Origin of the sequence: Acuticoccus mangrovi (assembly GCF_016411865.1) — a bacterium.
Taxonomy (GTDB): Bacteria; Pseudomonadota; Alphaproteobacteria; order Rhizobiales; family Amorphaceae; genus Acuticoccus; species Acuticoccus mangrovi.
The window spans coordinates 1-161,626 of the sequence record NZ_JAEKJA010000021.1 but is presented as its reverse complement, the minus strand read 5'-3'; the positions used below and the strand labels follow the sequence as shown (position 1 = coordinate 161,626).

General features: G+C 68.4%; 142 protein-coding genes, 4 tRNA genes, 3 pseudogenes, 1 CRISPR repeat array and 2 riboswitches. Of the genes and pseudogenes, 76 read left to right on the top strand and 73 right to left on the bottom strand.

The features are described from left to right. Positions 1-665 precede the first annotated feature (665 nt). The 7 genes from JCR33_RS19925 (at position 666) to JCR33_RS19895 (ending at position 7,620) form a co-directional block, all read left to right on the top strand. A complete protein-coding gene (locus tag JCR33_RS19925) occupies positions 666-1,766 on the top strand; it encodes an extracellular solute-binding protein (protein WP_198883873.1) in 1,101 nt (366 codons plus the stop codon). Between the two features lie 135 nt (positions 1,767-1,901). Continuing rightward, complete coding sequence (locus JCR33_RS19920; protein WP_198883872.1) at positions 1,902-2,840, top strand: dihydrodipicolinate synthase family protein; 939 nt, start codon at positions 1,902-1,904, stop codon at positions 2,838-2,840. Further along, positions 2,833-3,723, top strand: a complete 891-nt coding sequence (locus JCR33_RS19915) for an ABC transporter permease (protein WP_198883871.1) — start codon at positions 2,833-2,835, stop codon at positions 3,721-3,723. Before JCR33_RS19920 ends, JCR33_RS19915 begins: the two co-directional genes overlap by 8 nt. Next, on the top strand, positions 3,720-4,514 hold the full coding sequence (locus JCR33_RS19910; protein WP_198883870.1) for an ABC transporter permease: 795 nt from the start codon (positions 3,720-3,722) through the stop codon (positions 4,512-4,514). The genes JCR33_RS19915 and JCR33_RS19910 overlap by 4 nt, the downstream gene beginning before the upstream one ends. Positions 4,515-4,516: 2 nt before the next feature. Continuing rightward, a complete protein-coding gene (locus tag JCR33_RS19905; protein ID WP_232372701.1) occupies positions 4,517-5,617 on the top strand; it encodes an ABC transporter ATP-binding protein in 1,101 nt (366 codons plus the stop codon). A 38-nt stretch (positions 5,618-5,655) separates the two neighbouring features. Further along, the gene (locus tag JCR33_RS19900) at positions 5,656-6,576 is read left to right on the top strand and encodes a dihydrodipicolinate synthase family protein (protein WP_198883868.1); all 921 of its coding nucleotides are present in this window, start codon (positions 5,656-5,658) and stop codon (positions 6,574-6,576) included. Between the two features lie 18 nt (positions 6,577-6,594). After that, positions 6,595-7,620, top strand: a complete 1,026-nt coding sequence (locus tag JCR33_RS19895) for a serine hydrolase (RefSeq protein WP_198883867.1) — start codon at positions 6,595-6,597, stop codon at positions 7,618-7,620. Here the strand turns inward: JCR33_RS19895 and JCR33_RS19890 are convergent. The 10 genes from JCR33_RS19890 to JCR33_RS19840 form a co-directional block, all read right to left on the bottom strand. Continuing rightward, a complete protein-coding gene (locus JCR33_RS19890) occupies positions 7,571-8,314 on the bottom strand; it encodes an SDR family NAD(P)-dependent oxidoreductase (RefSeq protein ID WP_198883866.1) in 744 nt (247 codons plus the stop codon). The two genes, JCR33_RS19895 and JCR33_RS19890, sit on opposite strands and share 50 nt — an antisense overlap. Positions 8,315-8,434: 120 nt before the next feature. After that, positions 8,435-10,141 (bottom strand): thiamine pyrophosphate-binding protein, encoded by a 1,707-nt coding sequence (locus JCR33_RS19885; protein ID WP_232372699.1) that lies wholly within the window; start codon positions 10,139-10,141, stop codon positions 8,435-8,437. Positions 10,142-10,450: 309 nt separating this feature from the next. Then, entirely contained in the window at positions 10,451-11,233 is a 783-nt protein-coding gene (locus JCR33_RS19880; RefSeq protein ID WP_269751228.1) for an amino acid ABC transporter ATP-binding protein, read from the bottom strand. Next, entirely contained in the window at positions 11,233-11,895 is a 663-nt protein-coding gene (locus tag JCR33_RS19875) for an amino acid ABC transporter permease (protein WP_211110442.1), read from the bottom strand. The genes JCR33_RS19880 and JCR33_RS19875 overlap by 1 nt, the downstream gene beginning before the upstream one ends. 45 nt (positions 11,896-11,940) lie before the next feature. After that, on the bottom strand, positions 11,941-12,900 hold the full coding sequence (locus tag JCR33_RS19870; RefSeq protein ID WP_198883865.1) for a 2-hydroxyacid dehydrogenase: 960 nt from the start codon (positions 12,898-12,900) through the stop codon (positions 11,941-11,943). Next, positions 12,893-14,086 carry an aminotransferase-like domain-containing protein gene (locus JCR33_RS19865; protein ID WP_198883864.1) on the bottom strand — a complete coding sequence of 398 codons (1,194 nt, stop codon included), beginning with the start codon at positions 14,084-14,086 and terminating at the stop codon, positions 12,893-12,895. The genes JCR33_RS19870 and JCR33_RS19865 overlap by 8 nt, the downstream gene beginning before the upstream one ends. Positions 14,087-14,109: 23 nt before the next feature. Further along, positions 14,110-14,961, bottom strand: coding sequence for a transporter substrate-binding domain-containing protein (locus JCR33_RS19860; RefSeq protein WP_198883863.1), 852 nt, complete (start codon positions 14,959-14,961; stop codon positions 14,110-14,112). A gap of 667 nt (positions 14,962-15,628) precedes the next feature. Beyond that, a complete protein-coding gene (locus JCR33_RS19850; protein ID WP_198883861.1) occupies positions 15,629-16,909 on the bottom strand; it encodes a TRAP transporter large permease in 1,281 nt (426 codons plus the stop codon). Further along, positions 16,906-17,412, bottom strand: a complete 507-nt coding sequence (locus JCR33_RS19845; RefSeq protein ID WP_211110441.1) for a TRAP transporter small permease — start codon at positions 17,410-17,412, stop codon at positions 16,906-16,908. The genes JCR33_RS19850 and JCR33_RS19845 overlap by 4 nt, the downstream gene beginning before the upstream one ends. A 40-nt stretch (positions 17,413-17,452) precedes the next feature. Further along, on the bottom strand, positions 17,453-18,436 hold the full coding sequence (locus JCR33_RS19840) for a TRAP transporter substrate-binding protein (RefSeq protein WP_198883859.1): 984 nt from the start codon (positions 18,434-18,436) through the stop codon (positions 17,453-17,455). 159 nt (positions 18,437-18,595) lie between these two features. Between JCR33_RS19840 and JCR33_RS19835 the strand changes: the two genes are divergently transcribed. From JCR33_RS19835 to cobW, 6 genes are all read left to right on the top strand, one after another. Then, on the top strand, positions 18,596-19,537 hold the full coding sequence (locus JCR33_RS19835) for a LysR family transcriptional regulator (RefSeq protein ID WP_198883858.1): 942 nt from the start codon (positions 18,596-18,598) through the stop codon (positions 19,535-19,537). Between the two features lie 122 nt (positions 19,538-19,659). Continuing rightward, positions 19,660-20,232, top strand: a complete 573-nt coding sequence (locus tag JCR33_RS19830) for a 2-oxo-4-hydroxy-4-carboxy-5-ureidoimidazoline decarboxylase (RefSeq protein WP_198883857.1) — start codon at positions 19,660-19,662, stop codon at positions 20,230-20,232. A 180-nt stretch (positions 20,233-20,412) separates the two neighbouring features. After that, positions 20,413-20,616, top strand: a riboswitch (cobalamin riboswitch). Positions 20,617-20,768: 152 nt separating this feature from the next. Beyond that, a complete protein-coding gene (locus JCR33_RS19825) occupies positions 20,769-21,803 on the top strand; it encodes an ABC transporter substrate-binding protein (protein ID WP_198883856.1) in 1,035 nt (344 codons plus the stop codon). Positions 21,804-21,827: 24 nt separating this feature from the next. After that, complete coding sequence (locus JCR33_RS19820; RefSeq protein ID WP_198883855.1) at positions 21,828-22,853, top strand: FecCD family ABC transporter permease; 1,026 nt, start codon at positions 21,828-21,830, stop codon at positions 22,851-22,853. After that, a complete protein-coding gene (locus JCR33_RS19815) occupies positions 22,850-23,614 on the top strand; it encodes an ABC transporter ATP-binding protein (RefSeq protein WP_198883854.1) in 765 nt (254 codons plus the stop codon). The genes JCR33_RS19820 and JCR33_RS19815 overlap by 4 nt, the downstream gene beginning before the upstream one ends. A gap of 61 nt (positions 23,615-23,675) precedes the next feature. Next, positions 23,676-24,680: a cobalamin biosynthesis protein CobW gene (gene cobW, locus JCR33_RS19810; protein WP_198883853.1), complete on the top strand. Its 1,005-nt coding sequence runs from the start codon at positions 23,676-23,678 to the stop codon at positions 24,678-24,680. A gap of 28 nt (positions 24,681-24,708) precedes the next feature. Here cobW and JCR33_RS19805 read toward each other — a convergent pair whose 3' ends face one another. The 4 genes from JCR33_RS19805 to JCR33_RS19790 all read right to left on the bottom strand — a co-directional run bounded on the left by JCR33_RS19805 (position 24,709) and on the right by JCR33_RS19790 (position 28,353). After that, positions 24,709-25,569: a metal ABC transporter permease gene (locus JCR33_RS19805; protein WP_198883852.1), complete on the bottom strand. Its 861-nt coding sequence runs from the start codon at positions 25,567-25,569 to the stop codon at positions 24,709-24,711. Then, positions 25,566-26,474, bottom strand: a complete 909-nt coding sequence (locus tag JCR33_RS19800; protein WP_332461236.1) for a metal ABC transporter permease — start codon at positions 26,472-26,474, stop codon at positions 25,566-25,568. The genes JCR33_RS19805 and JCR33_RS19800 overlap by 4 nt, the downstream gene beginning before the upstream one ends. Next, positions 26,471-27,373 carry a manganese/iron ABC transporter ATP-binding protein gene (locus tag JCR33_RS19795; RefSeq protein ID WP_211110440.1) on the bottom strand — a complete coding sequence of 301 codons (903 nt, stop codon included), beginning with the start codon at positions 27,371-27,373 and terminating at the stop codon, positions 26,471-26,473. Before JCR33_RS19795 ends, JCR33_RS19800 begins: the two co-directional genes overlap by 4 nt. A gap of 80 nt (positions 27,374-27,453) precedes the next feature. Beyond that, a complete protein-coding gene (locus JCR33_RS19790) occupies positions 27,454-28,353 on the bottom strand; it encodes a metal ABC transporter substrate-binding protein (protein ID WP_198883851.1) in 900 nt (299 codons plus the stop codon). A gap of 185 nt (positions 28,354-28,538) precedes the next feature. Here JCR33_RS19790 and JCR33_RS19785 point away from each other — a divergent pair, with 185 nt between their 5' ends. The 6 genes from JCR33_RS19785 (at position 28,539) to JCR33_RS19760 (ending at position 33,914) form a co-directional block, all read left to right on the top strand. Beyond that, on the top strand, positions 28,539-29,345 hold the full coding sequence (locus JCR33_RS19785) for an SAM-dependent methyltransferase (RefSeq protein WP_198883850.1): 807 nt from the start codon (positions 28,539-28,541) through the stop codon (positions 29,343-29,345). Positions 29,346-29,489: 144 nt separating this feature from the next. Next, positions 29,490-30,851 carry an MFS transporter gene (locus tag JCR33_RS19780; RefSeq protein WP_198883849.1) on the top strand — a complete coding sequence of 454 codons (1,362 nt, stop codon included), beginning with the start codon at positions 29,490-29,492 and terminating at the stop codon, positions 30,849-30,851. A 141-nt stretch (positions 30,852-30,992) separates the two neighbouring features. Next, positions 30,993-31,439: a MarR family transcriptional regulator gene (locus JCR33_RS19775; RefSeq protein WP_198883848.1), complete on the top strand. Its 447-nt coding sequence runs from the start codon at positions 30,993-30,995 to the stop codon at positions 31,437-31,439. Positions 31,440-31,520: 81 nt separating this feature from the next. After that, positions 31,521-32,045 carry an isochorismatase family protein gene (locus tag JCR33_RS25370; protein WP_198883847.1) on the top strand — a complete coding sequence of 175 codons (525 nt, stop codon included), beginning with the start codon at positions 31,521-31,523 and terminating at the stop codon, positions 32,043-32,045. Between the two features lie 17 nt (positions 32,046-32,062). Continuing rightward, on the top strand, positions 32,063-32,404 hold the full coding sequence (locus JCR33_RS19765; protein ID WP_198883846.1) for a hypothetical protein: 342 nt from the start codon (positions 32,063-32,065) through the stop codon (positions 32,402-32,404). Next, on the top strand, positions 32,397-33,914 hold the full coding sequence (locus JCR33_RS19760) for a DHA2 family efflux MFS transporter permease subunit (protein ID WP_198883845.1): 1,518 nt from the start codon (positions 32,397-32,399) through the stop codon (positions 33,912-33,914). The genes JCR33_RS19765 and JCR33_RS19760 overlap by 8 nt, the downstream gene beginning before the upstream one ends. 242 nt (positions 33,915-34,156) lie before the next feature. Here the strand turns inward: JCR33_RS19760 and JCR33_RS19755 are convergent, their stop codons facing one another. The 22 genes from JCR33_RS19755 to JCR33_RS19650 all read right to left on the bottom strand — a co-directional run bounded on the left by JCR33_RS19755 (position 34,157) and on the right by JCR33_RS19650 (position 62,161). Then, a complete protein-coding gene (locus tag JCR33_RS19755; protein WP_198883844.1) occupies positions 34,157-40,006 on the bottom strand; it encodes an autotransporter outer membrane beta-barrel domain-containing protein in 5,850 nt (1,949 codons plus the stop codon). A gap of 367 nt (positions 40,007-40,373) precedes the next feature. Continuing rightward, on the bottom strand, positions 40,374-41,384 hold the full coding sequence (locus JCR33_RS19750; RefSeq protein ID WP_198883843.1) for an AraC family transcriptional regulator: 1,011 nt from the start codon (positions 41,382-41,384) through the stop codon (positions 40,374-40,376). A gap of 501 nt (positions 41,385-41,885) precedes the next feature. Next, positions 41,886-42,447: direct repeats of the CRISPR family, unit length 32 nt; unit sequence GTTTCGATCCACGCCTCTGCGCGAGAGGCGAC. Between the two features lie 193 nt (positions 42,448-42,640). Beyond that, positions 42,641-42,931: a CRISPR-associated endonuclease Cas2 gene (gene cas2, locus JCR33_RS19745; protein WP_198883842.1), complete on the bottom strand. Its 291-nt coding sequence runs from the start codon at positions 42,929-42,931 to the stop codon at positions 42,641-42,643. Next, entirely contained in the window at positions 42,931-43,962 is a 1,032-nt protein-coding gene (cas1c, locus tag JCR33_RS19740; RefSeq protein WP_198883881.1) for a type I-C CRISPR-associated endonuclease Cas1c, read from the bottom strand. Before cas1c ends, cas2 begins: the two co-directional genes overlap by 1 nt. Then, a complete protein-coding gene (gene cas4, locus JCR33_RS19735) occupies positions 43,959-44,672 on the bottom strand; it encodes a CRISPR-associated protein Cas4 (RefSeq protein WP_408628773.1) in 714 nt (237 codons plus the stop codon). The genes cas1c and cas4 overlap by 4 nt, the downstream gene beginning before the upstream one ends. Beyond that, the gene (locus JCR33_RS19730; RefSeq protein ID WP_198883841.1) at positions 44,612-44,899 is read right to left on the bottom strand and encodes a GIY-YIG nuclease family protein; all 288 of its coding nucleotides are present in this window, start codon (positions 44,897-44,899) and stop codon (positions 44,612-44,614) included. The genes cas4 and JCR33_RS19730 overlap by 61 nt, the downstream gene beginning before the upstream one ends. Positions 44,900-44,901: 2 nt before the next feature. After that, complete coding sequence (gene cas7c, locus JCR33_RS19725; protein ID WP_198883840.1) at positions 44,902-45,867, bottom strand: type I-C CRISPR-associated protein Cas7/Csd2; 966 nt, start codon at positions 45,865-45,867, stop codon at positions 44,902-44,904. Next, on the bottom strand, positions 45,864-47,594 hold the full coding sequence (cas8c, locus tag JCR33_RS19720; RefSeq protein WP_198883839.1) for a type I-C CRISPR-associated protein Cas8c/Csd1: 1,731 nt from the start codon (positions 47,592-47,594) through the stop codon (positions 45,864-45,866). The genes cas7c and cas8c overlap by 4 nt, the downstream gene beginning before the upstream one ends. Then, positions 47,591-48,280: a type I-C CRISPR-associated protein Cas5c gene (gene cas5c / locus JCR33_RS19715; protein ID WP_198883838.1), complete on the bottom strand. Its 690-nt coding sequence runs from the start codon at positions 48,278-48,280 to the stop codon at positions 47,591-47,593. The genes cas8c and cas5c overlap by 4 nt, the downstream gene beginning before the upstream one ends. A gap of 73 nt (positions 48,281-48,353) precedes the next feature. Then, positions 48,354-50,588 carry a CRISPR-associated endonuclease Cas3'' gene (locus JCR33_RS19710; protein WP_198883837.1) on the bottom strand — a complete coding sequence of 745 codons (2,235 nt, stop codon included), beginning with the start codon at positions 50,586-50,588 and terminating at the stop codon, positions 48,354-48,356. A 282-nt stretch (positions 50,589-50,870) separates the two neighbouring features. Then, positions 50,871-51,230, bottom strand: coding sequence for an integrase core domain-containing protein (locus tag JCR33_RS19705; RefSeq protein ID WP_198883836.1), 360 nt, complete (start codon positions 51,228-51,230; stop codon positions 50,871-50,873). A 142-nt stretch (positions 51,231-51,372) separates the two neighbouring features. Further along, positions 51,373-51,449, bottom strand: a tRNA-Arg gene (locus JCR33_RS19700). A gap of 111 nt (positions 51,450-51,560) precedes the next feature. Further along, positions 51,561-52,784, bottom strand: coding sequence for a kynureninase (kynU, locus tag JCR33_RS19695; protein ID WP_198883835.1), 1,224 nt, complete (start codon positions 52,782-52,784; stop codon positions 51,561-51,563). After that, positions 52,781-53,128, bottom strand: coding sequence for a TfoX/Sxy family protein (locus tag JCR33_RS19690; RefSeq protein ID WP_198883834.1), 348 nt, complete (start codon positions 53,126-53,128; stop codon positions 52,781-52,783). Before JCR33_RS19690 ends, kynU begins: the two co-directional genes overlap by 4 nt. Then, entirely contained in the window at positions 53,125-53,976 is an 852-nt protein-coding gene (locus JCR33_RS19685; RefSeq protein WP_198883833.1) for an isocitrate lyase/PEP mutase family protein, read from the bottom strand. Before JCR33_RS19685 ends, JCR33_RS19690 begins: the two co-directional genes overlap by 4 nt. Before the next feature lie 111 nt (positions 53,977-54,087). Beyond that, positions 54,088-54,885, bottom strand: a complete 798-nt coding sequence (locus tag JCR33_RS19680) for an alpha/beta hydrolase (protein WP_198883832.1) — start codon at positions 54,883-54,885, stop codon at positions 54,088-54,090. 15 nt (positions 54,886-54,900) lie between these two features. Beyond that, positions 54,901-56,463: an indolepyruvate oxidoreductase subunit beta family protein gene (locus tag JCR33_RS19675; protein ID WP_198883831.1), complete on the bottom strand. Its 1,563-nt coding sequence runs from the start codon at positions 56,461-56,463 to the stop codon at positions 54,901-54,903. Between the two features lie 9 nt (positions 56,464-56,472). Next, positions 56,473-58,620, bottom strand: a complete 2,148-nt coding sequence (locus JCR33_RS19670; protein WP_198883830.1) for an indolepyruvate ferredoxin oxidoreductase subunit alpha — start codon at positions 58,618-58,620, stop codon at positions 56,473-56,475. Positions 58,621-58,714: 94 nt separating this feature from the next. After that, the gene (locus JCR33_RS19665; protein ID WP_198883879.1) at positions 58,715-59,176 is read right to left on the bottom strand and encodes a MarR family winged helix-turn-helix transcriptional regulator; all 462 of its coding nucleotides are present in this window, start codon (positions 59,174-59,176) and stop codon (positions 58,715-58,717) included. Positions 59,177-59,181: 5 nt separating this feature from the next. Beyond that, positions 59,182-60,750, bottom strand: coding sequence for a phytoene desaturase family protein (locus JCR33_RS19660; protein WP_198883829.1), 1,569 nt, complete (start codon positions 60,748-60,750; stop codon positions 59,182-59,184). After that, the gene (locus JCR33_RS19655; RefSeq protein ID WP_198883828.1) at positions 60,747-61,379 is read right to left on the bottom strand and encodes an NAD(P)H-dependent oxidoreductase; all 633 of its coding nucleotides are present in this window, start codon (positions 61,377-61,379) and stop codon (positions 60,747-60,749) included. Before JCR33_RS19655 ends, JCR33_RS19660 begins: the two co-directional genes overlap by 4 nt. 2 nt (positions 61,380-61,381) lie before the next feature. After that, complete coding sequence (locus JCR33_RS19650) at positions 61,382-62,161, bottom strand: cyclase family protein (RefSeq protein WP_198883827.1); 780 nt, start codon at positions 62,159-62,161, stop codon at positions 61,382-61,384. Between the two features lie 123 nt (positions 62,162-62,284). Here JCR33_RS19650 and JCR33_RS19645 point away from each other — a divergent pair, with 123 nt between their 5' ends. Together JCR33_RS19645 and JCR33_RS19640 are read left to right on the top strand one after the other, a co-directional pair. Further along, on the top strand, positions 62,285-63,859 hold the full coding sequence (locus JCR33_RS19645; protein WP_198883826.1) for a phytoene desaturase family protein: 1,575 nt from the start codon (positions 62,285-62,287) through the stop codon (positions 63,857-63,859). Between the two features lie 210 nt (positions 63,860-64,069). Continuing rightward, a complete protein-coding gene (locus JCR33_RS19640; protein WP_198883825.1) occupies positions 64,070-67,267 on the top strand; it encodes a calcium-binding protein in 3,198 nt (1,065 codons plus the stop codon). 536 nt (positions 67,268-67,803) lie between these two features. Here JCR33_RS19640 and JCR33_RS19635 read toward each other — a convergent pair. The 5 genes from JCR33_RS19635 to JCR33_RS19615 form a co-directional block, all read right to left on the bottom strand. Then, positions 67,804-71,397 carry an error-prone DNA polymerase gene (locus JCR33_RS19635; RefSeq protein WP_198883824.1) on the bottom strand — a complete coding sequence of 1,198 codons (3,594 nt, stop codon included), beginning with the start codon at positions 71,395-71,397 and terminating at the stop codon, positions 67,804-67,806. Further along, a complete protein-coding gene (locus tag JCR33_RS19630; RefSeq protein ID WP_198883823.1) occupies positions 71,381-72,994 on the bottom strand; it encodes a Y-family DNA polymerase in 1,614 nt (537 codons plus the stop codon). The genes JCR33_RS19635 and JCR33_RS19630 overlap by 17 nt, the downstream gene beginning before the upstream one ends. After that, a complete protein-coding gene (locus JCR33_RS19625; RefSeq protein WP_198883822.1) occupies positions 72,991-73,785 on the bottom strand; it encodes an ImuA family protein in 795 nt (264 codons plus the stop codon). Before JCR33_RS19625 ends, JCR33_RS19630 begins: the two co-directional genes overlap by 4 nt. Positions 73,786-73,921: 136 nt before the next feature. After that, complete coding sequence (locus JCR33_RS19620; RefSeq protein ID WP_332461234.1) at positions 73,922-76,483, bottom strand: ABC transporter permease; 2,562 nt, start codon at positions 76,481-76,483, stop codon at positions 73,922-73,924. Beyond that, positions 76,480-77,166: an ABC transporter ATP-binding protein gene (locus JCR33_RS19615; RefSeq protein WP_198883821.1), complete on the bottom strand. Its 687-nt coding sequence runs from the start codon at positions 77,164-77,166 to the stop codon at positions 76,480-76,482. The genes JCR33_RS19620 and JCR33_RS19615 overlap by 4 nt, the downstream gene beginning before the upstream one ends. A 799-nt stretch (positions 77,167-77,965) precedes the next feature. Here JCR33_RS19615 and JCR33_RS19610 point away from each other — a divergent pair. After that, on the top strand, positions 77,966-79,429 hold the full coding sequence (locus tag JCR33_RS19610) for an MFS transporter (RefSeq protein WP_198883820.1): 1,464 nt from the start codon (positions 77,966-77,968) through the stop codon (positions 79,427-79,429). Positions 79,430-79,551: 122 nt separating this feature from the next. On the opposite strand, the gene dprA is transcribed toward JCR33_RS19610, so the two are convergent. Together dprA and plsY are read right to left on the bottom strand one after the other, a co-directional pair. Further along, positions 79,552-80,691, bottom strand: coding sequence for a DNA-processing protein DprA (gene dprA / locus JCR33_RS19605; RefSeq protein WP_198883819.1), 1,140 nt, complete (start codon positions 80,689-80,691; stop codon positions 79,552-79,554). Then, complete coding sequence (gene plsY / locus JCR33_RS19600) at positions 80,688-81,302, bottom strand: glycerol-3-phosphate 1-O-acyltransferase PlsY (RefSeq protein ID WP_198883818.1); 615 nt, start codon at positions 81,300-81,302, stop codon at positions 80,688-80,690. The genes dprA and plsY overlap by 4 nt, the downstream gene beginning before the upstream one ends. 145 nt (positions 81,303-81,447) lie before the next feature. Here plsY and JCR33_RS19595 point away from each other — a divergent pair, with 145 nt between their 5' ends. The 3 genes from JCR33_RS19595 to JCR33_RS19585 all read left to right on the top strand — a co-directional run bounded on the left by JCR33_RS19595 (position 81,448) and on the right by JCR33_RS19585 (position 83,856). Further along, positions 81,448-83,127, top strand: a complete 1,680-nt coding sequence (locus JCR33_RS19595) for an acyl-CoA dehydrogenase family protein (protein WP_198883817.1) — start codon at positions 81,448-81,450, stop codon at positions 83,125-83,127. A gap of 65 nt (positions 83,128-83,192) precedes the next feature. Beyond that, positions 83,193-83,267, top strand: a tRNA-Glu gene (locus JCR33_RS19590). Between the two features lie 166 nt (positions 83,268-83,433). Continuing rightward, entirely contained in the window at positions 83,434-83,856 is a 423-nt protein-coding gene (locus JCR33_RS19585; protein ID WP_198883816.1) for a lysozyme inhibitor LprI family protein, read from the top strand. Positions 83,857-84,018: 162 nt separating this feature from the next. Here JCR33_RS19585 and JCR33_RS19580 read toward each other — a convergent pair whose 3' ends face one another. Both JCR33_RS19580 and JCR33_RS19575 read right to left on the bottom strand, forming a co-directional pair. Further along, positions 84,019-84,483, bottom strand: coding sequence for a DUF2214 domain-containing protein (locus tag JCR33_RS19580; RefSeq protein WP_198883815.1), 465 nt, complete (start codon positions 84,481-84,483; stop codon positions 84,019-84,021). Continuing rightward, a complete protein-coding gene (locus JCR33_RS19575) occupies positions 84,483-84,857 on the bottom strand; it encodes a DUF6152 family protein (protein ID WP_211110439.1) in 375 nt (124 codons plus the stop codon). Before JCR33_RS19575 ends, JCR33_RS19580 begins: the two co-directional genes overlap by 1 nt. A 151-nt stretch (positions 84,858-85,008) precedes the next feature. Between JCR33_RS19575 and JCR33_RS19570 the strand changes: the two genes are divergently transcribed. From JCR33_RS19570 to JCR33_RS19540, 7 genes are all read left to right on the top strand, one after another. After that, a tRNA-Glu gene (locus tag JCR33_RS19570) sits at positions 85,009-85,083 on the top strand. 119 nt (positions 85,084-85,202) lie between these two features. Then, positions 85,203-86,036 carry an NAD-dependent epimerase/dehydratase family protein gene (locus JCR33_RS19565; RefSeq protein ID WP_198883813.1) on the top strand — a complete coding sequence of 278 codons (834 nt, stop codon included), beginning with the start codon at positions 85,203-85,205 and terminating at the stop codon, positions 86,034-86,036. Positions 86,037-86,073: 37 nt separating this feature from the next. Beyond that, entirely contained in the window at positions 86,074-86,694 is a 621-nt protein-coding gene (locus JCR33_RS19560) for a LysE family translocator (protein WP_198883812.1), read from the top strand. Next, positions 86,691-87,686 (top strand): aldose epimerase family protein, encoded by a 996-nt coding sequence (locus JCR33_RS19555; RefSeq protein ID WP_198883811.1) that lies wholly within the window; start codon positions 86,691-86,693, stop codon positions 87,684-87,686. The genes JCR33_RS19560 and JCR33_RS19555 overlap by 4 nt, the downstream gene beginning before the upstream one ends. Before the next feature lie 80 nt (positions 87,687-87,766). Further along, positions 87,767-88,708, top strand: a complete 942-nt coding sequence (locus tag JCR33_RS19550; protein ID WP_198883810.1) for a dihydrodipicolinate synthase family protein — start codon at positions 87,767-87,769, stop codon at positions 88,706-88,708. Positions 88,709-88,716: 8 nt separating this feature from the next. Next, complete coding sequence (locus JCR33_RS19545) at positions 88,717-90,156, top strand: aldehyde dehydrogenase family protein (RefSeq protein ID WP_198883809.1); 1,440 nt, start codon at positions 88,717-88,719, stop codon at positions 90,154-90,156. A gap of 20 nt (positions 90,157-90,176) precedes the next feature. After that, positions 90,177-90,935: a 2-keto-4-pentenoate hydratase gene (locus JCR33_RS19540; RefSeq protein WP_198883808.1), complete on the top strand. Its 759-nt coding sequence runs from the start codon at positions 90,177-90,179 to the stop codon at positions 90,933-90,935. Positions 90,936-91,053: 118 nt separating this feature from the next. Here the strand turns inward: JCR33_RS19540 and JCR33_RS19535 are convergent, their stop codons facing one another. The 6 genes from JCR33_RS19535 to JCR33_RS19510 form a co-directional block, all read right to left on the bottom strand. After that, complete coding sequence (locus JCR33_RS19535) at positions 91,054-91,350, bottom strand: hypothetical protein (protein ID WP_211110438.1); 297 nt, start codon at positions 91,348-91,350, stop codon at positions 91,054-91,056. Positions 91,351-91,419: 69 nt separating this feature from the next. Continuing rightward, positions 91,420-92,442, bottom strand: coding sequence for a Holliday junction branch migration DNA helicase RuvB (gene ruvB / locus JCR33_RS19530; RefSeq protein WP_198883806.1), 1,023 nt, complete (start codon positions 92,440-92,442; stop codon positions 91,420-91,422). 55 nt (positions 92,443-92,497) lie between these two features. Then, a complete protein-coding gene (ruvA, locus tag JCR33_RS19525; protein ID WP_198883805.1) occupies positions 92,498-93,100 on the bottom strand; it encodes a Holliday junction branch migration protein RuvA in 603 nt (200 codons plus the stop codon). Then, positions 93,097-93,594: a crossover junction endodeoxyribonuclease RuvC gene (ruvC, locus tag JCR33_RS19520; RefSeq protein WP_198883804.1), complete on the bottom strand. Its 498-nt coding sequence runs from the start codon at positions 93,592-93,594 to the stop codon at positions 93,097-93,099. The genes ruvA and ruvC overlap by 4 nt, the downstream gene beginning before the upstream one ends. Before the next feature lie 97 nt (positions 93,595-93,691). After that, on the bottom strand, positions 93,692-94,369 hold the full coding sequence (locus JCR33_RS19515; RefSeq protein WP_198883803.1) for a glutathione S-transferase family protein: 678 nt from the start codon (positions 94,367-94,369) through the stop codon (positions 93,692-93,694). 110 nt (positions 94,370-94,479) lie between these two features. Continuing rightward, the gene (locus tag JCR33_RS19510; protein ID WP_198883802.1) at positions 94,480-95,484 is read right to left on the bottom strand and encodes an aldo/keto reductase; all 1,005 of its coding nucleotides are present in this window, start codon (positions 95,482-95,484) and stop codon (positions 94,480-94,482) included. A gap of 46 nt (positions 95,485-95,530) precedes the next feature. On the opposite strand from JCR33_RS19510, the gene JCR33_RS19505 reads away from it, so the two are divergent. Next, positions 95,531-96,544 carry an SMP-30/gluconolactonase/LRE family protein gene (locus JCR33_RS19505; RefSeq protein ID WP_198883801.1) on the top strand — a complete coding sequence of 338 codons (1,014 nt, stop codon included), beginning with the start codon at positions 95,531-95,533 and terminating at the stop codon, positions 96,542-96,544. Between the two features lie 3 nt (positions 96,545-96,547). Here the strand turns inward: JCR33_RS19505 and JCR33_RS19500 are convergent, their stop codons facing one another. Next, the gene (locus JCR33_RS19500) at positions 96,548-97,219 is read right to left on the bottom strand and encodes a cysteine hydrolase family protein (RefSeq protein ID WP_198883800.1); all 672 of its coding nucleotides are present in this window, start codon (positions 97,217-97,219) and stop codon (positions 96,548-96,550) included. Here JCR33_RS19500 and JCR33_RS19495 point away from each other — a divergent pair. From JCR33_RS19495 to uca, 4 genes are all read left to right on the top strand, one after another. Continuing rightward, entirely contained in the window at positions 97,218-97,916 is a 699-nt protein-coding gene (locus tag JCR33_RS19495; RefSeq protein ID WP_198883799.1) for a hypothetical protein, read from the top strand. The two genes, JCR33_RS19500 and JCR33_RS19495, sit on opposite strands and share 2 nt — an antisense overlap. 9 nt (positions 97,917-97,925) lie before the next feature. Beyond that, a riboswitch (guanidine-I (ykkC/yxkD leader) is annotated at positions 97,926-98,027 on the top strand. Between the two features lie 102 nt (positions 98,028-98,129). Continuing rightward, entirely contained in the window at positions 98,130-98,909 is a 780-nt protein-coding gene (locus tag JCR33_RS19490) for a DUF1989 domain-containing protein (RefSeq protein WP_198883798.1), read from the top strand. Further along, entirely contained in the window at positions 98,906-99,538 is a 633-nt protein-coding gene (locus JCR33_RS19485; RefSeq protein WP_198883797.1) for an urea amidolyase associated protein UAAP2, read from the top strand. Before JCR33_RS19490 ends, JCR33_RS19485 begins: the two co-directional genes overlap by 4 nt. After that, positions 99,535-103,089 (top strand): urea carboxylase, encoded by a 3,555-nt coding sequence (gene uca, locus JCR33_RS19480; RefSeq protein WP_198883796.1) that lies wholly within the window; start codon positions 99,535-99,537, stop codon positions 103,087-103,089. Before JCR33_RS19485 ends, uca begins: the two co-directional genes overlap by 4 nt. A 123-nt stretch (positions 103,090-103,212) precedes the next feature. On the opposite strand, the gene JCR33_RS19475 is transcribed toward uca, so the two are convergent. After that, entirely contained in the window at positions 103,213-103,974 is a 762-nt protein-coding gene (locus JCR33_RS19475; RefSeq protein ID WP_198883795.1) for an SDR family NAD(P)-dependent oxidoreductase, read from the bottom strand. Continuing rightward, positions 103,971-104,788: pseudogene (locus JCR33_RS25090) on the bottom strand (TRAP transporter large permease subunit). The gene JCR33_RS19475 and the pseudogene JCR33_RS25090 overlap by 4 nt, the downstream one beginning before the upstream one ends. Positions 104,789-105,068: 280 nt before the next feature. Between JCR33_RS25090 and JCR33_RS25675 the strand changes: the two are divergent. Next, positions 105,069-105,539 (top strand): annotated as a pseudogene (locus tag JCR33_RS25675) (SDR family oxidoreductase); the annotation flags it as partial. Positions 105,540-105,555: 16 nt separating this feature from the next. Here JCR33_RS25675 and JCR33_RS19455 read toward each other — a convergent pair. After that, the gene (locus JCR33_RS19455) at positions 105,556-105,708 is read right to left on the bottom strand and encodes a hypothetical protein (protein WP_198883792.1); all 153 of its coding nucleotides are present in this window, start codon (positions 105,706-105,708) and stop codon (positions 105,556-105,558) included. A gap of 162 nt (positions 105,709-105,870) precedes the next feature. Between JCR33_RS19455 and JCR33_RS19450 the strand changes: the two genes are divergently transcribed. Both JCR33_RS19450 and JCR33_RS25085 read left to right on the top strand, forming a co-directional pair. Next, positions 105,871-106,776 carry an EamA family transporter gene (locus tag JCR33_RS19450; protein WP_198883791.1) on the top strand — a complete coding sequence of 302 codons (906 nt, stop codon included), beginning with the start codon at positions 105,871-105,873 and terminating at the stop codon, positions 106,774-106,776. Between the two features lie 121 nt (positions 106,777-106,897). Beyond that, positions 106,898-107,729, top strand: a pseudogene (locus JCR33_RS25085) (DDE-type integrase/transposase/recombinase); the annotation flags it as partial. 281 nt (positions 107,730-108,010) lie between these two features. Here JCR33_RS25085 and JCR33_RS19435 read toward each other — a convergent pair. The 3 genes from JCR33_RS19435 to JCR33_RS19425 all read right to left on the bottom strand — a co-directional run bounded on the left by JCR33_RS19435 (position 108,011) and on the right by JCR33_RS19425 (position 110,252). Then, positions 108,011-108,727 carry a hypothetical protein gene (locus tag JCR33_RS19435; protein WP_211110436.1) on the bottom strand — a complete coding sequence of 239 codons (717 nt, stop codon included), beginning with the start codon at positions 108,725-108,727 and terminating at the stop codon, positions 108,011-108,013. Positions 108,728-108,753: 26 nt separating this feature from the next. Continuing rightward, positions 108,754-109,440 (bottom strand): DUF6473 family protein, encoded by a 687-nt coding sequence (locus JCR33_RS19430; RefSeq protein ID WP_211110435.1) that lies wholly within the window; start codon positions 109,438-109,440, stop codon positions 108,754-108,756. Between the two features lie 74 nt (positions 109,441-109,514). Further along, positions 109,515-110,252: a hypothetical protein gene (locus tag JCR33_RS19425; RefSeq protein ID WP_198883786.1), complete on the bottom strand. Its 738-nt coding sequence runs from the start codon at positions 110,250-110,252 to the stop codon at positions 109,515-109,517. Positions 110,253-111,068: 816 nt separating this feature from the next. Here JCR33_RS19425 and JCR33_RS19420 point away from each other — a divergent pair. The 8 genes from JCR33_RS19420 (at position 111,069) to JCR33_RS19385 (ending at position 114,586) form a co-directional block, all read left to right on the top strand. After that, positions 111,069-111,161: transfer RNA gene (locus JCR33_RS19420), tRNA-Ser, on the top strand. Between the two features lie 147 nt (positions 111,162-111,308). Next, positions 111,309-112,496 carry a tyrosine-type recombinase/integrase gene (locus JCR33_RS19415; RefSeq protein ID WP_198883785.1) on the top strand — a complete coding sequence of 396 codons (1,188 nt, stop codon included), beginning with the start codon at positions 111,309-111,311 and terminating at the stop codon, positions 112,494-112,496. After that, positions 112,493-113,233 carry a transcriptional regulator domain-containing protein gene (locus JCR33_RS19410; RefSeq protein ID WP_198883784.1) on the top strand — a complete coding sequence of 247 codons (741 nt, stop codon included), beginning with the start codon at positions 112,493-112,495 and terminating at the stop codon, positions 113,231-113,233. The genes JCR33_RS19415 and JCR33_RS19410 overlap by 4 nt, the downstream gene beginning before the upstream one ends. A gap of 64 nt (positions 113,234-113,297) precedes the next feature. Next, positions 113,298-113,540, top strand: a complete 243-nt coding sequence (locus tag JCR33_RS19405) for a helix-turn-helix transcriptional regulator (RefSeq protein ID WP_198883783.1) — start codon at positions 113,298-113,300, stop codon at positions 113,538-113,540. After that, positions 113,540-113,782 carry a hypothetical protein gene (locus tag JCR33_RS19400; protein WP_198883782.1) on the top strand — a complete coding sequence of 81 codons (243 nt, stop codon included), beginning with the start codon at positions 113,540-113,542 and terminating at the stop codon, positions 113,780-113,782. The genes JCR33_RS19405 and JCR33_RS19400 overlap by 1 nt, the downstream gene beginning before the upstream one ends. Continuing rightward, entirely contained in the window at positions 113,779-114,111 is a 333-nt protein-coding gene (locus tag JCR33_RS25080) for a hypothetical protein (RefSeq protein ID WP_198883781.1), read from the top strand. Before JCR33_RS19400 ends, JCR33_RS25080 begins: the two co-directional genes overlap by 4 nt. Next, positions 114,108-114,365, top strand: coding sequence for a hypothetical protein (locus JCR33_RS19390; RefSeq protein WP_198883780.1), 258 nt, complete (start codon positions 114,108-114,110; stop codon positions 114,363-114,365). Before JCR33_RS25080 ends, JCR33_RS19390 begins: the two co-directional genes overlap by 4 nt. Then, the gene (locus JCR33_RS19385) at positions 114,365-114,586 is read left to right on the top strand and encodes a hypothetical protein (RefSeq protein WP_198883779.1); all 222 of its coding nucleotides are present in this window, start codon (positions 114,365-114,367) and stop codon (positions 114,584-114,586) included. Before JCR33_RS19390 ends, JCR33_RS19385 begins: the two co-directional genes overlap by 1 nt. 476 nt (positions 114,587-115,062) lie before the next feature. On the opposite strand, the gene JCR33_RS19380 is transcribed toward JCR33_RS19385, so the two are convergent. Beyond that, a complete protein-coding gene (locus JCR33_RS19380; RefSeq protein ID WP_198883778.1) occupies positions 115,063-115,578 on the bottom strand; it encodes a hypothetical protein in 516 nt (171 codons plus the stop codon). A 216-nt stretch (positions 115,579-115,794) separates the two neighbouring features. Between JCR33_RS19380 and JCR33_RS19375 the strand changes: the two genes are divergently transcribed. The 14 genes from JCR33_RS19375 (at position 115,795) to JCR33_RS19310 (ending at position 130,422) form a co-directional block, all read left to right on the top strand. Then, positions 115,795-116,157 carry a hypothetical protein gene (locus tag JCR33_RS19375; protein WP_198883777.1) on the top strand — a complete coding sequence of 121 codons (363 nt, stop codon included), beginning with the start codon at positions 115,795-115,797 and terminating at the stop codon, positions 116,155-116,157. A 97-nt stretch (positions 116,158-116,254) separates the two neighbouring features. Next, positions 116,255-117,760: a terminase large subunit domain-containing protein gene (locus JCR33_RS19370; RefSeq protein WP_198883877.1), complete on the top strand. Its 1,506-nt coding sequence runs from the start codon at positions 116,255-116,257 to the stop codon at positions 117,758-117,760. Continuing rightward, a complete protein-coding gene (locus JCR33_RS25670; protein ID WP_198883776.1) occupies positions 117,757-118,080 on the top strand; it encodes an HNH endonuclease in 324 nt (107 codons plus the stop codon). The genes JCR33_RS19370 and JCR33_RS25670 overlap by 4 nt, the downstream gene beginning before the upstream one ends. Then, on the top strand, positions 118,043-119,293 hold the full coding sequence (locus JCR33_RS19360; protein WP_198883775.1) for a phage major capsid protein: 1,251 nt from the start codon (positions 118,043-118,045) through the stop codon (positions 119,291-119,293). Before JCR33_RS25670 ends, JCR33_RS19360 begins: the two co-directional genes overlap by 38 nt. Continuing rightward, a complete protein-coding gene (locus JCR33_RS19355; protein ID WP_198883774.1) occupies positions 119,293-119,934 on the top strand; it encodes an HK97 family phage prohead protease in 642 nt (213 codons plus the stop codon). The genes JCR33_RS19360 and JCR33_RS19355 overlap by 1 nt, the downstream gene beginning before the upstream one ends. Then, positions 119,934-120,476, top strand: coding sequence for a hypothetical protein (locus JCR33_RS19350; RefSeq protein ID WP_198883773.1), 543 nt, complete (start codon positions 119,934-119,936; stop codon positions 120,474-120,476). The genes JCR33_RS19355 and JCR33_RS19350 overlap by 1 nt, the downstream gene beginning before the upstream one ends. Beyond that, positions 120,473-121,555: a phage portal protein gene (locus tag JCR33_RS19345; protein WP_232372697.1), complete on the top strand. Its 1,083-nt coding sequence runs from the start codon at positions 120,473-120,475 to the stop codon at positions 121,553-121,555. Before JCR33_RS19350 ends, JCR33_RS19345 begins: the two co-directional genes overlap by 4 nt. Before the next feature lies 1 nt (position 121,556). Then, positions 121,557-122,183: a hypothetical protein gene (locus tag JCR33_RS19340; RefSeq protein WP_211110434.1), complete on the top strand. Its 627-nt coding sequence runs from the start codon at positions 121,557-121,559 to the stop codon at positions 122,181-122,183. Between the two features lie 1,236 nt (positions 122,184-123,419). Continuing rightward, entirely contained in the window at positions 123,420-124,508 is a 1,089-nt protein-coding gene (locus tag JCR33_RS19335) for an ABC transporter ATP-binding protein (RefSeq protein WP_198883771.1), read from the top strand. Between the two features lie 49 nt (positions 124,509-124,557). Further along, positions 124,558-125,400 carry an ABC transporter permease gene (locus JCR33_RS19330; protein WP_198883770.1) on the top strand — a complete coding sequence of 281 codons (843 nt, stop codon included), beginning with the start codon at positions 124,558-124,560 and terminating at the stop codon, positions 125,398-125,400. Then, positions 125,397-126,191 (top strand): ABC transporter permease, encoded by a 795-nt coding sequence (locus tag JCR33_RS19325; RefSeq protein ID WP_198883769.1) that lies wholly within the window; start codon positions 125,397-125,399, stop codon positions 126,189-126,191. Before JCR33_RS19330 ends, JCR33_RS19325 begins: the two co-directional genes overlap by 4 nt. 34 nt (positions 126,192-126,225) lie before the next feature. Beyond that, entirely contained in the window at positions 126,226-127,377 is a 1,152-nt protein-coding gene (locus JCR33_RS19320; RefSeq protein ID WP_198883768.1) for an ABC transporter substrate-binding protein, read from the top strand. A gap of 67 nt (positions 127,378-127,444) precedes the next feature. Continuing rightward, positions 127,445-129,559, top strand: coding sequence for an acetate--CoA ligase family protein (locus tag JCR33_RS19315; RefSeq protein WP_198883767.1), 2,115 nt, complete (start codon positions 127,445-127,447; stop codon positions 129,557-129,559). 32 nt (positions 129,560-129,591) lie between these two features. Continuing rightward, positions 129,592-130,422 (top strand): enoyl-CoA hydratase/isomerase family protein, encoded by an 831-nt coding sequence (locus JCR33_RS19310; RefSeq protein ID WP_198883766.1) that lies wholly within the window; start codon positions 129,592-129,594, stop codon positions 130,420-130,422. A gap of 246 nt (positions 130,423-130,668) precedes the next feature. Here JCR33_RS19310 and JCR33_RS19305 read toward each other — a convergent pair whose 3' ends face one another. The 5 genes from JCR33_RS19305 to JCR33_RS19285 all read right to left on the bottom strand — a co-directional run bounded on the left by JCR33_RS19305 (position 130,669) and on the right by JCR33_RS19285 (position 137,555). Then, complete coding sequence (locus tag JCR33_RS19305; RefSeq protein ID WP_211110433.1) at positions 130,669-131,889, bottom strand: AIPR family protein; 1,221 nt, start codon at positions 131,887-131,889, stop codon at positions 130,669-130,671. Between the two features lie 350 nt (positions 131,890-132,239). Continuing rightward, positions 132,240-133,406: a CaiB/BaiF CoA transferase family protein gene (locus JCR33_RS19300; protein ID WP_198883764.1), complete on the bottom strand. Its 1,167-nt coding sequence runs from the start codon at positions 133,404-133,406 to the stop codon at positions 132,240-132,242. Next, complete coding sequence (locus JCR33_RS19295) at positions 133,403-134,812, bottom strand: MmgE/PrpD family protein (protein ID WP_198883763.1); 1,410 nt, start codon at positions 134,810-134,812, stop codon at positions 133,403-133,405. The genes JCR33_RS19300 and JCR33_RS19295 overlap by 4 nt, the downstream gene beginning before the upstream one ends. Position 134,813: 1 nt before the next feature. Continuing rightward, positions 134,814-136,490: a urocanate hydratase gene (hutU, locus tag JCR33_RS19290; protein WP_198883762.1), complete on the bottom strand. Its 1,677-nt coding sequence runs from the start codon at positions 136,488-136,490 to the stop codon at positions 134,814-134,816. Positions 136,491-136,607: 117 nt separating this feature from the next. Next, positions 136,608-137,555, bottom strand: a complete 948-nt coding sequence (locus JCR33_RS19285) for a LysR family transcriptional regulator (RefSeq protein ID WP_198883761.1) — start codon at positions 137,553-137,555, stop codon at positions 136,608-136,610. A gap of 92 nt (positions 137,556-137,647) precedes the next feature. Between JCR33_RS19285 and JCR33_RS19280 the strand changes: the two genes are divergently transcribed. Next, the gene (locus tag JCR33_RS19280; RefSeq protein WP_332461233.1) at positions 137,648-138,814 is read left to right on the top strand and encodes an acyl-CoA dehydrogenase family protein; all 1,167 of its coding nucleotides are present in this window, start codon (positions 137,648-137,650) and stop codon (positions 138,812-138,814) included. A 44-nt stretch (positions 138,815-138,858) separates the two neighbouring features. Here the strand turns inward: JCR33_RS19280 and JCR33_RS19275 are convergent, their stop codons facing one another. The 3 genes from JCR33_RS19275 to JCR33_RS19265 all read right to left on the bottom strand — a co-directional run bounded on the left by JCR33_RS19275 (position 138,859) and on the right by JCR33_RS19265 (position 141,612). Next, positions 138,859-140,214 (bottom strand): LLM class flavin-dependent oxidoreductase, encoded by a 1,356-nt coding sequence (locus tag JCR33_RS19275; RefSeq protein ID WP_198883760.1) that lies wholly within the window; start codon positions 140,212-140,214, stop codon positions 138,859-138,861. A 275-nt stretch (positions 140,215-140,489) separates the two neighbouring features. After that, positions 140,490-141,104 carry a LysE family translocator gene (locus JCR33_RS19270; protein ID WP_198883759.1) on the bottom strand — a complete coding sequence of 205 codons (615 nt, stop codon included), beginning with the start codon at positions 141,102-141,104 and terminating at the stop codon, positions 140,490-140,492. Between the two features lie 10 nt (positions 141,105-141,114). Continuing rightward, complete coding sequence (locus tag JCR33_RS19265) at positions 141,115-141,612, bottom strand: MarR family winged helix-turn-helix transcriptional regulator (protein ID WP_198883758.1); 498 nt, start codon at positions 141,610-141,612, stop codon at positions 141,115-141,117. Between the two features lie 44 nt (positions 141,613-141,656). Here JCR33_RS19265 and JCR33_RS19260 point away from each other — a divergent pair, with 44 nt between their 5' ends. Beyond that, a complete protein-coding gene (locus JCR33_RS19260) occupies positions 141,657-143,201 on the top strand; it encodes an FAD-dependent oxidoreductase (protein ID WP_198883757.1) in 1,545 nt (514 codons plus the stop codon). Continuing rightward, positions 143,194-143,709, top strand: coding sequence for a DUF4405 domain-containing protein (locus JCR33_RS19255; RefSeq protein ID WP_198883756.1), 516 nt, complete (start codon positions 143,194-143,196; stop codon positions 143,707-143,709). Before JCR33_RS19260 ends, JCR33_RS19255 begins: the two co-directional genes overlap by 8 nt. Before the next feature lie 21 nt (positions 143,710-143,730). Here the strand turns inward: JCR33_RS19255 and JCR33_RS19250 are convergent, their stop codons facing one another. Continuing rightward, positions 143,731-144,663 carry a glycosyltransferase family 4 protein gene (locus JCR33_RS19250; protein WP_198883755.1) on the bottom strand — a complete coding sequence of 311 codons (933 nt, stop codon included), beginning with the start codon at positions 144,661-144,663 and terminating at the stop codon, positions 143,731-143,733. Continuing rightward, positions 144,660-145,658, bottom strand: coding sequence for a LysR family transcriptional regulator (locus JCR33_RS19245; protein WP_198883754.1), 999 nt, complete (start codon positions 145,656-145,658; stop codon positions 144,660-144,662). Before JCR33_RS19245 ends, JCR33_RS19250 begins: the two co-directional genes overlap by 4 nt. 146 nt (positions 145,659-145,804) lie before the next feature. Between JCR33_RS19245 and JCR33_RS19240 the strand changes: the two genes are divergently transcribed. After that, entirely contained in the window at positions 145,805-146,377 is a 573-nt protein-coding gene (locus tag JCR33_RS19240) for a VOC family protein (RefSeq protein WP_198883753.1), read from the top strand. A gap of 41 nt (positions 146,378-146,418) precedes the next feature. On the opposite strand, the gene mgtE is transcribed toward JCR33_RS19240, so the two are convergent. Then, on the bottom strand, positions 146,419-147,789 hold the full coding sequence (gene mgtE / locus JCR33_RS19235; protein ID WP_198883752.1) for a magnesium transporter: 1,371 nt from the start codon (positions 147,787-147,789) through the stop codon (positions 146,419-146,421). Between the two features lie 273 nt (positions 147,790-148,062). Between mgtE and JCR33_RS19230 the strand changes: the two genes are divergently transcribed. Genes JCR33_RS19230 through JCR33_RS19215 form a run of 4 tightly spaced genes read left to right on the top strand, consistent with a single transcriptional unit; the run spans position 148,063 to position 152,026 of the window. Then, a complete protein-coding gene (locus JCR33_RS19230) occupies positions 148,063-149,148 on the top strand; it encodes a polyamine ABC transporter substrate-binding protein (protein WP_198883751.1) in 1,086 nt (361 codons plus the stop codon). Positions 149,149-149,178: 30 nt separating this feature from the next. Further along, positions 149,179-150,315 carry an ABC transporter ATP-binding protein gene (locus JCR33_RS19225; protein WP_198883750.1) on the top strand — a complete coding sequence of 379 codons (1,137 nt, stop codon included), beginning with the start codon at positions 149,179-149,181 and terminating at the stop codon, positions 150,313-150,315. Positions 150,316-150,332: 17 nt separating this feature from the next. Continuing rightward, positions 150,333-151,241 carry an ABC transporter permease gene (locus JCR33_RS19220; protein ID WP_198883874.1) on the top strand — a complete coding sequence of 303 codons (909 nt, stop codon included), beginning with the start codon at positions 150,333-150,335 and terminating at the stop codon, positions 151,239-151,241. Further along, a complete protein-coding gene (locus JCR33_RS19215; RefSeq protein WP_198883749.1) occupies positions 151,238-152,026 on the top strand; it encodes an ABC transporter permease in 789 nt (262 codons plus the stop codon). Before JCR33_RS19220 ends, JCR33_RS19215 begins: the two co-directional genes overlap by 4 nt. Positions 152,027-152,054: 28 nt before the next feature. On the opposite strand, the gene JCR33_RS19210 is transcribed toward JCR33_RS19215, so the two are convergent. Together JCR33_RS19210 and JCR33_RS19205 are read right to left on the bottom strand one after the other, a co-directional pair. Beyond that, the gene (locus JCR33_RS19210) at positions 152,055-154,289 is read right to left on the bottom strand and encodes a hypothetical protein (RefSeq protein WP_198883748.1); all 2,235 of its coding nucleotides are present in this window, start codon (positions 154,287-154,289) and stop codon (positions 152,055-152,057) included. Next, positions 154,231-154,569 carry a hypothetical protein gene (locus JCR33_RS19205; protein ID WP_198883747.1) on the bottom strand — a complete coding sequence of 113 codons (339 nt, stop codon included), beginning with the start codon at positions 154,567-154,569 and terminating at the stop codon, positions 154,231-154,233. Before JCR33_RS19205 ends, JCR33_RS19210 begins: the two co-directional genes overlap by 59 nt. A 542-nt stretch (positions 154,570-155,111) precedes the next feature. Here JCR33_RS19205 and JCR33_RS19200 point away from each other — a divergent pair. The 6 genes from JCR33_RS19200 (at position 155,112) to JCR33_RS19175 (ending at position 160,810) form a co-directional block, all read left to right on the top strand. Further along, positions 155,112-156,650: an ABC transporter substrate-binding protein gene (locus tag JCR33_RS19200; RefSeq protein WP_198883746.1), complete on the top strand. Its 1,539-nt coding sequence runs from the start codon at positions 155,112-155,114 to the stop codon at positions 156,648-156,650. A 77-nt stretch (positions 156,651-156,727) separates the two neighbouring features. Further along, positions 156,728-157,063 (top strand): TM2 domain-containing protein, encoded by a 336-nt coding sequence (locus tag JCR33_RS19195; RefSeq protein WP_198883745.1) that lies wholly within the window; start codon positions 156,728-156,730, stop codon positions 157,061-157,063. Between the two features lie 235 nt (positions 157,064-157,298). Further along, positions 157,299-158,300: an ABC transporter permease gene (locus tag JCR33_RS19190; protein WP_198883744.1), complete on the top strand. Its 1,002-nt coding sequence runs from the start codon at positions 157,299-157,301 to the stop codon at positions 158,298-158,300. Further along, entirely contained in the window at positions 158,293-159,147 is an 855-nt protein-coding gene (locus tag JCR33_RS19185) for an ABC transporter permease (protein WP_198883743.1), read from the top strand. Before JCR33_RS19190 ends, JCR33_RS19185 begins: the two co-directional genes overlap by 8 nt. Continuing rightward, on the top strand, positions 159,144-160,013 hold the full coding sequence (locus JCR33_RS19180) for an ABC transporter ATP-binding protein (protein WP_198883742.1): 870 nt from the start codon (positions 159,144-159,146) through the stop codon (positions 160,011-160,013). The genes JCR33_RS19185 and JCR33_RS19180 overlap by 4 nt, the downstream gene beginning before the upstream one ends. Next, positions 160,010-160,810 carry an ATP-binding cassette domain-containing protein gene (locus tag JCR33_RS19175; protein ID WP_198883741.1) on the top strand — a complete coding sequence of 267 codons (801 nt, stop codon included), beginning with the start codon at positions 160,010-160,012 and terminating at the stop codon, positions 160,808-160,810. Before JCR33_RS19180 ends, JCR33_RS19175 begins: the two co-directional genes overlap by 4 nt. A 49-nt stretch (positions 160,811-160,859) precedes the next feature. Here JCR33_RS19175 and JCR33_RS19170 read toward each other — a convergent pair whose 3' ends face one another. Next, on the bottom strand, positions 160,860-161,312 hold the full coding sequence (locus JCR33_RS19170) for a hypothetical protein (RefSeq protein WP_198883740.1): 453 nt from the start codon (positions 161,310-161,312) through the stop codon (positions 160,860-160,862). Positions 161,313-161,626: the final 314 nt, after the last annotated feature.

The following is a 161,626-nucleotide window of genomic DNA, read 5'->3' as shown; positions in this document are numbered from 1 at the left end:
ATCATCATCCGATGGTGGTGCTGATTGAGTCCGCAGCCTAGCACGACCGCCGACATCCGGTCGGCCGAGCGGCAACAGGAAGCCGCACCGGCGAACCCTCGCGACGCCGGAACGCTGGTTCGTCGGGACGCGACGCGAAAGGTCGCGCCCGGCGACGGCGCATCACGCCTTTCCGTTCTCCTCGCCTCGACCGTGGCAGACGCCTCGTCCACGACACGAGAAGCACGTCGACGCCCTGACCCGGCGGGGCGATCGGCTGCGCCACGGCGATCATCCCGGACGATCCGCCGATGTTCCATGCCTGAACGGACGGCGCGACGGAGCCGCACGCAGAGCGAGACGCACCGCTTCGCGATACCCGAGCACGGCCTCGTGCCTACTCACTTGCCAGTTTGTATTCAGCTATGTACGTTTTATCGAATGCAAATTGATATGCCGCATCGAATGATCGCTCAGACTGGCTGTCTCGACGCTCCGGAGCACGCTCCTCAGGCGAGTGCTCGAGGCGTGTCGGCACGTGGACTCGCCAGAATATCGGTTTGTGTGCACAAATACATGTTTAGTGTCATGCAAAATTGAGTGCAGTTCGAAGAATGAGCTCGCTTCTGCGCCGAAGCACCGCATAGGCGCCCCTCTGACCAACGCGTGAATGGAGAGCCGCGAAGATGACAGCCGATCGTACTGCCAAAGGGTCGAAGGCCTCAGCGAGCTTCGGCCGCACCTCGATCGACAGGCGCGTCGCCCTCAAGCTGATGGGTGGCGGCCTCGCGGCCCCCTTCGTGCTGAGGTCGGCGGAAAGCCGCGCCGCCGGGCCCTTGATCGTCGTGAACTACGGGGGTGCCGTCGCCGAGGCGAAGGACCGCGTCCTCTACAAGCCGTTCACGGAACTGACCGGCATCCCGATCGTGCAGGTCGCCGGCCCGGACCTCGCCAAGATCCGCGCGCAGGTCGAAAGCGGCGACGTCGAGTGGGACGTCGTCGACGTCGTCGACCCCTGGGTCTACGCCGGCGAGGAGTTCGGCTTCTACGAGAAGGTACCGGAGTCGCTCTACGATCGCTCCGCCGTCATCCCCGCCGCGCGGCGCGACTATAGCTGCGGCTCCTACGTCTATGCCGGCGGCATGGCCCACTCCAGCATCCGCTACGCCGAGGAGGGCCAATACCCCCTCTCCTGGGCCGAGTTCTGGGATGTGGAGAAGATCCCCGGCCGACGCGCGCTGCTCAACCGCGTCATCAACAACCTGGAGCTGGCGCTGATGGCGGATGGGGTGCCGCCGGAAGAGGTCTATCCCTGCGACGTCGAGCGCGCCTTCCGCTCGCTGGACCGCATCAAGCCGCACATCGCCGTGTGGCCGACGCCCGCGGGTCAGCCGGTCTCGCTGATCGAGGCCGACGAGATCGACTTCGCCTACAACTTCCAGCAGGTCGTCGTGCAGCGCCGCCGGGAAGCCGACGCCCCGGTCGCCTTCTCGTTCAACCAGTGCCTGCTCGGCATTCTGTGGACCGCCGTCATGAAGGGTGCGCCCAACAAGGACGCCGCCTTCCGCTTCCTCGAGTTCGCGATGAAGCCGGAGCAGCAGATCGCCTTCGCCAACATCACCAGCAACGCTCCGGTTTACCCCGCCGCGTTCAGCCAGATCGACAAGTCGCTGCAGCCCTGGGTGCCGGACCTCAACCGCGAGGGGTCCCTCGTGATCAACGGCGGTTGGTGGCTCGGCAAGGAGGAAGAGCTGACCATCCGCTTCAAGGAGTGGCTGATCAGCTAGCCCCCGATCGAGGCGGGCGCGGACGCGCCCGGCCTCGAGAGAGCGCGGCGGGCGGCTCGCTACCGCTCGCCGTGTCCACGACCCGCCGGCCGCTTCGATCATCCGTCTCGATCATCCGCCAGGACCCATCGATACATGACCGCACCCATCCCCTTCCCCGACCCGAAAGGCGTCATCGCGGCGTGCATTCTTCCCTTCGAAGATGACCATGCCATCGCCGAGCAGGACTATCGCAGCCACCTGCGGTACGTGGCCGCGCTGCCCGGGCTCGCGGGCGTCGCCCAGGTCGACCTGGAATTCTGCGAATATGGCGAATTGGAGCGCGTCGTCGACATCCTCGTGGAGGAGGTCGGCGGCCGCCTGCCGATCGCATTCGGCGTGCACCCCGCGCAGTATCGCGAGGCGGCCCGTCTCGCCCGCATGGCCGCCGACAAAGGGGCCTCCGCGCTGATCGTGCGCCCGCCCCGCAGCATGGGCCGCGAAGACCCCGCCCTCGCGCTGCGCCATTTCGAAAGCATCGCCGACGCCAGCGGTTTGCCGCTCGTCGTCTACCAGTTCCCGGTCGCAAGCGGCATCAGCTGGCCGATCGAGACGCTGCGGATGCTCGTCGACAAGGTACCCTCGATCCGCGCCATCAAGGACTTCTGCAACGACCCGGCGCTGCATCAGCGCAACATCCGAACCTTCCAGAGCCTTCCGCGGCCGGTGAACATCATCACCGCGCACAGCAACTGGCTGATGGCCTCGCTGGTGATGGGGGCGAGCGGCCTCTGCTCCAGCGTGGGCAGCGTCATCTCCGAGCTGCAGATCGCCCTGTTCGAGGCCGTGCAGCGCAACGACATGGCGGCCGCTCGCGCGATCAACGATCGCATCGTCCCGATCACGCAGACGCTCTACGAGCTGCCGACCGTCAACCTTCACACCGGCTGCAAGGAAGCGCTCCTGCAGCTCGGCCGCATCCGCTCCGCGGCCGTCCGACCGCCGGTGTCGCGGCTCGACGCCACGGCGGTGGCGCGCATCCATGCCGCCCTCGAGACCACCGGCCTCCTCCACAAAGAGCCCGTCCATGGGTGACGGGACCCCCGCCACACCAAAGCGCCGGCAGCTCACGCTGGAGCAGCGACACGCCCTCTACACCGCGCTCCTGATCGCGCCGGCGACGCTCTTCATGCTGTTCGTCTACGCCGTGCCGCTCGCCTACGTCGTGTCCGTCAGCCTGGCCGACAAGACCACCGGCGCCTTCAGCATCGGGTCCTATCAGCAGGTCGCGACCTCGAGCCTCTTCTACAAGGTGACGTGGACCACGCTGCAGATCAGCGCCCTCGCCACCATCACCTCGCTCCTGCTCGCCTACCCGATCGCGCTCTACATGAACTACCAGTCGGCGCGCGTGCGCGCCTTCCTCATGCTGCTGGTGCTCGTGCCGTTCTGGACCAGCATCCTCGTCAAGAGCTACGCGTTCACCGTCATCTTCGGGCAGGCCGGCGTGGTGAACCAGCTCCTCGGCCTGGTGGGGCTGCCGAGCGTGAAGCTGCTCTTCAACCGGGTCGGCGTGATCATCGGCATGACGCACTATCTGGTGCCGTTCCTGGTGCTCACCATCTTGACGAGCCTGCGAAGCATTCCGCCGGATCTGCCCCGCGCGGCGTCGATCATGGGCGCCTCCAAGCTCGTCGTCTTCCGCCGGGTCGTGCTGCCCCTCAGCATGCCCGGCGTCATCGCCGGCTCGGCGCTCGTCTTCATCCTCTCGCTGGGCTTCTACGTGGTGCCGGCCCTCCTCGGCGGCCGCCAGGACGTGATGCTCGCGAACCTCGTCGAATTCTATCTCCGCGAAGCGCTCAACTGGCAGATGGCCTCGACCATCGCCGTCATGCTGTTGCTGACGGCGGCCCTGTTCGTCGCGCTGCTCTTCAAGACGCGGGCCGGTGCCGCCCTCGCCGGAGAGCAGCGCGCATGATCTCGTCCCGCCACATCATGACATGGCGCGGCGTGGGCCTCGCCGCCGCCATCTTCGTCTTCGTCTTCCTCATCCTGCCGACGGCGATCGTGATCATCATGTCGTTCGGCGACAAGCGCGATCTGGTGTTTCCGCCGACCGGCTTCTCGCTGGACCTCTTCCGCCGCTTCTTCGCCGAGCCCGGTTGGACGCAATCGGCGCTCCTCAGCTTCCGCATCGCCATCCTCAGCGCCACCCTGTCGCTGGTGATGGGAACGGCGGCGGCGATCGGGCTGGCACGAAGCCGGTTCAGAGGAAAGGGGCTCGTGTCCCTCTTCCTGCACAGCCCGATCATGATCCCGGGCGTCGCGATCGCCCTCGCCCTCTACCTCTACCTCAACATGCTGGGCATCCGGAACAACGACGCCCGCCTCATCCTCGGCCACGTGGTGATGACGCTGCCCTTCGTGCTCGTCACGGTGTCGGCCGGGCTGCGCCACATCGACGAGACCCTCGAGACCGTCGCGACGGTCATGGGCGCGGGCCTCTTCACCGTCTTCCGCCGCGTCACCGTCCCGCTCCTGGCGCCGGCGCTCACCATCGGCTGGCTCTTCGCCTTCGTCACGTCGTTCGACGAGGTGATCGTGTCGTGGTTCCTCGTGCGCGCCGGCCACATGACGCTTCCGGTGAAGATGTACTCCAGCATCATGTTCGACATCTCGCCGGTGCTTGCGGCCGTGTCCACCATGCTGACCGGCCTCACCGTCTTTGCCTGCATCGTCATGGCCGCAATGCAGAAAAAGGAAGCATGAACTTGAGTGACAACGCCATCGACACTTCCACTCCGATGATCTCCCTCGACGGAGTGCGGAAGGAATACGCGGATGTCATTGCCCTCGACACGACCGATCTGCAGGTGGCGAAGGGCGAGTTCATGACCCTCCTCGGGCCGAGCGGATCGGGGAAGACGACCCTCCTCAACCTGATCGCCGGCATGACCTCGCCCACGGCCGGGCGTGTGGTGATCGCCGGCACCGACGTCACGGCGACGCCGCCGGCGAAGCGCGGGCTCGGGATGGTGTTTCAGAACTATGCGCTGATGCCGCATATGACGATCTTTCAGAACATCGCCTTCCCGCTGCATATCCGGCACCTGCCGAAGCGCGAGATCAACCGCCGCGTCCGCGACGTCCTGGAGCTGATCCAGCTGCCCCACGTCGCCGACCGCAAGCCGAAGGAGCTGTCCGGCGGTCAGCAGCAGCGCATCTCGCTGGCCCGGTGCATCGTCTACAACCCGAACATCATCCTGATGGACGAGCCGCTCGGCGCCCTCGACAAGAACCTGCGCGAGCAGATGCAGATCGAGATCAAGCGCCTGCACAAGGAGCTCGGCGTCACGATCCTCTACGTCACCCACGACCAGGAAGAAGCGCTCAACATGTCGGATCGGATCGTCCTCATGAAGGGCGGGAAGATCGAGCAGCTCGGCACGACCGACGAGCTCTATTTCGACCCCGCGTCCGTGTTCGCCGCGGACTTCCTCGGCCAGTCGACCCTGATCGAGGCCACCGTCCGGACCGAGGGCGATCCGGCGATCCTGGAGATCGCCGGCGGAACGCGCTGCCGCGTCTCCCGCGGGACCTGCACGGCCGGCACGCGGGGAACGCTGATGTTCCGCCCGGAGGCCGCGAGACTCGCGCAGCCGGGCGAGGCCACCGGCGACGCGAACGTCGTGAGCGGCGAGCTGAAGCACACCATCGCGACGGGCAGCGTCGTGAAACACTATGTGGGCCTGCCCAACGGCGACACGGTCATCGTCCAGGAGTTGGCGAACCAGCACCGCACGCGTCTGCCGATCGGCATCCAAGTCACCGTGTCCTGGCCGGTGGAGGCCGGGCTTTTTCTCAATGGCTAGATCGCGCGCATGCGGCTTGCCAAATCATGGAGCTCTGCGTGACAGCATCCGCTTTTCCTGAGACCTCGGGCGTCAGCGCGGCTTGCCTCGTTCCCTTCAACGACGACTACTCGGTCGACGAGGCCGGAGTGCGCCAGCACGTTCGCGACATCCTGCTGACCGAGGGCCTGTCCGGCCTCGCCCAGTCGAGCGAGGTCGAGGTCCTGAGCTTCGAGGAATGGCAGCGCTTCGTCGATATCATGCTGGAGGAGGTCAACGGCCGCATTCCGGTGATCGCCAGCGTCTACGGCGAAGGCCGCGAGGCGGTCGAGGCCGCACAGTCGGCGGAGAAGGCGGGGGCGTCGACCTTGATGGTCTATCCGCCGAAGGGCGGTCCGTTCCGGCCGGAGGTGGCCCACCGCCACATCGGGCTCATCGCCGATGCCTGTTCGCTGCCGATCATGCTCTACCAGTTCCCGGCCGCGACCGGACGCGGCTACACCTTCGACACCGTGATGAAGCTCGTCGACACCGTCCCGGCGATCACCTCGCTCAAGGACTGGGGCAACGATCCGGCGCTCCATCAGCGCTTCATCCGCACGCTGCAGACCCGCGACGTGCCGGTCAACGTCATCAGCGCCCACAGCGCGTGGCTGATGGGCTCGCTCGCGATGGGGTGCAACGGCCTCTGCTCCAGCATCGGCAGCATCATGTGCGACCTGCAGCTCGCGCTGTTCCGGGCGATCAAGGCCGACGACCTCGTGCAGGCGCGCGCCGTCAACGACAAGCTGGTGCCGATCACGGACGCGCTCTACGTGCCGCCCACCCACGACCTTCACAACCGCACCAAGGAAGTCCTCTTCGCGCTCGGGCGGATTCCGAGCCCGGTCGTGCGCCCTCCCCTCGTCAAGCTCCCGGAAAACGAGGTGAACGCGCTGCGCGAGGCGATCGTCCTGTCGGGCCTCGAGAAGCGGGGGTAGGCGCGGCGAGGCTCCGGGATGGACACCGAGCACGTCCGGCGCAACGCCGAGCGCGAGATCGCCCGCATCGCCGCCCATAGCGCAGGCTCGGTGGGGGTCGCCGCCGAGCATCTCGGCAACGGCGCGCAGCTCGCCTACCGCGCCGCCACGCGGTTTCCGCTTGCGAGCACCGTCAAGGTGCCGCTGGCGCTCCTCGTCCTGAAGATGGCGGAGGCCGGAGAGCTCCGCCTGTCAGACCCCGTGGACGTCGAGCCGGCGGACTTCGCGCCCCTCTCCGTCCTCGGCGCGGAGTTTCCGCATCCCGGCCTCAGCCTCTCGGTTCACAACCTCCTCGAGGTGATGATCACCCACAGCGACAATACCGCGACCGACGTGCTCTTTCGCCTGGTGGGCGGGCCGCCGGCGGTCGCGGACTTCGTCGAAGAGCTGGGCCTGCCGAATTTCGAGGTGAGACGGACGATGCGGGAGGCACTCGCCGTGCTGCACGAAATCGCCCTCCCCTCGCCGAGCGTGTCGATCCGCGAGGCTTTGGCGGAGATCTCGGCGGCCCAGCACGATGCCCGCAACCGGCAGCCGGGGCCCGACGGGGGCTATCGCCACGCCGAGCGCGACCACGGCACGCCCGCCGACATGCTCGCGATCCTGCGAGCCGCATGGCAGGGCCGCATCGTCGACGCCGCCTCACGCGACAGGCTCATCGACATCATGGGGCGCACGCGGGCGCGGGAGCGGATCGGCGGTCGGCTACCGCAGGGCGTCCCACTCGCCAACAAGACCGGGAGCGGCCGCGGCACGTCGAACGACGTCGGCTATCTCACCCTCGCGGGCGAGGCTGCCCCCGTCGCCCTCGCGATCTACTGCAAGGCCTCCCCCTTGCCGATGGAGGCGCGCGACCGGGTCGTCGCCGACATCGCGCGCCTCGTCTACGACTACTTCGTGATGACGGCCGCCGATCCTGATCAGCGGCCGTCCCGTCCGAGCCGGCGGGACGCGCTCAGATCGCGGCGCGGCCGCCCGAGAGGTCGAAGACAGCCCCGGTCGTGAACGAGCATCCCTCCGAGGCGAGGAAGGCGATCATCGCGACCACCTCCTCGACGCGACCGAGCCGGCCGAGCGGGATCAGCGCGATCGCCGCGTCGAACCGCGCCTTGGGCACCGAGCGCATGAACTCCGTCTCGATGGCCGACGGCGCGATGCAGTTGATGCGGATGTTCGTCTGCACGAGCTCGCGGCCCAGGGCGTTGGTGAGGCCGATGACACCGGCCTTCGCCGCCGAATAGGCCGGCGAGCGGGGCGTACCCTGCCGCCCGGACATCGAGGAGAGGTTCACGATGCGGCCGTAGTCGTTCCGCTCCATCACGGCGACGACGTGCTTGCAGCACAGGAAGGTGCCGGTGAGATTGACCGACAGGCAGCGCTCCCAGTCGGCGAGCGCGTAGTCCGTGATGGGGGCCTGGCTGCCGGCGATGCCCGCCGAGTTGACCAGAATGTCGATGCGCCCGAACCGCTCGGCGACCTCGTCGGTCGCGGCCTTCACGGAGGCCTCGTCGGTCACGTCCACCTGCCGCGTGAGGGCGAAGCCGGCCCCCGCCGACGCCTCCGCCAAGGTGGCGTCGTTCCAGTCCCACACGACGACCCGCATCCCCTCGCTGGCGAAATGCTGGGCGACGCCGAGGCCGATACCGCTGGCGCCTCCCGTCACGACGGCGACCGGCGCGCCTTCCTGTCCGTCCGTCATCGACTCTCTCCTCGGAACAACATCAGTGAAACTCCTTCGGTCGCCGCCGGGGCGGGGTGGGACGAATGGCGGGGGTTCGGCTGCGCGCCGCGCCGTGCGCGGACGAGGCGCGCTCGCCGATCAGCCCATCCAGGCCGAGACGGGCACGTTCGTCTCCTGGAGGGGCTGGGCCACGATGTCGATCAGCGCCGGGCCGTCGTGCGCGAGGGCGTCCTTCACGGCCGGCTCCACCGCGGCGGGGTCCTCAACGCGCCAGGACTTGATGCCGTAGCTCTCGGCCACGCGAGCATGGTCGGTGCGCGAGAAGTCGACCGAGAAGTAGCGCGACCCGTAGCCCGAATTCTGGCTCGCCTTGATCCAGCCGAACGAGGCGTTGGAGATCACCACCATCTTCAGCGGCACGTTCATGCGGGTGAGGGTTTCCATCTCGCCGACGGCGAAGCCGAAGCTGCCGTCGCCCATCACCGACACCACCGTCGCATCCTGCCGGCCGTACCAGGCGCCGATACCCGCCGACAGCGAGAAGCCGAGCGCGCCGTGGGCGCGGTTGGTGATGAAGTGGCGACCGGCGATCGGCAGGCGGTAGTAGCCGGAGAAATAGGGGCACGGCGTCCCCGGATCGGCGACGATGATGCCGTCCTGCGGCATGTGGGTCTGCAGCGCCGCCAGCAGCCGCTCCGGGCGGATCGGGCGCTCGTCGGACACCGCGAGACGGTTGAACATCTCCCACTTCTTGAGGCGCATCGCCTCGAGCTTGCCCGCGAGGACGCCGTCTGCCTTGACGTCGCTCGTCCTCAGCGCCTCGAGCAGCGCGGCGAGGGCGAGCTTGGCGTCGGCCACGATGCCCGCATCGCAGCGGTAGTTGGCGCCGACCACCATCGGGTCGGCGTCGATGTGGACGATCGACGTGCCGGGGCCGGGAACCTTGCCGTGCTCGGTCGTGGTCGAGCCGGCGCGGCAGCCGACGAAGATCACGCAGTCGGCGTCCTGGAGAAGCTCGCGCGTGGCGTCGGTGCCGCCGTTGGCGCCTACCACCCCCACCGCGAGCGGATGCATGTCGGAAATCGCGCCATGGCCGGAGATGGTGGAGGCGACCGGGGCCTGAAGCAGCGCCGCGAGCTCCTCCAGCTCCTCCATGGCGTGGCTGAGGATGACGCCGCCGCCCACCACGAAGACGGGCCGCTTCGCGGCGAGGATGACCTCGAGCGCCTCCTCGACGGTCTCCGGATCCGGCCCGGCGCGGAAGGCGGGGAAGCGGCCGTGCCGGGCCAGCGCCCACACCTTCGAGGGATCGAGCGTCTGCTTCTGGAGATCGTAGGGCAGCGCGATGTGCGCCGCGCCCGGCCGGCCGGTGGTGGCGGCCCGGAACGACTTGCGGAACACGTCCGGGATCTGGTCGACGTGGTCGATCGTCGTCGCCGCCTTGGTCAGCGGGCGGAACATCGCCGTCTGGTCGAGCTCGGTGAGAGGATAGCGCCCGCGCGCGGTGACCGGAACGTCGGAGGTGATGCAGACCATGGCGGTGGAGCTTTCGTTGGCCTCCACGACGCCGGGCAGGATGTAGGTCGCCCCTCCCCCCGACGGTCCCTCGCACACGCCGACCTTGCCGGTCACCCGCGCGTAGGCGTCGGCCATGTAGGCGGCCGACCGCTCGTCGCGCGCGAGCACGTGGGTGATCCCGTGGTTGAGCCGGGCAAGGGCGTCGTAGAAGGGAAGGCTGGTGTCGCCGCACAGTCCGAAAACGTACTCGACACCATGAGAGGCCAGCGACATCACTGCCGCTTCGGCGCCCGTCACGCGGTCATTGTGCAAAAGACCACGCATCATTTGAGAGCCATCCTCTGTCATCTAAGTTTCTGCGCTCCATTCTGCATACAATAATGAATACCTTGGATCGACCCGACCAAGCAAGGCGTTGCGCCAGCAAAAACCGATGTCCGATCCGCATTCTCGTGGGCCTGGCACCCACTGCCGCGCGCGCGAGCGGCCTCGCCGGCCCGCCGCATGGGACCCTGCCGCGAACGGCATCGACCACCGACGCGGCCGGGGTCGTCTCGTCCGTCCCGGGTTGCGTCCGGCGGCACGCTCGGCCGCGGACGTCGTCGCCGCCCCTCGAAGAGGCGCCGGCGCGAGCCGCTAGATCCGGTTGCCGCTCGTGAACCGCTCCAGGAAGCGGACGAGGCGTTCCGACTTCGGGTTGTAGATGACGTCTTGCGGCGTCCCGAGCTCGGCGAAGGTCCCGTCCACCATGAAGCCGACCCGGTCGGAGATGTCGGCGGCGAAGGCGATCTCGTGGGTCACGAGGATCATTGTCGTCCCCTCCGCCGCGAGGTCCTTCAGCACGGTGAGAACTTCGCCGACGAGCTCCGGGTCGAGCGCGGAGGTCACCTCGTCGAAGAGGATCAGCTCCGGCCGCATCGCCAAGGCGCGGGCGATCGCCACACGCTGCTTCTGGCCGCCGGAGAGCTGCTGGGGATACTGGTCCGCCTTGTCCTGCAGGCCGACCTTCACCAACAGCTCCATGCCGGTTTCGCGCGCCTGCTTCGGGCTCTCACCGAGAACCTGGATCGGCCCCTCGACGATGTTCTCCATCGCCGTCTTGTGCGGGAACAGATTGAAGTGCTGGAACACCATGCCGACGTTGCGCCGCAAGCGCGCGAGCTGCGCGTCCCGCGGCGGCCGGCGCAGACGGGAGAAGTCGTAGGTCTCCGCGCCGATCCGCAGCTGTCCGCCCTGCGGGATCTCCAGCATATTGAGGCAGCGCAGGAAGGTGGACTTGCCCGACCCGCTGGAGCCGATGATGCTGATCACCTCCTGCCGCTGCACGCTGAGGCTCGCGCCGCAGAGCACCTCGTGCGTGCCGAAGGCCTTGCGGATGTCGACGGCCTCCAGAACCACGTCGTCTGCCGAGCCCATCATCAGCGGATCTCCATCCGACGCTCGACGTAGCCCGACACGAGGGTCAGCGGGAACAGCATCATAAAGTAGAGCGCCGCGACCAGCGTGTAGACCTCCAGCGGCCGGTAGATCGTCGAGGTGATGATCGACCCTTGATAGAGGAGATCACCCACCGCCACCGTCGAGACGAGGGATGTGTTCTTCAATTGCATGACCGTCTGGTTGATGAAGGCGGGGATCATGACCTTGACGGCCTGCGGCAGGATGATCCGCCGGAAGATCTTGCCGCGGCGCATGCCGATGGCGTGGCCGGCCTCCCACTGCCCCTTGTCGATGGCCTTGATGCCGCCGCGGAAGATCTCCGAATAGAACGAGCCGCCATAAAGCGTCAGCGACAGGAAGGCGGCGGTGGCCGCGCTCATGCTGACGCCGAGGAGAACGGGCAGCGCGTAGTACATCCACACGAGCTGCACCAGCAGCGGAGTGCAGCGGAAGACCTCGACATAGGCCCGAAACGGGAGCGCGACCGGGGTCGAGGCGTTCGTGCGCACGAGCCCCACGATCAAGCCGATGGCGACGCCGGAGATGACCGTTCCGATCGTATAAAGAAAAGTGACGCCCAGCCCTTTCCAGAGCAGGTGCATGTAGGGCGCCATCGCCCCGAAATCCCAATCGTACCCCATCCCCTACCTCTGTTCGGTCACGCCCCGGCGCGTGGCCGGCGCGGATCAGACGATCCGGTCCCGGATTTCCTCGCCCGCATAGAGCCGCCGCACGTTCTCGAAGACGTCGGCCATCTTCATGTGCATGGCGTCCAGCGTGCCCGGCGCGACGTGGGGGGTCATCACCACGTTCTCGAGGGTGGCGAACGGGTCGGGCTGCTTCGGCGGCTCGCTGGCGCGCACGTCGAGCCCTGCGCCGGCGAGGTGCCCGCTCTGCAGCGCCGCGAGCAGCGCCGGCTCGTTCACCACGCCCCCGCGGGCACAGTTGACGAGGATCGCCCCGGGCTTCATGCGCGCGATGGTCTCCGCGTTCATGATGTCCGCCGTCAGCTCGGTCAGGGGGACGTGCAGGGTGAGCACGTCGGAGCGCTCGACGAGCTCGTCGAAGCTCACCGCCTCCGCCCCGCATTGGGCCTCCACCTCCGGCGGGATCGCCGCGATGTCGTTGTAGATGACCTTCACCCCGAAGGCCTGCAGCCGGGACGCGACGGCGCGCCCGATCCGGCCGAGCCCGAGGATACCGACCACCTTGCCGTAGAGCTGGCGGCACTTCGGGCGCATGTCGTGCGCATGCCACACGCCGGCGCGGATTTCCGAATCCATGAAGGCGAGGCGCTTGTAGGTGGCGAGGATCATCATGATCGTGTGCTCGCTGACGCCCTCGGCCGTGCCGCCGGGGGCGATGGCGAACGGGATGCCGTGCGCCTTGAGCGTCTCGATGTCGGCCGCGTCGTGGTACCCGACGCCCTGGAAGTTCACCAGCTTGAGATGCGGTGCCGCCTCGATGTAGCGGCGATCGAGATGCTTGCCGGCGAGGACGATCACCTCGGCCTCGGCGAGCCGGGCGAGCCGCTCCTCGTCCGAGTCCGAGGACAACGTCACGAGCTCGCAGCCCTCGGGGACGTGACTGCCGATCAGATCGTAGAGCGCCTGATCGGCGAGCGCGAAGTAGAGAATCTTATGCAACAACGTGTTTCCGGTTCGAGAAGGCCACGTCTCGGTAGGCCGCGGCCAACCGCCTGATACCTTCTTCAATCTGTTCGGGACTGGCCTGGCTGTAGGAGAGCCGCAGATGGCTGCGGTCGGGTTCGGAAGCGAAGCAGATACTTCCCGGATAGGTTACCACACCGTGGCGCAGGCCCGCCCCATAGACGTCGTCGGCATCGACCCCGTCGAAGCTCACCCACAGGAAGAAACCACCCTTCGGCACGGTCACGTGCGCCTCCGGCAGCTCCTTGGCGAGCGCTGCCAGCATCGCATCGCGGTGCCGACCGAGCTCGGGGATCACCAGCGACAGATGCTCCTCGACCCCGCCGTGGCGCAGCACCTCCACCGCGACGCGCTGCAGGAACGGCGAGGTGCCGCCCTCGGCCTTGAAGTTGGCGAGACGCGGCAGCAGAGCCGTCGGCGCCACCGTCCAGCCGAGGCGCATGCCGGGCGCGAGGAGCTTCGACAGCGTGTTGACGGGAAGCACGTGGGTGCCGTCGTCGAGGGACCGGATCGAGGGCAGCGCCTCCCCTTCGAAGCGGATGTGCCGGTAGGTCTGATCCTCGATGATGACGATGTTGTAGGTGCGCGCCAGCTCCAGCATCTGGTGCCGGCGTTCCAGGCTGAGGACGAGCCCGGCGGGATTGTGGTGGTCCGGGATGTCGTAGATGAGCTTGGGCATCCGCATCCCGTCACGATGCAGCGCCGCGAGCTTCTCGGCGAGCTCGGGAACGTTCATCCCGTCCGCGTCCTGGCCGATGTTCATGAAGCGCGCGCCGGCGCCGACGAAGATCGGAATGGCGGTGACGTAGGTCGGGGCCGAGACGACCATCAGGTCGCCCTCGTCGAGGAAGGTCCGGCAGATCAATTCGATCGCCTGCTTGGCTCCGCTCGTCACGAGGATGTTGTCGGCGGTGCAGTCGACGCCGTCCTTCCGCTCGAACGCCGCCAACGCTTCGCGCAGGTCCGGCAGCCCCATCAGCGGGCCGTACTGCATGACTTCGGTGCGATACTCGCCGGCCGCCGTCATGGCGGCCTGAACCACGTCCGGCATGGTCGGCCCGAAGGCCGACCCGCCGCTGAGCTTGATGGCATCCCTGACGGCCGGCGGATGCTCGTAGCCGGCCGTTTGATCGCTACGCAGGGAAAATCTGTAGCCTGTCATTCTGATTTTGCCTGAAGGCCTCGTCAGAACTGGACCGCGTCCGGCACGTCCTCGGGCTCGACGCCCGCGAGCTGGAAGGCCTCGACGACCCACTCGCGCGTCTGCCCGAGCGCCCGATTGTGCGCGGCCCACACGCTCATGATGTCGCGCAGACGCTTGTCGGTGTCGATCCGCATCGCCGCGCACGACGGCAGGGCGACGATCGGCGTCGGAACCGTGATGCTGCCGATGGAGGGGTTCGCCTTGATCTGCTTGATCGCGAGGATCGCGCCGTCGATCGCATAGTCGGAGTGGCCGGCGACGAGCGACAGAAGGGAGTCGTCGCGGCTCTTGTAGGCGGTGATCGAGGCTTGCGGCACGAGCCGGCGGGCGATGATCTCGTAGGTCGTGCCCTGCACCACGGAGAGGCGGGTGTCCGGCGTGTTGAGCTCGGCCCATTCGGTCGGCTCGGGCTGACCGCGACGGGTCACACAGACATAGGCGTTGTTGTAGAGCGGCGCGCTGAAGTCCACCGCCAGGGCACGGGTCGGGGTGGGCTGCAGACCGAAGGCGAGATCGATCTTGTTGGTGCGCAGATCCGTCACCGCGTTGGTCCAGGTGGTCTCGTGCGGGACGACCTCGACGCCGAGGATGCCGGCGAGGTTGTTCGCCATCGTCAGCGCCGCGCCGGACCACACGCCGGTGTTGATGTCGCGGTGGAAGTGCGGCTCCTGGTTCGGGATCACGCCGAGCCGCAGCTCGCCGCTTTCGCGAATCTGGTTCAGGTTGGAAGAGGTCGGCTCCGCGATTTCCTGCGCCTGGGCCCCCGACGTTGCCATCGTGAGCGTCGCCGCCGCCGTCAGGCCGGACAACATGAGAACCTCGCGTCTATCCATCGTATGCTCCTCGTTGCGGATTGCCGATCAAAATCGCCGAATTGTTGCCCCGGCGACGGGTGCACCGGTCTGCCGACCTCAGCACATGGCCGCAATGTATGCAGACTTGAGTGCCGTATGCAATACAGTCAGGCCACAATGCGGCGAGCCGAGACCTCGACCATCGGACGCAACGTCTTGCCGGCCACCGCGCACAGCCCCGCCAAGACGATCCGAAACGCAGACCCGAAGATCTCGAATTGAGCGCTCGCCAACAGAGCGCTCAAGCGCCTCTCGGGACGTTCCCCGCCCGCTCGACGGCATGAATTCCTAAAGGGTAAACATGTTCGTCTGCCTTTTTGCCGACTAAACTCTAGACCAAAGCACGAACACTATACCCAAGGCAGGGTTCAGAAGCCGAAACCATCCAATCGCGAAAGCTCTGACGCCGGGTCATGCCGTATCGCTGGCATTCCGGAGACGCGTCACAACCGTGGATGGCTCGCCATCCAACCTTTGGGGAGTTGGCGAGAACCTCAGATCGCCGGCCTGTTTTGTTTGCGCAGCCTTCTTCGGGAGCCATAGTCGAGATGCGCAGTGATCCGGACGTGGAACGCTGCGCTCCTGTCGGCGGCGAGACCACGTCGACGTCGCTACGAGATCCTGACCACGCCACACGCCGTTCTGGTCAGTACCCCATGGCCCGGGGGAGTGCCGTGACGAGGGTCGGACATACGATGCAGAGAGCCAAAAGCGCGTACATCGCCGCGATGAAGGGCCAGCTCTCGCGCACCAGCGTCCCCATGTCGACCTTGGTGATCCCGCAGACGACGAAGAGGATCACTCCGACCGGCGGCGTCAGCATCCCGATCACGAGGTTCAGGACGAACAGGAAGCCGAAGTGCAGCGGGTCGATGCCGTACGCCACCGCGATCGGGTGGAAGAGCGGCACGAGCATGATGTAGGCGGCGTTCGATTCCAGGAACATTCCCACCACCAGGAGCATCCCCGCGATCAGCCAGAGAAAGGCCGACGGGTCCCGCGTGATCCCCTCGACGAGGCCGGCGAGCTTGAGAGGGAGCATGTCGATGGTGAAGAGGAAGGTGACCGTGGAGGCGAAGGCGATCATCGCGCCGACCACCGCCGTGGTCTTCGCCGCGGTGACGATCACGTCCGGAAGATCGGCGAGCCGCAGCCGTCGGGTGACGCAGAAGCCGAGAAAGAGCGCGTAGCAGCAGCCGACAGCGGCGCCCTCGGTGGGTGTGAAGGCCCCGCCGACGATCCCGCCGATCACCATGATGGGCAGGAGGATGACGAGCCCGTTGCGCCGCAGTTGACGGAGGATGTTGGCGAGCGAGATCGGCGCGCCGGTCACCGGATAGCCGCGCCGCCACGAGATCAGCGAGCAGAGCGCCATCAAGACGACGAACAGGATCAGCCCCGGCACCACGCCGGCCATGAAGAGGCCGCCGACCGAGACGCTCGAGCCCGCCATGTAGGCGTAGACGATCATCGCGCCGGACGGCGGGATGATCGGGCCGAGATTGGCCGCGGCCGCGACGATGCCGGCCGAGAAGCCGAGCCCGTATTCGTTCTTCAGCGACGGCACCAGCGTGGAGGAAAGTGCCGAGGCGTCGGCAACGGCCGCGCCCGAGACCGAGGCGAGCCCCGCGCCAGAAACGATCGCGACCTGTGCGAGCCCGCCACGCATACGCCCGATGAAGGCGTTCGCGAGCTCCACCAGGCGGTCCATGATGCCGGCCTTCAGCATCACCTCCCCGGTCAGCATGAAGAGCGGGATCGACATCAGCGGGAACGAATCGACCGCATTCATCAGCCGCGTCGGCAGGATCGCGAGGTCGAAGTCCGCCATCAGAAGCCCCGCGAGCGCCGCGACGCCGAGCGCGAAGGCGAGCGGCATCCCGACGATCGCGAGGCCGAGGAAGACGGCGATCACGGCAAGGCTCATGACGGCTGCTCCAGGACGCCATCGCCTTCGGGCGGGACGAGCGCGGCGGTGTCTCTCGGCCACAGCGCCTCGGCGATGAGGTGAAGCGCGGTGTGAAGGGCGCTGACGATGACCGGCATGAAGAACACGCTCGAGGTGATGTCGAGCGAGCCGAGCCGCTCCGACCAGGTCGCGCCCGCGACGCGGATCGCCGTCGCGAAGACGACGAGGAGCATGGCGGCGGCGAGGAGCGCGAGGGCGCGGGCGAGCGCGTCGCGCAGCGCCGCCGGGAAGCGGCTCACCAGGATGTCGATCCCCACGTGGGCGCGGTCGCGCAGTCCGAGCGGGATCGCGAGGAAGACGGTGGCGACGAAGGCGAACCGCGACACCTCCTGCGCCCAGTCGATGGAGGAATTGAGGAGGTAGCGCATGCCGACCTGGGCCGAGACCACCGTCACCATCACGGCGACGCAGACGATGACGAGAAGGCGGGCACCGGTGTCGATGCCCGCCAAGACCCCCAAGGCGATCCGTCTGATGGACGCCACCGACCTGCCCCGCCGCTTACTGGCCGACCGTCGGGGTGCCGAGCAGGGCGGCGATCTCCGGCGAGAGCTTGGCCTTGGCCTCTTCGGCGACGGGCGCGGTCGTCTCGCGCAGGGCCGCGGCGAACTCCGGCGAGACCTCGGTGTAGGTCATCCCGTCGGCGATCAGCTTGTCGAGCGCGGCGGCGTCCTGCTCGGCGGCGAGCGCACGCTGGAAGGCGATCGCCTTCGCCATCGCCTCGCGGATCGCCGCCTGCGTCGCGGGATCCATCGCCTCGAGCTTCTTGCGATTGGCGACGATGGAGATGAAGTCGAAGAAGTGGCTGGTGTTCGACACGTACTTCTGCACTTCAGCGTAGCCGGCCACGTTGATGATGGCGAAGGGGTTCTCCTGGCCGTCGATCACGCCCTGCTCCAGCGCAGAGTAGAGCTCCTTGACGTCCATGGCGACCGGGTTGGCGCCGAGGGCGCGGAAGGTGGCGAGATGGGTCTCGTTGGGCTGCAGGCGGATCTTGAGGCCGTCGATGTCCTCGACCGAAGCCACCGGCCGCACGTTGTTGGTGAGCTGACGGAAGCCGAGCTCCATGTAGCCGAGCGACGTCATGCCCTCCTCGGCGAGCTTGGCATCGATGGCCTCGCCGACCGGGCCGTCGACGACGGCGAACGCGTCCGCACGATCGGCGAACTGGAAGGGCAGCGAGATGGCGGCGAGGTCGGGCACCGTGCGGCTGAGATAGGCCGAGCCCACCCAGATGATCTCGACCGCGCCGAGCTTGACGGCCTGAACGTTCTCGGCCGCGCCACCGAGCTGCTGTGCCGGGAAGACGTCGACAGTGACGCCGCCGCCGGTCGCCTCCTCGAGCTCCTTCTTGAAGACCTCCATGGCGAGGCTCGAGGAATGCTCGGTGGCGAAGTTGCCGGCGACGCGGATCGTCTCGGCTTCGGCAGCACACGTCAGCGCCGCGAGCGTGCCGGCGACGACGGGAAGTAGCATCTTGTTCATGGGCTCTACCTCGGCGGTTCCCTGTGAAGACGGTGGCGGTTCCGATCGCGGCCCGACGTCGGCCGCGGATGATGCGATGAGCAGAGGTTGCCGCGTCCGAGCATTGCCATCCATGACAAAATTGGTGACGCTTCATGCGCAAAATTAGAATGGTGCGCGATGGCTCTTCACCTCGTTCCCCGGGGCGTTCTCTATATCGAGGCGGTGGCCGCGGCCGGCTCCATTCAGGCGGCGTCGCGGGAGATCGGCATCTCCGCCTCGGCGATCGATCGCCAGATCGTCCTCCTCGAGGACAAGCTCGGCGTGCAGCTCTTCGAGCGGCAGAGCGGCGGGATGGCGCTCAGTCCGGCGGGCGAGAGCTTTCTGGTCCTCGCCCGCCGCTGGCGCGCGGACGAGCGGCGCATCTGGTCCGACATCAAACAGATGCAGGGCTCGGAGGTCGGCCACATCCGCCTCGCGGCGATGGACTCGATGGTCAACGGGGTCGTCCCGGCAATCCTGAACGCCGTGTTCGCCCGCTTCCCGAAGCTCCAGATCGACGTGGAGGTGATGCCGCCGGACGGCGTCCCGGGAGCGCTGACCGAGGGCGAGATCGATCTCGCCCTCGCCTTCAACGTGCGGCCGAACCGCGACCTCCACACGCTGTGGAGCGAGACGCTGCCGCTCGGCTGCGTGGTCGCGCCCGGGCATCCGCTCGCCGCCGAGCCGAGCACGACGCTGAAGGAGGCGACGCGCCACGCGATCGTGCTGCAGAGCCATGCCCTCGCGATCCGCCGCATCCTGGAGGCGCGGCACGGCTGGATGTTCTCCGAAGGCGGGCCGCCGATCGCCACCAACTCGCTGCAGCTCGTCAAGCATCTCGCGGCGGCGGGAAGCCACGTCGCAATCACCTCGGAGCTCGACGCCGCGCCCGAGATCCTCGACGGCCGCCTCGTGTTCGTGCCGGTGTCGGACCGCACGGCGTCGCCGCAGTCGATCGCCCTCGTTATCAGCACGCGCCGCAGCCTGCCCCGCGTCAGCCGCATCGCCGGCGAGATCGTCGAGAAGGTCCTCGCCGAGTTGCTGGGAAAGGTGCGGGCCCGCCGCGCGGCGCACGCATAGTCCGCGCTCGCCCGACGCCGCAGGCTATTCGAATTTCTCGAACGGCACGTCGCCAATTTTGTCATAGTTGACAACATGGGAGAGCCGTAGCGTCGCCGCTCCACGATGCGGAAAGGGCGCCGATGCCGACGGACGCGATCTCTCTCGGAGCCATCAACGGAGCGGACGACGCGGCGGCCGCGCGGATGATCCTGCCGTTCATCGAGCGCTCCCCGCTGCTCGCCGCCCGCGTGGCGCGACACCGCCCGTTCGCCGATCCGCACGCTCTCGCGGATGCGGTGCGGACGGAGATCGCCGCGCTCACACCCGACGAACTGATCGCCTTCCTCTCCGGCCACCCCGAGCTCGCCCCCGTGGCGCCCGAGCGCATGACGGCGCATTCGCAGCAGGAGCAGGCGCGGCTCGGCCTCGCCGTGCCGGACGCTGCCGCGTGCGCGCGCCTCGCCGAGCTCAACCGGCGCTACCGCGACAAGTTCGGCTTTCCCTTCATCGTCGCGCTGGTGCGCCATCCGGACCTCGAATCCGTCGTCGGCGCCTTCGTCCGCCGCCTGTCCTCGACCGCCGAGGAGGAGATGCGAGCGGCCCGCGACGAGATCGCCGCGGTCAGCGAGGCGCGGATCGTCTCGACGCTCGGAACCGGCGACGATGCGCCGGGCGAGCGTTCCGCATCCGCCCCGTGGTCGGCCCTCGGCTGACCATGCGCTGACCGGGCGCCGCTCCGGCCCCAATCCGCCGGCCCGAAGAGCCGAGTCGCTCCGCCGCCGCGCCGTCGGCACAAGGTGGATCCGTCCGGGCGTCCGAGCCGGCCGGCTCGCCGCGACCCTGCATCCGGGTGCGATGCGGGTGAGGCGCGCGGTTGACACCGGTGGTCGCCGGTGCATTGTCGGGGCGTCGGTTCTCCGAGAGGAGATCAAAAGGGAATCCGCCGCGAGGTCCGACCTCGCGAAACGGAACTGCCCCCGCAACTGTAGGCGGCGAGCGCAACCCCGAAACGCCACTGACCTCTCCGGAGGTTGGGAAGGTGGGGTGGGCGCATCGACCCGTCAGTCAGGAGACCTGCCGACGACGACGCGTCACACCGAGCGGGGTCGCTCCGGGGAGGATGGATGAAGCCGAACGGCAGATGCGGACGAGACGGTCCGTCGATGGCCGTGCACGCATCGTGCGCGGCCGCCGGAAATCCCGAGTGCCTCCCGCTCCGGGCTGCACCTTTCGGGAAAAGGCACCATTCATGGACCACCACTTTATCCGCCACGCGCTGGCGGCGACCGCGATCGTCGGCACCGCGATCGTCGGCACGGCGACGACGGCACAGGCGACCGACTATCCGCTGACCCTCACCAATTGCGGCGTCGAGCTCACGTTCGATGCGCCGCCCGAGCGCGTCGTGACCATCGGCCAGTCGGCGACCGAGTCGCTCTACACGCTCGGCGTCGGCGAGACGGTCGTCGGCACGTCGGTGTGGTTCAATCCCGTGCTGCCGCGGTTCGCCGCGCTCGACGCCGGCATCGAGCGGCTCGCCGACAACGACCCGAGCTTCGAGAGCGTCGTCGACAAGCGCCCCGACCTCGTCGCCATCCAGTACGAGTGGCATGTGGGCCCCGAGGGCATCGTCGCGACGCGCGAGCAGTTCCACGAGCTCGGCATCAACACCTACGTGATGCCCGCCGACTGCGACACCAAGGACAACACCACCGGCGGCGACGGCACCCGGACCGCCGCCTTCTCGACCACCTCCATCTACAAGGGCCTCACCGAGCTGTCCGAGATCTTCGACGTGGAGGACGCCGGCGAGGCGCTCGTCGCCGACCTCGAAGGGCGCGAGGCGGCCGCCATCGCCAAGGCGAAGGCGCTCGATCTCCCCGACGACACCTCCGCGGTCTTCTGGTTCTCGTCCGCCGAGATCGAGGTCGACCCCTACGTCGCGGGCCAGAAGGGCGCGCCGGGCTACATCATGGACAAGCTCGGCATCATAAACGTCATCCAGTCCGACGAGGAGTGGCCGACGGTGGGATGGGAGACGATCGCCCGCGCCGATCCGACGATCGTCGTCGTCGCGCAGATGGACCGCCGCCGCTTTCCCGCCGACGACATCGAGGTGAAGAAGGCATTCCTCGCGACCGATCCGGTGGTGAAGGAGATGACGGCCGTGCGGGAGGGCCGCATCGTGGTGATGGACGCACACGCCATGAGCGCCACCATGCGGACGATCTTCGGCCTCGAGACCGTCGCTGACGCGCTCGCCGCCCTCGACCTCGCGCAATGAGCGAGGCCGCCACGGAGGCGGCGCATGCGTAGGGGCTGGCGCTGGGGGTGGATCGCTCCCCCGGTGCTCCTGATCGCATTCGTCGCGGGCGCCTCGATCGGCGAGACGCCCATCCCGGCGCACACGGTGCTGACCGTCCTTGCCAACAAGCTGTTCGGCGCCGCCTTTGCGGTCGACCGCATCGACGCCGGGATCGTCTGGAACTATCGCCTCAGCCGGGCTGTCGTCGCGGCCTGCTGCGGGGCGGGGCTCGCCCTCGCCGGCGTCGTTCTCCAGGCGCTCCTCAGGAACGCGCTCGCCGACCCCTATCTCCTCGGCATCTCCGCGGGGGCGTCCACCGGCGCCGTCGCGGTGGCGGTCGCCGGGGTCGGCGGCGGCATGGTCTCGCTCTCCGCGGGCGCCTTCATCGGCGCGGCGGCGGCCTTCGTGCTCGTCGCCGCGCTCGCCCGGGCGGCGGGCGGCGGCGCCGGCGTGCAGGCGGCGGGGGTCATCGTCCTCGCCGGCATCGCCGGCTCGCAGCTCTTCAACGCACTGACGACGTTCGTGATCGCGAAATCCGCCAATGCCGAGCAGGCGCGAGGCATCATGTTCTGGCTGCTCGGCAACCTCTCGGGCGTCCGCTGGCCCGACGCGTGGCTCGCCGTGCCGGCCGCCCTCCTCGCCGTCGCGGTCTGCATCTATCACATCCGCACTCTCGACGCCTTCACCTTCGGCGCCGACAGCGCGGCCTCGCTGGGCATCGCGGTGCGGCGCTGCCAGGCCCTGCTGATCGGCGTCACCGCGCTGGTGACGGCCATCATGGTCTCGCTCGTCGGCTCGATCGGCTTCGTCGGCCTCGTCATCCCGCACGCGATGCGGTTCGTCGTCGGGGTTCGGCACGGGCTCCTGGTGCCGGCCTCCGCGCTCGCGGGCGCCGTCTTCCTGATCGCCTCCGACATCATCTCGCGCATCGTCATTCCGGGGCAGGTGCTGCCGATCGGCGTGATCACCGCGCTCGTCGGAGCGCCGGTCTTCGCGCTCATCCTCGTCAGAGGGCGGGCCGGCCGATGAAGCTCACGGCGGACGGCGTCTCCTGGCAGGCGGGAGCGACACTCATCGTGCAGAGCGTGTCGCTCGCCGTTGGGGCCGGCGAGACCTTCGGCCTCGTCGGTCCCAACGGCTCGGGCAAGTCGACGCTCCTCAAGATGCTCGCCGGGATCCGTGCCCCCTCCTCCGGCCGCATCCTCCTCGGCGACGAGCCGATCGGGGCGATCTCCCGTCGCCGCGTCGCGCAGACGATCGCCCTCGTGGAGCAGCTCGCCGACACCATCGACCGCATCACGGTGCGCGACGCCGTCGAGCTGGGGCGAACGCCGTGGCTCTCCGCCCTGTCGCCCTGGTCGGTGCGGGACGAGGAGGCCGTCGCGGACGCCCTCCGCGCGGTCGGGATGGAGAGGCTCGCGACGCGAAGCTGGCACACCCTCTCCGGCGGCGAGCGCCAGCGCGTCCACATTGCCCGGGCCCTCGCCCAGGAGCCCTCGATCCTCATCCTCGACGAGCCGACCAACCACCTCGACATCCATCATCAGCTGTCGATCCTCGCCCTCATCGCGCGCCTCCCGGTGACGACGATCGTGGCGCTGCACGACCTCAATCAGGCGATGGCGTGCGACCGGGTCGGCATCATGGACGGCGGCCGCCTCGTGGCCGTCGGGCCGCCGCGCGAGGTGCTGTCGACCGAGCGCATCGAGACGACCTTCGCCGTCCGCGCCACGATCTGCGTCGACCCGTCCGACGGCGCCCACCTTCTTCGATTTCACGGCACCCCATGAAGGATGCCGCGCATGCCGCCCATTCGCAGATACCCCACACGAGCCGTCAGGAGCTGAGGCCATGAGAGAGCGCATCCCCGTCACCGTCGTCACCGGGTTCCTCGGTGCCGGCAAGACCACCTTGATCCGCCGCCTGCTGGAGGAGGCGACGAACACCCGCTTCGGCCTGATCGTGAACGAGTTCGGCGACATGGGTTTCGACGGCGCGATGCTGTCCGACTGCCTCGACCCGAGCTGCGACGGTGGTGTCGTGGAGCTCACCAACGGCTGCCTCTGCTGCACGGTGGCGGACGATTTCGTGCCCGCGCTCGAAGCGCTTCTCGATCGCGAAGCGCCCCCCGAGCGGATCATCGTGGAAACCTCCGGGCTCGCCCTGCCGCAGCCGCTGATCGCGGCCTTCGCGTGGCCGACCGTGAAGCCGCGCGTGACGGTGGATGCGATCGTCACGGTGGTGGATGCGCCGGCGGTCCTCGCCGGTCGCTTCGCCGACGATCCCGACGCCGTCGAAGCCGAGCGCCGCGCCGACGACGCGCTCGACCACCACAGCCCCCTCGAAGAGCTCTTCGACGATCAGCTGCGGGCCGCCGACCTCGTCGTCCTGTCGAAGATCGACGGTCTCGACGAGAAGGCTCTCGCCGCCGTCCGCGCGCGGGTGGAGGAGGACACGCGCGGCGGCGTCGCGATCCTGATGCGCACGGGGGCGACGGTCTTCGGCGTGGCCGCCGCCGCGGAGGAGGATCCGGCGGCCCGCGACGGCCACCACTCCCACGACGACGACCACGAGCACGACGATTTCGAGAGCCGCGTGGTGCCCGCATCGTTCGCGAGCCGCGCGGCGGCGGTCGCCGCCTTGGAAGGGCTCGCGGCCCGGCCGGAGGTTCTGCGCATCAAGGGCAGCGTCGCGCTCTCCGACAGGGCGGCGCCGCTCTTCGTGCAGGCGGTCGGACCGCGCATCGAGACCTGGTTCGGCGCGCCGGGATCGACCGCGACCGGCCTCGTCGTGATCGGCCTCAAGGGCCTCAGCGAGGTGTCGCTTCAGGGCTCGGCCGTCGCCGCCCCGTCCTGACGCGCCGGCGACGGCCGCGTCCCGCGCATCAGTCCTTGCCACTCTCGGCGGCGGCGGTGCGCATCGAGCGCGCGCGGGTCAGCATCTCGCGGCGGACGAAGGCCACCACGAACGTGCCGGTCAGCATCAAGATGATCGTCGGCGCCGGTGCGCTGTCGATGAAGAAGCTGAGGTACGTCCCGGCGAGCATCGCCGCGATCGTGACGAGAACCGCGACGAGCATCATCCGTCCGAAGCTGCGCACTAGGAGAAAGGCGATGGCGCCGGGGGCGATCAACAGCCCGACGGCGAGGATGATGCCGACCGAGGAGAGCGTCGCCACGATAGTGAGGGAGAGCATGACGAGCAGGCCGTAGTGCAGCAGGCCCGTCGGCAGCCCGCTCGCCTGCGCCTGCGCGGGGTCGAAGGCGTGGAGCAGGAAGTCCTTCCACTTCGCGAGCAGCACCATCGACACGACGAGCGAGATCGACGACGCGGTGAGGAGGTCGGCACGGCCGACGCCGAGCATGTTGCCGAAGAGGACGTGGCCGAGGTGCTCGTTGGTGGTGATCGCCGTGTACATCACGATGCCGACGGCGAACATGCCGGAGAAGACGACGCCCATCACCGTGTCGCGCTTCACCCGGCTGTTGTGGGAGAGGTAGCCGGTCACGAGCGCGCAGGTCATCCCGGCCCCGAAGGCGCCGACGATCAGCGGGATTTTGAGAATCCAGGCGAGGACCACCCCGGGCAGCACCGCGTGGCTGACGGCGTCCCCCATCAGCGCCCAGCCCTTGAGGACGAGGAAGCACGACAAGAGCGCCGTCGGGACCGCGACGACCACGCTGATCGCGAAGGCGTTCTGCATGAACGGAAACTGGAAGGGCAGAAGGAGCGTGTCGACGCTCATGGCTGCGCCTCCGCCTCGCGGGCGCCGACGTCGGGCGCCTCCGCCTCGCCGCTCCCGCGCAGGGCCGCGGCCGCCTTGCGCCGCGCCGCCAGCAGCCCGTGCTTCGGCGCGAGGACGAAGACGATCAGAAAGATCGCCGTCTGCAGCGTGACGATGATGCCGCCGGTCGCGCCGTTCAGGAAATAGCTCGCATAGGCCCCGACGAAGCCGGTTGCGACGCCGATCAGCACCGACACGCCGATGAGCCGCGGGAAGCGGTCGCACAGAAGGTAGGCCGTCGCCCCGGGCGTCACGACCATCGCCACCACCAGGAAGGCGCCGACGGTCTGCATGGCGGCCACCGTCGCCGCGGAGAGGAGCACGAAGAAGATCGCCTTCAGGCGGCCGGGCCGGAGGCCGATCGAGCGGGCGTGGTTCTCGTCGAAGAAGGTTACCATCAGATCCTTCCACTTGAGGAGAAGGATCGTCAGCGAGACGATGCCGATGATGGCGAGCTGCAGCGTGTCTTCGGGCGTGATGGCGAGGATGTTGCCCATCACGATGCTCTGGATCGAGACCGTCATCGGGTTGATCGACACCAGAAAGAGGCCGAGCCCGAAGAAGGAGGTGAAGATGAGGCCGATGATGACGTCGATCTTGAGGCCCGAGCGCTCCGACAGGAACAGCATGGACCCCGCCGCGAGGCCGCCGGCGAGGAAGGCGCCGAGCGCGTAGGGAAGGCCGAGCATGTAGGCGCCGGCGACGCCGGGGACGACGGAGTGGGACAGCGCGTCGCCGATCAGCGACCAGCCCTTCAGCATGAGATAGGCCGACAGGAACGCGCACACCGCGCCCACCATCGCCGAGACCCACATGGCATTCGTCATGTAGCCGTAGGTGAATGGCTCGACGAGCGTCGCGATCACCGGGACGGCCCTCCGTCCGAGGCGCGCCTCGCCTCCTCGCCATAGTGGACGAAGGGACGCTCGTCGTCGGTGATGATCTCCACCTTGCGGGGGTCGTCGTCGGTGTGGAGCGTCTCGCTGCCGAGGGTGAAGTGGCGCAGGACGCCGCCGAAGGCACGCCGGAGATTCTCGCGCGTGAAGGTCGTCTCCGTCGGCCCGTAGGCGAGCACCGTTCCCTTGACGAAGATGGTCCGGTCGCAGAATTCCGGCACCGAGCCGAGATTGTGGGTGGAGACCAGCATCACGCGCCCCTCCTCCCGCAGCTCGCGCAGCAGCGCTACGATCTGATCCTCGGTCTTGACGTCGACGCCGGTGAACGGCTCGTCGAGGAGAATGAGCTTGCCGTCCTGGGCGAGGGCGCGGGCGAGGAAGACGCGCTTGCGCTGACCGCCCGAGAGTTCGCCGATCTGCCGTTGACGGAAATCGGCCATGTTGACCCGCTCCAGCGCCTCGGCGACCGCCTCGCGATCGCGCCGCTTGGGCCGGCGCAGAAAGCCCATGTGGCCGTAGCGGCCCATCATGACGACGTCTTCCACGAGCACCGGGAAGGCCCAGTCCACCTCCTCCGACTGGGGCACGTAGGCGACGAGATTCTCCTTGAGGGACTGGCGCACCGATCGGCCGAGGAGACTGATCTCGCCGGCGGCCACCGGGACGAAGCCCATGATCGCCTTGAACAGTGTCGACTTGCCGGCGCCGTTGACGCCGACGAGTGCGGTGATCGTCCCGGTCGGGATCTCGAAGGACGCGTCGTGCAGCGCGGTGTGACCGTTGCGGTAGGTCACCGTCAGATGGCGAACGACGATCCCGGGCTCGGCGCGGTGGAGATCGGATCGGTCGGCTGGCTGCGGGTCGAGCAAGACGCGCTCCTGTTTCTGTCGATCGGGAAGAGGCGTTCCACGGGTCGGCGGCGCCTCCGAGGTTGCCGGGCGCACGACCCCTAGTTCGCCGCGGCGGCGAGCCCGTCCGCAACGGTCTTCGAGGTGACGGCGAGAAGGTCGAGATACGTCGGAACCGGACCATCCTTGTCCGACAACGAGTCGACGTACAACTCGCCGCCGTAGACGCTGCCCGTTTCGCGGGCGACTTGCTTCGCCGGCGCCGTATTGACGGTGCTTTCGCAGAAGACGACCGGAATGTGATGCTCACGGACGCCGTCGATCACCGCGCGGACCTGCCGGGGCGTGCCCACCTGATCGGCGTTCATCGGCCACAGGTAGAGCTCCTTCAGACCGAAATCGCGCGCCAGATAGCTGAACGCCCCCTCGCACGTCACGAGCCAGCGCTGATCGTCCGGGATCTGCGCGATCTGCGCCCGCAACGGCGCGATGGTCTGACGGATCTTCTCCTTGTAGGCCGCGGCGTTCGCGCCGTAGACGTCCGCATGGTCGGGATCCTGCGCAGCGAACGCGTCCCGAATATTGTCGATGTAGACGAGCGCGTTGTCGAGGCCCATCCACGCATGGGGGTTGGGAAGCCCCTCGTAGGCGCCGGCGGCGATCGGGATCGGATCGATCCCGTCGGTCAGCGTCACCGACGGGACGTCGCCGAGGTTGTCGAGAAACTGCTCGAACCAACGCTCCAAGTTCAGCCCGTTCCACAGGACGAGGTCGGCGCCGGACGCGCGCACGATGTCCTGCGGCGTCGGTTCGTAGCCGTGGATCTCGGCGCCGGGCTTGGTGATCGACACCACGTCCGCGGCGTCGCCGGCGACGTTCTGGGCCATGTCGGCGAGGACGGTGAAGGTGGTGACGACCTTCATGCGCTCGCCCGCGAAGGCGCTTCCGCCGATCGTCAGCCCCAATGTCGCCGCGAGGACGAGCGTGGTGGACCGCAGCATCGCAAAATTCTCCAATTCTAGCTTTCAATTGCTACTGAGAACCAGTTGCAATTGTCAAGCGATATGTTCTTGAGAACCACTTGCAGAAAGATCCCAACACACCGCCCTTCCCACCCCCAAGCGGGACGGCACCCATCGAGGCGAGCAGGCGATCGTGCTATCGGAACCCTGCACAAAGTTCGAACATGATTCTTCGCTCGTCTTTGGCCCCTCGGGCGCATCCTGTTTCCCGCTCCACCGACACCCTCCCAAAGACCAAAAGGCACAGCCCCATGACGTCCCTCTCACACGCCAAGTTCGATCCGGCTCGGGCTCAGGAATATGCGGAACAGGCGCGGATCGGGCTTGCCGGATACGACGCCTGCCACGAGCTGTCGGCGTGCATCCTGTCGGCGGCCCGGAGCGGCCGTCAGGGCCAGCGCGTACTCGTCGTCGGAGCGGGCGGCACCGCCGGCGAGATCACCACCACCGCCCGGCTCGAGCCGAGCTGGAGCTTCGTCGCGGTCGACCCGTCAGAGCCGATGCTCGCACTCGCACAGTCCCAGGTCGACGACGCGGGCCTCGGCGAGCGTGTCGCCTTCGTATGTGATGAAGTCGCGGCCCTTCCGCCGGAGCCGACTTTCGATGCCGCGCTCATGATCGGCGTGTTGCACCATATCCCCGAAAGCCGCGACAAGGCCCGGCTCCTGGGCGACGTCGCCTGCCGGCTTGCCCCCGGCGGATCACTCGTCCTTGCCTCGAACTACCGGGCCTACGACAGCGAGCCGCTTCTTCAGGCCGCCTGGGCCAACCGCTGGCGGCTTCATGGCGCGTCCGAGGACGAGGTCCGGGCGAAGCTGGGGCGCATCAAGACCGGCGCCGTCCCCCCCGAATCCGAGGACGCCGTCGTGGCCATTCTTGTCGAGGCGGGCTTCACCGTGCCCGAGAGGTTCTTCTCGAGCCTCTTCTGGGGCGCGTGGCATGCGCGCCGCGCGACGTCGGCTGCGAGCTGACACGATCGGCGAGGCGAACTCGCCGGTTGAGGTCTCGCGCGGGTGAAGCCGCCGGGCCGATAGACGGCAGCGCGACCGACGGCTGTCCGGTTGCCTCCACGCCGCGGGCACGCCTATCGTCGAGGGCCCATCGGGAGGCCCGCCGTGCTCGTCACCGACGCAAACCGTAAGTGGTGGCTGGCGTCCGGGGTCGGCGCAGGGTCGGGCCTCGTCCTCCTCGACGAGTCGATCGTCGGCGTCTCGCTCCCCGCGATGGCCGACGAGCTGTCCATGTCGCTGGCGACCTCGCATTGGGCCGTCAGCATCTATCTTCTCACGTTCGCAAGCTTTGCCGCCGCGTCGGGTCGGCTGGCCGACCTTCATGGACGGCGCCGCATCTTCCTTCTCGGCCTCGCCTGCTTTGCGCTCGCCTCGCTCGTCGCCGGAGCGTCCGAGACCGCTGCGATGCTGTTGGCGGCGCGCGCCATGCAGGGGATTTCCGCAGCGATCCTGTTTCCGGTCGGCCTCGCGATCACCACCGCCGCCTTCCCCGCCGGCGAGAGAGGGGCGGCGCTCGGCTTCGTCGCCGCCATCGGAACCGTCATGTTCTCGTTGGGCCCCCTCCTCGGCGGCGTCATCACGAGTCTGGTGTCGTGGCGCCTGATCTTCTACGTCAACATCCCGCTGGCGGCGCTCACCGCCGCGGCGGTCCTGATCCTCGCGAAGCCGACGCCGCGGCGCGACGGACCCGCGGTCGACCTCGTCGGCCTGGTGCTCCTCGTGTCGGGGATCGTGCTCGTCTCGCTGGTTCTCATGGAAGGATCCGACTGGGGGTGGACGAGCCCCTTGGCGCTCGCCGTGCTCGCCGCGGGGGTCGCCCTCCTGGCGGCGCTCGTGGAAGTCGAGCGGCACAAGCGCGCGCCTCTCGTCGACGTGGAGCTGTTGAGCGGACCGACCGTCGCCGGTGCGACCCTGATGTTCTTCACCGCACAGCTGACGAAGATCGTCGTCGTCGTCTTCGTGCCGATCTACCTGCAGAGTGCCGTCGGCATGTCCTCCGTGGGCGCAGGGGTGTTCATGCTCGCGGCCGTCGTGGGCTCGCCGCTGATGGCGTCGCGCGCGGGCCGGAGCGCCGATCGGGGCGGCTCGCGCCGACCGGCACTCCTCGGCCTTCTGCTTACGACCGTCGGGACGCTCGGCATGGCGTGCGCCCTCACCTTCCACAATAGTGCGCTGCTCCTCGCGGCATTGCTGCTCTGGGGCTTCGCGCTGCAGCACAATTTTGTTCCCGCGGCCCATGCCGTGATGCACGCCGTGTCGACCGACCGGCAGGGCGAGGCGAGCGGCATCGTCGTGACGGCGCGCCTTCTGGGCGGCGTCTTCGGCATGACGGGCGCCAGCGCCCTCTACTCTGCCGTCGGCCGCTACGACGCTGTGTTCTACGCCACGGCGGTTTTCATGCTCGCCGTCCTCGTGATCGGCTACGCAACGATCGAGCGAAAAGGTGTGCCGACCGCAAGACCCTGAGAGCCGACCGCCCATCCGCACCGGCTCAAATCCCCGCAGCCGCGGGAAAACCCCGACTTCGCCACCGCCGTCGTCGTCGCGCCGGAGGCAGATAGACAGGAAGACTTGCAAGTTTTCCTGTCTATCTATATATGCTTGCCCATGGGCGATTCCTCCGGCCACTCCACATCCCTCGAAACGACCGTCACCGAGCTCTTGCTGGAGGTCGGTCAGCTCTTGCGGCGCCTCCGCGCCGACACGAACCCGGACGGACTGACCTGGTCACAGACCGTGGTGCTGACCCGCCTCGAGAGCACCGGTCCGACGACGACGGCCGACCTCGCGCGGGCGGAGGCTGTGAAGCCGCAGTCCATCGGGGCGACGCTCACCGAACTGGAGCGCGAGGGACTGGTGGAGCGCCGGCCGCACCCGACCGATGGGCGACAGGTCCTGTTCGCGCTGACCGCCGAAGGTATCGAGGCGTGGCAGAAGCGAAGCGCGGCGAAGCAAAAATGGCTGTTGGAGGCGATGGCCCGCCTCACGCCCGAGGAACGGGAGACGCTCAGGTCCGCCGTCGCCCTGATCAAGCGCCTCGGCGCCGCGGACTAGGTCGCCGTACCGGCGGGGGCCGCTCCGGAACCAACATCGGCATACCGCCGACGCGGGCCGATCCATCGAAAGCACCATGCCGTGGCTGCAACCGCCCTCGATCCGAACTCTGCACACATCGCCGTCGATCTCCGGAAGGGCATCGTCTCGCTCGCCCCCCTCCCGTCGATGGATGACACCATGACCAATGCCTCGGCGCTCGGCGAGACCCCTCGCGCCTGCGGCCTGCGCCGGGCCGGTCGACGGCGCCGAGCCGGGCCGGAGGCAATTGCCGGCGACCTCCGGCCCCTTCCGGCGGACCGGGTCGACCGCATCCCCGAAGCGACCCGGCAAAGCCATATCGTGATGAAGCGGATTCCCGGCCCTCCCACCAACACCCAGCTGGACGCCCATCCGAGATCGCTCGGGGCGACGCAGGTCGTGATCGCCGGCGTCGCGGCGGGCAATGGTGCCGAGATCATCACCCGCCAAGCCTGTGCGCGCGGCCTCGACGTCACGCCGGCGAGCGGCGCCATGGCCGACATGCGGGCCGACGCCGATGCCTCGAGCATTGCGCGCATCTTTCCCCGGATCGGCGCGACGCACGACGTCCTTGCGCTTTCATGAAGATGGAGTGTTCGACCATGAACTGGCTTCACGACCTATCCTACCTGTTCGGTGGCGCCTTTCTCGCCAATGCCGTGCCCCACTTCGTCTCCGGCATGATGGGGCGCCCCTTTCAGACCCCTTTCGCCAGCCCGCCCGGGAAAGGTCTTTCCTCCTCGACGGTGAACGCGCTGTGGGGATTTGCGAACTTCGTCCTCGCCTACCTCCTCCTCGCCTGCGTCGGCGACTTCGAGCTTCACGCCGCAGACGAGGTTCTCGCCGCGGGTGCGGGCGTCCTGCTGGTCGCGCTGATCGCCGCACGCTCGTTCGGACGCTTTCACGGCGGCAACTCGCCCGCGGACGTCGACCGACGTGGCTGACGATGCGCTCCCTCCGACAGGCGCGATCGCAGAAGCGGCCGACGACGGCCGCCTCGACCCGTCCGTCTGGAAGATTGCCGCCGTCGCCTTGTTCGGCGCCCTGCTCGCGCAGCTCGATGCGACGATCGTCAACGTCTCCCTGTCGAGCCTTGCGAGCGATCTGCACTCCAGCCTTTCGACGATCCAGTGGGTCACGAGCGGCTATCTTCTGGCGCTCACCCTCGTTCTGCCGCTGAGTGGATGGCTCGTCGGTCGTATCGGTGCGAAGACGCTCTACCTCTGGTGCTTCGCGGGCTTCACCCTGTCGTCGGCGCTGTGCGCCTTGGCCTGGTCGGCGAACGCCCTGATCGCGTTCCGCGTCCTGCAGGGCATCGGCGGCGGTCTACTCGCTCCGATGGCTCAGATGATGATTGCACGAGCGGCGGGCCGGCACATGGCGCGCGTCGCGGGCTACATGGCGCTGCCGGTCCTCTTGGCGCCCGTCCTCGGCCCGATCGCCGCGGGGGCCATACTGCAATATGCATCCTGGCGATGGCTGTTCCTCATCAACCTTCCGATCGGCGCCCTCGCCATGCTGCTTGCGACGCTGCTGTTGCCGTCGGAGCGCGAGGAGACGACGCCGCGGAAGCTCGACTGGCTCGGTCTGGCCCTGCTCTCGCCGGGGTTGGCCTTGTTTCTCTACGGCTCGGACAAGATCGGCGAGACGGCGGGCCGTGCGCTTCTCGCCGTCGGCGCCGTCATGATGGCCGCCTTTGTCTGGACGGCCCAACGCAAGGGCCGCGACGCGCTGGTCGACCTGCGCCTCTTCCGAGGCCCGATCTTCCTGACGAGCGCCATCACGCAGTTCCTGTCGAACGGCGTGCTGTTCGCCGGACAGATGCTCATCCCGGCCTTCCTCATCGACGCTTGCGGTCGGACGCCCACCGAGATGGGCTGGATGCTCGCGCCGCTGGGCCTCGGGATGATGGTCACCTACCTTCTGATGGGCACGCTGACGGATAGATTCGGCATTCGCGCCGTGTCGGCGGGCGGGGCCTTCCTGACGCTCGTCGCCACGACACCGCTTCTCTATCTCGCCCTTCACGGCTTCGACCTCGCCGTGCTCGTTCCGGCCCTCTTCCTTCGTGGATTGGGCATGAGCGCCGTCGGTCTGCCGTCGATGACCGCCGCCTATGTATCGGTGCCCAGGCAGGACCTGCCGATGGCGACGACGTCGCTCAACATCGTCCAGCGTCTCGGAGGCCCGACCCTGACGACCCTCTGCGCAAGCCTTCTGGCCTGGACGCTGGCGTCGCCCGGATCGAGCGCCACGGTCTCATCCGCCTACGCTTGGGCATTTCTGCTCCTTTGCGGCCTCCACGCGTGCACCTTCCTGACGGCGCTGAGATTGCCACGACGGCTGACGACGCAGCACGCCACGCAGGATCAGACGGCGCCGGCGCTCCAGGAAGGCCCGGCGGCCACGGCCACAGTGTCCGCTCACCCGACCACCGGCGCGGGTGGTTGTTGACGTTGCTCCGATCAGCGGCTTTCGCACGCCGGGCGATGGGGTCGTCGAGCGCCTGTGCCACCCCCGAGTGCCCGAACGACGTGTCGAGGACGGATGCCCGGCATTCGCGGGTGAAGCGCTCCCCGTTGCCGAGCTGATCGGAGACGAAGACGTCGAGTGGTTGGGGGCTGCGTCCAAGCCAACCTCGGGATGGGGACGTCCATCAGCCCATAGTCATTGCATGCTTCGTGAAAGGCCCCCGATCAGAAGCGGAAGTCCAGGCGGGCCGAGCCGGAGAAGACTTGCTCGTCGTTGCCGATGAGGCCACGCCCCTCCAGCTTCAGCGACCATGAGTCGGAAAGCGCCGCCTCCATGCCCACGCCGACCTTGGCGAACAAGGTTTCGGTGTCGTCGGTCACGACGAGGGTCGGGCCGTCATCGGCGACGCCGGTGAAGGTCGCCGTCAGATCCCGATCCTCGCCGATGATGCCCAACACCCCCGCCAGCGCGTAGAACCGGGCGGCGGTCTCGCCGATACCGACGGCGCCGCCCACCTCGAGCTGCGGATTGAGCGTGACGACCGTCTCGTCGTAGTCGGCGAGGCGCACCCCATAGTCGCCCGCGCCGTGCTCAGCATAGCCGGGGCGCCACTGATGGTGCAGGCCCGCATCGAAGCGCGGCTCGAGGTACCAGTTGTCGAACGCGAACTTGCGCCCGACACGGCCGTGAACCGACACGATGCCGATGGTGCTGTTGCTCCTTGCATTGACGAGACCGTCCGGCGTGCCCGTCAGCCGGTCGATGTCGTAGGCTCCGAAGCCTCCGGTCACCCCGCCGGCGACGGTCCAGCCGTTCCAGCGCTTCTCCAGGAGGAGACCCGCCTGCAATCGGTCGCCGTCACCGTCGTTGAGATTGTCGGCCGAGAGCCACGCATGCTCGTACGAGAGGCCGAAGCCGGCGTAGATCCCGTCCGCCACCTCTTTCTGCACACCGCCGGAGATGCCGAACGCGCCTTCCGAATAGCCTGTCGCTCGGCTCGTCTCGTTGCGTTTCAAGTAGCTTCCCTGAAGACGCACCCAGGAGCACGAGCTGTCGTCGGAGCGCACCGAAACGCCGGCACCGAGCGCGCTCGGACAGGAGAAGAGAGCGTCGGCGAAATTGATGCTCGACAGCATCATGGCGTCCAGCGGAGCGCTGTGCACGGTCGGCAGCATGACGTCGTAGTCGGCGAGCAGCGTGCTCACATCGTCGATCCCGACCACATAGGTGATCAGATCCTCGACCCAGGCGTAATTCGCATCCGATTCGGCAAGGGTGCCCGCCGCGATCGCCTGACGCTCGGCGACGCGCGCCGTGACGAGGTCGCTCAGATAGTTGCCGAACCGGTTGTCGTTGGCGGTCGCGTTCATCACCTGGCTGCCGGCAGCGCTCACCCCGCTCGTCGTGTCCCAGGGCGTGTAGTCGACGCTGTAGGCGAGCTCGTAGCTCGTGGTGTCGGTGTCCTGAACTTCGGCGATCTCGTAGTCGATCGTCGCGGTGTCGATCGCGGTCAGGTTCACCGTGGTCGTCTCGTCGTTGTCGACCGTCAGGAAGGTGACCGTGCCGGTCGAACCCGATTGCAGAAGGCTCGTGCCGACGATCGACGTCGCCACAAAGCCGGACAGATCCGTCGTGCCGTGGATCACGAGCTCGTCCGCGTCGGCGGCGACGTCGTACTCGTCACCGAGCTCGTGGTCGACGAGGATGGTTCCGCTCGTCGTCTGGGTCACGTCGCCGGTGATCGTCGAGGTGCGGATGGTGCCTTGCTCGCCGGCCGTGATGATGCCCACATTGGTGAGCGATCCACCGCTGCCGAGGTCGTTGTCTGAGCCGAGCTCCAGGATACCGTCCGAGAGATTGTCGACGATCACGCCATTGCCCGCGATCGCGCCGGAGATCAGGCCGGAATTCTCGATCGTCGCTCCGTCGTCGGCATAGATGGCGTAGTTCTCGTCGCTCTCGTCGTCCCAGCTCCCCTCTTTGGTGATCGTGCCGTCGTTGGTGATCAGATTGTCGATCCCGTCGAGGAGGAGGATCGCGGCGCGTGACGACGATCCGCTCGTCACGCTCGCCCCGTCGGCGACGGTCACGGCGATCGTATTGTCGGTCTTGCCGCCGGTGCTTTGGGCGAGGATGCCACGGCCGTTCGTGCCGCTCGCCGTCACCGATCCCGTGACGGTGACCGTCACCTTGCCGCTCTTGGAGTCGGTGCCGCCGACGGACTGGGCGATGACGCCGTGCGCTTCCTCGCCGCTCACCGAGATGTCCCCGTCGACCGTCACCTCCACATTGCCGCCGTTGCCGTTGGAGCCGTTGCTGCCGGACATCGCCGCGGTGACGGTGCCGTCGGCATCGACGACGGTGCCGATGCCGCCCGAGCCGCCGATCGCCTGCGCCACGACGCCGTGGGCGGCCTTGCCTTCGGTGGTGATCGAGCCGCTCGTCACCGTGACCTTGCGGGCCACCGCGCTGCTGCCGGACGTGCTGAAGCCGAAGCCGTTCTCGGTGCCGCCCACGTCGGTGCCGAGATTGAGTTCGTCGACGGTGAAGCCGAAGGCGAGCATCGCGTTGGAGCCGAGACCGCCGCCACCGCCGATCGACTGCGCCACGATGCCGGCGGACTGGTCCCCGGTCGTATGGATCGTGCCGGAGTTCGTGACCGTGACGGTGCTGGCGTCTCCGCCGTCGGAGCCGGTGCCGCCGATCTTGATGGTGCTCGTCTCCGCGACCTCGGTGGACAGCACAACACCGCCGCCACCGCCGATCGACTGGGCGAGAATGCCGTAGCTCGCATCGCCGGTGGTGGTGATGGTGCCGGCATTCGTGACCGTCACTGCGCCCCCGTCGCCGGACCCGCCCGTCGCGCCGAGCGAAATCTCGAGATCTTCGATGGTGGCGTCGTCGAGGGCGAGATCGGCGATGCCGCCGCCACCACCGATCGACTGCGCGATGATGGCCACCGAACCGTCGCCCGTCGTCGAGAGGCTCGCGTCGGCGCCGATACCGACGGTGACCGCGCCGCCGTCGCCGTCGGTCCCGGAGCTGCCCCCGATGGCGAGCGCGATACCGGGAACGATCGGGATGGCGAACGCCGTGCCGGCCGTCCCCCCGCCGCCGCCGACCGATTGGGCGATCACCGCCGAAGAGCCTTCGCCCTCCGTCTCGACGGTCCCGGTGACGGTCACATCGACGGTGTCGCCGTCACCCCCCGCACCGCCCGCGCCACCGATACTGAAGCCGACCTCCACGTTACGGGTGATCGCGACGCCGAAGGCGCTGCCGCCCGAACCGCCGCCGCCGCCGATCGACTGGGCCAGAATGCCGTAGGAAAGGTCGCCCTCGGTGGTGACGGTCCCGCTGACGTCGACGGTGACCGCCCCGCCGTCGCCGCCCGTCCCCCCGGTGCCGCCGAGCCCGACATCGATCGACACCTCGTTATAGATGCCGACGTTGGTGACGGTGCCGCCCGAACCACCGCCGCCACCGATCGATTGGGCGAGGATCGCCGTCGAGTCTTCGCCCGACGTGGCGAGGTCGCCTTCGGCATTGACGGCCACGGTGCCGCCATCGCCGCCCGCACCGCCATCGCCACCGAAGCTGGCGACGATGGAGACGGAGCTGGCGGCGCTCGCCGAGAACGCGGTGCTGCCATTGCCGCCGCCGCCGCCGATGGACTGGGCGAGGATCGCCCGCGAGGCGTCTCCCTCGGTCGTGATGGTGCTGGTCTGCGTCACCGAGACGTCGCCCCCGTCGCCGCCGTCACCGCCCGAGGTGCCCGAGGAGGAGGCAATGTTGAACTGCCCGCTGCTGCCCCCGGAGAGCGACCCGGAGGCGAGTGCGTTGCCACCGCCGCCGCCGACGGACTGGGCGATGATGCCGTCGGAGAGGTCGCCCTCGGTGCTGATGTCGCCGCCGGCCACGACGGTGACGGTGCCGCCATCGCCGCCTTCGCCCGCGTCGGCACCTTCCTCGAAGCTGAACGTGTACTGGGCGGGTGTGATCGTCAGGATTTTACCCGAATCGCCGCCTCCGCCGCCGACCGACAACGCCAGAATCGCCGTCGACTCGTCGCCCGACGTCGAGATGTCGGCATCGGTCGTGACGCTCACATCACCGCCGTCGCCCCCGGCGCCACCTTCGCCGTTGGCTCCGATGGTGACGGCCACACGTGCTCCTGCGGCGACCGCCCGCGCATCGCCACCCGACCCGCCACCGCCACCGACGCTCATCGCGACGATGCCACGGGAGAAATCGCCGGTCGTCACGATGGAATAGTCGTCGTCTCCAGTGCCTGTGTCTGCATCGGTGTAGGTCACATCCCCACCGTCCCCGCCGGCGCCGCCGCTGCCGCCCATCGCGATCGCGAGACCGACGCTAATCGACCCGACGCTCGAGCCCTTGCCGCCCCCGCCACCGATGCTGGCGAGGAACACGCCGTCCGAAAGATCCCCTTCGGTGGTGATGTCGCCGCCGTTGGCGACGGTGACGGTGCCGCCGTCACCGCCGCTGCCGCCATCGCCGCCGGAGCCAAAGGCGGTGATGCCGACCGTCGACGAAGCGACACCACCGCCGCCGCCGATGCTGGTGGCGTTGATGCCGTCGGACGCATCGCCCGAGGTCGAAAGGGTGCCGAGATTCGTGACCGTGACGGTGCCGCCATCGCCGCCTTCGCCCGCGTCGGCGCCGAGCATCACGAACGAGCGGCCGGCGCCGCCGAGACCACCGCCCCCACCGACGCTGGTCGCGACCAGCGCGGAGGAGCTTTCTCCGAGCGTCGTGATCGAAGCTTCGCCGATGGTGACGTCGACGGTGCCGCCGTCACCCCCGGCCGAGCCTTCGCCGCCGAGCCCGACGACCCCGTTGCCCGAGCCGCCGATGCCGCCACCCCCGCCGACGCTCTCCACGTAGGCGCCGCCGGCATCGTCCCCGGCGGTGACGATGGAAGCGCCGTCCTCGAGGACGAGGGTCGCCGTGCCCCCGTCGCCGGCGCTCTCGGTGGACGCGCCGAAGCCGACGAAACCGCCGCCGTCGCCGCCGTCCCCGGCAAAGCCGCCGACGCTCTGGATGAGAATGCCCGTCGCCTCGCCGTCGCTGGTCTCGACCGAACCACCGAGAGTGACGGTGACGGACCCGCCGTCTCCGGCCCCCGCGCCCGCCCCACCTTCGGCATCGATGCCGTTGGCCGAACCGCCATCGCCACCTGCACCGCCATAGGAGCGAGCGAGGATGCCGATGCCGGTGGACGTCACATCCCCGCGCACGGTGGCCCTTACCGTGCCGCCGTCGCCCCCCGCGCCACCGGCGCCACCCTCGCCACCGAACCCGCCGCGCGAAGCGTCACCCCCGTCACCACCGTCCCCGGCGATGCTCTGGGCGGCAATGCCGATCCCGCCGACACTCGTGACGCTCCCGCCGCTCGCGAGCGTCACGGCCACGGTGCTGCCGTCACCGCCCGCTCCGCCTGCCCCGCCGGTGGCCCGGTTTAACGGCAAATAGGAGCCCCTGCCGCCATCGCCGCCGTCGCCGGCCCAGCTTTCCGCCAAGATCGCCGCGCGCAGAGCGCCCGAACTCTCCGTCGAAGTGTCGAAGTGGGACACGTAGTCGCTCGCCACCAGGATGATGTGGGCGCCGCCGCTGTCCCCGCCGTCCTCACCCGCTTCGGCCGTGTTGCCGTTGGCGCCGTCGGCCCCGTCCGGACCCTGGTTCACGACGGCGATGCTGTGGCCCTCGGCATCCGTTCCGTATTCGGTCTCGCGGAAGTAGACGAGGAGATCGGTGTCGGCGGTGGCGTCCTCGTCGTAAAGCACGATGGCGGGCGCCTCGAAGAGGCCGTAGACGAGGCTCGTGCGCGTGGAATCGCCGGTGATGTCGGACGTCAGATCATTGATGTCGACCGTATTTTGCCGACCCGCGACGAAGCTGTTCTCGAGAACCTCCAGCACGTCGCCGGTGCATTCGACGTACCAGTCGCTGGTCGCCTCGCAGCTCGCGGCCGCGCTTTGGGTGAGTACGATCCACGTCGCGGCGACGCAGAACCCGGTTCGTATGGTCACGTGAGCGGTTTCGCCCGTCATCGTCGATCATCCCAACCCGTCGCGCGGCGCCCGACGGGCCCGCAGTCATTCCCTCGATGTCCTCTGCACCGTCGCGCCGGATGACAGCTGACGTTCCACAGAGCGCTCCGGAGCCTCCGACAGGTCGCATGATGGTCGGCTGGCGGCGACACAGCCCGGCGCGTCAGCACGTCTTAGGGCCGGGGCCGCGTCGAAACCTGCCATTGCGCGCCAATGGGATAGCCACCACCGAGTGAGCCCTGAGTGTCGCATTCGCGCCACGCATCGACCCGGGGCGCCCGAAGGGGCGACGCCGAGACGACCCTCGCCGATCCGGCTCGCGATGCGTCGGCCCGCCGCCGATCAGCCGACGAAGCGATCGCGACCGCTATTGCGGCCGTCGCCGCTTCGCCATGGCGGACTTGCGATAGGCTCTTGGCGTGAACCGCGTGAGGCGGCGGAACGCCCGGCTGAAATGCGCCGAGTCGCTATAGCCGAGGCGATAGGCGATTTCCGTGACGGCGAGCGTCGGCCGCTCCAGGAGATGGGCCGCGCGGTGGAGGCGAACATCGTCGACGACGGCCTTGAAGGACGCGCCCTCCTCCTGAAGCCGCCGCTGCAGCGTTCGCGGGGACAGACCAACGGCCTCGGCAATCACCGGCAGCTCCGTGCCGCCATCGGCGAGCTTGGCGTCAATGACGTGCCAGATCGCGCCGGCGATCGTGGCTGGAGGGCGCCCGCCGACGATCTCGCGCAAGTCCTCGAAAGAGATCGGGGCGGGCGGCGGCGCGCGGCGGGCCGCCGCGACCAGGGGCGCCGCGAAGCAGATGGCGGGCCGCGCCGCGCCGGGAACCACGGCAGTCCCGAGAAGCGTCTCGAGCGCGGCGAGCCGGGGGCTCGCCGGATAGTTGACCTCGATGCGGTCCGGGGACCAGTCCGGGCCGAGATAGAGGCGCATCGCCTCGATCACCGGTACGAAAGCGTGCTCCAGATGCTGGGCGCACTGCCGCCCCCCGACGCCACCGACCTTGTAGGTGAAACGCCCCTCGTCTCCATGCAGCGTCGTGACGATTTCGGTGCCGCTCTGGTGGAAGGCGAGGCCCCGCGCGATCCGAACGAGGCACGTGCCGAGCGTCGGAGCGGCGCGCGCGTAGGTCGCCCAACGGCCGAACTCGTCGGTCATCAACCGGCCCGTCTCGAGCCCGATCAGCTCGTCGCCGGTGACGACCGCCGCGTGCTCGAAGAGGGCGATGAACCCTTTGAGAGGCACCATGCGTTCGGATCCGGAGAGCACATCGTGCGGCATCCCGGCCCGGTCGAAGACGCGGCGTACCGCCCGTTCGCCTCCACGGGCTTCGATGACCGCCGGCAACGGTCCGAGCCCGCGGGTCGATGTCATCGCGACGGATGCCACTCTTCTGAAGCCCCTCGTTCGTTCGAGCCCTCGGGCGCGTGGCCGGCTCATCACCCCGGTCGGGACGAAGCGGAGCCGACGGCAAGCCCACGGGCTCCCATCAATCTGAGGCGCAGAGCGGATATGTCCAGTCATGTGGGCAACAGCGCGTCCGGGTACGGCTCCAGGAGACCCGACGCCACGTTTTGCGATTTGAGCGGGCAGTCATGGAGAGATTGCCGCGCAGTACCGACAACCGGCTCGTCCGAGCCTGCGGCCGCGTTCGCGCTGCGACATGGTGCGGCGAAAGACCTCCACGTCGTCGAAGCCGATTGAGAAACCGGGTCACGTCCAACGCCCGCACCACCCGCCTCCCGATCTCGGACCGGGAGGCGCCTATCAAATGGCGCCTCCGCCTAGTGCTCCGTGACAGGCATCGAAAGACCTTCGCCTTTGCACGGGTCGGCTAACACTGCGAGATGGGCTCTCCCTGACCGCAGAATTGGATTTCCGATCCACGCCCCTGCGCGAGAGGCGACTGGCGCATAGACCAACGATCACCCCGGACGGATCGGTGTTTCGATCCACGCCTCTGCGCGAGAGGCGACGAGAGCCCTGCACGTCCTCACCGCGAGCCTCGTCGTTTCGATCCACGCCTCTGCGCGAGAGGCGACACGTCCCTCCCGATGACCTCGAAGGCCAGGGGACGTTTCGATCCACGCCTCTGCGCGAGAGGCGACGTTGAGAGCGCGATCACGGAGATCGCGAGCAATGTTTCGATCCACGCCTCTGCGCGAGAGGCGACTTACGGAGCGGCCTCAACAAACGTTGAGGTTATCGTTTCGATCCACGCCTCTGCGCGAGAGGCGACCGGAGGTTAATCCTCGGCCTTATTGGCAGCGACGTTTCGATCCACGCCTCTGCGCGAGAGGCGACTGTCGGTATCGCCACTGAGGGCGATGCCGTCGATGTTTCGATCCACGCCTCTGCGCGAGAGGCGACCCGCCCTCAGCGACTGCGGCATCGCTGACTTGGTTGTTTCGATCCACGCCTCTGCGCGAGAGGCGGCCTATCATCAAGCACCTTGAGCACAACGGCAATTCTGTCCGGGATTGCGAACGCTTCGGAACACCGCGCGAGGCCAACAGTCGGCTTTCATCGAGCAGCGAAAACGTCTTTCTCCGCCAATGCGTTGATCCATCTGCGAACCTCCCGGGAATGTCGGCACGCTTGCGGTTCGCACCGCGTCGGGCACAGCCCCATCATACGATGAGCGGACCGTCGAGGTCGGTCGCGGGCTTTGCGCCGACGTGCTCGACACGGCGCTTCCATTCGGCACCGAGATAATAGTAGCGCAGGCTGTCGCAGGACGGATCGATGATCGCCTCCAGACAAGACTTGAGGAAGGCCCACTGCGCCGGGTCGACGTCGATCTCGAACACGGAAAGCTGTACGCGCTGGCCGAAGTCCCGGCACGCCTTCGCGATCCGGCGCAAGCGGCGGGCGCCGCCCGGCGTCGTCGTGGCGACGTCGTAGGTGACGAGGACGAGCATCAGGTCCAGAACCAGGGTGGGTAGGCCGAAAGGTCGCCTCTCAAGGTCCTGGCGAGCATCTGGGCCTGAACATAGGGGACGAGACCGAACGGGACGGCCTCCTCCAGGAACGGGTGCAACCGCTCCTCCTTCTTCCGCTCCTGCCACGCGGCGATCACGGTTCGCCGCGCATCGTCCGTCAGCGTGACCGCGCCGGTCTCGGCGGCGATGAAGTCGCGCGGGATCACCTGTCGGCGGTTGATGAGCGACAGGACGAGCCGATCGACGAGAACCGGACGCAACTCCTCCATGAGGTCGAGCGCGAGGCTCGGCCGGCCGGGTCGGTCGCGATGTAGAAAGCCGACGGCGGGATCGAGGCCGACGGTTTCGCAAGCCGCGCGGCAGTCGTGGACGAGGAGGGTATAGAGGAACGACAAAAGCGCGTTCGGCGGATCGAGCGGCGGCCGTCGCGAGCGGACCGTCCAGCGGAATTCGGCGGCTTCGGAACGGATCAGATGGCCGAAGACCATAAAGTAGAGCGCTGCCGCTTCCCCTTCCGCGCCGCGCAGGAGGTCGGTCGTGTCCGCGGATTTCTCGACGCGACGCAGGATCGTCGCGAGGCGCCGCGCCACGCTCTCCACCTCGGCCATTTTGCCCTCGCGCGGCGTGCCGTAGTCGCGCAAAGCGCGCATGAGCACGGCCCGCTGGTTCGCGATCTTGCCGAGCACCAGCGAGCGGACGATCTCGGATGGCGCGTCCGCCGCGCGGTACTGAGCGCGCCGCAGAAGAACATTGCCGGCGATCGGTCCCTCGACGCGCGCCTGGAAACGGCCGGAGCGCTCAAGCAGCGTGATGGTGATACCGGCAGCGGCCGCAGCCCCGATCAGCGCCGGCGTCAGAGCGATCGCCCCGAACGCGACAATGGCGGCGAGCATGTGGAAGGGGACACGCACACGCTCCTCACCGTCAAGCAGGACGACGACGTTCTCGCCATCCTTGCGCAGAGCGGCACCCTCCGTGGTGACGTAGAGCGTGTTAAGGAGCTTCTTCATGGCTCCTCCTTGAGGAGGGTGCCGAGCGTCCGTGCGCGCCACCCTACGGCGTCTTTGATGCTCGCCTTGGGACGGCACAACTCGGCGAGGGAGCAGGCGCGACAGCGGGTTCTCTCGGTCGTCGGCGGCGGCGTGACGCCCGAAGCGAGAATCTCGGAGAGGGTCGCGATGGCGGCCTCGGTCGTCCTGCGCAAGCTGTCGTCGATGGCGACGACGAGACGGCGGCGGGTCGTCGCATAGTAGATGGCGCCCTCCGAGACGGGATGGCCGGTCATCTCTTCGAGGCAGAGGGCCTGGGCACACAGCTGCACCTCGTCAGCCTTGTGCGACTTCGGCTTGCCGCGCTTGTACTCGACGGGATAGGCGATCTCGCCGTCTGGGCCTGCGATGAACTCCACGAGGTCGGCGATCCCGGCAATGCCGAGCCGGGCGGAGGCGAGTGGCAGCGCGTGGACGCGACGCACGCCCCGCGCCTGACGCCTGTCGCCCCGGTCGGAGGCGAGGTGGACGACTTGGCCCTCTGCGGTTTGGAGGTTTTCCGCCCACATCCGCTCCAGGTGGATCAGTGCGGCCTGGCGCGGGCAGTAGACGACGTGCTGCAGGGCCGAGATCGGGATCGGCTCGGTGTCGCGCTCGTCCGCGCTCGCCGTCAGGACCACGCGGCGAACCTCGGCCAGCGATTGTAGCCGATGGCCGGGTTGTTGGCGCAAAGCGTGCGTATGAAGCCGACTTCCTGCGCGGCGACCTCGCGCGGGCTCGCAATGTCCGAGCGCCAGAGGATGTCCTTTGTGAGCGTGAACGAGACGCGATCCGGCGGCGGGAAGTCGGCGCTGACAAGCGCCGCGTTCGGGCTGCCGAAATAGGTCAGCGTGTCGGTGAGGTCCTTGCCGACATAGATCTTTCCGTTCGGATAGGTGATGCGATAGATCGTCGGCACCTCTACCTCTCGATGATCTCTATGCCCTGTGGCAGACCCTCCCGGTCGATCGTGACGGCGTAGTCCGTGAAGGAGCGCGCCGGGGCGAGATTGTCGAGCCGCGCATCGATCTCGCGGAATTCGCCGTCGACGGCCCGGCCGATGCGAATGCGGTCGAAGAGCGCGTGCGCCGGGGCGCGACCGAGGGCGTTGTCGTGGCGGAAGATGATCAGCTTGCGCGTCGCCATCTCCCCGCGCGCGGCCGAATGGTCATGCTCGAACATCTCTTCCAATGCGGCGAGGAGAAGGTCGAGGTCCTCCTCGGAGAAACCAGTCTTCTCCGCGACCTTAGCGGACACAAAGCCGTGCGCCCGGTAGAGGCCGTAAGGAACGATGTGCTTACGGCCCATAGTGCGCTTGTCGCCCCGCTTTTCGGAATCGTCCTCGGTTTCACCCTCGACGCGCTGCTTCTTCTCCTGCTCGTTCGTCGCAGCCATGCGGGTAATCGAGACTTCGAGGGGCAGGATCGGCTCGGCCGAGCGGGCGAAGGCGAACTGGACGGGGCCGCGCACCTGACCGGCGTTGATGCCGGTGGAAAGAACCCCGCCGAAAGTACGGATGTCGTAGAAATTCTCGCACATGAAGTCGCGGATCGCCTTCGCCTCCTCGTCCGACTTCGGCGTGAGCTTGGAGGCCTTGGCGACGCCGGCGTCGTCCGGCCGTTTGGCGAGGTAGGCCTCGCGGTGCTTTTCGTTGAGAACGGCGCCCTCGGTCACGTAGATGCGGTCGCCCGGCACGCCTTCGCGGGTCATCTCCACGTAGTTGCGGATCTTGCGCTTCAGCGACACGTCGCTGACGAGGCCGTGGCCGGTCTCAGGGTCCATGCGCGGCATGTTGCCGGCGTCGGGATCGCCGTTGGGATTGCCGTTCACCACCTCAAACAAAACGACGATGTCGTGGCGATTGGCGATCGGGGTGCCCTTGGTCATTCGGCGTCTCCTTCAGCGGGCGTCTTGTCCTCAACCACCGTCTCGGGCGGCCGGTATGACTTCTCGTGGTAGTAGCCGAGAGCGAAGCGGCCCTGGTCCTCGAGGCACAGCGTCTTCGGCAGATCTGGTTCGAGCTTGCTGACGATTTCCTCAACTCGCGGCTCGATCCAGCCGCCGCGACCACGCTTGCGGGCATCCGAGACGTGGGTCTTGAGGCCCCGCATCAGGGCGGCAAAGACGCGGGCAGGGGTCGAGGAAGCGGCGGCGTAGTAGCGGTCGCCGATCGGGGCGTTGACCCGGCCGAGCGCGGCATATTGTGCGGCTTCCATCACGGCGAAGAGCCGGCCGAGTTGGTAGGCTGCGGAAGGGTTGTCGACGTCGCGCGCCACGGGTGGCCTCCCAGAATGGTTGCGGGCGAGAAGCGCCTTGACGAGCCCGGCGCGCAGCGGGCCGACGCGGCGGTCGGCACGGATGCGCATTAGCGTCGCGGCGAGGAGCGATTGTGGGTAGCGGGCGCCGGTGAGGATCGCGCGCATCACCTCGCCGGCGAGGTTCGGCGGCACATTCTCGCGCTTGCCCTGGGGCGCGAGTTCCAGGAGATAGCGCCACAGCGGGGGAACCCCGTCGCGCGGAGCGGGCTCGATGCGGATGTCTTCGGCGAAGCGGCCGTAGTGATGCATCAGCGTGGCGAAGTCGTCCTCCAGCCAGAAGCGGATCGAGATCCGCGCCGCGTTTGGCGCAAGGCCGAGGACGTAGAAGCGCACCCCTTCAGCGAGATCCGGCGCGGCCTCGACGAGTGGCCTGCCGCGATGGATCGCCTCGAGCACGGCGCCGACCCGGGCGGCCTCGATCTCGCTGTCGATCGTGTTGCCGAAGGCTTGGCTGAACACCCCTGCTGCAGTCTCGGCGACCGCCGCGTCTGCCGCCTCGGCCCAGAAGACCGTGGAGGCGTCGCCGATCTGCACGCGGTGCCCGCTGCCGGGGGCGAGGAACCGATTGAGCACCCCGGTGTAGGCGAGCGCCGCTGCCTGAGAGACGGGTGCGTTCGCTCCCTGCTCGTGGCCGTAGGAGGTGAACGCGTCCTGGTTGAACGAGACGATCGAGCCACCCGCCGTCTGCCCACCCCAAACGCCCTTGATGGACGGGTGGAGCTCCGCGAGCGGACCTCTCTCGCCGGTGACAAGGCAGACGATGTCGCTTGCCGGGTCCTTCGCGCCGAGGCGTGCCCAGAGTGCTCTCGCGGCGGGACGGTCGTGCAAGCGAACGCCGGCGCGGCGTTCGCTCTCGAGGCAGAAGACGACGTTGTCGTCGATCGCCTCCACTGGCCATTCGGGGGTGGAAAAGCGCTCGGGCGACCAGTCCCTCAGGAAGGCGAGGAACGCCACGAGACCTTCGTCGTTCGTGCCGGCGAGCCATTCCTCGTGGCGCGCGACGAAGGCGGCGTGCTCCTCGGCGGTTCGCTTGCCGGCTCCGGCCGTCACGCCGAGCGCATAGGCGGTCTTGTCCCACAGAAAGTTCGGCGCGATCCCGGAGGTGCGTTTCACCGGCGCCGGCACCATCATGGTCGTCGGAGTGAGCTTCTTGCCGCGCGGGATGCGCAGATCCGCAACGTTCGCCACACGGCCGTCCGGCTCGAGCGAGACGAGAATCGAGACCTTCCCTTCCGCATAGCCCTCCGGTGGCGCGTCCGGCAGCGTCGCTGCGGCGAGGGCCGACAGGATCGTCACTTGAGAATCTCCGGGGAACCCGGTTGCGGCACCATCAACACCCCATTGGTGAGTGTGGCGCGAAAGAACATGGAGGGTTTGCCGGGAGTGTCATGATCGACGTCCCAGAGCATGAAGCCGAGATCCCGCGGCGCGTCGAAGCCGAGGCCTTCGGTCTCCTCCGGCACCGGTGTCGGCGTTCCCTGCGGCACCAGGGTGAAGCGCGCGTCGAACTCGCGGGTGCCGAGCACCGGCTGCACGAACGCCTGGCCGCGCGCGGCACGGCGGTTGAACATGTCGAAGTGCTTGGCCGGGTTGTCGTCCGGCCCCGCCTTCGCCGTCATCTCGAAGTGCGCCTCGATGACGTAGGCGACGTCGACGAGCACGGTGGACGCGCGCTGCTGGCGGTTCTCGTCAATCCGCAGCGCGAGGCCGTTCACGTCGCCACGCCGCATGGCGCTCTTCGCCGCGGCATAGGAAGCTTTGGCGCCGACCTCGTTGCGCCGGATCGACTGAAAACGGATCGGTTTGAGGACGTGAATCGAGTCGATCACCCAACGGATCGCTGGCTTCCAGTGGACCGCCTCCAGAATGCCGCGGGCTGCCGACGGCGTCATCACGTCGTAGGACACCCGCTCGACCTTCATCTCGGGGCGGGTAAAGCAGGCAAAAGGCCCGCTGACGTGAAGGTGAATACCGTAGGTCATCTAATTTTCACTCGAATGAAACTTATACTGAGGGATGAATGACAATATGGCAATCGGTGAATCGACTCTCACCTTAGACCAAGAGGCTCTCCGCCTCGAGATAGTCTGCGTCCTCCCACACCAACCCGATATCCTCCTCGTAAAACGACAGCGTGCGTAGGACGGCGAACTGATCACCGCGCATCTCGGGGGCGATGAAGGCGACATGGCCGTTGGCGAGGAGCCGAATCCGTGCCTTCGGTGGCACCTGCACGAGATGCGCCTGCAGCCGCCGCGCAAGAAGGCCGGACGGCACGTCGGCAATCGCAAGGTCGGCGACGGCCGCCACGGCCTCGGTCTCGCGCGGCACGATCACCGGCACCATTCCGCTCTCGATCATGCGATAAGCCTCGGCCGCGCTGCGGTACGCGAAGTTCGTGCCACGGGCATCGGCCCGGAACATGTCGCAGATCCTCTCGCGGTCGATGCCGCTGTCGAGCCGCCAATAGACTTCGCCGAAATAGTCGGTGATCGCATCTGGCGAGAGGAGGTCGTCATGCTTGTGCGCCATGCGAGCGAGGTCGCCGACGAGGCCCTTGATCTCGGGCGGCGCCGGATTGTTCGGCGCCTCGAACACCGTGACGATGCTCTCCTCCACCGGCCGGCGCCCCTCGCGGTTGCAGCGGCCCGCCGCCTGGGCGATCTGGTCGAGCCCCGCCTCGGCGCGCCAGACCCGCGGAAAGTCGAGATCAACGCCGGCCTCCACCAGCGACGTCGCGACCACCCGACACGGCGCCCCCACATCAAGCCGGTCGCGAACGTCCTTGAGGATCCGTCGCCGGTGCGCTGCGTACTGCCTGGTCGTGAGGTGAACCATACCGTCGAGCCCGGCCGCGACTGCGGCCCGGTAGAGCGCCAGCGCATGCCCACGGCTGTTGACGATGACGAGGCCTTGCCCGGTCTCGCCGAGCGCTCCCACCAGGGCTGTGTCGTCCATCGCACCGCCAAAATGAAGGCGCACCCGCTTCATCTCCCGGGCGAGCCGCGCCGGGTCGGGTGCAAGTTCGCGCCCCGCGAGCGGCAGCGCCAAAGGGTGCCCCTTCGTCAGCCGCTCCGCGTCGAAGGCGGGCTGGGTGGCGGTGCATAGCACCACCGAGGTGCGCCAGTTGGCGGCGAGGGCGTCGATCATCCGCACCGTCGGTGCAAGGAGGTGGCGTGGCAGCGTTTGCGCCTCGTCGAGCACGATGACGCTGCCGGCAATGTTGTGCAGCTTGCGGCAGCGTGAGGGTCGTGCGGCAAAGAGGCTCTCGAAGAGCTGCACATGCGTCGTCACCACGACGGGTGCCGACCAGTCCTCCATGGCGAGGCGCAATTTGTCTGCCCCGCTATCGGCGTCGCTCGACCGCCCCTCCACTTCGATGGCGCCGTGGTGCTCCAAAACGGTCTCGGCGCCGAGAATACCGCGCAGAAGAGCGGCGGTCTGGTCAACGACCGACGTAAAGGGGATGGCGACGATGATGCGACGCAGGTCATGCCGGTTGGCATGGTCGAGCGCGAAGGCGAGCGAGGCGAGCGTCTTGCCGCCGCCTGTCGGCACGGTGAGCGTGAAGAGCCCCGGCGCCTCCACCGCCCGCTCGCGGACGTGCTGGAGGATCTCGCCGCGCAGGCAGTTGACGGCTCCCTCGCCGGAAAGGGCCGCCAGATGCTTCTTCAGCTGCTCGAGAAAGCCCGGAAGATGCTCGGCGAGCGGCGGCTGCTCGCGCCGCGCTGCCGGCACGGTGCCGTAGAAGGCCTCCGTGTCGCGATAGTCGGCATCCACAAGGCAAGAGAAGATCATTCGCCCGAGAAGAGCAAAGCGGAACAGGAAGCTCTCCTTGCCAACACCCCAGTCGAGGGTGGGCATCAGCCCCTTCGCCTCCGGCACGATCTCGTCACGCCACATCGGGGCGAGCGACGTCGGGTCGAACATCTTCAACCGATCATCGAGCGCGCCTTGGCCGATCCGATCGGGCAGTCCGGCGTGATGACCGGCGATGGCGTGGGCGACAAGCTCGGCAACATACCGGTCGTCCCCCGTTGCGGCGAGCCCAAGGGCCACGGCCGCCCCCGCCGTCGAGTGGTCGACTCGTTCCGAGGCACCGGCGAGCCGTGCCTGGAAGGCGGGCGTATACTTACCGAGATCATGCAGTAGGCCAGCGAGCCGGGCTGCTGGCGCGATCCCTAGCGGCTCGCCGCGCCGCGCGGCATCCTCGGAGACCGCTTCGAGGTGTTGCTGAAGTGTTTGCCAGTCCGTGCGATCCGATCGGTCAGTCGAGTGCGCATAAAACATCGGAATTCCCAAAAGCGAACGATGCCAGCGAAAAACGGTCTCGGCGAGCCGTTTGGGCGCCGACCCGCGATCGTCCTGATAGTCGGCTTGGGCGGATATCGCGTGCCGAGCCGCCCGTAGCAGTCGTTGCCGTGCGTTTTGGATAGACGCTAACGCCACCTCAAGTAGTTGAATTTCTTCGCGGTAATTCCTTGTCTAAAACCGCTTCGCGATCGCCACAATTCGCTCTGCGCTGCTAGCTTCAACTGTGGAGTGTGGGATCTGCTGACATCGTTTCACTCGTCAGCGTCGCGCCGGCCAGTGGTCGCGCGGCAGGATGGGCTCGGCGTTCGGGTCATACGACGCAGCGATGTCCTCGCCGGTGGAAGCGCTGCCACCGAGGCTGTCGTGCGGACGCGCCCAGTTGTCGACGTGCTGCCACTCCGCCAGTCGCGCTTCGAGCTCCGGGTCTTTGAGGTCGACCATCGGCCAGAACTCGTCGGGCGCGGTCCGTTGCACCCGTTCGACCTTACCGTTGAAATGCGGTGACCGCGGGCGGATCGGGCGGAACCTGATGCTCCACGAGCGAAGCCGCTCCTGAACCGCGTAGGCGAAGAACTCCTGGCCGCGACCGGTCTGGATGCGCTGGATCGAGACGGGCATCTCTTCGACCAGCTGGTCGAGAAACGTCAGCGTCGAGGCGCATGATCGAGGGTGGAGCGTGAACGCGATTGGGAACGCTCACCTGCCGATTGCTGGGAACGCCTAGAAAATTACCATGGAAAACAGTATGTTACTGGCAATATGGCGCGCCGGGGAGGATTCGAACCCCCGACCCCCAGATTCGTAGTCTGGTGCTCTATCCAGCTGAGCTACCGGCGCCTGCCTGGGTCCCGGGCGGGGCCCGGGGCGGGAGCGTGTCCCGCGGGAGCCCTCATCTAGCCGGGGCGACGACGCTTTGCAACACCACTTCGCCACCAAACCACTCAGAATTCACGTCACCGCCGCGCGGCGGTGGAATTGCGGCGCATCCCACCGGCGCGCGGCGAGAATGTCGGCCAAGATGTCCACCGCGTCGAACACGTCCACGAAGCGCGTGTAGAGCGGCGTGAAGCCGAAGCGCAGGATGTCGGGGGCCCGGAAGTCGCCGATCACGCCCGCCGCGATCAGCGCCTGCATCACCGGGTAGCCCGAGGGATGGCGGAACGACACCTGGCTGCCGCGCGTCGCCGCCGAGCGTGGGCTCGCGAGCGTCAGATGGTCGCCGCAGAGGGCGTCGACGCGGGCGATCATCAGATCGGCGAGCGCCGCCGACTTCGCCGCCACCGCCGTCAGATCGACGTCGGCGAAGACGTCGAGCGCCGCGTCGAGCGCGCTCATCGCGATGACCGAGGGGGTGCCGGTCAGGAAGCGCTCGATGCCCGCCGCCGGCTGATAGGCGGGCTCGAAGGCGAAGGGGGCGGCGTGGCCGAACCATCCCGACAGGGGCTGCGTCGCGTCCTGATGCTGCGGCGCGACGTAGAGGAAGGCCGGCGCCCCCGGCCCGCCGTTCAGATATTTGTAGCCGCAGCCGACGGCGAAGTCGGCGCCTGCGCCGGCAAGGTCCACCGGCAGTGCCCCGGCCGAATGGGCGAGGTCCCAGACGGTCAGGGCCCCGACGCGATGGGCGGCGGCCGTCACGCGGGCCATGTCGTGGCGGCGGCCGGTGCGGTAGTCCACCTCGGTCAGCATCAGCACCGCCACGCTCTCGTCGAGAGCGGCAAGCGGGTCGTCCGACAGCGCCAGCGCCGCCCCCTCCCCCGCCGCGACGCCCTCGGCGATATAGAGGTCGGTCGGAAAGTTGCCGGGCTCGGAGAGGATCGTGCGGCGCCCCGGCAAAGCCTCCGACAGCGCCGCCGACAGCACCTTGAAGAGGTTGACGGAGGTGGAGTCGGTCACGATCACGTCCCGCGGGGCCGCGCCGATCAGCGGGGCGATCTTGGCCGCCACGCGGGTCGGCAGATCCACCCAGCCGGCGGTGTTCCAGGAGCGGATGAGCCCCTCCCCCCACTCCTCGCCCACCACCGTGGCGACGCGCTCGCGCGCCGCCCGCGTCAGCGGCCCGAGCGAGTTGCCGTCGAGATAGATCACGTCGGGCAAGTCGAACGCGGCGCGGTGATGGGCGAGAGGGTCGGCGGCGTCGAGCGCCGCCGCCTCGGCGCGGGTCGCGGCGCTCATCGCGCGCCCCGTGCCGAGCGCCGCGGCCGGGCGGGCGCGCGGGCGGCGGCGGCAAGGGCGAGGCGGGTGAACGCGACGAGCCGCTCCTCGTCGTCGAACGCCTCGGCGGGCAGGCGCATATAGGGCATCGTCACCGTCTTTCCCGATCCGTCGTAGACGAAGGGGGTGGACCCGGCCGCCTCGAAGGCGTCGCGCGTTTCCCCGTCCACCTTCATGAAGAGCTCGCCGTGGGCGACGAGGGCGAAGATGCCGGCCTCGCCATAGACGCCGAGCCCGCCGAACATCCGCCGCACCGTGACAGGCGTCACCGGGGCGAAGAGCTCGCGCACGTCGGCCTCGGTCATCTCTTGCGCTCGAAGCGGTCGTCGAAGAAGGCGGAGGTGAGCTTGCCCGGCAGATCGGCCCGCTCGGCCTCGCGCAACCCCTCGGCGGCGGTGACAAACGCGCCGAGCGCCACCTTGTAGAGGTTGGAGCCGAGCGTCACCCGCGACACGCCCAGCGCCTTGAGCGCCGCGAGATCGTCGCTCACCCCGCCGACGCCCGCGATCACGCTGAGCGGCACGGACACCTCGACGAGCACCCGCTCGATGTCTTCGGCCCGCGTGAGGCCCGGCGCGTAGACGACGTGCGCCCCCGCCGCCTCGTAGGCCTTCAAGCGCCGGCAGGCGATGGCGAGGCGATCGGGCACGTCGAAGGCGAGAATCTCGCAGCGCCCGGTGAGCACGAAGTCGCTGCCGGCCCGCTCCACCGCGTCGCGGGCCGCCTCGAGGCGACGGCACGACATGATCTCGTCGAAGATCGGCTCCGGCCGGTCGTGGGCGGTGTCCTCGATCGAGCAGCCGGCGACGCCCGCCTCGAGAGCCGCCTCGATCGTGTCGGCCACCTCGGCGGGGGTGATGCCGAAGCCGGCTTCGAAGTCGCCGTTCACCGGCAGCCCGGACGCGGCGGACAGCATGGCGGCGTGGGCGATGGCGCTCTTGCGGCCGATCGCTCCATCAGGCTTGCCCTCTGCCCAGGCCTGCGCCGCCGAGGAAGAGGCGATGGCCGCAAAGCCGAGATCGGCGAGAAGGCGGGCGGTGCCGGCGTCCCAGGGGTTGGGCAGCACGAGGAACTCAGCGTGGAGGGCGCGGAACCGGCTCGCGGCTTCGTCCCGCAGAGGCGGCGCGAGGGGGGCGGGGTGAGGACCTGGCACGGGGGTCTCCGGAGCGTTGCGGCCGGCGCGGCGAGCTCACCCAGCCTAGAGCCACACGTCGCCGCGGGGAAGCGAGACGCGGCCGCATCGCACGATCCGCCAGAGATCCTGTCAGAGCAGCGCCCGCGTCAGCGCCGAGGCGGGGTCGGCAAGGTCCTCCACCACGTCGAAATGGTGCCGGTCGGGCGCCTCCACGTGGCGCACCGAGCGGGCGAGCCCCTCCCAGATCATCGACAAGAGCCGGCTTTGGCGGCGCAGCTGCGGCCGTTCCCCGTCGCCGACCCAGGTCACGAGGTCGACGTCGGCCGGGTCGGCGAGGACCGGGCTCTCGCGGCGCGCCTCGGCGAGGTCGAGGCCGAGCGTCTCGTTCATCCGCGTCGTAAGCAGCGGGCGCAGATCGTGGATGCCGGAAACCGACACGATCCGCGCCACCCGCGCCGCCACCCCCTCCGTGAGCGGCGCATCGCGGCACCCCATCCGCGCCGCGAGATGGCCGCCGGCGGAGTGGCCACACACCACGATGGGTCCGGCGACGGTCTCGGCGGCATGGTCGATCGCGGCGCCGACGGCGGTCACGATCGCCCCCACCCGCACCTGCGGGCACAAGGGGTAGCTCGGCACCATCACGGCGAGCCCGTGCGCGAGCGGCCCCGCCGCAAGGTGCGACCACGACGACTTGTCGAAGGCCATCCAGTAGCCGCCGTGGATGAAGGCGACGAGCCCGCGCGGCGCGCCCTCGGGCAGAAAGAGATCGTAGCGCTCGCGCGGCCCGAGGCCGTAGGCGACGTCGAGACGGCGGCGCGCGTCGGCCCGAAAGGCCCGTGCCGCCGCGGCCCAGCGGTGGGTGAAGGCGTCGGCATCGGGAATATAGGCGCTGTTTTCGTAGGCTCGATCGGTGGGTGTCTCCATCGGCGCTCCCCGTCGTCAGGTCGGTGCGTCGAGCGTCGCCACAGTCTTCAGGGCTCCGTCAAGCGCCTCGCCCGCCTCGTCGACGAGCGCGGCCGCGCGCAGCCGGGACAGCCAGGCCGCCGCGTCCGCGCGCCCCTCGAGGAGCGGCAGCGCCGACAGCACCCGGTCGAACTTCGAGAGGCCGCGGGCGTGGGTGTCGCTGTACCCCTTCACGAGCCGGCGGCACCTCAGGATCTCCACCGCGAGGTCGTGGTCGGAGGCGGCGACGCGCTGCGCCGTCGCGAGCCAGGCCTCCATGTGCGCCACCTCCGCGCGATGGCGCAGCAGCCGGCGCCGCATGGGCCGCAGCGCGGCGAGACCATAGAGCGGCAAGAAGCCGCGCAGCCGGTCGGTGCGCACCCGCCGCCCGTTGGAGAACAGGCGCTCCACGATGCCGTAGGCCCAGCGGTGGCCGAGCACGTAGGTGCCGATGCCCGCCGGCATCACCGCGCAGATCTCCTCGGCGCGCGGGTGCATATATTCGGTGACGTTGAGAAGCGCGCCGACCCCGACCCCGACCTCGCGCCGCACCCGCCGGTCGCGCGAGGCACGCACCTTGAGGTCGGCGACGCGGATCACGTCGTCGTAGGCCATGGCGTTGGCGATCGCCTTGGCAGCCGCCTCGGTCAGCGCCCCGTCGGTGCGGCCGGACGCGCGGTCGAGCGCGGCGAATATCTCGACCCGGTCGAGATATTCGGCGCCGTAGAGAAGGTCCTGATAGTCCACCACCTTCTCAAGGCCGCGCCGCGCCATGGTGCGTGCCGCGCTCGGCAGCTCGTCGGCGCGCGCGCAGAGCGCCGCCCATTCCGACCGCAGCGCCGCCGGGCCGGTGACCTCCGGCGCTTCCGCCGGCGTGGTCGCGCCGGCCTCGCCCATGGCCGGCGTGGGCGCTGAGGCGGTCACCGCCTCGAAGCCTGCCGCGAAGGCGGCAAGGCTCGGCCCGACGCCCTTGCCCGACGCCCGGATGGTCGCCTCGAACGCCTCCTTCGCAAAGGGCAGCGCGCCGGACCCCGCCAGCGCGCCGAAGAGGCTCGCCGAGATCACCGATCCGTTCGCCACCGCGACCCGCTCGAGGTCGGCCGACAGGAAGCGCAACGACGCCGCCTCCGCCGCCTCCAGGATGGGCGCGCCGTCGAGGATGCCGGTGCCGGGGGCCGCCTTCTCCGCCACCGCATAGGCGCGGTGGGAGGAGGCGATCAGCGTCGTCTGCGCGCTCACGAAGCCGCGCTGGATCGCGCGGCCCGCCTCCATCAGCTCGGCCGCGAGCACGATGTCGACGTCGCCCGCCGCCGGCATCAGCGACAGGATGGGCGTCGCCTCGCCCTCCGGCACCATCTCGACATAGTAGATCGTCGCCCCGGTGCGCTGCGCGACGCCCGGCACCGAGGTCGACTGCACGTAGTAGCCGTTGGCCTCCGCCAGCGCGACGATCCAGGAGGTGACGACTCCGCCCCCCTGCCCGCCCACCGCGAGGATCGCGAGCTTGATGACGCCCGCCGCGCCGCCACGCGCGCCGCCGGGTTCGACATGGACGTTCATCGCCGCCTCCTAGCGCGCGAACACGAGGCGCCGCCGGTCCCGACGCCGCTGCAGCCAGCCGATGACGGCGCGGCGCCAGCTCGCGACCTTCGTCTCGAAGGGCGTCGGGTTGTGGATCACGTCGGCCTGATAGAACGACGGGCACAGCACCGCCGCCTCCGCCACCTCGCCGCAATTGCCGCAGCCGACGCAGGACGAATCGATCGCCGCCACCGGGTCGTCCCGCAACGGATCGTCCAGCGTCTTCACCGACAGCGACGGGCAGCCTGACAGGCGGATGCAGGCGTGGTCGCCGGTGCACACGTCCTCGTCGACGCCGAAGCGCGGCTTCACCGTGCGCTTGCCCGCCTTGATCGCCTTCGCCACCAGCGGCTTCTCGCGCCGCTGCCGGTTCAGCATGCACTCGGAGGAGGCGACGATCACCTTCGGCCCGGTCTCCTCCGTCGTCAGCGCCTCGGTCAAGGTGTCGCGCACCTTGCCGACGTCGTAGGTCCGGTCGATGCGCCGCACCCAGGTGACGCCGAGCCCCTTCACCGCCTCCTCGATGGGATGGCGGGTGGAGCGCGAGCGGTTGTCGGCGCGCGAGGAGAGGATGTCCTGCCCGCCCGTCGCCGCCGAATAATAGTTGTCGACGACGAGGATCACCCCGTCCTGCTGGTTGAACACCGCGTTGCCGATGCCCGACGTCAGCCCGTTGTGCCAGAAGCCGCCGTCGCCCATCACCGCGATCGGCCGCTTCTTCGCCTTCACGTTGAAGGCGGAGGCCGATGCCGGCCCCAGCCCGTAGCCCATCGTGGTCGCGCCGATGTTGAACGGCGGCAGGATCGAGAAGAGATGGCAGCCGATGTCGGCCGCCACATGGTGCTCGCCGAGCTCCTTCTCCATCAGCTTCATGCCGGCGAAGATCGGCCGCTCCGGGCAGCCGGTGCAGAAGCCCGCCGGGCGCACCGGCACCTTGCCGGTGAGGTCGGGCAGCTCCACCCGCTCCTCCGGATCGTTCGGCGAGCGCTCCTGCGCCGGCAACAGCTCCGGCTGATAGGCGCGCAGGAAGTCCGTCAGCCCCGCGAGCATCACCGCCCCGGTGTACTCGCCCGCCATCGGCAGGATGCCCTTGCCCTCGAGCTTCGCCGTGCCGCCGGCCTTATAGAGGATGTCGCCGATCGCCTGCTCGATGTGCTCCGGCTGCCCCTCCTCCACCACGAGTACCGCATCCTTGCCGCGGCAGAAGTCGACGATCTCCTCGCGGATCAGCGGATAGGTCACGTTGAGGCAGTAGATCGGCACCGCCGACGCGCCGTAGAGGTCGGCGAGCCCCAGCCGCTGCAGCGCGCGCATCACCCCGTTGTACATGCCGCCCTGGCAGACGATGCCGACCTTGCCCTCATCGGGCCCGAAATGCTCGTTGAGCTTGCGCTCCTTGATGAACTCCAGCGCCTTCGGCCAGCGAACCTTGATCTTCTCCTGCTCGTGCCCGAACGAGGCCGGCGGCAGCACGATCCGGTTGGTGTCGCGCTGCGGGTTCTCCAGCGCCTCGGCCACCGTCATCGTCGGCCGCTTGTTGTCCTTCGCCTTGAAGCGGCCATGCACGTGGCACGAGCGGATGCGCACCTCGAGCATCACCGGCGTGTTGGTCGCCTCCGACAATTCGAACCCGTCCTCCACCGCCTTGACGATGCTTTCAAGGTTCGGCCGCGGATCGAGCAGCCAGATCTGGCTCTTCATCGCGAAGGCGTGGCTGCGCTCCTGCATGATCGAGGAGCCCTCGCCGTAGTCCTCGCCGACGATGATGAGCGCCCCGCCCAGCACCCCGCCCGAGGCGAGGTTCGCCAGCGCATCGGAGGCGACGTTGGTGCCCACCGTCGACTTCCAGGCGACGGCGCCGCGGATCGGATAGTGCACCGAGGCCGCGAGCGTCGCCCCCGCCGCCGCCTCCGAGGCCGACGCCTCGAGGTGCACGCCGAGGTCGGACATGATCTCTTCGGCGTCGGCGAGCACGTCCATCAGGTGGCTGATCGGCGCCCCCTGATAGCCGCCGACATAGCCGACGCCGCATTGCAGCAGCGCCTTGGTGATGGCGAGGATTCCTTCGCCGCGGAACTCCTCCCCGGCGCCGATCTTCAGCTGCTGGACCTCCTTCGCAAAGGATCGCTCGGCCATGGCTCGTCCTCCGTGCCGAATTCCACCAATTCTCGCTTCGATCTATTCAAATGCATAGGACGGGCCAGCTTGCAATCGACCCCCGAGCCCGGCCTCAGAAGGGATGCTGGCGGATGTTCCTCAGCATCTTGTGCAACGTCCTGAGGAAGGCGGCCCGGTCGCGCTTGCCGATCCCGGCGAACATCCGCTCCTCCTGCGCGCGCACGATGGGCAGCACCTCGGCGAAGGCCGCCTCGCCGTCCGGCGTCAGCGCCACCTCGCGCACCCGCCCGTCGCCTTCGCGGGCGCTGCGCACGACGAGCCCCGCCTCCTCCATCTGATCGAGCGTGCGGCTCATGGTCGACTGCTCCATCACCGCGTAGACGGCGAGCTCGTTGACGGTGATGCCCGGCTTCACCTTCAGGACGGCGAGCGCCCGCATCTTGGGCGTCGTCAGCCCGTGCTCGCGCAGCGCCTCGGCCATGTCGATGTTGTAGCGGGCCGAGATGCGGTTGATGAGGTAGGGCGCGAACGTCTCCAGATCGAGCGCGTCCTCCTCCGCCGTCGCGGCCACCATGTCACTCACGTCAGCGCCTCCGCCGCCAAATAGCCCGACATTCCCCCAAGCCCCGGGCCCGGATGGGTCGACGCTCCGATCATCGAGACCCCCTTTGCCGGCGTCCGGTGGTTCACCTGGTTCGCGAAGGGCCGGAACAGGAAGAACTGATCGAGCCCACACCACCCTCCATAGGGGTCGCCGCCTTCGAGGTTGACGTTCATCGCCTCGATATCCACCGGAGAGAGCGCCCGGCGCGCCACCACCTGGTCGCGAAAGCCGGGGTCGTGCGCGGCGATCATCGCCTCGACCCGGTCCGCATAGGCCTCCCGCACCGCCTCGGTCCACCGCCCGTCGGCGGGGGTTTCGATGGTGCCCGCCGCATCGCCCTTCAGCACCCGCGGGCAGTCGGGAAGCTGGATCCACACCACCGCCTGCCCGGCGGGCGCGCGCGAGGGATCGGCGGCCGTCGGCTGGCCGACGCATACGGTCGGCCGCTCGGGCAGCATCCCCCGCTCGGCCTCGTTGCTCGCCTTGGAGACGGCGTCCACCCCGTCGCAAAGGTGGACGAGCTGCACGTCGGCGAGCGAGGCGTCGGGCCAGGCGATCGGCCGCTTCAGCGCGTAGTGGAGCTGCATATCGGCCCGCCCGCGGTGATAGCGCCGCACGTCGCGCGTCACCCCCTCCGGCAGCGACCAGCCCGCGAGGAGGCGGCCATAGAGCTGACCCGGCGTCACCGAGCAGATCACCGAAGGCGCCGCGATCGTCTCGCCGGTCGCGAGCCGCACCCCGCTCGCCCGGCCGCCGGCCTCGGTCACCGCCGCCACCTCGGCGCCGGTGCGCACCGTGCCGCCGCGCGCCTCGATCACCCGCACCAGCGCCTCGGCGACGCGCGCCGCCCCGCCCACGGCGACGGGCGCTCCGATCGCCTCGAGCGCGAACATCATCACCTCGGCCATCTTGCCGGAAAAGGGCTGCTCCGGCGTCAGCCCCGCATGAAGAGGCCACGGCGCCGACAGCGCCGCCACGAGATCGCTGCCATAGTCGTGCTCGAGCCGCCGCCGGTTGGTGACGAGCGCCTCGCCGAAGAAGGCGGCGAACCCCCGCGGTCCACGCTTCATCGCCTCGCGCGCCAGCCGCTTCAGCGTGGCCGCGCTCCACAGCCGGTTGTTGAAGAGGCCGAAGATGAGGTCGGCATCGCGCTCGATCCCCGCCATCTCCGCGCCGTGGCGCACTCCGTCGCCGGCGGCGAGGGCGTCGAACGCGGCGATGTTCGCCGCCCGATCGCTCGAGAGCGCCAGCGCCCGCCCGTCCACCATCAGGACGCCCGTCGGATGGGCGGTCTTGGCGAACGTCAGCCCCTCGGCCGCCAGCGCCTCGCCGAGCGCGGCATAGGCGGGCGAGGCCATGAAGAGCACGAAGGTGGTCGCGAGCGGGTCGTAGGTGAAGCCCTCGGCGAGCGTCGCCGTGCGCATGGTGCCGCCGGCGACCGCCTCGCGCTCCAGCACCAGCACGCGGCGCTTGCGCGACAGCATGGCGGCGCACACCAGCGCGTTTATGCCCGCCCCCACGATGATGTGATGGTACGCGTTCATGCCGGCACCAGATGCTCCTCGATGTGACGCTCGAAGCGGGCGAGATCGCCGGCCGTGTCGGGGTTCTTGTGCACGTCGAACGCGGCGAAGGAGGGCAGCGGCCGCATGCCGACGAACTTCATGGCGAGGTGAACCGGGCGCATCAGATCGTCGACGCTCATCCCCTGGAAGAAGGGCTTGGCCGGATCGTCGAAGGCGGCCGCCGGCGCGTTGAAGGTCACGCACAGCATGTAGCGCGTCCCCGTCAGCACGCCCGCCATGCCGTATTCGGCGGTCGGATCGCGCCGCGAGCGGCCGTCCCCCTTCGACATCCGCCCATCCATCCCGGCCGTGAAGATCTCGTCGAGATATCGCTTCGTCCGCCAGGGCACGCTCATCGTGTAGACGGGATAGTGGTAGAGGACGGCGTCCGCCCAGACGTGCCGATCGACCTCCTCGTCGATCGCCCAATCGGTCGCGACGTGGGTCTCGCGCACCGCGTCGCCCCTTGCCCGGGCAAGAGCCCGAGCGCGCGCCAGGAAGGCGTCGGCGAGCGCTCCCTTCGCCCCCGAATAGGGGTGGTGGCCGTTGACGAGGAGAAGGTTCACGGCGGCGGCGGGCGCGGCGAACCGGAGCCCGCCGCACCCCATTCCTACTTCGCCACCAGCGCGATCGCGCGCACCGGGCTGCCGGTGCCGTGCACGATCTTCAGCGGCGTCGCGATGAGGATCGCCCCCTTCGCCGGCAGCTTGTCGAGGTTGACGAGGCTCGCGAGGCCGTAGCGGTTGTTCTTGTGAAGCAGATTGTGGGCCGGAAAGGGCGGATCCATCCCGCCCGCCTGGCCCGCGTCCGTGCCGATGCACTCGGTGCCCCAGCCGACGGCGCCGCGCTCCACCACGAGTTCGATGCAGTCCGGCGTCGGCCCCGGCGAGTGCGGCCCCGTGGCGTCGGCGTTCAGAAACTCGGCCTCCGAGTGGTTGCGCTTGTGCCAGTCGGTGCGCATCACCACCCAGGTACCGGGCTCGATCGCGCCGTGCTCGGCCTCCCATGCCCGCACCCCGTCGGCCGTCAGCAGGAAGTCCGGATCCGCCGCGACCTCCTTGGAGCAGTCGATCACGTTGACGGGTGCCACCACCTTCTGGATCGGCAGCGAGTCGGTGGTGTTGTGGGGCACGTCCTTGCCGGTGATCCAGTGGATCGGCGCGTCGAAGTGGGTGCCGGAATGCTCGCCCAGCTTCAGCCAGTTCCACGCCCAGAACGGCCCGTTATTGTCGTATTCGGAGATCTTGTGGATCTCGATCTTCGGGGTGTCGACGGCGAGCTCCGGCGGCAGCTTCAGGAGCGGCGTGTCGGGCCCCAAGGGTCCCGACAAGTCCACCACCTCGATCGCCCCGGACAACAGGCCCTCGGCCAACTCCTTGAGTGCTGACATCGCCAGATTTCCTCCAAATGGCGCCGGAAGCGTAGAAGCAAGATCCATGCAAATGCAAACGCCTCTTGCGTTCGGCCCGCCCGCGTCCTTCGATCGCGAGCGGGCGAGACGGGAGGACGCGGGATGGCGGACGCAACCTATGACGCGGTGGTGATCGGGGCCGGGCACAACGGCCTCGCCGCCGCGCTCCACATGGCCTCGCGCGGCATGTCGGTGGCGCTCTTCGAGGCCGCCGACACGGTGGGCGGCGCGATCCGCACCGAAGAGATCACCTTGCCGGGCTTCCGCCACGACCTCTTCGCCATGAACCTCTCGCTCTTCGCCGGCTCGCCGTTTGCCGCCGAGCACGGCGAGACGCTCGCCGCCCACGGCCTCGCCTACGCCCCGGCGAGCGACTGCTTCGCGAGCGCCTTTGCCGACGGGAGCTTCCTCGGCGTCTCCACCGACGTCGAGACGAACGTCGCCCGCATCGCGCAGAAGAGCCCGGCGGACGCCGATGCCTGGCAGCGCCTCTCGGAGGGCTTCGCCGCCGACGCGCCGCACCTCTTCGCCGTCCTCGGCACGCCGATGCGGCGGCGCGCCGTCGCCGGCCTCCTCTGGCGCACCGTGCGCGCGAAGGGCTGGGGCTGGACGCTGGAGACGATGCGCCTCCTCGCCTCGAGCCCCCGCGACTTCCTCGACGCCACCTTCGAGCATCCCGACGTGAAGGCCCTCCTCGCTCCCTGGGCGATGCATCTCGACTTCCCGCCCGACGCCGCCGGCGGCGCCCTCTTCCCCTACCTCGAAGCGATGGCCGACCAGGCGTTCGGCATGGTTGTCGGCAAGGGCGGTGCCGACGTCGTGCCCCGCGCTCTCGCCGGCGCCGTCCGCGCGGCGGGCGGGGCGATCCACACCGCGAGCCCGGTCGCCGAGATCGTGCGCGAGGGCGGCCGGGCGGCGGGGGTGCGCCTTGCCGGCGGCGAAGTGGTGGCGGCGCGCCGGGTGGTGGCGAGCGTCACCCCGAGCGGCCTCCTCCGCCTCCTCGGCGGCAGCACCGGCGACGCTGCGACCGACCGCCGCCTCACCGCCTTCCGCCACGGCCCCGGCACGATGATGATCCACATCGCCGCCACCTCGCTGCCCGACTGGCGGGCGGGCGACGACCTCAAGCGCTTCGCCTACGTCCACCTCGCCCCCTCGCTCGCGACGCTGTCGCGGGCCTACGCCGAGGCGATGGCGGGGTGCCTGCCCGCCGAACCCGCCATCGTGGTGGGGCAGCCCACCGCCATCGACCCCTCGCGCGCGCCGCACGGCCGGCACGTCCTGTGGCTCCAGGTGCGCGTCGTTCCAGGGACGGTGCGCGGCGACGCCCTCGATGCCGTCCGCCCCGGCGCCTGGGCCGACATCAAGGAGGCGATGGCCGACCGCGTCGTCGACATCGTGGAGCGCTACGCCCCGGGCTTCGCCACCACGATCCTCGCCCGCACCGTGATGGCGCCCGACGATCTGGAGCGCATGAACCGCAACCTCGTGGGCGGCGACTCGCTCGGCGGCAGCCATCACCTTTTCCAGAACTTCCTGTTCCGCCCCGCGATCGGCATGGCGGATCACGCGACCCCCGTCGCCGGCCTTTTCATGGTCGGGGCCTCGACCTGGCCGGGCGCCGGGGCGGGAGCGGGCTCCGGCTACATGGTCGGGCGCCGCCTCGCCGGCCGCTGAGCGCCAACCGCCCGGACTCGACCAGAACGTGTCTGGTCTTTCCATCGAAATTTTATGTCGCTACGATCCCCAGGACGCGTCGTTTTCCCTAAGAATACAAGTTTTTACATTTCTTCTCCGCCTCCGAGATCCGCACGCCAGATGCGTTCGTAAGAAAAGAAACGGGAACGTCCGGATCACCTTTCGGCGGAAAATCATTGGAGAGCAGCTATGACAGTCTTCATCGTCGATACGCTGACTGACGAAGACAACGGGGCCGGAGCCGGGGCGGGAACGTCCCTTCGCGAAGCCGTCGCCCTCGCCAATGCCAACGCAGGCGCCGACACGATCGTCTTCGAGGATTCGCTCGAGGGCGGCACGCTCACCTTCACCCTCGGCGAGATCGCCATCACCGACTCGGTGCTGATCAACGGCAACAACGAAGAAATCGAGCTCGAGGAAGACGACGACGGCGACGCGATCCTCAACGATCTCAACATCGTTCTCGACGGCGACGCGGCGAGCCGCCTCTTCACCATCTCCGGCGACGACGTGACGTTGCGGGGCCTCGACCTCACCAACGGCGCCACCACCGACGGCTCCGGCGGCGGCGCGATCCTCCACACCGACGGCCGCCTCGCCCTCGAAGGGGTCGAGGTGAGCGACAACACCGTCACCGGCGACGGCGCCTCCGGCGGCGGCATCCGCTCCACCGCCGGCTTCGACGGCAGCCTCGAGCTCACCTACGTGTCGTTCGAGAACAACACCGCCGAAGAGGCGGGCGGCGCCATCGAACTCGCCGACGAGAGCGAGCTCGACGGCAGTGACGTGAGCTTCACGGCCAATGCCGCCATCGATCCGGACGGCCTCGCCGGCAACGGCGGCGCCATCCACGTCACGGGCGCGGACAATATCGTCGCCCTGGTCAACGCCGTGTTCGCCGACAACGTCGCCTCGGGCGAAGGCGGTGCCATCTGGAACGCCGCCGACTCCGCCGTCAACGTCGCCCTGGGCATCTTCTTGAGCAACGATGCCCAAGGCGACGCGGCGGACCAAGGCGGCGGCGCCGTCTTCAGCGAAGGCGGCCTCACCGTGCTGCTCGAAAGCACGTTCATCAACAACACCGCGAGCGGAACCTCCGGCTCCGGCGGCGCGGTCCTGTCGGCCGACGGGCGACTGATCGTCCATGAGGACACCTTCGTCGGCAACGCCGCCTCGCGTGCGGGCGGCGCGGTCGAGGTCGTCGACGGCACCGTCGACGTGAGCTCGTCCGACTTCGCCGAGAACCTCGCAGGCGACGCCGACGCCATCGTCGGCGACCCCGACGCGGCCGACGGCGTGGAGGCCGGCGACGGCCCTTACGCCCTCCTCGACGCGTACATCGAGCTGTCCGCCTACCTCGACCGCGAGGCCACCGTCGCGAACCCCGGCAACGGCGGCGCCCTCCACGTCTCCGGCAGCAGCGAGATCGCGATCCGCAACTCGCTCTTCGCGCTGAACCAGGCGAGCTCGGAAGGCGGCGCGCTGTGGAACCAGGCCGGCAGCGAGATGGTCCTGATCGACAGCACGGTCGAGGACAACAGGGCCCGCGGCAACGAGGCAACCAACGGCGGCGGCGGCATCTTCAACAACGGCGGTGACCTGACCGTCGAAACCAGCACCGTCCTCGGCAATGCCGCCATGGGCATGTCCGGCTCCGGCGGCGGCATCTTCTCCACCGGCGGCAATGTCGAGATCGACGCGACCTACATCGCCGACAATGCCGCCTCACGCGCCGGCGGCGGCATCGAGGTGGTCGAGGGCAACGTCGACATCGTCGACTCCACGATCGTCGACAACGTCGCTGGCGAGAGCAACGACACCGGCAGCAACCCCGGCAACGGCGGCGGCATGCACGTGAGCGGCGCGGCCAACGTCTCGCTCTCCACGACCACCGTCTCGGACAACGAGGCCGCCTCCGAGGGCGGCGGCCTCTGGAACCAGGCCGGTGCGACGATGGTGATCGACGACAGCACCATCGCCCGAAACACGGCACTGGGGGACGATGCCGACAACGGCGGCGGCGGCATCTTCAACAACGGCGGCACGCTGGAGATCACGAACGCCACGATCGCCGCCAACGCGGCGATCGGTGCCTGGGGCTCCGGCGGCGGGCTCCTGTCCACCGGCGGCGATGTGACGATCAGCGGCACCACCTTGCGCGACAACCTGGCGAGGCGGGGCGGCGGCGGTGGTGCCCAGATCAGCGGCGGCACGCTCGTATCCACCGACAACGCCTACATCAGCAACACGGTCTTCTCCAGCCCGGGCGACGGCGGCGGGTTGCACGTTGCCGGCAGCGGCACGAGCCTCGTCTCCACCGACGACGTGTTCAGCGCCAATTCCGCCAACAACGATGGCGGCGGCCTCTGGGTCGGCGCGGGCACGAGCAGCACCATTGCGGGCGCCACGATCACCCAGAACAGCGCGACCAACGACGGCGGCGGCATCTATGCCGCGGATGGCGCCGAGCTTTCGGTGGGCACCTCCGTCGTCACCGCCAACGACGCCTTCTCCGGCGAAGCGATCGGCTCCGGCGGCTCGGGCAGCGGCGGCGAGATCCTCGTCTCCGGCACCGTGATCGGCCCCGACGAGGTCGACGGGGGCTCCGGAGGCGACGTGCTCGGCGGCGACACCGCCGGCAACCTCCTCGCCGGAATGGCTGGCAACGACACGCTGTTCGGCGGCGATGGCGACGACAGCCTCGTCGGCGGCGACGGTGCCGACAGCCTCAACGGCGGCGACAACGACGACCTCGCCGCCGCCGGCGACGGCAGCGACGTCGCCCGTGGCGGCGCCGGCAACGACACGCTCAACGGCGGCAGCGGCGACGACACGCTGACGGGCTCCACCGGCGAGGACCTCATTCGCGGCGGCTCCGGCGACGACGTCCTCGGCGGCGGCACCCAGGACGACACCCTCAACGGCGGCGGCGGCCACGACTACGCGGACGGCGGCTCCGCCTCCGACCACGTGTTCGGCGGCGGCGGCAACGACACCCTGCGCGGCGGCGGCAGCGACGACACCCTCTACGGCGGCAACGGGCGCGACAACGTCATCGGCGACGGCGGCGACGACCTCCTGTTCGGCGATGCCGGCAACGACACCCTCGTCGGCGGCGACGGCGACGACATCATCATCGGCGGCCCCGGCAAGGACGTCGCCTTCGGTGACGCCGGCTTCGACATCTTCGTGGTGGAGGACAATGGCGGTCTGCTGACGGTGCGCGACTTCGACGCGTCGTTCGATCTCATCGGCCTCGCCGACGGGCTGGAGTACAGCGACCTCAGCTTCTCCGGAGACAAGATCCTCTTCGACGGCAACGTGATCGCCGCCCTCCAGGGCATCAACACCGGTTCGCTGAGCGAGAGCGACTTCATCGTCCTCTGACCGCAAGCCGGTGCCTTCGACGACCGGAAAGGGAGGTGCGCCCCCCTTTCCTCCTCGGCGCGATCCGCCGACGCGCTTCCCCCGCGGCGCCTCCGGCGTGAACTTCCCCGCCCCCGCCATCCCGCCGAGACGCCCGAGCGGCATGCCGCGCTCGCCCGACGAGACGGGATCGGACGCGACCGGCCCGGCCACGCTCAGGGGAATGGCTGCAGCGCGGCTGCATCGCTTCCGAGCCCCTGGGAGCTGGGAGCTGGGAGCTGGGAGCTGGGAGCTGGGAGCTGGGAGCTGGGAGCTGGGAGCTGGGAGCTGGGTAACGGTGTCGCGGCCGGCATGTCCATGGCGGCGCTGCGATTTCCCCAGACATGAAGCCGGGCCTCTGGCGCGGCAGGGCCCGCGGAGCGGCCGGCCTCGCGCCACCGCGCCGACTGCTCCGCCGGAAGGGAATGGTGAGGCTCGACCGTCACGCCCGGCGCGGGGGTCGAGCCGATCGGGATCGCCGCGACTGCGCGCGGGTGCGCGGAGCCGCAGCGATCCTCTCAATGGAAGTTCCTCCCCTTGGGCAGTGCGCGATGGGTTCGTCCTGCGCCCCGCCGCGCCCCTGGGGGTGGACGGTCGGAGGTCGTCGGGCGTGACCTTTCCTGCAGCATAGGCGAAGACCCCGGCGGATCGTCATCCTCGCCGCGTCCGGTCGCGATCAGCGCCGCGGCATGCCGGTGCGCCTCGAGCGCCGCCTTCAACGTCGCATTCTGCGCCACCGCCGCGGCGAGATCGCCCGAGAGCTCCGGAGCCGCCTTCAAGAGGCGGGAAAGCCGGGCCCCTGCCCTCTCGCTCGTGCGCCCGTCATGGCCGGGCCGCTTCACCTCGTCGGCTCGGTCGAGCGCGTCCCACGTCACCACCTCCTCGCTCAGCCCATCGAGCAAATGGGTCCGGTCCTCCACCTTTTCGGCGACCACGTGGATCACCCCCTGCTCGCTCTGAAGGCGCCCCGTCACGCTGACGAAACGGGCCCCGAGGATCACGTGGCGGAACCGTTCGAAGGCGCGCGGCCAGACGATCACATTGGCGATGCCCGTCTCGTCCTCCACCGTCATGAAGATGACGCCCTTGGCCGAGCCCGGCCGCTGGCGCACGAGCACCAACCCGGCGACGGCGACCCGCACGCCGTTGCCCCGATGCCGCAGCTCCTCCGCCCGCACCACCCTCTCGCGCGCCAGGTGGTGGCGTACGAAGCCTACCGGATGCGCCTTCAACGAGAACGACAGGAAGCGATAGTCATGGATCACCTCCTCGCCCGGCGGCATCGGCGGCAGGTCGGCCGCGGTCTCCTCCTGCAGCGTCACATAGTTGGCGGCGGCGAAGAGCGGCAGATCCTCTGCCCGGCCGGCAGCATCGAGCGCCGCCGCCGCCCACAGACCATCGCGCCGCCTCAAGCCGATCGAGGCAAAGGTGTCGGCATCGGCGAGCCGCTCCACCGCCGATCGCGACAGGCCGGACCGCAGCCACAGATCGCGCACCGAATCGTAGCCCGCCCCCCGTTCCGCCACGAGCCGCCTGACCGCTCCCTCCCCGAGCCCCTTCACGAACCGCAGGCCGAGCCGCACGGCGTGGCGCGAGCGGATCGCCCCACGCATCTCGGCGTGATCGGGATGCAGCCGCTCGGCCGCGGGCGGCCCCTCCTCAAGCGTGCAGTCCCACTCGGAATGGTTGACGTCGACGGGGCGCACCTCCACGCCGTGACGCTGCGCGTCGCGGATGATCTGGGCCGGCGCGTAAAACCCCATGGGCTGACTGTTGAGGAGGGCGGCGCAGAAAACGTCCGGATAATGGCACTTCAACCAGGACGAGGCATAGACGAGGATCGCAAAGCTCGCCGCATGGCTCTCGGGAAAGCCGTACTCGCCGAACCCCTCGATCTGCTTGAAGCAACGCTCGGCGAAGTCGCGCGTATAGCCGCGCGCAGTCATCCCGTCGATCATCTTCTGCTGAAACGTGCCGATGGTGCCGACCTTCTTGAAGGTCGCCATGGCGCGGCGAAGCTGATCGGCCTCGGAGGGAGTAAAGCCCGCCGCGACGATCGCGATACGCATCGCCTGCTCCTGGAACAGCGGGATCCCGAGGGTCCTCTGAAGCACATCCTTCAGCTCCGGCGTCGGATAATTCACCTGCTCCTTCTTCTGCCGGCGCCGCAGATAGGGGTGCACCATGTCCCCCTGGATCGGGCCAGGGCGCACGATCGCCACCTCGATCACGAGATCGTAGAATGTGCTCGGCTTGAGGCGCGGCAGCATCGTCATCTGCGCGCGGCTTTCGATCTGGAAGACGCCCAGCGTGTCGGCGCGGCAGATCATTTTGTAGACCTCGGCCTCCTCCTTGGGAATGGTGGCGATGGTCACCGGCCAGTCCGCATGTTCGGGCACGCCGGCCGTCTCGCCCGGCGGGGCCGAGCACGCCGGCGGAGCGGGAAAATCGGCGGCGTAGTGCGCTGCGAGCAGGGCCAATCCCTTGCGCAGGCACGTCAGCATGCCGAGCGCCAGAACATCGATCTTCAAGATCCCGAGGGCGTCGAGATCGTCCTTGTCCCACTCGACGTTGGTGCGCCCGTCCATCGCCGCCTTTCGGATGGGAACGAGCTCGTCGAGCCGCCCTCGGGTGATGACGAACCCGCCCACATGCTGCGACAGATGCCGCGGGAAGCCGATGATCTCATCCGACAGTCGCATCAGATGGTCGACCCGGCGATCGGTCGGATCGAGCCCGCGACGGCGCACGTCCTCGTCGGCGATCCCTCCGTCCGACCGCCCCCAGATGGCACCGGCGAGGCCGGCGACGGCGTCCTCCGAGAACCCCAGCGCCTTACCGACCTCGCGCACCGCCGAGCGCGAGCGGTAGGTGATGACCGTGGCCGCGATCCCGGCACGCTCCCGGCCATATTTTTCATAGATATATTGGATCACCTCCTCGCGCCGCTCGTGCTCGAAATCGACGTCGATGTCGGGCGGCTCGGGCCGCTCCGGCGAAATGAAGCGCTCGAACAGGAGCTCGCTGCTGCTCGGATCCACTTCCGTTATCCCAAGGCAATAGCAGATCGCCGAGTTCGCGGCGGAGCCACGCCCTTGGACGAGGATCCCGCGACTATGGGCAAAACGCACGATGTCGTAGACGGTGAGGAAATAAGGCGCATAGCCGAGGCCTTCGACGATCGAAAGCTCGTGCTGCAGGCCCTTTGCGATATTCGGCGGAACCCCTGCCCGATATCGCGCCTTCGCCTCGTGTGCGACGAGACGCTCCAATGTCTGCTGCGGGGTCCGCCCCGGGTCCGTCGGCTCTTCGGGATATTCATAGCGCAGCTCCTCCAGCGAAAAGGCGAGGCTCTCCATCAGCCGCCGGGTCTCTCCCACCGCCTCGGGCAGCTCGGCGAACAGACGGGCCATTTCCATCGACGTCTTGATGTGCCGCTCGGCATTGGCGGCGAGGCGGCGCCCCGCCTGATCCACCGTCGTGTGCGCGCGGATCGCCGTAACGACGTCCTGCAGCGGCCGGCGGGCGGGGGTGTGGTAAAGGGGCAGATTGGTGGCGAGCGGGGCAACGCCATGGCGCCGCGCAAGGCCTGACCAGGTGGCGAGCAGGCGCGCGTCGGCCGGACCGTATGGCCGGTTGACCGCAAGACGCAGGCTGCCGGCGACAGGCGCCAGCGTGGCAAGCGCCGCGTCGAGAGCATCATGCGTCCCCGTCTCCGCCACGGGGGCGAGGGCGAGGCCCTCCCCCCAGGCAACGAGATCATCGAGGAAGAGGGAGCAATCTCCCTTCTCGCCCCGCATGTTGCCGATGGTGAGGAGACGGCAGAGACGCCCATAGGCGCGCCGGTCCATCGGCCAGGCAAGCACGTCGGGCGTCGCGTCCGCGAACACGAGGCGGCACCCGGGCGCAAAGTCGAGACCCATCTGGCGAGCCGCCATATGGCCCCGCACCACGCCCGCCAACGTGTTGCGGTCGCACAGTCCGAAGCCCGACGCTCCGCTCGCGGCGACGGCCGCCGCGATCTCTTCCGGGTGAGACGCGCCACGAAGAAACGAGAAATTGCTGCTCGCCGCGAGCTCCACGAACACGGCGCCCTCACGCGAAGAGCCCATGCATGAACCAACGGGGTTGCTGCGCCTCGCCATAGAGGCCCTGGCGGAATATCCAGAACCGGTGACCCTCGATATCCTCCACGCGATAATAGTCGCACGTCTCACCGCCCTCCCACCAAGGCGGGGCGATCCGCTCCGGCCCCTCCGCCGCGGCCACGTGATAGGAGACGCGCCGCCAGGTGAAGCGGATCGGCGGACCATCGGGAACGCTTGCGAGCGTCTCCATCGGCTCAGGCGGCGTGAAAACCTTGATCGGACGCAAGGGCGGCAATCTCTCGCTCGCCAGCGAAGCCGGCATGGGCTGCGAACCAGCCTCCCGCCTCCCCTTCTCGAGCCATTCGCGAGCGGGGCGGCGGAGATAGGCCTTGCCCGGCTGATGGGTATCGACGGGCACGAAACACTGGACGGCATCGGCTCCCAAACGCTCCGACAGAACGTCTACGAGCCGTGCGATATCGGCGAACGCCACCTTTTCCTGCTGAAAATCGCCCTGCTCGGGATCGAGGGGTCCCGTCTCCTCTGCATGAAGGCGGATGAGGTCGATCCCGCTGTCGGCTTCGATCCGGGCCGACAGCATGGCAAGACGTGGGGCGAGAAGCTCCCGGATGCGATCGGGGTCGGCGAGAGGGCGGCTCGCCCCCACCCGGACCTCCCGCACAGCTCCGTCGGCATGGAAGAGACGCAAGAGCAACCGACGTGCGCCCTCGCCCCGCTGCTCGAGCGCACGGGACAGCCGCTCCGCGAGATGGCGCAGCGCACCTTCGATCGCCTCCAGATGTGCGATGGGGTCGGCAAAATTATGCTCCGCCACGAAGGGTGCCGTTGGCGTGAGCGGCGTGATCGGCTCACTCTCCCGCTCCTCGATCTGATCGATCCGCCGGGTGAGCCATGGACCGAGGCGCTCCAAGAGCGGGCGTCGCGGCTGACACAGCACGGCATCGACGGTCTTGAGACCGAGGCGCCGCAGCATCGAGGCCATGTCCGGCGCGATGCGCAGCGCTTCGACTGGCAGCGATGCAACCGCCTCTCGGCTCTGCCGCGGCGGAATTATGCCCATCTCGCCATGACGGGCGACGGCCCAGGCCACCGCCGGACTGTCGGCAATCGCCGCCTTCACCTCATATCCCCAAGCCGACAGCCGCTTCAGGATATCGGCGCGCAGGGCTTCCTCACCGCCGAAAAGGTGAGCGCAGCCGCTAATGTCGAGGAACAGGCCGGACGGTGGCGCAAGGCCGACGAAAGGCGTGTAGCGATCGACCGCGCGGCCGATCGCTACAAGCGTTTCCTGATCCGCGACCGGGTCCGACGGATCGCTCTGCAGTTCCGGAAATTGCGCTCTTGCATCAGCGAGACTGAGACCCACGCTCAGCCCCGCCGCTCTGGCGCTTTCATTCAATGCATCGATCGACCGGCCTCCAGAGGCGGGCATCACCGTTGCCAGCGGTTCCGCCCTCACCTGTGCCAGAAGTTCGGAGAAAGCGGCCCCGCTGCGCTGTCGACGCAACTCCCGAACACGCTCGATGGAGAGGCGATCCGTCGCCAGCGAGGGAAGCCACACATGCATGACCCGACGCGCTCGCCCATCGGCGCCACTCATGGTGCCAGCCTTGGGAAATTCGCCGAGAGACGGCCGCTCCTCTCTTGCGTCGGCACCTCGTAAATACGCTGCTCTCGCGGCGAGAACCGGACGATGGCCTCACCACACGGGCCATCCCGATTCTTGAGCAGGCGAACCCTCCATGCCGGATCCCCGAGCCACCGATCCTGATCACCGCATCGCGAGGGGACCGCGGAGACCTCCCAACGTGTCCGGGCCGCCGTCGGAAGCGGCAGAGATGGCCCCGACAGGATGAGAAAAACCGGAACGCCCGCCCGAGTGCTCTTCAACGCCAACCGCTGGGTCGTCTTGAATTCCACGGCCGTAGTGACGGGCAGCTCGGCCACCACGGCATCGACGACTCCTGAATGAAGAGCTTCTTCGATCGCAAAAAGAACATAAGAGGAATTTTTAGCAAACACAACCAGCCACTCTGAAGGCTCGAACCCTAACCCTTCCAGCCCAGCCCCATCCAACCGTCCACTTTCGCCCTCTAGATATTCATGAGTTACATAAGTACATAATTTATATTTTAAATTTCTTGAGTGCACTAGATTCAAGATAAATCCACTTAAAATTCCTGAAATCAGGATATTATTCATGTGAAAAATATGAAGAGATGCTCGAATCTGATGAGAGAAAAATTGACGCAATGTCGATGAGCTAAAAAATAATTCCTGTTTTGATCGTTGGTTGGGAACGAAATGCACGTCGCATGCGCGATCGATAAGAGAACGCAAAGCCTCTGCAGAAGGCGACACAATAGGGGGATTGGTTAATGTTCCGTCCATAATCGGAACATACAGGATACAAGACTCTTGTCAACGCGAAAATATCAATTTATAGATGTATCTGTGACGCGATGCCCTCAACGGATGTGCTGGAGGCCGTATGACCAGATCGCCCGCCGACCGCTGCCGGTCGGGCCTACAGATCGCGAAGGACTGCGGCCGGCGCTTCATTCAAGGCGCGCCACGTTCCCACCAGCCCAAGTCCCACCGTCACCACGACGGCCACCACCACGGCGCCGATCGCCGAAACAGGAAGAAACACAAAGGACAAGTCCATCAAGCCCACGGTGATTGCGACGGCCCCCGCCGTCCCCGCCAGCACCCCGAACACCGCCGAAGCGAGGCCGAGCAGTGCATATTCCAAAGAATAAGCCTCGAGCAGCACCCGGCGCCGCGCCCCGAGCGTCTTCAAGATGACGGCGTCGTAGATCCGACTGCGATGGCTTGCTGCGAGCGTTCCCGCGAGCACCAACATCGCCGACAGCAACGTGACGCCCGCCGCAGCCCGGACCGCGAGGGCAAGATCGGAAATGACCCCGTTCACCGCCTCCAGCGCCTCTTTCACGCGAATGCTCGTGACCGTCGGATAGGCCTCGCTGACACGCTTCAGCACCGCGAGTTCGAGCGCATCTTCCCCACCCTCCGGAAACGTGAGCGTGGCAAGATGGGCATGAGGTGCGCCCGCGAACACATTCGGCGAAAACACCATCACGAAGTTGATCGACAGCGTCTCCCAATCGACGGTCCGCAGGTTCGTGATGGTGGCCTCCACCTCCCGCCCCAGCACGTTCACGCGCAACCGGTCACCCACCCCGACCCCAAGCTCTTCGGCAAGTCCCGCGGCGAACGACACCTCGTTGCCCTCCGCGCCTTCGGGCGGCCACCACCGCCCCGCAACAAGTCGGCTGTCGGCGGGAAGCTCGGCCGCGTAGGTGATGCCGCGGTCGCCCCGCAGCACCCAAGACGCCTCCGTTTCCGGCCAATCCTCCGCCGCAACGCCGTTGATCGCGACGATCCGCCCCCGCAGCATCGGCTGCGAGCGCACGTCGCCCCCTTGGGCGACGTCGTTCAGAAGCTGAAGAAAGCCATCCAGCTCTTCATTCTGAATATCGATGAAAAAGAAGCTCGGCGCCTCGGCAGGAAGGCTCGAGGTGAGCGTATGGCGCAGATTACCGTCGACGAGCGCCAGGGTCACGAGAAGGGTGAGGCTCAAGCCGAGCGACAGAGTGACCGTCGGCGTCAGGGCGCCACGGCGGTGAATGTTTGCCACCGCAAGGCGCACGACCACCGAACGCGACCGCGGCAGCTGCCGGGCAGCAGCCATGATCGCTCCGGCAATCACCCTGAGGACGACGAAGACGGCCCCCGCGCCGAGCACATAGAAGAGTGCCAGCAAGGGATCATAGGCCGCCGCGATCGCAAGCCCGCACAACAGTGCTGCCGAGACACTCGTCAGCGCCAGAAAGATCCGCCCACCGCCGGCGACGGGGGCGGGATCGTCGCGGAAAAGCGCGCTCGGACGGATCGCGTAGGCCCGTCCGAGCGGCCACAAGGCGAAGGTGACCGCCGTCAGCAGACCGTAGACGGCAGCAAGCAGGAGATCGGCGGGGAAAATGGAAAAAAGCGCCGACACCGGCAGGAAGTCACGCAGAGCGAACGCCGCGATCGGCGGTCCGACAGCTCCGAGGAGCAAGCCCGCGACGACCCCGATCGACGCCAGCATCATGATCTGCACCAGATAGAGCCGGACGACGAAGCCGCGCGAAGCGCCGAGCGAGCGGAACGTCGCGATGGAAGTGCGCTTACGCGCCAGATAGGCACGGACGGCATTGGCGACACCGACACCGCCGACGGCGAGCGACGTCAGACCGACGAGGGTGAGGAACTGCGCGAAACTGTCGATGGAGCGACGCAGTTGCGGCGCGGCCTCGTTCCGCGTCTCGATCCGCCACCCCGCCGTCGGAAACGCCTCGCGCGCCGCTGCAATCGTCGCCTCGATCTCGGCCTCGGACATCGGCCTGTCGGTGCCGGCAATCCGATATCCCCAACGGACCAGGCTGCCCGTGGCGACGAGCCCAGACGCATCGAGCGCCTCGATCGGCATGAGGACGCGGGGCCCGAACGCAATCCCTCCCGAGAGTTTGTCCGGCTCTCGGGTGATCACGTCGGCGACGCGCACGGTCAGCCGCCCGAGGCCGAACTCGTCGCCGATCGAAAGGCCGGCCGTCGTCAGGAGACTCGCATCGACGACGACGGGTATCACCTCGCCGGCGTCAGCAAAATCGGCCGCGAGAGGACGCCCCGATCGGAGCTCGAGATCGCCATAGAGCGGATAGGCGTCGTCGACGCCCTTCACCTCGACGAGCGTCTGCCGCCCATCCGGCGGGCGCGCCATCGCCCGCAGGGTCGCGACCGTCGTGAGCCGGCCAGCCTTCTCGAGGAAGGACAGCTCATCCTCGCTCGCCCGACGGTGGATCAGCGAGAACGCGATGTCGCCCCCAAGCAGCGCCTGCCCCTCGGCGCGGATGCTGTCGCCGAGACCGCTCGCCAGCGAGTTGACCGCGGCGATGGTGCCCGTCCCGAGTGCGATGCAGGCGATGAAGACATAGAAGCCGCGCAGCCCTCCACGCATCTCCCGAAGCGCGAAGCGAACAACGAGGGGAAGTCGCATGCCGGCCGGCCCCACCGAGCGCGTCAAGCCGCGACTTCCGTATCGATACGCCCCTGCCGCATGCGCACGCACTCGTCGCACCGGGCGGCGAGGGAGCGGTCGTGGGTGACCAAAAGCAGGGTCTGCCGCCGCTGCTCCTGCACCGCAAACATCAGTTCGATGATGTCGCGTCCCGTCGCATCGTCGAGGTTGCCGGTCGGCTCGTCGGCGAGGAGCACGGCCGGACGCGGCGCCAGCGCCCGGGCAATGGCGACACGCTGCTGTTCGCCGCCCGAAAGCTCGGTCGGATAATGGCCGGTCCGCTCCCCGAGCCCGACCGCCGCAAGCTCCGCGCGAGCACGGGCGATGGCGTCCTCGACCCCGGCAAGCTCCAGCGGGACCGCGACATTCTCAAGTGCCGTCATCGTCGGGATAAGATGAAAGGACTGGAAGACGATGCCGATCGATCGTCCTCGGAAGACCGTCAGTGCATCCTCGTCCATTGCCGTCAGTTCCTCGCCGGAAATCCGCACGCTCCCGGCGTCGGGCCGTTCCAGCCCTCCGAGCACCATCAGAAGGGTCGACTTCCCCGACCCGGAAGGGCCGATCACCCCGACCGATCGACCGCCATCGACGCTGAGGTCCACGCCGCGCAGGATGGGAACGGCGGTCGGTCCACGACCGAGGGTCAGATGAACGTCGCGCATCTCGATCAGCGGGGAAGCTCCCATCGTTGGCCCTTTGCATCGACGGGCAGCCTCATCGCCCGCATTTGGAACCGCCTTCACCGCGCGCTCATGGCGGTCGGCCGCACGTCGGCTACATATTGCGCTGCACTCGGATCACAATCGTCATGTTTGCGTGATCGCCAACGATCCGCTGATCGCCACCGATGTCGCCGATGCGCCGGCCGTGCCGGTAAACCGCAGAATGCACCGGCGACGGCTCTCGATGGGAGATGGGCATCGGAGCGTCGCGAGGAGGCGTCTCCGGCGCCGATGCGACGAGCGGCCGCGCAAACCTCCCGCCGTCCGAACACGATCGGCCGCGCCTTCCGCAGCATCTCGGACACGCGAGGCCGCGATCTCGCTCCGACGGCAGAGCCTCCCCCCTCCGAGGCTCGCCAAACCACAAAGAGGATGGGCGCAGCGCCGGCATGCGCCGACCGTCGCCGCATATGCAAGCATTGCCGTATACGCCTCTCCCGCAAGCGACCGAAGCGTTTCGCCGCGCCACCAGACTGCAGGGCGGTGCGATGTCGGCCGATACCGGCGCGGCGCCGCGACCGGCACTGCGGGTCGAACGCATGCGAGCCATCGCAAGCCCCCCAGGCGGACGCAATCCGCCCGCTGTCACAGGAGTTTGATAGTCATCGGTTAAGCGCCCCTCGTGGCGCCGGCCCGCAGATCAACCCGTCCGGCAAGCCCTCACCGCCGTGCCGACCGACCGTTCCTGCAGGGGGGATTTGCAGTCCCTTCTGCTCGCGACGGCCGGCTGCTCAACGGTACGGCAGCCAAAGGACGACGCCGGATGGCCAGCACTCCTCGCACCGTACAAAGCTACCTCGACGAACGCCCCGCTTGGGCGGACGGGACACCCTCACCGGGGACGCCCATCACGCCGATGCAGATCCGCATCTGGGCGCTCGCCTCGGCGGGAAAATTCTTCGAGGGGATGGTCGTCTTCATGGGCGGCATCGCCTTGCCCCTCATCGCGCAGGAATTCGCGATCTCGAAGCTTCAGCACGGCCTCGTGACAGCCGCCTCACTCGCCGGCATCCTGGTGGGCGCCAGCCTCCTCGGCGGCCTCGCCGACCGGCACGGGCGCAAACGCCTCTTCGTGTTCGAGATGGTGATCTTCACCGTCTTCCTCGTGCTCGTCTGCTTCAGCCCCGACATCTGGTGGCTGCTCGCCTGCCTGTTCGGCATCGGCATCGCCCTCGGCTGCGACTACCCGACGGCCCATCTCATCATTTCGGAGACCACATCCACCCATCTGCGGGGCCGTCTGGTGCTCGGCGCGTTCGCCTTCCAGGCGGTCGGAGCGCTGTTCGGCACCGCCGTCGGCTATCTGATCCTCGCCAACGTGCAGGACATCGGCGCCTGGCGCTGGATGTATGCGGTTGCGGTGATCCCCGCCCTCGCCGTCGTCGCGGCGCGGCTGACGATCACCGAAAGCCCGCATTTTCTCATGGTGAACGGACGCCTGGAGGCCGCGCGTGCCTCGACCCTGCGGCTGCTGAAGCGCGAGCCCACATACCCGCGCGCCATCGATCTCGCCGAGCCGCAGGGTGCCGACGGATCCGCCGAAACGGGCTATGGCGCGCTCTTCAGTCGCCGCAACATCCGCGCGACCATGCTCGCCTCGGTCCCCTGGTTCCTACAGGACCTCGGAACCTACGGGATCGGCATCTTCACCCCGGTGATCCTCGCGAGCACCATCGGCTCGGCGCAAGAGCACGCCACGTCGATCGCCGTCCTGGTGCAGAAGGACATGATCGCCGCCAAGGGAGCCGCCTTGATCGACGTGCTCCTGCTCGTCGGCATCCTCGCAGCGATCCTCTTCGCCGATCGGGTCGGCCGGATCCGACTGCAGGTGGTGGGCTTCGTCGGCTGCGCCTTGGGCCTCGCGATCGCCGTGCTCTCCGCCACCACCGACGGCGCGACCCAAACGGCGCTGATCTTCGTCGGCTTCATGCTCTTCAACTTCATGACCAACATGGGCCCGAACGCGCAGACCTACCTGATCGCCGGCGAGGTCTTCCCCACCGAGATCCGGGCCAAGGGAGCGGGCTTTGCCGCCTCGTTCGCCAAGATCGGCGCGGTGGCGACGGCCTTTCTCTTCCCCATTCTCCTCACCGACATCGGCACCGAGGTCCTACTCGGGGGTCTCGTCGTGACCTCCCTCCTCGGCGCCCTCATCACCTATATTTTCCGGATCGAGACCGCCGGACGCAGCTTGGAGACGATCGGCGACGAGCCGTTCACCCTCTGATTTGTCGGCCCGGGGCGCTCTCGCCGCAGCGAAAGCTCGCGCGGGCGTTGCGGACCGCCACGCAGGCGACCATGGAAAAGGCCGCCTGCAGCCGCTCCGCAACGCCGCCCGCCGCGGTGCGGCTACCGCGACCCGCGGTCTGCGAGGCTCAGGCGCACACGGCCGTCGCCCTCCCGCTCGGCGCGGCCCGCCAACTCCAGCTCCACCACCGCCGCGGCGACGGCGCCCGCCGCGAGCCCCGTCGCCCGCACCAGCGCATCGTGGCTCACCGGCGTCAGGGAGAGGGCATCGGCGACCCGCTCGGCGGCCCCCGCCACGCCAGCCGCGAAGCCGCCGGCCCCGAGCGGACCGGCCTCGAACGGGGCCGGCGGCTCGTCGAAACCGAGCGGAAGAGTGGTCGCCTCGCTGCCGAGAGCGTCGAGCACGTCGCGCGGCTCGATCACCATCGTCGCCCCGTCGCGCAGGAGGGCGAGCGCCCCGGCGGCCCGCGGATCGAGCGGCGAGCCAGGCACGGCGAAAACCTCGCGGTTCTGGTCCAGAGCATAGCGGGCGGTGTGGAGGGCACCGGAGCGCGCCGCCGCCTCCACCACCACGACGCCTTCCGACAGCCCCGCGATCAGCCGGTTGCGGCGCGGAAAGTCGCGCGCGAACGGCGCCCAGCCCATCGGCATCTCCGACACCAACGCCCCCCGCTCGGCAATCTCCTCGGCGAGCTCGAGATGCTCCTCCGGTGTCGGCCGGTCGATGCCGCCCGCAATCACCGCCACCGTGCCGCCGGCGAGCGCCGCGCGATGCGCCTCCCCATCGATCCCGAGGGCGAGGCCGGACACCACCACCCGCTCCGCCGCCGCGAACGCCTCGGCCAGGGTCCACGCCATCGTCCGCCCCGCCGCCGAGGCCCGGCGCGAGCCCACCACCGCGATCGCCCGTCGGCTCAACAACGCCGGATCGCCGCGCACCATGATGACCGGCGGCGGCGCATGGATCCGCGCGAGCCGCGGCGGATAGAGGGCGCTTCCGAGGAACACGTGACGCGCCCCGAGGCGCTTCGCCGCCGCCCGCTCGTGCGCCGCCACATCGCGCGATGCGATGCGCAGCGGCCGCCGCGCCCCGCCCCGGGTGGCGAGCTCCGGCATCATCTCGAGCGCCGCCGCCGCACTGCCGCAGCGGGCGACGAGGTCGTGAAAGGTGGCCGCGCCGACATTCTCCGATCGCGCCAAGCGGATCCAGTCGTCCTCCTCGTCGGCGCGCGGCGGCCTCATTTCTTGCCGATCCGGCTTTCCTCGCCGCGGATCAGCCGGCGGATGTTGGCATGATGCTTGAGCCACAGGAGGAGCGTCAGCAGCGCGAACGCCTCGGCGAGCTGGTAGCGGTCGAGCGCCGCGAGCACGAAGGGCGTCGCGAGCGAGGCGAGCAGCGCGGCGAGCGAAGAATAGCGCAGCGTGAAGGCGACGCCGAGCCAGATCGCGGCGAACGCGAGCCCCGCCGGCCACGCCGCCGCCATCAGACAGCCCACGTAGGTCGCGACGCCCTTGCCGCCCTTGAAGCCCAGCCACACCGGAAAGAGGTGACCGAGAAAGGCGCCGAGCGCCGCCGTCACCACGAAGTCCGGCCCGCCCCATCGGGCGCCGATGATCACCGCCGCCGCCCCCTTCAACGCGTCGCACAGGAGCGTCGCCGCCGCGAGATCTTTGCGACCGGTGCGCAAGACATTGGTCGCCCCGATGTTGCCGGAGCCGATGTTGCGCACGTCCCCGAGCCCCGCGAAACGGGTCAGAAGGACACCGAACGGGATCGATCCGAGAAGATAGGCGACCAAGAACATGGCCGCGAAGTAGGGCCAGACCGCAGCCCAGCTTATTGGATCGGGCATTTTCGTCCCAACGTGTTGCTTCCCCGCCCCGATCAGTGGCTCAATCACCGCAGCGCCGCAAGACAGCCGTTGCTGTCCCGATGGCAGGCAGGTAAACTTTCATATTCCCCAATATTATGGGTTGGATGGGGCAAAGGATGTCGGGTTGCACAAGACGATGGACGAGACGCTGAGCCGCCGCGCCGGCGCCCGCCGCGCCACCGCCGCCAGCCCTCGCGCGCCCGCCCGCCAGCCCGACTATGCCGGCCTCAACGCCTTTGCCTCCGACCCGGTGCTCACCGCCTCGCTCGATTCCACCCTCGACGAGACCACCGAGGACGAGCTGACGACGCTCGGCACCTATTGGGGCTCGTCGGAGGCGCAGGAGGTCGCCCGCCTCGCGACCGCGCACGGACCCGCCCTGCGCCCGGACGACTTCGAGGGCCGCCGCATCGACCAGCTCGAGATCCACCCCGCCTATCACGCGCTGATGAACCGCAGCGTGAGCGCGGGCCTCCTCTCCTCCGCCTGGGAGGAGGGCGAGGACCGCCGCCAGCATCGCCTGCGCGCCGCGACCCTCTTCCTCACGGCGCAGTGCGAGCGCGGCCACCTGTTGCCGATCTCGGCGACCCATGCCGCCGTCGCCGCCCTCGCCCACATGCCCGACCTCGAGGCCGAGCTCTTCCCCCTCATCGCCTCGCGCCGTTACGACCGCCGCCCCGTGCCGCTCGACGACAAGGAGGGGGCGACGGTGACCCTCGCCCTCGCCGAGCGCGGCGCCGGGGTGGACCGCGCCGCCGTCGCCATGCGCGGCGAGATCACCGGCGGCGACCGCATCCACGTGACCGGCGAGAAGTGGTTCGTCTGTGCGCCGGCGAGCGACATGGCCCTCGTCCTGTGCACCACGCCGGAGGGGCCGACGGCCGCCATGGTGCCTCGCTTCGCGCCGGAGAATGCCGAGGCGATCCGCATCGCCGGGCTGAAGTCGGTGGGAGGCTTCGCCGCCCAGGCGATCGCCGGCGTCGCGTTCGACGGGGCCGCCGCCCGCCTCGTGGGCGAGCCGGGCCGCGGCCTCCAGGTGCTGCGCGACGTGCGCACCCTCACCCAGCTCGACGCCGTGGTGATCGCCGCCGGCGCCATGCGGGCCGCCGTCAGCCGCGTCGCCCATCACGCCCGCTACGCCCAGAGCCTCGACCGGGCGCTGATCGCCCAGCCGCTCCACGCCCGCGTCCTCGCCGACCTCGCCCTCGAAAGCGCCGCCCAGACCGCCCTCGCCATGCGCCTCGCCATCGCCTTCGACCAGGCCTTCGAGCGCGACGGCGACCACGCGCTCGCCCGTCTCGTCACGCCGGCCGCGCGCGTCTACGCCCTCACCATCGCGCCCTCCTTCGCCATCGAGGCGGTGGAGGCGATCGGCGCCCATGCCGCCATCTCCACCCATCCGGCCGCGCGGATCGCCACCGACCTCGCCGCCCTCGCCCAGTGGGACGGCACCACCAACGAGGCCGCCCTCGAGGTCGCCGCCATGGTGGAGCGCGACCCCGCGGTGCTGCGCGACGCGCTCGACGAGATCGGCGCCGACCTCGGCGGCCAGAACGAGGACATCGTGGAGGACATCGCCCGTCTCGGCGAGCGGGCCGCGCAGGATGCGAGCCTCGCGCGCACCTTCGCCGAGCAGCTCGCGATGGCCGCCGCCGCCGCGGCGATGCGGCGCAACCTGCCGCGGATGATCTCCGAGGCCTACATCGCCTCGCGCCTGCGCGAGCGCTTCCGCGCCGCCTACGGCGCTCTCGACGGCCGCTTCGACGCCGGCGCCGTCATCGAGTTCGTGGTGCCGGAGGACTGAGGGCGTCACGGCCCCTTGTCTCCCGCCCCGGGCGTCACTATAACCCCCGCCAAGCCAACGGCCGGGCGCCCTTCGTCTATCGGTTAGGACGCCAGATTTTCATTCTGGAAAGAGGGGTTCGACTCCCCTAGGGCGTACCATCGCTCGCCTCGCAGGCGCGATCGGGCACGCGCCGAGCCGGCCCCTATTCCCATCCGCCTTCCGCGCATCATCGTTTGACCGAGGCGGCCCGCTGTGGTCCGACAGATCGTGGGAGGAGCGCCCCATGGGCCTCCCCAAGAAGAATTCGGAAGACGGGAGAGGACAATGTCCGACGGCACCATGCACCACCTTCTGCGCGCGGCGGCGGTCGCCCTCTGCGTCGGCTTCGCCACGGCGGCGGCGGCCGAAGGCTGCGGCGACGACGCCACCCAGGCCGACCTCAACGAATGCGCCGCCAAAGCCTACGAGGCCGCCGACGACGCGCGCGACGCCAAATATCAGGCGATCCTCGCCCGCCTCGCGAGCGACAGCGACGCGGCGGCGCTGCTGCGCGCGGCCGAAGAGGCGTGGGTCGCCTACCGCGACGCCGAATGCACCTTCGCCACCTCGGCGGTGTCCGGCGGATCGATCTACCCGCTCGTCTGGGCCGAGTGCCTCACCGGGCTCACCAAGGCGCGCACCGAAACGCTCGATGCCTACCTGTCGTGCGAGGAAGGCGACACCGCCTGCCCCGTGCCGCCGCAATAGGCGGGCCGTGCATCTACGCAACGTCCATGCGGCTCACCGCCCGCAATGCGAGTCGGCCGGACAGCGCATCCCACTCGCCATCGAGCGCTGACAAGAGGCTCCAACTCTTTGGATGCGAGAACGCATTCCCACTCGAATGATTCCACGCGAGTGGGACGTGCGCTACCCGACGAAGGCGATCAGCCGGCCGAGCGCCAGCACCATCAGCCACAGTACCAGCGACACGCCGGCATGGATGGCGCGACGGCGCGCCCCCGCCCGCTCCATGAACCACCCGTAGGCGGCGTGGAGCACGAGCGCGCTCGCGGTCCCGAGGGCGACGAGAATGAGCTTCGCCTGCACCACCGCGAGCGCCGCATATTCGCTGGCGCGGACGGCGAAGAGCACCGCCCCCGTCGCCGCGGCGAGAGCGAGCCCCACCCCCGCCGCCGGCACCAGGACGCGGGCGATCGGCTCCTGCGGCACCCGGCCGAGCCCCAGCCGCACCAGGTTGAGCGGCACCATCGCCCCGACGAGAAGAGCGATGCCGAGCACGTGCGCGCCGCTCAGCGCGGCGTAGCCCCAGCGCGCGCCGCGGGCCCAGGTCGCGAGGCCGCTCCCCTCGAGCGCGGCGAGTAGCCCCTCCATCAGCTCCGCGCCGGGTAGAGCTCGTAGACCTTGCCGGCGATGGTGATGCGCTCGGCCTTCATCAAGCGCTCGTCGGGGTCGGCGCTCGGCTCCCCCTCGATGGTGACCTCCACCCCCTCGGCGAGGTCGCCGTCGACAAGGCCGGCACGGGCGTTGCGCCACGGCTGCCCCACCTCCACCGTCCAGAGTTCGCCCTCCGCGTCCACCTCGAGCACGCCGTGCGGATTGCCGAGGGAAACCGAGCGGATGATCCCGGTCAGCACGATGTTGCCGCCCGTCGTCCAGGCCCAACCGTGGTGGGCGAGGGCCGGCGTCGCGAGCACCAGGCCGAGGCCGGTGGCAAGAGCGGTGGCGAGGGTCGTTCGGCGTGTCATCGTCATGGCATCGTCTCCCCGTGTCCCACCGGGCGAGATAGGCGACGATCGGGCGCGGGCGACGGGCTGCGACATCAAATGGCGATGAACTGCATTTCCCCCCTTGGCGAACGCACGAAAACCGATTAGGTGACGGTTCCCACGGAGCCACGCGCCCTTCGTCTATCGGTTAGGACGCCAGATTCTCATTCTGGAAAGAGGGGTTCGATTCCCCTAGGGCGTGCCAATCTCGCCGCCCGCGCCAGGTCTCTTCTCCCGCCACTTCCTTCGCCCTCGCCGCCGGCGTTTTACAACCGCGACGTCGTGTCGTACCCCCGCGCGAACAACACTCGGGAGGAACGAGGGATGACGAAGCCCACCATCGTGCTCACCGGCGCCGCAGGGGGCGTCGGCGGGATGCTGCGGCCGCTCCTTGCCGCGCGCTACCGCCTCATCCTGTCCGACCGCACCGAGCCGCCCGCCGATCTCACCGCCGAGGAGACCTGGCACACCGCGGACCTCACCGACCGCGCCGCCGTGGACGAGCTGATGCGCGGCGCCGACGGCCTCATCCATCTCGGCGGCCAGTCCGTCGAGGCCGACTGGCAGACGGTGCACGACGCCAACATCGCCGGCCTCTGGAACATCTACGACGCCTGCCGCGCCGAAGGGGTGGCGCGCATCATCTTCGCCTCCTCCAACCACGCGGTGGGGTTTTATCCGCGCACCCGCCGGATCGGCGTCGATCAGGCCGTGCGTCCCGACGGTCTCTACGGGGTATCGAAGGCGTTCGGCGAGGCACTCGGCTCGCTGTTTGCCGACAAGCACGGGCTGCGCGTCATGTCGATCCGCATCGGCAACGTCGCCGAGAAGCCGGCCGACCATCGGCGCCTGTCCATCTGGCTGCACCCGGAAGACCTCGCCCAGCTCATCGACATCGGGCTGACCCACCCCGACATCCATCACGCGATCGTCTATGGCGCCTCCCACAACGAGCGCGCCTGGTGGGACAACTCGGCCGCCTTCGCCCTCGGCTACGCGCCCAAGCACCATGCCGAGGATCATGTCGACTACGCGATGGCCGAGCAGGCGAAGCTTCCCGCCGATCCGGTCGGCGACCTCCTGCAGGGCGGCGCCTTCTGCGCCGACGGCTTCGACGGCGATCTCTCCCGCACCCTTTCCGCCCGACTGCCGCGGTGATAGTGCACGGCGATCGCCCGCAACAGGACCGTCCGCCATGCTGACCTTCAGCACGCTGATCCTCTTCGTGCCCGCGGCGGCACTGGTCGCCGCCTCGCCGGGGGCCAACAATCTCCTGTCGCTCGGCAACGGGATGCGCTCGGGCTTCGCCCCCACCGCGCTGAGCCTGTCCGGCCGCCTCGCCGCCTTTGCGATCCTGCTCGCCCTGGTGATCGCCGGCCTCGGCGCGGTGGTCGCCGCCTCCGAGGTCGCCTTCACCGTCATCAAGTGGGTGGGCGTCGGCTATCTCGCCTTCCTCGGCGTCAAGACCTGGCGGGCGCGGGTCGTGAGCCACGGTCCGGTGAAGGCGGGCACGCCGATGAGCCTTGCCCGCAAGGAGTTCGCCGTCGCCATCACCAATCCCAAGGCGATGCTCCTCTTCACCGCCTTCATCCCGCAGTTCGTGGACATGAGTGGCTCGGTCGCAAGCCAGCTCGTCGCCCTCGGCGCGCTCTATCTCGTCATCGAGTTCGCGATGGCGTGCGGCTACGCCCTCGCCGGCGCCCTCTTGCGCCGCTTCGAGCTGACGGCGGCGCGCCAGCGCCTGATGAACCGCATCAGCGGCGGCATGATGCTGGGCGCGGCCGGCCTCCTCGCCACCACCGCCCAGCGCTCGTGACGATCGCCGTCACCCCCGTCGCCACCCACCGCGGCGAGACGGTGCACGAAGCCCGCCTCACCTCCGACAGCGTCGCGCTCAGCCTCCTCAGCTACGGCGCGGTGGTGCGCGACTGGAAGGTGCGCGATCGCACGGGCACGCCGCGCACCGTAACCCTCGGCTTCGAGACGTTCGAGCCCTATCCCGCCCACAGCCGGTCCTTCGGCGTCGTCGCGGGCCGTGTCGCGAACCGCATCGCCGAAGGGCGCTTCACCCTCGACGGCGAGCGCCACGCTCTCGACCGCAACGAGGGGCGCCACCACCTCCACGGTGGCCGCGCCGGCTTCGGTCAGCGTCTCTGGGCGATGGCCGCCGACGGCGACACCCTGCACCTCACGCTGACGAGCGCGGACGGCGACATGGGCTATCCCGGCCGCGTCGCCGTGACGGTGGACGTGACGCTCGCCGACGCCACCGTCACCTTCGACATGACCGCGGTGCCCGACCGGCCGACGCCCGTCGCCCTCGCCCAGCACTCCTACTACGCCCTCGGCGGGCCGACGGCCGAGCACGTGCTGATGGTCGACGCCGATCGGATCACCGCCACCGATCGCGACAACATCCCGACCGGGACGCTCGCCGCCGTGGCCGGCACGCCGCTCGACTTCCGCACCCCGCGCCGCGTCGGCGATGTCCCGATCGACAACAACTTCTGCCTCAACGGGCGCGACCGTCCCGCCGTGGCCGGGGCACCTGCGGTGACGCTGGAGGGCGAGGCGATGCGCCTCTCCCTCACCACCGACCGGCCGGGCGTTCAGGTCTACAACGCCGCCAACATGCCGCCGATCCCGGTGCCGGGCCTCGACGGGGTGCGCTACGGCCCCTTCGCCGGCATCGCCCTCGAGGCGCAGGACTGGCCGGACGCCGTCAACCACCCCACCTTCCCCTCGGTCATCGCGACACCCGAGCGGCCCTATCGCCAGACGACACGGATCACCATCACGCCGCGCTGAGGGGGGAAGGCGCCATCTCGCTTGCGCTCGGTACGGTGGCCCGCTACCCCTCGGAAAAACACAATGGGAGGGAGCCAGCGATGTATCAGGGTGTCGTCGACACGGCGTTGCTCCGCCGCAGCGTGATTGCCGTTCCACCCCTCTGCCTCAATGCCGAGCTGCGACCCGCTCCGGCCGAGATGAAGCGGCTGCACGACCATCTGACGGCCGGCGGCGTCACCAGCATCCTCTATGGCGGCAACGCGGCGTTCTACCATGTCGGCGTCGCCGACTACGGCGCGATCCTCGACGCCATCGAGGAGAGCGCCCCGGCCGACGCCTGGATGATCCCGTCGATCGGCCCCGACTTCGGTCGCATGATGGATCAGGCGGCGATCCTGTCCACCCGCGCCTTCCCGACCGCGATGGTGCTGCCCGTCGCCCGCCCCTTCCCGTTCACCGAGGACGGCGTCGTCGACGGCATCCGCCGCGCCGCGGCCCGCTTCGGCCGCCCCCTCACCGTCTACCTGAAGAACGAGGCGGCGCTCTGCCCCGCGTCGGTCGCGGCGCTGTTGCGCGAGGGAACCGCCGCCGCCATCAAATACGCCATCGACCGGCCGGACCCCGCCGACGACGCCTTCCTCGACGCGCTGCTCGACGCCGTCGGGTCGGCGGACCGGATCGTGTCGGGCATGGGCGAGCGGCCGGTGATCGCCCAATGGGGCAAGGGGTTGCGCGGCTTCACCTCGGGCTCTGTGTCGATCGCGCCGGCGCTCTCCACCGCCTTCAAGGCCGCGCTCGAGGCGGGCCGGCCCGACGAGGCCGACGCCATCTGGCAGCGCCTGCGCCCGCTCGAGGACCTGCGCGACGAGATCAGCCAGATCCGCGTGCTCCACGAGGCCGTGGACCAGGCCGGCATCGCCGCCACCGGGCCGATGCTGCCACTTCTTTCCCGCCTAGGAGCGGCCGACGCGGCGCGCGTGCGCGACGTGGCGAAGGCGCTCCTTTCCGCTAACCACCCGACGGCCCAGGCGGCCGAATAGGACCAATCATGGATCTGCATCAGAACCTTATCGGCGGCGAATGGACGGGCGGCGAAGACGCCAGCGACAACATCAACCCGTCCGACACCAACGATGTGATCGGCCGCTACGCCCGGGCCGACGCGGCCGCGACGCGCGAGGCGATCGCCGCCGCCAAGGCCGCCGCACCGGCGTGGGCGCGGTCCAACCCGGCGCAGCGTCACGCGATCCTGTCGGCCGCGGCCGCCGAGATCATGGCGCGCAAGGCCGAGCTCGGCGAGCTCCTCGCCCGCGAGGAGGGCAAGACGCTCGCCGAGGGCATCGGCGAGGCGGCGCGTGCGGGTCAGATCTTCGACTTCTTCGCCGGCGAGACGCTGCGCCTTGCGGGCGACGTGCTGCCCTCGATCCGCCCCAACGTGGGCATCGAGATCACCCGCGAGCCGATGGGCGTCGTCGGCATCATCACGCCGTGGAACTTCCCGATCGCCATTCCGGCGTGGAAGATCGCGCCGGCGCTCTGCTACGGCAACACCATCGTCTTCAAGCCGGCCGACCTCGTGCCGGGGTGCGCCTGGGCGATCGCCGACATCCTGAAGCGCGCCGGCCTGCCCGACGGCGTCCTCAACCTCGTGATGGGCCGCGGCTCGGTGGTGGGCGAGGCGATCCTCGATTCGGCCGACGTCGACGCCGTGACCTTCACCGGCTCGGTGGGCACCGGCAAGCACGTCGCCGCGAAGTGCGCCCAATATATGCGCAAGGTGCAGCTCGAGATGGGCGGCAAGAACCCCCTCGTGGTGCTCGACGACGCCGACCTCGGCATCGCCGTCGACTGCGCGATCAACGGCGCCTTCTTCTCCACCGGCCAGCGCTGCACCGCCTCCTCGCGCCTCATCGTGACCGAGGGCATCCACGACAAGTTCGTCGCCGCGACGATCGACAAGCTGAAGGCCCTCACCGTCGACGACGCACGCAAGGACGGCACCCACATCGGCCCCGTCGTCGACCAGAAGCAGCTCGACACCGACCTCAAATATCTCGACATCGGCCGCTCCGAGGACAGCGCCAACCTCGCCTGGGGCGGTGAGCTCCTCAACCGGGCGACGCCGGGCTTCTACCTCCAGCCCGCCCTCTTCACCGAGACCACCAACGATATGCGGATCAACCGCGAGGAGATCTTCGGCCCGGTGGCGACGGTGATCCGCGCCAAGGACTACGACGAGGCGCTGGCGCTCGCCAACGACACCCCGTTCGGCCTCTCCTCCGGCATCTGCACCACCAGCCTCAAATATGCGACGCACTTCAAGCGCAACGCCGAGGCCGGGATGGTGATGGTCAACCTGCCGACCGCGGGCGTCGATCCGCACGTGCCGTTCGGCGGGCGCAAGGGGTCGAGCTACGGCCCGCGCGAGCAGGGCCGGTACGCGGCCGAATTCTACACCACCGTCAAGACCGCCTACTCGCTCGCTTGAGCGCGCCAAAGGACCCATCGATGAACGACGCCGCCTCCCTCGCCGCCGCCTTCAAGGGCGCCGGCCCCATCGCCGAACTCGAGAACAAGCCGGCCGACGTCGTCGCCGGCTACGCCCTGCAGGACGCGGTGCGGGCGGCTCTCGGCGGCGCCGTCATCGGCTGGAAGCTCGCCCAGACCACCCCGGCGGCGCAGGCCGCCGCCGGCATCGACGCGCCGACCGTGGCGCCGCTCCTCGACGGGATGATCTTCCCCGCCGATCACGTCTTCCCCGCCAAGGCCTTCTATAAGCCTGAGGCCGAGGCCGAGATCGCGCTGGAGCTCGCCGCCCCCATCGAGGGGCCGGTGTCGCCCGACGAGGTGTTCGGCGCCTGCGCCGGCTTCCGCCTCGCCATCGAGATCGCCGATACGCGCTATGTCGACAAGCCGGCGATGGTGCCCTCGGGCGTCATCGCCGACATGAACTCCTGCGGCGCCCTCATCGTGGGCCCGCTGATGGCGATGGACGGCTACGAGGCCGCCGTCTCCGCCCCCGTCACCACGCAGCTCGGCGGCGGCGGCATCGTCGAGAGCCTGCCTCCGGAAGGACGGCCCGACCCGCTTGCCGTGGTCTCGTTCCTCTCCCACTTCGTCACCGAGCGGGGGGAGACGCTGCCTGCCGGCATGATCATCACCACCGGCACCCACACCAAGCCGACGCCCACCGGACCCGGCCTCGTGATCGTGGAGTTCGAAGGCGTCGGCAAGGTGGCCGCCCGCCTCGACGTACCCTGGTCGTAATCCGGAAGCCCTGATCCGAGGGGCCTGATCGGGGCATTCCGCTTGGAAGACGCGGGGCGCTCCCCTCCAGCGCCCCGCGTTCCGACCGCCACGCCGCGGACAAGGCGTGGCGACGGGATCAGGCCGCCCGGTAGGCGGCGGTGGGCAGGCGATTGCGCGCCGGCCGGTCCTCCGGAAGCCGCAACTTCCGGTAGTCTTCCAACAGCTTGAACTGAGCGGTCACCGCATTGTCGATGGCGCGCAGCCGGTCGAGCACCAGCCCGAGCGCCACCACCAGGATCCCCGCCACGAACACGACGAACGCACTCGACAACACCGTCATCAGCCACAGCGGATCCATGGCGGACGCCGCAAAGCCGACGACGAACCCACACAGCACCATCAGCGTGCCAATCAGCTTCAACATGATCGCCATTGTGCCCTCCACCGTCGCGAGCACAATCTTACGGAGTTATCCACAACTCCGCAACCTCTGATTAATAAATCAGCCGTCGAAAAGCGTCGACTGCGGTCCGCCCGACGGGGTCGGCAGGCCGAGGTGGGTGAACGCCCGCGCCGTGAGGAGCCGCCCCCGCGGCGTGCGCTGCAGGTAGCCCTGCTGCAACAGGTAGGGCTCGACGATGTCCTCCAGCGCGTCGCGCGGCTCCGACAGCGCCGCAGCCAGCGTCTCGATGCCCACCGGCCCGCCGCCATAGTGCTCGGCGATCAGCCCCAGATAGCGCCGGTCGAGGAGGTCGAGCCCCGCCGCGTCCACGTCGAGGCGCAGGAGGGCGGTGTCCGCCACCTCCCGGTCGATGGCATCCGCCCCGCCGACGATGGCGAAGTCCCGCACCCGGCGCAGCAGGCGGTTGGCGATGCGCGGCGTTCCCCGCGCCCGCCGCGCGATCTCCCGCGCCCCGTCCTCGGTGGTGGTGATGCCGAGGAGCCGCGCCCCGCGCGACACGATGAAGGCGAGGTCCTCGTCGGAATAAAATTCCAGCCGCAGCGGAATGCCGAAGCGGTCGCGCAGCGGCGTCGTCAGAAGCCCCAGCCGCGTCGTCGCCGCGACGAGGGTGAAGCGGGAGAGGTCGATCTTCACCGAGCGCGCCGCCGGGCCCTCGCCGATGATGAGGTCGAGCTGAAAATCCTCCATCGCCGGATAGAGGATCTCCTCCACGTGCGGCGACAGGCGGTGGATCTCGTCGATGAACAGAACGTCGCGCTCCTCGAGGTTGGTGAGGAGGGCGGCGAGATCGCCGGCCTTCGCGATCACCGGGCCGGAGGTGGAGCGGAAGTTGACGCCGAGCTCCTTGGCGACGATCTGGGCGAGCGTCGTCTTGCCGAGCCCCGGCGGGCCGACGAGGAGCACGTGGTCGAGCGCGTCGCCGCGCGAGCGGGCCGCCTTCACGAACACGTCGAGATTGGCGCGCGCGGCCGGCTGACCCACGAACTCGGCGAGCCGCTGGGGGCGCAGCGCCGCGTCGTAGTCGTCGCTCTGCGCCTCGGGGGAAAGGGCGGGGTTGTTCATCGCAATGCCTCGCAGCGCCGCCGCGCCGTTCGTTCGCGTGGGAGCGCGCCGGCCGTCACGCCGCGAGCGCCTTGAGGCCGCCGCGGATCAGCTCCGCCGCGCTCGCCTCCGGCGCCGCCGCCCGCAGCCGCATCACCGTGGCCCGCGCCTCCCGCTCGTCATAGCCGAGATTGACGAGCGCCGATACCGCGTCCGCCAGCGCCTCGTCGCCCACCGCCGGCGCGTCGGCGGTGGCGGCGATCGGCGGCATGGCCATCGTCGCCACCTTCGACTTCAGCTCCGTCACGATGCGCTCGGCGACGCGCTTGCCGACCCCCGGCGCCCGCGCCACCGCCACCCGGTCGCCGGCGGCGATGGCGGTCGCGAGCTCGTCGGGCGACAGCACCGAGAGCACCCCGAGCGCCACCTTCGCCCCCACCGCCTGCACGCTCTGGAGGAGGCGGAACCAGTCCCGCGCCGTGCCGTGGCGGAAGCCGTAGAGGCGGATCATGTCCTCCCGCACCACCGTCTCGATCACCAGGGTGACGGTCTCGCCCGGCCGCAGCGCCGCGAGGTCGCGGCTTGCCATGTGCACCTCGTAGCCCACGCCGTGGACGTCGATGATGGCGACGTCCGCCGCCCCCGACTCGACCACCTCACCGCGCAGGCGGCCGATCACGCGGCGATCCTCATCCGCGCCGTGCGGCGATGGCTCGCGTGGCAGATAGCGATCGCCAGCGCGTCGAAGGCGTGCTCGGTCTTCGCGACGGCCTTCGGCAACAGCATGCGCACCATGTGGCGGATCTGGTGCTTGTCGGCGTGGCCGGCTCCCACGACGGTCTTCTTGACGAGGTTCGGCGCATATTCGGCGACCGACACGCCCGCCTGCGCCGGGGCGAGCAGGGCGATGCCGCGCGCCTGTCCGAGCTTCAGCGTCGCCCGCCCGTCGCGCGAGACGAAGGTCTCTTCCACCGCCACCTCGTCCGGCGCGATCTCGGCGATGACCCCGCTCAGGCCCTGGTAGAGGCAGGACAGGCGCTCGGCGAGGCTCTCCGCGGCGTCCGAGGTGATCGTCCCGGCGCCGAGGAAGGCGAGCGCCGAGCCCTCGGCGCGGATCGCGCCCCAGCCGGTCGCCCGCAGCCCCGGATCGATCCCCAGTATGATGACCGCCATCGGTGTCCTCCTCGAAGGCGGCTACACTATGGGGGAGGAGTGAACCGTCCGTCACCAGCAAAGCCGGGATGCGATGGTCGCCCCCGGCCGGTCCGGTCTACTCGGCGTAGTTGGACGGGAACAGAGCCTTTTTCGTCACCTCGTCGACATCCACCTTGAAGTCGATCCCCGCGGCGACGGCGCGGGCGCGGGCGACCGCCGGACGCTCCTCCATCGCCGCGAACCAACGCGCCACCTCCGGATAGGCGGCGAGCCCGCCCTCGCCGAGCACCCGCACGTGGCGGTCGATCCAGCCCCACGCCGCGACGTCGGCGATGGTGTAGGTGTCACCGACGATGTAGGCGCGGCCGGCGAGGTGGTTGTCGAGCACCCGGTAGTGGCGGTGCGCCTCGAAGCGGTAGCGGCGCTTGGCGTAGTCGCCCCCGTCGGCTGCGCCGGCGGTCTGGAAGTGCACCCATTGGCCGGAGAACGGCCCGAGCCCCGAGGCGATCCAGAAGAGCCACGACAACAGCTCGGCCCGGTCCGAGGCTTCGCCGAGGAGCGCGGAATGCTTCTCGGCGAGGTAGAGCAGGATCGCGTTGGAATCGAACACCCGCACCCCGTCGTCGAGGATCGCCGGCGCCTTGCCGTTGGGGTTGATCTCGTGGAAGGCCTCGGCGTGGTGCTCGCCCTTATAGGTGTCGACGGGCACGAGGTCGTATTCGAGGCCGAGCTCCTCGAGGAGAAGGGCGACCTTCATCGGGTTCGGCGTGCGGTGGAAGAACAAGCGGATCATAGGCCTCTCGCGGGCTGGAACGTTGCCGGTTCCCTAGCCCGCCGGCATTCTCCCACCAATAGGCGCCATAGCACATTTTCGCGAGCGGCGGCCGCCTCACCCCAACCGCCTCACCCCATGGGGCGGCCCTCGATCGGGTATTGCGGATCGACGAAGTTGGGCACCGCGTGGAAGCCCGGTGACACCAGCGCGTCGATCGCCGCTTCGTCGTCCGCGCTCCACGCCACGTCGGTGGCGCCGAGATAGGATTCGAGCTGCTCCACCGTGCGCGGGCCCACCACGGCGCCCGCCACCATCGGGTTCGCCAGTACGAAGGCGATGGCGTAGGCTGGCGGGTCGATGCCGAGCCCCCTCGCCCGCTCCACCACCTTGTTGGCCGCGGCGATGGTGAGGGGGTTGAACTCCGTCTCCATGATGCGCGCGTCCGACACGGCGGCGCGGCTGTCCGCCGGCAGCTGGTCGCCGGCATATTTGCCGGACAGCACGCCGCGGGCGAGCGGGCTATAGGGAAACACCGAGATGCCGAACGCGTCGCAGGCGGGCAGCAGCTCCACCTCGATCACCCGGTTCAGCGCGTGATAGTAAGGCTGGCACACCACCGGCCGAGTGATGTTCGCCTCGTCGCAATAGCGTACCAGCTCCGCCACCCGCCACGCCTTGTGGTTCGACACGCCGATGTGGCGCACCAGGCCGCCGCGCACGAGGTCTTCGAGCGTGCGCACCGTCTCCTCCAGCGGCGTGTTCGGGTCCTCCTTGTGCAGATAGAGGACGTCGAGCCGGTCGGTGCCGAGACGCTTCAGCGAGCGCGGCACCTGCTGCATGATCCACGACCGCGACAGGCCGCGATGGTTGGGGTCGCCGCTCGAAGGCGTCGCCACCTTGCTCGCGAGGACGACGTTGTCCCGGTCGGCGCCGATGACGCGGCCCGTCACCTCCTCGGACCGGCCGCCATTATAGTTGTCGGCGGTGTCGATGAAGTTGATTCCCGCCTCGCGGGCGCGGGCGTAGATGCGCGCCGCTTCGGTCTCGTCGGTGCGGGCACCGAAGGTCATCGTGCCCAGGCAGAGACGCGAAACAGTGAGGCCGCTGCGGCCGAGACGTGTCGTTGCGCTCATTCCTACCCCGCTTTAATGAAGGCGATATCTGACGTACCGCTGAGTCATGACGCAACCGACCATACCCCTCGAATCCTTGTCGATCCATGGGGCGGGCCTTCACCGTCCCGAGTGCGTCGTCGTCCACGATAGCGGCTGCATCGTCGTGCCCGACTGGACGGACGAAGGGGGCGTCGCCGTCGTCGAGATCGCGAGCGGCCGCGTCGGCCACGTCCTCGCCCGCCGCGCCGGCGCCGGCCTCAAGCCCAACGGCATCATGCTGGAGGCGGGCGGCAGCGTGCTTCTCACCCACCTCGGCGCCGAGGACGGCGGCGTCTACCGCCTCTTCCCCGACGGTCGCGACGAGCCGGTGCTGACCGCCGCGGACGGCGCCCCGCTGCCGCCGACCAACTTCGTCGCCAAGGACCCGCAAGGCCGGCTCTACGTCACCGTCTCGACCCGCCACGTGCCGCGCCACCGCGCCGCCCATGCCGGCGTGCGCGACGGCTTCATCGTGCTCTGTCCGGTCGACGGCGAACCGCGCATCGTCGCCGACGGGCTCGGCTACACCAACGAGTGCGTCTTCGACGCCGCCGGCCGCCACCTCTACGTCAACGAGACGTTCAGCCGCGAGACGAGCCGCTTCGCCGTCGCTCCCGATGGTAGCCTCGGCCCCCGCGAGGTGGTCGCCCGCTACGGCGACGGCATCTATCCCGACGGCCTCGCCTTCGACGTCGAAGGCGGCCTCTGGGTGACCTCCATCGTGTCCAACACCGTGCTGCGGGTGCTGCCCGACGGCTCGCGCACGCTGATGGTGCAGGACCGCGACGACGACTATGTCGCCGTGATGGAGCGGGCCTACGGCGCTGGCTCGCTCACCCGGGAGCTGCTCGACGCGCACCACGCCGGGCGCCTCAAGAACATCTCCAACCTCGCCTTCGGCGGCGAGGGTCACCGGACGATCTTTCTCGGCTGCCTCGCGGGCGAGGCCATCGTGAGCCTGCCGGCTCCCGTCGCCGGCCTGCCGCTGCCGCAGCAGAGCGTCGACATCGCCCCGCTCGTCGCGGCGGCGTTCGCCTGAGCCTCAGGCGAGCGCGGCCGTCAGCCTATCGGTATCGGTGATCCAGCCGAAGAGGTGGCCCTCGCTCGCGATGATCGCCAAGGTCGCCGCCTGCAGCACCTCGCTCTGGGTGGCGCAGGCGTCGGCCACCGTGAGGCAGCGGAAGCCGCGATCGACCGCCTCGCGCAGCGTGGTGTGGACGCAGCATTGGGTGGTGACGCCGGTGAGGATCAGGTCGCGGATCCCGCGTTGCCGCAACCGGTGCTCCAGATCCGTCGCGTAGAAGGCGCCGAAGCCGGGCTTGTCGATCACCCATTCGCCGGGAGCGGGCGCCAGCTCGTCGACGAAGTCGTGCCCCCGCTCGCCGCGCACGAAGAAGCGCCCGAGCGGACCCTCCGCGCCGATCTCGATGCCCGATTCCAGATATTGCAGGCGCTTGGCGGGCGGCACGTCGGCAAGGTCCGGGGCGTGACCCTCGCGGGTGTGGGCGATGGCGATCCCCGCCCCCCTCGCCGCCTCCACCACGCGCTTGACGTTGGGGATCACCGCGGCGAGCGGGAGAATATCGCCCCCCGCCGCGCCGATCGCCCCTTGCGGATCGAGGAATTCGCGCTGCATGTCGATGACGAGAAGCGCCGTCCGCCCCGGATCGAAGGCGAAGGTGCGGCCGTGACGGCAATCGACGGTGAGGCTCATGACTAACCCTTCGGACAGTGACGCCGCGAGCCTATGGCGGGATGATCCCGTCCCGCAATCGTGGCAGGGCCTGTGGCGCCGCCTCGCCCTCGAACGCGCCGACGGGACCGACGACACGACCGCTCGCGTCCTGTGGCTGCAGACCGCCCACCTCTATGTCGACCTGCGCCAGCCCGCCGGCCGTCCGGACTTCACCGGCGTGACGGGCTTTGCCGATCTCACCCCCGAGATGCGCCGCTATCTCGCGAGCCAAGGCGGCTTCGCCGGCACCCTGCGCTGGCGCGGCGACGACGCCCACTGGCAGCGCCGCATCGACTTCTCGCCGCCCGCGGGCCCGCCCGACGAGGGCACCCTCGTGCGCGACCGGCGCATGATGACCGAGCACGGCATCCACCACGCCTATGTCGAGCACTGGTGGGACGACGCCCCCGGCGCGCCGCTCGCCGTGGTGCTCGACGCGCCGCGCCACATCGTGGTGCGGGCCGGCGACGCGTTCCTCTCCGCCGAGGAGCGCCGGCCCGTGCCGCCTCCGCCGGGCACTCTCGTCGCGAGCGTCGAGGCCGGCGCGGATCCCGCCGCCCTCCTCGACTGCGAGATCTCGCTCGGCCGGATCGCGGACGGCCGCTGGCTGATCCTCCACTCGACGCTGCCCTGGCGCGAGGGGTGCACGCTTTCCAACCCCGCCGCGACCCGCTAAGGTCGGAACAAAGCTAGCGGCTAGGGTTCCGGCGGCGCTTCGGCGTCGCGGCTGGTCCGAGAGCCGCCGCCTGCCCATGCAGGTACACGGCGGGACAAAAGCCCGGGAGGTCCTTGATGCGGTCGAACGCATCGGTGACCCGTCCCGTCGCCGTCGCCTCCTCCGCATCGTCCACCCCGCGGGTGCGTCCCGCACAGTGACGAGAGGAGCGCCGTGACCACCTTCTCCCCCGAGATCATTGCCGCCGCCAAGGCGCGCTATGGCGAGCTGAAGGCCGCCGGCCAGACCGAGGGTGCCTTCGAGGCGAGGCGCGACGCCGCCCCCCGCCTCGGCGCCATCCCCGCCGACGCCGCCCGCTTCACCGACGAGATCCCCGCCGACTGGTACTGGCACGGCCACGTCGCCGCCGGCGAGATTCTGTCCATCGACAATCCCGCGGCGACCCCCGGCGCGTCGCTGATCCTGTGGAGCGCCGTCGACCCCTCCGAGCGCCTCAACCCGGCCGACACCATCAAGGTGCAGTGGACCGCCGCCATCGGCCGCGGCCGCGTGCTCCTGTCCGACATGGGCCGCGCCATGGCCTCGGTCGTCGACGGGCCGGACGCGGCGATGGACTTCGTCGCCGGCGGCTCCACCGCCTTCTCCGCCGGCCCCGGCCGGTTCAACGCCCGCGACCACTTCATCAAGGCCGCCGCCAAGCACGGCCTCGGCAAGCGGGACGTCGGCCCGGTGATGAGCCTCTTCGCGCCCGTCGTGACCGACGCCGAGGGCAACCTCGTGTGGGGCGACGCCCCGCTCGCCGGCCGCGTCGACCTCCTCGCCGAGATGGACCTCATCGCCGCCGTGGCGAACTGCCCGCACCCGCTCGCCCCGTCGGCCGAGGCGCGGCCCATCACCATCACGCTGTGGCGCCCGGCGTCCGCGCCCGACTTCTGCCGCACCGCGACGCCCGAGGCCGAACGCGCCTTCATCAACAACGAGGCCGGCCGATGACACGCTCCTCTCTCGACCCCGCCGCCGCCGTCGCCCGCCACGAGATCGCCGCCACCCTCGGCTGGTCGGGCCTCGTCAAGAAGGGGCAGTCGATTCGCATCGTCGACAGCTGCGGCCAGCAGGCGGTCGACACCCTCTTCTACAACGCCCACGACACCTCCGAGCGCTACAGCGCCCAGGACACCCTTCAGGCCGCCCGCTACGCCTACATCCGCGCCGGCACCACGCTGATCTCCAACGACGGCAACCCGATGCTGACGATGACGGCCGACACGGTGGGCTATCACGACACCTCCGCCGGCGCCTGCTCGGTGGAATCGAACACCGTCCGCTTCGGTCACGAGACGCGCCACCTCCACGCCTGCCGCGAGAATTTCGTCGTCGAAGCCGCCCGCTGGGGGATGCAGAAGCGCGACATCGTCTCCAACATCAACTTCTTCATGAACGTGCCGATCGAGCCGGACGGGCGTCTCGCAATCGTCGACGGGCTGTCGGAGCCCGGCAACTATGTCGAGCTCGTGGCGCTGATGGACGTCATCTGCCTGATCTCCAACTGCCCGCAGATCAACAATCCCTGCAACGGCTTCGACCCGACCCCCATCGAGGTTCTGATCTGGGATCCGGCGTGATCGGCCGCGTCCTCGTCGCCAACCGGGGCGAGATCGCCTGTCGCATCATCCGGACGCTGAAGGCGATGGGCCTTACGGCGGTCGCCGTCTACTCCGACGCCGACCGTCACGCCGCCCATGTCGGGCTCGCCGACGCGGCCGTGCGCCTCGGCCCGGCGCCCGCGGCCGAGAGCTATCTCGACGTCGATGCGCTCCTCGCCGCCTGCCGGACCGAGAGGGTCGACGCGGTCCACCCGGGCTACGGCTTCCTGTCGGAGAATGCGCGCTTCGCCGAGCGGCTCGAGGCCGAGGGGATCCGCTTCATCGGGCCGCGGGCGCAGGACATCCGCCGCTTCGGCGCCAAGCACACCGCGCGCGAGGCGGCGGAGGCGGCCGACGTGCCGCTCCTGCCGGGCACCAGCCTCCTCGCCTCGCTCGCCGAGGCGGAGACGGCGGCGGCCGCGATCGGCTTTCCGCTGATGCTGAAGTCGACGGCGGGGGGCGGCGGCATCGGCCTGCAGCTCTGCGAGACCCCCGAGGCTCTTCCCGACCTCTACGCCCGCGTGCGCCGCCTCGCCGGCGCCAACTTCGGCGACGACGGCGTGTTCCTGGAGCGCTACGTCGCCACCGCGCGACACGTGGAGGTGCAGATCTTCGGCGACGGGACCCGTGTCGTCTCCCTCGGCGCGCGCGACTGCTCGCTCCAGCGCCGCAACCAGAAGGTCGTCGAGGAGACGCCCGCCCCCCTCCTGCCGCCGGCGACCCTCGCCGCCATGGAGGCCGCCGCGATCCGCCTCGGCGACAGCGTCGGCTACCGCTCCGCCGGCACCGTGGAGTTCATCTACGAGGCGGCCGCCGACCGCTTCTATTTCCTCGAGGTCAACACCCGCCTGCAGGTGGAGCACCCCGTCACCGAAGCCGTCACCGGTCTCGACCTCGTCGAGTGGATGATCCGCGTCGCCGACGGCGCTCGGCTGCCCGATCCGCCCGCCCCCGCCGGCCACGCCATCGAAGCGCGCGTCTACGCCGAGGATCCCGCGCGCGACTTCCGCCCCTCCTCCGGCCGCATCATCAACGCCCGCTTCCCCGATGTGCGCGTCGACACCTTCGTCGAGACCGGCAGCGAGGTGCCCGCCGTCTACGACCCGCTGATCGCCAAGATCATCGTCCACGGTGCGACGCGCGAGGTGGCCGTCGCGCGCCTCGCCGACGCGCTCGCCGCCACCCGCATCGACGGCATCGCCACCAATCTCGACTATCTCGCCGCCATCGCCCGTTCCGAGATGTTCGCCACCGCCGCCGTCTCCACCCGCGCCCTCGCCGACTTCTGCTTCGCGCCCCGCACCGTCGAGGTGCTGGCGCCGGGCGCCCAGTCGAGCCTTCAGGACGTGCCGGGCCGTCTCGGCTACTGGCACGTCGGCGTGCCGCCGTCGGGGCCGATGGACCCCCTCTCCCACCGCCTCGCCAATCGCGCCGTCGGCAATGCGGAGGACGCGGCGGCGCTCGAGATGACGCTCATCGGCCCGACCCTGCGCTTCCACGGCGCGGCGACCATCGCCCTCACCGGCGCCGACATGGGAGCGACGCTCGACGGCGCCGCCGTTGCCCGCTTCGTGCCGATCGAGGTCGAGGCCGGCGCCACCCTCGCCCTCGGCCCGGTGACGGGGCCCGGCAACCGCGCCTATCTCGCCGTCGCCGGCGGCTTCGACGTGCCGCCCTATCTCGGCAGCCGCGCCGCCTTCATGCTCGGCGGCTTCGGCGGGCACGCGCCCGGCGCCCTCAAGGCCGGCGACGTGCTCGCCGTCGGCGGCGGCGGCTCCGGCGGTGCGCCGACCGCGATCCCCGAGGCGTCCCGCCCGGCCCTCACCGACGCCTGGACCATCGGCGTTCTCTACGGTCCGCACGGCGCGCCGGACTATTTCGCCGAGGAGGACATCGCCGCCCTCACCGCCGAGCCCTACCGCGTCCACGTCAACAGCGACCGGACGGGGGTGCGCCTCGCCGGGCCGAAGCCGCGCTGGGCGCGCCCCGACGGGGGCGAGGCCGGGCTTCACCCCTCGAACATCCACGACAACGCCTACGCCGTCGGCGCGCTCGACTTCACCGGCGACATGCCCATCATCCTCGGCCCCGACGGCCCGAGCCTCGGCGGCTTCGTCTGCCCGTTCGTGGTGGCGAAGGCGGACCTTTGGATCCTCGGCCAGCTCAAGGCGGGTGACAGCGTGCGCTTCGTCCCCCTCGGCCTCGCCGCGGCGGAGGCGCGCGAGCGGGCGATGGGCGCAGGCCTCGCCGGCGCCGCGCTGCCGGCCCCGCTGGCGCTGCGCCCCGTGGCGCTCGAACCCGCGATCCGCCTCTACCGCGAGGGCCCGATCGACATGACCGTCCGCCGCACCGGCGAGGACAACCTCCTCGTGGAGTTCGGCGACAACGTCCTCGACCTCGAGCTGCGGGTGCGCGCCCACCAGCTCATGGAGCGCATCGCGGAGGCGAAGCTTCCCGCCCTCATCGACGTGACCCCGGGCATCCGCTCGCTGCAGCTCCATTACGACAACATGACGATGTCGGAGCCCGCCCTTCTCGACATCGTCGCCGAGCTGGAACGGGAGCTGCCGCCGCCGGACGACATCGTCGTCCCCTCCCGCGTCGTCAACCTGCCGCTCGCCTGGGACGACAGCCAGACGCGCCTTGCCACCGAGCGCTATCAGACGAGCGTGCGACCGGACGCGCCATGGTGCCCGTGGAACCTCGAGTTCATCCGCCGCATCAACGGTCTCGACAGCATCGACGAGGTCCGCGCCATCGTCTACGGCGCCGACTATCTCGTCTACGGCCTCGGCGACGTCTATCTCGGCGCGCCCGTCGCGACGCCGCTCGACCCGCGTCACCGCCTCGTCACCACCAAATACAACCCGGCCCGCACCTGGACGCCGCAGAACGCGGTGGGGATCGGCGGCGCCTATCTGTGCATCTACGGCATGGAGGGTCCGGGCGGCTACCAGTTCGTCGGCCGCACGGTGCAGGTGTGGAACACCTGGCGGCGTACCGCTCCCTTCCGCGACGGGGTGCCCTGGCTCCTGCGCTTCTTCGACCGCATCCGCTTCCACCCGGTGTCGGAGGCGGACCTTCTCGAGATGCGCGAGGCCTTCCCCTACGGCGGGGTGCCCGTCGCGATCGAAGAGGGCACCCTCTCCGTCGCCGCGCATAAGCAGGCGATGGCGAGCGCGGCCGACGAGATCGCCACCTTCCGCCGCCACCGCGAGGCCGCCTTCGCCGCCGAGCGGGCCCGCTGGGAGGCGGCCGGCCTCGCCGCGACGCCGGACGAGCCGGAGATAGCCGCCCCGCGCCCCGACCTCGACGCCCCGACGCTCGACGCCACCATGGCCGGTATCGTCTGGCGCATCACCGTCGCGGCGGGCGAGAGCGTTGCCGCCGGCGACACGGTCGTGGTGCTGGAGGCGATGAAGATGGAGATCCCCATCGCCGCCGCGCGGGCCGGCCGCGTCGCCACTCTGCTCGTCGCCGAAGGGCAGATGGTCGCCGCCGGCGAGGCCCTTCTCACGCTCGAGGGCTGAGCCGCTCGCCCTCCAGGAGAACGAGGGCGTCCCTCTGCGCTACCGAGCGTAGATGGGACGCTCCAACTCCTCGACCGCGGGCAGGTCGTTCCCGCTCAAATGACTCCGCCCGAGCGGGAGGCGTCAGTGGATGAAGGCGCCACCGTTCACGTCGAGCGTCACCCCGGTGATGTAGGAGGACATCTCCGAGGCGAGGAACAGGCACGCCTGCGCCATCTCGTCGGGTCGTCCTGGCCGGCCGAGCGGATAGGCCTTGCCCGCCTCGATCTTGTTCGCGTCCGGGTTCGCCCCGCGCGAGAAGTCGGTCATCGTGAGCCCCGGCGCCACCGCGTTCACGCGGATGCCCTGCGGACCGAACTCCTTCGCCATCGCCCGCGTCAGGCCGAGCACGCCGGCCTTCGCCGCGCAATAGTGCGGCCCGCCGAACACCCCGCCGCCCTGCAGCGCCGACAGCGAGGAGACGTTGACGATCGCCGACGCCGCCCCGCGCGGCATGTGCGGCAGCACGGCCTGCGACATCTGGATGGTGCCCTTGAGGATCACCCCGCTCACGAGCTCGTAGTCCTCCGCGGTGACATCGAGAAGACCGCGGCGCTGGGTGAGGCCGGCGTTGTTGACGAGCACGTCGACCCCGCCCCAGGCGTCGACCACCTCGGCGATCGCGGTGCGGCAGGCCGCCGCGTCGGTCACGTCGGCGACCACCCCGATGGCGCCGTTGCCGATGACGTCGGCCGCCGCCTGCGGCGCCTCGCCGGCGAGGTCGAGGATCGCAACGCGCGCCCCGTGGGCGGCGAACAGCGCCGCCGTCGCCCGGCCGATGCCCCGCTCGCGCGCCGCCCCGGTGACGACGACCCGCCGGCCGTCGAGAAGCCGCGCCGGGTTCATGCCAGCACCGGTGCGATGTCGTTGAAGGAAACGAGGAGCGCAATGATGATGAGCTCCACGACCACGAAGGGAATCGCTCCCCTGAAAGCGCGCATGATGTCGATCTCCGGCACGGTGTTCTTGACGAGGAAAGTGTTGAGCCCCACCGGCGGCGTGATGGCGCCGATCTCGGCGCCCTTCGTCACGAAGACGCCGAAGAGGATCGGGTTGATCCCGGCGTGCTGCACCGCCGGGTCGATGATGGGCAAGGTGAGCAGCATCATGGTGCCGGCATCCACGAAGACGCCGAGCACCAGATAGGCAATGAGGGGTGCGATGTGAGCTGCCAGCGCGACAGGTCGAAGCCCGTCAGCCATTCGGGCAGCGGCTGGGGCACCTGCGGGGTGGTGAGCGCGCGGCCGAAGAGCCCCGTTCCGATGACGGGCAGGAAGACGCACGACGTCGTCGCCCCGACGTCGACGAGACCGCGCCCGCTGATCCGCCCGCGGTTGGCAGGCCGCATCAGCACGATGAGAAGCGCCGCCGCGCCCCCGAAGGCCGCCGCCTCGGTAGCCATGCCGATGCCGAGACAGATCGTGCCCATAACGACGAGGAGGATGATCTCCCGGCAGCCGAAGAGCGTCCGCGCCTTGTCGCCGAGGCTCGTCGGCGCCGGTCGCTCGGACGGCCCCACCCCCGGCACGAACTTCGCCCACAGGACGAGCATGAGCGCATAGAGCACCGCCGTCAGCAGGCCCGGCGCGATGCCGGCGAGGAAGAGGCCGACGATCGCGGTCTCGGTAGAGATCGCATAGAGGATCAGGAGCCCGCGCACGTAGGCGTGGCGTCGGCGGCCGCCGGCAGCGCGGCCATGCCCAGCAGAGCACGGCGAATGCAGCGAGACGTCATCTTATTGTTCCTCCCTGTTCCGCGGACTGTAGCAGCATATGAAAACGTTTCAACGAATTTCCAGATGAACCTTTATCGGAACGCCCACTCCCTCGGGATATCACGCTAAATATCGAATTATCTCCTCCTTTCTAAAATTGAAAACGTTCATATTAAAAGACTTCTGTCGGAGTCGGCGAGGACGACCGCTTGCCAGCGATGTCGCAGTGGCGACGGGGGCGGTCGCGGCATCGGGCTGGAGGCGGCGCACCCTCCTCGCCGACGGCGCATCGCCGAGACCGTCAGCGCCGCCACCGCGAGGCGCCCGCCGCCGAGCGCCTCGGCACGCCCGAGCGCATCGACCCGCGATCATCAACGCAGCTGGCACGGCCACCCTCGCCCGCTACGGCCGCATCCACATCCTGGTGAACAACGCCGGCATCCTCGGCCCCCGCGCCGCGGTGGGCGACTCCCCCTTCGAGGCCGTCCGGAGGGTGCTCACGATCGACCTCGTCGGCACCTTCGACTGCGCGAGCGCCCTCGTGCCGCAGATGGCGGCACGCCGCTGCGGCCGCGCCGTCAACGTCACCTCCGTCGCCGGCACGGACGGCATCCCCTTCGTCTGCGCCTGCGCCGCATCGAAGGCGGGGCAGATCGCCTTCGCCAAGTCGCTCGCCAAGGAGCTCGCCACCAGGGGCGCCCTGGTGAACTGCGTCACCCCGTCGGCACGCTCGACCAGGAGCGCCGCCGGAGCCCCCTTGCCCACGTGCCACCGGGCCGCTTCGTGGAGCCCGCCGCGTTCGCCGCACCGATCGCCTGGCCCGCGCCGAGCGTGTGCCCCTTCTCCATCAGCGCGACGTTCGACATCTCCGGGATCGCGCCACCGTCCAGGCGCCGCCCCGCCGCCCGCTCCGTGGCGATGCCGCGCGACGGATACGGGTTTGCCGACGGCGCGCGACTGGCGCATAGTCTGTACATTCCTGAATGGCACGCGCCCGCGTGCCCGAGCGTCGAAGCGATACCTTCTCGATGACTTTCATACCCCTTTGGGTGCTGGCGACCGTCAGCGCCTCCGCCGCTCAGACGGCGCGCAACGTCATGCAACGCCACCTCACCGCGTCCCTCGGCACGCTCGGGGCGACGCTCGTGCGCTTTCTCTACGGGCTGCCGTTCGCGATCGCGTTCCTGATCATCGTGGTCAACGTCACCGGCGAAGCGGTCCCCTCCCCGAGCCTCTTCTATGTCGGCCAGGTAGCCTTAGCCTCGGCGTGCCAGATCGCCGGCACGGCGCTGATGCTGGCATCGATGCGCATCACCACCTTCTCGATCACCGTCGCCTATATGAAGACCGAGCCGATCCAGGTGGCGGTGTTCGGCTTCCTCATTCTCGGCGACCGGCTGAGCACGCTCGGGGTCGTCGGCATCGTCGTGGCGACGGTCGGCGTCATCGTGATGTCGCAGGTGCGCGGGGCCTCGCTGGCACGCAGCGGGGCGCTGCGGCCGGCCCTGTTCGGCCTCGCCTCCGCGGCCGCCTTCGCCTGCGCGTCGGTGGGCTTTCGCGGCGCCATCCTGTCGCTCGGCGACGCCAGCAACTTCGTGCGCGCCACCACCACCCTCGTCTGGGCCCAGGCGATCCAGTCCGCGATGCTCATCGGCTGGCTCGCGGTCACCAATCGCGGCGTCATCGTCGCGACGATCGCGGCATGGCGCCAATCGCTGTTCGCCGGCGCCATGGGCGCGCTCGCGACGCAATTCTGGTTTCTCGGCTTCTCGCTCACCTCGACCGCCAACGTGCGCACCCTCGGCCTCGTGGAGGTGCTGTTCGCCCACGTCGTCTCGCGCCGCCTCGCCGAGGCGACCACGCCGCGGCAGATCTTCGGCATGATCCTCGTCGTCGCCGGCGTCGCCGTCCTCATCGCGGCAAGCAGCGGCTAGTTGTGACGTCTCGGAAGGTTGTTCACCCGCATCGGGTTTAGGCTGGAATCGCCAAACCACCGGCGGAGCCCGATGAGGTGAACAACCCGCATTGGAATGCGCGTACGACGGTGCACGGTCGGTGGCGGAGGCGCGCCGGAAGGCGGGGACCAGCTCCGCGACGTTCTTCCACTGGAACAAGAAGCACGGTCGGCTGCTGCCGGCGGAGATGCAGCGACTGAAGCAGCTCGAGGACGAGAACGCCAAGCTGAACAAGTTGGTGGCCATCTCAGCCTCAACCGCGAGATGCGGCAGGACGTGATCCGCCGAAAGCTCCGAAGCCTATCCGGAAACGCAAGCTGGTGGACGAGGTCTGCCGGGAGTGGGGCGCGTCGATCCGGCGAGCATGCCGAGCGTTCGAGTTCCGCACGTCGACGCACCACGACCGGTCCCATCGGCCCGAGCAGGCCCCGTTGGCCGAGAGGATCAAGGACATCTGGACGACGCGGGGTGCGCTCCGGTTGTCGGCGCGTCCATGTTCCGCTGCGCCGCGAGGGCGGGACAATCAACCACAAGCGAACTCATCGCATTTACAACGAGTTGGGCTGCAGTTGAGATCGAAGTCGCCGAAGCCGCGGGTGAAGGCGAAGCTGCGCGCGGACCGCGTTCCGGCCACCGCCGCGAACGAGACATGGGCGATGGACGTCGTCCACATTCAGCTGGCGCCCCGGCGCGAGCCGCGGATCCCGAGGATCGTCGACACGTTCTTCCAGTACGCGCCGGCTGTTGATGCGAAGCTCAGCGACCGGGTCGAGGACGTGATGGCGACATTGGAGCACGTCTGCACCGAGCTCGGGACGCCGAAGACAATCCGGGCCAACCAGGGCTCGGAGTTCGTCTCGCGCGATCTCGACCCGTGGGCCGACGCCAACGGCGTCGCCCTCGACTTCTCGCGTCCGGGCAAGCCGACCGATCGAGGGCCCCGTCACCGGCCAGCCGTCCCGATGAAGCCGCGAAACTCCAACGGGGGTGATCCAGACAAGGGGGGCCAGCTCAGGACGCTTACGCTGGAACGGATAGAGCGGATCACAAAAGAGGCCACCGGCAAACGCTTCTCCGGCAACGACCATGAGCCGCTTCGCCACCCGCAGTCGCCTCCTGCCGCCGCACAAACTCGCCGACAAGTGGTGGACGATCGAGCCCGATTGCCTCGGGCTTGATCCGACGAGATGCCGACGCTGAGCGCAGACGGCACCTACATGCTTGGGATCTTACTCGGAGCCTTTTTCCTCATACTCCGCTCAGTCTGAACGATTTCCAGTTGGTCCAGGTCGTACTCTGATGGTCCCCGGCTGATATATAGAGGAAAACTCCCCTTATCTAAGTAACGTATTGTCGAGCGACGCCAACCAGGGTTATGACGAGCGTTCAACGATGCTACAATAGACCGCAGCAACCCCCTGCTGTCACTCCGAGTGTTCATAAGAAGCATTGTATCAAAAAGCGCTAGAGGTACCAGGCCTGCGGCCATTAAACTTTGAACCAAAGCGCCATCTTCACCGTGCCGAACAGCACCCCTGACAAGAATTGCTGCCCCCTCCGCAAGCACAGGAAGCTCTATTGACTCAATTAAGTCTTGATTTGAAATAACAAGCAAGCGGACAGGGTCGTTATCAGTTGCCAGATCCCCACATGCCGCAATGAAGCCGCCAAAGTACCCATCAATCTTACCTTTTATCATCACGCCGCCTGATGCATCAATATCGAAGTGGTAGGCGTTTATCGACTCAAGGAAAGAAACCAGCGCATAAGGCTCAGGGTCACGGGGCACTTGCGCTGCAATTCGCGCCAACTCCAGTATTTTCGAGTGGGCACCGAGTGACAAAGACGGCGCACCAGGTGCGGATTGAGGGGCTTCGGCCAATATATTCTTCAACGTTGGCGCAAGCGCCTCTGCCGCTGCATTGTGCATTTCTTGTGACGGATAGTAACCATGGCTTACGCGCTGTTTTGTGCCAAAATAACAATGCCCCCCCCCACATAGCGATTCTTGAATTCCACCGGTAAACCATCTTGGCTCACAACTTCGACATAGGCATCGCCTAGTGGAGCAACGGCATCGACCATCCGACGGTCAACTAGCTGAGGAAAATCTCCTACGTACTTAACGTAGCTTTCTTTATTATACTCCAGCTCGGGCGCCCTTGAGGAAAACCATAGCAGAACTTTCGGAACAACAATCTGTGATAATAATTGTTGCATCTCCTCAATCCAAGTATCTTGGCTTTCACTCAGTAACTGGATGGCGTGATCTCGATCGCGCTCCCACAATTCAGGATAAATATCAAATTCTTGCATCATTGGCCCATCAGGCCCATCAGCCACTTTTTGGAACACGCTGTTCCGCCAAACACGATTAGTATATTCGCTATTTCCACAGGAGCGCGCCGAAACCAATTGCACGACACACGCGGCGCCAGAATTAATAATTTCAATAATCCGCTCTTTTTCAGAAAAATAACTCGGGTCCACGGCGGATGTAGATAAATTGATGATAGGAATACCAATACTATCCATTAATTTCTGATGAAAAGGAATTTGCGCAAATCGCCCAAACGTATGGGCTGATCCAATAGCGGAGATATATTGTCCCGGGGTCAACGGTCGAGGGTCTGGACCACGCAAATAACCAATTCCATCGATGCGATATAAATCGTACCGAAATGCTTCTCAATCATAGAACTGATAATTCATCTAAATTACTCCTCGGCCCAATGGGATAATCCAGCAGATTCCAAGTAGCTCATTACATCTTGAGCATTCGTAAAGCGATCGACCAATTTGGCTGGATTTTGCTTCACAACCCCCGCCTCGAGCGGCACATTGGGCTCCCCGCCAAGAAATGACACTAATCTTTGTTGAAATTCCGAATCAAGCAGCTCGTGATAACGGGCCTCGAACAATCTTGACGGGTCAGTGATTCTATTGCGAAACCTCTCGTACGTTCTATCTGTTTTTCGCTTGTACTCAATCAAATCCTCGACTTTGAAATCAACCTTCACGGTACCTGGCGATGCACTATTTTCGTCCTTATCAACCTGCTGTTGCCACGTCGACGTCCGCTGCCCAATCAGGAGAGACGAAAACGATGCCAATCTATTTTCACGCTCAAGAAGGACGATTTTAATATCTTTATCATTAATAATATAATCTAAAACATCTTTATTGTGATAAAAGAAAAGCTTAAATCCAACCGCCTTCTGTTTCCGAGGCGACGTACTATATATTGCATCGAGAAATTTAATCGGATCATTTTCACGTAATTCTATGGGTTCTACCCCATAAATTCTTCTAAATTTTCCGCTCGTCCTGAAGGTTGCAACAAAACCAGGCTTATAAACTTCCCCATGGAAATAGAAATCGGGGTGACTATTCAAGAGGGATAAGAGTAAATTTGACCCGCTACGGGCCTTAGTAACAATAACGACTTTATTCATCTACTCGCCCCCTCACAAGGGTTGCAGTCAGAACTTCCGAAGTCGACGTAGTTATATACCTCTCACAATATATAGTTGTAACTTGGCGTTGCTGCGCAACAGGAAGTTTCATTAGAGCATCTCTCGTCGGACTATTTGGCCTCACGTCGGGAGGATAGGGTGTTATGCTCGTCGTGTCGACGCTTTCCGGAGCACCGGAAAACTCACTTCAAGCAAAGGCGACAGGTGCGGCGCGTCGCGACGAGTGGGTTGAAAGCAATGCGTATTTCAGCCCGACGGCTGTCGTGAAGGGTTAGACGACGGAAGCGTGAGAGCATCGCGACGCAACAGTGCGCTCAATCACCTGTCAGCGACGGTCAAGGCGCCACGAGGTCCCGCTCCCCGTCCGAGCGATGCAGCTGCCGATGCGGCGCTGCGGCTGAACCGGCGCCGCGCCCTGCGGCGGAGGTGGGGCAAAAGCGTGGGCTCGCCGCCGGTAGGTGCCGCGTCTGAACGATGGCCGATCGCCAGTTCCTCCGATACAACGGTGGCCGCGGCGCCGGCGCGAGCGGACACGCCGAAGGGTGCACCCTCCAAGGTCCCGCGCGCCACCCACGCAGACACGCTCGCCGAAACGCACGCCGCCCCCGCCGCCACGCCGGGACACCCCACGCCCGGGACTGCGCAACACCGCACCCGTGACGTCGAGCAAAGGCGCCTTGCGGAAGCGTCAGTCGCCATGCTACCGAGCTTCGCGCGCACGGCGCGTGCCAAGCCGGCACGAGGAGTGCCGAAGCGCAGCGGCGGCAAGGGCAAAAAACCCTTGTAAATCAATAAGGAGCCGTGGCCGAGAGGCTGAAGGCGGCGGTTTGCTAAACCGTTAGGCGGGGTAAACCCGTCTCGAGGGTTCGAATCCCTCCGGCTCCGCCATCTACCCTTCCAATGCCGTCCACTCGCATCCAAAAGCCCCAGGAATCCCGGGCCTTGCCTCTTGCGGCGGTCCATCCGCGTTCGCAATTATGTGTCCATATCCGGGGTTTGCGTTAGGCACCCCGTTAGGCACATGAGGCACGCGGGATGGCTGGAAGACTCACAGCGACCCAGGTGAAGGCCCTCGACGAAGGACGCCACGCCGATGGTGGAGGGCTCTATCTCCATGTGAAGCCGGGCGGGTGGCGCGGCTGGAAGTTCATCACCAACAAGGGCGGCCGGCGCCGTGAAAAGGGCCTCGGGGCTTTCCCCAAGGTGACGCTCGCCGACGCTCGCAAGGCTGCGGCGCGAATCCGCATTGCAATGGATGACGGCGAGGACCCGTTCACCAAGGCCGAGGCTGCACCCACCGTCCCCACATTCGCCGAGGCGGCCGAGCAGTTCGTCGACAGCATGGAGGCGGGCTGGAAGAACCCGAAGCACCGGCAGCAGTGGCGCAACACACTCGGCACCTACTGCAAGCCGATGGCCGATAAGAGCGTCGCCGAGATCGATACCAACGACGTGCTCGCGTGCCTAACACCCATATGGCACACGAAGGCCGAGACCGCGTCTCGGGTCCGCGGCCGGATAGAACGTGTCCTAGACTTCGCCCGTGCGCGAGGATGGCGGGACGGCATCAATCCAGCCATCTGGCGCGGCCATCTCTCCGCCGTCCTCCCCGCCGCCGGGAAACTCAGGCGCGGCCACCACGGGGCCATGCCCTACGGGGAGGTACCGACCTTCATGAAGGCGCTCGCCGCTCGGCGAGGGACGGCAGCGCGCGCCCTCACCTTCACCGTTCTGACCGCGGCTCGGAGCGGCGAGGTCCGCGGTGCAACGTGGTCAGAGATCGACATGGACAAGGCGGTGTGGACTGTTCCCGCCAATCGGATGAAGGCTGGGCGCGAGCACCGGGTCCCCCTCTCACCGGCCGCCCTCGCCATCCTCGAAGCGCTGCCCAAGGGCGAGCCAGACGAGCTGGTGTTCCCCGGTGCGAAACGCGGTCGGCCCATGTCGGACATGACGCTCGGCGCCGTCTTGAAACGCATGGAGTTGGACGAGCTGACCGTCCACGGTTTTCGCTCCAGTTTTTCTACATGGGTGACGGAGTGCACCGACGCGACGATTGAGGTTCGCGAGGCGGCGTTGGCACACGCTGCTGGGGACCGTGTGGCCGCTGCCTATAACCGCTCCGACCACTTCACGCGACGGCGGGCGCTGATGAAGCAGTGGGCCATGCACTGCATCTCTTGGGACAAGGTGTCTCCGATCAGTTCAGAGGCCGAGCGATGATGGATTGGGGCACTCCAGATTGGCGAGACCTCGACGATTACGGTTATGTCGAAGGATGGTCCGAGAAGCGATGGCGGTGGGAATTTCTACGCCGCAGAGATGAATATAGACGTGATTTCGAGGAGGTGGCGGCTCCTATACGAAAGTCAATCACCTGGAGTCAGAAGCATTTGATCGCGCATGCAGTTGCAACTGGTATGGTTGTCCCCGAAAGCGAATTAGGCGTTTTCACAGAGGAAGAGCGTGGGCGACTTGAAGAAATTGCATTCGAGCATCCCGACATGCCAGGCTTTTCAATAGACGCGCCCGACCCGGCGAAATACGGCATGTACAGTCTACTCAACCCGGCAATCGGGGAAAGCCAAGTAATCTATGTCGAGTTTGCAGAGTACGACGGGTTCGAGTTTGGATTTCCCGAATACGACGAACACGAACTAACTGCGGTAACATTTGACCGGCGCATGCCGCTTAAGAAGCAACTCGAAAAGGCGCGTGAATATCTAATCGGGTGGGCTGACGAGGATGGGGAGGAAGATGATGCCCCCCCGAAACGGCGCCGCAACCGGAAGGTAGATCGGATATCCGCTCTACGTGCCATCGACGCTAAAGAACAGGAGCCGGCAATCACATGGAAGGAGATGACCGAAGTGCTTTGGCCTGGCCAAGACAAGGCACCAAGTCGAGCACAAGAGGCATACGAGCGAGGCTGCCGCTTACGAGATAAGCCTCTCTCTTAAATCGGAATGCCGTACTAGGCTGTCGCGGATACTAATCATGTCATCCCTTTGAACGGAGATGGACATGACCTTCCAGATGGAAACCTACCGAGCCACGGAGGCGCCGAAGCCTCTCGTTGTTCCCCTGGTCGCCGGTTTCCGCATGGTCGGCGTCGGCCGCTCGACCGGCTATAAGCTGATCGACACCGATCCCGCCTTCCCTAAGCCCATCGAATGCTCGCCCGGCCGCAAGGGCCTCATCGTCGCCGAGTTGGAAGCTTGGGTGGCCAGCCGCGCGTCCCGCCGCAACATGGTGGAGGCCGCGTGATGGCTGACACCGAAAAGACCGAGCCAGCGCCGACGGTGATGGCCCTCGTTGACGAGTTCGACGTTCTCGAAAGTCGGGTTCGCTTTTACCTGGCTGCCTCCGAAAAGATCGCCGCGGACGGGCTTAGCGCGGACGAACTCGATCCACTAGTGCGGGGCGGCATTGACCTCGTCGACTCTGTTTTGGTCTTTCACGCACTCCTAGCCGAATACCATGCGGCAACCAAGGGCGGTGCCGCATGACGGAGGAGGAAGTGAAGGGCCCGGCGCCGTTGGCAGACGGCAACCGGGCAGATCGAGACAGCAAAGCAACCGTCGGAGCGAAAGATAGCCCCGACACCATCTCATCGCAAGCGAAATGGAACGCCGCGAACCCGCTCGCCCTCTGGGCGCACAACGCCGTCCGGTCTGCGATCCGCCGTGGCATCATCAACCGCAAGCCCTGCGAGATCTGTGGGGCCGAGCCGGCGGACGCGCACCATGACGACCACACGCGGCCGCTCGCGATCCGCTGGTTATGCCGTACGCATCACCAACGCCTCCACGCAGAGAAGCGGGAGGAAGCGGCGTGACCCTGCACAAGAAGCTCGCTGCCGAGGCCTCGGCATTCAAGGCCGGTCGGAAGACGCTTCGTGGCCCGAGTGATCGCGACACGTTCGTGGTCGAGCCGGACCCCGACAGCGTCGGTCTGTGGCGCATCCGCATCCAGCCGACCAAGGGGCCGTCGGAGATCATTCCCGGCCTCAGTTATCCCGAGATGAACCGCCGCCGGCTTGAGCTTTCCGACCGCGGCTTCCTCGGCAAGGTGGACGGAGACGCCGGCTGATGCGCAGGCGTGATCTACGAGAGAGGCAGGCGCTCAAGCTCCTCATATCCCGCCGCGAGGTGAGCGCTATCGAACTCGGCAACGCAGCCGTTGCGGGTGAGGTTAGCCGCTTCGAGGGGCGCGAGAAGCTCGGCTTGAAGCTCGGCATGCACTTCATGAAGCGAGGTTTTGCCCGTCTGACGCGCGAGAACAAGTTCGTTTGGACGCCGCCCGCCAAGTAGGCGGCGCCCCTCCATAGCCCACCATATCGTCTGGCCGCTCACAGGGGGACAAGGACCCCAACCGGCCACCGGGCACTTTTTCGAATCAACCCCTAACCCGCGGGATACCGCATAGTGCGCGGGATACCGCCACCGCTCGGAAGATGGAGACATCGAACCCACGCCGTCGTCGGATCGGCGACGTGGGACGCCGCTGGAATTGAGTGGCAGTGAGCATGGGACGACAGGCCAGCCCCGTCCCTGCCGGTTATGGCGCAAGCCCCCCGCCGGCCCTCACTGATCCGATGCACGTCAGGCTCCATACGCGACGGCTCCGTCGTTCAGGACTGAAAGGACGCGCTCACTCCCCTGCAAGGGAGTGGTGCGTCCTCACCACCGCTCCTTCCATCGTTCAGCAGGGAAGAACAAAAACTGCACGGTGATAAGCGTCGGCGCCCAAAGGCGGTGCCGCTCCCCAAAACGGGGGAGCGACGGCCTCAGCCTCCTCCGATTTTTTTGAGGCGCGAAGCCGCAGAGGGCCGCGTCATCCCCAGGGTTTTTGCGATGTCCTGTGCGCTAAGACCCGCGCCGGCCATTTCATCGAACAGGGCGGAACCGGCTTCTGTCAGGCGACGGCCCCGTCCCTCGCCGGAGGACACCTCGATGGCGGCAGCGCGAGCGCTCCAGTCGGTGCCATCGGCAGCGGCCGACGTTCCGGTAGGCCGGTCGTGTACATTGTTAACGGTGACAATCTCTTTGGCGGTCTTGCCAGAGTGACCGCCAAGACCGTGCGGGTTGTTCGCCCCGCCCGGCCCCCGCTCCGCCTCCAGTGCCTGGATCCTCTGCTCGAGCGCCTCGAAACGATCGGCCCACCGGGTAGCCGCGGCGTCGTCCTCCAAGAGGGCATTGAGGCGGGCCAGGAAGTCCGGCTCGTCCCGAAGGCGGGCGGCAACCGCGAGCAGAACCGGGCGGGCTTCTTCCGGGACGCGGGCATTCGCTTGGACAAGAACCATAGCACCTCCTATCATATGCTAGCACAAGATAGGCGGGCGCACGCTAGCGCGCAATAGCATATGATAGCATATCAGTAGATAGCATTTGCTATGATAGCGATTGATAGCGATTGATAGCGTCTGATAGCGCTCTATTCCTGCATGTGGATACCTCAAATTTATCTTGAACCATAGCAGACTAAGTGGTATTAGGGTACCGCACCAACGGATATAGCCATGTCGCTCCTGGTCGGACCGCTCGCCACTGAGATTGCCGCCGCCCTCGAAGCCGAGGGTGTGCCGTACGCCGTGACCGTCACGCGCATGGAAGGCGGCGAGCCTGCGAACCCCTGGGACCCGCCAACCGATCCCGTGCCCACCGAATACCCGTGCCGTGGTTGGCGGGACGAGTGGGATCAAGACGTGGTGGACGGAACGCTGATCCAGCAGAACGACGTGAAGATCGTCGTCCTCGCCACCACGCTCTCCATCGTCCCGACCTCGTCCGAGACGGTCACAGTGGATGGGCTCACCTACAACATCATCAACATCACCACCGACCCGGCGAACGCGACGTTCACCCTGCAGGCTCGCCGATGAGCGCGCTCAGTGCGCATTTGGTCCCAATGGTCGGCACCTTGGAGGGAGCCAGGTACGCGGGCTGGGTCTTTCTCTCTCGCTACGAGGGGTGGTGGTGATGGCAACCCCCTCGACACTCGCAACCCGTTTCTTGACCTCGCTGGAGATCCCAGAAGGACCGATGGCGGGCCGGCCTCTGAAGCTCGCTCCGTTCCAGCGGCAGTTTATCAAGGGCGCGCTGTCCAACGACGTGAACGTGGCCTGCCTCAGCGTCGGACGCGGCAACGGCAAGACGGCGCTGTCGGCCGGCCTCGCACTAGGTGCTCTCCTAGGCGTTTGGGATGATCAGCCCCGGCGGGAAATCCTGGTAGCGGCACGCACGCGCGATCAGGGCCGCGTCGCGTGGCAGTACATCGAAGGTTTGGCTCGCTCGCTCCCGGACGAGATACGCGCCCGGCTCCAGTTCCGGCGCTCGCCGATCCTCTCGGTCACCCTCGATAACGAGCATGAGATTCGCGTGCTCGCCGCAGACGGCAAATCGGCCCTCGGCACGTCACCGACTTTCGTGCTGATGGATGAACGGGGACATTGGGCTCTCGACAAGGGCGATGCGCTGGAGCACGCGCTGCTCACCGGCCTCGGCAAGAGGAACGGCAAGGCGCTGATCATCAGCACCAGCGCGAGCGACGACGCGCACCCGTTCAGCCGTTGGCTGGATGAGCCCCAGGAGGGGGTCTACGTCCAGGAGCACCGACCCGCTCCGGCTCTCCCTGCAGACGATCGCGAAAGCCTCCTGATCGCCAACCCGGGTGCCAAGGGCGGCATCGGCGCAAGCCTTGAGTGGCTGGAGGCGCAGGCTCGGCGCGCCATCGCTCGCGGTGGATCTACCCTCACGAGCTACCGGCTCTACCACCGCAACGAACGCGTCGCCGCCGAGAACCGTGATTGCCTGCTGACTGTGGACGAGTGGTTGCAATGCGAGGCGCAGGACGTGCCCCCGCGCTCCGGCCCGTGCGTGATCGGGATCGACCTCGGCGGCTCCTCCAGCATGTCGGCGGCGGCCTACTATTGGCCGGAGACCCACCGCCTCGAAACCCTCGGCTGGTTCCCCTCTAAGCCCTCCCTGCTGGACAGGGGGCAGCGGGACGGCGTGTCCAGCCGCTACGTCGAGATGCTGGACCGGGGCGAGCTGGCAGCTCTCGGTGACCAAACGGTCCCGGTGGCGCCATGGCTCAAGGTGGTGATGCAGCACGTTGCCGGCGAAAGCATCGCGGCAATCCTGGCTGACCGGTATCGCCAATCCGAGTTGGGCGAGGCGATGGACGCGGTCGGCATCAGGACGCCCGTCACGTGGCGTGGGTTCGGCTTCAAGGACGGCGGTGAGGACTGCGAGCGGTTCCAGCGCGCGGCTTTCGACGGCAAGGTTGTGTCCCTCCCGTCTTTACTACTCCGCAGCGCCTTCGCGGATGCCATTGTACTTCGTGATCCTGCAAACAACATGAAACTTGCCAAGGCGAGAAGTAACGGTCGGATCGATGCGGCGAGTGCGACAGTATTAGCCGTGGCCGAAGGGGCGCGCATGACGGCCCGGTCTCAGCCGGCCCGGAGGGTCTTTTGGGCATGAGGCATTCCGCTCACATCACCCGCTCCAAACGATGGGCGAGGCTGCGCTGGGACATCCTTCGGCGGGATGGGTTCCAATGCGTCGAGTGCGGCGCTCGCGGCCGGCTGGAAGTGGATCACCGTCACCCGGTTCGGACACATCCCGAACGCGCGTGGGACCCCGCCAACCTCCAGGCGCTGTGCGTGCCCTGTCACTCCCGAAAAACTTGCCTCGAACAGGGGCGCTCTCTCCCCAACCCCCAACGCCTCGCGTGGACGAGGCTCCTACGTGAGGAACTAGACGATGCTGACTTCTGTGAAGATCCAGCGCCGACAGTCTGAGATCAGGCAGGCGCTCGCCCCGCTGGTGGCGAACGACAATCCGAGTGAAGACGAGACCCGGCAGATTGAAACGCTGGACCTCGAATTCCGCCAGAACGAGACTCGCTACCGTGCGGCTCTGATCGCCGAGGATGAGGAGCGGCGCGAGGCTGGTGCCGAGCTGGAGACCCGCGGCGAGCGCGAATACGCGGACCTCGTGGCTGGCTTCGAGATGCGCCAGGTGGCGCGCTACCTGGATGAGGGGCGCCAGCTCGAAGGCCGCACCGCTGAGGTGGTACAGGAGCTGCGTAGCGCCAACGGATATCGCGGCGTACCGGTGCCGTGGCAGGCACTCGAACTCCGCGCGGGCGAAACGGTCTCGACCGGCACTCCGGACCCGATGCAGACGCGCCCGATCATCGATCGCCTATTCCCCGACTCGGTGGCCGGGCGGATGGGCGCGAGCATGATCAACATCGGCTCCGGCTCCGTCGAGTGGCCGGTTGCTACCGCGGGTGCATCCGTGGGTTGGCAATCGTCGGAGACGGGCAATGTTGCCTCGCCCTCGGCCTACGCCACGACCGATCATGCGCTGTCGCCTGACCACACGCTGGGCGTTCAGATGAGGATCACCCGCAAGGCGCTGAAGCAGTCCGGCGAGGCGCTGGAGCAGGCCGTACGGCGCGACATGAACGCGGCGATCGCGGTGGAAATGGATCGGGTGGTGTTCCTGGGCTCCGGCGCCGATGGCGAACCGCTCGGCGTCATCACCGGGGCGGCGACCTACGGCATCACCAACACCGACATCGGGGCGGCCCCTGACTGGGCGGCCTTCCGTAGCGCGGTGCTGCGCTTCATGCTCGCCAACTCGGCCACCGGCCCGGCGGGCGTCCGGCTGATGCTCCGCCCGGAAGTGTGGGACGCCACGGACGATCTGATCACCGGCCTCGCCATCTCCGAGTGGGACCGCATCGCCGCGAAGATCGGCAACACGGTCCTGACCACGAACGCGCTCGCGGCGCCGTCCGGTGATCCGGCCGAAAGTGTTGGGTTGCTCACCACCTCGGCGGGCGGTGTCGCGCCGATCTTCGTCGGCACCTGGGGCGCTGTGGACATGATCCGCGACCCCTTCAGCGACGCTCAGTCCGGCGGTCTTCGCATCACGGCGCTGGCGACGATGGATGTGACCGTGGCCCGCGCTTCCCAGCTTGAGATCATCAGCGGGATTCAGTGATGCTGTACGGCGGCGCCATCGGAGAACTTGAACTGCGTCGCGGCTCGCGGGGCGGTGGGCGCCGCCTCACGGGGTCGTTCCCGTACAACTCGAACGCTGTCATGAGCGACGGCGGGCGTAATGGTGGGCGGCCTCGCAAGGAGCGGATTGCCCCTCGGGCTTTCGCCTACCGGGTCGAACGGCCGGAGGAGGAAATCCACCTCCTGGTCGGCCACAGCTATGATCGGCCGCTCGCCTCTCGCGCCAATGGCACCTTGAAGCTGAAAGACACCGACGCGGCGTTGACCTTCGAGGCTGACATCTCGCCGGAAATCCTAGACGCGCCCTATGGGCGGAACTTCGCGGCGGCGTTCGATAGCGGCTTGATCCGGGGCATCAGTCCCGGCTTTCGGATTCCGCCACCGCGCGCTGTCCCCAAGGCTGAGGAGGTGACGGAAGAGGACCCTGCCGAGGGCACGGCGCTCATCCGCACCATCTTCGCTGCGCTCCTCTATGAGTTATCCCTTGTCACGGTAGCGGCATACCGCGAGGCGATGGCCAAGGAGGAGGAAGGCGCCGAGGAAGGCCGGAGCTGGGAGATAAACCCAATGGGGATCATCTCCCCCCGCCCGCGCCACCTTCTCAACCGGTGGAGGCTGTGATGGCCGAGACGATCAAACAGACCGAAGGCGTCCCGACGTCATGGCCTGACCATGGGCTGACGCTCTCTACCGCCGCCGCCGCGCTCGATGAGGCGATGCTATGGCAGCGCATCGAGGCGTACATCGTCCACCGGTGGTCCGCGCGCACCGTCGCTTGGATCGTCGAAGGTCCCGGCGGATGGGTACCGCCGCTGACGCCCGCGACAATCAGCACCGTGGAGGTGTGGGACTGCGAGGACGATTGGACCGCGGTGGAACTGTCGCCGACGCCACTCGGCGGCTTCTGCCTCCCGAGCTGCAAGGCCTACCGCTTCACTGGTGAGGTTGGCGGCGGCGACCTTCCCGAGGTGGTAGGCGAGGCCTTCCGACGCCTTGCCGAGTTCATGGCGGCCACGCCCGGTAAGCCCGGCGTCATGTCCGAGTCCGTCACCGCGGGCTCCGTTTCGATCGCACACCGTCGCTCGCCGTCGTGGATGGCCGATGCGCTGCGCAACAGCGGGGCAGCGGATCTTCTTCGCCCATATCGGAGGACGACCGCATGAGGTGGCCCTGGCAAAAGCGCGAGGAGATGTCATCAGATTTGAGGACATCTCGCGAGACCCGCTCCAGCGGTTCCGGCTTCACCGCCGAGATCATCGCGGCGCGCGAGGCGTACATTAGCGGCGCCCGCGGAATGGCCGAGCTGACGGGCACGGTTCAGACCTGCGTCACCATGTGGGAATCGGGCCTCGCGCTCGCCGATATTGTGGGCACAGACCTCATTAACCACTCGGTCATGGCGGCTACCGCGCGCTCCCTGGCCCTGCGCGGCGAGGCGGTTTGGGTTATCCGGGAGGATAACCTGGCACCGGCCACGGATTGGGAGGTGTCCACGCGAGACGGAACACCACGGGCCTATCGCCTCTCCATCCCTGATGCCGGCGGTGGCCACACCGAGACGGCGCTGGCGGCCGAGGTGCTGCACTTCCGAACCGCGGTGGACATGGTCGCGCCCTGGTACGGATCGGCCCCGCTGCGACGCGCTCGGCTCTCTGCAGGACTCCTCCACGCCCTCGAAACCGCCCTCGGAGAGATCTACGAATTCGCTCCGCTTGGCTCTCAAATCGTCCCGTTGCCGGAGCACGACGAAGCCGGCATGAACCGGATGCAGCGTTCCTTCAGGGGCTCGCGAGGCCGCGTTCTGGTGCGCGAATCGGTGGCCGTGTCAGCGGCCGGTGGCCCGGCTCCCGCGCAAGACTGGAGGCCCAACGACCTCACGCCCGACATGGCGAAGAGCATGGCCTTGGAGACCCTAGAGGCGTCGCGAAGCAGCATTTTCGCAGCCTTCGGCGTGCTGCCGGCGATGTGGGCGACGAACGCGCAAGGCCCCCTCGTGCGCGAGGCCCAGAGGCACCTGGCGCAATGGGTCCTCCAGCCCATGGTCGGACTCATGGCCGAGGAGGCCACCAACAAATTGGGAACACCCATCACGATGGACGTAGTTCGACCGACGCAGGCGTTCGATGCCGGCGGCCGAGCGCGCGCCTTCGCCACCATGGTCCAAGCACTCACCCAGGCAAAGGAGGCGGGGCTGGACCCGCAGGCGATCGAGGACAGCTTCAAGTTCATCGACTGGGAATGACATGCTTGCTCGGGTCCCCTGGTCGCCGCCAAAGCGGGAGACCAAGAAGACGGCCAAGCCGAAGCAGCGGCAGCTCAACGACGCCAGACGGCGGCGCATGATCGACAACGTGGCCGAGATCATGAAGGCGGGGTTCGAGGCCGGCGCACCGTCCCGGTTCGCGTTCGAGGCGTCCTGCCGTCACGGCATCCGTTCCGGCCTCTGCACCGAGGGATGGACGTGGCAGGAGGCCGACGCAGCGGCCGCCGACATTGTGTCCCGCGCGCTGGCGATGATCGGCGCCACCCGGCCATCATGGAAGGAGGGCCAGCCGGAATGGACCCAGGACGGCGCCCTGCCCATCGAGCGCGAGAACTGCCTCCGGTGCCGCGGGCCGCTGGAGGGCCATCACTATAAGTTTTGCAGCACCGTGTGCGCGGCCGCGTGGCACACCAGCCGTCGCGAACGCGACACGAGCGACGAGGCGCGAGCGCAGCGTGCAGCGTCCGATGCGGCCTATCGTGATCGTGCGCCGGCACGGGCCTGCGAGCGGTGCGGGACGATGTACCGAAGCCGGAAGCGGGACCAACGATATTGCGGCTCGGCGTGCTTCTACGCCACGCAGCGCGAGATGCGGCGGCAGGCATGAACCTCGACGACCTGCCCGACGACGTGTGCGAGTGGTGCGGGACGGCGATCCAGACGACGGCCAGCAATCGACGCTATTGCAGCCGTCGATGCGCCGCGCGGGCGCACTACCGGCGGCACCATCCTGCGGTGCCTCGCACCTGTCCACGCTGCGGCGAGGTGTTCACCCCACGGCGCAACGACGCGAAATATTGTAGCGGGCGCTGCCGTGCGCGGGCGGCGAGCGTCTTCAACACCGCGGTCGAGTCGGAGGAGCGGCGGCGAGCGCGCGCGAATCGATCATGCGCCCATTGCGGCACGACCTTCACCGGCACTCGGAGCGATGCCATCTATTGCAGCCGGGCCTGCGGACGGCGAGCCGAGTACGATCGGAAGCGGGCAAGCCGTGATCAACCGCCGCTCTCCGAGGCGCTGGCGGCTCTGCGATGCGTGGATTGCGATGGGCCTATCCCTGAAGCGACGCAGTGCCGGCGCCGGATATGCGACGGCTGCCGACGCGAGCGACAACGGGCAGCTGGGCGGCTATGTGCAGCACGTAAGCGCGCGAGAGATCCATCTGTGGACAACGGAAAGAACTTTCCATGAACGCGAGTCCGTTACGCACTGCAAAATATTAGGCACTACGTTAGGCACGATAGAGCTTAAAGAGCGGGGTATCCATTGAATATCAGCGGCTTATGTCGATAATCGTAATCCCTCCGGCTCCGCCACCCCCGCTCCGGCCGACTGGCCCCTCCCCGATCACCGCTCCCGCCCCTTGCCAAACGTCGCTACGGAGGGCAGGAAGACGGGCCGCGCGGCACGGTGGCGCACCCTGAGCGCCATGCGCCGGTCGCATCGCGGAGCACGACCCCCGAGGCGCAGCCGCCGGCCCCATGACCCGACCTCATGACCCGACCTCATGATCCGGCCCCGAACGACCCGGACCGGAACGACCGGGCCCGATCGATCGGCGTGGGCTGCAAACGCCCGTCGTGCCGGCCGGAACAGGGTTTCGCCGCGATCGCCGAGCGGCGCCCGCGACGCCGCGCAGGCCGCGCCCGCCGCCGAAAACCGATCGCCCTGCATTCGCCGAGACTTCGGGTCGTGCCGAAGTAATAAGAACCACTTATATAGACAATGCCATAATATCATTTGAAGCGCCCCGACGGGCATGCCTAGCTGTGCTCCGCGGACGGCGCCTCGCCGGCCTCCGCACCCGTTCCGCGACCATCCGGGAGCCGACAAGGACCGCTGCATGGCCTATGGCATTGATGTCGAGTTGCGCAATCTGACCAAGCGCTACGGCTCCTTTGCGGCCATCGACGACATCTCGCTGCGCGTTCCCTCCGGCTCCTTCGCCACCCTTCTCGGCCCGAGCGGATCGGGCAAGACCACCACGCTCAACGCGATCGCCGGCTTCGTGACGCCCGACGAGGGCGAGATCCGCTTCAACGACCAGGCGGTGTCGCAGATCCCGACCTACAAGCGGAACATCGGCATGGTGTTCCAGTCCTACGCCCTCTTCCCGCACCTCACGGTAGGCGACAACGTCGCCTATCCCCTGAAGATGCGCGACCGGATGAGCCGCGCCGCCGTCGCCGAGCGGGTGCGCGAGTGTCTCGCGATGGTGCGCCTCGAAGGCTACGAGACGCGCCTGCCCAAGCAGCTCTCGGGCGGCCAACAGCAGCGCGTGGCGATGGCCCGCGCCCTCGCCTCCCGGCCCCGTCTCCTCCTCATGGACGAGCCGCTCGGCGCCCTCGACCGTCGCCTGCGCGACCAGGTGCAGATCGAGATCAAGGAGATCCAGCGACAGACCGGGGCCACCTTCATCTACGTGACCCACGACCAGACCGAAGCCTTCGTCATGTCCGACCTCGTCGTCGTCATGAACGACAGCCGGATCAGCCAGGTCGGCACCCCGACGCAGATCTACGACGAGCCCGACAACGTGTTCGTCGCCAACTTCCTCGGCGGCTCGAACCTCATTCCGGCGACGGTTGAGGGCGTCGACGCATCGGACTACCTCGTCGCCCTCGGCGACGGCACCCGCCTCGCCGTGCCGCGGCGCGGCCAGTCGATGAACGTCGGCGAGGCAGCGTATATCTTCATCCGCCCGGAAGACATCACGGTCGGCGCGCCGACGGGCGCGCAGGAGCGCACCGTCGACGTCGCCGCGACGGTGGAGACGGTCGACTTCCACGGCGACTCCCTCAGGATCACCGCCCGCATCAAGAACACCTCCGACGTCATCTCGATCCGCACCGGACGGCATCAGCCGGTCGGTGGCGGCGCCGACATCGGCGTCAGCTGGAAGGTCGACGTCTCCCGCCTCCTGAAGCGATGACGGCGGCCACCGCCGTGAGAACGCCGAACCCCGTCCACGGAGCCCCTACTTGCGCCACCTGACGCGAAACACGACCGGTGCGCTCCTCATGGCGCCGTGCCTGATCTGGATCGGCTTCTTCTTCATCCTGCCGATCGTGCTCCTGGCGATCAACGGCTTCCGGGAGGGCGGCCTCGCCTCCTACGAGACGGTGTTCACCTCGCCGGTCTACTCCAAGGTCCTCGGCAACACGCTGCGCGTCGCCGTCGTCACCACCGTCTGCACCCTCCTCCTCGGCTACCCGATCGCCTACATGCTCACCGTCCTGTCGGGCTGGTGGCGGGCCGTCGCCCTCGTCATGGTGATCGTGCCCTACTGGCTCGACTACATCGTGCGCAGCTACGCCTGGCTCGTCCTCTTGGGGCGCGAGGGGCTCATCAACCGGCTGCTGATCTCGCTCGGCATCATCGAGCAGCCCATCGCGATGCTCTACAACCTCTTCAGCGTCACCTTGGCGATGACGCAGATCCTCCTGCCCCTCATGATCCTGACGCTGTTCGGCGCCATGCTGCGCATCGACCGCCGCCTCCTCGACGCCGCGGCGATCCACGGCGCGAGCCGGACGCGCGCCTTCCTCACCGTGTTCCTGCCGCTCAGCATGCCGGGGATCTACGGGGCGAGCCTTCTCGTCTTCGTCGTGGCGATGGGCTTCTACGTCACCCCCGCCCTCCTCGGCAGCCCCAGCGAGACGATGATCAGCCAGACGATCATGATCCTCGCCACCGAGCTCCTCAACTGGTCGGTCGCCTCGGCCGCCGGCGTCATCCTGCTCGTCTTCAGCGTGGCGATCCTCGTCGTCTACAACCTCGTCTTCGGCATGGACCGGCTGTTCGGCGGAGACGGCAAGTCATGAGCGCCGTCCTCACCAACATCCTGCGCGGGGTCAACGTCTTCGTCCTCGCGATGCTGCTCTTCCCGGTCATCGTCGTGGTGGGCATCTCGTTCAGCTCGGCGAGCTTCCTGCGCTTCCCGCCGCCGGGGCTTTCGCTGCAGTGGTACGAGAAGATCCTGACCGACCCGTCCTGGGTCAACGCCCTCGTCCTCACCGTGCAGGTGGGGGTGATCTCGGTCGTCGTCGCGGTGGTCGTCTCCGTGCCGATGGCGATCGCTTTGGTGCGCTACGTCAGGCGCGGCCGCGGCTTCCTCAGCGGCCTGCTCCTGTCCACCTTCATGACGCCGACGATCATCCAGGCGATCTCGATCTATCAGTTCTACGTGCCGCTCGGCCTGCTCGACACGGTCTACGGGCTCGCCTTCGCGCACGCCGTCTCCGGCATCCCGTTCGTCGTCATCAACGTCGTCGCGAGCCTCGGTCAGATCGACGAGAACATCGAGCGCGCCGCGGTGGCGCACGGCGCGCGGCCGGCCCGCGCGTTCGTCAACGTCACCCTGCCGATCATCGCGCCGAGCGTCATGGTGGGGGCGATCTTCGCGTTCATGCACTCGGCGCACGAGCTGCTGATCGCGACCTTCGTGCTCGGCACGATCCGCAAGCCGATCTCGGTCAAGCTGTGGGAGGGCGTGAAGGTGACGGTCGATCCGACCATCGCCGCCGCCACCACCTCGGTGATCGCCCTCGGCGTGCTGCTCCTCATCATGATCGCCCTGATCCGACGGACCGACGTGAGGCGCCGCGCCGCCTGACCTCTCCGCAACGACGCAACGAAGGAGGTACGACATGACCTATAGGGACAAGGACGAGGTCGAGCGCTCGCTCGATATTCTGCGCAACGTGCTGCACGAGACGCGAGGGATGGACCGCCGCGGCTTCCTGAAGGTCCTCGGCAAGGCGGCCGTCGCGACCCCGCTCGTCGCCGGCGTCCACTCCATGGCGATGAGCACCGCGCGCGCATCCGGGCCGATCACCACCATGGGCTACGGCGGCTCGTGGCAGGACGCCATGCAGAAGGCCTATCTCGACCCCTGGAGCGAGAAGACCGGCGAGAGCTACAACTACGTCACGCCGATGCAGTTCGCCCGCGTCATCGCGATGGACCAGGCCAAGCGCCAGCAGATCGACGTGATGGAGGCCGGCGCGCTCGAGAGCATGCGCATGCTCAAGCTCGGCCTCAACGCCGAGATGGACTGGAACGTCATCGACAAGAGCGCGCTCACGCCGAACCAGCTCAAGTATCCGAACGCCATCTCCTCGATCACGCTGTCGACCCTCATGGTCTACAGCAAGGCGAAGTGGCCCGGCGACGATCACCCCAAGAGCTGGGCGGACTTCTGGGACGTCGAGAAGTTCCCCGGCCGGCGCGCCATGTTCCGCCGCCCCTACTCCACCCTCGAGGCGGCGCTGATCGCCGACGGCATGCCGCTCGACCCCGAGAAGATGTACCCGCTCGACCTCGACCGCGCCTTCGCCAAGCTCGACGAGATCAAGCCGCACGTGAACTTCTGGTGGAACTCGGGCTCGGAGACCCAGCAGCTCATCCAGGACAACGAGGTCGACCTCTGCGTCATATGGAGCGGCCGCGCCGTCCAGTCGATCAAGGACAACGGGGCGAACTTCGGCATCGTCTGGAACCAGGCGACCTACAACTCCGACTACGAGCTGTGGTTCGCGCTGCGCAACAGCCCGAACCCCGAGGGCGCCATGCAGCTCCTCGACATCGTCGGCCGCGCCGAGCCGCAGGCCGTGTTCGCCCGCGCCACCTACTACGGCCCGACGAACCTCAAGGCCTACGACTATCTCGACGACAGCATCGGTCCGTTCCTGCCGTCCTATCCGGACAACTCCAAGCTGGCCTTCCCGATCAACTACCAATGGTGGTCGGAGCATCAGGCCGAGATCTTCGAGCGCTTCGAGGCCTGGCTCCAGTCCTGACCGCCCGATCAACGCTTCGGATCCACGGGGGCGGTGCTCCCGTGGACCACCCCACCCGGCAGAGACGATGACCCGACACGCCAGCATGCACGCCCTCCTCTCCCCCCGCTCGGTCGCGGTGGTGGGGGTCTCCACCCGCGACTCGGCGGGCAACCGCGTCTTCCGCGGACTGCGCGACGGCGGCTTTCCGGGCGAGATCCACCAGATCAACCCGAAATATGCCGAGCTGAACGGCGCGCCCTGCCACCCCTCCCTTGCGGCGCTTCCCGCCCCGCCCGACGCGGTCTTCATCGCCGTCGCCGCCGCCAACGTCGAGGCGGTGCTGCGCGATGCCGCCGACACCGGCGTCAAGGCGGCGATCGTCAACGCCAGCGGCTTTTCCGACGCGGGCGCGGAGGGGCTCGCGCGCCAGGACCGGCTCGCGGCCATCGCGCGCGAAGCCGGCATGGTGCTGTGCGGCCCCAACAACATGGGGCTCGCCAACGTCGCGGGGAACGTCATCCTGTGGACCGGGCGATCGCCGCTGCGCCCCGCGCGCGGGCCCATCGCACTCGTCTCCCAGAGCGGCTCGGTCGCCATCGCGCTGAGCACGGAGCCGCGCGGCGGCTTCTCCCACATCATCACCGTCGGCAACGAGGCGGTCTCCACCCTCGCCGACTATGTCGACGCCCTCGTCGACGACGACAACGCCGGGGTGATCGCGCTCTATATCGAGACGATCCGCGACCCGCGCCGCTTCGCCGCCGCGGCGCTGCGGGCGGCCGAGCGCGGCAAGCCGGTCATCGTCCTGAAGGCCGGCCGCTCGGCGCAGGGCGGCGCGATGGTCGCCTCCCACAGCGGCGCCCTCGCCGGCGAGGACGCGACCTACGAGGCCTTCTTCGCCCACCTCGGCATCATGCGCGCCGCCGACATGGACGAGCTGATGGAGCTCGCCATCCTGTGCGCGGCGCACCCGGAGCCGCCGGCGGCGCCCGGCGTCGCGGCGGTCACGGTCTCCGGCGGCGAGGGCGCCCTCCTCGCCGACCTCGCCGAGGCGGCGGGGCTCGCGCTGCCGCCGCTCTCGCCGGCGGCGAAGGCGCAGGTGCGCGACCTCTACCCCGCGACGGCGCGCGACAACCCGGTCGACGCCTACGGCCTCGGCTGGGACGGCTCGCTGTTCGGCACCCTCCTCGAGACGCTGATGACGGAGCCCGGCGTCGGCACCATCCTCGCCGCCGTCGACGCGCCCGGAACCGACCCCAACGGCGGGCGCACCGCGATCGACATCGCGGCGACCTACGGCGCGTTCCTGCGCGCCGGCAAGGTGCCCGAGGGCACCCGCCTGGTGCTCGCCAACAACACCGCCCCCTGCGGCCCCAACCCCAAGGTGAAGGCGCTGCTCGACGAGGCGGGCCTGCCCTACCTCGCCGGCATGCGCACCGCGCTCGGCGCCCTGTCGCCGTGGAGCCGGCGCCGCCCCGCCCCCGCGCTCGCCCGCTCGCCGGCCGCCGCCTCGGCGCCGAACCTCCTCGAGGCGGGCGAAGCGGAGCGCTACGCCCTCCTCGGCGAGGCGGGCGTGCCGATGGCGCCGACCCGCGTCGCCGCCTCCGAGGCCGCCGCCCTCGCCATCGCCGACGAGCTCGGCTACCCGGTGGTGCTCAAGGGTCTCCTCGCCGCGATGCCCCACAAGAGCGAGCACGGCCTCGTCCACCTCGCCCTCGCCGACGCGGACGCCCTCAGCCGCGCCTACCGCGAGACCGCCGCCACCCTGTCGCGATACGCGGGCGCGTCGGACGCCGGCGAGATCGTCGTCCAGCCGATGACCGGCAAGGCGGTGCAGCTCTATGTCGGCGCGCGCCATGCCGGCGAATTCGGCGTCACGATCATCGTCGGCGTCGGCGGCGTGCTCGTGGAGCTCTTGAACGACGTCAGCGTGCGCATCGGCCCCGTCGACGAGGCGAGCGCGCACGAGATGCTCGCCGAGACCACGGCCGGGCGCCTCCTCGCCGGGGTGCGCGGCGCGCCGCCGTCCGACGTCGCGGCCGCTGCCGCCGCCATCGCCCGCTTCTCCGAGCTGACGGCCGGGATGGGCGCCGACATCGCCGCCGTCGAGATCAACCCCCTCATGGTGCTGGAGCGCGGCCACGGCGTCGTCGGCGTCGATCTCGTGGTGGAACGGGCCGCCGGCGCGGCGGCGGGCTGACCCCGCGCCCGAACTGTCGAAAGGAATGCGACGTGTCTGAAGGTCTCGCCAACTACGCCGTCGACGGCAACGTCTCGATCGTCACGATGAACCGGCCCGAGAAGCTCAACGCCCTCAGCAAGGAGCTGCGGACCGACCTCACCGACGCCCTGGTGCGCGCCGACGAGGATCCCGCCACGCGCGTCGTGATCCTGCGCGCCGCGGGCCGCAGCTTCTGCGCCGGCTACGACATCGGCGGCCCGCGCGATCCGGTGAAGGACGCCTGGCGCAGCGATCCCTTGCAGTATCACAAGCACCTCACCCCGCAGCTCGAGTTCGAGATGATCCCCTGGTACATGCGCAAGCCGGTGATCGCCTCGGTGCAAGGCCACGCGATCGGCGGCGGCTGCGAGCTCGCGATGTTCTGCGACCTCACCATCGCGGCCGACAACGCGAAGTTCGGCGAGCCGGAGATCCGCTTCGCGAACTCCGGGCCCGCGCTGGTGATGCCCTGGATCGTCGGCTTCAAGCGCGCCCGCGAGCTCCTTTATTTCGGCGACATGATCGACGCGGAGGAGGCGCTGCGCCTCGGCATGGTGAACCGCGTCGTGCCGCTCGCCGAGCTCGAGGAGAAGACCCTCAAATACGCCCACCGCCTCGCCCTCGTCGACGCCGAGGCGCTGACGACGACGAAGCTCGCCCTGGTGCGCGGCGCCGACCGGGCCGGCTTCCGCGACGCGATGCACGTCGGCCTCGACGTCGTCGCCCCGCTCTACGCGGCCCAGACCGAGGCGGGCGCAAAGTTCCGCGAGATCGTCAAGGCCGAAGGCCTCGGCGCCGCCGTCAAGTGGCGCACCGCCCAGTTCGAGAACGCGAAGATCTGAGGCGGCGGCGACGCGCCGCTGGCGGCGGGTGATGCCCCCGCGGGGAGGGACGGCGCCACGGCGCATCACCGCATGGTGGTGTCGCCAATGTGCCAATTCCGGACGCTCGCCGCGTCGGAGCAAGCGGTTGAATGCAGTCGTCCGGCAGCTCATAGGTGGGCGCCGCTACGACGCTGCCCAAATGTACCTCCGTCCCTGGCAGGACGTGATCCAGCCAAGGACGTTTCGTCTCGAGAAAACAAATGGTTATGCCATACTCTTCAGAAGCTTAGCGTAGATCGACGTAATTTGCATCAATGACGTGTAGCACGCCTTGTTCTTCCCCATGGTCTGGGGGTTGTGACCTGCTATTTCCATGTATGCTTGCTTTGCGACTCCAATAATCTCTTCATCGCTAAGCTGATCGGGCTTGCCTAACTGCCAACCGGCCTCGGCCTTATATACGAAGACAGAGTGAGCGGCGATTATGGGAAAAATGATGCCATCCGGAACTTCCACCACCTGACCGTTCGCACGTTCGATTGAACGGATTCCGGTGCCAATGAAACCTTGATGGACCTTCCACTTTTTGTACAGCGACCACGCAAGTGGAGCGATGCCAAGAAAGGCCTTATACATGTCCGAATCAGACTCATCGGCCAGCTTCTGAAAAACTTTCAGGCAACGTGTCTTCTGGCTGTAGGCAAATACCTTACTGGTGAGGTCAATGACCATTCCCTCCGGCGGCAAGAGGTCGTCGGGGAGCAATGCGAATGTGGCTTGTATGACCTTCTCGGTATCGACGAAGTTGTCGTCCGCTAGCAAGTCACTCTCGCTTTTGCGCAGCTTCCCAGACGGATCAACAAGTTGAATGCTCTTTTCAAGCTCATCAAGTTGACCACGCCTCCCGGCAATCGAGATCGGCTTAACGTCATTTTGAAAGTTTCTAGAGATCGAGATCTCGGCTATCAAATCGTCGTCTGTTGTGACGATAATCTCAAATTTAATACTTGGTTCCGCGACATCATCGGCTGTTTTTTGGTCAAAGTAGCGCTTCAACTCTCCGCGGGTCTGCGATCCATTAATTATACTAGCGCGAGTTAAATAAATCTTGCGGTTTTTATCGTCGACTTCGGCTTGGCGTGCGACGATGACAGTTCCGCTGTTGAGTACACCAAAAGTGTCCGGGGTCTCTCTAAGGCTCTTACGCATCGCCTGATGCACAAGTGTAGGGGACTTTTTCTGCTTCCCCTTGGCGTCAACCAAGTACTCTCGGACATTCTCGTTATCATCGAGTCCGATTACCGACCGAGCTGGCGCCGATCCGGAATACACTCGTCGGTTGGCAGCTTCATCATCGGGGGAGGAGATGTTTCGGCACTTGTGAAAGCCGAACGTGTATACGTCGCTCGCTGGAGCGGTCATGGTATCACCTTCCATTTTTCCGCTGACCGCTACAACGACGCACCCACCCTGGGCGATCAACACGAGCCAGCGATGCAACAATAATTGCACTGCCCCACGACGTCAATTGCGTTTGTCAGTTTGTCAAAGCTAGATCCTGACAAGACCGGCGGACCTTGAAGTATATCAATTAAGGCGCATCGATTGCGGATCCGATCAGACTTGCGTGGACATGCCCGCCGAGCAGCGTGCGATCGCCGCTAAAGGGTCTGGACACAGACTACTGAAACGGCCGGGGCATCTTCCTGGCGGCTTAATCTGGCGCAAGTGATGGCCATCAGCCATCCATGAACTTCCGCTTAGGGGGTCGCTTAACCCTGGCGTGAAAGGCGGGAATGGGTCAACACACATCGCTCGACATCCGGGCCACAGCCTCACTCCGCCGCGGCGCTTGGCCAACCGATCTCCGCCAGCACGTCCCGGGTGTCGGCGCCGAGGGTGGGGGCGGCGCGGCAGGGAAGCGGCCCGGAGCCGAGGAAATGCACCGGCTGGCGCACCACGGGGATCTCCCCGAGGGCGTCGTGGAGCGCGCTCGAGACGAGACCGCGAGCCTTCGCGTGAGCGCTCGCCACCACCTCGTCGATCGCGAGGATCGGCGAGGCCGGCACCCCCACCGCGCTCAGTGCCGCGACGGCGTCCACCGCCGTACGCGCGCCCGTCCACGCCTCGATCTCCCCCTTCAGCGCCCCCTCGTTGGCCTTGCGCACCGCGTCCGTCGCAAAGCGCGGATCGGCGGCGAGACCCGGCTTGCCGATCGCGCTCGCGAGGCGGGCGAAGAGCGTGTCGTTGGCAACCGCGATGATCAGCATCCCGTCGGCCGCCTGGAACGCGTCGAGCGGCGCCGACAGCGGATGGGCGTTCCCCTCCCGCTGCGGCACCCTGCCGGTGAAGAGGTGCTGCGCCAGCACCGTCAGCATGGTGGCAAACAAGGAATCGACCATCGCCACGTCGAGATGCTGGCCACGCCCGTCACGCCGTGCCCCGTTGAGCGCGGCGAGGATCGCCCACGTCGCGTGGAGCCCGGAGATGAGGTCGCCCATCGATTCCCCGACGCGGGTCGGCGGCCCGTCGCGGCTGCCGTTGACGCTCATCAGCCCGCTCATCGCCTGGGCGATGATGTCGTAGGCCGGCCGGTCGGTGAGCGGCCCGGTCTGCCCGAAGCCCGAAATGGAGGCGTAGACGAGGCGCGGGTTCTGCGCCGCGAGGCTCGCGTAGTCGATGCCGAGCCGCGCGGCGACGCCGGGCTTGAAGTTCTCCACCACGATGTCGGCCCGCCGCGCGAGGGCGTGCGCCACCGCCCGCCCCTCCTCGCTCTTGAGGTCGAGCACCACGGACCGCTTGTTGCGGTTGATGAGCAGGAAGTAGCCGCTCTCCTCACCCGTCCGCGGCTCGAAGTGGCGCGCATCGTCGCCCGCCGGCGCCTCGACCTTCACGACGTCCGCCCCCGCGTCGGCGAGCAGCGCCGTGCAGAAGGGCCCCGCGAGCACGCGCGAGAAGTCGAGGACGCGAACCCCGTCGAGGGGCGGCGGCAGGTCGGTCATGAGCTCGTCTCCTTGGGGGCGGCGGACGCGGCCGCGGCGGGTCGGGGAAGATCCGAAAGGTCGGCGATCGCCTCGAGGCGCCGGAGCCGGGCGAGAAGCGCCGCCGCGGCGTCCACACCGAGGCTCGGCGCCACGCAGGTGAGGAATTTCGCATCGAGCTCGGCGTCGGAGAGCGGGTCGTCGGCGCCGCCGCGCGGCCGGTCGCGCGCCGCCTCGAGCACCCGCCCGTCGCGCAGACGCACCCTGAGGGCGGCGCCCTCGGGGGCCGCCGCCCGGCGCGCCGGAGCGTCCCACTCCGGCGAGGAGCGCGCGCTCACCCTCTCCATCAGCGCCGCGAGCGGGGCGTCGGGGGCGACGGCCTCGTCGAGCGCGGCGACCGTCAGCGGCCGCCCGAGCGCCGTCATCGCGAGAACGAAGGGCATCGAGAACTGCGCCTCGCGCGCCGTGCGCGGCCGCGGATGGCCGAGATTGCGCCAGACGAGCGCCGGTGCGTCGACCTCGATCGCAGCGATCGCCTCGCCCGCGACGCGGGTCTCCCGGCATAGGTCCTCCAACGCATCGATCGCCGCGTGGGCGGAGAGGCAGACCGGCACGCGCTTGACGTCGAGGCCCGGTGTCAGGAGGCGCCAGCCGCACTCGGCCGGGCCGCCCGCCCGCTCCGCCGCGGGCGTCACACCGAGGAGGGCGGCAAGTCCCGCCGCCGCCTCGAGCGCGGCGTCGGGCCCCGAGGCGCCCATCGCGGCAAGCCGCGCCGCGCCGAGGCCCGCGGCGCTGGCGCGACCGAGGAGCAGCGGCTTGGCATCGCTCCCGAAGGCCGCCTTGACGCCGCCCGCACCGGCGAGCGCCGTCCCGAGCGCGGCCGCCATCGCGCCCGGCACGAGCCCCATCGCCCGCCCCGCCGCCGCCGCCGCGCCGGCCGTGCCGAAGAGCGCCGACGTCCACCAGCCGCGGGCGTAGATCGCGTCGCCGAGAACCTCGCCGATGGCATATTCGACCTCCGACCCCGCGACGAAGGCGAGGAGGAGAGCGGCGCCGTCGCCGCCGGCCTCCTGCACCGAGGCGAGCGCGGCGGGAAGCACCGCCGCCGAGCCGTGCACCACGCCGGCGTAGCAATTGTCGTCGAAGTCGAGCGCGTGCGCCGCCGTGGCGTTGGCGAAGGCGGCGCCGGGCCCGGCGAGCGCGCCGCCGGCCGCGAGCCGCGCCGGGCCCGGCGCATAGGTCGCGCGCGCCTCCACGGCGGCGAGGCGGCCCACCGCGGTGTCCGCCCCGGCGATCATCACGCCGATGGTGTCGATGATCGCCCGGCGCGCGACGTGGCGAACGGGCTCGGGAATGTCGCCCGGCGCGAGCGCGGCCGCCCAGCCGCCGATGCGCGCGAGGATCGCCGGCGGCGGCGCGGCGGCCATCTCAGCCCCGCAGCGCCTCGGCGTAGGGCCGCCTCAGCCCCTCGGCACGCGCCGTCTCCACCGCCTCGGGGTAGCCGGCGTCGGCGTGACGGAACACGGCGACGGACGAATCGTTGCCGAGAACGCGGGCGATCTTCGCCGCCGCCGCATCGCTGCCGTCCGCCACGCACGCAAAGCCCGCGTGCTGGGAAAAGCCGATGCCCGTGCCCCCGCCATGGTGCAGCGACACCCAGGTGGCGCCGCTGGAGCAGGCCGACATCGCATTCAGCATCGGCCAGTCGGCCACCGGGTCGGAGCCGTCGAGCATCCCCTCGCTCTCGCGGTTGGGGCTCGCCACCGAGCCGGAGCTGATGTGGTCGCGCGTCACGACGATCGGCGCCGACACCACCCCCTCCGCCACCATGCGGTTGAGCGCGAGGCCCGCCGCGACGCGGTCCGCGAGCCCCATCCAGTAGCTGCGCGAGGGCAGCCCCTGGAAGCGGATGCGCTCGCTCGCCATCTCGATCCACCGGGTGAAGGTCGGGTCGGAGACCACCCCCTTCAGCGCTTCGGAGGAGACGCGAATGTCCTCCGCCTCGCCCGACAGCGCGATCCAGCGGAACTGCGTGCGCCCGCGGCAGAACTGCGGCCGCACGTAGGCCGCGATGAAGCCCGGGAAGTCGAACGCCTCCTCGACGCCGGCGTCGCGCGCCATCTGGCGGATGTTGTTGCCGTAGTCGAACACCGGCACGCCGCGCGCCTTGAAGGCGAGCATCGCGCGCACCTGCCGCGCCATCGAGACCTTCGCCGCCGCGATCACGCCGGCCGGGTCGCGCTCGCGCCGGCTCTCCCACTCGTCGATCGTCCAGCCCGCCGGAACATAGCCCTGCAGCGGGTCGTGCGCCGCGGTCTGGTCGGTCACGAGGTCGGGGAGGTCACCGCGCGCGAGGATCTCCTCGTAGACCTCGGCGGCGTTGCCGAGGAGGCCGACCGAGATCGCCGTGCCGCTCGCCTTCGCCTCGTCGATGAGCCGCAGCGCTTCGTCGAGATCGGCCGCCTCGCGGTCGAGATAGCCGCTCTCGATGCGCCGGGCGATGGCGGCGGGGCGCATCTCCACCGCGAGCACCGAGCAGCCCGCCATGACGCCCGCGAGCGGTTGTGCGCCGCCCATGCCGCCGAGCCCGCCGGTCAGGAGCCAGCGCCCGGAGAGGTCGCCGCCATAGTGCTGCCGCCCGGCCTCGACGAAGGTCTCGAAGGTGCCGCCGATGATCCCCTGCGAGCCGATATAGGTCCACGAGCCGGCGGTCATCTGGCCGAACATCATGAGGCCCTGCCGCTCCAGCGCGTCGAACACCTCCTGCGTCGCCCATTTGCCGACGAGGTTGGAGTTGGCGATGAGGACGCGCGGCGCGTCCGGATGCGTCGCGAGCACGCCGACGGGCTTGCCCGACTGGACGAGCAGCGTCTCGGCGTCGGACATGTCGGTGAGCGTCGCGACGATGCGGTCGAAGGCCTCCCAGTTGCGGGCCGCGCGACCCCGCCCACCGTAGACGACGAGGTCTTCCGGCCGCTCCGCCACCTCCGGATCGAGATTGTTCATCAGCATCCGAAGCGGCGCTTCGGTTTGCCAGGATCGGGCGGTGAGCGTGGTTCCGCGCGGGGCGCGCACGATCCGTCGGTTGGCAGGCTCGCTGTTCATCGGCCCTCCGCTTCCATCCGCCGGCGGCGACGACACCGCGCGGCGAGCCGGCCAGACGGTAGGAGCGAAGCGGCCTAAGCAGAACTAATGATTTTCGATAGGGAGGATGAACGATCCTTATTCAGCCGCCATCGCGTAGGCGAGCGGCTGGACCGTCGCGAGCTCGTGCGCGCGGGCCGGCAGCCAGGTCTTCGCCACCTCGATGAAGGCCTGCGCGGCCGGCGTCGGCAACACGTTCGCCGAGGTGGCGATGATCGCGCGCTGGGGCGGTACGGCCTCGCGCAGCGTGCGCGAGACGAGCGGCATCCCGTCGTTGCTGATGTTGCACGGCGGGCGGGTCACGAGGACCGACACGCCGAAATTGTTGGCGACCATCCCGCGCAGCGTCTCGATCGAGGTGCAGGGCAGCACCTTCGCCGGCATCGCGTCCACCTGGCGGAAGAGGGAGATGAAATAGTCCCGGCTCTGCGGCAGATCGATGAGGAGGAAGGTCTCCTTGGCGAGGTCGCGCAGGCTCACCTTGTCCTGCGCGGCGAGCGGGTGACCGGCCGGCAACAGGGCGTAGGGATGGAAGTCGGCGAGCGGGATGCGGGTCAGCTCGTCACTCGATTCGAGCTCGTAGAGGAGCGCCAGCTCGACCCGGCCGCTCATCAGCGACTTCTTGACCCCGTCGAGGTCCTCCTCGCGCATCGTCACCCGCACGCCCGGGTGGGCCTTGGCGAACGCGGCGAGCAACCCCGGCGCGAAGGCGGGCGCGAGGGTGGAGAACACGCCGATCTCGAGCGCGCCGGACACCGCCCCGTCGATGTCGAGCTGGCCGAACGCGTTCGCCTGGGCGAGGAGGTGGCGGGCGGCGACGAGCTTGCGCTGGCCGTAGAGCGTCAGCTCCATCCCCTGGCTGTGCCGGCGGATGAACAATTTCTGCTCGAACAGCTCCTCGAGCTGGCTGATCGCGACGGACACCGCGGGCTGGCTGACGCTCAGCCGCTGGGCGGCCTTCAGCGTCGAGCCGGTCTCGGCCGCGGCGACGAAGTAGGAGAGCTGCCGGAATGTGAAGCGTATCATCGAGCCCTATACGCCCTATGACCAACGAGTATTTTTTCGGATACCCGCCCTCTGCAATGTTCGGGCCGACCGCAGATGCTCAGGCCCCGCCCGTGTTCAACACTTTCGAGATGCCGCCCGGCGCGACCCCGTTCGCCACGGAAGACGACCACGCGATGGCGCGACACATCGCCCGCTTCGCCGGCGACGTGCTGGCGCCCGAGGCGGCGCGGATCGACCGCGACGCCGCCTTCGCCGGCTGCCACTGGCCGGCGCTCGGCGCGATCGGCCTCGCCGGCCTCAACCTGCCCGAGGCATGGGGCGGAGCGGGCGCCTCCCCGCTCGCCCTCTATCTGGCGGTGGAGGAGGTGGCGGCGGCCTGCGCCTCGACCTGCTCCATGCTGACGGCGCACTATCTCGCCACCGACGCGATCCTCCTCGGCGGCGACGACGCCCAGCGCGCCCGCTGGCTGCCCGGCGCGGCCGCGGGCACCCTCCTCGGCGCGTTCGCCCTCACCGAGCCGCAGGCCGGCTCCAACCCCGCCGACATGACGACGCGGGCGCGCCGCCACGGCGGCGACTACGTCCTCACCGGCACGAAGCACTTCATTTCCAACGCCGGTGCCGCGAATTTCATCATCGTGTTCGCCGTCACCGACCCCGCGGCCGGCGCGCGGGGGATCTCCGCCTTCGTCGTGCCGCGCGAGGCGCCGGGCGTGCGCTGCGGTCCGGCCGAGCCGACCATGGGTATCCGCGGCGGACACATCTTCGAGGTCTCGCTCGACGCGGTCGTCGTGCCCGAAAGGGATCGGCTCGGCCCCGAGGGCAAGGGCTTCGCCACCGCCATGAAGGTGCTCGACAACGGCCGCGTGGAGGTCTGCGCCGCCGCCACCGGGATCGCCCGCGCGGGCCTCGGCGCGGCGCGGGACTGGATGAAGGCGCGCGAGATCGGCGGCCGGCCGATCGCCCACTTCCAGGGCCTCCAGTGGATGCTCGCCGACATGGCGACCGCACTCGAGGCGGCACGCCTCCTCGGCCTCAACGCGGCGCGGCTGCGCGCCGCCGGCGCCCGCTTCACCCGCGAGGCGGCGCACGCCAAGCTCTTCGCCGCGGAGGCGGTGGGGCGCATCGTCGACGCGGCGCAGCAGATCCACGGCGGCTACGGCTACACCGCCGCGCTCGGCGTCGAGCGCCTGGTGCGCGACGCGCGCATCCTGCGGATCTACGAAGGCTCCTCGGAGATCCAGCGGACCATCATCGCGCGCGACCTCCTCGGCTGACCGGCCGGGACGTCCGCGACACTCCGACCGGCGGCGGGCCACCGTCAGCCCATCGCCGGCTCGGCCGTCCTCGCGTAGCGGCTCTGCGGCCGCGCGAGGCCGAGATGGTCGCGCAGCGTCGTCCCGCTATAGTCCTCGCGGTAGAGGCCGCGACGCTGCAGCTCGGGCACCACGTGGTCGGCGAACTCCTCGATGCCCACCGGAAGCTGCGGACAGATCACCATGAAGCCGTCGCAGGCCTTGCCAGCGAACCACTCCTCCATCACGTCGGCGATGTCCTTGGCGGTGCCGAGCACGCGCTTGTTGCCGCGCTCGTAACGCTGCCAGAGCTGGCGCAGGGTCAGCCGCTCGTGCTTGATCATGTGCACGAGCTGCTCGAAGTAGCGGGTGTGCTGGTTGGCCGAGGCGGGGATGATGTCGAGCGGCACCGGCTGATCGGGATCGAGGCCGGAAAGGTCCGCCTCGAGGTCCTGGCCGACCCGCTGCTTGCCCACCATCGGGGTGACCAGCTCCTGCAGCGTGCGGTGCTTGTCCTCCGCCTCCCACTTGCTCTCGCCCCACACCGGGGCGAAGCCGGCCAGCACCTTCAGCGTCGACGGGTCGCGGCCGAACCGCGCCACGCGCGCCCGCACGTCGTCGTAGTAGGCCTTCGCCTCCTCGAACGTGTCGTCGGAGTTGAACACCAGGTCGGCGGTTTCGGCGGCGAGCTCGCGGCCGGCGTTGGACGCCCCCGCCTGGATGATGACGGGCTGGCCCTGCGGCGGCCGCGCGATGTTGAGCGCGCCGCGGACCTTGAAGAAGGCGCCCTCGTGATCGATCGGGTGGAACTTCGCCGGATCGAAATACTCGCCCGTCGCCTTGTCGAAGCGGATGGCGTCGTCCTCGTAGGTGTCCCAGAGCGCCCGCACGATCTCCACGAACTCCTTGGCCCGCGCATAGCGCTCCGCGTGCGGCGGCAGCTTGGCGTGGCCGAAGGCGCGCGCGGCGTGGTCGTTGCTCGACGTCACCACGTTCCAGGCCGCCCGCCCATGGCTGATGTGATCGAGCGAGGCGAACAGGCGGGCGAGGTTGAACGGCTCGTAGAAGCTCGTCGAGGCGGTGCCGCCGAGGCCGATCCGCTCGGTGCCGCGCGCGAGCGCCGACAGCAGCGTCGTCGGCTCCAGGCAGTTCATGTAGTTCGGGCCACGGGAATAGGCGTCGAGGTGGTCGATGCGCGCACCCGGCGTGTCGGCGATGAAGAAGAGGTCGAACTTCGCCCGCTCGGCCCGCTGCGCCAGGTAGGTGAAATAGTCGATGTCGGTCGCGGTGTCGGTGTCGCTCGCCGTGTTGCGCCAGCCGGCGCTGTGATGGCCGTTCACCAGCGCCAACAGCGCGAGCGACATCTTTCCGTCTTTCACCATCTGAGATCCTGCCTATCGCTGCTCGGAGAATGGGGAGGACGGCGCGCCCGTCGACGGCGCGCCGGAAGGGGCCGCGCGGGCGATGGCAGGGGGCGTCCGCCACGCGATGACGCCCGGGCGATGGATCGCATCCATGCAGGAATCCGCCGTTGAGCGGCGCGGCCGATCGACCGTCGCATGCTTGTGAATACCTCATATATGTAAATACAAAATGGGCCGCCCTGGCAAGCCGGACGGCGGGCCAGCGGCGCGATGCCGCCGCCCGGCTGCGCGGCTCAGCGCGCCAAGGCGGACCGGATGAGGCCGACGCCCGCGGCCGCGAACAGCGCGGCGACCAGCCCGTCGATCGATCGGCGCAGGCGCCGATATCCGGCCATCACGCCGGGCAGCGAAAAGGCGAGCGCATAGCCCGTGTAGTTCACGAACCCCAGCGCGGCGCAGACGAGCGTCGCGACCGCCACCTGAAGCGCGCTGTCGCCCGCCCCGAGCCCCATCGAAAGCGCCGCCATCCACGCGACGACCGCCTTCGGATTGGAAAGATTGAGCACCAGCCCGTGCCGGAAGCCCCGCCGCGGCGCCGCTGCCGGCGCGTCCCCCGCCCTCAGCGCCGCGCGGCCGGACTGAACCGCGAGCCACAGCAGATAGAGCCCGCCGCCGAGCTTCAGCACCGTCAGAAGCGCCGTCGCCCCGTGGAGCAGCGCGCCGAGCCCGGTCGCCGCGACGACGCCCCAGACGGCGAGCCCGACCGACAGTCCGACGCCGAAGAGGAACCCGTCGCGGCGCCCCGAGCCCATCGCCACGGTGGCGACGGCGACGTTCGCCGGCCCCGGCGAGACCGTCACCACGAAGAACGCGGCGGCGACGGACACGATGTCCGACAGATCGACCATTCTGTCTCCCCTACCCTTCGCCGCCGCCCTCTTTCGGCCCGTCCCTGAAGGCTTCGGCGAAGCGGCACATCAGGCGGACGAGATCGGCGACGTCCTCGTCCTTCCAGGTCTCGAAGATCGCCCGGCTCATCCGCTCGCGCGCCGCGTCGATCTTGTCCGTCATCGCCTTCCCCGCCTCGGTGACCACGGCCTCGCGGACCCGGCGGTCGGCCGGATTGCCCTGCCGGGAGACGAGGCCGAGACCGTCGAGCTTGGCAATCTGCCGGCTGACGGTGGTGTGGTCGACACCCAACCGGTCGGCGAGCTCGACGACGCCGATCGGACCGAGCCGCTCCACCGCCACCAACAGCCGAAACAACGCGCGATCCAGCGACACGCCGGCCTCGCGCACCAGCTCCTCGTCCCGCTGCGGCCGATTCATGACGCTGACGATCTCGATCAGCGCGCCGTGCAGGTCACGCATCATCGGGCTCATATGTGTATTATGCACGTTTTTTGTTGACGACATGCCTCGGCTCCTATTACGTGCATAATACACATATGGAGGCAGCAATGACAAATCGTCTTGCCGCGGATGTACTCATCTGCGGCGCGGGTGCGGCCGGCCTCACGCTGGCGATCGACCTCGCGCGTCGCGGCATATCCTTCCGGCTGATCGACAAGGCCGCGGATCCCTTCCCCGGCTCGCGCGGCAAGGGCATCCAGCCGAGGACCCAGGAGATCTTCGAGGATCTCGGCGTGCTCGACAAAGCCGTGGCCGCCGGCGGCCGCTACCCGCCCCAGCGCACCTATCACGACGATGGCAGTGTCACCGACGCCGCGATGGCCGAGCCCGCCGAGCCGACGCCGGCCGAGCCCTACCAGATGCCGCTGATGGTGCCGCAGTTCGTGACCGAGCGCCTGCTGCGCGATCGCCTGAGCGAATTCGGCGTCGACGTGGAGGCCGGCCGCACGCTCGTCGGCTTCGAGCAGGACGGGGACGGCGTCACCGCCCGCATCACGTCCGCCGAAGGCACCGAAACCCTCCGCGTCGGCTGGCTGATCGGCGCCGACGGCGGGCGCAGCTTCGTGCGCCATGCCCTCGGCATCGCCTTTCCGGGCCACACGCTCGGGGTTCGCGCCATCGTCGCCGACGTCGCCCTCGAGGGCCTCTCGCGCGGCCTCGCGCACCGCTTCGCCCGCGGCGGCGCGATGAGCGAGCAGGTCTCGATCACCCCACTCGCCGGCACCGACCTCTTTCAGATCCAGGGCCCGGTGCCGATGGACGGCGACGTCGACCTCACCGCCACGGGGCTGACGGCCCTCCTCGCGCGGCGCACCGGCCGCGACGACATCGCCGTCCGATCGGTCGCCTGGGCGTCGGCCTACGAGATGAGCGCCCGCCTCGCCGAGCGCTATCGTGCGGGACGCGTCCTCCTCGTCGGCGACGCCGCCCACGTGCACCCGCCGACCGGCGGGCAGGGCCTCAACACCAGCGTGCAGGACGCCTACAATCTCGGCTTTAAGCTCGCCGCCGTCATCGCCGGCGCCGGGGACGACATCCTCGCGACCTACGAGGCCGAGCGCCGCCCCGTGGCTGAGGACATGCTGCGCCTCGCGACCAGATTGCTCGATGCGCAGACGCAGGGCGCGATGCGGCGGGGGCGCGAGGTGCGCCAGCTCGACATCGGCTATCGCGGCTCCCCCCTCACCGTCGAGGCGCTGGACCGCCGGCGCGGGCTGCGGGCGGGCGATCGCGCGCCCGACGCCCGCCTCCACGGCGCCGCGGGCCAGCCCTCGCGACTGTTCCACCTCTTCAAGGGACCGCACTGGACGCTCCTCGTCCAGGCGGGCGGACACGGCGCGATCGCCCCGCGCGCGAACCTCCACATCCACGTGATCGGCCCCGCCGGCGACATCCTCGACACCTCCGGCGACATCGCCGCCGCCTATGGGCTCGCGCCGGGCGAGTGCGCCCTCGTCCGCCCCGACGGCTATGTCGGCGCGATCCTCGGCGCCGACGACACCGCCGCGCTCGACGCCTATTTCCCGGCCCTCGGCGTCGTCGCGCATCCGGCGCGCCCCGTCACCACCACCGAGGTCTCTCCTCATGGCTGAGGTCCCCATCATGGCGAAGGCGTTCACGATGCGCACCTGGGCGACGCCGCTCACCCTCGGCTCGTTCATCCTGATGGCGGCGACGGGCGTCCTGATGTTCTTCGACGTCGTGCCCGGCTACGTCACCTTCGTCCACGAGTGGTTCTCGTGGCTCTTCCTGCTGGGCGCGGGCGCCCACATCGCGGTGAACGTCCGCCCCCTCAAGTTCCACCTCAGATCCACGTGGGGCCGGGCGAGCGTCGCCCTCTTCGCCGCCGTCCTCCTCGCCTCCACCATCTCGTTCGGGCAGATCACCGCGCCGCAACTGAAGTGGCCGCTCGCCGAGGCCCTCCTCGAAGCGCCCCTGTCCGTCCTCGCCGCGCTCACCCGCGTCGAGCCCGACGAGCTGTTGCAGCGGCTCGCGGCGCACGGCATCAGCGCGACGCCCGACCAGTCGATCGACGAGCTCGCGAGCGCGCACCGGATGGACGAGTTCCACATGTTGGGGCTGATCGTCCTGCACCGATAGCCGCCGCCGAAGCGGGGCCCGCTATCGCAGCATCGCGGTAAGGGCCTTGCGCCAGTGGACCTCGAAGCGATCGGGGCCGTAGTCGCGGGCGGTGCGGGCGCCGCGCGCGGCGATCGCCTCGGCGCGGGCGGGATCGGCGACGGCCGCGAGCACCGTGTCGGCGATCGCCTCGATCGGGCCGTAGCGGGTGACGAGGCAGTTGCGGCCGGGGCGCATATATTCGCGCCCCGCGATCCCGTCGACGCCGCACACGAGGGTGCCCGCCCCCATCGCCTCCAGCGGCGTGAGGCCGAACCCCTCCGCCGGCACCAGCGACAACAGGGTGCGCACCTCGCCGAGCCGCTCCAGGACGCGCGCATGCGGCACCTTCGTCGCAAAATGGAGCGGCACCAGCTCGATGGACGGATCGCGCGCCCGCACGGCGTCGGCGACGCGCTCGCCGATCCCCCGGCTCAGGAGATCCTTGCCCTTGACGTGCACCAGCACCTCACGTGCCGGCCGCTCGGCGAACGGCCGCGGCGGCGCGTCCGGCGCCAGCACGAAGGCCGGAATGACCGGTGTGCGCAGCCCGTAGACGCGCCGCAGGAAGTCCTGCACCGTGCCGCTCACGCTCACATAGTGGTCGAAGTAGATGTCCAGCGTGGCGAAGGTCTTGAAGTCCTGAACGTACATGATCTTGCGGCCGGGAAAGCGCAGGCCGAAGGCGTTGTTGGAAAAGGACGGATTGCACACGAGCACGTCGGCCGCGGTGGCGGCGGCGAGCATCGCCTCGATGCCGAGGGTGGGAAACGGATATTTGTAGCGGAAGATGCCGTTGTCCGGCCCGTGGTCCGACGTCGCGACGACCGTCACCGCATGCCCGAAGTGCTCGTGCAGGATCCGGCCGATGTCGTAGGCCATGTAGGTCCCGCCGTTGGGAATGTAGCCGCCGACGATGTAGGCGGTGGGGCTCATCGGGTGGCCCGGTCCTCGACACGGTGGGCGATCGGCGGCGTCACGTGGGGCACGGACGTCCCGAGCTCGTCGAGGTCGTCGACGGAGGCGCCGGCCGCGTCGGCGAGCGCGTTGCGGGCGGCGGCCACGAGACGGGCGACGTCGCGATAGCGCTCGCGCCCGGCGCGCACCACGAGCTGCAGCTGGCGCCCCTCGTCGCGCGGCTCCATCAGGCTCACCGACAGCCCGTCCATCGCGTGGAAGCTGCCGCGCACGTAGGGCTCGGGCAGCACCGTGTCGCCGTGGCCGGAGCGCACCAGGCTGAGGAGGGTCGCGAAGGAGGACGGGCCGATGCGCGTCCGGATGTCGGAGCCGCAGCGCTGGTGGGCGCGGCGGATCGCGTCCGACACCACCTCACGGAAGCAGTGCCCCTCCTGCATCAGAAGCACCGGCCGCTGCAGATCGTCGATGGCGACCGCCTCGGGCAGCGGCTCGGCGCTGACCACCACCAGGCGCTCGTCGATGAGGGGGATCGCCGTCAGCGAGGTCACCCGCGGCAAGGTGGCGGTGATCGCGAAGTCGAGCGTGTCGGCGTTGACGGCGGCCTCCAGCGTGTCGCTGCGGTCCTCCACGAAGTCGATCGGCGCGTCGCGGTTGAGCGGCTCGAGGAGCTTCAGGAAACGCGGCGCGAAATAAGGCGCGATGGTCGGCAGCACGCCGAAGCGGATCGGCCGGCCGAGCAGCAGCCCGTCGCCGCTCGTGGTGCGCTGAACGCGGTAGAAGGCCTCCATGATCTCGCGCGCCGCCGACAGAATCTCGCTTCCCTCCGGGGTCAGCGTCACCCGGCCGTGGCGCCGCTCCACGAGCGTCAGCCCGAGCAGCTCCTCCATCCGCCGCACCTGGGCCGACAGCGTGGGCTGGGAGATGCCGCACGCCTCGGCAGCCCGAGAGAAGGAGCCGTTCTCGGCGATCGCGATGAAATATTCGAGGTCGCGAAAGCGCAGGAGGCGCATCATGACGTGATGTCGCGCATTGATGTTGCCTTTACTGGAGCTGCCATTTTGATAGGCGTTATCGATCGCTCTGTCGAGGGGTGCTCGACCATGGCCGAATTGTGACGCTATGGTGCGTCGAGGTGGCAAGACGATCGGAGACAACCGGCATGGCCCATGGGAGGATCTGCTGGTCGGAACTCGCAACCGACGATGTGGAAGCGGCGATGGCGCACTACAAGGCCATCGCCGGGTGGACGTTCACGGCCCTCGCGATGGGCGAGGACACCTATTGGGTGGCCGAGGTCGACGGCGAGCCGGTCGCCGGCCTGATGCCCCGCAGCGTGCTCGGCCAGAACGTCATGCCCCATTGGCTGACCTACATCGTGGTGCCGGACGTCGACGCCGCCGTCGAGGCGGTGATCGAGACGGGCGGCACGGTGATCCGCCAGCCCTTCGACGTGCCGAACATCGGCCGGATCGCCCTCGTCGCCGAGCCCGGCGGCGCGGCCTACGGCATCGCCACGCCGCAACCGGAGGAGGACGCGGACGACGCCTATGATGCCGTCGACGATGCGTCGAGCGCCACCACCGACGCGTCGAGCGTCATCGACGCCGCGCCGGACGCCGACGCACCGGAGGCCGCTGCCGACCGGACGGACGACGAGGCGGACGACGGGAACGACGCCGCGCCGCATCCCGCCCCGGCGGCCGAGGCGGATCTCGACACGGCCGGGGCCTGACCCGCCGGACCGATATTGCGCATTGGGCCCCGCCCGTCTCCTCAGGCGAGCCCGAACCACCACTTCGCGAGGGCGAGGAAGGCGAAGAAGCCGATGACGTCCGTCAGCGTCGTCAGGAACACGGACGAGGCGACGGCGGGGTCGATCCCGACCCGGTCGAGCAGCATCGGCATCGTCGTGCCGAAGAAGCCGGCACAGAGGATGTTGAAGACGATCGCCGTCGCGATCACCAGCCCGAGCTGGACGTTGCCGAAGGCGACGCCCGCGGCGAAGCCCACCGCGATCGCCACCGCCCCGCCGTTCATCAGCGCCACCACCACCTCGCGCCCGACGACGCGTATGAGATTGCGCTTGGTGATCTGGCGCTGGGAGATGGCGCGCACCGTCACCGTCATCGCCTGGATGCCGGCATTGCCGCCGAGCGCGGTCACCACCGGCATCAGGATCGCCAGCGCCACCATGGCGGCGATGGTGTCGTCGAAGAGGGCGATCACGCCGGAGGCGAGGAAGGCGGTGCCCATGTTGATCATCAGCCAGGGGATGCGCGTGCGGGCGACGTACCACGGCGTGTCGGACAGCTCCGCGTCGCCGGCCCCGGCGAGGGCGCGGATGTCCTCGTCCGCCTCCGCCTCGATCACGTCGACGATGTCGTCGATGGTGAGGATGCCGACGAGCCGGTCGCCCTCGTCGACGACGGCGGCCGACAGGAGGTCGTAGCGCTGGAACAGGCGGGCCGCCTCCTCCTGGTCCTCGTCGGCGCGGATGGTGCGCGGTTCCGCGTCCATGATGTCGGTGATCTTCACCGGGCGACGCGTGCGCAGCAGGTGGTTGAGCTTGACCGTGCCGAGCAGGCGGAAGGCCGCGTCCACCACGAAGATCTCGGTGAACTCGTCCGGCAGGTCCTCCTCTTCGCGCAAGGTGTCGATCACCTGGCCCACGGTCCAGAACGGCGGCATCGCGACGAAGTCGGTCTGCATCCGCCGTCCGGCGCTCTCCTCCGGAAAGTCCAGCGACCGCTTGAGGCGGTGGCGCATGGCGAAGGGGAGCTGGGCGAGGATCGCCTCCGACTGGGCCTCGTCGAGGTCCTCCAGAATGTAGACGGCATCGTCGGAATCGAGGTCGGCGAGGCCGTCGGCCACCGCCTTCGGATCGAGCTCCGACAAGATCTGCAGGCGCACCGGCTCTTCGAGCTCGGTGAGCACGGCGAAGTCGAAGTCGGCACCGAGCAGGCGCACGAAGGCGCTGCGCTCGTCGGGCGACAGCCGGCCGAGGAGATCGGCGACGTCGCTCGCGTGCAGCGGCTCCACGAGCGCGACGAGCCCCAGCGCGTCCTCCGCCTCGATCAGGGCGGCAGCTTCCTCGCGCATCTCGTCGGTGAGCGTCTCTTCCGGCTCGATGTTCGCTTCGGCCATTCCCCATCCCAGCTTCGACCGCTCCCCCCGAAGGGCGGGCGGCGGTTGGCGGCGCTCGTCGGCGCGTTCGATAGCACGAACGGCGAGAGCGTTCTCGCCATCCTGTGCACCAATTCCCATTCCCCCAATGACAGCTGGGGCACCAACCGCCGCCTGCCCAGTTTATCAGCCACCGATGACGCGCCGTTCGGCTTTTCTCCGTCGCGGACGCATGCCAGTCTTCGCTCGCGCGCCCCGTCCGTGACGCCGGGCTGGCCAAGGATAGGAGGGACTATGTTTGCAAGGCTTGCAGTCGCCGCATCGCTGACGGCGCTTCTTGTCGCACCCGCCGCGGGGCAGGAGGTCGTCAACGTCTACAACTGGTCCGACTATATCGACGAGTCGGTGCTCGGGGACTTCACCGCCGAAACCGGCATCGAAGTCCGCTACGACGTGTTCGATTCCAACGAATTCGTCGAAGCGAAGCTGCTCGCCGGCTCCACCGGCTACGACGTGGTGGTGCCGACCGCCTACTTCCTCTCCCGCCAGATCCGCGCCGGCGTGTTCGCCCCGCTCGACAAGTCGAAGCTCAGCAATCTCGGCAACCTCTGGGACAAGATCACCAAGGAGACGGCGACCTACGACCCGGGCCTCGAGTACGCCATTCCCTACATGTGGGGCACCACCGGCCTCGGCTATGTCGAGGAAAAGATCCTGGAGCGGATGCCGGACGCGCCGGTCGATTCCTGGGACATGCTGTTCGATCCCGACGTCGTGTCGAAGTTCGCCGACTGCGGCATCCACGTGCTCGACGCCCAGTCCGACGTTCTGCCCATCGCCATGAACTATCTCGGCCTCGACCCCAACTCCAAGGACCCCAACGACATCCGCGCCGGCGCCGAGCTCGTCGCCAAGATCCGCCCGTTCGTCCAGAAATTCGATTCCTCCGAGTACATCAACGCGCTGGCGAACGGCGACATCTGCCTCGCCGTCGGCTGGTCGGGCGACGTCCTCCAGGCGCGCGACCGGGCCGACGAGGCCGACAACGGCGTCACCGTCGTCTATTCGATCCCCAAGGAAGGGGCGCCCATGTGGTTCGACATGATGGCGATCCCCGCCGACGCGCCGCACATGGACAACGCGCTGAAGTTCATCGACTTCATCCTGCGGCCGGAGGTGATCGCCAAGGCCACCAACTACGTGAACTACGCCAACGCCAACGCCGCCTCGCGCGAGTTCGTCGACGAGGGCGTGTTGGGCGACCCCGCCGTCTACCCGCCCGACGAGGTGCAGGAGACGCTGTTCACCACCACCGAGCTGCCGCCCCGGGTGCAGCGCGTCGCCACGCGGGAGTGGACGCGCATCAAGACCGGCCAATAGCATGCTGACGGCCTCTCGGGAGGGCGGGCGATGAGCGAAGCGGCGACGCTGACCACGCCGGTGGTGGTGCCGGCCCCCCCGCTGATCCGCTTCGAGGGGGTGACGAAGCGCTTCGGCTCCGTCGTCGCCGTCGACGATCTGACGCTCGACATCCACGCCGGCGAGTTCTTCGCCCTGCTCGGCCCGTCGGGCTGCGGCAAGACCACGTTGATGCGCCTCCTCGCCGGCTTCGAGACGCCGACGGAGGGGCGCATTCTCCTCGACGGGGCGGTGATCAACGACGTGCCGGCCCACCGCCGCCCCACCAACATGATGTTTCAGTCCTACGCCCTCTTCCCGCACCTTTCGGTGTGGGACAACATCGCCTTCGGGCTGCGGCGCGAGGGGCTCGGGGCGGCCGAGATCAAGCGCCGCGTGGCCGAGATGCTGGACCTCGTGCAGCTCACCGCCCAGGCGCGGCGCAAGCCGCACCAGCTCTCCGGCGGTCAGCGCCAGCGCGTCGCCCTCGCCCGGGCGCTGGCGAAGTCGCCGCGCATCCTCCTTCTCGACGAGCCGCTCGCCGCGCTCGACAAGAAGCTGCGCGGCGAGACCCAGTTCGAACTCACCTCCATCCAGCGCCGGCTCGGCATCACCTTCTGCGTCGTCACCCACGACCAGGACGAGGCGATGGTGCTCGCCGACCGCATCGCCGTGATGCGCGACGGCCGCATCGAGCAGGTGGCCGGGCCGACGGAGATCTACGAGACGCCGGCCTCGCGCGCCGTCGCCGGCTTCATCGGCGAGATCAACCTCTTCGACGGCAGCGTGACGCGCCTCGTCGACGGCTTCGCCGAGGTGGCGGCGGACGGCATGGTGACGCCGCTGCGCGTGCCGGCGGAGGGCTGCGCGCCGGTCGGCACCCGCGGCGCCGTGGCGGTGCGGCCCGAGAAGGTCGCGATGCGCCGCACCAACGGCCACGCCCCCACGGCCGACAACGTCGCCACCGGCACCGTCACCGACGCCGCCTACATGGGCGAGGACACCCTCTACCGCGTCGCCACCGACGGAGGGCCGATGGTGAAGGTGAAGCTCGCCAACAGCCGCCGGCAGGCGGCCCTTCCGATCGACATCGGCGAGCGCGTGGTGCTGACCTTCCACGCCGCCGACGCCCTCTTCCTCGACCGGTGACGACGCCGCCCCCCACAGTGCGCCGAGGCTGGCGGGCGCCGGCGAATCTCGTCGCCGTGCTCCCCTTCCTCTGGCTCCTCGCCTTCTTCCTGGTGCCCTTCCTCATCGTCCTCAAGATCTCGCTGTCGGAGGCGGTGGTGGCGATGCCGCCCTACGCGCCGACCTTCGAGGGCATCGGCGGCGTCGGCGATCTCCTCGAGCGGCTGCGCGCGCTCACCCTCTACAACTTCGCCTTCCTCACCGAGGACGCCCTCTACTGGCGCGCCTACCTCTCCTCGGCGCGCATCGCGGCGCTGTCGACGGCGATCACCCTCCTCGTCGGCTACCCCATCGCCTACGCCATGGCGCGGGTGCCGGAGCGCTGGCGCCCGCTCGTCGTCGCCATGGTGATCCTGCCCTTCTGGACGAGCTTCCTGATCCGCGTCTACGCCTGGATCGGCATCCTGAAGCGCGACGGGCTGCTCAACGCCGCGCTCACCCAGATCGGCCTCATCAGCGAGCCGCTCACCATCTTGAACACCAACATCGCGGTGATCATCGGCATCGTCTACGCCTATCTGCCGTTCATGATCCTGCCGCTCTACGCCTCGCTGGAGCGGCAGGACCCGGCGCTGCTCGAGGCCGCGGCCGACCTCGGCAGCCCGCCTTGGCTCGCCTTCTGGCAGGTCACCGTGCGCCTCTCCGTGCCCGGCATCCTCGCCGGCTGCCTGCTCGTCTTCATTCCGGCGGTGGGAGAGTTCGTCATTCCGAGCCTCCTCGGCGGCTCCGACACGCTGATGATCGGCCAGACGCTGTGGGACGAGTTCTTCCTCAACCGCGACTGGCCGCTCGCGAGCGCCGTCGCCATCGTGCTCCTCCTGGTGCTGGTGGTGCCGCTCACCCTCTTCCAGCGCGCCCAATGGCGGGAGGCGGGGCGAGAACGATGATCCGCTTTACGACGATCAACGCCGTGTCGCTCACCCTCGGCTTCACCTTCCTCTACCTGCCCATCATCATCCTGGTGATCTTCTCCTTCAACGCCTCGCAGCTCGTCACGGTGTGGGGCGGCTTCTCCGTCAAGTGGTACGGCGAGCTCTGGCGCAACAAGCAGCTCCTCGACGCCGCCTGGGTGTCGCTCTCGGTCGGCTTCGTCACGGCGACGCTGTCGGCCGTGCTCGGCACGCTGGCGGCGATCGCGCTCAACCGCGCCCGCACCCTGCCCGGCCACTCGCTGCTGCGGGCGATGACCTACGCCCCCCTCGTCATGCCGGAGGTGATCACCGGCCTGTCGATGCTGCTGCTCTTCGTCGCCATCGGCTTCGACCGCGGCTTCTGGACGATCACCATCGCCCACACCACCTTCTCGCTCTGCTTCGTGGCGGTGGTGGTGCAGTCGCGCCTGACCGCGCTCGACCTGTCGCTGGAGGAGGCGGCGCAGGACCTCGGCGCCCCGGCGTGGCAGGCCTTCGTGCTGGTGACGCTGCCGCTGATCGCCCCCGCGATCGTCGCCGGCTGGCTCCTCGCCTTCACGCTGTCGCTCGACGATCTGGTGATCGCGAGCTTCACCAGCGGCCCCGGCTCCACCACGCTGCCGATGCGCATCTTCTCCGCCGTCCGCCTCGGCGTCTCGCCGGAGATCAACGCCGCCTCGACCATCCTCATCGCGCTCGTGACGACGGGCGTCCTCCTCGCCACCTTCGCCGCCAAGTGGCGCTCCGCCCGCAAGGCGTGAGGCCGGCACGGCAGGCGGCGCCCGCCGGTCAGAAGAACACGAAGTCGCTTTCGGTCATCTCGCGCGTGTCGACCCCCGGCATCACGGCGACGATCTCGCCATAGACGCGCAGCTTGTTGCCGTCGAAGATCAGCTCGTCGTAGTGCACGCCCCCGTCGAAGCCGATCTTGTCCTCCCCGAGCTCGAAGTCGCGGATGACCGTCAGCTGGCCGTTGTCGGAGAGAAGAAAGAGGTCCGCCCCGGTGCCGCCGGTCAGCGTGTCGAAGCCGTCGGTCGCATCGAGCGTGTCGTTGCCCGAACCGCCGATGATCATGTCGTTCCCGGCCCCGCCGCTCAACCAGTCGTCGCCGTCGTCGCCGATCACCGCATCGTCGCCGCTGCCGCCGTCGACGACATCGCGCCCATTGCCGCCGCGCACCGTGTCGTCGCCGTCGTCACCGGCGACGGTATCGGCCGCCCCGCCGCCGTCGATGAAGTCGTCACCGTCCTGGCCGACGATCAGGTCGCGGCCGGCACCCCCGCTGACGGTGTCGGCGCCATCGCCGGCACCGATCGTGTCGTCCCCGTTCTGGCCGGCGATGGTGTCGTCGTCGGTCCTGCCGAACACCCTGTCATCGCCGGCCCCGGCACGGATCTGATCGGCGCCCCGGCCGCCATCGACGGTGTCGTCCCCGTCACCCCCGAGGAGCTTGTCGTCGCCATCTCGGCCCGAGAGCTCATCGTCCCCCCCTTCGCCAAGGATGGAGTCGGGCCCCGGGCCCAGCACGATGACGTTGCCGTCCTCGTCGCCGACGACGAAGCCGGAACTATCCGTCTCGAGCACGGCCCCGCCGAAGTCCACCCCTTGGATGGTGAGGGACGGGCGGCCGATGCTCGAACCGACCGACTCGAAAAGGTCGAGGCGGCTGCCGACATTGTCGTCGAAGGTGGTGTCGGTGATGGTGGTGGCATCGGCATTGCGCACGGCATAGATGGCACCGCCGCTTTCGCCCGCCCTGTTGCCCGTGATCTCCGATTCGGAGAGTACCAGGGAGCCCCACCTTTGATCGATCGCACCACCGTACAGACCGGCCCGATTGTCCGCGATCGTCACGCCGGAGTACTGCGCCGAGCCCCACTGATAGATCACGCCCCCGGACTCACCGGCCTCGTTGTCGACGAAGGTATCGTCGGTGAACGTTGCGGATGTCCGGTTAAGAAATATCGAGCCACCGGATACCTCAGCCACGTTCGCTTGGTAAATATTATCACTGGAAACAATAGTTTCATACGCATAAATCCCACCACCTTCTACCGACAAATTGTTGGAAATCGTCGTAGATTCGATGGAGAAAGCTATATTTTCCCAAATTCCACCCCCAGTTACATCAGAACTATTTCTACTAATATCTGAATCGGTGATCGTGACAGAGGAAGCCGCGCGATAGTCGTAGAGCGCGATCCCGCCGCCCTTGCCGGCCCGCGATCCGGAAGACGTCTCCGCCGACGCATGGTTGCCGGTGACGACGACGCCCTCGAGCTGCGCATCTCCCGACCCGACGTAAAGCCCACCGCCGGTCGCCGCCTCGTTGCCCTCGAAGACGCTGTCGGTGATCGACAGTTCGATATTTCGGTACGCCCCGCCGAATGAGACGCCGCCGCCGGTGTTGCTGGCGGCGTTTTCTTCAAACGTCGACCCCTCGATGAGGACCGTTCCGGTGGGCGCGTAGATGCCGCCACCCGATGTCGCGCTGTTCTCCACAAACGTGCTGTTGCGGATCGTCGCCTCGTCGGCGTCGACGTAGATCGCACCACCATTTCCCTCTGAGGTGTTGCCGACGAATTCGGAGCTCTCGACGATCAGCGCCTCGCCGTTGCGCAACCTGATCGCGGCGCCCGAGTCTCCCGCGTTGTCGGAAAAGCGGGAGTCGGTGATCGTCAAATGCCCGCCCGTCATGTCGACGGCGCGGCCGACCGCGCCGGTGAGCTCCATGGTGGTGATCGCAAGATCGGCGCCGGAGACCTCGAAGATCGCGTCCCCGTTGCCGTCGACGGTGGTCCGGCCGCCGGTGGCGTCCGCCCCGTCGAGGGTGAGCGTGTCGGTCACGGCGATCTCGCCGAGGGTCAGCGTGACGGTGCCGCCCGCCACCCCGTCGGCGAAGCGGATGGTGTCGGCGCCGGTCGCGGCGTTGGCGAGCGCGATCGCCTCGCGCAGCGAGGTGCCGCTACCGACCCCCGCCCCATCCATTTCGTCCGCCAGCGTGTCGACGATGAATTCCGCCATGGGAGGGCTCCCTTTCTTGTCTTTGGTCTCGTTCGTCGGTGACGTCAGAAGATGCGACGTCGCTCTCGGTCGGCGCGCGCGTGTCGACCCCGGGCCGCACCGCGATGGTCCCGCCATCGAGGCGCAGCGTGTCGCCGTCGAAGACCGGCGCGTCGACGTGCACACCTCGATCGAAGCCGATCTTGTCCTCCCCGACCTCGAAGTCGCGGATCAGCGCCACCCGCTGGTTGTCGGAGAGGATGAAGCGATCCGCCTCGTCGAGGGCGGGCGCGTCGGTCACGGCGATCTCGCCGAGGGTCGGCATGATGGTGCCGCCCGTCACCGCGTCGGCGAAGCGGATGGTGTCGGCGTCCGTCGCGGCGTTGGCGAGAGCGAGGGCGAGGGCGAGGGCGAGGGCGATCGCCTCGCGCAGCGAGGTCCGCGACCGACCCCCGCCCCATCCGCCTCGTCCGCCAGCGTATCGACGATGAATTCCGCCATGGCCGCGGTCCTTTTCTTATCGTTGGCCCCGGCCTTCGGTGGGGTGAGCCGCTACCATAGGACAACACGGCACACTGAGATCGATCCATTCTGCATAGAGCCACGCTATCCGTCCATACTTACTGCATAGCTCAGGATCACGATGCCGATGAACACTGATGAGGCGAAATAATCTATGAAACTACACAACTTTTAGAAGACATCTACTCAGCGTTACAACTCTTCGCCGCCACCGCTGGTGGCACGGCGCGCCACGTTGACACGGCACGATCGTTGCATTTCCATATTTCAGGTATGAAACAAACCGCGGTCCACAACGATCGCGGAGGATGGAGGATACCGATGGCCGTCACTCGCCGCGCGCTCGTGAAGGGCGCCCTGATCCTCTCCCTCCTCGCCGCACCGGCAGGGCTCCGCCCCGCCCCGGCGCTCGCCGAGGACACCACCCTCACCATCGCCTACAACGTGTCGCTGCCCTCCTGGGATCCGACCGTCGGCCCCTCGGCGGTGAACCCCACGATCCAGGGCATCTACCGCTCGGTGTTCGACCAATATGTCGGCCAGAATCCCGACCTGTCCTTCGCCCCCGGCATCCTCACCGAATGGGGCTGGAACGAGGACAAGACCAAGATCCGCATGGTCGTGCGCGAGGGCGTCACCTGGCACAACGGCGATCCGCTGACGCCCGAGGACGTCGTCTGGTCGCTGGAGCGCGCCGGCAACGCGGAGACCGGCAACCCGATCCAGTTCGTCTGGTCGAAGGTCGGCAACTTCGCGATCGACGGCAACGTCGTCACCGCCGACGTCCTGGAATTCGAGCCCACCCTCTTCAAGTGGATGGCCTTCCTGACAGGCTACGTCCTGCCGAAACACTACTACGAGGAGGTCGGCCCCGAAGGCTTCGCCGCCCATCCGGTCGGCTCCGGCCCCTACATGGTCGACGCCTTCGAGCGCAACGCCTTCGTCCGCCTCAAGGCGAACCCCGACTACTGGGGCGGCAAGCCGGCCTACGACGAGGTGGTGATCAAGTTCGTGCCCGACGCCACGAGCCGCGTCGCGGAGGTGGAATCGGGCGCCTCCGACGTCGCCTTCGACATGCCCTACGAAGAATATGACCGGCTGAAGGAGAAGGACGGGCTGTCGGGCGTCGCCACGCCGATCTCCGACATCGCCATGATCTTCCTCAACGACGTCGAGCCGATGCTCGACCCCAACGTGCGCAAAGCCGCCGCCCTCGCGATCCCGAAGGACGTCCTCATCGACCGCCTCCTGTCGGGCTACGGCGTGCCGATCGACACCCTCCAGACCCCCGAATACGACGCCTACGATCCCTCGATCAGCGTCGGCTACGATCCTGAGAATGCCAAGGAGCTCCTCGCCGCGTCCGGCTACTCCACCGACAACCCGGTGCGCTTCACCATCCAGACGACGCGCGGCTTCAAGCCGAAGGACTACGAGATGATCCAGGCGATCGTCGGACTGTGGCGCCGCATCGGCATCGAGGCCGACATCGAGGTCTACGAGATCGCCAAGCACTACGAGCTGCGCGCCGCCGACACCCTCGCCCCGGCCGCCTTCTACAACTGGGGCAACGCCATCGGCGACCCAGCGACCTCGACCGGGTTCGCAATGTTCGGCCCCTCGCCCCACTCGGTGTGGGACGGCCAGGATCTCATCGAGGCGATCATCCCGCTCTGGGGCGAGGCCGACGAGGAGACGCGCATCGCCGGCTGGAAGGCCGTCGACAAGATGATCGCCGACAACGCCTACGTGATCCCCCTCCTCCAGTACGTTCAGCCGATCATCCACGCCGACACCGTGGAGGTGACGCCCAACGTCTCCGGCGCGGTGATGCCGTCGCTGATGAAACCCGCCTCCTGACGCGATGGCGAAGGGGAGTATCATCCCCTCCCCCGCGGCGCCGGTCCTCCGGCGCCGCCCGAGCGAGGAGCGCGCCCATGTCCGACGGCATCCTGTCCACCGACCCCGAGGTCGGCAACGAGCAGAAATTCTGCTTCCGCTGCGGCACGCTGATCCGCGCCGACGCCGCCGTCTGCCCGCACTGCGGCGCCCGCCAAGAGCGCGTGTCCGGCCGGCGCAACCGGGTGATCGCGGCGATCCTCGCCTTCCTGTTCGGCTCCTTCGGCGCCCACCGCTTCTATCTCGGGCAGATCGGCATGGGGCTCCTCTACCTCGTCTTCTTCTGGACGGTCATTCCGGGGATCATCGCGATCGTCGAAGGCATCATCTACCTGACGATGTCGGACGAACGGTTCGCCGAGCGATACGGCTGACGATGGCGGACCCGGCCGGCGCCGCGGCGAGGGGGAGTTCCCCCCCTCGCACTCCCCTCCATCTCGCCGATGGGCAGGGTTCCAGGAAAGACGACCGCGTCGCGGTCCTCTTGCCTGGAGCCCTTGTTCGAGCGTTGGGAGGGCTTCGGCCGCGTCAAGGACAAGCCCTGCGGGCGCCTGCGGCGTCCTTGACGCGCCCGAAGCCCTCCGTGCCCCCGATCCGCGCCGGGGCGCGATGACGCGCGCGCTGGTGCGGCTCGCGACGACCCTCGTCACCCTCTTCGGGGTGGCGGTGGTGGTGTTCGTGGTGATCCGCCTCGCGCCGGGCGATCCCGTCGCGATGATGCTGCCGCCCGGCGCCACCGACGCCGACATCGCCCGCCTCAACGCCCTCTACGGGCTCGACAAGTCGATCCCCGAGCAGTTCGCCCTGTGGCTCGGCAACGTCGTGCAGGGCGACTTCGGCACCTCGATCTCGCTGCGCGAGGACGTCGCCCGCATCGTGCTCGCGCGCCTGCCCGCCACCTTGGAGCTCTCCATCCTCGCGCTCCTCATCGCGGTGGCGCTCGGCGGGGCGGCCGCCCTCTTCGGCACGCGCTGGCGCGGCACGCCGGCTGAGGCGGGCGTCGACGTCGCCAACGGCGTCTTCCTGTCGATCCCCGACTTCCTCTGGGGCCTCGTCTTCATCCTCCTCTTCGGCGTCGCCTTTCCCGTGTTCGAGATCTCCGGCCGCATCTCGCCGCGCCTCGACGTCGCCTTCGCCACCAACTTCTACCTCCTCGAGGCGCTCGTGCGGCTGCGGCTCGACGTGGTGCGCGACCTCCTCGCCCACATGGCGATGCCCGCCCTCGCCCTCGCCCTGCCGCTCGCCGCCGTCATCGCCACCCTCCTCAAGACCTCGCTCAAGGAGGCGATGCGGGCCGACTACGTGACGCTCGCGCGCACCCGCGGCTTCTCCGAGACGCGGGTGATGCTCCGCGAGGCGCTGAAGAACGCGGTGCTGCCCACCCTCACCCTCGTCGGCGTGCAGTTCACCTTCCTGATCGGCGGCACCGTCATCATCGAGCGCCTGTTCTCCTACGAAGGCCTCGGCAACCTCGCGATCGACGCCGTCATCAACCGCGACCTGCCGCTGATCCAGGGCATCGTCCTGCTCTTCGCGGTGCTCTTCGTCGCGATCAACCTCGCCGTCGACCTCCTCTACGCCGTCCTCAACCCGAGGCTCCGCCATGGCTGACGCCGCCCTCCGCCGCGCCCGCTCCCGGCCCGCCCCGCGCCTGTGGCTCGCCGGCGGCTGGCTCGCCGCGCTCGTGGTCGCCGCCCTCGCCGCGCCGCTCCTCGCGCCGCACGACCCGCTCTATCAGGACCTCTTCCTGACGCGCATGCCGCCCTTCTTCATGACGGGCGCCGAGCCCGGCTACCCGCTCGGCACCGACAGCCTCGGCCGCGACGTCCTCTCCCGCCTCCTCTACGGCGCCCGCATCGCGCTGATCGTCGCCGTCGTCGCCGGCTCGGCCGCCTGCCTCATCGGCGCCGCCCTCGGCCTCCTCGCCGGCTATTTCGGCGGCTGGACCGACCGGATCGTCAGCCGCATCGTCGACATCTGGATGGCCTTCCCGCCGGTCCTCTTCGCCATCCTCCTCGTCGCCGTCCTCGGCACCGGCCTCCTCTCCGTGGTTCTCGCCATCGCCGTCATCGACTGGACGCGCTTCTGCCGCGTGGTGCGCGCCGAGACGATGCAGCAGCGCGTCATGGAGTACGTCGCCTCCGCCGAGGTGGCGGGCTATTCGCGCTGGCGCACCCTCCTCGCCGAGGTGCTGCCCAACGTCGCCCCGGCGATCGTCGTCTTGTTCTCGCTCGAGATGGGCATCGCCGTCATCGTCGAAGCGATCCTCTCCTTCGTGAACCTCTCCCTCTCCTCCGACGCCCCCACCTGGGGCGGCATGATCGCGGAGGGGCGCACCGCGATCCATCAGGCCTGGTGGGTGCTCGTCTTTCCGCTGCTCGCCCTCTTCCTCACCGTCCTCGCCTTCGGCCAGTTCGGCGAAGGGCTCAAGAACCGCTTCGACCCGGTGCTGCGATGAGCCACCTTCAAATCCGCGACCTCTCCGTCGCCCTCGACGGCGATCCGCGCCGGCGCCTCCTGCGCAGCGTCTCGCTCGACGTCGCGACCGGCGAGGTGCACGGCCTCGTGGGCGAATCGGGCGCCGGCAAGTCGATGATCGGCAAGACCGTCTTCGGCATCCTGCCGCGCGCGGCGAAGGTGGTCGCCGGCACCGTCGCCGTCGGCGGGCGCGACCTCCTCGCGATGGACCGCACCCGCCGGCGCCGCCTCGTCGGCCGCGAGATGGCGCTGATCCCGCAGGACCCGCTCACGGCCCTCAACCCGTCGCGGCGCATTGAGGCGCAGCTCACCGACCGCCTCGTCGCGATCCTCGGCATGGGCCGGCGCGCCGCCCGCGACCGCGTCGCCGGTCTCCTCGACGAGGTGAAGATCCGCAACATCGACCGCGTCCTCGCCGCCTACCCGCACGAGCTCTCCGGCGGCATGCGCCAGCGCGTGCTCATCGCCGAGGCGTTCGCCGCCGAGCCCAAGCTCATCGTCGCCGACGAGCCCACCACCGCGCTCGACGTGACGGTGCAGAAGACCATCCTCGGCCTCATCGCCCAAATGCAGGCCCGCCACGGCGCCGCCCTCCTCTTCGTCACCCACGACCTCGGCGTGGTGGCGAAGATCTGCCAGCGCGTCAGCGTGCTGTTTTCCGGTCGCGTGGTAGAGACGCAGCCGACGGCCGACCTCCTCGCAGCGCCCCGCTCGCCCTATACGGCCGCCCTCCTCGCGGCGATGCCGCGCTACGACCGCCCCGCCGACCTCACCCCCGTGGCGCCGGAGATCATCGCCGAGATGCGCGCGGCGGTGGCGGCGGCCGACGCGCGCTTCCTCGCATGAGCCTCTTCGAGGTCGCCGACCTCCGCCTCGCCGTGCCCGACCTTGCCGAGAAGCGCCCGTTCCGCGCCGCACCCAGCATCGAGATCCTGCGCGGCCTCTCCTTCGCGATCGCCGAGGGGGCGTCGGTGGGGATCGTCGGGGAATCGGGGTCGGGCAAGTCCACCCTCGGCCGCGCCCTGGTGCGGCTGATGGAGCCGACGGGGGGCACGATCCGCTTTCGCGGCGAGGACATCACCCACCGCGACGCGGCGGCGATGCGGCCGTTGCGGCGCGATCTCCAGGTGATCTTCCAGGATCCCTCGTCCTCGCTCAACCCGCGTCACACGGTGGGGCGGATCATCGCCGGGCCGCTGCGCTTTCATGGGGTGGAGGGGGTGAAGGGGCGGGTCGCGGCGGTGCTCGAGGAGGTGGGGCTACCGGCGCAGACGGCGCGGCGCTATCCGCACGAGCTGTCGGGCGGGCAGCGTCAGCGGGTGGGGATCGCGCGGGCGGTGGCGCTGTCGCCACGCTTCATCTTCGCCGACGAGATCGTGTCGGGGCTCGACACCTCGACGCAGGCGCAGGTGATCGCCCTCATCGAGCGCCTGCGCGCCGATCACGGGCTGACGTTGGCGTTCGTGAGCCACGACCTGTCGGTGGTGCGGCACCTGTGCGAGCGCTTGATCGTGCTGCAGAACGGGCGGATCGTGGAAGAGGGCGACACGGCGACGATCTTCGAGGCGCCGCAGCACCCGCACACGCAGGCGCTGAAGGCGGCGATCCCCCTGCCGGAGGTGGAGGCGGGGTGGTTGGGGTGAGGAGCAGGCTTTATATACTATAATATAACTGTATTATCCCTAATCGAATTTATGAGTTCTTAGTACTCCACAATACTTTATTCAAAACGGCATCACCCAGAATAATATTCCAGCCCGAGAAAGCGACTTCATGAGAACCAATTGACGGCAAATTCTCCTCAATCACGATCAATTCTTCACCAAAATCGGTCTCTCTCTTGGCAGAAATCGACAAATTCGTATCATGCCGTACGACTGATCCTAGTGAATTACTAACATAAGCATAATCGTTTGCTGTCTTTGGATCGACCCTAAAGGATACATTCGGCACGACTATACCCTCTCTTGTTGAATTACTCCTAAGAATTCTGAATTGAACCTCGCCAGAAAGCGCCACAAATACTTTCTTCCCGTCCCTCTTACCGCTAATTGCAACAATTCCGTGCTCCGTATAGGGTAGTATGAGGCACTTTAACTCCATGCCAGTAAGTGTACTTACTGAAAATTCATCTAACATCAACATATAGCCCCCTCCATTGATATGTAAATTTACATTTTACTATAAGTTAAATCCAAAACTACCATTAATATAAATTGATATAGCCATTATTAATAACAAGATACGTGAGAATTGCGTCCGATCACTCACTATACAGGAAAAATATATTCGAACCTGGATAGTTTATTGAATACTACTTACATTAACGCCCAGCGAACACAATAACCATCATACGAATGATTGTCACTGCTCTTCTAGTCAGAATCTTATCCCCGCCTCGATCCCCCCATGGCATTGTCGCTGGGCTGCTCGACTGCGGGGAGGCGTGCCGGACCGTC

Bases quoted from the DNA above. Each gene is read 5' to 3' on its own strand.
- JCR33_RS19510 (WP_198883802.1), bottom strand. From the start codon at position 95,484: ATGAGCGCAACGACACGTCTCGGCCGCAGCGGCCTCACTGTTTCGCGT.
- JCR33_RS19880 (WP_269751228.1), bottom strand. From the start codon at position 11,233: ATGATGGGCTCGGCAGACGACGTGGTTCTGGAGGCCGTCGACATCCGC.
- JCR33_RS19920 (WP_198883872.1), top strand. From the start codon at position 1,902: ATGACCGCACCCATCCCCTTCCCCGACCCGAAAGGCGTCATCGCGGCG.
- JCR33_RS19185 (WP_198883743.1), top strand. From the start codon at position 158,293: ATGGCTGACGCCGCCCTCCGCCGCGCCCGCTCCCGGCCCGCCCCGCGC.
- JCR33_RS19665 (WP_198883879.1), bottom strand. From the start codon at position 59,176: ATGGTGGCCGCGACGGCGGAGGAGGACGCGCTCGATCTGGAGACGTTC.
- JCR33_RS19635 (WP_198883824.1), bottom strand. From the start codon at position 71,397: ATGGGCTCTTCGCGTGAGGGCGCCGTGTTCGTGGAGCTCGCGGCGAGC.
- JCR33_RS19790 (WP_198883851.1), bottom strand. From the start codon at position 28,353: ATGCTGCGGTCCACCACGCTCGTCCTCGCGGCGACATTGGGGCTGACG.
- JCR33_RS19225 (WP_198883750.1), top strand. From the start codon at position 149,179: ATGAGCGAAGCGGCGACGCTGACCACGCCGGTGGTGGTGCCGGCCCCC.
- JCR33_RS19180 (WP_198883742.1), top strand. From the start codon at position 159,144: ATGAGCCACCTTCAAATCCGCGACCTCTCCGTCGCCCTCGACGGCGAT.
- JCR33_RS19265 (WP_198883758.1), bottom strand. From the start codon at position 141,612: ATGTCGTCAACAAAAAACGTGCATAATACACATATGAGCCCGATGATG.
- JCR33_RS19565 (WP_198883813.1), top strand. From the start codon at position 85,203: ATGACGAAGCCCACCATCGTGCTCACCGGCGCCGCAGGGGGCGTCGGC.
- JCR33_RS19915 (WP_198883871.1), top strand. From the start codon at position 2,833: ATGGGTGACGGGACCCCCGCCACACCAAAGCGCCGGCAGCTCACGCTG.
- JCR33_RS19560 (WP_198883812.1), top strand. From the start codon at position 86,074: ATGCTGACCTTCAGCACGCTGATCCTCTTCGTGCCCGCGGCGGCACTG.
- JCR33_RS19630 (WP_198883823.1), bottom strand. From the start codon at position 72,994: ATGAGTGGCGCCGATGGGCGAGCGCGTCGGGTCATGCATGTGTGGCTT.
- JCR33_RS25080 (WP_198883781.1), top strand. From the start codon at position 113,779: ATGACGGAGGAGGAAGTGAAGGGCCCGGCGCCGTTGGCAGACGGCAAC.
- JCR33_RS19640 (WP_198883825.1), top strand. From the start codon at position 64,070: ATGACAGTCTTCATCGTCGATACGCTGACTGACGAAGACAACGGGGCC.
- JCR33_RS19890 (WP_198883866.1), bottom strand. From the start codon at position 8,314: ATGACGGACGGACAGGAAGGCGCGCCGGTCGCCGTCGTGACGGGAGGC.
- JCR33_RS19545 (WP_198883809.1), top strand. From the start codon at position 88,717: ATGGATCTGCATCAGAACCTTATCGGCGGCGAATGGACGGGCGGCGAA.
- JCR33_RS19885 (WP_232372699.1), bottom strand. From the start codon at position 10,141: ATGATGCGTGGTCTTTTGCACAATGACCGCGTGACGGGCGCCGAAGCG.
- JCR33_RS19500 (WP_198883800.1), bottom strand. From the start codon at position 97,219: ATGAGCCTCACCGTCGATTGCCGTCACGGCCGCACCTTCGCCTTCGAT.
- JCR33_RS19215 (WP_198883749.1), top strand. From the start codon at position 151,238: ATGATCCGCTTTACGACGATCAACGCCGTGTCGCTCACCCTCGGCTTC.
- JCR33_RS19895 (WP_198883867.1), top strand. From the start codon at position 6,595: ATGGACACCGAGCACGTCCGGCGCAACGCCGAGCGCGAGATCGCCCGC.
- JCR33_RS19705 (WP_198883836.1), bottom strand. From the start codon at position 51,230: ATGCCCGTCTCGATCCAGCGCATCCAGACCGGTCGCGGCCAGGAGTTC.
- JCR33_RS19825 (WP_198883856.1), top strand. From the start codon at position 20,769: ATGGACCACCACTTTATCCGCCACGCGCTGGCGGCGACCGCGATCGTC.
- JCR33_RS19375 (WP_198883777.1), top strand. From the start codon at position 115,795: ATGTCGCTCCTGGTCGGACCGCTCGCCACTGAGATTGCCGCCGCCCTC.
- JCR33_RS19840 (WP_198883859.1), bottom strand. From the start codon at position 18,436: ATGAACAAGATGCTACTTCCCGTCGTCGCCGGCACGCTCGCGGCGCTG.
- JCR33_RS19670 (WP_198883830.1), bottom strand. From the start codon at position 58,620: ATGGCCGAGCGATCCTTTGCGAAGGAGGTCCAGCAGCTGAAGATCGGC.
- cas1c (WP_198883881.1), bottom strand. From the start codon at position 43,962: ATGAAGAAGCTCCTTAACACGCTCTACGTCACCACGGAGGGTGCCGCT.
- JCR33_RS19875 (WP_211110442.1), bottom strand. From the start codon at position 11,895: ATGGGGTACGATTGGGATTTCGGGGCGATGGCGCCCTACATGCACCTG.
- JCR33_RS19860 (WP_198883863.1), bottom strand. From the start codon at position 14,961: ATGGATAGACGCGAGGTTCTCATGTTGTCCGGCCTGACGGCGGCGGCG.
- JCR33_RS19175 (WP_198883741.1), top strand. From the start codon at position 160,010: ATGAGCCTCTTCGAGGTCGCCGACCTCCGCCTCGCCGTGCCCGACCTT.
- JCR33_RS19820 (WP_198883855.1), top strand. From the start codon at position 21,828: ATGCGTAGGGGCTGGCGCTGGGGGTGGATCGCTCCCCCGGTGCTCCTG.
- JCR33_RS19610 (WP_198883820.1), top strand. From the start codon at position 77,966: ATGGCCAGCACTCCTCGCACCGTACAAAGCTACCTCGACGAACGCCCC.
- cas7c (WP_198883840.1), bottom strand. From the start codon at position 45,867: ATGACCAAGGGCACCCCGATCGCCAATCGCCACGACATCGTCGTTTTG.
- JCR33_RS19690 (WP_198883834.1), bottom strand. From the start codon at position 53,128: ATGACCGAGGCCGACGTGCGCGAGCTCTTCGCCCCGGTGACGCCTGTC.
- JCR33_RS19325 (WP_198883769.1), top strand. From the start codon at position 125,397: ATGAGCGCCGTCCTCACCAACATCCTGCGCGGGGTCAACGTCTTCGTC.
- JCR33_RS19675 (WP_198883831.1), bottom strand. From the start codon at position 56,463: ATGAACGTCCATGTCGAACCCGGCGGCGCGCGTGGCGGCGCGGCGGGC.
- JCR33_RS19515 (WP_198883803.1), bottom strand. From the start codon at position 94,369: ATGATCCGCTTGTTCTTCCACCGCACGCCGAACCCGATGAAGGTCGCC.
- JCR33_RS19775 (WP_198883848.1), top strand. From the start codon at position 30,993: ATGGGCGATTCCTCCGGCCACTCCACATCCCTCGAAACGACCGTCACC.
- ruvC (WP_198883804.1), bottom strand. From the start codon at position 93,594: ATGGCGGTCATCATACTGGGGATCGATCCGGGGCTGCGGGCGACCGGC.
- JCR33_RS19260 (WP_198883757.1), top strand. From the start codon at position 141,657: ATGACAAATCGTCTTGCCGCGGATGTACTCATCTGCGGCGCGGGTGCG.
- cas5c (WP_198883838.1), bottom strand. From the start codon at position 48,280: ATGACCTACGGTATTCACCTTCACGTCAGCGGGCCTTTTGCCTGCTTT.
- JCR33_RS19680 (WP_198883832.1), bottom strand. From the start codon at position 54,885: ATGGAGACACCCACCGATCGAGCCTACGAAAACAGCGCCTATATTCCC.
- JCR33_RS19315 (WP_198883767.1), top strand. From the start codon at position 127,445: ATGACCCGACACGCCAGCATGCACGCCCTCCTCTCCCCCCGCTCGGTC.
- JCR33_RS19785 (WP_198883850.1), top strand. From the start codon at position 28,539: ATGATTCTTCGCTCGTCTTTGGCCCCTCGGGCGCATCCTGTTTCCCGC.
- JCR33_RS19425 (WP_198883786.1), bottom strand. From the start codon at position 110,252: ATGAATAAAGTCGTTATTGTTACTAAGGCCCGTAGCGGGTCAAATTTA.
- JCR33_RS19580 (WP_198883815.1), bottom strand. From the start codon at position 84,483: ATGGAGGGGCTACTCGCCGCGCTCGAGGGGAGCGGCCTCGCGACCTGG.
- JCR33_RS19385 (WP_198883779.1), top strand. From the start codon at position 114,365: ATGCGCAGGCGTGATCTACGAGAGAGGCAGGCGCTCAAGCTCCTCATA.
- JCR33_RS19170 (WP_198883740.1), bottom strand. From the start codon at position 161,312: ATGTTGATGTTAGATGAATTTTCAGTAAGTACACTTACTGGCATGGAG.
- JCR33_RS19340 (WP_211110434.1), top strand. From the start codon at position 121,557: ATGCTTGCTCGGGTCCCCTGGTCGCCGCCAAAGCGGGAGACCAAGAAG.
- JCR33_RS19455 (WP_198883792.1), bottom strand. From the start codon at position 105,708: ATGTCGAACGTCGCGCTGATGGAGAAGGGGCACACGCTCGGCGCGGGC.
- JCR33_RS19925 (WP_198883873.1), top strand. From the start codon at position 666: ATGACAGCCGATCGTACTGCCAAAGGGTCGAAGGCCTCAGCGAGCTTC.
- cas2 (WP_198883842.1), bottom strand. From the start codon at position 42,931: ATGCTCGTCCTCGTCACCTACGACGTCGCCACGACGACGCCGGGCGGC.
- JCR33_RS25670 (WP_198883776.1), top strand. From the start codon at position 117,757: ATGAGGCATTCCGCTCACATCACCCGCTCCAAACGATGGGCGAGGCTG.
- JCR33_RS19345 (WP_232372697.1), top strand. From the start codon at position 120,473: ATGAGGTGGCCCTGGCAAAAGCGCGAGGAGATGTCATCAGATTTGAGG.
- JCR33_RS19485 (WP_198883797.1), top strand. From the start codon at position 98,906: ATGACACGCTCCTCTCTCGACCCCGCCGCCGCCGTCGCCCGCCACGAG.
- kynU (WP_198883835.1), bottom strand. From the start codon at position 52,784: ATGAGCGCCGCGACCCGCGCCGAGGCGGCGGCGCTCGACGCCGCCGAC.
- JCR33_RS19200 (WP_198883746.1), top strand. From the start codon at position 155,112: ATGGCCGTCACTCGCCGCGCGCTCGTGAAGGGCGCCCTGATCCTCTCC.
- JCR33_RS19765 (WP_198883846.1), top strand. From the start codon at position 32,063: ATGAACTGGCTTCACGACCTATCCTACCTGTTCGGTGGCGCCTTTCTC.
- JCR33_RS19285 (WP_198883761.1), bottom strand. From the start codon at position 137,555: ATGATACGCTTCACATTCCGGCAGCTCTCCTACTTCGTCGCCGCGGCC.
- JCR33_RS19255 (WP_198883756.1), top strand. From the start codon at position 143,194: ATGGCTGAGGTCCCCATCATGGCGAAGGCGTTCACGATGCGCACCTGG.
- JCR33_RS19660 (WP_198883829.1), bottom strand. From the start codon at position 60,750: ATGAACGCGTACCATCACATCATCGTGGGGGCGGGCATAAACGCGCTG.
- JCR33_RS19195 (WP_198883745.1), top strand. From the start codon at position 156,728: ATGTCCGACGGCATCCTGTCCACCGACCCCGAGGTCGGCAACGAGCAG.
- JCR33_RS19575 (WP_211110439.1), bottom strand. From the start codon at position 84,857: ATGACACGCCGAACGACCCTCGCCACCGCTCTTGCCACCGGCCTCGGC.
- JCR33_RS19410 (WP_198883784.1), top strand. From the start codon at position 112,493: ATGATGGATTGGGGCACTCCAGATTGGCGAGACCTCGACGATTACGGT.
- JCR33_RS19835 (WP_198883858.1), top strand. From the start codon at position 18,596: ATGGCTCTTCACCTCGTTCCCCGGGGCGTTCTCTATATCGAGGCGGTG.
- dprA (WP_198883819.1), bottom strand. From the start codon at position 80,691: ATGAGGCCGCCGCGCGCCGACGAGGAGGACGACTGGATCCGCTTGGCG.
- JCR33_RS19300 (WP_198883764.1), bottom strand. From the start codon at position 133,406: ATGACCGACCTGCCGCCGCCCCTCGACGGGGTTCGCGTCCTCGACTTC.
- ruvB (WP_198883806.1), bottom strand. From the start codon at position 92,442: ATGAACAACCCCGCCCTTTCCCCCGAGGCGCAGAGCGACGACTACGAC.
- JCR33_RS19655 (WP_198883828.1), bottom strand. From the start codon at position 61,379: ATGGGGTGCGGCGGGCTCCGGTTCGCCGCGCCCGCCGCCGCCGTGAAC.
- JCR33_RS19615 (WP_198883821.1), bottom strand. From the start codon at position 77,166: ATGGGAGCTTCCCCGCTGATCGAGATGCGCGACGTTCATCTGACCCTC.
- JCR33_RS19350 (WP_198883773.1), top strand. From the start codon at position 119,934: ATGGCCGAGACGATCAAACAGACCGAAGGCGTCCCGACGTCATGGCCT.
- JCR33_RS19380 (WP_198883778.1), bottom strand. From the start codon at position 115,578: ATGGTTCTTGTCCAAGCGAATGCCCGCGTCCCGGAAGAAGCCCGCCCG.
- JCR33_RS19355 (WP_198883774.1), top strand. From the start codon at position 119,293: ATGCTGTACGGCGGCGCCATCGGAGAACTTGAACTGCGTCGCGGCTCG.
- JCR33_RS19190 (WP_198883744.1), top strand. From the start codon at position 157,299: ATGACGCGCGCGCTGGTGCGGCTCGCGACGACCCTCGTCACCCTCTTC.
- JCR33_RS19645 (WP_198883826.1), top strand. From the start codon at position 62,285: ATGGCGGACGCAACCTATGACGCGGTGGTGATCGGGGCCGGGCACAAC.
- JCR33_RS19475 (WP_198883795.1), bottom strand. From the start codon at position 103,974: ATGAACCCGGCGCGGCTTCTCGACGGCCGGCGGGTCGTCGTCACCGGG.
- JCR33_RS19320 (WP_198883768.1), top strand. From the start codon at position 126,226: ATGACCTATAGGGACAAGGACGAGGTCGAGCGCTCGCTCGATATTCTG.
- hutU (WP_198883762.1), bottom strand. From the start codon at position 136,490: ATGAACAGCGAGCCTGCCAACCGACGGATCGTGCGCGCCCCGCGCGGA.
- JCR33_RS19650 (WP_198883827.1), bottom strand. From the start codon at position 62,161: ATGTCAGCACTCAAGGAGTTGGCCGAGGGCCTGTTGTCCGGGGCGATC.
- JCR33_RS19360 (WP_198883775.1), top strand. From the start codon at position 118,043: ATGCTGACTTCTGTGAAGATCCAGCGCCGACAGTCTGAGATCAGGCAG.
- JCR33_RS19755 (WP_198883844.1), bottom strand. From the start codon at position 40,006: ATGACGGGCGAAACCGCTCACGTGACCATACGAACCGGGTTCTGCGTC.
- JCR33_RS19830 (WP_198883857.1), top strand. From the start codon at position 19,660: ATGCCGACGGACGCGATCTCTCTCGGAGCCATCAACGGAGCGGACGAC.
- JCR33_RS19435 (WP_211110436.1), bottom strand. From the start codon at position 108,727: ATGCACAATGCAGCGGCAGAGGCGCTTGCGCCAACGTTGAAGAATATA.
- JCR33_RS19250 (WP_198883755.1), bottom strand. From the start codon at position 144,663: ATGAGCCCCACCGCCTACATCGTCGGCGGCTACATTCCCAACGGCGGG.
- JCR33_RS19535 (WP_211110438.1), bottom strand. From the start codon at position 91,350: ATGGCGATCATGTTGAAGCTGATTGGCACGCTGATGGTGCTGTGTGGG.
- JCR33_RS19750 (WP_198883843.1), bottom strand. From the start codon at position 41,384: ATGACATCGACCCGCGGGCTCGGACCGTTGCCGGCGGTCATCGAAGCC.
- JCR33_RS19805 (WP_198883852.1), bottom strand. From the start codon at position 25,569: ATGAGCGTCGACACGCTCCTTCTGCCCTTCCAGTTTCCGTTCATGCAG.
- JCR33_RS19540 (WP_198883808.1), top strand. From the start codon at position 90,177: ATGAACGACGCCGCCTCCCTCGCCGCCGCCTTCAAGGGCGCCGGCCCC.
- JCR33_RS19245 (WP_198883754.1), bottom strand. From the start codon at position 145,658: ATGATGCGCCTCCTGCGCTTTCGCGACCTCGAATATTTCATCGCGATC.
- cobW (WP_198883853.1), top strand. From the start codon at position 23,676: ATGAGAGAGCGCATCCCCGTCACCGTCGTCACCGGGTTCCTCGGTGCC.
- JCR33_RS19275 (WP_198883760.1), bottom strand. From the start codon at position 140,214: ATGGTGAAAGACGGAAAGATGTCGCTCGCGCTGTTGGCGCTGGTGAAC.
- JCR33_RS19585 (WP_198883816.1), top strand. From the start codon at position 83,434: ATGTCCGACGGCACCATGCACCACCTTCTGCGCGCGGCGGCGGTCGCC.
- JCR33_RS19230 (WP_198883751.1), top strand. From the start codon at position 148,063: ATGTTTGCAAGGCTTGCAGTCGCCGCATCGCTGACGGCGCTTCTTGTC.
- JCR33_RS19495 (WP_198883799.1), top strand. From the start codon at position 97,218: ATGACTAACCCTTCGGACAGTGACGCCGCGAGCCTATGGCGGGATGAT.
- JCR33_RS19270 (WP_198883759.1), bottom strand. From the start codon at position 141,104: ATGGTCGATCTGTCGGACATCGTGTCCGTCGCCGCCGCGTTCTTCGTG.
- JCR33_RS19815 (WP_198883854.1), top strand. From the start codon at position 22,850: ATGAAGCTCACGGCGGACGGCGTCTCCTGGCAGGCGGGAGCGACACTC.
- JCR33_RS19295 (WP_198883763.1), bottom strand. From the start codon at position 134,812: ATGGCCGCCGCGCCGCCGCCGGCGATCCTCGCGCGCATCGGCGGCTGG.
- JCR33_RS19550 (WP_198883810.1), top strand. From the start codon at position 87,767: ATGTATCAGGGTGTCGTCGACACGGCGTTGCTCCGCCGCAGCGTGATT.
- JCR33_RS19850 (WP_198883861.1), bottom strand. From the start codon at position 16,909: ATGAGCCTTGCCGTGATCGCCGTCTTCCTCGGCCTCGCGATCGTCGGG.
- JCR33_RS19210 (WP_198883748.1), bottom strand. From the start codon at position 154,289: ATGGCGGAATTCATCGTCGACACGCTGGCGGACGAAATGGATGGGGCG.
- JCR33_RS19450 (WP_198883791.1), top strand. From the start codon at position 105,871: ATGACTTTCATACCCCTTTGGGTGCTGGCGACCGTCAGCGCCTCCGCC.
- JCR33_RS19910 (WP_198883870.1), top strand. From the start codon at position 3,720: ATGATCTCGTCCCGCCACATCATGACATGGCGCGGCGTGGGCCTCGCC.
- JCR33_RS19335 (WP_198883771.1), top strand. From the start codon at position 123,420: ATGGCCTATGGCATTGATGTCGAGTTGCGCAATCTGACCAAGCGCTAC.
- JCR33_RS19370 (WP_198883877.1), top strand. From the start codon at position 116,255: ATGGCAACCCCCTCGACACTCGCAACCCGTTTCTTGACCTCGCTGGAG.
- JCR33_RS19415 (WP_198883785.1), top strand. From the start codon at position 111,309: ATGGCTGGAAGACTCACAGCGACCCAGGTGAAGGCCCTCGACGAAGGA.
- mgtE (WP_198883752.1), bottom strand. From the start codon at position 147,789: ATGGCCGAAGCGAACATCGAGCCGGAAGAGACGCTCACCGACGAGATG.
- JCR33_RS19625 (WP_198883822.1), bottom strand. From the start codon at position 73,785: ATGGACGGAACATTAACCAATCCCCCTATTGTGTCGCCTTCTGCAGAG.
- JCR33_RS19710 (WP_198883837.1), bottom strand. From the start codon at position 50,588: ATGTTTTATGCGCACTCGACTGACCGATCGGATCGCACGGACTGGCAA.
- JCR33_RS19505 (WP_198883801.1), top strand. From the start codon at position 95,531: ATGACGCAACCGACCATACCCCTCGAATCCTTGTCGATCCATGGGGCG.
- JCR33_RS19865 (WP_198883864.1), bottom strand. From the start codon at position 14,086: ATGACAGGCTACAGATTTTCCCTGCGTAGCGATCAAACGGCCGGCTAC.
- JCR33_RS19240 (WP_198883753.1), top strand. From the start codon at position 145,805: ATGGCCCATGGGAGGATCTGCTGGTCGGAACTCGCAACCGACGATGTG.
- JCR33_RS19400 (WP_198883782.1), top strand. From the start codon at position 113,540: ATGGCTGACACCGAAAAGACCGAGCCAGCGCCGACGGTGATGGCCCTC.
- plsY (WP_198883818.1), bottom strand. From the start codon at position 81,302: ATGCCCGATCCAATAAGCTGGGCTGCGGTCTGGCCCTACTTCGCGGCC.
- JCR33_RS19405 (WP_198883783.1), top strand. From the start codon at position 113,298: ATGACCTTCCAGATGGAAACCTACCGAGCCACGGAGGCGCCGAAGCCT.